Here is a 230686-nt window from a genome sequence, read left to right on the forward strand (position 1 = left end):
TGGACGTTTCCATCGAAGACAAAGGCCAAGGCCGTATCGAATACAAAGCCGATTTGGATTTGGACTTGGACCAAAACTAAATCCGACTCGCAAATAAAGGCCGTCTGAAATCCCATCGGGTTTCAGATGGCCTTTTGTCGTCTTTATCAGATATAATGGCACTCGGTTTGTAAAATTTCTGACTCAAAACATTGTACAATCTGCCCACTTATACCGATAACATCCCAAACATTGCCATGAAAAAACGTCTGCTCCTCCTCGCCATCCTTCCCCTTTCCCTTCACGCCGCCGATGTGCCGCCTGATGTGAAACCCGAGCTTCAAGTCAACACAGCCGAACCCCAACAACCCGAAACGCACAACATCACTGCCGAGCAGACAAACAGGCCGTCTGAAAAAATCATCAACGTCGATGCCGATACCCTGCTTGCCAACACCGAATTACTGGCACGCGCCATGTATTCCGCCGTCGTCGCCCACAACATCCCCGGCATCAAAGCCGTTTTGCCCATTTACGAACAATGGCCAGAACACGACCGCGCCATGGCACGCTATGCCAAAGGTTTGCTTGCCCAATCCGAAGGACGCGCCGCCGAAGCCATCGGCCATTACCGCCGCTTTATCGCCGAGCAACCCGATGCCTCCGCCGTCCGCTGGCAGCTTGCGACCGCCTTGTTTGAAGACAAACAAAACGAAGCCGCAGCCGACCAGTTCGACAAACTACAAACCGAATCCCTCCCGCCTGCCTTGCAAGAACGCATCGAAACCTACCGCAAAGCCCTGCGCGAACGCGACTCATGGCAATTCAATGCCGGCTTGAACATCACGCGCGAACAAAACATCAACCAAGCCCCCGGCCAACGCCGTCTGGGCAACCACCTGAGCGATGAACAATGCCGCGCCGTGCGCCTAGCCTATCCCGACGACGACTGCTTCCGAGGCTGGACATTCCCCGAGCCCATCGATGCCACCGCCGTCCACTACCAAATCGGCGCAGAAAAAAAATGGTCGCTGCCCCGCGGCTTCTATGCCACGGCAGGCGCAGACCATTACGGCAAAATCTATCCCAAACACACCAACTACAACGACCTCACCACACGCTTTTCGGCAGGCATCGGCTATGCCGACCAGCGCAACGATATCGGCATGACCCCGTTCCATGAACGCCGCTTCTACGGCAACGACCCCTACACCTACACCAACGGCGCACGCCTCCACTACAACCATTGGTGGCAACCCAAGCTGCAAACCCTCAGCGCATTTGAAGCAGGCCGTCTGAAAAACGGCCGCCGCGAGCATTCCAACAACACCAGCCAACTGCTCAGCAACTCCATCGTGTACTACCGCAACGCGCGCCAATACTGGGTAGCCGGTATCGACCTCTACCGCGAACGCAACCGCGACGACAAAAGCGACAGCTTCAACCGCTACGCCCTGCGCACCACATGGGGACAAGAATGGCCCAAAGGCCTCTCCACCGTCCTACGCCTCAGCGCCGCCCAACGCCATTACCAAGCCCCCAGCTTCTTCAGCAACGAACAAAACCGCCGCGACAAAGAAGCCTCCGCCTCCCTAAGCGTATGGCACCGCGCCCTCCATTTCAAAGGTATCACCCCGCGCCTGACCATTGCCCACAACAAAACATGGAGCAACGACAAGTTCTACGAATACGGCAAAACCAAAATGTTTGTCGAATTGAGCAAAACGTTCTGACAAATAGAACTAATCTGGGGATCAAGCAAAAATATCGGTCCTGCATACTGATTTACAAGGCAGATTCAAACTTTTACAGATACCGGATAAATAGGATTTTCAAGGCATAATTCCTCATTAAATTTATATTTATCAAATAGATAAATCCAAGCCAATATTACTTCACAGCGCAACGCACAACACTACATAACGTTACAAAAAATCAGGCCGTCTGAAACCCAACTTGGCGTTTCAGACGGCCTTAGTATTGGTTATCGTATCCGTTTACCTCTTCAACACAACACCGCTGCCAACGCCGAAATCGCGGACGAAGAAACCATCAAAATCATGAACCCGCTCAACTACATCGGCAAACCGGGCGTAAACCTGCCGCAAAACTGGCGCATCCGCGCCGGCACCAATGACCGCGACACCTCACTGGCAGTCTCCGCCGTCTTAGCCGCCAAACTGCAAAACAACGGCCAAACCGTCGACTACGCCCTGCCTTGGGATATCGGCCACAGCGGCGATTATGACTTGGACGAACTGTTTGCCTGGATGAAACAAGTTAGCAATTCTGCAAAATAATTGTTCGCAATATAGATTGAGATGAGATTGGGTATCCTGTTTTAATTAAAGAAAGGCCGTCTGAACTTTTTCAGACGGCCTGTATTTTGATAAAAACTCAAAGCCCTTTATTATATAAATGAAATTTTTAATAGCATTAAATTCTAATTTAAATAAATAAACTGATTTTAAATTCCATAAAATAATTTAAATAAAGAAATTTTAGAATAAAATTGCTAAAACAAAAAATCAAGCCTTGTTTAATTCTGCTAAAACCTGTAACCTGTATCAAAAATAAACAAGAGAGTCCATCATGTCCCAACACTACCCTACCGACGATATTAAGATCAAAGAAGTCAAAGAGTTACTCCCTCCAATCGCACATTTGTATGAGCTGCCTGTTACACCTCAGGTTGCCAATTTGGTTTATAAAACACGTCATGAGATTGCGGATTTGGTTCACGGCCGTGACAACCGTTTGCTGGTCATCATCGGCCCATGCTCGATTCACGATACTAAGGCGGCGGTAGAATATGCGCAAAAATTGCTGCCCTTGCGCAAAAAATATGAGAAAGAGCTGCTGATTGTAATGCGCGTGTATTTTGAAAAACCGCGTACAACCGTTGGCTGGAAAGGTCTGATTAACGATCCGCACTTGGACGGTACGTTTGACATCAACTACGGCCTGCGCCAAGCGCGTCAGTTGTTGCTTACTTTGAACGAAATGGGCATGCCTGCTTCGACTGAATTCTTGGACATGATTACGCCGCAATACTACGCCGACCTGATTTCTTGGGGCGCGATTGGGGCGCGTACGACTGAAAGCCAGGTACACCGCGAATTGGCCAGCGGCCTCTCCTGCCCTGTCGGTTTTAAAAACGGTACGGACGGCAATCTGAAAATCGCCATCGACGCCATCGGTGCCGCCAATCATCCGCACCACTTCCTGTCTGTAACCAAAGCCGGTCATTCCGCGATTGTCCACACCAGCGGCAATCCTGACTGCCATGCGATTTTGCGTGGCGGTAAAGAGCCTAATTACAGCGCGGAGCACGTTAAAGACGCGGTTGCGCAGCTTCAAAAAGCCGGCGTGAGCAGCAAACTGATGGTGGACTGCAGCCATGCCAACAGCCGTAAAGACTTCCGCAAACAAATGGATGTAGCTCGCGATGTTGCGGCGCAGCTGAAAGCCGGTGAAGAAAACATCATGGGCGTGATGGTGGAAAGCCACTTGGTTGAAGGCCGTCAAGACAAGCCTGAAGTTTACGGTCAAAGTATTACGGATGCCTGCATCGGTTGGGATACGACTGAAGAATTGCTGGCCCTGCTTGCCGAAGCGAAAGGTTACCAAGCGTAAATGCGAAACCATTAATAAAGACCGGATATGTTCCGGTCTTTATTATGCCTGTTATTTTGATTTCTTTGCTAAAGTTTATAATAAAAACAGTATGTTAAAAAATCAGGCCGTCTGAAACAATTAAAAGACAGTTTCAGACGGCCTACTCAATCCGTTTATGCCGCACCAACGCTATACGTTTCGTCCTTGCTGTCCGCTTGGCCGACAATGGCAGCAACGGCAGCGGCCAAGCCGTTGCGCGTCATGTATTTTTGCGGAATTTCTTGGGCATTTTGTGTCAAGGTATAGGCATTATCTTCGCCATCGGCAAGGCCGCAGGGGCGCAAGATAGTCCAATTCAAACCGCTTTGTTTGAGATAGATTTCGGCTTCCGTTTTGGCACGGACGGCTTCGCCGAGTGCCTGTTTGAACGGCTCGCTCATCATGTCCCATTGTTCACCGCAGCCCATGCTGGTAATCAGTACAAAGCGGGCTTGCGGATTAGCGGCTTTCGTAGCGGCAATGATGTTGATATTGCCCAGCGCATCGCTGCGGATACCCTCTTCGTTTTTGCCTCCGACAAAACTGATCACGGTATCGGGACGGTATTGTGCCAACGCTTTATCGAGTGCGTCGGCATCAAGCGCATCGGCGACGACGGTTTGAATATTGTGTTCGGCAAAAAAGCTGTCTTCAGACGGCCTTCTCAATACGGCGACGGTATCGGCTGAGTCAGTCAATGTGCGGATATAGGCGCGGCCGGACGGGCCGTTGGCTCCGAAGATGAGTTGCATGTTTGAGATTCCTTTGTATGGTAGATGTTTGTTGTTAGAAAATCCGCTCCTCTATGCAACAAGGAACGGATTTTCAGACCGTCTGAAACCGTTTAAGCGGCATCAAACAGTTTGCGCATGGCTTCGATTTGGTGTTGTTTCAACTCGCCTGCTTCATCACGGCCGACGAAAATTTTAAACATGGCGCCACCGTTGCGGTTGATAAAGTTGAGCGAGCAAGTGGCTTTACCCATGAACGGGCGTTCCAAAAGGTAGATGGAGGCGCAGTTTTCATAGTAGATGTGGCCGTGTACGCCGCCGTCGGTTTCGGGATGGTCAAAGTTGTAGAAACCGCGGCCGACTTTGCCGTTCGGCAGTTTGCCGCTGACTTCGACGATGGCATCGGGGGTATGGGCGATGAAGGTAACGGATTCATCCCATGCGGCGATGGCTTGGAGAATTTCGACAATGCGGCTGCCTTCGGTTTGGCGCACATTCTCTTCAGGCAGGCAGCGGATAACGTCTTCAAAACTGCATTGGTTTTGCGCGGCCAGCATTTCCAGCACTTGGCCGGGATTTTTTTCCAATGATTGGCGCAACATGGTTTGTTGTTCGGCTGAAAGTTTTTGCATGGTTTGATCCTTTTCTTGAGTCGGAAGAGTGAGCATGAGTTTGCGGATAAGGGTGGGCGACCAATAACGGCCGCTGGTATTCAAACGGATAATGCCGTCTGAATCGGGTTCTTTAAAAAGCTGCATTTCCTGCCATTGGGCAATCAGCTTTTGCGCTGCTTTGTTGCCGTCGAACAATAATGGATTCAGACGGCCTGTTTCAATATCGTGCTGGACTTTGCTGAGAAGTGCTTTATTTGGACTATGACCGCTCATAAATGCGATGTTTTTCTCGCCTTTCGGCGTGGCGAGATAACTCTCCAAATCGCCCTGCACCTGATAGCTGAAACCGCCGAAGTTACCCCCTGCGCCGGAGCCGAACGCCAAACAGGGAATGTCGGATTTGATCAGGGTATTGTAGCGGTTACGTTCGCCGCGACCGGGATAGGCGAAGTGGCTGTTGCTGACCTGTTCCCAGCCTTTTTCCAGCAGTGTTTCAACCGTGTAGGCATATTGATCTGCCTGAATATCAAAGCCCGGCGGTGTCGGAAATGCGCCTTTTTCAATCATGCGGTTGATGGGCAGCATGGGATAAAGGTTGAATGCATACGTATCCAAACCTGACAGAGGCAGCTCGGCGGCGCGGGCAATATCGTTTTGCCAAACGTCATCGGTTTGATTGGGCAGGCCAAACATCAAATCGGCCACAATCACGGCATCGAGTTCGCACAATTTTGCCAAATATTCAAACGCCTCGTCGCCGCTGTGTTTGCGGCCGAGACGGCGGCGGATGGCGGTATTGAAGGTTTGCACGCCGATGGAAATACGGTTGGCCCCTGCTTCGAGACAAGCCTGTGCTTTTTCCAAATCAAAATGGCTCATGCGCCCTTCTATGGTGAACTCGCAGTCTTCGGCAAGCGGCAGATATTGGTAGCAGGCACGAATCAGGCGGACGAGGTCTTCCGTAAGCAACGCGGTCGGCGTACCGCCCCCGAAATAAACGGCTCGGATTTTTCCCTTGCCTGTACGGACTTCGGCTTCAGCGGCCATTTCTTCAATAATTTTGTCGGTGTACACGCTGCTTTGGCTGTCCTTCCACGCATTACGGTAGAAGCCGCAAAAAACGCAATGGTTGGCGCAAAATGGAATATGCAGATAAGCAAGCGCGTCCATATCCGTGGCATGGGGAAGCTTTTTCTTCCAAATGTTCTGCCACTGGGGACGCGGCATTGGAACGCCGCCCCAAACGGGCATTAATGCCTGACGTTCGGGAAATGCCTTGGGCGCGGATTGTTTCGGAGTCCAAACAAGCTGCTGTACCATGATAATGATTAATAAAAGTTATTAATAAGATTTATATATTAAATAACCATCATCATTTTCTTGTCAATATTTTTACGTAATTAAAAATCAGTATTATTTTAAAATATTGTATTCTATAAATAATAAAATGTATTTATATTTGATGGAAATCGGCATTTTACTTGTGAAATGTGCAAAATCTGCTTCTTCAAGTCGGGGACATCCTCCCATCTCGTTTTATTTTTGAACGATAAAATAAATTTTCTTTATCGTTTTTCAGACGGCCTTTTGGTGCTCAGCTTCTGAAATAAAACCCTGCCTCATCTTCGCAACGGCGTATCTGCCAACCGTAAACCGATTCAAGCAAGTCGGAGTGCATCACTTCGCCCACCTTGCCTGCTGCAACGACTTTTCCCTTATTTATCAAGATAATATGTTCCGCATAACGCGCGGCGAGGTTCAAATCGTGTAATACCAGTATTGATGAGGCACGGCTTGAATGCCCGACCAAATACTGCATCAGGCGGTGTTGATGGCGGATATCGAGATGGTTGCACGGTTCGTCCAAAAGCAAGACCGGCGCGTTTTGCAACAGGGCGCGGATGATGTTGGCGCGTTGCTGTTCGCCGCCTGAGAGCTTGCCGATGCGCTTATCCGCCAATGCCGTCAAATCAAAATAATCGAGCAACTCGTCCGCCCATTCATGGTTCAGACGGCCTTTTTGTACGAATGACGCCAACGCAATGTATTCGCGTACGGTCATCGGCATATTGTAACGGCCATGCTGCCCGACCCATGCCACCCTGCCCGTGCGGATTTGCGGCGCAACGGCCTCACCGAAAAGCATGATTCCCCCCTGCCCTGTTTGCCCGATTAAGGCCCGCAGCAAAGTAGATTTGCCTGCACCATTCGGGCCGATAATGACGGTCATGCCCGAAGGTATATCCAGTTGATCGATTTCAAGCAGGGTTTTGTCTTGGACGCGGACGGAAAGATTACAGATTTGAAATAAGGTGTGCATAGAAAAGATATGGGGCAATAAAGTTTCAGACGGCCTGTTTAAGCATCAACGGCTTTTCAAAGGCTTGATAAACAAATACATAAAAAACGGTCCGCCCAATAAGGCAATCACGATACCGACCGGCAGATCGACAGGGTATGTCAGCCAGCGCGCCGCGCCGTCCACCACCATCAAAAACACTGCGCCCAACCAAGCCGACAGCGTAATCAGTTTGCGGCGGCTGCCGCCGACGGTTTGCGCCAGCACATTGGGGATCATCATGCCGAGAAAACCGATGATGCCCGAAAGCGATACCGCTGCCCCTGTCATCAATGCCGCGCCGATTACGGTTTGCACACGCAATGCCCCGACCGACACCCCCATACTGGCAGCCGTGTCTTCGCCCGTCATCAAAACGTCCAACCGCCTGCCTGCGGATAACAAAATCAGAAAACCTGGCAACATGACTGCGATTGCCGCAACAGGCGATGAGAAACCGGCTTCGGCAAGGCTGCCCGACAGCCATGTGGTCGCGCTGCGCAATACCAAATCGTCCGATAAAAACAAAATCATACTGACTACCGCGCCCGAAAACGCGCTCAACACAAAACCCAACACCAGCAATCCTAAAGTACCGCCGCCGAGCAGTTTGTGCACTGCCAAAATCAGCAGGCACACACCCAATGCACCAAGAAAAGCCGCCGCCGGTACACCCATCGCGCCGCCACCCAAAGCCAATAACACAATCACGCCCAAGGCCGCCCCGCCCGACGTCCCGATCAAACTCGGATCGGCCAGCGGGTTCTCGAATAAAGCCTGCAATGCCGCACCCGAAGCGGACAAACCGGCCCCGACCAAAAGCGCGGTATAGATGCGCGGTAAACGGATTTGGCGGACGGTTTCATCCATCGCCAGCGGCGACTCCCACGCGCCAAAACCGATGCCGCAGCACAAATAAACGGCGGTGGCAGTAAGCAGCAGGCAAAGGGTAAGGGTATGCGGTTTCATGACATCATGCGGTTTAAACGGATTGAGGAACGGTTTCAGACGGCATTTTTAAGACAACCGTTTTGCTTCCTCCTCAATAAGAAGGAACAAATCAAGGCCGTCTGAAAACAAAAATCGGGCAGGCTTTTCAAAACAGGTGCGTTTATTTCGCTAAACCGTGCAAACGCTGAATCACTTGCGGCGTATCCAGTCCGTAACGGAACATATCGTTGGCCTTCCACAAATAAATCTTGCCGTTTTTCGCGGCAGGCGAGCCAGCGATTTCGGGGCGTGCGGCAAAGGTTTTGACGTTGCCTATCATGGCGGTGTTGTGGTCGGCAATAATGATGATGTCAGGTTTGGCCGCAATCCATGCCTCACGCGTCATCGGTTTGAGGCCGTCAATGGCGGCTGCGGCATTGATACCGCCGGCACGGCGGATGATTTCGTCGGCGGCAGTATTTTTGCCCGATACGATGCGCCCGTCGTAGCTGAAGAGGTAGCGTTTGCCGCTGGAAGGCTGCTGTTTCATATCCGCCTGCCACTTACTGGCCAACTTGTCCGCCTGTGCGCTTTTACCGATAAGCTGACCGATGTTGCGGATACTTTGCGGATAGGCGGCGATGCTGTCATCGGGCGCAACATTGACGGCTTTAATGCCTGCTTTTTGCAGGTGGGCAAAAATATCGGCAGGCTGCGCCATCCATGAACCGATGGCGATGTCGGGTTTAGCGGCCACAATCGGTTCAACCGTCAGACGGCGATGAATGCCGATACTGGGCTTGTTTTTCAACGCCGGATTTTGAACGGTCTGATCGCGGCCGACGATTTCGTCCAATGCGCCGAGCGCGGCAACGATGTCTGCCGTATCGGGGGTCAACACGACGATGCGTTGCGCGTGTGCAGTGCCGGCCAACGAAATAAACGCGGAAAGCAGGAGGAGTTTGAGTTTCATTGTTTTTCCTTGTCGAATGCTTTCAGACGGCCTGCTCGTTTTCTCAGGCCGTCTGAAAACGGTTGAATCACATTAGAACTTCAGTTGTACGGTTGCGGCGAAATTGCGGCCGGTTTCGGTGTACAAGTCCATCACACTGGTACGGCTCATGCCGGCAACGTCTGCGTGCTGCCAGTATTTTTTGTTGCCGACGTTGTAGATGTTTGCGCCGATTTCGAGGTTTTTAAACGGCTTGTACCACGCGCCGATATCCCATACGCCATAACCCGGCGCTTGGAAAACAGTGTCGCTGCTGACGCGGCTGTGTTTTTTCGACCAGCGCAGCTTGGTGCCGACACCCCATTTTTCCTGCGTGTAGTCCAAACCCAAAACACCGTTGAGCGGATAAGCGGAATCCAACGGTTTGCCGTCCTGCTGCTCACCGCGCATCCAAGCGATGCTGCCGGAGACTTGCCAGCCCGGCAGGAATTTGTAGGCGGCAGAAGCTTCGGCACCGTAGGTTTTGACGTGATCAAGGTTTTGATATTGGTACTGGATAATCGGGCGTCTGCCAACGGTGGAGGTACCGATTTCAGTGCGGTTGATGAAGTTACGGTAACGGTTGTAGAACGCGGTGACTTGCGCACGGGCGCGTTCGTTTTTGAATTTCATCCCCAATTCAAAGCTATTGGAGCGTTCGGATTTGAGGTTGGCATTGGGAATGACCGCATAGCCGTAGGTCGTATTGGCAAACGCCATGGTCGCGCTGTCAAACGGCGGCGTGCGGAAGCCTTGGGAATAAGTGGCAAAACCGGTGAACTGCTCACCCATCGGCACACTCAGGCGCAGGCTGGGCGTAAACGCGGAATCGCTGAAGCGCGTCGCCGTTCCGCCGGGATTGGCATTGAGATAGGCTTGGTCGGTCGACGTGTTCAGCTTGTCTTTTTCGTAACGTAAGGCCGGAGTTAGGACGATGCCGTTGCCGAAGGTTAGGCTGTCTTGTGCGTAAACGCTGAACGTTTTGCGCTTGCTGTCAGGGAAAGTTTTATTCGGATAGGTGCTGCCTGCATAAACTTTGCTGACGGCGCCGGTCAGATTGTCCACTGTCAGGCTGTCGCGCGGACGGGCGGTCTCGGTGTGTTTGTATTCGGCGCCGGCAACGACGGTTTGTTTGACCGTGCCGTCAAATTCCCACACGCCGCGCCCGTTCAGCCCGCGTATGGTCTGATTGAAACCGTAGTCGGAATAACGGGTCGAATTACCTAATTGGCGCGCGCCCATACGCGTAATGCTCGCATCGACGGCATCGTCTTCCGTACGCAGTTTTTGCTGATAGGCAGTCAGGTTCGCTTCTTTCAGATGGCCTTCGCCAGTGTAGCGGTAGCCCGCTTCGATACGTTGACGGCGGATACGGTCGCGGGCATTGCTCTCAGATGTTGCGATGGTTACCGGTCCGCGCGATTGCGAACCCAAGCCGTTTGCCAATACGGTATCGTTGGCGTGGTAATACTGTTCGTACAAAGTTTCCAAGCGGTGGTGTTCGTTGCCGATATTGCCTTTCGCCAAGATATTGTAGGCATTGTTTTTCTGTGGATTGGTGGCAGTACGCGCAGTCGAGTAGCTGGTATCGCTGCCCATGTTTTCGGTTTCATGACCTTGACGGCGCGTCAGCATCAGCAGACCTTCGGCGTTTTCATGGAAACCTGCCACAGTCGCCGTCACGCCATGGCTGCGGTCGCGACTGCGGTAGCCGTGTTTCAAACCGAAATGACCGCGTTTGCCCGCATCGACGAAATCACTCGGAGAAAGCGTCACCATGTTCACCACGCCGCCGAGCGCGTCGCTGCCGTACAGCGCGGAATAAGGGCCTTTGACAATATCGACCTGCTTAAGCGTGTCACTTTCGACCATATCGCGTCCCGAAATCGCGCCGTTGGAGCCACCGCCTGCATAAGATTCGGGAATGCGCACGCCATCTACCATCATCAGAATGCGGTTGCCGTCTATGCCTCGGATATTGATACCGGCATGACCGCGGCGGTTGTTGTCTGACGGCACGCTGACGCCGGATTCATACATCACGATATCGTCCAAATTCTGCGCCGAGGCTTGATTCAAGGTTTTACGTCCGATAACCGACACATTCGGCGCGGCTTTATCCAAGGTTTGCGCATTGCGGTCAGCCGTGACCACCACAGGCTCTATTTCTGCCTGAGCCACCGGCATCTGAGCCGCATATAACTGTCCGGAAAAAACCGCCCCTATTACACAGGCAATCGCTTTCTTTTTCATTACATAACCTTACTATTTGAATAATAATGGTTTGCATTTATAAAACAAACAGACGGTTTTTGCAAGTTTAAGATATAAACAAAAGGCCGTCTGAAAACCCGATAATTTAGGTTTTCAGACGGCCTGTCCTACTTCTGCTATTCAATTAAAACGTATGTTTAACCGTTGCAGTCACACTACGCGGCGTGCCGTAAACGTGAATATCCGGCATGGTGCGATAGCGTTTGTTAAAGACGTTTTCAAAGTCCAAACTGATGCGGGTGGATTTGCCGATTTTGTAATGACCGGTCAAGTCCAGCGTTGCGTACGGACGTTGGGTCAATGCAGCGGCGGCGGCTGGATTGATGTCTGCAGGGTATTCATCCAGCGTGTGGCTGCGGCTTTGCCAGTTGACGTTGGCACCCACGTTCAAACGGTCGGTCACATCATACGCGGTAAAGAGTTTGAACAGATGAACCGGATAAGACGGATGCAGTTGAACCCCTTCGCTGTCTTTAATTTTGGAACGTGCATAAGATGCATTCAGCAGCCATTTTTCGCTCAGACGGCCGCCGACAGAGAGTTCCACGCCTTTTGTTGTGGTGTTGTCGGCTGCGCGGTAGTATTCCTCGCCATTTGCGAATTTGCCTGCAACAACGCCCAAATGGTCGCGTTTGTTCATAAAGACGGAGGCGGAAGCATTCAGACGGCCTTCAAACCATGATGCTTTCAAACCGGTCTCGTAGGTTTTGCCGCGTTGTGGTTTGAGCGCCGCGCCGTCTTTGGTCAGGTAACGCACTTGCGGACGGAAAATGGTGGTGTAAGATGCATAGGCGGTCAGATTGTCGCCGATGTCGTAGGTTACGCCCAAATAAGGAATGAAAACATTTTGTTTGTGGCTGCTGTGTGCGAATTTGTTACGGCTGGTGCTGTAACGGTAACGCCAATCCACAAAACGGCTGCCGCCGATAAAGGCGAGTTTATCGGTCAGTTTGAAACGGGTCGAGCCGTAAACCGACAGGTTTTTCATGCGTGAAAAACCATCGCGCAGATACGGCATATCGGGTTTGGCGATATTGCCGTTAAAGAGGCGCAAATCAGGAATCGTCGATTCGCCTTCGTCATAGAAAGACAGGTTTTCTTTGTTGTCCTGATGGCTGATGCCAACATTGAACTCGTGCGAGCGACCCAACGCCGGATAATAGCCGTCTAAGGCCAGCGCAAAATTCTGATCGCGGTATTTGCTGCGGTCGCGGTCGGATGTAAAGAGCGCGGAGTAATCCGAATTAATGACAAAAGTACCGGCAATGCCTGAAACGATGTCGTTTTTACCCGAAACATGGCTGTAATCGCCTGTCAGTTTCCAGCCGTTATCAAACTCATGGCTGAGGGAAGTGAATACTTCGGCACTGGTGTCTTTGCCGTATGCCCAGCGTGCGGAAGAATTGCTGCGTGGCGAAGACTCAAATGGTATGAATCCAGTACGGCGCGAACCTGCTGCCGTCAGGTAGCTGAAACGCGAGCTGCCGGTATTGCGGAAACGGTGTATTTCCGTACCGAGGCGCCATTGGGTTTGCGGCGTGATATCGTAAGACAAAGTACCGTAGAAAGTATGATTGTGGCGCGAAGTGTTCGGCAGGTAATCGCCGCCGTGGTCGCTGACCAAAATAGCGCGGCCGCGCAAGGTATTGTCTGCATTCAAAGGCTGATTGGCATCAAGGACGAAGCGGTAATGGTTCCACGAACCGACACCGGCTTCCACGCTGACGACAGGCTTGGCAGTCGGTTTTTTGCGTTCCAAAGCAACCGTACCGCCCGGCTCGCCCATACCGCCATTGGACAAACCGCTTGCGCCGCGCACGATGACGACTTGTTCGTACAATGTGCTGTCCAGATTGTTGGTGCCGCGGCGGATGGCTTTGCCGTCGTAAAGGAATTTAGGCGCGCCGTCCACGGAAATGCTGTCAACAGCCTGACTGCGCGAAATAAATTGGCTGTGGCCGGATACGTTGTTGCCCATTTTGCTGTGGAATACGCCCGGTGTTTGTTTCAATACGTCCTGCAGGCTGTCCAAGCCTTGGTCTTCGATTTGTTTTGCCGTTACGACAGACAGGGACTGCGGCGTTTCGCGCTGGGTCAGGCGGATGCCTGTCGCGGCGGAGGAAGCGGGAATGGTGTAGTTGGAAGTAGTCTGTTTACCGACACCTTGGACGGTAACTGTCGGTAAATCGACACGTTCTTGCGGCTGGGTATTTTCTACTTCGGTTGCGAAAGAATACGCCGAACACAGCGCCAGACTGACGGCAAAGCTTAATTTGCCATAGGGGAATACAGGTAGTGACATAGCTTCTCCAGTTAGCTGATGTTTTAATTTGGTGGCAGATTCTATCAAAAAGATGTAGTCCGATGAAACTATGTTCTAATCACTATTTTCTAAGTAGTTCGTTTAATTCAAAATATTTATTTTTAATCTAGCCCTAATTAACTAAAAAGGCCGTCTGAAAACCCGCATCATCAGGTTTTCAGACGGCCTCAATCTTTTTATCACAAAAAATCAGTCTGCCAATTTTCTTGCCAATTCTGCCAAACGTTTACCTTGTGCAAAGGCAATATCGTTTTCTTCGGAGGTCAATGCCGGCTTGCTGTCGTAGCCGGAAACATGGCTTGCGCCGTAAGGCGTGCCGCCGCTTTGGGTATTGCTGAGCGCGGACTCGGTATATGGAATGCCGCTGATGACCATGCCGTGATGCAACAGGGGCAGCATCATGGTCAGCAGGGTGCTTTCTTGGCCGCCGTGCAGTGAAGATGTGCTGGTGAAAACGGTGGCGGGTTTGCCGACGAGTTCTGCACCGAGCCAAAGGGGAATGGTGCCGTCGATAAAGTATTTCATCGCGGCGGCCATATTGCCGAAACGCGTCGGGCTGCCGAGCGCAAGGCCGGCGCAATTTTTGAGGTCGTCGGCAGTCGCGTATGGCGCACCTTCGTCGGGAATGGCTTTTTCAACGGCTTCGCAAACGGTGGAAACTTTGGGAACGGTACGCAATACGGCTTCGCAACCGTCCACGCTTTCGATACCGCGTGCGATTTGGCGGGCAAGGTTGCGCGTGCTGCCATTTTGGGAATAAAAGAGAACGAGGATTTTCAGAGGATTTGGGTTCATTTGGGGTTTCCGTTACAATGCTGTCAGGTGTCAGACGGCCTTTTAAATACTCAGGTCATCTGAAAAGAAGAAATTTCAATTTAAAAGTGGGAAAAGGTTATGCCGTTTTCGCAATGGTGGCAAGGTTTTTTAAAGAGTAAAGGCGTGGCGTTCGCTTGGTTTGTCGTGCGCCGTTTTGATGAGGAGCGCGTGCCGCAGGTGGCGGCAAGCATGACATTTACGACGCTTTTGGCTTTGGTGCCCGTGTTGACGGTGATGGTCGTCATCGCTTCTGCCTTCCCTGTTTTCGACCAATGGTCGGGGGAATTTATCTCTTTTATCAACCGCACCATCGTTCCGCAGGGCGCGGACATGGTGTTTGACTACATCAATGCGTTCCGCGATAAGGCCACCAATCTGACGGCGATCGGCAGTGTGATGTTGGTCGTAACCTCGCTGATGTTGATTCGGACGATAGACAATGCGTTCAACCGGATTTGGCGTGTCAATTCGCAACGGCCTTGGATGATGCAGTTTTTGGTGTATTGGGCGTTACTGACGTTTGGGCCTTTGTCTTTGGGCGTGGGCTTGTCGGTCGTAATCGGTCAGGTGCAAGTGGTGGGCGGCTCGGAATGGCTGAGGGGCATAACCACGGTTTCATTTATTACGCTACTGCTGTGGGGTTTATACCGCTTTGTGCCCAACCGTTTCGTGCCTGCCAGCCATGCTTTGGTCGGCGCGGCCGTAACGGCGTTTTGCTTGGAAACGGCACGCTTTTTGTTCGCGTGGTACATGGGCAACTTTGACGGCTACAAATCGATTTACGGCGCATTTGCCGCTGTACCGTTTTTCCTGTTGTGGCTCAACCTGTTGTGGACGCTGGTATTGGGCGGCGCGGTTTTGACCTCGTCCCTGTCCTACTGGCGCGGCGAAGCGTTCCGCCGCAGTTTGGATGCGCGCGGCCGCTTTGACGATGTATTGAAAATCCTGCTGCTGCTCGATTCTGCCCAACAAAACGGCAAGGCATTGCCGGTGCAGGAGTTCAGACGGCATATCAATATGGGCTTTGACGAATTGGGCGAGCTTTTAGAAAAGCTGGCACAACACGGTTATGTCTATTCCGGCCGTCAGGGCTGGGTCTTGAAAATGGGAGCGGAGTCCATCGACTTGGCTGAGCTGTTCAAACTCTTTGTCTACCGTCCGCAAACGCTTAATAAAGACAAGGTTAATCAAACGGTTGACCACATCATGCAGCCCTGCTTGGAAACCTTGAACATGACGCTGGCCGAGTTCAGTGCCCATACGAAAAAACAATCCTCTTAAACCTGACGCCGTCTGAAAGCAAAAATATCAAGTTTCAGACGGCCTTTGCTATAATCAGCACACTACTGAATACTACATTCAACCTACAAGGAAAAATAGATGAAAACACCAGCCCTACTCTCGCTGCTCGGTCTGATTCCATCTGCCGCTTTTGCCGCCCACGGCGTAAGCCTTGGCCAACCACCGAAATATCCGGCCAACTTCACCGCCTTCGAATACGTCAATCCCAACGCTCCCAAAGGCGGCTCGTTTACCACGCCTTTCCTCGGTGCTTTTGACACGCTCAATCCCTTTACCCTCAAAGGCAACCACGAATACGGCATCAGCATGCTGACGCTCGACACCCTGACCGAGCAAAGCATGGACGAACCTTACGCCGTTTACGGCCTGATTGCCGAAGACATCGCCCTGGCGCCGGACGGCCTTTCCGTTACCTTCAAAATCAACCCTAAAGCCAAATTCCACAACGGCGACCCCGTTTTGGCCAAAGACGTTGCCGCTTCATTTAACATCCTGACCAAAGACAAAGCTGCCGCCCCCATGTACCACTTCTACTGGAGCGACGTGGCCAAAGTGGAAACGCCCAGCGATCGCACCGTCGTGTTCCGCTTCAAACAGCGCAACTCAGAATTGCACATGATTCTCGGCAGCCTGCCCGTCTTCTCGCATAAAAGCTATCCCAAAGGCCTGGCCGCCGCACCCAACAGCCTGCCGATCGGCTCCGGCCCCTACCGTTTTGCCAAAGCCGAAAACGGCCGCATCAGCGAGTTTGTCCGCGACAAAAACTACTGGGCGCAAAATCTGCCCGTACGCAAAGGCCGCTACAACTACGACCACATCCGCATCAAATACGTCAAAGACGAAGTTGTCCGCATCGAAGGACTGAAAGGCGGCCAATATGACTTCGTACAAGAAAACGTCGCCCGCAACTGGGCACGCGCCTACTCCGACGAAGTCCTCAAAAAACGCAATCTGTCCAAACACGAATGGATACAAAACAGCACGGCCGGCATGCAAGGCTTCGTCATCAATATGCGCCACAAGCCCTTGGACAATATTTACGTCCGCCGCGCCTTGATTGAAAGCTTCGACTACGAAAGCGTCAACCGCCGCATCTTCTACGGCGCATACCGCCGCACCGACAGCTTCTTCACCAACAGCACCATGGCCGCAACCGGCAAGCCGGACAGCGCGGAAACCGCATTGCTCAAATCATTGGGTACCAAGCTGCCCGACGGCGTATTGGATCAAGACGTCCCTATGCCGCCGGTTACCGACCCCAAACTGGGCGTACGTCCGAACCTGCTCAAAGCACGTGCCCTGCTTGAAAAAGGCGGCTATCAATACAAAAACGGCAAAGCAGTCGACAAACAAGGCAAACCGCTGACTTTTGAATTCCTCGCCCCAAGCAAAAACTACGAACGCATTACCTCCAAATGGCAGAGCGACCTCGCCAAAATCGGCATTACCATGAACGTGCGCACCGCCGATTCCGCCGTGTACCAAAAACGCATGAACGACTTCGATTTTGACGTGACCACAGGCTACTACGGCAACAGCGAAAGCCCTGGCAACGAGCAATACGACTACTTCAGCTGCGCCGCCGCCAAAACCGAAGGCAGCCGCAACCTATCCGGCGTCTGTCATCCTGCGGTTGAAAAACTGCTGACCCATTTCAACAGCTTTACCAACCGCCAAGAGCTGCAAACCACCTCGCGCGCGCTCGACCGACTGATTCGCCACCAATACACCATCGTTCCAAACTGGTTCGCCGACCGCTACCGCGTCGTGTACCGTAACGATGTAGGCATTCCGTCCAAGCTGCCGAAATACTACGACCCCATCACCTTCGCCATGACCGCAGGCTGGAAGAAAAAGTAGTCGCATTTCGACAACACGTCCAAGCATCTGACAAGCCTTTGGCGTGTAGTCCTAAGCATAGAATCATAAAACCTAGTTGCTTGTTTAAAAACAATCAATCGGCTGATTCAAAACAAACATAAAAGAAAAAACAACTTAAAGCCAAATCAAAGGCCGTCTGAAACATCCGTCAGCAAAATCATCTGCAACGGAACATTTCAGACGGCCTTTTCGTCTCTTTTCAATCCATTTTTGCAACCGAAGCAAAATATCGAAAATGAACAAAAAATTGCAAAACAATGCCCTCAAATTTTACAAAACCGTGTACACTACAAGGTAAGAGTTTGAATTATAAGGTTAATCTTAATAAAAACTACAATCATCCAAATTTAACCCAAATCAAGCATTCATATAACAGACAAAAGGAACAATAATATGGAAATCAAGCGTCTCGCTACCATTCTCAAACTGATTGCCAACCCCGAACGCATGGCCATCCTTTTTCTGCTGCTTAACGGCGACCGCAGCATTACCGAACTGGCACAGGCGCTCGACTCCTCCCCGACCGGCATCGCCAACCACCTCGCACGCCTGCGCACCGAAGGCATCATCGATTTCACGCGCTACCACCGCATCATCGAATACCGCCTCATCTCCGAAGAAGCCACCACCATCCTCAATACCCTGCGCACGCTCAAAGACCAGGCTGAATAAACAAATTATTCCACATCACAACATCAAGGCCGTCTGAAACATCAGCTTTCAGACGGCCTGCCACTATCAGCCCATATCGAAAAATAAACCAATCCGCTATACAATACCGCCCATGCCCACAGGCGCAATCCGCCGCCTTCCCACCCAACAGCACACACGGAAACATCATGAAAATCGCCACTTGGAACGTCAATTCCCTCAACGTCCGCCTGCCCCAAGTACAAAACTGGCTGGCCGACCACCAAGCCGACATACTCGCCTTACAAGAACTCAAGCTCGACCAAGACAAATTCCCAGCCGCCGCCCTGCAAATGATGGGCTGGCATTGCGTCTGGAGCGGCCAAAAAACCTACAACGGCGTCGCCATCATCAGCCGCCACGCACCGCAAGACGTACATTGCGGCCTCCCCACCCTACCCGACGACCCGCAACGCCGCGTCATCGCCGCCACCATCAACGGCGTACGCGTCATCAACGTCTATTGCGTCAACGGCGAAGCCCTGGACAGCCCAAAATTCCAATACAAAGAACAATGGTTTGCCGCATTGACCGAGTTCGTCCGCGCAGAAATGGCCGCACACCCCAAACTCGTCCTGCTCGGCGACTTCAACATCGCCCCGGCCGATGCCGACTGCTACGACCCCGAAAAATGGCACGAAAAAATCCATTGCTCCTCCATCGAAAGACAATGGTTTAAAAACCTACTCGACCTCGGCCTGACCGACAGCCTGCGCAAAATCCACCCCGAAGGCGCGTTCTACACATGGTTCGACTACCGCGGCGCCATGTTCCAACGCAAACTCGGCCTGCGCATCGACCACATTCTCAGCAGCCCCGAACTCGCCGCCACCCTTACCGACGTCACTGTCGACCTAGAAACCCGTGCCCAAGAACGCCCCAGCGACCACACACCGGTAATTGCAGAGTTTGACTGCTAACACTTTGAATTAAGAAAAAATCAGGCCGTCTGAAAACTGGATTTCAGACGGCCTTTATTCTAAAAGTTTTCAGACGACATTTGAGGTCTTCTGAAAGTTTGAAATAATGGTTTGAACGGAAAAGAACGCGTGCGTGCGTACCGCACATACACTACACGTCGGTTTTAAATTTTGTGCCACCTGCAAGTAGAGTATGGCGCAACCACGCAACGTGGTTGGTGGAGATACAGGCTACGGCTTGCTAGTAGTCATATGAAAAGGCGTTCGTTCTGTGAACTCCTGAATAAATTTATAAACTAAATCTTCAAAGATTTCTTGTGCAACATTTTTTATTTTTGCATCATCTGGTAACTCTGCATGCACCAAGCTAAATTCAAATTTAACCCAAATAGACGCTGTTAAAATGAACTCTTTGCTTGTGCTAGACACATCTGCAATTGCAGTAACTTTAAACTCTGTATCAGATTTCTTTTCTATTTGTGGTTGTGCAAGAATTTGCATTTCTCCACCGCCAATATCATCTCTTGATATTGAGTCTAAGGATGTTTTATAAAATAAATCTTTAAAAAATATTGATTTATTTGATAATTTAATATCATTCATTTTACATTACTCACCAAAGAATTGTTTCCACAGATAATATCTTGAATTTGATGCTGATTATTTGGTAATGAATTTCCAATATACTGACTTTCTAAAATTCCCTGAAACTCAGAGTTGCAACTAAAATTATTATTAACTGTAACATTAACTAATTTTGATATCGTTTGCGTGTTATCATTATGTTTTATAATGGAGAAATTTCTAAAGTCTTCAGCTATCTTTACCTCAGGATTAATATTTAACTTCACGGTATTAAATTTACTATCTTCTAAATAGCAAACTTTTTGACCTTCATAAGCAGGCATAAGCTTAACATATTTATTAAAAACAGAAAAAATATCTGCCAATTCTTTTAATCTAATATTAGCAAAGCCCTCCAATAAACCTGTCACATATGCCTCATTTTTCCCTAACAGTTTTTGCAATTCCTCAGGTTGGATTTGGGCATATTCCATCTCTAGAGCCAGTCTTTCTGACAATTCAATAAGAATATCTTCTTGATATACTGCTTGATCAAATTCACTTCTACTACTTAAAGCTAGTACGTTAGTCTTCATAACTGAATCCATTTTTTTCGAATTTATCTTTTTCTTGCAAAGAAATTTCTGTATCTTTTGGATGTAATTTTTCTGTTTGTTTTCTCAAAAAATGTGTAATACACATTAGTTCCTCACCATATGGGTTGCAATCCCAAAAATAAGCACGTAAATGAGCTAAATCATTAATAGAACCATTTTCTTCATTGAATTTATCCCAATCGGTACAGTGAGCATATTTAATTGCTTTAAATGGATATTTTTCATTATTTATTGCTTCTGGCATTTTTAAAGCTTCCCCATTTATGTATCTACGAATCCTAGCAACAAGCCCAACAGCGGGCGTTCCAAATAACTCGTGAACTTTATTAAGTTTATTTATACCATTTGTATCTCTTTGCGCTTGCTCCAAAATAACAGATATTTTTACTGTCCCTTTATAAAACAAATGTGGTGGATAATCATTATAACCATGCATTTTGTTTATCATCCATAAATAAGGTATTTATTGTGAGAAATAACATTTTTGAAAGTATAGCACAGTTAAAACAACAAATTCTCTTTAATCCCCCGAATCCTATCCCGCAACACAGCCGCTTCTTCAAACTGCAAATCCCTAGCTGCCTGCTGCATGGCTTTTTCCAGTTTGGCGATTTCTTTAATCGCGTCTTCTTCATTGTGAATCTCGCCGACTTTGACTTTGTTTTTGCCTTTCAGACGGCCTTTGCCGCTGTCTTCTTCGTGGTACACGCCATCGATGATGTCTTTGACCTGTTTTTTAATCTGCTGCGGCACGATGTCGTGTTCTTCGTTGAATTTAATCTGTTTTTCGCGGCGGCGTTCGGTTTCATCGATGGCGGCTTTCATGGAATCGGTAATTTTGTCGGCGTACAGGATGGCGACACCGTTCACGTTGCGCGCGGCTCGGCCTATGGTTTGAATCAGGCTGCGGTGGGAGCGCAGGAAGCCTTCTTTGTCAGCGTCGAGGATAGCGACGAGGGAGACTTCGGGGATGTCCAAGCCTTCGCGCAAGAGGTTGATGCCGACGAGTACGTCAAACAATCCGAGCCGCAAATCTCTAATAATTTCAACACGCTCTACGGTATCAATGTCGCTGTGCAGGTAGCGCACTTTGATGCCGAGTTCGCTGTAATAGTCGGTGAGTTGTTCCGCCATGCGTTTGGTGAGGGTGGTAACGAGCACGCGTTCGCCTTTTTGGATGCGGTCGTTGATTTCGCTCATTAAGTCATCAACTTGGGTGGCGACGGGGCGGATGATGATTTGGGGATCGACCAGCCCGGTGGGGCGGACGACTTGTTCGACTACTTGTCCGGCGTGTTCTTCTTCGTATTTGGCGGGGGTGGCGGAAACGAAAATGGTTTGCGGCATGACTTTTTCAAATTCGTGGAACTTGAGCGGTCGGTTGTCTCGGGCGGAAGGCAGGCGGAAGCCGTAGTCCACGAGGTTTTGCTTGCGCGATGCGTCGCCTTTGTACATGCCGCCGATTTGGGTGACGGTAACGTGGCTTTCGTCGATGAACATGATAGCGTTGTCGGGCAGGTAGTCCATCAGCGTGGGCGGCGGTTCGCCTTCTTTTTTTCCGGAGAAGTGGCGGGAGTAGTTTTCGATGCCTTTGCAGAAGCCCATTTCGTAGAGCATTTCGAGGTCGAAGCGGGTGCGCTGTTCAATGCGTTGTTGTTCGACAGGGCGTTGTTCGCGGGCAAAAAATTCAATGCGTTCGCGCAATTCTTCTTTGATGGACTCGCAGGCGCGCAAGACGGTGTCGCGCGGGGTAACGTAGTGGCTGGATGGGAAGACGGTGTAGCGGCCGACGCGTTGGTGCAGGCTGCCTGAAAGCGGGTCGAACATATCGAGTCGGTCGATTTCGTCATCGAACAGGCTGATGCGCAAGGCGTTTTCGGAGCTTTCAGCAGGGTACACGTCAATCACGTCGCCGCGTACACGGAAGCTGCCGCGTTTGAAGTCCAAATCACCGCGTTCGTACTGCATGGAAACGAGTGTGGCAATGATGTCGCGCTGCTCGATGGTATCGCCTTCTTTGACGGACAACACCATTTGTTGATATTCGGTCGGGTCACCGATACCGTAAATGGCGGACACGGTGGCGACGATAATCACGTCGTCGCGCGTCATCAGGTTTTTGGTGGCGGAAAGGCGCATCTGCTCGATGTGTTCGTTGATCGCGCTGTCTTTTTCGATGAACAAATCGCGGCTGGGCACATAGGCTTCAGGCTGATAATAGTCGTAGTAGGAGACGAAATATTCCACCGCGTTTTCGGGGAAAAACTCGCGCATTTCTGCATAAAGCTGGGCGGCAAGGGTTTTGTTGTGCGCCATGATGATAGCAGGGCGGCCGCTTTGAGCAATGACGTTCGCCATGGTGTAGGTTTTACCCGAACCGGTTACACCAAGCAAGGTTTGATAGGCCAGGCCGTCTGAAAGCCCTTCGAGCAAGCCGGCAATGGCAGCGGGCTGGTCACCGGCAGGAGGAAATGGCTGATGGAGTTTAAACGGAGAATTGGGATATTGGATGACTTCCATAAGACAGCCTGTTTTATGTTCAGGTAAAGAGAGGATTATAACAAAGGGTCGTCTGAAAATTGATAGTGTGCTAATCTGACAAGACTAAATATTTCATCTCCTTCCTTAGCTAACTGAGGTTAGTTATGTTAGCAGGAACAATTAAATTAGGGGCTGTACTAGATTAGCAGATATGTTACCCTCGAAATATGAAGATAACGCACTGCAAATTAAAGAAAAAAGCACAGAAAGAACTGCTCCGTTTTTTTGTACTGGAAGTTACCGCCCGTTCTGCAGTCGATATTTTGGGTATCCATCCCAATTCAGCAGCACTGTTCTACCGTAAAATCCGCACGGTTATAAACTATCATTTGGCCTTGGCTGCCGATGAGGTTTTCGAGGGCCCTGTCGAGCTGGACGAAAGCTATTTCGGCGGACAGCGTAAAGGCAGGCGTGGTCGCGGTGTGGCAGGAAAAGTGGTTGTCGTCGGCATTCTGAAACGCAACGGACGGGTCTATATCGTTGTGGTGGATAATGCCAAGTCTGAAACGTTACTCCCTGTCATTAAAAAGAAAATCATGCCGGACAGTATTGTTTATACCGATAGTCCGAGCAGCTACGACAAGTTGGACGTGAGCGGTTTCATCCATTACCGCATCAACCATTCCAAGGAATTTGCCGACCGTCAGAACCACATTAATGGCATTGAGAATTTTTAGAATCAGGCAAAACGTGTCTTGCGAAAATACAATGGAATCGATCGCAAATCTTTCCCGCTGTTCTTGAAAGAATGCGAATTTCGATTTAACTTCGGCACACCGTCCCGGCAGCTAAAAATCCTGCGGGATTGGTGTGGAATTTAGAGCTAATCTAGTACAGCCCCTTAAATTATCCTCTCCCGAAAGGATGTATCCCCCACGTCCTTTTCTTTATCCGCTTCCTCCCTTTCGATCAGATTTCTACCCCGTAAAAGGCTTACACTCCGCATCATTGCCCCTAAATATCTCCTCACCGTCCGTACAGCTTCCCTTCACCTTCATCTTCCCGCACACTACCGCCGTCAACGACTCGTTCAAGCGTAATACTCTCGGCTCCGCCTCCCTGTCCAGAGCCACCGCCTTCAGGGTAAACTTCCCTTCCAGGATCCCCTTAGCCTGACCGTTCATCCGAATGCAGAAACCGCCCGCCTCCTTCACCGGCAGCTCCGGCCACTTCGTCGACGTCAGCTTAAAGCTGCCCTTTTTCGCATAGAACTGCTCCATAAAGCGCGCATTTTCCAGCAGGGCGGCATGAGCCGCACGCAAGTTGGCCGAACGGACTGACTCCCGATAGGCAGTCAATGCCGCCGTCGCCAATATCGAAACCAGCAGCATCACCACCAACAGCTGTATCAAGGAGTAGCCCCTCTGTACAGCTGCCCCATTCCGTTTTCCGTCAAATGCTTTTAAGTACATATCTTTCTTCCCTTTATCTTTATCTTTATCTTTGTATCCCTATCCGACAGGAGGCACCTTATCCGTTTGTCCCTTTACTCAATGGCCCCCATTGGTCCAAGTCTTCATTGCCACTGCCCATACAAAGCCGCCCGTCAGCCCGAACCGGCAAACGGTTCAGCCTCGGGGCGGCATACGGCAGTTAACCGTCAGGCTTATTTTTTCACGGCAGGCTGTGCGGCCTTAGGCGCGGCAGAAGAAACCGTCGCCTCCGCCTTTAACTTGTTCAGCACCGCATCACCGATGCCCTTCACGTTTTTCAGCTCCTCCACCGATTTGAACGCACCGTTCTTCTGACGGTATTCCACAATCGATTTCGCCTTAGCCGGACCGATACCCGGCAAAGCCTCCAGTTCGGCAGAAGACGCGGTATTGATATTCACGGCGGCCAAAGAGAATGCTGCACAGACGGCGGCAAATGCACCAAATAAAAATTTCTTCATCAGATTTTTTCCCATAACATATTTGATTGAATCAGTCAGGAAGCCTACCGAATGGTTTTATTCCACTCTGTAAACACTGTCACATACGCGCAGATAGGGCAACAGCTCATACCCACACAAATGCTTACGACATATTAACGCAAATATCGTTTGATTTCAAATATTCTAAACAGTTAACCATAACTTTCAGTACTTTTGTTCAAGAATAACAACAGAGTTGTCATCCTTTAATTTAAACAACAAGCATGCACGAACACTCAATAGGTATCGGAATGGGTATCGGTTCATCAATATCCTTGCACCCATTACCCTACCTCCTATCGTCAAACCGACAGAAACGACAGGTATATAAAAAGCCCCCGACATCAGTCGGGGGCTTTGGAATGGGTGTTTGGCGGTGACCTACTTTCACATGGAAGAACCACACTATCATCGGCGCTGAGTCGTTTCACGGTCCTGTTCGGGATGGGAAGGCGTGGGACCAACTCGCTATGGCCGCCAAACTTAAACTGTTACAAATCGGTAAAGCCTTAATCAATTATTTGGTGATGACTGAATCAGTCAGTAAGCTTTTATCTTTGAAGTTCTTCAAATGATAGAGTCAAGCCTCACGAGCAATTAGTATGGGTTAGCTTCACGCGTTACCGCGCTTCCACACCCCACCTATCAACGTCCTGGTCTCGAACGACTCTTTAGTGTGGTTAAACCACAAGGGAAGTCTCATCTTCAGGCGAGTTTCGCGCTTAGATGCTTTCAGCGCTTATCTCTTCCGAACTTAGCTACCCGGCTATGCAACTGGCGTTACAACCGGTACACCAGAGGTTCGTCCACTCCGGTCCTCTCGTACTAGGAGCAGCCCCCGTCAAACTTCCAACGCCCACTGCAGATAGGGACCAAACTGTCTCACGACGTTTTAAACCCAGCTCACGTACCACTTTAAATGGCGAACAGCCATACCCTTGGGACCGACTACAGCCCCAGGATGTGATGAGCCGACATCGAGGTGCCAAACTCCGCCGTCGATATGAACTCTTGGGCGGAATCAGCCTGTTATCCCCGGAGTACCTTTTATCCGTTGAGCGATGGCCCTTCCATACAGAACCACCGGATCACTATGTCCTGCTTTCGCACCTGCTCGACTTGTCGGTCTCGCAGTTAAGCTACCTTTTGCCATTGCACTATCAGTCCGATTTCCGACCGGACCTAGGTAACCTTCGAACTCCTCCGTTACTCTTTGGGAGGAGACCGCCCCAGTCAAACTGCCTACCATGCACGGTCCCCGACCCGGATTACGGGTCTGGGTTAGAACCTCAAAGACACCAGGGTGGTATTTCAAGGACGGCTCCACAGAGACTGGCGTCTCTGCTTCAAAGCCTCCCACCTATCCTACACAAGTGACTTCAAAGTCCAATGCAAAGCTACAGTAAAGGTTCACGGGGTCTTTCCGTCTAGCAGCGGGTAGATTGCATCTTCACAACCACTTCAACTTCGCTGAGTCTCAGGAGGAGACAGTGTGGCCATCGTTACGCCATTCGTGCGGGTCGGAACTTACCCGACAAGGAATTTCGCTACCTTAGGACCGTTATAGTTACGGCCGCCGTTTACTGGGGCTTCGATCCGATGCTTGCACATCTTCAATTAACCTTCCAGCACCGGGCAGGCGTCACACCCTATACGTCCACTTTCGTGTTAGCAGAGTGCTGTGTTTTTAATAAACAGTCGCAGCCACCTATTCTCTGCGACCCTCCAGGGCTTACGGAGCAAGTCCTTAACCTTAGAGGGCATACCTTCTCCCGAAGTTACGGTATCAATTTGCCGAGTTCCTTCTCCTGAGTTCTCTCAAGCGCCTTAGAATTCTCATCCTGCCCACCTGTGTCGGTTTGCGGTACGGTTCAATTCAAACTGAAGCTTAGTGGCTTTTCCTGGAAGCGTGGTATTGGTTACTTCATGTCCGTAGACACTCGTCATCACTTCTCGGTGTTAAGAAGACCCGGATTTGCCTAAGTCTTCCACCTACCGGCTTAAACAAGCTATTCCAACAGCTTGCTAACCTAACCTTCTCCGTCCCCACATCGCATTTGAATCAAGTACAGGAATATTAACCTGTTTCCCATCGACTACGCATTTCTGCCTCGCCTTAGGGGCCGACTCACCCTACGCCGATGAACGTTGCGTAGGAAACCTTGGGCTTTCGGCGAGCGGGCTTTTCACCCGCTTTATCGCTACTCATGTCAACATTCGCACTTCTGATACCTCCAGTACACTTTACAATGCACCTTCATCGGCCTACAGAACGCTCCCCTACCATGCCAGTAAACTGGCATCCGCAGCTTCGGTTATAGATTTGAGCCCCGTTACATCTTCCGCGCAGGACGACTCGACCAGTGAGCTATTACGCTTTCTTTAAATGATGGCTGCTTCTAAGCCAACATCCTGGCTGTCTGGGCCTTCCCACTTCGTTTACCACTTAATCTATCATTTGGGACCTTAGCTGGCGGTCTGGGTTGTTTCCCTCTTGACAACGGACGTTAGCACCCGCTGTCTGTCTCCCGAGGAACCACTTGATGGTATTCTTAGTTTGCCATGGGTTGGTAAGTTGCAATAACCCCCTAGCCATAACAGTGCTTTACCCCCATCAGTGTCTTGCTCGAGGCACTACCTAAATAGTTTTCGGGGAGAACCAGCTATCTCCGAGTTTGTTTAGCCTTTCACCCCTATCCACAGCTCATCCCCGCATTTTGCAACATGCGTGGGTTCGGTCCTCCAGTACCTGTTACGGCACCTTCAACCTGGCCATGGATAGATCACTCGGTTTCGGGTCTACACCCAGCAACTGTTCGCCCTATTAAGACTCGGTTTCCCTACGCCTCCCCTATTCGGTTAAGCTCGCTACTGAATGTAAGTCGTTGACCCATTATACAAAAGGTACGCAGTCACACCACAAGGGTGCTCCCACTGTTTGTATGCATCAGGTTTCAGGTTCTATTTCACTCCCCTCCCGGGGTTCTTTTCGCCTTTCCCTCACGGTACTGGTTCACTATCGGTCGATGATGAGTATTTAGCCTTGGAGGATGGTCCCCCCATATTCAGACAGGATTTCACGTGTCCCGCCCTACTTTTCGTACGCTTAGTACCACTATTGAGATTTCGAATACGGGACTATCACCCACTATGGTCAAGCTTCCCAGCTTGTTCTTCTATCTCGACAGTTATTACGTACAGGCTCCTCCGCGTTCGCTCGCCACTACTTGCGGAATCTCGGTTGATTTCTTTTCCTCCGGGTACTTAGATGGTTCAGTTCTCCGGGTTCGCTTCGCTTATCCTATGTATTCAGATAAGGATACCTCCTAAGAGGTGGGTTTCCCCATTCGGACATCGCGGGATCATAGCTTTATTGCCAGCTCCCCCACGCTTTTCGCAGGCTTACACGTCCTTCGTCGCCTATCATCGCCAAGGCATCCACCTGATGCACTTATTCACTTGACTCTATCATTTCAAGAACCTCTTTGACTTCGTTTGCCTACCCGTTGACTAGGGAAATAAACTTGAAATTCCTACTTTGATAAAGCTTTCTGCTTTGTTGTGTCTTAATCCTGCCTTTTGTGTTTCAGGATTAAGTCGATACAATCATCACCCAAATACTGTGTTTGTTTCCTTTTCTCTTGCGAGAGATTTTTCATCCTTTGCAAAGAACAAAAAATCAAAACAAACTCATTGTCTTTGTTTGTTGATTTCGGCTTTCCAATTTGTTAAAGATCGATGCGTCGATATTTCACTTCGCAAATCAAAATAAGCTGCTAAGTATAGCAGGCTTCCTTTGATTTGTAAAGTTCTTGGTGGAGGCAAACGGGATCGAACCGATGACCCCCTGCTTGCAAAGCAGGTGCTCTACCAACTGAGCTATGCCCCCGTTCTTGGTGGGTCTGGGAGGACTTGAACCTCCGACCCCACGCTTATCAAGCGTGTGCTCTAACCAGCTGAGCTACAAACCCGGATTCTCTTCTTAAGCGAATCTTGTCTTCACTCAAGCTTTTCTCTTCCGCATCTTTTACAGTTTACCGATAAGTGTGAATGCATCAGACCTCTTCTTTCTCTAGAAAGGAGGTGATCCAGCCGCAGGTTCCCCTACGGCTACCTTGTTACGACTTCACCCCAGTCATGAAGCATACCGTGGTAAGCGGGCTCCTTGCGGTTACCCTACCTACTTCTGGTATCCCCCACTCCCATGGTGTGACGGGCGGTGTGTACAAGACCCGGGAACGTATTCACCGCAGTATGCTGACCTGCGATTACTAGCGATTCCGACTTCATGCACTCGAGTTGCAGAGTGCAATCCGGACTACGATCGGTTTTGTGAGATTGGCTCCACCTCGCGGCTTGGCTACCCTCTGTACCGACCATTGTATGACGTGTGAAGCCCTGGTCATAAGGGCCATGAGGACTTGACGTCATCCCCACCTTCCTCCGGCTTGTCACCGGCAGTCTCATTAGAGTGCCCAACTTAATGATGGCAACTAATGACAAGGGTTGCGCTCGTTGCGGGACTTAACCCAACATCTCACGACACGAGCTGACGACAGCCATGCAGCACCTGTGTTACGGCTCCCGAAGGCACTCCTCCGTCTCTGGAGGATTCCGTACATGTCAAGACCAGGTAAGGTTCTTCGCGTTGCATCGAATTAATCCACATCATCCACCGCTTGTGCGGGTCCCCGTCAATTCCTTTGAGTTTTAATCTTGCGACCGTACTCCCCAGGCGGTCAATTTCACGCGTTAGCTACGCTACTAAGCAATCAAGTTGCCCAACAGCTAATTGACATCGTTTAGGGCGTGGACTACCAGGGTATCTAATCCTGTTTGCTACCCACGCTTTCGAGCATGAACGTCAGTGTTATCCCAGGAGGCTGCCTTCGCCATCGGTATTCCTCCACATCTCTACGCATTTCACTGCTACACGTGGAATTCTACCTCCCTCTGACACACTCTAGTCACCCAGTTCAGAACGCAGTTCCCAGGTTGAGCCCGGGGATTTCACATCCTGCTTAAGTAACCGTCTGCGCTCGCTTTACGCCCAGTAATTCCGATTAACGCTCGCACCCTACGTATTACCGCGGCTGCTGGCACGTAGTTAGCCGGTGCTTATTCTTCAGGTACCGTCATCAGCTGTCGATATTAGCAACAGCCTTTTCTTCCCTGACAAAAGTCCTTTACAACCCGAAGGCCTTCTTCAGACACGCGGCATGGCTGGATCAGGCTTGCGCCCATTGTCCAAAATTCCCCACTGCTGCCTCCCGTAGGAGTCTGGGCCGTGTCTCAGTCCCAGTGTGGCGGATCATCCTCTCAGACCCGCTACTGATCGTCGCCTTGGTAGGCCTTTACCCCACCAACTAGCTAATCAGATATCGGCCGCTCGAATAACGCAAGGCCCGAAGGTCCCCTGCTTTCCTCCTCAGAGAATATGCGGTATTAGCTAATCTTTCGATTAGTTATCCCCCATTACTCGGTACGTTCCGATATATTACTCACCCGTTCGCCACTCGCCACCCAAGAAGCAAGCTTCTCTGTGCTGCCGTCCGACTTGCATGTGTAAAGCATGCCGCCAGCGTTCAATCTGAGCCAGGATCAAACTCTTATGTTCAATCTCTAACTTATAACTTCTGGTCTGCTTCAAAGAAACCGACAGGACAATGTCTAAAACATCATCTTGTCTGTCTTTCAAACAGTGTGAGGCCTAATGCACTCACACTTATCGGTAATCTGTTTTTTAAAGAGCGAATCGAATTATACAGTACATTTAGCAAATGTCAACTAAAATTATCGAAAATTCTAACTAACTGTGTTATACTGTCTGCTTCGTTTTCTTCACCGCGTCAGCAGCGAAGAACAGAACTATACGCCTCCAAACAAAACCAGTCAACACCTTTCGCAAAATTATTTCTAGAAATTTAATCACCGCCCTGTTTTAACAGGGTTTTTATTTTATAAAAAAACTCCAGCAACCTTTCTACACTATCCATACATACAAAAAAATACAAAACAAAGGCCGTCTGATATGCTCTTTCAGACGGCCTTTTTTATGATTTCTATTTATCCAATACGTTGAAGGACAATTTCTAGGACAAATTTACTGCCCACATAGGCAAAAATCAGACTGACAAATCCGACAATAGTCCAAACGGCGGCTTTTTTGCCGCGCCATGCGGTCATGCTGTGTTTCAACAATAATGCGCCATAAATCAGCCACGACATAATACTGAAGATGGTTTTATGCGTGAAGGTCATCGGCTTGCCGAAAATGGTTTCTGCAAAAAACGTACCGCTGATTACAGAATAGGTCAATAAAACGAAACCTGCCCACATACCTTGGAACATAAGTTTTTCCAAACTCAATAATGGCGGCAAGAAGCTGACCAATGCGGAAAAACGGCGTTTGTGCAGATTGCGGTCGAGCAAAAGGATCAGGATGGCAAATAAGGTAACGATGCCAAATAGTCCGTATGCGAGCAATGATGATGCGATGTGCGACAGCGGCAATAAGTCTACGATTTGACGACCTGAAAAATCCCCTGGGAAGAGGAAACCCAATAATAAGGTCAATGCGGCGCAGGGATACAATAAGAGTTGCACTCCGCGCAGACAATAAAAGAAGCTGCCCAAGCAGTACATCATCAGCATCAGCCAGACTATCAGACTGAGCGAATAGCCAAAACCGGTAATCAATACCCTATCCTGCAATACTGGGAACATCAATGCTGCGCCATGTACCAATAATGCGCCGCTCAAAATCAGCAGCTCGGTTTTCAGCGGGTAAGACTTATTATTGTGCTTTTTATGTTGCAACCAGGAAAATGCGCCCAATCCGGCATACACCAGCATAAGGCAGATTAAGACAATCGGCATAAATATCTTTCTCAATAGACATGTGAACACTTGACAGACACCCGGCAGGGTTTCAGACGGCCTTGGTGTCGTGTTTGTGTTCTTGAAGCATAACTTCGGACTATCGTGTAAAATAATCCGAATTTTATTTTAACAAAGAATGCCCTGTATTGGGCAGCTATTCTCATTATCAAGGATAAGTATGTTAGACAACCTGACCAACCGCTTCAGCAAGGTACTTAAAAATATTCGCGGCCAATCAACGCTGACCGAAGACAATATTAAAGAAGCCTTGCGCGAGGTTCGTCTTGCCCTGCTGGAAGCCGACGTTGCATTGCCCGTCGTTAAAGAATTCGTCAACACAGTCAAAGAACAGGCCCTTGGCCAAGAAGTCGTCGGCAGCCTGACGCCTGACCAAGCCTTTATTGGTGTGGTTAACCAAGCCTTAGTCGAATTGATGGGCAAGGAAAACAAAACGCTGGATTTGTCGGTTTCACCGCCTGCCATTGTTTTAATGGCCGGTTTGCAGGGTGCCGGTAAGACAACAACCGTCGGCAAACTCGCCCGCCTGCTGAAAAACGATCAGAAGAAAAAAGTCTTAGTGGTATCTGCCGACGTTTACCGCCCTGCCGCGATTGAACAGCTGCGTCTGTTGGCCGAACAGGTCGGCGTGGACTTTTTCCCATCCGATACCAACCAAAAACCGGTTGAGATTGCAACTGCCGCCGTCGATTACGCCAAAAAACATTTTTACGATGTCTTGATGGTCGATACCGCCGGCCGTTTGGCAATCGATGAAGAGATGATGAACGAAATCAAAGCGCTTCATGCGGCGGTCAACCCGGTTGAAACTTTGTTCGTTATCGATGCCATGCTGGGTCAGGATGCTGTGAACACTGCTCAGGCATTTAATGAAGCCCTGCCGCTGACCGGTGTCGTATTGACCAAGATGGACGGCGACTCGCGCGGCGGTGCGGCATTGTCCGTACGCCATGTGACCGGCAAACCGATTAAATTTATCGGCGTCGGCGAGAAAATCAACGGCCTCGAACCTTTCCACCCCGACCGTCTTGCCAGCCGTATCCTCGGCATGGGTGACGTATTGACCCTGATTGAAGACGTTCAAAAAGGTATTGATGAAGAAGCTGCCGCCAAAATGGCGAAAAAGCTGCAAAAAGGCAAAGGCTTCGACCTCAATGACTTTAAAGAACAAATCCAGCAGATGCGCAATATGGGCGGCTTGGAAAACCTGATGTCGAAAATGCCGGGCGAACTGGGTCAAATATCGAAACAAATCCCCGAAGGCACGGCCGAAAAAGCGATGGGCAAAGTAGAAGCCATCATCAACTCAATGACTCCAAAAGAACGCGCCAACCCTGCCCTGCTCAAAGCCAGCCGCAAACGCCGTATTGCAATGGGTGCAGGCACGACCGTGCAGGAAGTGAACAAATTGCTCAAACAGTTTGAACAAATGCAACAAATGATGAAGATGTTCAGCGGCAACGGCTTGGGCAAACTGATGCGCTTGGCCAAAGGCATGAAGGGAATGAAAGGCATGTTCCCAGGTTTGTAAGCCGATTTGACAGAAAACGCCGTCTGAAAAGTTTCAGACGGCGTTTTGGTTTTGTATTCAGATTTAAAATCATGAGACCTTAAGCAACCATTTCTTCTATAACATCTAATATAAAAGGCCGTCTGAAATCTATTTTCAGACGGCCTTTATTCATTCAGCCTTCAACTTATTGTGGCTTTTTCTGCTCTTCGCGTACTTTGTCCACCAACTGGTCAATCGTGGTCATGCCGGACTGCCAGTCTTTAAATTCGACTTGGTATTTGCCGCCGACGATAACGGTCGGTGTGCCGCTGATTTGGAATTTATTGGTCAATTCTTCCATTTGAGCCGCACGCTCTTGGCTTTCGGGCGCTTCAAATGCAGCCAATACTTTTTTGCCGTCAAACGCTGTTTGCTCGGACAGCCATTTTTTCAGGGTATCGGTATCGGCCAAGTTGATTTTTTGGTTAACCATCGCATCGAAAATATGGCTGTTGGCTTTATCTGATTCACCGGCCATTTCCACTGCGGCCGCCAAACGTGCCAAAGGTTTCATTTCATCACCCCACACGACATGCTCTCGGCGCATATAGGTATCGTCTTTAAACGTTTTGATGTGCTCGCTCAAAACCGGCTCAAGATGGGCGCAATGCGGGCAGAAGTAGCCGAAGAATTCCAATACTTCGATTTTGCCGGCCTGCTGTTGCGGAATCGGATTGGACAATACGGTGTAATTGACACCTTCGGTCAATGCGGCAGGGGCTGCCGGAGCAGATGCGCTGCTTTGGGCGCTGTCTGCCGGAACGCTGGTTTCCGCCTGTTTGCCGCAAGCGGCCAATGCCAACAGGGTTAATGAGGTCAAGGCTAAGGTTTTCAGTTTCATAGGTATCTCTTTACATTCAAATCAATGGGCGGATTTTATGGCATTTTGTTGGAGGTGTGTTCGATTTGAGTGAAAAAATGTGTTTAGTTTTATTTCAGCCTTTATAAAGGCCGTCTGAAATATGGCTTAGATCATAGCCTTATTTTCAGACGGCCTTTGCCTGATTTCATCAGAAACGGTAATTTACCCGGGCAGTATAGCCGCGCGGATTACCCGGCATGGCATCCGAACGCCAATATTTTTGATTGAGCAGATTGGCCGCGGCAAAGGTAACGTTAACATTTTTATGGTTCCAGCCGAGCATAGCATCAACTCGGGCAAAGCCGGGAAGCGTAGTCACTTCTTTATTTTTTGAGTCGTAACCGTAGCGTTTGCCTGTACCGGTTACGCCGATTTCGCCGTAGAGGTTTTCGGTTGGTGTGTAACGGAAAAACAGGTTGCCGGTAACGTTGCTGGTGTTATTCAAATGGATGCCCACTCGGTCAGGATTGTCTTTGTCTTCAACGACTTTCGCCTGCATCACGCCCAACGAACCGCGCAGATAGAGTTTTTTGGGAATGATTTGCCCGATGGCGGACAATTCCACGCCACGCGAACGGTGTTTACCGCCGACTGCCCAAGTATAGGGATCATTTTGCGCGTCGGGGCGGTAGCGGATATTGAAGCGTTCGATTTGGTAGGCGGACAATGTGGTGCTGAGGCGGTCATCCAGCCAACTGCTTTTGACACCGGTTTCGTATTGGCGGGTGTACTCGGGATCGGCGTTGAACACGGCGGAAGACGACGTATCGATGCTCAAATAGCCGCGTCCGCCATAAGGTGCGAAGCCTTTGTTATACGAGGCGTAGAGCGTGTGGGCGGGCGTTACGTTCCACACTGCACCGATGTTGGGGCTGAATGAGTGACCGCTGTATTGGCGGCTGCTGCCGGTGAGTTTGTTTTCTGAATTAAAGGTGTACTTGTCGTAACGGCCGCCGAGGACGAATTTCAAATCGGGCGTGGCGGAGAAGATGTTTTGCACGAAGATGCCGTAGGAGTCGGCTTTGTGGCGGTTTTGGGTGAGGACGGGCTGCAATCTACCCGAAGCCGGCCAGCTTGCGCGGTCGTATGGATCGATGGAGGCGGTAAAGGCGCGGCTGTAACCCAATGTCGGGTTACGGTGTTCGCGGCTGTAATCCATGCCTACGGTCAGGTGGTTTTCAAAACGGCCGATGTTGTAGTCGCCGTTGAGCGTGAAATTGGACGACAGGGTTTTGTTGTCGGTCTGCTGCCAAGCGTAGTTGCGTTTGATTCGGCTGCCGTTTTCGCTGCCTGCATGAAAATGGTCGAAATCCTGCGCCGCCGTGCGGTGGGCAAGCTGCCATTGGGCGCGCCATTTGTCGTTGAAGGCGTATTCGAGGTCGGAACGCCAAACTTGCAGCTTGTCTTTGACAAAATCGTTCGGGTGGGCAAAACCCATGCGGTAAGGCAGTCCGAAGCGGTCGTACACGGATTTGGTCGGGCTGCGGTCGGGCGTGCGCTCCACATTGTCGTAGGTGTATTGCCCCGTCCATTTCAAGCCGTTGTCGAGTTTGACGGTAATGCTGGGCGAAACCATGACGTTTTTGCTGTCTATGCCGCTGCGGAACGAATTGGCGCGCCCGACTTCACCGGTAAGGCGGATGGCAACGTTTTTGTTCAGCACTTCGTTGATGTCCATATTCAGGCTGCGGTTTGCCCACGAACCATAAACCGCACCGATGTTGCGGCTTTGTTTGAAGTTGGCGTATTTGCTGACCATGTTGATGACGCCGCCGCCGTTGGTGCGCCCGTAAAGCACGGAGGACGGGCCTTTCAGGATTTCCACGCGCTCAATATTGGCAGTGCTGCGGCGCACTTGTCCGCTTTCGCGCACGCCGTCGCGGTAAATATCGGATGCATCGGCTTGGAAGCCGCGCAGGAAAATGCTTTCGCCGCGCATATCGTAGGCAGCATCAATGCCGGCATTGCCTTCGAGGATAGAACTCAAATCGTTCGTGCCGTAGTTTTTGTTTTTCTGAATATTGAGCGTATCGACAGTTTGCGGCGTTTCCTTAATGAGCTGTCCGTTGCGGGTAACGGCAGCTTCGTCGTAATTGATGTAGCCTTTGAGTACGCTGGTGTCGGACTGTCCGACCACGGTAACGGTGGGTAGCGTGGCGGTGTAATGTTCACCATTGTCCTGCGTATCGGCGGCAGCGACAGAGAAGGAAGCGATAATCAGCGTGGGTAATAAAGCTAAATGAAATGGTATTTGCATTTTTATACTCAATTTAACGAAACAACCGAATTATATTGCCTCATAAAAGAAATGAGAATAGTTTCTTTTAATTATATTTAACATGATATTTGCAAACAAAGGCCGTCTGAAACTCATATCAGTTTCAGACGGCCTCTCTTCTTGATAGACACTTCTAAACTATTTACTCAACAACATTTCCTGCATCAGCTTCATGCCCCATTGCCAGCCGCCGAGTGCGCCGTTTAACTGGCCGGAATGCGGCGATTGAAGCAGGCGTGCATGCCAGAGGTCGGCCTGTTCTTGCGCCCAATCGCGTGGCGTGCCGTTTGTTTCGGCGATAACCAGCGCTGTACGGCAAGGGCAGCGGACACGTTGAAACGTATGGATTTCGTCCTCGGGAAAAGCTTCTGGACGCGGCGAGACCAAAATAATATTGGTCAGGCGTTTTTGCGTCAGGATGTCGGTTTGATACAGCCATGCCAAAAATGCGGACACGCCGGCACCATGAGCCACAACGGCAATATTTCTGCTGACGATATGGTCGAAGGCCGTCTGAATGGCGTGTTGCCATTCGGAAATGGTTTGCCGACTATCGGCTTCAGCAGTTTGAACAATCGGATAGCTGACCGCCCAGCGGTCTATCCACATTTCCGCTTCATCCGCATCGCGTATCAGAAACAGTGCCATTTCTTCGAGTTCGAAGCTCTGCATTTCAGACGGCCTATTTGAGCAAGTCGTTGAGTGTAAATGCAATCAGCAACGCGGCAGGCACGCTGAGGATAGCACAAGTCGCCAGACAAAGTACGATGTTGGCAATCAGCCGCCAACCCTTCCAAGCAAAGCATTTGGCCGCAATCAGCAGGCAAGGCAGGGAAAACAGCAGCCATACCAACGCCCATGTCGGATTAGCCTTGGTCGGCGCAACCCAGCCGGACATCCGCGCCAGCATAAACACCGCCCACACCAGCATAGGCAATATAAATGCCGCCACGACCCACGCCGCGCCTACGCCGGTTTTGCCGTTTATATTCCAATCATATTTACCAAAAACCTTATTCGGCAACATAGTCATACTCCACAACTAAAGGGGCGTGATCCGAGAATTTTTCGTCTTTATAAACATGTGCGGAAACAGCTTTGGCGGCCAACTCCGGCGTAACCATCTGATAATCGATGCGCCACCCGACATCTTTCGCATACGCTTGTCCGCGGTTGCTCCACCATGTATAGCCCGGCACATCCGGATAAAGTGTGCGCCACATATCCGTCCAACCGAGCTTGTGGATGACTTTGCCTATCCATTCGCGCTCTTCAGGCAAGAAGCCCGAATTTTTCTGATTGCCCTTCCAGTTTTTCAAGTCGATGTTTTGGTGGGCAATGTTCCAGTCGCCGCAGACGACGATGTCGCGCCCTTCGTTTTTCATGGCTTCGAGCATGGGATAGAACGCGTCCAAAAAGCGGTATTTCACTTGTTGGCGCTCTTCCGCGCTGCTGCCGCTGGGCAGATACAGCGAAATTACCGATAACTTGCCGAAATCGCAACGGACAAAACGGCCTTCCCTGTCAAATTCTTCAATGCCCATGCCGATTTGCACATTGTCGGGTTTGCGTTTGCTGTACACCGCCACGCCGCTGTAACCGCGCTTTTCAGCGCAATGCCAGTAGCCGTGCATACCGTGCGGATTTTTCATATCGTCTGATAGGTCGGCCTCTTGAGCTTTCAGTTCCTGCACGCAGACAATGTCCGCGCCTGATGCGACGATGTATTCATAAAAACCTTTTTTATAGGCGGAGCGGATGCCGTTGACGTTGGCAGAGATGATTTTCAACATAAGATTTGAGTGATTTTTAAAAACGGATAATAGGATTGAGGTTTTCAGACGACCTGCAAGTCATAAACAAATACTTTGGAATTGCGGCCGTTGGCATTGTATTCCTGCCGACGTTCAGCAGGCAGGTCATCGGCTGAGACCGTCTGAAAGCCCCGTTCAACAAACCATTCGCCCGTGTGCGTGGATAAGGCGAAGAGCGTTTTAATATTTAAGGCGCGCGCTTTTTGAAACAGATGTTCCAACAGCAATTCGCCGTAGCCGCCGTCACGAGCTTCGGGCGACACCACCAGGCAGGCTAATTCGCCGCAGTCCGGCTCGGAAAAGGTTTTCAGCGCCACGCAGCCGTAAATGTTTTGATCGTGTTCCAATACGGAAAAGCTGGAAATATGGTTTTCCAAATACTCGCGGCTGCGGTGTAACAAGATGCCTTGTTCCGCCAACGGACGGATTAAGGCGATGATGTGCGGAATGTCGTCGCTGCGTGCCTGACGGATGGAAACAAACGGCTCGCGCGCAATAGATGTACCGCTGCCCTCGCGGGTAAACAGCTCGCGCAACAGGCTGCCGTCTTCACGGCCGTTGAGAATCTGCACCCGCGATACGCCGTTTTCCAACGCACCTACCGCCGCATGCAGCAAATCGGCCGGTGCATCGGGATTGTCGTGTATCAGTTCCTGCACTTCGCCGACAGACAAAGTATTGGCCAAAGAGCCGTCGGCACGACGAATACCGGCTTCTTCAGTCAAGAAAACCAGTTTCTCCGCCTGCAAAGCCATGGCTACTTCCTGCGCGGTTTCGCACATACTCAGGTTGAAGGTTTTGCCGCTGTACGAATGCCCCAAAGGACTGATAAGCACCACGGCACCGCCATCCAAACGCAAACGGATTTCTTCCGCGTCGATTTTGCGGACGGTACCGGTATAGCCCATGTCGACGCCGTCGATAACGCCCAACGGACGGGCGGTAATAAAGTTGCCGCACGCAATAACCGGCGGCTTGCTCCGTTGCTGCGCAGATACGCTGCTGAACAAGGCGGCTTCCACATCGCTGCGGATAATCCCCGCCACCTGCTTCACTTCCATCAGGGTCGCTTCATCGGTAATCCGTCGGCTGCCGCTGTATTTCGGAACAAAATCCCGACCCGAAGCCAATTTATCGAGCAAATGCCGCGAACCGTGTACCAAGACCAAACGCAAGCCCAAGCTGGCCAACAGATTCAAATCTGCAGCCAAACGAATCAAGGTTTCGCCTTCCAACAGGCTGTCGGTCACGCCGACCACCATGGTTTTGCCGCGCAAATATTGGATATAGGGCGCGGCCTCGCGAAAGCTGGCGACAAAATGGGCGATGGCACTCATAGCAGGGCAAGATAAAAGAGTTGCATAATCAAAACCGTCAGCGCAATCAGCGATGCCAACGTCCAGTTGAAACCGTCCTTGCGCGTTTTGACCGCTGCCTGCTCTTCCGCCTTGGGCTCTTCCTTAAGCGCGCTGTTGAGCAAATCGGAAATTTCTTTGCGCGAGAGTTTGGAATGCTTGAGGATTTGCGCACCGATGTTATGCACGAGGCGCACATCCGTTACCGCCACAGGCAGATGAGCCGGATCGGCCGGCAGGTTGCCCGACAGATAATCCTTGGCCTTAAACATCCCCGAACAACGCGTGCAGACCACGAAACCCTGCGCCACGTTCAACTGGGCATCTTTCACCCAATGCGGTGTTTTACAATGAGGACAAGAACAAGCAGGCATGAGTATTTCCGTAAGTGTATTGAATCAAAAATATATATTTTAGCCAATGCTTCAGGCCGTCTGAAAACTATTTCAGACGACCTGAGCATGATGTTATGGTTTAAACCGCGCCGTAACGTTCGCGATAGGCTTTGACCGGCTCGAAGAAGCCGCCAAATTCGGCATTGTTTTGCAAGAGCGTGAACAAGTCGTTCAGGTTGGCAATTGAAACCACCGGCAGGCCGTATTGTTTTTCAACTTCCTGTACCGCCGACAATTCGCCCGTGCCTTTTTCCATGCGGTCGAGCGCAATGGCCACTGCGGCAGGCGTTGCACCTTCGGCTTCAATCAGTTTGACCGACTCGCGCACGGATGTGCCGGCGGAAATCACATCATCGATAATCAGCACACGGCCTTTCAAAGGCGCGCCCACCAACACGCCGCCCTCGCCGTGGTCTTTGGCTTCTTTGCGGTTGTAGGCAAACGGTACGTTTACGCCTTTTTCCGCCAACATCATCGCTGTTGCCGCCGCCAAAATAATGCCTTTATAGGCTGGGCCGAACAGCATATCGAACTTCACGCCGCTGGCAATAATGGCTTCGGCGTAAAACTTCGCCAGCTGCAAAGTCGATGCGCCGTCATTGAACAAACCGGCATTGAAAAAATAAGGCGACTGACGGCCGGCCTTAGTTGTAAATTCGCCGAATTTCAACACGTTTTGTGCCAAAGCGAATTTGAGGAAGTCTTGACGGAAATCGGACATTTGGGTTCTCCCGAAAGATGTTGATTTATCAAAGAAACGATTATAAAGGATTCATGCGGAAAAATCAGGCCGTCTGAAAGCAGGTTCAACCCCGCTTTTAACCGACAAGGCGGCATTACCGTTTTATCCCAGCAATCAAAACAGATTATTCCCGATGATACGGATGATTGTGCAAAATCGAAACGGCGCGATAAAGCTGCTCGGTCAGCAAAACACGCACCATGCCGTGCGGCAGGGTCAGGCTGGAAAGGCGCATCATCATGTTTGCCTGCTGTTTCAATCGGTCGGTCATGCCGTCTGCACCGCCGATAATAAAGCAGACGTGTTCGCCGTTTTGCTGCCAGCTTTTCAAGTGTTGCGCCAATTCGACCGAAGTCGGCGCTTTGCCGCGCTCGTCCAATACCACCAAAAACGCGCCCTGCGGTATGGCTTCCAACAGGCGTTTTTCTTCAGCCGCCATGCCCTGAGCCGCATTCACACCCGCACCGCGTTTTTCGGGCTTGATTTCTTTCAGCGCATAATTGACATCGCGCCCGAAGCGTTTGGCGTACTCGCCGACGGCTTCATCCACCCAACGCGGCATTTTCGTGCCTACAGCCAAGACGGTGATATTCATGGAGTATCCTTTGTTATCGAATTGTCGGTTGGGCATTATGGTCAAGCAGGTTCTCGACTTTTTCAAACCATGAGCCAATACCCGCGCAACCGACTGAAAATAAAAGGCCGTCTGAAAGCCGAATGTATCCCGTTCGGCTGTTTCAGACGGCCTTTCAATGATTAGCAGTGAACCAGTGTACCTTCGTTTTCGCCGGTTACCACGCGTTTGAGCGAGCCTTCTTTAGCAATGCCGAAGACCACGATATTGAGTTTGCGTTCGCGGCAGAGGGCGAAGGCAGTGGCATCCATCACTTTGAGATTTTTTAACAAGGCTTCGTCAAAAGTAATGGTTTCATAGCGTGTTGCAGATGGGTCTTTTTTCGGGTCCGCGGTGTACACGCCGTCAACGTTGGTGGCTTTGAGCATCACATCGCAGTTCATTTCCGCACCGCGTAATGCGGCAGCAGTGTCGGTCGTAAAGAATGGGTTACCGGTACCGGCGGCGAAAATCACGACTTTGCCTTCTTCCAAATATTGAATGGCTTTAGGACGGGCGTAAGTTTCAGCGATTTGCTGCATAGACAGTGCGGATTGAACACGCGCTTTGATGCCCAAAGTTTCAAATGCGTCTTTGAGTGCCAACGCGTTCATCACGGTTGCCATCATACCCATGTAGTCGGCAGTGGCGCGATCCATGCTGCCTGCTTGTGCAGATACGCCGCGGAAAATGTTACCGCCGCCGACAACGATACCGACTTGCACGCCCATTCTCACGATTTCGGCAATTTCGCCGACAGTTTGAACGATGGTATCGTGATTGATGCCGAATGGATCGGAACCCATCAGAGATTCGCCGGAGAGTTTCAGTAATACGCGTTTGTATTTGATTTGCTGTGTCATGGGATACCTTGCTTTCTTGAATGTCGTCGGTCGGAGTTTGGGTCGTCTGAATTTTCAAACGGTCGGATTACAATGATATGGTGTGTCGTTCTATTATTGTTTTGGTTTTCAGACTGCCTTTATATTCGGTCGTCTTAAAATAGGTACCGTAAACGGTTTTCTCAAAAAAAAGCACCCTGATTCGTTTGGAATCTAGGTGCTTTCTTTTTCATAAGTGCCTTACACTTTAGCAGCGGCAGCAACTTCGGCTGCGTAGTCAACAACAGCTTTCTCGATACCGTCGCCTACTTTGTAGCGTACGAAGCTGATCACTTCAGTGCCGTTTTCTTTAGCGAATTGGGCAACAGTTTGGTCAGGGTTCATCACGAACGCTTGGCCGTTCAGAGTGATTTCAGCCAAGAATTTGCGGATACGGCCTTCAACCATTTTAGCGGCGATGTCGGCAGGTTTGCCTGAAGCGATAGCTTGTTCGGTGTAGATGTGGCGTTCTTTTTCAACGGTTTCAGCATCTACTTCGGCTTCGCTTACGCATTGTGGTTTAGCGGCAACGATGTGCATACCGATTTTGCGTGCTACGTCTTCAGAGCCTTTATACTCAACCAATACGCCTTCGGTAGCCAAAGCACCGTGGATGTAGGCAACCAGTTGGTTGGCAGTGTCGATCACTTGGAAGCGGCGAACAGACATGTTCTCGCCCAATTTAGCGATGATGGCTTTACGTTCTGCTTCAACCAGTTCGCTCAGTTCTTCAACAGAAGCCGGTTTTTTCTCGGCAGCAGTTTTAGCAACGAAGTTGGCAAATTCTACGAAGCCGGCGTCTTTAGCAACGAAGTCGGTTTCGCAGTTTACTTCAACCAATGCGCCGACATTGCCGTTGATCGCGTAAGCCAATACGCCTTCGGCAGCAGTACGGCCAGCCAGTTTACCGGCTTTCGCACCAGATTTAATACGCAGGATTTCTTCGGCTTTGTCGAAGTTGCCTTCAGCTTCAACCAAGGCTTTTTTGCATTCCATCATGCCCAGGCCAGTAGCGGCGCGCAGGTCGGCAACCATTTTTGCAGTAATTTCTGCCATTTTGAATCTCCTAGATTTTTGGGAACACGGCCATTGCCGTGTTTGGAAATAGTGGCCGTCTGAAACGGATTTCAGAACGGGATTTGAGAAAAGGGGCATAACGCCCCTCTTCTGTGTACCGAATTACTCGGCAGCAGCTTCTTGGGCAGCGGCTACAGTTTCTTGCAGCGCTTGGTTTTTGCCTTCCAAAACTGCGTCAGCGATGCCGCGGCAGTACAGGCGGATAGCTTTAGCGGAGTCATCGTTACCAGGGATAACGTATTTCACGCCGTCAGGGCTATTGTTGGTATCGACTACGGCGATAACAGGGATGCCCAATTTTTCAGCTTCAACCAGAGTACCTTTTTGGTAGCCGGTATCGATAACGAAAATCGCGTCAGGCAGGCCTTTCATGTTTTTGATACCGCCCAAAGAACGTTCCAGTTTTTCAACGTCGCGTTGCATTTCCAGAATTTCTTTTTTGTTGAAACCGCCTTCAGCAGCGTTTTCCAGGGCAGCAGTTTTTTCTTCCAGGCGTTTGATGGATTGCTTAACGGTTTTGTAGTTAGTCAGCATACCACCCAACCAGCGGTAATCAACGAAAGGCATACCGGCACGGGTAGCTTCTTCGCGGATGATGTCGCGGGCTTGGCGTTTGGTACCTACGAACAATACTGTACCTTTGTTGGCAACCAGACGACGTACGGCTTCTTGCGCCTCTTGGAACATCGGCAGGGTTTTTTCCAAGTTTACGATATGGATTTTGTTGCGCGCACCGAAAATGTATTGAGCCATTTTCGGGTTCCAGAAACGGGTTTGGTGACCGAAGTGAACACCGGCTTCAATCATCTGACGCATAGTAATTTGAGACATGTTATTTCCTTGAAAGGGTTAAAGAGCACACATTCAATCGCATAGAACTTGATAGGCGGCGCCTATTGTCAAGCACCCTTCGGCGAAAGTGGGCATAAGTTTTAAAAAAATAAAAGCGTGTTTCCGAAATGGAAAACTGACGGATTATAGCGGATAAGAGGCCGTCTGAAAAGGGATTTTATACCTTCCCGTCCTGTTTTTCATCCGCCTGTACCGCCTTTTGGCGGGCCGCTTCAAACTCCGCCTGCTCCTGCCGTTTCATCAGGCGGTTGCGGCGACGGATGGTCACGACAAAGACCGTAAACACAGTGGGCAACACTGCCCAAAAAACCAAATAAATCAACGCGCGCGCAATACTCGGCTGCGCGGCGGAAAACATCACGGCAACAAAAAGATAGCCGATGGCGACAATGTGCCACATCGTGTGCGTCCTGTTTGAATGTTAACAAAATCGTTATAATCGCAACATTCTACCGCAATCCCGAAAGGCCGTCTGAAAATGAGGAATCCCGAAAAATCGGCACTACGCAAACAGTTCCGCCGCGCACGCGCCCAAATGAGCGCCGACGAGCGGAACGCCGCCACCGAAACCATCAACCGCCTGCTCAAGCCCTACATCAAAAAAGGACAGAAAATCGGCGTGTATTGGCCGATGGGCAAGGAATTGCGATTGGACGGTTTTGTCCGTACCGCACAAAAACGCGGCGCAAAACTCTACCTGCCCTATATCGAACCGAACACGCGGCGGATGTGGTTCACACCCTACCCTGCCGACGGCGCCAAACAAGAACGCAAACGCGGCCGCGCCAAATTGCACGTCCCCCAATTCACCGGCAAAAAAATCCGCGTCCACCAACTCAGCCTGCTGCTGGTCCCCATCGTCGGCATCGACAAACGCGGCTACCGCCTCGGACAGGCCGGCGGCTATTACGACGCCACCCTCTCCGCCACGAAATACCGCCTGCAAACCCAAACCCTGGGCGTAGGTTTCGGCTGCCAACTGACCGACACCCTGCCGACCGAACCCCACGACCTGCCGCTGGACGGGTTTGTATCGGAGTCGGGCGTGCTGATGTTCAAACATCATTAATCAATAGCTTTCAGAAGACCTCAGAGATGCCGTCCGTTAAGACACTATAAAAGGTCGTCTGAAAACTCAAACTATCAAATACAAAGGAAACCTCCATGACTGATTTCTCATCCACTCCCGTTTTATCCTTCGACCGCGTCCGTCTCGAACCTTTAACAACGGCACACGAAGCCGGTTTGCGCGAAGCAGTTTGCGACGGCGAAGTTTGGAAGCTGAACGTAACCACCGCGCCCGAACCCCACCAAGTAGCTGACTATATCCGCACCGCCATACAAACCCGCCTCGCCTTTGCCGTCATCGACGAAGACACGGGAAAAATTGTCGGCTCAACTTCGCTTTACCACATCGACCCCGCCATCCCACGCCTCTACATCGGTTTCACATGGTATGCCCTGTCGGCACAGCGCACGCACATCAATACCGCCTGCAAAATCATGTTGCTCGACTACGTTTTCGACACTTTAAACTGCCGTTGCGTCTGCTGGCAGACCGACAACCTCAATACCTCCTCCCAACGCGCCATCGAACGCTTGGGTGCACACCAAGACGGCATCTTGCGCTGCCACAAGCTGCGGAAAGACGGCAGCGTGCGCGATACGGTTGAATACAGCCTGCTGCGTGAGGAATGGCCGCAGGCAAGGGTAAAACTGCTCGAAAAAGCGGCAGCTTATGACGCGTCCTGAAAAAACGTTTTCTTCTTCATTTTTTCATCAGAATACGCCCATCTTGCTGACAATCCGAACTCTTTAAAAAATTAATGAAATAAGGTGCAACACCATCAATCCCCTGATAAATAAAGGCCGTCTGAAAATTTCAGACAGCCTTTATTCGGATTAAACCTTACTTGGCATCTTTAAACCCGCGCTTCAAATGCACCATCAGCAACGCCACCGCCGCAGGGGTTACGCCGGAAATGCGGCTGGCTTGTCCGACGGTTTCGGGTTTGTGCTGGTTGAGCTTTTGCTGCACTTCGGCGGATAAGCCTTTGACTTTGCTGTAATCAATGTTTTCAGGTAGCCTCAATGTTTCCAAATCGCGGCGGCTGTCGATTTCTTCGTTTTGGCGGTCGATATAGCCTTGGTACTTGACTTGGATTTCCACTTGTTCGACCACGCTGTCGGCAAGTGCGGTTTCAGGTTGTGCGTCGGGCAGGGTCATCAGCGCGGCGTAGTCGAGGTTCGGGCGGCGCAGGAGGTCGTGCAGGTTGGCTTCGCGGCTGAGTTTTTGGCCGAATACGCGGATTTGCTCGTCTTCGGCGAGTTTTTGCGGCGTGTACCACGTTGTTTTCAAACGTTGGATTTCGCGTTCGATGGCTTCGCGTTTTTCGTTGAACATGCGCCATTGTTCTTCACCCACTAAGCCGATTTTGTAGCCGTCTTCGGTCAGGCGCATGTCGGCGTTGTCTTCGCGCAGTTGCAGGCGGTATTCGGCGCGGCTGGTGAACATGCGGTAGGGTTCGTTCACGCCTTTGGTGATGAGGTCGTCCACCAATACGCCGAGATAGGCTTGTTCGCGGCGCAACAGGAGCGGATCTTGTTCGCGGATGTATTGCACGGCATTTGCGCCTGCGAGCAGGCCTTGCGCGGCGGCTTCTTCGTAGCCGGTCGTGCCGTTGATTTGTCCGGCAAAGAAGAGGCCTTGGATGGTTTTGGTTTCGAGGCTGGCTTTAAGGTTGCGCGGATCGAAATAGTCGTATTCGATGGCGTAGCCGGGGCGCAGGATATGGGCGTTTTCAAGGCCTTTCATGCTGCGCACAAGGGCGATTTGGATGTCGAACGGCAGGCTGGTGGAGATACCGTTAGGATAATATTCGTGCGTGGTCAGGCCTTCGGGTTCGAGGAAAATCTGATGGCTGTCTTTGTCGGCGAAGCGGTTGATTTTGTCTTCGATAGACGGACAATAACGCGGACCCACGCCTTCGATTTTGCCGGTAAACATCGGGCTGCGGTCGAAGCCTGAGCGGATGATGTCGTGGGTTTGCGTGTTGGTATGCGTAATCCAGCAAGACACTTGGCGCGGGTGCATATCGGTGCTGCCGCGTACGGACATTACGGGAACGGGTGTGTCGCCGGGCTGTTCGGTCAGTTGGGAGAAATCAATCGTGCGTCCGTCGATACGCGGAGGCGTGCCGGTTTTCAGACGGCCTTGAGGCAGGTTCAATTCGCGCAAGCGGCCGCCCAAGGATTTGGCGGCTGGGTCGCCGGCGCGGCCGCCTTCGTAGTTTTCCAAACCGATGTGGATTTTGCCGGACAAAAACGTGCCTGCGGTCAGTACGACGGCGCGTGCTTTAAACTCCACGCCCATCGCGGTAACCACGCCGCTGATGCGTTCGCCATCAAGCGTTACGTCTTCGACGGCTTGTTGGAAAAGATCGAGGTTTTCTTGGTTTTCCAACATTTCACGGATGGCGGCTTTATATAGGATACGGTCTGCCTGCGCGCGCGTGGCTCGCACTGCCGCGCCTTTGCTGGCATTCAAGCGGCGGAACTGGATACCGGATTTGTCGGTTGCCAACGCCATTGCGCCGCCTAATGCGTCGAGTTCGCGCACGAGGTGGCCTTTGCCGATACCGCCGATGGAGGGATTGCACGACATTTGGCCGAGGGTTTCGATGTTGTGTGAAAGCAGCAGGGTTTGCGCACCCATGCGTGCGGCGGCAAGTGCGGCTTCGGTACCGGCATGGCCGCCACCGACGACAATCACGTCGTAGGTTTTGGGGTAAATCATGTAAGTCATGTTTATGTGTTCTGTAAAGGTTTCAGACGGCCTTTTGTTGATCAGGCCGTCTGAAAAATGGAATCAAATCTTAAAAAACCAAGCTTAGAAGGTATAGCCTGTTTCCAATTCGTCATCACCGACCAATTCGACCAGCAATGCATACAGCGGAGCCAAATCGTTGTAACGGCGGGATACGCGGCGCAAGTAGTTCAAGAAGCGCGGGATTTCAGGGCGGTATTTGTCTTTGCCGTCACGGTAGTACAGACGGGCAAAAATACCGGCTACTTTCAAATGGCGTTGTACGCCCATCCATTCAAACCAGCGGTAGAACTCGTCAAACTCGGCAGGCACAGGCAACTGGGCAGCGCGTGCTTTTTCCCAGTAACGGATGACCAAGTCCAATACAAATTCTTCTTCCCATTCGATAAATGCATCGCGCAGCAGCGATACCAAATCATAGGAAATCGGGCCGTAAAGCGCGTCTTGGAAGTCCAACACGCCCGGGCGGCCTTTTGCCAGCATCAGATTGCGGACGATAAAGTCGCGGTGGACATACACTTTAGGTTGTGCCAACAGGGGCGGCAGCAAAGTATCGACGGTTTGCTGCCACAACTGGCGTTGCTTGAAGGTCAGCTCGCGGCCCAATTCTTTGGCCACAAACCATTCGGGGAACAAGTTAATCTCGCGCAGCATGACTTCGCGGTCGTATTCCGGCAGTTTGCCGGGCTGACTGGCCTTTTGCAGTTCGATCAGTTCGTCGATGGCTTCGAGCAGCAGGGCTTTGTGGGCGGTTTCGCTGTTTTCCTGATTCATGGCGGTCAGGAATGTGGTATTGCCCAAATCGTTCAACACCATAAAGCCCAACGCTTCATCCACATGAAGCACTTGCGGCACATTGACCATGTTAAACAGTTTTTGCACTTTCAAATAAGGCGCAACACTCATCTTCTCAGGAGGCGCGTCCATACAGATAACGGTTTGGCCGTCTGAAAACGTCGCGCGGAAATAGCGGCGGAAGTCGGCATCGGCTGCCGCAAAGCTCAATTCGAACGGCTGGTTCGGATAAACAGACTCCAGCCAGTTTTGTAATTCGGTTTGTCGTTGCATAGCGGTATCGCAGAATTTCAGGTTACAATAACCGCTATTCTAACTGGCAAACCGATTTAAGGGGCGATTTTGGCTCGTTTATTTTCACTCAAACCCTTGGTACTCGCCTTAATTATGGGCTTTGGCGCAACAGCCGTACGCGCGGAAGATGCTTCTGTTCCGCAGGCGGAAGACTATACCCCTGCCCACACCGCCGCATCCAAACCGGTAAAAACCAGCCAAAGCGAAGCCGATCCGCTTTCCTTGGGCAGCACTTGCCTGTTTTGCGACCACGAAGATGCCAAGCCGGCCGAAACCGCCGAAATCAAACGCAGCGGCGAGCCTGCACTGCCTGCCGATTACACCCGCGTCAACGCCGATAAAATAGAAGGTCAGACCCAAGTCGGCGTCCGTGCCGAAGGCGACGTCATTGTCGAGCGCAATGCCGATGTTCTCAATGCCGATTGGGCGCAATACGACCAAGCCACCGATACCGTTACCGCCGGCGACCGCTTCACCCTGTATCAAAACGGTTCGACCGTATCCGGCGATCAATTGGTTTACAACCTCAAAGACCAAACCGGTTCCGGCACTGCCGTACGCCTCAATACCGAACAAGGCGGCCGCCGCCTTCAAAGTGTCAGCGAAAAAGCCGAACTCAAAGGCAAAGGCCTCTACAAGCTCATCAATACCAAATTCAACACCTGTTCGCCCGGCGACGCCAGCTGGTATATCCAAGCACAAAGCATTGAAGCCGATGAATCGACAGGTATCGGCGTAGCCAAACACGCTTCGCTCGTATTCGGCGGCGTCCCCGTCCTCTACACGCCTTGGGCGGACTTCCCCATCAACGGCAACCGCAAAAGCGGCCTGCTCGTTCCGACTATTGCCACAGGTTCAGACGGCCTGGAGCTGAGCCTGCCCTACTACTTCAACCTTGCACCGAATTTGGATGCCACCATCCGTCCGGGCATTATCAGCAAACGCGGCGTGCAACTGGGCGGCCAAGTGCGTTATCTGCAACCGAATTACAGCGGCGAAGTCGATGGCGACTGGATGCCCAACGACCAAAAAAGCGTCCACAACAACCGCTACCAGTTCAAATGGAAACACCAGCAGCAGCTGAACAGCAAAATCAGCGGCGGCATCAACTACAACCAAGTTTCCGATGACGATTACTACCGCGACTTCTACGGCCGCGAAGACATCGCGCGCAACGTCAACCTCGACCGTCAAGCATGGCTCAATTACAGCGACAAACTGCTAGGCGGCAGCTTCGACGGCTCGTTGCGCGTACAAAAATATCAAACGCTTGCCAACCAAGACGGTTATAAAGACGAGCCTTATGCCATCATGCCCCGTCTGACCGGCCGTTGGCAAAACCATCTCGGCAAAGCGCAACTCAACGTGTTCGGCCAATTTACCCGTTTTGACCACGATACCAAGCAAGACGGCAGCCGCGTGGTGCTCTACCCGAGCGTCAAATGGGACTTCCACAACCAATGGGGCTACATCCGACCTAAAGTCGGCGTACACGCCACTTATTACAGCCTCAACAGCTTCAATGGCCAAAGCGGCCGCAATGTCAGCCGCGTCCTGCCGATCATCAACGTCGACAGCGGCCTGACTTTCGAGCGCAGGGCCCGTCTCTTCGGCGGAGAATACCTCCAAACGCTCGAACCGCGCCTGTTTTACAACTACATTCCGACCAAGTCCCAAAACGACCTGCCCAATTTCGACAGCTCCGAAAACAGCTTTACCTACTCGCAGCTGTTCCGCGAAAACCTGTATTCGGGCAACGACCGCATCAATTCGGCCAACAGCCTGACGCTGGCCACACAAAGCCGCATCCTCAACCCCAACACCGGTGCGGAACTCTTCCGTGCAGGCATCGGCCAGAAGTTTTATTTCAAAAAAGACAACGTCCTGCCTGACGGCAACGTCAGTAATTATCCGCGCAGCCAATCCGACTGGGTAGCCTTTGCACACGGCAACCTTACTCCGAGCACACGCATTGATTTGGACATCCACTACAACCAAAACCTAAGCCGTGCCGAGAGCTACGCCGCAGGAATTACCTACAACCCCGAACCCGGCAAAGTCTTAAGCGCGCGCTACAAATACGGACGCAACGAACGCATTTATCTGCAAGCCAACGGCGACTATTTCTACGATAGGCTCAGCCAAGTCGATCTTGCCGCCCAATGGCCGTTGAGTAAAAACCTGTACGCCGTCGCCCGTTACAACTACGAAATCGAAGCCAAAAAACCGCTGGAAATGCTCATCGGTGCAGAATACAAAAGCAACTGCGGCTGCTGGAGCGCAAGCTTGGTCGGCCAACGCTATGTTACCGGCGAAAACAGCCACAAAAACGCCGTATTCTTCAACCTCCAACTCAAAGACTTGAGCAATATCAGCAACAACCCATTCGAAAAACTCCGCTTAGCCATCCCCGGTTACAGCAAAACCAACGAGGTAGTCAAACAATGAACTTCAAACCCCTGATTCTCGTCGCCGCACTCACTCTCGCAGTAGGCGCACACGCCGCTCCTAAAGCCAAAGCGACCAAAGCGCGTACCAGCAAAACTCCAGTCGTCAGCGCCACTACCATGCCTGCCGTACAAAGCGGCGTACATCTTTCAGACGGCATTGCCGCGGTTGTCGACAACGAAGTCATTACCCACCGCCAAGTAGCACAAGCCGTGGCGCAAGCGCGTCAAACCATGCCTAAAGGCACACAAATGGACGCCAACGAGCTGCGCCAACAAGTTTTGGCACAAATGATCAACCAATCCCTGATCCTCCAAGCAGGCAAACGCCGCAACATCCAAGCGACCGATAGCGAAATCGAAGCCGTTATCGCGCACAACCCCAACATCAAAAACCCGTCTGCCGCCGTCCGTCAAGACATCGCCGACAGCATTATTGTTGAAAAAGTGCGCCAACAGGCCATCATGCAAAACAGCCGCGTGAGCGACTCCGAAGTGGCACGTTACATCGAGCAGGCCAAACAACAAGGCGTAACCCTGCCTGAAGCAGACCCTGTGCGCCAATACCATGCCCAACACATCCTCATTAAAGCCGACAACGACAATGCCGCCGTCGGCGCAGAAAGCACCATCCGCAAAATCTACTCACAAGCCCGCAGCGGCGCAGATTTCGGCGGTTTGGCACGCCAATACTCGCAAGACAGCAGCGCCGGCAATGGCGGCGATTTGGGCTGGTTTGCCGACGGCATGATGGTTGCCCCGTTTGAAGAAGCCGTCCACAAACTCAAACCCGGCCAAATCAGCGCCCCTGTCCGCACCCAATTCGGCTGGCACATCATCAAGCTGAACGACGTCCGCGAAGCAGGTACGCCTGAAGAGCGTCAACAAAACGCTGTCCGCCAATACCTGTCTCAACAAAAAGCGCAACAGGCGACCACCAACCTCCTGCGCGAACTGCACAGCAGCTCCTACGTTGACGTACGCTAATCGCGCGTATTGTTAAAAAGACAAGAATCGGTACAATAAGGTCGTCTGAAACCTATTTTCAGACGGCCTTATTCCCTTTTACTTAAACAACCTATTGATTAAAGCACCCCATCATGCCCATCCGCCCCAACTGGCAAGCCGCCACCCTGCTGCAAGCCGAAGAAACCGCCCTTACTTCCGCCCACACCGGCCGCACCTACCGCATTCAAGCCGCGGCTCTCGGCGAGCGTCCGGCAAGTGGCTATCCCGTGCTGTATATTCTTGACGGGGATGCCTTTTTCCCTGCCATCCTCAATATGGCGCAATCCCTGCTCATCAACCCCATCACCAAAAGCCATGCCGCCTGTCTGATTGTCGGCATCGGCTACACCGGCGGCACCATCCGCGACTTAAGCCAACGCGCCCTCGACTACACGCCGCCGCTGCCCGACAATGCGCCCGAATCCGAACGCAAACAATACGGCCAAGCCGACCGCTTCAGCCGCTTTATCGATGACGAACTCTCCGCCCTGCTCAACAGCAAATACCGCATCGATACCCAAAACCAAGCCGTCTTCGGCCATTCGTTCGGCGCACTGTACGGCCTCTATTCCCTGTTCACCCGTCCCGAACGATTCCGCCATTATTTGCTGGTTTCGCCGTCTATCTGGTGGCAAGACCGCCGCGTACTCGATTGGCTGCCCGACACTTTGCCTCAAGGAATCGGCATCCGCCTTGGCGCAGGCGAACATGAAGGCAGAAACAACCGCCCCGACCAAACCAGCAGCGGCATGGTTGCACAAGCCAAAATTCTTGCCGGCACTTTGCACCACCTCGGCGCGGATGTCCGCTTTACCCTCTACCCCAACGCCAATCACGGCAACGCCCCGTTTTACGCCCTGACCGACTGCATCGAATATTTGCGCAACGTATGGCAGCGTTAAAGCAGGTTTGCCAAACATTGAGGCCGTCTGAAACGCAAACTTAGAAGCGTATTGAACCTATTGGATCGATCTAAAATCCAATTATAAAAAGGCCGAGACCTTTGCAATAACATAGACCTTTGCAATAACATAGGTTGAGACCTTTGCAAAGGTCTCGGGGCATGAAAAAGGGAGAGGCTACCTGAAAAATAGATTTTCAGGTAGCCTCAAACCGGTTTGGCATGCATCCGAAACGGAAAATTTGAGCGGTTACATACCTTGGGTTGGTGGCAGTGTTATTTCAACTTGGCTGCCAATTCGTCGAATTTTTGTTTGATGTCGGCCTTGAAGGCTTCCACTTTCTCTTTGCGTTCGGCTTTGCGCTGTTTTTTCCAAGCTTCGTGTGCCTGACGTGCCACTTCTTCCTGCGCTTCTATTGCTGCCAATACGTCCTGTTGGGCAACGACTGCATCTTGCCGGAGAATAACGGTTTTGAAACGGTGGAAGAAAGCATCCAATACAGCCTCGTCGGATTCTTGCGCCAAAATAATGATTGCAGTACTGCCGTTATCCAGTTTTTTGGCTGTATTTTCCAGCAACGCCCCCTCTTCCAATGTTTGGGCAGTACCTGCATCACTGCCGATGAGTGCGCCAGTAGCTCCACCCAACAGAACACCGATAGGACCGCCGAGAATGCCGACCAGTGAACCAATGAGGCCGCCCGTCCATGTGCCTTCGACCGTATTGGCGGTAAAGTCGGTGCTTTCTGCTGGGATAATCAGGTCATTTTCCTTTTTAACCAAAACGGCTTGTGCCACCAAAGTATCTGTTGTCTGCGAGTAAGCTTTCAATTCAGAAAAGGCTTGATAAGCTTCGCTGGAGATGTTGAATAAGGCAACGATGATGTTTTGTTTCATAAGTCCACTCCCATAGATTGAAAGATTTAAGAACATACTAGTTGTATGCAGTGTCATTATAAATTGCAAGGGGGGGGGAAGCAATGCGGCAAACAAAACTTTGCCTATATAAAGCCTGTAGAACCGGCAAACGGATAACGAACAATACCCAGCCTTGCCTGTAGGAAATCGTCGCATCGTTCACACCACAGGTTGAGAGAAATAAGCCTGCAAGACCTCAAGCGTCGTCTGAAATCCGTTTCCACTCCAACGCTAAATCGTACAAGGCTTTTTTGCTTTCGCCGGTAATCTTGGCGGCAAGCTCGGCGGCTTGTTTGGTCGGCAACTCGGCCGCAAGGATTTTCATGGTATTTTGTGCCGCCTCGGGCAAATCACTGTGCTTTTCTTTCACAGCAGGGTGCAACACCAGCACCATCTCGCCACGCGTTTGGTTGCTGTCGTTTTTAAGGGCGGCTTGAATTTCGGCAACCGTGCCGCTGAGGAAGGTTTCAAATGTTTTGGTGATTTCGCGCGCCAAAGTCAAACGGCGTTCGGGGAACTGTGCGGCCATATCCGCAAGGCTTGCTTCGATACGGTGCGGCGTTTCAAACATCACAATCGGAAAATCGGCTTCCGCCCATTTGGCCAGCAGTTTTTGACGTTCGCCGGACTTAGGTGGCAGGAAACCGTTGAAGTAAAAATCGGATTCCGTCACACCGGCCACGCTCAACGCCCCCATGACCGCGCTTGCACCGACCACAGGCACCACTTTAAATCCGGCTTCGCGCACGCGGGCGGCAAGTTTCGCGCCAGGATCGCAAACCGCAGGCGTGCCCGCATCCGAAACTTGGGCGACGCTCAGGCCGTCTGAAAGATGGGCGATGATTTTATCGGCCATTTGCTGCTCGTTGTGTTCGCGCACGCTCACGAGTTTGCCCTGAATGCCGTACGCACTCAAAAGCTGGGCGGTAACACGGGTGTCCTCGGCGCAGATAATGTCGGCCTTTTGCAGAACGGCCAGTGCGCGCAACGTTATGTCGGCTAAATTGCCGATGGGTGTGGCGACAACGTATAATGTCTGTTTTTCGATGCTGTCGACGGCTTTTTGCAGGTGTTTTGTGTACATAGATTCAAGGCCGTCTGAAACGGCGTCTCTTTAAAAACAATGATTATATAACGGGTAAACTTTTCATGCGCTTAAACCACAAACAGGGGGTGGCGGCCGAAGATGCGGCGCTGGCATTCCTGCTGAGTAAAGGCTGCTCGCTGCTGGCGCGAAACTGGCATTGTGCCTACGGCGAAATAGATTTAATCGTCAAAAACGGCGGTACGATTGTGTTTGTTGAAGTAAAATACCGCAAAAACCGAGGTTTCGGTGGTGCCGCATACAGCATCTCGCCGTCCAAATTATTGAAATTGCAACGAAGTGTAGAGTATTATCTGCAAAAGCACGGGTTAAACCATGCACCCTGCCGCCTGGATGCGGTACTGATTGAGGGCGACGGCCAACCCGAATGGATTCAAAATATTACAGGTTAACCTCATGACAACATTACAAGAACGCGTTTCCGCGCATTTTGCCGAGAGTATCCGCGCTAAGCAGGAAGCTGAAAAAGTACTGGTCGAGCCGACCGCACAGGCTGCCGAGCTGATGCTGCAATGCCTGATGAACGACGGCAAAATCCTGGCCTGCGGCAACGGCGGTTCGGCTGCCGATGCGCAACACTTCGCCGCAGAAATGACCGGCCGTTTTGAAAAAGAACGCATGGAATTGGCCGCTGTCGCGCTGACGACAGACACTTCCGCCCTGACCGCCATCGGCAACGACTACGGTTTCGACCATGTATTCAGCAAACAAGTGCGCGCACTCGGACGTGCCGGCGACGTATTGGTCGGCATCTCCACCTCCGGCAATTCCGCCAACGTCATCGAAGCCATCAAAGCGGCACACGAACGCGATATGCACGTCATCGCCATGACCGGCCGCGACGGCGGAAAAATCGCCGCCATGCTCAAAGATACCGACGTTTTGCTCAACGTCCCTTATCCGCGCACTGCCCGCATTCAGGAAAACCATATCCTGCTGATTCACGCCATGTGCGACTGCATCGACTCCGTCCTGCTTGAAGGCATGTAACCCTTTCTTTTCAGACGACCCATCCCTTAAAGGTCGTCTGAACACCCAACCGTCCATACCCAAGGAAAAGGATATGAAGAATATCAAACGCTACGCCCTCCCCGTTCTGACTGCGACCCTCTTGAGCCTGAGTCTGAGCGGCTGCGTCGGCGCACTGATCGGCGGTGCAGCCGTCGGCACCAAATCCGCCGTCGACCGCCGCACCACCGGCGCGCAAACCGACGACAACGTTATGGCACTGCGCGTCGAAACCACCGCACGCTCCTACCTGCGCCAAAACAACCAAGTTCAAGGCTACAAGCCCAAACTGAACGTTGTCGGCTACAACCGCCACCTGCTCCTGCTCGGCCAAGTGGCTACCGAAGGCGAAAAACAATTTGTTGAACGCATCGCCCGTTCCGAACAAGCCGCAGAAGGCGTGTACAACTACATCACCGTTGCCTCACAAGCGCGTTCGCTCGGCGACGTGACCAACGATACCTGGGGCACATCCAAAGTCCGCGCCACCCTGTTGGGCCTCAGCCCGGCCACCCAGGCACGCGTCAAAATCGTGACTTACGGCAACGTGACCTATGTGATGGGCATCCTCACGCCGGACGAACAAGCCCGCGTGACCCAAAAAGTCAGCACGACCGTCGGCGTACAAAAAGTCGTGACCCTCTATCAAAACTACGTTGCCAACTGATTCACAGGCAACCCGGGGCCGTCTGAATATTCAGACGGCCATTCCTCCAACGATTACCCGCCACATCATGTCCAAGAATAATAAAACCCCTTTCCAACTTAAGCCCAAACACCTAATCCGCGCTTTATTCCTTGTCAGCTTTATCGCCGTCGCAGCCCTTGTTGCCGGCGTATTCAGCACCCTAAACTCCGGTAAAACCGACGTACCCGAAAAAAGTCCTGCCGAACAAACCGACACACGCATTGAAGTTTGGCGCCCCAACGGCACTGTCGAACCTGAAACCGTCCAACCTGCCAAAGACGGCGACGCAAAAACCGCCTCCGGCAATCCTGTCGTCCCACAAGACGAAAAAGGCGAAAAAGCGGAAGAAGGTATAAAAAACGACCGCTCCACTGTACACCGCAGCAAACGCACTGAAAACAAACGCGCTGAAGCCGACAAATCAGAAAACACACAATCCGACAACAGCAGCCCTGCCGCTCAAAACACACCTCAAGCAGACAGCCAGCCGGTAGCAAACAAAGCCGCAGACAGCAAACCTGCCGCACAAGCGGTAGAAAACAAACCGGCAAAAGCCAAAGTCCCCGAGTCCAAACCGACTCCGAAAGCCGAGCCTGAGGCCAAACCACAAGCCAAACCGCGCAATAAAGACAATCTCGACAACCTGTTTTAAACAGACGGCACACCCGTCCCGTTCAGACGGCCTCTATGCCGTCTGAAACAAGAAGGAAACCTCATGGACAAAGTCATCATCAAAACCCCCGAAGAAATCGAAAAAATGCGCGAACTCGGCCGCTTGGTCGCCGAAGCCCTCGATTACATCGGCCAATTCGTCAAACCCGGCGTAACCACCAACGAAATCGACAAACTCGTTTACGACTACCACGTCAACGTTCAAGGTGGTTATCCAGCCCCCCTCAACTACGGCAACCCGCCTTACCCGAAATCCTGCTGCACCTCCGTCAACCACGTCATCTGCCACGGCATTCCCGATGACAAGCCGCTGAAAGAAGGCGACATCGTCAACATCGACCTGACCATTAAAAAAGACGGTTTCCACGGCGACTCCAGCCGTATGTTTACCGTCGGCAAAGTCTCCCCGATTGCCCAACGCCTGATCGACGTGACCCACGCCTCCATGATGGCGGGTATCGAAGCGGTCAAACCTGGCGCCACCCTCGGCGACGTCGGCTATGCCTGCCAACAGGTTGCCGAAAATGCCGGCTATTCCGTCGTACAGGAATTCTGCGGACACGGCATCGGCCGCGGTTTCCACGAAGCGCCGCAAGTGGTCCACTACGGCCGCAAAGGTGAGGGCCTCGTCCTCAAACCGGGCATGATTTTCACCATCGAGCCGATGATCAACCAAGGCAAACGCCATCTGCGCATCCTGAACGACGGTTGGACAGTGGTCACCAAAGACCGCTCCCTCTCCGCCCAATGGGAACACGAAGTTTTGGTTACCGAAACCGGCTACGAAATCCTCACCGTCAGCCCTGCCAGCGGTAAGCCTTAACCTTGAAAAAACCTTCAGGCCGTCTGAAAACATAGATTCAGACGGCCTAAAATTTATTCGCATTCTCAATCCAGAAAACCGAATAAAAACTCGAAATTAAGTTTTTACCCATATTGAATTGTTTAATTATGTAAAAATTTGCTTATGCCATATCTAAGATAAACGCATAATTTAATGATTTATATAACAAAATTTTACTGAAATAATGAATTAAGAAATATTTACACAAATTATGGCAGACAGCAGAAAACTTCTTTCGAATATACTGTCTAATTATCTAGATCAGCCATTTGCAATACGCCCACATATCACCCCAAAAAACAATAGGGAAAAGGATGCCGGCATTCTTGCAGACCTTTTTTATGCCTAATGGCATACACTAAATACCACAATAAGGAAGATTCATGAAATCGTTCGAAAAAATTGAAAATATCCGCGATATCCGTAAAAAACTCGGCCTGAACCAAATGGACTTCTGGAGTCGCATTGGTGTGACTCAATCCGGTGGTTCCCGTTACGAGTCCGGCCGCAATATGCCTAAACCTGTACGCGAATTGCTGCGTTTGGTACACATCGAGCGCGTAGATTTGGCTAAAGTAAACCGTGATGACTTGGCCGTTGCGTCCTTACTGAAAAACCGCGACCCTGAGTTGTACGCTTCTCTGAAAAAAGAAGCCAAAGCCGACAAAGGCAAATAATCAAGCTATTCAAAAGGCCGTCTGAAACTCGTTTTCAGACGGCCTTTTTACTTTCTTCACTCTAAGGGCATGTCACATACATGCCCTTTTTCATTTACGGCTGATACTGTTTGAAATAGTCCAACACCGTTTGCGGCAGCCATTGCAGATTCAGACGGCCTTGATCGCGGCTGACAAAGCCGACATGACCGCCGTATGCCGGTTGCAGCAGCGTAACGGCTGAGGACACGTCCCGCCCGGTCGGCAAGGCTTCTGGCGGCAGGAAGGGGTCGTTGACGGCATTGAGCAGCAGCAACGGCGTATCTACGCCTTTCAGAAACGGTTTGCAGGAATTGCGGCGGTAGTAATCATGACGGTCGGCAAAACCGTGTAACGGCGCGGTAAAGCGGTCGTCAAAATCGCCAAGCGTTTTGCAGTTTTGCTGGCTTAAGGCCGTCTGAAACTGAGGAATCGCCTGGGCTTTCGGCAACAGCGAATTTAAAAAATAGCGCGTGTAAATCAAGCGCGTCATGCCCTGATCAAAACGTGTACCGGCGGCCACGGCATCAACCGGCGCGGAAACGACGGCAGATGCGCGCGGAACGGCATTACTGCCCTGCTCGCCCAAATATTTGGCCAGGGCATTCCCCCCCAAAGAAACGCCGACAGCGTAGATGGTTGAATAGCGTTGTGCCAGCGTGTTGAGCATAAAAGCGATTTCGGGCGTATCGCCGAGATGGTAGAACACGGGCGCGGTGTTTTCTATGCCGCCGCAACTGCGGAAATGGGCAACCACGCCGTTCCAACCGCGCTGCTGTACGGCTTTCATCAACTCGACCGCGTAATGGCTCTCGCTGCTGCCTTCCAGTCCGTGGAACAAAACCACCAACGGCGCATCGGGGTCGGCGCTGTCGACAAAATCGTAGGCAACTTGGGTTTTGCCGGTGCTGTCGGGCAGAAGCTCGCGGCGGTAGTCAGGCGCTTTGCCTTGCAGCAGCTTGGCAAACAGGGTGTCGGCATGGCCGTTTCTGAGCCAATAAGGCGTGTTGGGTGAACGTGTATTCATGATTCGTTTCTTCTATTTTTCAGACGGCCTGAAGATGAGCATATACACCAGCAAGGCAGTCAGCGTGCCGTTTGTCCAGCCTGCCCAAACGTCGGTGGGATAATGCACGCCCAAATAAATGCGTGAAAACCCGGTCAGCAGGGCAAAGGAAATACCGCCTATCCAAGCGGCGCGGCGGTAGCGCGTGCGGCGGCAAAGCAATATCAGCATGACGGCAATGGCGGCGGAAAACGTACTGTGGCCGCTGGGAAAGGAAAAATTGCTCTCTTCAATCAGGCGCGGCCAAAGCAGCGGACGTTCGCGGGCAAACCAAACCTTCACAATCAGCATGTTCAAAGTCGGCATCAATGCCGCCAACACGCAAAACAGTGCTTCGCGCTTCTTATCGGCAAAATACAGGGCTGCGGCGACTGCGCCGATCAGCGGCACGGCAATCTCGGTTTTGCCCAGATAGTGCAACACGGTGGCAATCGGGTCAAACCATGTGCCCGCATGGGCATGGACGGCGTGCATCAGCGGCGGTTCAAAAGCGAAGCCGCCATATTGCGCCAGCCAAATGCCGATGATGAGGGTCGGCGGCAAAAACAGCAAAGAGGCAAAAATCAGTGCGCGTCTGGATTGGGCCGGGGATAAGTGCATTATTCCACCGTTTCTTTCAAAGTCGCGCCAATCGCCTGCAAACCCTGCAACGCATCTTCCCACGCCGTATCCAACAAGCGGCAGGCCTCACCTTCCGCTTTGATGCCGAACTCGATATGCGGCGGAGTGTAACGGCCGTCTGAATCGGTACGGCCCACGGTGGGCAGGCTGTAAGAACGGACACCGGCGTAGGTACGCTCAAGATGTTCCATAATCGGCGTAATGCGCGACTCGGGTTGGTCGAACACATACACGCTGCGGCTGCCGCGTTCAGTTTGGTTGAAACGGTTGGCGTAATAAGTTTCCAATACCCATTCCGCCATCGGGTGCGCCATCACGGGGAAACCGGGGAAGAAATAATGCTCGCGGATGGAAAATCCGGCGATATTATTAAACGGATTGGGCACAAGTTCCGCGCCTTCGGGAAAATCCGCCATTTTCAGGCGTTGGGCGTGTTCCGGCGAATCGAGCGGCTCGCCGCGTTTCAGGGTTACGCCTTCGATAAACTTGGCGGCTTCAGGATGGCGGACAACGGGCAAATCCAAAGCAGCCGCTGCGGCTTGGCGCGTGTGGTCGTCAGGCGTAGAGCCGATACCGCCGGTAACGAAAGTCGGCAGGCCGTCTGAAAAACTGCGGCGCAGTTGTTTGACCAGCAATTCGGGTTCATCGGGCAGATATTGCACCTGATTGAGTTTCAGCCCGCGCGATTCCAATAAAGATTTGAAAAAGGCGAAATGCTTGTCTTGGCGGCTGCCGTGCAGGATTTCATCGCCGATGATGATGAGGTTGAACAAATGCTGTCGGTCTTTCATAATCTTTCCTTCTGCCTAAAGGCTATTCATGATTTCCCATGATTACTGTTCCAATATTGCTTATTAGGTAAATCAAATGGGAAATACGTTGTTATTGTTGTTGCAAAAGATGGGCCGTATAAGGATAAAGTCATTGCAAGCTTTATACCAGATAATAATCAATTAAACCTAATTAGTGGTAACTAAATGAAAATAATAGATTTTTTAAAAAATTGTGGTACTGACCAGTTTTCTATATTGTGTTATGGTATTTTTTTAAAAGAAGACAGAAATCATGAAAATATAAAGCAATGGGAATCTAGATCACGTTGCATTAAATCTGAAAAATATATTCTTGAAAATAATGAGTGGAAATATGATATTTTTTTAACAGAATCTTATTTTTTATATTCCAAAAATATTGATTTATTTAATGTAATTAAAGATGAAATACTAAATATCAATCAGCTTAATCCAATAGCTATAATATGCATGTTTGATGGTGCTTTCTCAGATTTTAATTATCTGAAGAATATAGATATAATTCAACAAACTTATGCATTCTGGTCAAAAGATATTGGTTTGTATATTGCTGAAGATACAGATACCCTACAATCAAATGAATGGAGTGAAAAAATTATATATCTATATAACCATATAGATATATAACAAGCATAGCCAGCGTAGCCAGTCTGTCTGATAGCAAGCGTGGGTGCTCGCACTCACGCGTTCTCTTTTTCGCTGTTAATCCGCTTTCAGGCAGCCTTAAAACCACTTACACTTACCTTTTTTGTTTTACCCCCCCTCTAAACTATGCCCACCATCACAACCCTAAACATCATCTCCCCTAAACTCTACCCCAATGAACAATGGAACGAAAGCGAAGCACTCGGTGCCATCACTTGGCTATGGTATAGGTGCAACGGATAGGAGAGGCTCATGTTTGTAATCGGCATTTTTGCGTTTTTCATGTTCATTATCAGCCTTTTTGTGTGTACGTTTGTGCTGATTGTTCAGTATTTGATTATTCGCCGTAAAATTCATCAAGACAAACGGGCAGTCAATTTTCGCGCCAAATATGCTACGCTTTCCACATTTTTTATACAATGGGTTGTTCTGAACGCATTCAGCCTCTTGCCTGCAAACCGTATGATTTTTTCACTGGCAGTCTTTACGGATATTTTACTTGGTTTTTTGTGGTTGTTTTTTGTTGCAACCAATGCAGATGAAATGTGGCGTTTGACCGGGCAAAAAGGCTACTTGTTGTGGCCTTTGGCAGCTGCTTCGGTTTGGGCAGTATGCTTCATTGCATTCAGCGTCAGATAGCACCATCAATAATTGCGGACAAATGCCGTCTGAAAACCTGAATGCTTTTTCAGACGGCATCAAAGTAGATTATCTTATCCATTTATAAGATAATGGTTTCAACTTTTCAAGTCTGGAGGAATCCCAATGAGCCAAAACCATACCATTTTACAAAATCTCCCCGTCGGTCAAAAAGTCGGCATCGCCTTCTCCGGCGGTCTTGATACCTCTGCCGCGCTGTTGTGGATGAAACTCAAAGGCGCACTGCCTTACGCCTACACCGCCAACCTCGGCCAACCTGACGAAGACGATTACAACGCTATTCCTAAAAAAGCGATGGAATACGGCGCAGAAAATGCCCGCCTGATTGACTGCCGCGCGCAGTTGGCACACGAGGGCATCGCCGCCATCCAATGCGGCGCATTCCACGTTTCCACCGGCGGCATCGCCTACTTCAACACCACGCCTCTGGGCCGCGCCGTTACCGGCACCATGCTCGTTTCCGCCATGAAGGAAGACGACGTCAATATTTGGGGCGACGGCAGCACCTACAAAGGTAACGACATCGAGCGTTTCTACCGCTACGGCCTCTTGACCAATCCCGCGCTGAAAATCTACAAACCTTGGCTCGACCAACAATTTATCGACGAACTCGGCGGCCGCCACGAAATGAGCGAATTTCTGATTGCCAACGGTTTCAACTACAAAATGTCGGTTGAAAAAGCCTACTCCACCGACTCCAATATGCTCGGCGCGACGCATGAAGCCAAAGACTTGGAATTCCTCAACAGCGGCATCAAAATCGTCAAACCTATCATGGGCGTTGCCTTCTGGGACGAAAACGTCGAAGTCAAACCCGAAGAAGTCAGCGTACGCTTTGAAGAAGGCGTGCCCGTTGCACTGAACGGCAAAGAATACGCCGACCCCGTCGAACTCTTCCTCGAAGCCAACCGCATCGGCGGCCGTCACGGCTTGGGCATGAGCGACCAAATCGAAAACCGCATCATCGAGGCTAAATCACGCGGCATCTACGAAGCCCCGGGCATGGCATTGTTCCACATCGCCTACGAGCGTTTGGTGACCGGCGTCCACAACGAAGACACCATCGAACAATACCGCATCAACGGCCTGCGCCTCGGCCGCCTGCTCTACCAAGGCCGCTGGTTTGACAGCCAAGCCCTTATGTTGCGCGAAACCGCCCAACGCTGGGTCGCCAAAGCCATCACCGGCGAAGTCACCCTCGAACTGCGTCGCGGCAACGACTACTCGATTCTGAACACCGAATCGCCTAACCTGACCTACCAACCGGAACGCCTGAGTATGGAAAAAGTCGAAGACGCAGCGTTCACACCGCTCGACCGCATCGGACAACTGACTATGCGCAACCTCGACATCACCGACACCCGCGCCAAACTGGGTATCTACTCGCAAAGCGGTTTGTTGTCGCTGGGCGAAGGTTCGGTATTGCCGCAGTTGAATAATAAGGAGTAGAATCAGGGGGCTTTAAAGCCCCCTGATTTTTAAAGGAATAAAATGAAAGAATATAAAGCCGTCATTTATCAAGAGAACCTGCTTTCCAGTTTGGTTTTCGGCAGCGCCAAAATCAATCCGGTCAAATTCAGCGATTTCCTCAACAGCCACGCTTCGCAAGGCTGGAAGGTCGTTACCATGGAAAAAGACCAGCGCCGCATGCTGCTGTTTTTCGTGCGTGAAGCCTACGTCGTCATTTTGGAAAAAGAACGTGTTTAAACTCGGCGTTTATGCCTGTCTCGGATTATTCGTCAGCTGGGTGTTGCTCTTAATTCTGCAACTTTGGTTTTCCTTCGTCGATGCCGATTTGTTTCTCAAAATCACCCTGACCATGGCAGGTCTTTTCATTATCATTCTGGCCAGTTTACTGGTGATCAGCCAGTATTTTTCCGAAAAGAAAATGAAAGACGACGGATTTATCAACTGATACTACTTCGGGAATCACCATGTGTGCTTTATCCGAAACCTTAACGCAACATCCTTGTTTAATAGACGAGGCCGTCTGAAATTTAAGTTTCAGACGGCCTTATTACCCTTCCCAAATTTATCAAATACCATGAAATTCTTTTCTCACTTTTATCTTGAAAACCATATGTATTTCAACGACTACTTGAAATACGTCCTGATTTTCGCCGCCCTCGTCATCCTCCTGCTCGCCGTATCGCAATACCTGCGCCACCGCATGGACACCAAATACCGCGACCTGAGCATTATTGCGCTGCTGTTGCTCATCCTCATCTGCGGCACGCAATATCTTTCATACAGCGAGCGTCAGAACTTCGCCGCCGACACCTCTCGCATGGTTGGCTTTCTCAATGCCTTGATTGAAAACCAAAAGGTTGAAAAACAAGACATCATCGTCAACAGCACGCGTCTGTCCAACGGCATGATTGTCGGCATCAAAAGCCAATATTACGAAGTCCATTTCAATCAAGACTTCTCCGCCTACACGCTGACGCCCATCAATCTGGTCAACAACAATATCGAACTCATCGATAAAGAATAACAGGATACACACATGGAAACATACTCCCTGCTCGCCCTCAAACTGCTGATGGGTATTTTAGGTTTGATTTTGCAAATCAACCTCTTAGGTAAAGGCAACCTCGCGCCGACCTCCGCCATGGACCAAGTACAAAACTATGTACTCGGCGGCATCATCGGCGGCGTGATTTACAGCGACAGCGTCGGCCTGTTGCAATTTTTCCTCGTGCTGATTTTGTGGACGCTGTTGGTCTTGAGCCTGAAATTCATCAAAAACCACAACCGCTGGGTCAAATCCGTAATTGACGGCAAATCCGTTTGGATCATCGTCAACGGAAAAGTCCAAGCAGAAGAATGTATGAAAAACGGCATCAGCGCACACGACCTCATGTTCAAACTCCGCGCCGCCGGCATCTACGAAATCTCTGCCGTCAAACGTGCCGTGATGGAACAAAACGGCCAGCTCGCCGTCATTAAGTACGGCGACGAAAGCCTGCGCTATCCACTGATTACAGACGGCCAAGTTGACCCCGACATCCTCGAAATCATTAAGCGTGATGAAGAATGGCTGCAACAGGAACTCGACCGCCTCCACCTTGAAGCCTCGCAAGTCTATATCGGCGAATACATAGACGGAAAATTGGTGGCACACCGTTATCCTTCTTGATTTGAAAATAGCAGGCCGTCTGAAACCTTGATTTCAGACGGCCTTTTTGTATTCAGCCCAAACACTGATTTTTTAATCGCGATATTCAAACCTTGCACCCAAAAATTGAGCCAGCGCAGAGACGTGGGAATGTCGGGGATCTTTGACGGCGGTCAGCAACAGGATATTGCCGTGCTGTTTTTCCAAATCCAGCAGCCGCTTGATGGCGGCCTGCTCGGTATCGCCTTGCAGCTCTTCATGATAACGGCTGACAAAACTGTCAAAATTCTCAGTCGGATTTTCGTGATACCAGCGACGCAGGTTTGCACTGGGTGTAATGTCTTTCAGCCAAAGCGCAGTGGCAAAAATCTCTTTGCGGACGCCTCGCGGATAGAGGCGGTCGATAAAGACGGCGGTCTGTTCGGGATTGGGCTGATACGCGTAAATGCGCTGTACGGTAAACATTTTTTCTCGTCTCCAATGGATTCAGGCCGTCTGAAAATTCAGACGGCCTGATGTTTTTTAGGGTTTAAAACAATTTTTTGACTTCGGCTTCGATGTCGTCGGCACGCATAAAGGTTTCGCCGATCAGGAAAGTATGCACGCCGTGGCTACGCATGAAATCGACGTCTTCTTTGTTGCGGATACCACTTTCGGTAACAACGGTTTTGCCGTTTAATTCGGGCAAGAAGTCGAGGGTTTGTTGCAGGCTTACTTCAAACGTACGCAGGTTGCGGTTGTTGACGCCCCACAACGGCGTGGTCATGTTGCGGCATTTTTCCAGCTCGGACGCATCGTGCAACTCCAACAATACGGTCATGCCCAATTCGTGGGCAACGGCTTCAAAACGCTCAAGCTGCCCGGCTTCCAGTGCGGCGGCAATCAGAAGAATCGCATCCGCACCCCACGCGCGCGCCTGATAGATTTGGTATTCGTCGATGATGAAATCTTTACGCAAGACCGGCAGCGCCACGGCCGCACGCGCCTGTTTCAAATATTCGGGCGAGCCTTGGAAGTAAGGTTCGTCCGTCAACACAGACAAACAGGCCGCGCCGGCTTTTTCATAGGCGGCGGCGATTTCGGCAGGATGAAAATCAGGGCGGATCAGGCCTTTGCTCGGGCTGGCTTTTTTGACTTCGGCAATAATGGCAGGCAGATTCTGCGCGTGTTTTTCACGGATCGAGCCGATAAAGCTGCGAACCGGCGCGGCTGCCTGCGCTTGGGCTTTGATGTCTTCCAAGGAAACGGCGGCTTTTTGGACGGCCACTTCTTCTGCTTTGGTGGCAAGGATTTTGTTGAGAATATCGGTCATGGCGTTTTTCTACTGGGCTGATTTTCGGATTTGAATCGTGCAACATGCTGTTGCCGATTAGGTTTCAGACGGCCTGAATGCCGTTATTTTAATGGTTTGAAAAAAGGCGGGCAAGAATGCCCGCCTTTGTGCTTGCTTCAATTAGTGGTGGATGCCCAAAACGGTCGCGTTGTGGCTGATGATTTCGTCTGCCAAAGACGGATTGTCGTTCAGCTTGATGCCGTAACCGGGCACCAATTCTTTCAGACGGCCTGACCATGATTCGGCACGATCGGGGAAGCATTGGTGAACAAGTCTGATCATCAGCGGAACTGCTGTCGATGCACCGGGAGACGCGCCCAGCAATGCGGCCAGCGAGCCGTCGGCATGGGCGACGATTTCGGTACCGAATTGGAGTACGCCGCCTTTTTTCGGGTCTTTTTTGATGATTTGCACACGCTGACCGGCGGTAATCAGTTCCCAATCGTCAGGGTTGGCTTCGGGATAGTAGTCGAGCAGCGAGGCGAAGCGTTCTTCTTTGGTTTTGCGCAATTCGCCCAAGAGGTATTTGGTCAGCGGCATATTGTCCCAACCGGCGCGGAGCATGGGGTAGAGGTTGTCCATATGGATGGACATCGGCAAATCCATGAGCGAGCCTTGTTTGAGGAAGTTGGGGCGGAAGCCTGCATACGGGCCGAACATCAAATGGCGTTGGCCGTCCACGTTGCGGGTATCCAAATGCGGAACGGACATTGGGGGCGCACCGACGGAGGCTTGGCCGTACACTTTGGCGTTGTGTTGCGCGGCCGTTTCGGGATTGCTGTTGCGGAAGAAGAGGCCGGAAACCGGAAAGCCGCCGTAGCCTTTGCCTTCGGGGATACCGGATTTTTGCAGCAGGGTCAGTGCGCCGCCGCCTGCGCCGAGGAAGACGAAACGGGTGCGGAGTGTCAACGGGTCGTCATCGTCTTTGGTGCTGCTGGTTTTCAGCACCCATGCGCCGTCCGATTCGCGGTTGAGGTCGTCGACATGACGGTTGAATTTGATTTTTACGCCTTTGTCGCTCAAGTATTTGACCATCTGGCGGGTCAGGCTGCCGAAATCGACGTCTGTGCCTTCGGCGGAATAGTTGGCGGCGATGGATTGGTTTTCATCACGGCCGTTGACAACCAGCGGCGCCCATTCGGCAATTTTGGCGCGGTCGGTAGAAAACTCCATTTTTTCGAAGAGTTTTTGGTTTTTGAACACGTCGAAACGTTTTTGCAGATAACTGCAATGGTCGGCGTTCATCACCAGCGACATGTGGGGGACGGAATTGATGAAAGAGCGGTCGGTCAGTTTGCCTTCTTCGACCAAAGTCGCCCAAAATTGGCGGCTGATATGGAATTGTTCGGCAATATTGAGGGCACGGGTCGGATCAATCGTGCCGTCGGCAGTCAGGGGGGCATAGTTCAATTCGCACAGGGCAGAGTGTCCCGTACCGGCGTTGTTCCATGCATTTGATGATTCCAACGCTACATCTTCCAAGCGTTCGATCAGGGTGATTTCCCAAGATGGTTCGAGTTCTTTGAGCAATACGCCCAAAGTGGCGCTCATAATGCCGCCACCTACTAATACGACATCGGTTGCTTCAGCCATGGTTTTACTCCTACTAAAGTCAGGCATGGTTTGCCTTGTGGTTATCTATCATTATAAACGACTGATTTCAGAGGAATTGTTTTGTTTTTGTAGTGTGTGAAACTTTTTTGCCTGCTGAGTTTCCGAGCGTAAAGGGCGGGAGGCAGTTTCGGTTTGGGTTCCAGATTTCAGGTCTTTATAATATGTTATTGAGAATTTAGTAGATTTTACGGAGAAATGCAAAGATTTTCTGTTCGGTTCATATAAAAATAAGAGATTAAGCCGTCTGAAAACGTTTTCTTACCCTTTATCCGCCAACGTTTACCAAGAAAAAAGAATTTTTCATTTCTTTTTTAATTGACCGTTTTTGTCAGCAATTTCAGCGCTAACAAACGTGAATCAACCGCCAATCTGCTATCATTTCAACTTATTTTCCCAAGGCAAACCGCCATGTATCTGACACAAGAAAAACCCTATCGCCCCCTATTGGTCGCACTGATGTTCCTTACCCTGCCGCTGGCGATGATATTGCACAATATCGTGCAAATCGCCTTTTCAGACGGCCAAGGGCTGCTGATAACGGTCAAAGACGGCGTGTGGGCATGGCAAAGCGGCTGGCAGGATTCCGTCGCATGGTTTGTCTGCGGCATGTTTGCCTTCCTCAATCTGCCGATTGCCGGCGGACTGACCAAGCTGGCGTATAAAAAAATGATGCGCCGGCATTCGCGTTACGCCCTATTCCTTGCCGGTGTCGCAGCGTGTGCCTCGGCGGCGGCAGGCTTGATTTTTGAAGCCATCTTAGGCAATGCCGCATTGGCCGGTATGCGCGGGCAAGGCGTGTTTTACTACACCCTCTCCGTATGGATCATCGCCATGCTGACCCTGCCCAAACAGCTCACGCGCGCGCCGGAGCAGCCCATCGTCTTTCACAAAATGAAACGTTGATTCAATAGGCGCAAACATTTTCAGACGGCATGCTTTCCGTTACCATTACATCCAACGCGTTTTAACCAATAAGGAATAACAAATGAATCAGGCGCAACAGCTCCGCGACGGCATACAGGCACTGGGTTTGGACATCGACGAAGCCAAACAGGCCAAACTGCTAGACTATGCCGCCCTGCTGCAAAAGTGGAACAAAACCTACAACCTGACCGCCCTGCGCGATCCCGCCCAAACCGTCAGCCACCACCTGCTCGACAGCCTGACCCTCTTACCCTATATCGAACACGCGCAAACCATGCTCGACGTCGGCTCTGGCGGCGGACAGCCCGGCATACCCACCGCCATCTGCCGCCCCGACCTCGACATCACCCTCCTCGATGCCAACACCAAAAAAACCGCCTTTTTACAACAAGCCGTCATCGAACTCGGCCTTAAAAACGTCCGCATCATCAGCGGCCGCGTAGAAGCCGCCGCCGACTGCCGCGCCGACGTCATCACCAGCCGCGCCTTTGCCGAACTCGCCGACTTCGTCAACTGGACCGAACACCTCCTCAAAGACGGCGGCTACTGGGCGGCCATGAAAGGCGTATATCCGCAAGAAGAAATCGACAAACTGCCCGAAAGCGTCGCCGTCGAAAAAGTCGAAGCATTGCACGTCCCCCAACTCAATGCCGAACGCCATATCGTCATCATCCGCAAAAAGGCCGTCTGAAAACAACCCAAGCATACCGAATAACGGTACAATCCAGCCATCCACACTTAACACGACAGCAAAGCACATGAGCGCACAAATCCTCGCCGTCGCCAACCAAAAAGGCGGAGTCGGCAAAACCACCACCACCGTCAACCTAGCCGCCTCCCTGGCCTCCAAAGGCCACCGCGTCCTCGTCGTCGACCTCGACCCCCAAGGCAACGCCACCACAGGCAGCGGCATCAACAAAGCCACCATCGAAAACGGCGTTTACCAAGTCGTCCTCGGCGAAACCGACATCCCCAACGCCGTCGTCCGCAGCAAAGAAGGCGGCTACGACGTATTGGGCGCCAACCGCACACTGGCCGGCGCAGAAGTCGAACTCGTCCAAGAAATCGCACGCGAAATCCGCCTCAAAAACGCCCTGCAGCTCGTTGCCGACGACTACGACTACGTCCTCATCGACTGCCCCCCGTCCCTGACCCTGCTCACCCTCAACGGCCTGGTCGCCGCCAACGGCGTCATCGTCCCCATGCTTTGCGAATACTACGCCCTCGAAGGCATTTCCGACCTCGTGGCCACCGTCCGTAAAATCCGCCAAGCCATCAATCCCAACCTCGACGTAACCGGCATCGTCCGCACCATGTACGACAGCCGCAGCCGCCTCGTCGTAGAAGTCAGCGAACAGCTCAAACAACACTTCGGCAACCTGCTCTTCGACACCGTCATCCCCCGCAACATCCGCCTCGCCGAAGCCCCCAGCCACGGCCTCCCCGCCCTCGCCTACGACGCCCACGCCAAAGGCACCCAGGCTTATCTCGACTTGGCCGATGAACTGATTGCACGGTTGGAAAAATAAACAGGGATATGAATATAAGAAGGCCGTCTGAAAGGTGGATAGTACTTTCAGACGGCCTTTAGTTTGATTGGGAAAACATTTTTTTAAAAGACCGCGTGCGTACCGCACACACGCGGTTGGACATTAGGATACGACTTACTATACAGGTAGGCTACGCTAGCCATATTACTTGAAACCTGGAGGTAATGGTTTGAATTTATCCCCATCTAATGGATTATATTGGTAATGGAACTTACGTAATGCCTGTATATCAAGATCTGTAGTTAAAATGCAAGGATTACTTCCTCCTTTCACATAAAGGAGAGTTTTTTGTTCCGTTTTTGTTGGTTGTAAAACACATGAACCACCATATTGAGATGTATTTACCTGGATAGTATAACAATGTAAATCTCTCACTGCAGATTCTAATATATGTTGATAGTAATTAGTATCCTTATTCCATACACAAGCAATTAATAAGTTAATTTCCGATTTAAATAAAACGCGATGTGTAATATCTGCTAATTCAAAGCAATTATAAGTTGCAAAGCAAGCTCCTCTCCAATTAACCTTATGATAAGAATATCTATTCTCATCATTACCAGCAAACAATCCAAAACTATTTATATACTTAAGTTCTGCAGGAGCATAATGATTTTTAACTCTTGCCGTTATATAACAATTCCTAAAACCTTCTTTTTGACTAAATGGTAACAATTCAATCAAAATATTAAATGCAAATTTATCAATTACCCAATGTTCTAATCCAAAAATTAATCCTATTTGGTTTCTACGAGAAAAAGATGCCATAAATGGCAGCCAACTGACAGGAATAGATACTTCTGGTAAGACCAATAGATCCACTTTTTCTTTTACTGCAGCATTCAGAATTTGATATATTATTTTTTGCCTATCAAAACTTAAATTAGGTTTTACATCATCCCTTAATGCATGAATAATATCATTCTGATTTACAATTAAATTTGCAATAGCTAATTTGAAATAATTATTTCTTCGAGATACATCATTAATTGATAATGAAAATTTATCAATATTTTTATTATTATTAATTTCTTCTTCATTCTCCCATTTCACGAAACCACTACGCATTTTTGCAAATTCAGCTTGCCAATCACTCAAGCTATTACATCTTAGTCTCTGTGATAATTCGAATATTTGCAATTCATCAATATGAAGAAATCTGGGAGAGTATTTCTTTTTCTGACTATTAATTTCATGATGAGATTGTTCCTTTGAAGATATATCTTCCAATATCTTATTTTCATCAATCAAACTTCCTTTATATTCAGTATAGTTTGATAATGGCCATGCAACTAAATGATGTCTAATTAAATTAGAATACCTGAATCCATTCGCCAATTTCATTAAATTATTTAAATCAGGAAATTTATAAAAGAATTTTTTAACCTCCAGACTTTCTTTATGAATTGGGAATTTAATTAATGCCAAGGAAAGCGAAAAAGAAATTTGGTTATAAAAACATAAATCTTCCCTGATTTTTTTTACGAGAGAGCTATTCTTACCTTTTGAATGACTAATTATGTTTATTTCTTTAACTAAATGATTATAAAAGGTAATTGCAAAATTTATATCATTTACAACAAAAGAATATTGATACACCTTTTCCCATAGCCTACTAAATTTTAATGAATTACATCCTTTAAAAAACAACATTAACTGTGAAATTACTATATCTTTATCCTTTTTGCTTGTTTTACACAATCTATTTGCCGTTATGCAATTAGATAGGTATTGTGAAAGCTTAGTTTCATTTTCAACTACACCAATAACATTACGTAACTTATTAGATGATCCACTAAATAATATTTCATAAGCAAACTCATCCATCTCTCGATAAAAGTGCTCTGTTGGTAAAAATTTAAACGCACTACTTTGTTCATCTAATTCTTGTTTAAATAGTTCTAATCCAGCTTTGCTATTAGCTTTATCAAAAAATTGAAATACAACTTTCTTTTTTTGAATAGAAATATCCTTTCCTTCTATAATATAACTTTCGTCGTCTTTACCGCTTACTAAAATATGGGTACTCAAGAAATATTTTTTATATAGGCTTTTTAAAGGGTCATCTTCATCAAAAATAGGATTTGGCAACACAATTAATATATCATCCACATATCTTCCATAATAAATTGGTTTCAATATTTTCTGTATTTTTTCATCAAAATCAATCATATACCAATTTGATAAAATAGATGATGATGTGAGCCCTATCGGTAGTATTTCTTTATCTTTACATTCATTATGCGTAACACTTAATTCACTCTTGATCACCTCATGATACTTTTTAAAAATACGTTTTAATAAGCGATTTAACTTTAAGGCATCATCCATAATCTCCCTAATGCATTCTCTTTCAATAATTTCATCTTCAATAATTTCATCAACCTTATCTAAATCTATATCAATATTGTAAAAAAATTCTTTTAAATCTAATGAAATAACTCCAACACTATCATTATTATCAGATAATAATCTTGCTTTATTTATGGCATTGTTTCTCCATTTATTATACTGATCTATATAGCGAATAAATAAGTTATTATGTCCTGATACATCTCTTGTGTCATCACATTCAGCGTACTTTTTTATAAATTCTTTAGTATGATTTCGTAATCTATTTCCATAACAATCCTCTGTAAGCATACCATCCAAAATTGGTCCAACATACAGGCTCCACAACATATCTATAATATAAACTTCAACATCAGCATCAATAAAATAATTTAACTTTACAAGATTATGTGTATCCGTACTTTTATCATTACTGATGAATCTACCTTCTGTATTATGTGTATTTTCGTGAGAATTATCTTCAAAACTTTTAGGAATAATTCTAAATGAAATACTATCTATCCATTTATCTAGCTTATCCGTATTATTATCAGATATAACTTTAGCAATTTCCTCAAAAATATTTCTACCCACATCTTCATCTAATAGGTTATGTTCTTTCTCAAAAGAGGATATCCGTTCTCTCATAAAAAGATTTAGGTTTTCATAATAAATATGATTTTTTAGATAAATATAAGCAATCTCAATAAGTTTTCCATCTATTTTCATTTTTTCGTTTCCTTAATTTAAAGAATTTAATTCTTTCAAAAGTCTCTTCACCGACACCGGATACGGTGTCTTCAATTCCTGTGCAAACAGCGACACTCTCAATTCTTCAATCATCCACTTAAACCCTGCAAGGCCGTCTGAAATGGGGAGGCCTTGTTTGATCAGGCTATCTGTTTTTTCCTGCCACATTTGTTCCAATTCCTGTATATCGGCTTCACGGGCTGCATCGCGGGCGGGGTTGCTGCTGTATTTTTCGAGACGCAGGGTCATGGCTTTGAGGTAGATGGGGAGGCGCGGCCATTGTGCCCATGGGGTATGACTGGCAAAGCCGGGGGCAAGCAGGGTTTGCAGGCGTTGGCGTAGGAGGTGGGTCAATGGATGCTTGCCGAGTTTGCCGTTCAGTTCGGCGTAGGTGGCGGCGGTTTCCTGCAAGTAGCGGCTAAGGGCTTCTTTGACGGCGGGCAGGCGGCTGCGGGCGCGTTTGATTTGCTCTTTAAAGGCTTTTTCGTTGCGCGGCAGCTCGTCTTCGCCGATAAAGGCGCGGTCGCAGACGGCTTGGGTAAGGTCGTCGCGCAGGGTGTCGGCGTTGATGTGTTTGAGCAGCATGGCGGCTTGGGTGAAGCCTTGGATGCCTTTGTTTAAATCTTTTACCTGCTCTTTTAATTGCAGCTTCATCAATTCGATTACGCCTTGACGGTGTGCCTGTTCGGCAGCTTCTGTGGTGTCAAACAGGCGCAGGGCGATGCGGCCGTCTTTTTCTTTTTGCAGGCCGAGGTAGCCGGTGAGCTGTTGTTTGCCGCGTGCGAATTTGATGGATTCGGGCAGGGTGCCGATGTCCCATGCGGTAACGTTGTCGCGCTCGAATTCTTGGGTGTTGTCGCGGAAGGTAACGGCGGCGGCTTGGCCGAGCTGTTGTTGCAATTCGTGCAGTTTGCGGCCGCCAGCAAGTTCTTGTCCGCCGTCGTCGATAATGCGCAGATTCAGATAGCAGTGTTCGGGCAATTCTTGCGCCGCCCATGCGTCTTGGTCGATTTGCTCGAGAATCCGCATATCGCCGGCACTTTTGGCGATAAAGTGCGCCAACTGGGGAATGATGGCCGCTTGGCGGTCGGGATTGCTTTCGAGAAATTTGGTGATGAAATCGGGTACGGGCACGCAAATGCGGCGGATTTGCTTCGGCAGGGCTTTAATCAGCAGCTGGATTTTTTCGCGCAACATACCGGGCACCAGCCATTCGAGCGACGGCGCGTGCAGGCGGTTGAGGACGGTCAGCGGCACGGTCATGGTCACGCCGTCAAGCGGATGGTGCGGCTCGAAGCGGTAGGAAAGTTTGAACTTGCCGTCTGCGGTTTGCCAGAATTTGGGGAACTGCTCTTCGGTAATGTGCGCGGCGGCGTGTTGCATCAAATCGTCGCGGCTGAGGAACAGGAGGCGCGGATTGTCGCGCTCGGCGGTTTTGAGCCAGGCTTCAAAGGTGCGGATATCGGCAAGGGGCAAAGGTTTCAGACGGCCTTTTGGGAGTGCAGGCTGCTTTTTGGGTTTGGGGTCGTCTGGAACTGTTGAAGCTGCGGCACTCTGTCCCCTCTCCTGTGGGAGAGGGCTAGGGAGAGGGTTTGTTGAGGTTGCGGAAAAGTTGGTTTGGGTGGCAACTGTTTTGCCCTCTCCCCGACCCTCCCCTGCGGGGGAGGGGGTGGGTTGCTGGGTAGCGTAGGTTGGGTTGTCAAACCCAACAGTTTTTGCAGTTGCGGCTGATGTTGGGTTTTCAACCCAACCTACGGTGTAGCCGTGATTTTCATTTTGGCGAGACCCATTACGCTTGTTTTTACGAAACTCGTTGCGCTCATTTTCAGACGACCTTTCGGCTTTGTCGGATTCAATAAGCCGTACGGATTCTTCGCTTCCCCAAACGCCGCCTTTCGCGTCTTTCCACACCAGCTCGGGCAGGCGTTCGTTATAAAACGCAAACAGGGCTTCGTCATCGACCAATACGTCTTGCTTACGAGACTTGTGTTCGAGTTCGGTAATTTCTTTAATCAGCTTTTTATTGTGGGCAAAAAAGGCCGTCTGAAGATTGCTTTCCTGCGCCACCAATGCGCCGCGGATAAAGATTTCGCGTGCTTCTTCGGGCGCAACTTTGCCGTAAGACACGGGGCGGCGCGGCAATACGGTCAGGCCGTAAAGCGTCACGCGTTCGCTGGCGACGACTTCGCCGCGTTTTTGTTCCCAGTGCGGCTCGAAATAATGGTAGCGGACGAGGTGCGGCGCCTCCTGCTCGATCCATTCGGGCTGGATAACGGCGACGTCGCGCGCGTAAAGGCGCGTGGTTTCAACCAATTCTGCCGCCATCACCCATTTGGGCTTGGCTTTGAACAGGGCTGATGCAGGGAAAAGGTGGAAACGGCTGCCGCGCGCGCCAGTATAGTCGTTGCCGTCGGGCGATTTCATGCCAACGTTGGCGATAAGGCCGGTCAGCAGGGCGCGGTGGATTTGTTCGTAGCCGGCTTCTTTGGCGGCACGGATTTGTGCGCGATGTTGTTTCTTATCCAGTTGTTTTTGTTTGAGTTTGGCCGCCAAATCTTGGTCGCCTTGGCTTTCAGACGGCCTTAATTGCTCTTGGGTAGAAGGTTGTCGAAACGCTGCTTCTTTAGTGGTCAAACCCATTTCAATCGCGGTTTGGGCAAGCTGGTGATGCAGCTCGCGCCATTCGCGCATACGCAGGTGTGACAGGAAATATTGGCGACACCACTGCACCAGCTGCTTGTTGGACAAGCCTTTATCGCGCTCGCGCTGGAAGCTGTCCCAAATATTCAGATAGGCAAGGAAGTCGGATTGCTTGTCGGTAAAGCGTTCATGCGCCTTGGCCGCGGCATCGCGCGCTTCCAGCGGCCGCTCGCGCGGATCTTGAATCGATAGCGCGGACGCAATCACCAATATTTCCGCCATGCAGTCGTGTTTCTTCGCCGCCAACAAAATGCGTGCGATTTTCGGGTCAATGGGCAGGCGCGCCATTTGCTCGCCGAGCTTGGTCAGGCGGTAGCGCGTGTTGGCACCGATATGGCCCGAACTGTTTTGCAGGCCGTCTGAAACATTGGCTGGGTTGGATCGGGCATCCATGCCTGATCCGCGTACTTGGTTTTTCATATTTTGCATAGTCTTGTCGGTCGGGCATCTATCCCCGACATCATCTAAATTTGTCTTTATTGGTTTTCTCGCCGCTTATTGCGGATAAACATATTCCGCCTTGCCGTCGCGAATATTCAAGCTGCCTGCATCGCCTGTAATCAGATTGCCCGTTACCGAGCCTTCGCTACAACCTGAAACCGGCATATCGTAGCCCAGTGTGTGAATCAGGAACGTTGAAAGCTGCTGATGGAAGGCAATCTCGCAAGGCGCAAAAGCTTGGTTGGCAGCCTGTTGCACGGCCTTATTCGGGCTGTACAACACCAGCGGCACAAGATAGCTGTCGGGCTGCACCGTGCCTTGATTGTAGGTATCTTGGCGCACATACTGGCCATGATCGGAGGTATAGGCAAACAGCCAGTTGCCGTCAGACTGCTTTTGCAGCTGCTCGAATACGGTTTGAATCATTTGGTCGGTTTTGTGGATGGTGTTGTCGTATTTATCCACAATATTGGCTTCGCCGAATACTTTATCTTGAGGCTGCAACAATGCGCCGTATGGGACGTGCGAACCGCGTTGGTGCAACACGATAAAATGCTTGCCCTGCTGCAAATTGATTTTGTCGAACAGCGGCAACAGCTTCTCATCAGGCATATTGTCGCCGTTGCCATAGCCCAGCTGCGTCGGCTGAATCAGATGGTCTATCCACTTTTTACCGATTAAGTTCAAAATCGCCATCTCGTTTTCAGCCTGCGCGCTGTAAAAATACGTTTCATAGCCCTGCTCTTTGGCGAGGCGGAACATATTGGTATCGCCGCTGCTGATTTGCTCATAACCGTTGGCATGCGGTATCGCATTGAAAAAGCTGGGCAGGGACACAGCCGTCATCAAAGCGGCAGAATAGCTTTGTTTCACAATCGGCTTAAAGTCGGCTTGCGACAGCTGGGCCAAAAACGGCGAAGTTTCGCGTCCGTAGCCAAACAATTTCAAATGCGCCGCACTTTCGCTTTCGCCCATAATCAAAACGATATTTTGAACACTGCCCTGCCCGATTTTGCTTGGCGCAGGCTGTTTGAACACAGGAATCTTGCTTAAATCAAACAACTGATACGGCAACACACGCCCGATAAAATAGCCGAAGCTGAAATAATTGGCTTTGATGCGGCTGTATGTCGGTTTGGGCGAAATACCGTGTTCCTGCGTCGTACTGAATGAACGTCCAAAAATCAGCAACATCGCCGCAATAAACAAAATATCGGCGGCAAAATGCGTCTTACGGCGGAATTTGGCAAGACTGCAAAACAGCACGACTTCCAACACGCCCCACAACGCAGGCAGCCACAACTTATCCAACATCGACGCGCCCGCGCTGCCGACTTCGGTAACCTCTTTCAGCATCAGCCAATAATTAATGCCCGTTATCCAACTTTGATAAACCGCGTAATGCACATTGTTGGCAATAATGCTGAACGCAAAAAACACCGCAATCAACAAACGCGTCACCTTATAACGCGCAAACAGATACAGCGCAGCAATCACAAATGTCAGCGCAAACGTTTCCGCAATTTTCGCCGCCGGCAGGGTTTCAATCCCGAATACAAAGCGATAGGCAATTTCGCTGGCAGTCAGTAGAGACGAATATAGAACAAGCGTGAAGAAAGATTTTTTCATCATTAATATTTCACAAAAAAAAATTTACCGATTGAGTTTTAAAACCCAATATTCCCTTTTTAATAGTTTTTAGTTTCTCAATGATTTAGGCCGTCTGAAAATGAAACATGACCCGCCCTTTTATTAAGAAAACTTTTATTTTCAGACGGCCTCCACCGCTCCCAATTCCAGCAACACCTGAAAACCGTCATTGATATACCGCGAATCGGGCATTTCTAAAAACGGGAATGCCGCTACGTCGCCCAGGTTCAGCGATGCCATGCGCAGGATAACGGCGGCGAGGTTGCTGCGGACGATTTCTGGGTCGGTGAATTCGGGGCGGCTGTTGAAATCTTCTTCTGAAAACAGTCGGATACATACGCCTGCGGAGACGCGGCCGCAGCGGCCGGAGCGTTGGCGGGCGGCGGCTTGGGAGATTTTTTCGACATGAAGCTGTTCCACTTTCGCCCGTGCGGAATAGCGTTTGACGCGTGCAAGGCCGGTGTCGATGACGTATTTGATGCCCGGCACGGTAAGCGAGGTTTCGGCGACGTTGGTTGCTAACACGATGCGGCGTTTCGCGCCTGAGGGGTGGAAGATTTTGTGCTGTTCAGCGTGCGACAGGCGTGCAAACAGGGGCAGAATTTCGTCGTTGCGGCGCAGCGTGGATTTGCGCAGGGCTTCTGCGGCTTCGCGGATTTCGCGTTCGCCCGGCAGGAACACCAAAATATCGCCTTCGCCATAGCGTGCCAATTCGTCGGCTGCATCGACAATTGCGTCGGTCAGCTCGACTTCTGCGTCGTCTTCGTCTTTGCTGGTCAGCGGTCGGTAGAGGATTTCGACGGGGTAGGTGCGCCCGCTCACTTCTAAAACAGGCGCGCCGTTAAAGTGTTGGGAGAAGCGTTCTGCGTCTATCGTTGCCGAGGTGATGATGACTTTCAAATCGGGGCGGCGCGGCAGCAGTTGTTTCAGGTAGCCCAAGAGGAAGTCGATGTTCAGGCTGCGTTCGTGTGCTTCATCGATGATAATCGTGTCGTAGGCGGCGAGATAACGGTCGGTCTGGGTTTCTGCCAACAGGATACCGTCGGTCATCAGCTTGACGCAGGCATCGCGCGAGGTGTGATCGGTAAAGCGCACTTTATAGCCGACCGCGCTGCCGATTTCGGATTTCAACTCTTCGGCAATCCGCTCTGCCACGGAACGCGCGGCCAAACGGCGCGGCTGGGTATGCCCGATCAGCCCCGCCACCCCGCGCCCGAGTTCCAAACAAATCTTGGGCAACTGCGTGGTTTTGCCCGAACCGGTTTCGCCGCAAATAATCGTTACCTGATTCTCGGCAATGGCTTTTTTGATTTCGTCGAGTTTTTCGTGAACGGGCAGCGTGTTGTCGAATTCGGGCTTGGGCAGTTTGGACAGGCGTTGCAGATAGAGATCGTGCGATTTTTTGTATTTTTCCTCAACCTTGGCTAAGCCGCCGTATTTATTGGGGTTTTTAAAGGCAGATCGCAGAAAATGGCGGTCTTTGGAGAGGGTTTGGGCAAAATCGGGATGCGGCATGATGGTGCAATGAATTAAATAATGTGAAAAGAATGGAATTATAGCAAAAGGCCGTCTGAAACTTGCTTGCTTTCAAGTTTCAGACGGCCTTTGTATGGATAAACCGTTTTAGTCGGCGGCGTGCCAAGGTTTTTGCATACCGGCGTGGAAACTCGGTTTTTCTCCGCCCCACAAGGTGTCGATGTCGTAGAAGTCGCGCACGGCAGGGAGCATGACGTGGACAACGAGGTCGCCTGCGTCGACGAGCGTCCATTCGCCGCTGTCGCCTTCGGTGCTGAGGATTTCGAAACCGGCTTCTTTTAAATCGACGGCAACGTTGTTGGCCAGTGCTTTAACTTGGCGTGTGCTGTCGCCGCTGGCAATAATCATGCGGGCGAACAGGGAAGTTTTGTCTTGGGTTTCCAAAACGGAGATGTCTTTGGCTTTGATGTCTTCGAGGGCGTTTACGGCCACTTCGACCATTTTTTGCAGGTCTTGCAATTCTTGTTCGTTCATTATTTTCCTAGTTGAAATGTTTTCAGACGGCATTATAGCTTATCTGCCTGAATAAACGCTATTTTTCATAGAGTTTGTGTTGGCGGATGTATTGGGCAACGGGTTGAGGCAGGCCGTCTGAATGGTGCGTTTTGGCGAGACTGGCACGGATTTGGGTGGAGCTGGTGTTATGCAGCGGCGCGTTGAGGATGCGGACGCTGCCGTTTTGCAGGGCTTCACCGAGCCATGCGTGCAATTCGCGCGGTGTTTTGTTGAGGTTGTCGCCCTGGCGCATGGCGACGGCGATATGGGTCTGGCGCACGAGGGTTTGCCATTTTTTCCATGTGTGCAGCTGCATCAGGCTGTCGCTGCCCATCAACCACCACAGTTGCGCGCCGGGAAACTGCTGGCGGAAGATTTGGACGGTGTCAAACGTATAGGTCGCGCCGTTGCGGATGATGTCGCAGTCGCTGGCGGCGAATTTCGGCTCGTCGGCGATGGCGAGTTCAACCATATTGAGGCGCTCTTGTGCCGGCGTGCGCGTGCTGTCTTTGTGGTACGGGTCGCCTGCCGGCAGGAAGACGACAAGATCCAAACCGATTTCGTCGGCGAAGGCGCGGGCGATGTGGAGGTGGCCGTTGTGGATGGGGTCAAACGTGCCGCCGAATAATCCGATGTTTTTCATTTCGTGGTGGTGTCTGCGTTAGATGTTTTGGCCGTCTGAAGCAGGCAGGCTGCCGTCAACAATCAGGTTGAGCTTGCCTGTGGTCGGGTGGATGACCAGGCCGTGGATGGCGATGTTGTCGGGCATCAGCGGATGTTTGCGAATCAGCTCGACGGTATGGCGCACGCTGTCTTCGACGTTGTCAAAACCGGTCAGCCAGCCGTCCAAATCGATACCGGCGTTGCGCAGGGTTTCGATGCGGTCGTCGGGGATATTGCTGTCGTGTACGCGCTGGAGGAACTCTTCGGCATGCAATCCGCGCATACCGCAGTCGTGGTGGGCAATGACCATGATTTCTTTGACTTTGAGTTCAAATACGGCGACCAACAAACTGCGCATCACCGAACCCCAAGGGTGGGTCACCAGCGCGCCGGCGTTTTTGATGAGCTTGGCATCGCCGTTTTTCAAGCCTAAAGCATTGGGCAACAATTCGATAATGCGTGCATCCATGCAGGAAAGAATGGCCAGCTCGCGGCCGGGGTATTTGTTGGTGAAATATTTTTCGTACTCGCCCGATTCAACGAAACGTTGGTTGTAGGAAAGGATATCGGTCAATTCACTCATGATGATGTGCTCGTTTCGGATGATTTACTCTATTATAGCGGTTTTCAAGGGGTATGGTTGTTTTGCAAATTCGCCGTAAACGGCTAAAATCGACGTATCTTTAGTTCTTTTGGAGGATGCGCCATGTCTCAGTCTTTCCGTTTTGAACAGGTATTCTCACCCGATATCCACAACGCATTGTGGGATTGGGCGCAGACAAGCTATGGCGCATCCGACGATTGGTGCATTCTGTATCTCAACGGCCTGCCTTTAGGCCGTCTGAACCCGTTATGGCGCGAACGCCTCGGGCAAGATTGGACAGGCAGGCAGTCGACCCTTTCAGACGGCCTGAATTTGGAAACCGACAGCTGGGCGGAAATGGGCGACAGTTTGCAAATGCTGGCGCAACAATGGTGCGAATGCGGTTGGCTCAAAGGTTGGCGCGATGAAAAGTTTGACATCTGCGACCAGTCGGGCAAGCCTTTATGCGCACTCGAACGCGCCGCCTTCCGTCCGTTCGGCCTAATGAGTCAGGCAGTGCATTTGAACGGATTGGTCGAAACAGAAGACGGTTTGCGCTTTTGGATAGGCCGCCGCAGTCCGCACAAAGTCGTCGATCCAAACAAACTCGACAACCTGACCGGAGGCGGCATCAGCAGCGGCGAGATGCCGTCTGAAGCCGTCTGCCGCGAAGGCGAAGAAGAAGCAGGCATTCCCGCTTCTATGACACCCCATATCCGACCGACCGCCCAGATATACAGTTTGCGCCCCGTTAATCGCGGTGTCCACAACGAAATCCTGTATATCTTCGACATCGTCCTACCCGAAGGCTTCCAACCCGCCAATCAAGACGGCGAAGTTGCCGGTTTTGAACTGATGGACATCCCCACCCTGATCGATGCCATGTTGGGCGGACACATGATGCACGATGCCCAGTTGGTCACGATCGAAGCCTGCCGGCGATACGGCCTGATCAACCCCAAACATCCGCTGTCCGCATGGCTCGACAGCATCCATTGCCGACCCCATTTTTAAAGGCCGTCTGAAACCATGTTGCAACTCAAAAACATCAACAAACGCTTCGGCAGCAAAACCGTTGCCCAAGACATCAACCTAAACGTCGAAGCAGGCGAAATTCTCGCCGTACTCGGCCGCTCCGGCTGCGGCAAATCCACCCTGCTCAAAACCATCGTCGGCCTGGTGCGTCCCGACAGCGGCGAAGTCTGGCTCAACGGCGACAACATCACCGACATGCCGTCTGAAAAACGCAATATCTCGCTGATGTTTCAAGACTACGCCCTTTTGCCGCATTTAACCGCCCTCGACAACGTCGGCTTCGGCCTCAAAATGCGCCGTCTGCCCAAAGCCGAAATTGAAGAACAATCCATGCAGGCCTTGCGCGACATCAGTTTGGAACACGAAGCCCAACGCAAACCCGAAAGCCTCTCCGGCGGCGAACAGCAACGCCTCGCCATCGCACGCGCCCTCATCACGCGCCCGTCGCTGTTGCTCTTGGACGAAGCCTTCTCCAGCCTCGACACCCACCTGCGCCACCACCTGCGCACCCTGACCGCCGAACGCATCCGCAGTCAAAACATCCCCGCCATCCTCGTGACCCACTCCGCCGAGGAAGCCTGCACCATGGCCGACACCATCGCCATCATGCACGAAGGCCGCATCCTCCAACACGGCACGCCGGAAACCCTTATCCGCCGCCCCGTCAACGCCCAAGCCGCCCTACTGCTCGGTTTGGCCAACACCGGCGACACACGCTACATCCCCCAACACGCCATCCGATTCGACCCGAACGGCACAGCCGTCCGCATCAGCGAAGCCATTCCTCTCGCCGAAGGCATACGCCTCACCCTCACCCATCCGCAATACGGCGATTTAATTTGGTATCCCCATGCCGACCACGATACGGACAAACCGCAAACCGGACAGGAAATCAGCATCAGCGTGGATGAAAATCAGATTGTTTGGTTTGATTGAATGTGATGGATTAAAAAAAAGAAAAAGGCCGTCTGAAAAGCAACAAACACCGTCATTCCCGCGCAGGCGGGAATGACGGCGGATGGGTTTGGGGCGGGGGAAAGGTTTCAGGCTGACTTGGGAAGGGCAGCCTGAAAATGGGGAGGCCGTCTGAAAGACGGATTCAGACGGCCTCCCCATTGGTTAGTCGGTTACTTCAAGTAATTAATTAAATCTCCACGTCTAAACGTGGCGGCAAGTTGTTGTAAAGAAATTTCTGAGCTATCGTTGTAAAGTGCAGCAAGTGCCTGCCGGATGTCCTGTATTGCTGCTTGAAGGTAAGCTTCGCCCTTTTCATCCAGCCGTGCCTGCAAAGAAACGAAATTTTGATGATTAACCAAATCAAATGATGCCAATCCTGAATCTGCAAGAAGTTTCCTGCCAATCTGCATGGCAATAAAACAGGAAGCATAACGGACAAAGTCGGGATCATTTTCCTGCGGGCGTTTTCTTCTGTTCTCTGCCATACGGTAAATCAATACGGACAATACCGCCTGCGCCCCGTTCAAATTATCGAAAATTTCGCCATACAATTTACCAAAATGCTCCTTGGTGAAAAATTTCGCCTGCTGGGGTTTTTCTTTGACAACCGAAAGTACCGCTTCGGCAACCGTGCCTGATGTAATATCGTTTTTTCCTGCTTCCTGGCTACGCTTGCGTCGGTAGGTGTAACCCAACTCTGCAATCGATATCTCCAAACGCTGCTGCTGGGGATCGTTGGCTCTCAAATCCTTCAAATCCACAGGATTTTGGCTGTTGGTGGCATGGGTGATTTTCATAACCAAATCGTTTTGCTCTTTTGGCAGCTCGTAGATGCGCACCAACACGCTGGCATTGTCCGAAATATCGGAAAAATCTGCTATTGCGTTCATCAGGGTCATGGATGTCTGACCGCCGTTTACAATCTGCAAATCCGTAACATTGACCTGGTAATCGGATGTCTGCAAGGCATTATAGGAAAAACTTCTGCATATCAAAGTCAGCCCGTTATTGTAAAAATAGAAATTATCCGGCTCGTGTTGCAGGGTTCTTTGGATATCCTGATTAACGCGGTTTCCTGTCAAACCGAGATAACGGCGGATATTCCTTTCCAGTAGTTTTTCGCCATGCTGTCTCATTAATTGGGCAATTTCTTTAACAGGAATCCGCCCGATACAGACGCGGCTGAAATTCATATCTTCAATTACTGCTTTGCCTTTCAGCCGCAATACGGCATCGACAGGTTTTGTGCGGCTACGGATAGCCAGCAGGGTTTCATGGTTGGCATACTCCCATGACACTTGGGATACAGATTGAAATTCGCGGTCAATATCGGTTTGCGCTTCCCGGTTCCATTTCAGCCCGTTGTTGCAGGCGATAACCCGAATCTGCGGTATCTGCCCGTCCCGAATACGTGAGCGGATATCTTCGACTTTGGCTTTCAAGCGCATATTGATGCCGCCCAAATCGGCAGCCGGATTAAACAGATATTGAACGGCCTTGATTAATTTTTCTATGCCGGTTTGTGGGAAATTTTTATTTCCGTCCAAACTCTTGGCGTATTTTGACTGGATAAGGACAACGGAAAATTCCCCATCGTTTTCTTCATCTATATAAACAGCATCCGTTCCAAAATCTCCGCCTCCGTCAACCAGACAATCCAAGGCTGTTTCTTCATCCAAATCCAAAATGTCTTTGATACAGATAAAAGTAAACAGGGCGGATTTGAGTTTGTCCGTGTCATTTGGGTTGATGTTCAAAATTTGGCATACTTCATCTTTGGTTTCCTGCGGAATACCTAAAAGCTGTTGGTCTAAAATAGAAGCAGCGATATCCATGATAGTCTCCGTACATTTTTGAATTTTTAAAATATGAAAGCTGTGTTTCGGCCTGAAAACCACTCCACCGTTTTCAGGCTGCCTTCCAATCACCCTCTCAACTTCGCCAATTGCCCTTCCACTTTCCCCATCTTATCCATCAACTCCGCCAATTCCGCCTTATCCTTCTCCACCAGATGTGCGGGGGCTTTGTCCACATAGCCGGGTTTGGAGAGTTTGGCGTTGAGTTTGTCCAAGGCTTTTTGCAGCTTCTCGGCTTCTTTGCTCAAACGGGCGGTTTCGGCGGCTTTGTCGATTTCGACTTTCAGCATCAGGCGCGCGCCGTTGCAGACGGCGACAGGTGCGTCTTCCGCTTCCGGCAAGCTGTCCACCAGCTTGGCTTCGGTCAGTCGGGTCAGCGACGGCAGGTATTTGAGCAGGCCTTCGAGTTCTGCGTTGCCTTCGACAAAGAGCGGCGCTTTGACGTTTGGCGCGATACCCATTTCGCCGCGTAGTTTGCGCACTTCTTCCACCAAGTCTTTCAATGCGGCCATTTTATCGAAGGCCGTCTGAACGATTTTCTCTTTATCGGCTTGCGGATAGGCGGCCAACATGATGCTGTCGGCGGTTTTGGCATTCGCCAGAGGCGCAACGACCTGCCACAGCTCTTCGGTAATGAACGGCATGATTGGGTGCAGCAGGCGCAGGATGGTTTCGAGTACGCGCACGAGGGTGCGGCGTGTGGTGCGCTGGGTTGTCGGGCAGCCGGTTTGGATTTGCACTTTTGCCAGCTCGATGTACCAGTCGCAATATTCGTTCCACACAAATTCGTACAGCGTTTGCGCGGCAAGGTCAAAGCGGTAGGTTTCAAAGGCTTCGGCAACGGCGGCTTCGGCTTGTTGCAGTTTGCCGATAATCCATTGGTCGGCGAAGGTAAACGCCAACGGCTGCATTTCGTCTTGACCGCAGTCTTTGTCTTCGGTGTTCATCAACACGAAGTTGGTGGCGTTCCACAATTTATTGCAGAAGTTGCGGTAGCCTTCGGCGCGCTTGAAGTCGAAGTTCACGCTGCGACCGAGGCTGGCGTAGCTCGCCATGGTGAAGCGCAAGGCGTCCGCGCCCATGCTGGGGATACCTTCGGGGAAGAGTTTTTTCGTGGCTTCTTCCACTTTCGGCGCGGTTTCGGGTTTGCGCAGACCGGTCGTGCGTTTCACTAGCAGCTTGTCCAAGTCGATGCCGTCGATCAAATCCACAGGGTCGATGACGTTGCCTTCGGATTTGGACATTTTTTTGCCTTCGTGGTCACGCACGATGCCGTGGATGTACACGTCTTTAAACGGTACTTTGCCGGTGAAGTGTGTGGTCATCATAATCATACGCGCCACCCAGAAGAAGATGATTTCGTAGCCTGTTACCAAGACGTTGGACGGCAGGAAGGCTTTGAGTTCGTCGGTTTCAGACGGCCAGCCGAGCGTGGAGAACGGCACGAGCGCGGAGGAGAACCATGTATCCAATACGTCTTCTTCGCGGGTCAAGCCTGTTTTGCCGGCTTGTTTTTCGGCTTCTTCCTGATTGCGGGCAACGTAAACATTGCCTGCTTCGTCGTACCACGCGGGGATTTGATGGCCCCACCACAGTTGGCGCGAAATACACCAGTCTTGGATGTTGTTCATCCATTGGTTGTAGGTATTGACCCAGTTTTCAGGGATAAAACGTACCGCGCCGCTATCAACGGCTTTTTTGGCTTTGTCGGCCAGGCTCAAACCTTTGAACTCGCTGTCAGGCTCGCCGCCGTTTGGCGTGGCGGACATAGCGACAAACCATTGGCTGGTCAGCATCGGCTCAATCACGGAACCGGTACGGTCGCCTTTCGGCGTCATCAGCGTGTGCGGTTTGATTTCGACCAAGAAACCTTGTTCCTGCAAATCGGCAACCATTTGTTTGCGCGCGGCAAAGCGGTCTAAGCCTGCGTATTTTTCAGGCAGGGCAAAGCCTGGTTGCGCTTCGCCTTTGAAGTTAAACACTTCGGCGTTTGCCAGCACTTTGGCTTCCAAATCAAACACATTAATCAGGCGCGTGTCGTGGCGTTTGCCGACTTCGTAGTCGTTGAAGTCGTGCGCAGGCGTGATTTTCACGCAGCCGGTACCGAAGTCTTTTTCGACGTATTCGTCGGCAATCACGGGGATGGTGCGGCCGGTCAGCGGCAGGATTAATTCCTTGCCGATCAAATGCGTATAACGTTCGTCTTCAGGATTGACGGCAACGGCCACGTCGCCCAACAGCGTTTCAGGGCGGGTGGTCGCCACGATAACGGCTTCGGCGGGATTGTCCGCCAGCGGATAGCGGATGTGCCACATAGAGCCTTGTTCTTCCACGCTTTCCACTTCCAAATCAGATACTGCCGTACCCAAAACCGGATCCCAGTTCACCAAGCGTTTGCCGCGGTAAATCAAGCCTTGTTCATACAGACGCACAAACACTTCGGTTACGGTTTCGGCGCGCACGTCGTCCATCGTGAAATACTCACGCGTCCAGTCGGCAGAGCAGCCCACGCGGCGCATTTGTTGGGTAATCGTACCGCCGGAAACTTCTTTCCATTCCCACACTTTTTCCAAGAATTTCTCGCGGCCCAAGTCATGACGGGACACGTTTTGCGCGGCAAGTTGACGCTCGACCACGATTTGCGTGGCAATGCCCGCGTGGTCGGTGCCCGGAATCCAGGCGGTGTTGCAGCCTTTCATGCGGTAGTAGCGGGTTAGACCGTCCATGATGGTTTGGTTGAAGGCATGGCCCATGTGCAGCGTACCGGTTACGTTGGGCGGCGGCAGTTGGATGGAGAAAGACGGTTTGGTCAAATCCATATCAGGCTGGAAATAGCCCTGCTCTTCCCAGTTTTGATAATGTTTGGATTCGATTTCGGCTGGATTGTATTTGTCTAACATGATGGAACTTTGTGAAATTAAGGTTATTTTTGATGTGCGGATTATAACGCAAAAAGGCCGTCTGAATCATTTCAGACGGCCTTTGGCATACGGGTTTTAAAAACGGAACAATACCAGGCTGACGGCAATCACCGCCATACCCGTTGTCAGGCCGTAAACGGTTTCATGGCCGTCTGAATAGCGTTTGGCGGCCGGCAGCAGCTCGTCCAACGCCAAAAACACCATCACACCAGCTATCACGCCGAACACCGAACCGAACACGGCAGGCGATAAAAACGGCTGCAAAACCAAATAGCCCAAAGCCGCCCCCAAAGGCTCGGCCAAGCCGGATAGCAGACACGCCCATACCGTTTTCTTACGGCTGCGGGTGGCAAAATAAACCGGCGCGGCGATGGAAATGCCCTCCGGAATATTATGGATGGCAATCGCCAAGGCCAAAGGCATCCCGACCGCCGGATTTTCCAAGGTGGCAAAAAACGTCGCCAAGCCTTCGGGGAAATTGTGCGCCGTAATCGCAAACGCCGCCATCATACCGACTCGCGCAATATGGCGGCGTTTGCTTTCTTGAAAAGACGGGTCTTGCGCATCTAAGGTTTCATGCGGGTTCGGCACCAGGCGGTCAATCAGTGCGATGCCGCCCATACCGGCCAAAAATGCCATGGTCGCCGCCGCAAACGCGTGGTCTTTATCATAAATTTCAGCGAACGCCTCGCTGGACTTACTGAAAATTTCCGTCAGAGAAACATAAACCATCGCACCGCCGGCAAATGCCAAACCAAACGACAACACGCGCGGATTAGGCGTTTTGGAAAACATCACCAAGCCGCTGCCTAATACGGTAAACAAACCGGCAGCCAACGTGATGGAAAAGGCAACGGCCAAATTGGACATCGAAAAATCGGGCATGAGAAGACCTGCGCTAAAAGCTGGGACAGGTTCAGACTAACACTTTTTAATGCGCATGATAATAGTTATTATTTATTTTATTGATTAGGTACACAGATTTTGAAACAAAAGGCCGTCTGAAAAATAATTTTCAGACGGCCTTTAAATTTGAAATGCCGCTAAACCTTATCGCTTTCCAGCTTAAGCCTGATAACGCGACAGGCTCAAATCGTCGCTTCGGATTTCGGTATCTTTGCCGCTCACGATATCGGCGGTTAATTTTGCCGAACCCAGCGACATGGTCCAGCCCAAAGTACCGTGGCCGGTATTCAGGAAGAGATTATCAAAGCGGGTGCGCCCGATTAGCGGTGTGCTGTCGGGCGTCATCGGTCTGAGACCGCTCCAGAACAATGCTTGTTTCAAATCGCCGCCTTCGGGGAACAAGTCGTTGACGACCAAAGCCAAGGTTTCGCGGCGTTTTTCGGGCAGTTTGATTTCGTAGCCAGACAATTCCGCCATGCCGCCGACGCGGATTCTGTTGTCAAAGCGCGTGATGGCGACTTTGTAGCTTTCATCTAAAACGGTGGAAACCGGTGCGCCGTCTGAGTTTGTGACGGGCAGGGTCAAGGAATAGCCTTTGACGGGATAAATCGGCAGATTGAGATCCAACTGCGCCAACACAGTCCTGCTGAAGCAGCCGAGCGCGCAGACAACGGCATCTGCTTCAAACCGCCCTGTTTCGGTTTCAACGGCTTTGATGCGCAGCCCGTTGTGGTCGATGCGGCTGATGGTTTGGTTGAAGTGGAACTGTACGCCCTTTTCCTGACACAATTTGTATAGGTTTTCAGTGAAGAGGTGGCAGTCGCCGGTCGCATCCGCAGGCAGGTGCAGGCCGCCGGCAATTTTTGCGGTAACGCGTGCCAGCGCAGGCTCAAACTCGGCGCATTCTTCGGGTTTCAGACGGCGGTACGGCACGCCGTAGCGTTCCAAAACGGCAATGTCTTGTTCTGCCGCTTCGACTTCTTTAGCCTGACGGAAAATCTGCAACGTCCCTTTTTTGCGCCCTTCAAAATTCATGCCGGTTTGCGCTTCAAAACGGCGGAACATTTCTCGGCTGTATTCAGAAATCCTGACCATGCGCTCTTTGTTGATTTGATAGCGCGCGGCCGTGCAGTTTTGCAGCATTTGCCACAGCCATTCGATTTGATACAGGCTGCCGTCAGGGCGAAACAGCAAAGGCGGATGGCTTTTAAACAGCCATTTCAGCGCTTTGGTCGGAATACCGGGAGCAGCCCACGGCGTGGTATAGCCGTAAGAAAGCTGGCCTGCATTGGCAAAACTGGTTTCCATCGCCACACCCTCGGCGCGGTCGATGACTGTTACTTCATGTCCTGCCTCTGCCAGATACCACGCGGAAGATACGCCGGCAACACCAGCACCTAAAACAAGCACTTTCATTTTTCTCCTCCTCTGACTTTTTTCCAAACAGACTTAATATACATCGGGCCGTCTGAATATTCAGATTCAGACGGCCTTGGACATTAATGCGGCAATTCGCCGTTTTTGATTTTTTGTTTGAAGTCGCGCGTTTCATTGACGATGACTTTCGCCATCAACAAAAGCGCAATCAGGTTGGGCAACGCCATCAAGCCGTTGAATGTGTCCGAAGCCAGCCACACCAAATCAAGGCTCAACACGGTTCCCAGCATAACCGAAGAAACATAACCAACGCGGTACAAACCGGCAAACTTCTCGCCGAAGACGTAAACCGCGCATTTCTCGCCGTAATAACACCAGCCGAGAATGGTTGAGTAGGCAAAGAAAATCAGGCCGATGGTGACAATCCAGCCGCCGATGCCGGGCAGCATTTTTTGGAAAGTGACGGTTGTCAGCGCCGCGCCGCTCAATTCAGGTTTCACAAACTCGCCGCCTGCGCCGAGCAGACCCATGACCAACACGATACCGGTAATCGAACAAACGACGATGGTGTCCAAAAACGTACCGGTCATGGAAACCAATGCCTGACGGACGGGGTGGTCGGTTTTCGCGGCGGCGGCGGCAATCGGCGCAGAACCCATGCCCGCTTCATTGGAGAACACACCGCGCGCCACGCCGTAGCGGATGACCGTACCGATGGCACCGCCAGCCACGGCTTGCGCGCTAAACGCATCGGAGAAAATCAGTTTGACGGCAGGCATCAGTGCGTCAGAATTCACGACAATAATGGAAATACCGCCCACTACATAAAACACTGCCATGGCAGGTACGATAAAGGACGCGGCTTTGGCAATGCCCTTAATGCCGCCCAAAAGCACAATGGCCGTTAATACAGTCAATATTACGCCGGTGTAGGCAGGTTCGACACCAAAGCTGGTTTGCACTGCCTGTGCAACCGAGTTGGACTGCACCGAGCTGCCGATACCGAAGGAAGCGAATGTGCCGAACAGTGCAAACGCAACGGCCATCCATTTCCAGTTTTTGCCCAAGCCTTTTTCGATGTAATACATCGGGCCGCCGGACATTTCACCTTTGGAATTGGTCACGCGGTATTTCACCGCCAACACGCCTTCGCCGTATTTGGTGGCCATGCCGAAAATGGCGGTCATCCACATCCAAAATACTGCGCCCGGGCCGCCGGTTACCACCGCAGTTGCCACACCGGCGATGTTACCCGTACCGATGGTGGCGGACAGCGCGGTCATCAACGCCGCAAAATGGGAAATATCGCCTTCGTGGTCTCCGCCGTCTTCATGCTTCTTTGACGGCACAAACGCCTGTTTCAGCGCATAACCCAACATGGTGAACTGCAAGCCTTTCAGCAAAACGGTCAGCAAAATGCCCGTACCGACCAGCAGCATCAACATAATAGGTCCCCAGACCCAGCCGCTGATGGTTTCGAAAAAGGCTTTGAGATTGTCTAAAAACAATTGCATGGCTTTCTCCTTTGTCTGTTTTATTTTTTTATGCACTACTTTTTGTAGTGTCATGTAATTTCAGCACAGAATATTCAATAAGACAATATCTTTCTTTTTAAAAAGATTTTTGAGGTTTTACCCTAAAAAGATATCTATTTAGACCGGTCAGATTGTTTACAATCCGCTAAAAATAAAGGCTGCGGCCGAGATAAAATGCCAAATGAAAGTTAATCAACCATTAATTAAGACTGCATCAATTAAAATGACACAATCGACAAATGGCACATTATTGAAAAATACAAACACGCAAATCTTGCTTTAAAAAAGCCTCAGGCCGTCTGAAAGATGGTTTTCAGACGGCCTGATGCTTGTTAACTATATTGATTCAGGTTGATGAATGTTGCCCAAGTAACTGCGCCAACAGTCGGGCAAAGCGTTCTGTCGCGCCTTCGCTGGTGTGCAAATACAGGGCTGGCTCGATGAGTTCCAATTCATTGAGCAGGAAGGTATCGCCGACCAATGTACCGTCCACTCGGGCGTAAACCGGCATTTGCGGCAAAGCGGCCAGTACGTCTTGTGCGGCACTGATGGCAAACTCGGGTGGCTCAATACCGAACACCGACACACCATAGGCCGAGTTGGCGCGCCATTCGCCTTGCGGCGGCTGACGGCGTACGGCATGGCTGAATATGCCGTTGAAAAACACCAGCGAGGTTTCACCCACCGTTTCGATTTCGCGGATATACGGTTGAACAATCATACCTTGCGGATAATCCACCATATCCACGTCCAATTCCTCCGCACAAACTTTGACCACGCCTTTGCCGCTCTGCCCGAATGCAGGCTTGATGACCGCGTTCGGCCATCCTTGTTGGTTCAGGATGTCGGACAATTCAGCTTTTTGCGGCGGAACGAACACGCTGGGAATCACTTGCGCGCCGCGTTCTGCTAAATCACACAAATAAGTCTTTTCCATATTCCAAGCCATCAGCTCGGGCGGATTGATAAAACGCTGCCCCGCCCGCTCGGCTTGTTCCAGCCATTGGCGGAAGGCTTCGGGTTCGGCGGCATAATCCCATGCACACAAAGGCAGTAAAAACGGCGCGGACGGATGGTTTTGCCACGCATCAAATACGGTTTTCACGCCCATGCTTTCCAAGCATGCCGCCAATGTTTTCAGGTTGTCCGATGGTTCGGGATAAGTTTGGCAGGTAATGAGTGCCAAAACGGTTTGCTCGGTCATGGTTGCCGCCTCGTTGCTAAAACCAAAATTATATAGCGAAATCAAACCAAAAGATTTTTCAGACGGCCTGATACAGGAGGCCGATTCTGATAAAATGGTTTTCCCCTTTTCCGTCGGAACATGCTCATGAAATCTGCCCACGTCCTTGTCTGGTTCCGCCGCAACCTCCGCCTGCACGACAATGCCGCGCTTAATGCCGCCGTTGCAAGCGGTTTGCCCATCGCCTGCGTCTGGGTCAGCCAAAGGCCGTCTGAAAACCACAATCCGCGTCAAAGCCTGTTCCACTATCAAGCCGCGCAAGAGCTGCATACCCGTCTGGCGGCACACCATATTCCTTTATATGTCGTTGCCTCCGACGAAGACCTCCTCCCCTTGGCTGCTGCGCTTAATGCCCATACCGTTATCACAGATGAAGCCTACACCGAAGCCGAAATCCGCCAAGACAACCACCTCTGGCACAATTTCGACCGAGCAGGCATTGCCCTGCAACACGCCAACGACCGCGGCATTTTGGCCAAATCCCCCCTCATGGATGCCAACGGCCTGCCCTACACCGATTTTGTCGCCTATAAACAGGCATGGTTGCAGGCTTATTCAGGACAAAGGCCGTCTGAAACCGAATTGTCTGTTCAAACCGAACAAAACGTTCCACTGTTTCCAGCCCATACCGGCGCAGTATTGCCTGCCTATCAGCAGGGCGGCGAAACCGCAGCCTTAACGCAATGGCACGCGTTCAAACAGAATTTGGTTCACTACCCGATTACTCAAAATTTTCCGGCACGAAAAAACACCAGCCTCCTCAATGCCTACCTGTCCGCAGGCTGCATTTCACCGCGCCTGCTGGCCGCCGAAGGCTTGGCAAACCGACATTTCGAGTGGCTGGACAAGCTTATTTTCCGCGACTACTGCTACCAGCTCGCCTACCACCGCCGCCTGCCCGAAACAACCGATGCCGCTCCGGTACGCAAATACTGGCGACACGGCCAAACCGGCGTGCCCATCATCGACGCCTCCATCCGCGGCCTCAAAGCCACCGGCCACTTACACCCCGTTCTCCAGCAGCTGTGTGCCCACTATTTCTGCCATGCGCTCAACCTTGACCCCAACCAAGGCATCGCATGGACAGCCTCCGTCCAAACCGGCACCGACCCCGCGCTCAACCAAGCCAACTGGCACCTCGCCGCACAAGACACGGCCACCGTCCGCTATGCCCACCGTTCACATCAAATCGACCCCGACGGCAGCTACATCCGCAGTTACCTCCCCGAATTGGCGCACCTACCGTCCACCCTCATCCACACGCCGTGGGCAGCCGCCGACGACATCGACACACACGGCTACCCCTTCCCCAAGGCCGTCTGAAACCTGGGTTCACACCAAAAAACCACACTAAATACAGCTGAAAAACGTTCAAACAAAATATTTTGGTTTCAGACGGCCAAACAGATTGAATAGCCAAGATTTACACGGTAAACTTACGTCATTAAAAAATTTTATTATTTCATTACAATGAAACCCGCATTCGACATAAAAACGTCACGTTTGGACGTCTTATCCATCCATCTGCACACCGCAGATCTAACAGAATTGGAAGAATTCCTGCGCCAACTGGCAGGCCAATCTCAAGACGAATTCGTTCCCTTCATTTTAGACGTACAAGATTTCGACCACCCCGAATCCATCGATTTGGGCGGCATGATTTCCCTGTTTGCCCGTTACGGCATGCAAATTTTAGGGCTGCACCACACCAGCGACACATGGGCGGCAGCAGCGGCGCGTTATCATTTGGTATTCAAACAAGGTAACTCCACCCAGGCAGCCGACACACAGGCAGCGCCTACCCCGCGCCAAGCACCACAGCCGCAAGACGTACAAGCCACCGTTATCAACAATCCGACCGTATTGGTCAGCACGCCCGTGCGTACCGGCCAGCAGGTTTACGCTGAAAACGGCGACCTCATCGTTACCGGCATCGTCAGCCAAGGTGCGGAACTTATCGCCGACGGCAACATCCATATTTACGCCCCCATGCGCGGCAGAGCGTTGGCCGGTGCCAAAGGCAATACCAACGCGCGCATCTTTATTCATTCCATGCAGGCCGAATTAGTCTCCGTTGCCGGTATCTACCGCAACTTCGAGCAAGACCTGCCCGAGCATCTGCACAAAAAACCCGTACAAGTATCATTGCAAGACAACCGACTGGTTATCAGCGCAATCGACGCCGAATAAACATCAGTACTTAAAAAGGAAATATCGTGTCCAAAATCATCGTAGTAACTTCAGGTAAAGGCGGCGTGGGCAAGACCACTACCAGCGCCAGCATCGCAACCGGCCTGGCCCTGCGCGGCCACAAAACTGCCGTGATCGACTTCGACGTCGGTTTGCGCAACCTTGACCTGATTATGGGTTGCGAACGCCGCGTCGTATATGACCTCATCAACGTTATCCACGGCGAAGCGACTCTCAACCAAGCCCTGATTAAAGACAAAAACTGCGAAAACCTCTACATCCTGCCTGCATCGCAAACCCGCGACAAAGACGCGCTGACCCGCGAAGGCGTGGACAACGTGATGAAAGAGCTGGCCAGCAAAAAAATGGGCTTCGAATTCATCATCTGCGACTCCCCTGCCGGTATCGAACAAGGCGCACTGATGGCGCTCTACTTTGCCGACGAAGCCATCATTACCACCAATCCGGAAGTATCCAGCGTCCGCGACTCCGACCGTATCTTGGGCATTTTGCAAAGCAAATCCCGCAAAGCCGAACAAGGCGATACTGTTAAAGAGCACCTGCTGATTACTCGCTACTCCCCTGAGCGCGTGGCCAAGGGCGAAATGCTGTCTGTACAAGATATCTGCGACATCTTGCGTATTCCGTTGATCGGTGTGATTCCTGAATCACAAAACGTCCTGCAAGCTTCCAACGCCGGCGAACCTGTCATCCACCAAGACAATGCCGCAGCAGCAGAAGCCTACAAGGACGTTATCGCCCGCCTCTTGGGTGAAAACCGCGAAATGCGTTTCCTCGAAGCTGAGAAGAAAAGCTTCTTAAAACGACTGTTCGGAGGTTAATACATGTCACTGCTCGATATGCTGTTCGGCAGAAAGCCGAAAACCGCCACCGTCGCGCGCGACCGCCTGCAAATCATCATCGCGCAAGAACGCGCACAAGAAGGCCAAGCTCCGGACTATCTGCCGACCCTGCGTAAAGAGTTGTTGGAAGTCCTGTCCAAATACGTCAACGTATCATTGGACGACATCCGCATCTCCCAAGAGAAACAAGACGGCTTGGACGTTCTTGAGCTGAACATCACCCTGCCGGAACAAAAAAAGGCTTAACACATGACCTTGACCGAATTGCGTTACATCGTAGCCGTCGCACAAGAACGTCACTTCGGACGTGCCGCACGACGCTGCTTTGTCAGCCAGCCCACCCTCTCCATCGCCATTAAAAAGCTGGAGGAAGAGCTGTCGGTATCCCTGTTCGACCGTAGCAGCAACGACATCATCACAACCGAAGCGGGCGAGCGCATTGTCGCCCAAGCCCGCCGGGTTCTGGAAGAAGCAGAACTCATCAAGCACCTTGCCAATGAAGAGCAAAACGAATTGGAAGGTGCGTTCAAACTCGGCCTGATTTTTACCGTTGCCCCCTACCTTCTGCCCAAGCTCATTACCGCGCTGCGTGAAACCGCGCCGAAAATGCCGCTGATGCTGGAAGAGAACTATACCCACATCCTGACCGAGTCGCTCAAACGCGGCGATGTCGATGCAATCGTCGTTGCCGAACCGTTCCAAGAGCCGGGCATCGTAACCGAGCCTCTGTATGACGAACCTTTCTTCGTCATCGTTCCAAAAGGACATCACTTTGAAGAACTCGATGCCGTTACGCCTCAGCTTTTGGGCGAAGAACAAGTGTTGCTGCTGTCCGAAGGCAACTGTATGCGCGACCAAGTGTTGGCAAGCTGTTCCGAATTGGCTTCCAAACAAAAAATCCAAGGTTTGACCAATACCCTGCAAGGCAGCTCCATCAACACCATCCGCCACATGGTTGCCAGCGGTTTGGCCATCAGCGTCATGCCGGCTACCGCATTGACCGAAAACGACCACATGCTTTTCAGCATTATCCCGTTTGAAGGTACTGCACCGCACCGCCGTGTCGTTTTGGCCTATCGCCGCAACTTTGTCCGTCCGAAAGCACTGACTGCTTTGCGCACTGCCATTTTGCAATCGCAACTGACCGGTGTAACGTTCGTCAACGAATAAACCGCAAAACAAAAGATGATATATTGACATGTCAATTATTAAAATAAGTTAATTTCTTATCTTTATGTTTTTAATGAATATTTAGTTATTGCATTTTCAATAGAAACGACAAAGAACGGCTGTTTTTACAGCCGTTTTGTTTTGTATAAATTCGTTAAACCGTCTGATGTCGCGCTTTATCAAACGGCTTTTTAGTCTTGTGTATATAAAAGGCGATTTTTGCCAATTTCCGCATTAGTGCAACGATGATTATCATCTTAGGCTTTTTTGCCGCTTCCAAATTTCTGACAAGTTGAGGAAATGCATTCATGCGGTAGGCAACAAGGGCAGGCATAAACAAGGCGCGTTTTAATTGTCGGTGTCCGTATCGGCTCAATCTGCCTTTTTTATTGACACTTGTCCCTGATTGTTCAATTTTTGGACTTAGGCCGGCAAAGGCTACAAATTTATTCGCTGTTTCAAAATTTTTATCTGTAAGGTGTCTTAGTAGGATCACTGCGGTTTCTTTTCCTATTGCCGGGATAGTTTGAAGGTTTTGATATTCGATATTTAGACTTTCTTTCTGCTTTATCATGCCTTCTATCCGCTTTGATGTCTGATCTATTTTTTCTTCAAGCAGTTCTATGATTGCTTCATGGGTTGATTTTATGTATATGTCTTTTGCGGTATGCAGCCTGTTTTGTGTTTCTTTTTGCTGCTCTTTTAGTTGTTGCAGCAAATTAACCAGCTTATAGAGTATGGGATTTTCAGACGGCCTAAACGGTGTCAGTTTGTCTAAATGGCGGTTTGCAAATTCGGCGATAAGTTTTGAATCTGCTTTGTCTGTTTTAGTATGGCTAAACTGACTTTTTGCATATTCTTTGATTTTTAAGGGATTAATAACAAAGATCGTATATAGCGCGCTCAAATATTCTGCCGCCTGTTCATAGTAAATGCCTGTTGCTTCCATACTTATGGCAATTTTTCTAATTCGTTTTGTTTTTATCCAATTAATCAGATTCTCAAATCCTTCTGTATTATTGGATATTTTTATATAGTCTTTGCTTCCTTTAGTTGTAATCAATGTTACGTCTATCGTGTCTTTAGATACGTCCAACCCTATTACATTCATTTCATTTTCCTTATTTATTCAGCCTGTAATGGCTATGATGATATTCAATCTTTAGGATGGTCAGACGATTCGGCATTTCTTTTCCTCAATTTTAGCTTTGGTCGACTTGCTGCCTAAACCGCCCGGGCTTTTATTTTGCGCTTAAACAAAAACCTGTAAACCGCCTCAAATAAAACGATTTACAGGTTTCAATTTAATTTACCCAATTTCAAAAAGGCGGGAGTTCCCGCACCCCATTGATATTTATTTAACCGTTGATTCCGCTTAGGCTACATCAACAATTAAATAAATATCTCTTAACTGCCGACCTTTGCACCATTTTGGAAGCCTGTTTTTTCGCCTGCTTCAACATAACCGTCATACATCAGGTTTTGAGGGCTTTTACCGCCCATTGTAAGAACTTGTCCATTTTCAGGCGTGTAAGCTGTCTGCGGTGCTGTTTGTGTCTGTTGTACGGTGTGCTGTTCATCCTTATAGGGATTGAAAGGAAGGCCATTTTTCACGTAATCCTTGCACATGGCTTTAGTAACTTCTTTTAGCGGCGTGCCTTGGGCGCTGTAACAAGTACAGCCACTATTACCACCTTCAACGCAACCGGCAATATATTCAAACGTTTTAACTTGTCTTACATTGTCATAAATGGGTTTACTTTCAGGTTTTTCAGCTAGAGTAGGTACAAAATCTTCAGGCTTAAGATTTGAATTTATATCTTGTGGACTTTTAGATTGATCAGTTTCATTGATTGCCTGCGGTTCACTTGCAGACGAATCAGAAACAGATTGAACTACTTCAGATTGTCCGCTACCTTGTTTATAAATCTGATAGACGTTGTAACCTTTCCAAGCCATAAAGGCAAAAATAGCTACTAAAGCCCAAACAGCAAGCGGAATGTTCTTTTTAAACTTCTGATGTTGGCTGGATGATTTGTAATATTTAAACGCTTCTTTTGGCGGCTTCCAGCTTGATGATTCAACGCCTGTTACTGCGGCAGGATTATCTAGACTGGTAACGCATTTGTACCAGGTATATTGCTTCATACCTACTGCTTTACGCTCAAGGTGCGTATGTTTTGACACGAGATTACGTACAAATACGTCAAGCTGACTTGGGTGCTGGGTCATCAAAATAACCGTATGGCCGTAATGGCGGAGTTCGGTTAATTCTTGGATATATGGCGGAACAGGACGACCGGCAGCACGAACAGGATAGGTATAGTGAGCTTCATCAACAATCAAGACGGCACCTTGCGGAATAATATCTCGCAACGGTGCAGACATGATTTCTTCTTCAGTAAGTTCATGCGCGTTAAATTTTCGTTTATCCAAACCGTCAATATGGCAGAAATAAAGCGGACGATCGACTTCCGTACCGTCTTCAAGCTTCATTTTAAATAAGCCGTCTTCGTTGTTCAGAATCATGGACACGACGCGCGATGTTTTGCCAGTACCCATATTCCCAGTAAATAAATAAATCATAACGCTACCTTACCTTGGCATAATAAAAGTTAATTTATTCAATGTATTCATTCCAATATAAAAGCTGAATGCGCCGAATAAATAACCGAGGCCTTGGCCAAAACCACCGATTAAAAGTAAATTTAGAATATCAGACGGCATAGAATTTATGGCATTCAAGGTGTAATCTTTAAATTTATTTAGCGCAATAATATAGCCTGCATATGTTACAAACGTCATGCCAGTAGCAATAATTATTCTGACAATTAGCATTTTGAGCAAAATTGCCAATAAAGGTATAAGACCTGCAAGTAATGGCATAAGTACCTCTTATTTCCTCAAAGACCCAAAAACAATAAAAGCTGACATGATAATGAATCCGAGCAGAACAGCAAAACGGACTTTTTCCATGAAAACGCAGAGCGGTTCATAGCTGATTTGTACCGGCTTTCCCCAAATGTTGAAACTTTTGGGTTGAGGACAAACGCCATTTGGCGGTAGGAAATCGTCTGACGACCATGTCCTATCATCGGTAGTTTGAGGAATACTTATAGCGTCAAACATTCCCTCTTCAGGCTTGCCCATTTTGTCACAGGCTAAAATATCTGGAAAAAAATCACAAAGTAAGCCTTTTGATTCTTCTTTCTTGTCATCTTTTTTATCTTCTTTTCTTTTATCTTTATCAGATGGATCATCATCCGGATCAGGTTTATCATCTGGACGTTTATCAGGCTTATCATCTGAATCGGGTTTATCATCATGTTTTTTATCGGGCTTTCCATCGGGATTAGGATTAGGATCTGGATCAGGCTTGGTATTGGGTGCTTCAGATCCGCCCGGTGTTAAATCAGGACGTTGAGTTGTAGCAACATTAGCGGTCGTATTGCCGTTTGAATCTTGACCGAAAGTAATTGTAATTTGCACCGGCTTGCCGTTTTCGGGTGTGAAAGGGCCAATGGTTACGACTGTACCGGCAGGGACTTTGATATTTTCTTTGTATTCAGGTTTACCAGCGCCTTCAACAAAGGGGGTAGGATTACGGTCAATTGAAGAGGTAGCAATTTGGAGAAATTTATCTTCATCAAGAAATTCTCTATGTAACCCTTTTTGTGGAGCATAAAAAAATCTTGTACCACTACTAATTTGACAAGAAACACCTTCAGACCAAAAACAAAATTGAAAATGGGCATCTGGATATCTTTTTTCTTTTATTTTTGGGAAAACATTTTTGAAATCTTTTTCAACCTGCATAATAAGAAGCTGCTGAGCTTCCTTTTCACTTTTACCTCCTAAAGACAAAGCACGAACAACAGATGAATCAACACCTACACAGGATTGGATAACAGGGTCATCTTGACATAATGCATCCGCGTAAGCTTTTAAAAATTCTTTAGAACTTTCATCATACTTATAACCTTCAGATTCAAGATCAGATTTAACAGCTTGATAAGCTTCGTAAGCAAAATAAGCAGCTGTACCCCAACCGCTTAAACGAGAACCTAAAGCTGCGCCACTTTTTACAAGTTTAAATGCGCCTGAAAGAACGGCTTTTCGGGATACTTGGGCTTCAACAGTTGCACTTACAGTTTGTTTTGACAAATAGCCTTCATATCTAGCCTTCATTGCCTCGGTTTGGAATTTTCTATACGAATTATCAGATACAGAACGCGCCCACGGTTTTTTATCCCAATGTTCAGTATGTTGTTTTGTATAAGTAATATTCTTTGAATTATTAACTTGAATTTCGCCAGCAATAGCAAAGCTAGAAGTAAATAAAACTAATAACGGAATGATAAATTTATTCATTTTTAACTTTTATTTTCTCTATTTTCTTATTCTCTATGGATTCATTTAAATCAGACATAAACTTAACCATATCAGGATCTTTAGGGCTTGGTTTTTTTGGAATTGTATTCATTAAATAAAAGTCATCATTATCAGAAAATTTAATATTAGATTTAGATTTTTTTTGAATAAAACCTAATAAATTAATAACTAGATACAATGCCATAATTGAATATCTAATTTCATTAGGAATAAAAATAATATTTAAAAAATGAAATGTATATATAATAAAAAAAACAAGATTAAAAATTCTAATAAACATAATGCTAACTTTCGTAATTTTTGCTGAAAGTTAGATTTTGCCATTACCCGAATAGGGTATCAATCCTTAAATAAAATCGCCCCTATCAAAACAGGTACCGCCAGCCCCAAGTAAAAATAGTAATCCATCATCTAAGAACCCTTTTCAAAATGGATACGAAATACACAGCGGCCATCACGCCGAATAAAAGCCAGCCTGTTTCCAAACCGCTTTTCAAATTGTCACTTGGATCGCATTTTGGCAAATCGGCTTTAATCGTCTGTCCGTTCAGTTTCCATAATGTGCCGTTGTATTCAGGTTTGATGATTTTGCCGTCTTGGGTTATTTGAGGTACTACCAAGCTGAAATAGACGTTTTCAGCTTGGCTTTGCTCAAGACATTTATTCCCGACTTGGTAGTACATCTTAATTACCTATTAGCGCAACAAGCGTTTAACGATGGCAATCACGAACAGGGCGGCAAAGACGCCGACTACCAACCAACCTGCTTCGAGGCCGTCAGTTTTAGCGGCTTCAATAGATGATTTTGCACCTTCATCAAGAGCGGCGTAGGCTTGTGTAGCCAAAGCCAGGGGAGCAGCGGCAACAACGGCCAGTTTTGCGCCGTATTTACGGCAAGTGTTCATCAATTTCATGATGTTTTCCTTTACGAAATGTTTAAAAAAATGTGTTTGCGGGCTATGTGAAGGTTTTAGAGACCGCCCGCCGAGCCTCTTAAACTTAATCTTCTTTTGTATAAAAACTGAAAATTAAAAATTCTCCGCCGATTTCTTCAATCGCCGAATTGAAAGCATCTTCATAACTTTCATATTGCCCGGCAGATTTAATGTTAGGCGTGAAACCAATATCGCCGAATGGATCGGGATAGATGAATTCATGATTTTCGAGTTCTTGAACAATAAATTTTTGCTGATACTTACTCATGATTCAGCCTTTCTTAGGCTTTGGGCGTTGCGCCTTTAACTTGGAAATCAAGCAATTTAGGAACAAGGCCTTTACCTGTTGATTCCATTGCTACGGTTACATCAACCGCGCATGGGAATTTAAGATTTTTCAGCTTGTCGAAATTATGGCTATCGCCAAATTTCATGCTTGCTGCGGTAAAACCCACAGCATTGCCGTTTGACGGCATGGGGCTGGCTACCAAAACTGTGCAAGAATCGATTTTGTTACCGTCGATTTCGCCTTTAAATTGTTTTGCACCCAAAAGAGTTGCTGAATACGTGGTTACTTGGCTTTGCTCAAACATTTTGAATTTCCTTTACTTGTTTAAAAAATTTGAAATAATTTTCTCTTCGAGTTCAATGTCTCGAATGTGTTGTTTTTCCCTGTCTTGTGGGAATGCGGTTTCTTTCTCATCAAGCAAATCATCAAGTAATGTTTGCATGTTCAAATCATCAATTGCTTTTTGCTCTTCGTGTATATACTGAATCTTTTGTGTCTGATCTCTACAGTCGTATTGTTCAGGTTGTAAACCTTTGGGATAACCTTCAATGCCTTTTACAAGTTCATCGACAATTTTTGTATCATCCCAGCCTATATCGCGGAGGAAATTAACCATCTTTCCAACCTGATTACGCGCATGGAACAGTTTATGATCGAAAGATAGATTTACTGTTTCTGTCTTGGCATCCATCCGCTTGGATTCTGTTTTGAATATCGCCGTACATATCGGATAAGCACCACCAAGATACGAACCGGGATAAATCAAAACATCTAAGGGTATTTCTATATCGCCTGCCCGAAATTCAGTTTCAAACCTGACCCATGGACTGTTGACATCGCCGAATTGTTTTCCTTTCTCATAAACACGGGTAAATTTGGAATTTCCGCGTTTGCCTACATAAAAGGTTTTGCCGCTACCATCATCATTACGCCATGCAGTACCGCGGCATTCGCTTTTTGGCCTCATGTTATGAACGTCAAAATGACCGTTATCATGATCAAGTAATGCCTGATCGGGTGTGTATTCGCCGTTAAAGAAATCATGGGCGACGTCAACACGGGTAATTTTTGGACGTATGCACTTACTTAAAAACTCATACAGTCGGTTTTCCCAACCGGGTATAGCAGCCTGACAACCTGTACCATTCAATTCAACCAGCATTGTTTCTCGCTGACCGCCATAATGAACCTTGCCATATTCGACGTTATCCGGGCCAAGTTGGTAACAGCTTTTATAGAAAAACTTTCCTTTGAACGGTAGTTTTTGGGTAATGCCAAAACCTAAAATTTCTTCTAACAGCTCGCTATACTTCACAACAAATTCTGTATCTGAAACCAATCCTTTACCTGTTACTTTGGGCAAACTGTCTTCGTGAATCGTTAAAGTGATTTGGTCAATAAATGCGCCGTCATCCCTTCCACGTCTTAACGGTATTTCGATGAATTTGCCTTTTCCATCCGATACAAAATGGCTGAAATATTCAAACTCAAAGTCTTGGTTATCCGATTTTTCCGCACCCTTCGGATTAGGGGTTTTATTTTGCTCCCCCCCTATTAGCCTAGGGGGGCAGCCTTCGGCGGTTGGCGCAGGATTGCCGTCCGCTAAAGCGGCCGCCATATCTGCGCCTACCGCCACGGCTTTATCTTCCCAAGATTTCACGGCTACATTCCTCATTCATCAATTCCCTTACTAAAAGTCTTCCGCATTCATTTGCAGCGTTTTCAGCTTTGTTTTTTAAAGCTGGATAAGAAATAGGAAAGCAAAGGGTTTTGACACATTGAGATTCATCATCTATATCCTTGAATACCTTGAGGATATACGCCTTTGGAAAAGATACTGGTTCTGGATTTACGGTGTAGAAAATAAGCATGATTAAAGCCCCTTCACTGGCTTAGTTAAGGGGCTTTACAAGAATTAAGAATATGCGCCCCTGATGGAACGCAATATATAAGGCCGTCTGAATGTTCAGACGGCCTTTTTATTTTTAACCGAATAAAGGATTAGTAGCGGGTATGAACCTGACTGCCGATAACGCCACCCAAAGCCGCGCCACCCAAGGTAGAACCGGTATCGCCACCAATCAAGTTACCTGCCACGCCACCCAATACCGCACCAGCAGCAGTGTTGCGTTGGGTTTGGGTCATATTGGCACATGCACCCAAAGAAGCGGCCAGCATGATCAAGGTCACAGTTTTTGCAAAAGTTTTCTTCATGGTTTGATTCTCCATCAGGGGTTAAGCTGTATATGGAGCAGTATGGCACAACCTTTCATTAATATATTTTCTGATAAGTAAAGACAGATTAAACTAAGATAACGCCCTTGATGAACGGTTAACTTCAAAAACAAACGGAAATTCCAATAGAATATTTATAAAATTTAATATATTTGGCATAAAATTGCGCATACATCAACCGCATTCGGTAGTGATACAATGACGACTTGTCTGAATTACCGGAAACACCCGTCATGAGTATCTACGCACTGGCACACATCATCCACGTTTATTGCGCGATTGCCTTTGTCGGCGGCGTATTTTTCGAAATGCTGGTTCTCTCCGTTTTGCACACCGGCCGCGTTTCGCGCGAATCGCGCCGCGAAGTCGAACGTGCCATGTCCTATCGTGCCGTCCGCGTAATGCCGCCTGTCGTCATTACCTTGTTCATCAGCGGCATCGTGATGGTGTACAACCGCTACCTGCCGATACTTCACCACCCATTTGACAGCTCTTTCGGCATCATGCTGAGCATCAAAATCCTGTTGGCAATAAGCGTTTTGGTACATTTTGCCATCGCCGTCGTCAAAATGGCACGGCACACCCTCACCGTCGGCTGGTCGAAATACATACACGCCGTCGTATTCAGCCATATGCTGTTTATCGTCTTTTTTGCCAAGGCGATGTTCTACCTGTCTTGGTAAACCTTACCCATACCCCACACACAAGGATTGTTTATGACCCAATACCCGTCCGTCGGCTCGCCGATGTTTTACGGCATCTTCTTTATTGCCGTCTCAATCATGATCGCCATCGATATGGTATCGCTGAAAAAAAACGGCGCCCACAAAGTCAGCATAAAAGAAGCCCTCGCCTGGAGCGGCATTTGGGTGGCCGTATCCTGCACGTTTGCAGGCTGGCTCTATTTTGAACTGGCGGGCAACCCGACTTACGGGGCCGTTGTCGCCAAAGAAAAAGTCCTCGAATTCTTCACCGGCTATGTACTCGAAAAATCCCTTGCCGTCGATAACATCTTCGTTTTCCTGATGATTTTCGGCTACTTCAAAGTAGAACCCAAATTCCAACACCGCGTCTTACTCTATGGCGTATTCGGCGCCATCGTCCTGCGCGCCATCATGATCTTCATCGGCGCAGCCTTGGTACAACAATTTGAATGGATTTTGTACCTCTTCGGCGCATTCCTCTTATACACCGGCATTCACATGATGAAGCCCGAAGCCGAAGTTGAGGAAGACCTTTCCCAAAACAAGATCCTAACCCTGCTCAAAAAAGTCATCCCGACCAGCCAACAGTTTGACGGTGAAAAATTCTTTACCATCGAGAACGGCAAACGTATCGCTACGCCGCTTTTGCTGGTATTGATTATGATCGAATTGAGCGACATCATCTTCGCCGTGGACAGCATCCCTGCTATTTTCGCCGTAACCACTGACCCTTTCATCGTCCTCACTTCCAACATTTTTGCCATTTTGGGCCTGCGTGCCATGTACTTCTTACTGGCAGACTTTGCCGAACGCTTTATTTTCCTCAAATACGGCTTGGCTTTCGTGTTGAGCTTTATCGGTATCAAGATGCTGATTATGCACTGGGTACATATCCCGATTTCCATTTCCCTGTCCGTCGTCTTCGGCGCACTGGGCGCGTCCATCCTGACTTCTTTGGTGTACACGCGTCAGCAAGAGAAAAAATAATCTGCCGATATAAAAAGGCCGTCTGAACATTTCAGACGGCCTTTTCAAATATCAAACACCAGCTTATTTAGCAGCGTCTTTCAATTTGTCGGCAGCTTCTTGAGTCGCATCGGCTGCTTTACCCATAGCGTCTTTAGCTGCGTCTTTGGCAGCATCCTTAGCATCAGAAACAGCTTCTTTAGCTTCTTCAACCGCTTTACCGGCAGCATCTTTAGCGTCAGAAACTGCTTTATCCGCAGTTGCTTTAGCATCTGCAGCAGCGTCTTTAACATCAGAAACAGCTTGCTCAGCCGCACCTTTGGCTTCAGAAGCAGCAGCATCAACAGCAGAAGCTGCATTTTCAGCAGCAGCGTTTACATCGGAAGCAACAGCAGAAGCCGCCTCTTGGGTTTCTTTTTTCGCTTCTTGTGTACACGCCGCCAAGCCGGCTACCATCATTGCAGCAATCAATAATTTTTTCATGTTGTATATCCTTTGGTCTAAAAAATATCCGTCAAAACTGACAGACCCAAAAATCATAACATAATAAATGCTCAAAAAAGGAAGAATTAACGCCAAATAACAGCCAATTTACGTTTTTTGAAAAAAATTTCAAAAAAATAGTTGACGAAAAGAAACAAGTTCCCTATAATGCACAGCTTATCGGGTCGTTAGCTCAGTCGGTAGAGCAGCGGACTTTTAATCCGTTGGTCGAGCGTTCGAATCGCTCACGACCCACCACTTTTCCTAAGCCTAAACAATTGTTTAGGCTTTTTTCTTAGCCACCGCCTATATTGGGGTGTGCCTGTTTTGTGTCGAAACCAAGACCGACACTGTCTAATATAGCCGCGTGTCCGTGCAAATGTTCGGGGGCTAGATGGGCATACTTCTGAACCATCCCGACATTTTCCCAACCACCCATTTCCTGCAAAGCGGCGAGCGGAACTCCGGCTTGTACCAACCAACTTGCCCATGTATGCCTCAGATCGTGCCATCTGAAATCAACAATGCCTGCCTGAGACAATGCGTTTTTCCAAATACGCGAGCTGATGCTTTTCACGGGTTTACCGTTTGGTAGAGTAAAAACAAAAGATGGATGTTTGCCCATCCGTTTTTCCAATATACCGAGTGCCGTCTGATTCAGTGCAACGCCGATAGCGCGTCCTGCTTTGGCTTCGTCGGCCTCAATCCATGCCGTCTTGCGGCTTAGATTGATCTGCGACCACTTCAGCCCCAGTACATTGCGTTGCCGCAAGCCTGTCGCCAAGCTGAACACTGCCATATCAGCTAAATACTCCGGCAGGGCATCAATCAGCTTTTGGGCTTCTTCATGCTTCAGCCAACGGATACGGCGTTTGGCTTCACGATACAGTTTCAACTTAGGCACATTGTCCAGCCAGCCCCATTCTTTTTCCGCCTTATTCAAAATCGATCGGATTAAGGCAAGATAGCGATTTTTGGTACTATCCGAACAAGTCATGCGGTTAATAGTCTGCATGATGAAATCACGGCTCATATGGTGCAAGAAGATACCTCTGAAATGAACTAAACAGCGCAAACGGCTTATATCATCCCTGATGCTTTTCTTGTCCCCCATCTCTTCAATCCACCGAACTGCCGCTTCATCCCACAGTCGTTTCGGTTTTTCGTTGAAATTTTCCTGCTGCCACAATTCATGTTTCAGTTTGTCATGCAGCCTTTGGGCTTCATTTTTGTCTTTGGTGCGAGAAGATTGTCTAATTCTTTGACCGCTTTGCGTTGTGATGTCAATGTAATAGACGCCATTTTCGCGTTTATAGATCGGCATTTTTGTTCACTCCTACTTTCGAGTGAAGCCAGCATTCGCGCATTTTCCAGTTCGTTTATAAATGCGTCAAGTGCGGGCTGCGTGATACAGTATTTCCGTCCGGGCATGGAGGCTGCCAAACGGCCGGAGCGGATATGTTCCCGTATAGTTTCGGGATGGCATTTGCAGTATTGAGCCGCTTCTTTCACGTCATATGTCTTCATGGATTACCTCGATATTTCATAAACCGTGTAGGGCGCGTTTTCCTGTAGTAGCGACAGCCGTCTAACTGCCGCATATCGCTTGATACGGGATTCCAACACTAAAAAGTTGTTTCGGTCGATATAAAACAGCAGGCAGAGATAACCCTGCCTGTCTGCTTCGAGTGGAACGAGACGGAAGTGAGGAAACTGTTCATCCTTTGGATTAAACAGGGCGCTTACTTTTACGGTAACAACTTCTACACTCTTCTCTATCAGCATAAAGTTCCCTAAACAAATTTCAGAACAAGTATGGAACAGAAGAAAATCAGTGCCGCAACTAACCATGACCGGTTTATCTTCGTTGTTACTTCGTCAAGGTATCCCTTCATTTGTTTGTCAATTTTGGCTTGGATTGAGGCGTACAACTTGCCTTCACTTTCAGCTAGCTCTTTACCATACCCTGCTAGAAGATCTGCCATAATCTGTTCACGATAAGTCTTCAAATCTTCAGCAATTTGAACTGCCGTTTTCAACGGTTCTTCGATTTCTGAAGTAATTCCGTCAAAATCCTCACAAGTACGGTTACGTTGTTCTTCAAACAAGGCTTTCAACCGGCTTTCCTGTACCAACAGAATAGCAATAACCGGGTCGTCTGCTGTAAGTTTGATACCTGAAACCCGGAACACGTCGGCAATAATGGCATCTACTTCTGCTTTTCCCATATCATGCCTCTGATTTTTCCGGTTGGCGTTGAGTAGCCAAAAACTCTATTTGATCCAGTTGTTCATACAACTCACGCTGTACCGTACGCAGACGTTGGCGAGGCATCAAGCCAAATTCACCTGAAGTTTGTGCTTCAGTTAAAGTCAGGTTTTTGGTTGTCATTTCCTTTATATCTGCACCAAACGTATCAGGGTTGCGATGTGAAATATGTACCACGCCGATAATACGATCCTTGTATTGCTTATAAACACCAAATTCTTCAAACGGTTTATCTTTAGTTACCACACCTTGAAAGTCGTTAAGCCAAATAACCACTTCAGCCTGTAAAGCATTTAACGTTTGCACCAAACCTGTAATACAGTCATCAAGAGCCTGTCCACCTACAAGTGGTACATGAATAATCATGCGGATACCGTTTTCGGCCAAGAAGGATGGTACTTCGTTTTCTGCCATATAAGACATCAATGGCACAAAAGTAGCAGCCCCGTTGTCAATGACAGCAATACCTTCCTCGTTTACCAGCTTCTCAATCAATCCATCAAAATAGCGGGAATCAATATTATTACTGTCATTTAAAATATCGATTACTTCAGGATTTAACGCCGAGAAACGGCTAAAAGAAGGATTTACGGGATCAGTATCAAAGCAATGCAGTTGCTCTCCACTGGCTTTTGCTTTGAGGTAGTCACCTAAAAAACTTGCAATCGTTGATTTACCAACGCCGCCTTTACCTTGTGCAATAAAATGGACTTCTTTCATGGCATAACCTTTCGTTTGTTCAAATGATTTTTTACAAAAAGAAACCTGCTCGTCCCTGAACAAGTTTGTGTTTGTAAAAAAAGCAGCCCTATATAGCAGGGCTGCCGAAGCTGCTAAACATTTATGCCTATGTAGAGCAGGAGTGAAGATTTAACGAATATCTACCCAGCGACCACCATTCTTCTCTTCGCCGACATATCGTACTTTATCGCCCGCAGTCGTCCATCCGTGGTCGTAATAAGCCTTGCAGTATTCCGGTTTATCAGGTCTGACGTAAAACTTTTTAACCATCTGGCAATTTTCATCAGACGTATATTGTCGGCCAAAACGATATTTGTTTTTTTGTTCGCATACCTTCTCAAACCTTGAATAACGCATCATGCGGTTCAACTCTTGAGCATCACACCGGCCAGCTCCATTTGCAATTGCATCAACCAAACCCGACATTTCGGCACTTTCCGAACTACTCGGACACATTTTTAAAAAGTTACGACGCGCCTTGATCGTATTGCCCAATTTTTTGTGGCGAATCGAAAAATATCGTCTAATAGAAGACGCACATTCGCTTGGACGATCACCTGATGACAGACATAAAATTGCCTCACACGCCAAGCGCGTATCGCCTGTAAGCACATCGTCAGCATAAGTCGCCGGCGCTGCTCCCAGTAACGCCGCAATTAACAAACCCAAAGATTTTTTCATACACACACCTTTTCCATATTGAAATAAAAGACGAAAAAAAGGATAATCTGCGTACCCCTACGAGATCATCCATCTAAACTTAAAGCCGCTTTTGAATGAAAGCGGCTTTTTCATTGCCAAACAACTGTGCGAACTTGGAACTTACATCCATCCTGAACGATATTCACACATAAATCACCATTACCTTTCATCAACAGATCAACCTGTTTAGATGCGGCTCTCATACTATGATAAGTACCAATAATGATTTGCTTAACGGGCTTGCGGATCTTTTTCATGTTACTTCCTTTCGCTTTTAGATGAAGTGAAGGTCGTCTGAAACCATTTTCAGACGACCTTGAGAATAGGCGGGCATTTCTCTACCCGTGTTAAGATTGGATTACCACATCTTCTCTTTACACGAAACAAGAAATGCCCATGAAAAACAATCAAAAAGAGTTATTTGAAAATATTACTATCAGTGTTGTTTATGGCTCGCTTTTGATAAAAAGTATGCCTCTATTTATTTTTTTATGCGTGATATTTTCCGCTTGGCAGCTATGGGAAAACCATAGTGAAATCTCAATAAAATTTAAATGGACGTGGAAACTATTTGTTTCTTCAGCACTTGCATTATTTATCGCCAAAATAATTTCGATCCATCATTTCAATCACAAATATGGGATCTATCCCGAATATCTTAACTATTCAATTTCTGTATGGACTATCATCACTGCTATTACGTTTTTAACACTTCCAATCTTGTGGCATATACTCAAACTCATGATAGAGGGTAGAAATGCCCCGTTATTTAAATCTTTTAAAAAAGGTATCTATGCAATAACACTCTTAATTATGTGGGGGCTTATTATCAAAGCATATGATAAAGCTACCGAGTATGATCGCTGGCCACTCATGTTGGATGCGTACAGCTATTCCGACTGCAAAACAAGTCAAGGTAGTATTGCCATACGAAAAGATGATACAACGTGTTACCGATTCATACTTAGCTATCCACTCAAAATAGAGATGCAGGAATATCCATCACCTAAACCATGAGGAGCAACCGTGGCATGAGCCGACATCCAAGGATAACCAAATAATCATTTCCGATATAATCCACACCTGAAATCCGATGGCTATCGTTGTCAAAGCTGATTGCCTATCGTACTCTTTCCAGCCTCGGAATATATAGAATGAATGCAACAACGCCCATGTTAAAATTATAGACAGTCTGATTTTATTGCAGCAGTCCACTTATCATTCATCTCCAGAAGATTATTGCAGGGCTTTCACCTGCTCCCCGACCTATTGCCGGTAGTCAGCCTTATCAGGACATCGCTCAAAACAGTAGGGTGTGATAAATACCATACTGCCGATTTTTACCCTCCCGCTACTGCTTACTGATTCACAGGCAAAGTGCTTGTACAGAACATCACACACGGACGGTTTCGGAACCGCTCAGTCTTTTTACTCCGAGCCACTGAGTTGCCCGCCACCCTATAATGTAGCCAGGCGGTAGAAAAAACTAATTTGGAATATGTTTTAAGACAAATTTATCTTATAATGCGTTTTTTCGTCATTTGTCATAATGACACCATTGAACTATAATAAACTATCTGATTATTTCAGATGAACCCAAACGGAAACCCGCTTCTTGCACAAGCGGGCTTGGATTTGGATACATGTTTAAAGACGGGTAGCGCCGTCTGAACATTTGGGCATTTGCCCTACCGGACTTTTCCGATAAATACCCGCTCACGGCGGGGAATATAAAAATCAAAATGTACTTTGCAGCTTGTCCGCAGATTATCGCTGCTGCATCGGGATTACGTCCCGATTAAAAAATACGTCCAACTTGCCGCCTGTTACCGGACCCCACTGGGCAACCCGGATGCGCGGCATTTTTTTTGGCAGGTCAGATGCTGCCTGCAACCGTTTGTCCGATTTACCCAAAGGCTCGATCACCTTTTTTACGCATGATGTTTCAGTCTTTTCAGGCCAAAACATCTCCGAAGGCCGGTTGCTTCGTTCCAAATATTTAAAGATCTTTCTGCGTTATTTGCAGAATATATTTGTATTATAAGCAGATTATTTTCTGCGTCAAGTGCAAATTTGCATTTTAATGAAAATAAAAAGGCCGTCTGAAAATTCAGACGGCCTTTTTATTAGGCAGTTGAAGATTATCCGTGAGCATTGGCCACTATTCCTGAATAACAGAGTGATTCATTCAAGAATAACTTTGGATTTACAGAAACTCCTTGCAAATCATTATTCAGGTTGAAGATAGGTGTAATTATTTTCTTCTATATTTTCGATGCTCAACCATGACCCCCAACGTTTTCAACTCAGAGTGGGAAGAATGGAAAATTTCAAAATCTTCATTTAATGGATATAACTCAAAAACTTTTTTTCCATCAATAATGCCACGGGCACGATATTTCCTGAAAAAAATATCCTGAGCATTACTTGTTGCCAAAACAAAGTCTCCAGCTTCGGCTTGCAAAGTTGGGTCTAAGATAATCTTATCGCCTACCTGAAAATCCGGACTCATGCTTAAATCATTTATCTCGAATGAAAAAGATTGTGCTGAAATTATTTCTTCAGTTATCAACCATTCGTCGATTTTTAAAAATTCAACATGACTTTGGATTTTATCCCAATCTAATATTTGCTGCTTATTTAACAAAGGAATCCTATGATAGCCAGATGGAAGAGAAATATCCTTTGCTATATGAGATGACATCAAGTCAACAGGGGAGCAGTTTAAGGCTTTAGCAATTACGCTTATCTTTTCAGTAGTCAAGGATTGTTGACCTCTTTCTATTCTTGAGAGGTTACCAGTATCCGAACCAATTTCAAGAGCTAATTGCTCAAGAGTCATTTTTAATTCTTTTCGCCTAGCGCGAATGTTTTGTCCAATATCCATTCTTGCATTCTCTAATTCTGCGTGAAATACATCAAAGCTGTGAAAGCAGAATAGCCTTGTTATTTTTCTGCGTTTAACGCATAATAAAAAAGTTTTTAGTAGGAATCAGATTATGACTTCACCTTTAAAATTAGCTCGCCTAGGGCGAAAACTGACGTTGGAACAAGTTGCCGAATTGGTTGGCAGCGATAGTGGGAATATTTCCAGAATTGAAAGAGCGAAACAAATCCCGAATAGAGATTTGGCAGCAAAGCTGGTTGAGTTATTTAGAGAAGATGGACTCACGGAGGTTCATCTTTTTTATCCAGAACGGTTTGAAACCAAATAACAATGCTCACAGCCGAAATCCGCCACCACATAACAACGGACTTCGTGGTTTACCGCGAGTTCGGGCTTTTGTGCGGCTCCAATATTCAGGCAACGACATTATTGTCAGGGCTGTTTTGGTGGAGCGACGTGGCCGATAAAGAACCAAAACGTCAGGGTTGGTTTTATAAAACCGCTTCCCAGCTGTTCGATGAGTTCGGACTGACACGGCGTGGCTATGAAAAGGCAAGAAAATTCCTATCCAGCAAAGGCATTATCCAATGCCGACGTGCAGGTGTACACGGCAGGATGCACTGGCAGCTCAATAAAGAGCGTCTGTTAGAGTTATGCTATCTTGTCAAAGGTAAACCAGTGCCGCAATTCAACAGCCGTTACCATCTCGACATCGACAATTTCCGTCTTGAAAAGTGGATCAATCTCGATCTTTGGAATGACTTCCTCAAAATGCGCGCCAAAAAAGGCAAGTCAGTCACAATTAAGCAGAAAAAGATCCTGCTCAACCAACTCAAAGACCTCAAAAATAAAAATTACGACTTGGAAGCTGCTATGCGAAAAGCCATTCTAAACGGCTGGACAGGCTTCTACGCATCCGACCGATCGCCTATCCCCTCACAGCCGACACCTGAAGCAAAAGCCCTTAAGGTACTCGCGGAATATGAGGCACAAATCAAACAATCCGTTCATCCTCCAGATACAGACGGACAGCGGAATCCTGACAACCCTCATCGTCAAAATCTCCAAAATTACTATAAGAAAAAACAGTAACCATCATCAGGCTGTTGGCACAGCCATGCCCCAAAGCTGCTCCGGCAGCTTTTTTTGCGCTTTTTGCCGGTAGATATGTCGCCTAAAAGGCTGTTTTGTCTGTTTCTCTCAACAATTTGAGATGTGATGGGCTGTTTTTCTGCTTCGTTTACCTATTTTTATCCGAATCAAATTTAAAGAATAAGTTTTAATGTTGAATATAAGTATATGAAAATATTATGTTTGTACATAATGAGCAAAGAACTTTGGCTTTAGAGGACATAGCACTTTGTCCGTATAGGACGGCCTTTATACAAAGATCACCTTCACAGACCACTATCAAAAAATATTACAGGCTCGCGCCTGACTGTTTTTTGTGCAATTTATGATGGATGTAGATGGATATTGACGTTTGAGAGGATATAGACTCTTTTTGAGGGAGAGATATGTACAGGTTTTGTGGATAAATCGTTAGAAACATGTACAGGGCAGAACAGGAGGAATTTGTGTAGATTAACCTGTGAGGAAGCGCAGTTTTACCGCTGATACACCCGAAGATTTAGCATATTTGAAATTATTTTTTTGAGTAAAGGCCGTCTGAAAATTCAGACGGCTTTTTCATTTGTAGTCCTTTGGATTAATCGGATTTTGCCAATCAAATTTGTTCTTTCCGAAATTGGATTGAGCCAAAGTTTCTTTTGGCTTTTCAGGTTCAGAAACGGGGCTTTTTGAATTAGTTAATTTATTATCATTTTGAGATTTTTCTACCTTCTTTTCAGCTCCTAAATTCATTTTTTGAAGCCGGGAACGGATGAATCGATTTAATGCCTGTTGGCTTACTCTTACATTTTTCTTTTCAGCCAAAAACTGCAATATTAGTTTTTCAGTAAACCCAAGCTGCTTCATTTTTAAAATTTCATCTTTATAAGGCTCCAGTACGGATCGTTTCCCTGGACTCAATTTTTTTTCATACGATTTGATGAAATCTTCTAAATCACTCATACACACCTCTTACAACATCAAAACAACATTAATACAACCTATTTTACAACCTATACAACACTTATACAACATTAATACAACCTATTACAATAATAAACAACTAAAAACAACATTTAAACAACATCTATACAACAAATATACAAACATATTTACAACATTAATACAACATTATTACAACAATAAAACAACATATACAACATTAAAACAACCACTGTACAACCTATTTACAACGTATATACAACTAAACAACAACACATATACAACAATTAAACAACAAATACCTCCTCTCCGCGCGTACTTCTTCTCTCAAAAAAGGATATTGGCTAAGTACCAATAAATTTTAACTACAACGCAGGATAGGCAACGAGTGCCAAAAAACGCACTAAATGCGTTTTTCAATTCCGCCCAACAAGGCGGAAACGCCGCAAAGCGGCTGAAGGTTTGAACAACCATCGGGGGCATCTGCCGCCGTGTTGTTGGTTGATGTCTAAATTTCAAAGCGCAAAAAGTCCAGACCAAGACAAGTGTCTCTGCACGTCTTCCACCTTTTCCACCACGCCACAGAAGGCGCACCGGACAAAGATGAAAGCCGCACAAAGCCAGTCTGGACTTTTTGCGCTTTGAAATTTTTAACGACATCACAACACGGCGGCAGATGCCCCCGATGGTTGTTTATTTATGAATGAACATTTATGAAAGGACTATCAGATGGGATTAGATATGTATGGCTATACCATGAAAGCCGAGTTTGTCGGCGACCGTCAAACCGATGTGAATGTGAGTGAAGATGAACGCGAAGAAGCAGCACTGAATCATTTTGCCTACTGGCGAAAATTTAACCATCTTCATGGTTGGATGGAAAACTTATATCGTCAAAAAGGCGGAAAAGCTGAAGTCTTTAATTGCTGCACTGTTCGGCTAGAACTTGAAGATTTAGACCGTCTGGAATCTGATTTAAATGAAGAAAAATTGGAATACACGCCGGGCTTTTTCTTTGGAGACGATGAGATATATCCCGAAGACATTACAGAAACTAAAAACTTTATTGCAAATGCCCGTCTAGCAATAGCTACGGGACAAGCAGTGTTTTATGACAGTTGGTGGTAATGGTACACGGTTTCAGGCGGTAAAGGCCGTCTGAAACCATAGGGAGCAAGAAGATGGACAACACTGTTAAAGAGCTGAAAAAACGTATTTATTCGTTTGGTGCTGCATACAAACCCTCTGATGTTTTTCGTGATTTCGTAGAGCTGGCAGCCCTTGCGATTTTTAATAGTTATATGCGGGATGATGATTGGGAAATACGCGAGGAACGATACCATACTATCCGCCGAGAATATAAAGAAGAGGCTTTTAAAATCTTTCCTGAGCTGTTGGGCGTTTTGGCTTCGGGCTGCATTAGAGCGGTGAACGTCGGAAGCTACGAAGATTTTTTGGGTGAGCTTTATATGGACTTGGGAGCGTCGAACGAGCGTAACGGACAGTTTTTTACGCCAATGTCTATATCAAGAGTGATGGCAAAACTGGCGGGAATTGACACGGTGGAGAAGCTGGAGAATAAAAGATTTGTTTCTTTACTTGAGCCATGTTGTGGCAGTGGTGCGAATCTGCTTGCTTTCGCCGAACATATCGCCGATAGCGGAAAAATTCCAAGCTTACATATGGCAGCGGTTGCGGTAGATATTGATGTTTTATGTGTGTGGATGTGTTTTGTGCAATGTCATTTTTACGGTATCCCCGCAAAAATCATACATGGAGACAGTATAAAAAACGAATTTCATACGGCATGGCGGACGGTGCATTGGTTGCGTGGCGGTTTTGAAGACTATATGAAAGCCGAAATTGAAGCCGACAAAAAAGCCGCTTTCGACGCAAAACAGCACAGCCAAGACGAAACGAAGATAACCGCCCCTTTGTTGACTTTGGAAGAACAGTTGGTCTTGTTTTAAGGAAAGGAAGAAGCGTGATGATTCAAGATGTGAAAAAAGTGGATTATGACAAAATGTTTTCTGAATGCCTAAAAAGTAAAATTCCAACTGAAACGAGGCTGGATACCGAAGCCCTAATTAATCTATTAATGTTGGAAAATGTTTCTGAAATTGAAGTGAGCATTAGAAAAGGTTGTATAAGAGCAACACATTTTATAGGTTCTGACAAAAAATATATCTATGACACAGGTATTGATGATGAAGAAATTCAATGGGAAATTGAAGATTTCAAGGCTATTTATCCGCATACATGGTGGACGGTAGAGCAGGTTATTTACAATGACTAAGATATAAAGGTTGTCTGAAACGGCGATTTCAGACGACCTTTATATGCTGAAGGGAAATTAACGGAAAGAAACGCCCGCCGCAGCCCCGTTACCGCCTCTCAAGGTTCGGCAGAAACGTCCCCACGCCCCCAAGAGAAAAACAGACTTAGGCAACTTTTCCGGCACCTTCGGCAGCCTGCAAAATTGCCATGCCTATTTTTCTCTTGCCCCCTACGGCGGGCTTTTTTATTTATGAAAAATTAGTACTATTCAATCTAGTAGCTGACAGCTCTTAAAACTGGAGCTATTTAGACAAAATATCTGCCTTTGTCGATTTTGATCGGTGTTTAACGTGGGCTGGGATGAAAAATAACACATAAGGAAAACTAATGCTTTTACTACGGCGTGAACACATTGATAGGTTGTTTGATATGTTAATAGCAAACCGCAGGTTTGATACCCCATTTAAAATTACGGAGTACGATGGTGGGATGAATTTTTTGGGCGCGTTTGGCGAAGTCCCAGTACACGAGCTTGGAAATCGATCGACGACATTGTGCTTCGAATGGAAAGGGGAAATCTCTGAACCACGAGATACCCATGATATTGCGGGGATGAAGCCAAACATTCTTTATGACTTTAACGGATCAGGAAGGCACTTTGATAACCTTGATCCACGTTACCTGCTTCCTGTGGGTTCAAAAAGGGCTGATACTGAAGCATATCGTAATTAATGACGAAGACGAGCTTTTGAGGATTTGGTGTAGCCGACGAAAAATTTATTTTTACCGATACCGACTATTGAAAGCCATCCCAATTGTGCGAAACATTTTATTGCATAAGGCATGGCAGGAAATTTACCGGATAAATGAAATGTGTCGTAACACTTCATTTGAAATTGCCATATGCAACCGCCTAATGTAAGATGAATAAACATACAACCGAGTTTTCATCTGCTAGAGCTAATATAAGGTCTATTTTTTGGTCATTACTATAATTGTCCACTTACATTATTTAACTTAATTAATTCTATGAACCCCTTCTTTTCCTCCCAAGCCATATTTCCTCCATTATCACTATTATTCCTATCATTGATAGCTGCCTTTCCTGTCCCAACATCAGCCGCTCCCACTCCCGAAGCCATTTCACAACAACAGGATATTCTCCAGCGTCAACGGGAGAAGCAGCTGCGTGAACAGATGTTGCCTGAACAAGATGTGCGTTTAGATGATGCTGATACAGGTAGGGAGAAGATGGCAACACAGGCAGGTAGTGCAAATTCGGATGAAGCAAGCCCATGCTTTCCTATTTCTGAAGTGGAATTGGTAGGTAAAGGAGCCGCTCAATTTCGATTTGCGCTCAACCAGGCTTTGCGCCAAACACATTTTGTTCCCGGCAAGTGTTTGCATGCGGGCGATATCAATCAAATCATGTCTTTGGCGCAAAATGCTTTGATCGGCAGGGGGTATACCACGACACGTATTTTGGCTGCGCCACAAAATTTGAATAGTGGCAAGCTTCAATTAACACTGATGCCGGGCTATCTGCGCTTCATACGAATCGATAGATCTAATGATGCCCAAACCCATGCTGAACGCATTGCAGCATTCCAAAACAAATTTCCCTCCCGCTCAGACAATCTGTTGAATCTGCGTGATTTAGAACAAGGACTGGAAAATCTCAAACGGCTCCCAACAGCAGAAGTCGATATCCAAATCATTCCCGTAGAGGACGAACCAAATCAAAGTGATGTTGTGGTGCAATGGCAGCAACGTTTGTTGCCCTACCGTGTAAGTGTAGGCGTGGATAATTCAGGCAGTAAAACAACGGGGAAATATCAAGGAAATATCACTTTCTCTGCTGACAATCCTTTTGGACTGAGTGATATGTTTTATGTAAATTATGGACGTTCAATTGGCGATACGCCCAATGAGAAAAATTTTGACGGCCATCGCAAAGAAAGCGGATCGAACAATTACGCAGTACATTATTCAGTTCCTTTTGGTAAATGGACATGGGCATTCAATCATAACGGCTACCGTTACCATCAGGCAGTTGCCGGATTATCAGAAGTGTATGATTATAATGGGAAAAGTTATAATACTGATTTCGGCTTCAACCGTCTTTTGTATCGTGATGCCAAACGCAAAACTTATCTCGGTGTAAAACTGTGGACAAGGGAAACAAAAAGCTATATTGATGATGCCGAACTGACTGTACAAAGGCGTAAAACTGCAGGTTGGTTGGCAGAACTTTCCCACAAAGAATATATCGGCCGCAGTACGGCAGATTTTAAGTTGAAATATAAACGCGGTACCGGCATGAAAGATGCTCTGCGCGCACCCGAAGAAGCCTTTAACGAAGGCTCGTCACGTATGAAAATTTGGACGGCTTCGGCTGATGTAAACATTCCTTTTCAAATCGGTAAACAGCTATTTGCCTACGATACATCTGTTTACGCACAGTGGAACAAAACTCTGCTCACATCCCAAGACAAACTGGCGATCGGTGGGCGCTACACCGTGCGTGGCTTTGATGGTGAAATGAGTTTGTCGGCTGAGCGAGGCTGGTATTGGCGCAACGATTTGAGTTGGCAATTTAAACCAGGCCATCAACTTTATTTTGGGGCTGATGTGGGACATGTTTCAGGACAATCCGCTCAATGGTTGTTGGGGCAAACTTTAGCTGGTACAGCAATGGGGATACGCGGACAAATGAAGCTTGGCGGAAACCTACATTACGATATATTTACCGGCCGCGCATTGAAAAAACCCGATTTTTTCCAATCAAAGAAATGGGCAAGCGGTTTTCAGATAAGCTATACGTTTTAAAACAGTATCGTCAAATGAGCTATAAGGAAGAGATAATAAAATTTGATAATAGCTGAGACCCTGCAAAATACCTCTCTTCACCTATTTACTGACAGCCAAAAGCCTGTGTTGGGGTTCAGCTGTTGGGGGAAAAGGAATTTTGCAAAGGTCTCAGGATGTGTGTTGTTATACAGGTAAATAAAGGTCGTCTGAAACGGTTTTGCTGTTTTCAGACGGCCTTTTGAATTCATACAAGCTATGGCTTGCTTATCTTTATAATTGTCCAAATTTCCAATAATCCCGCCCTTCAATTTTCCAATAACAAAATTCGTCTGGTATTAAATACCCAAAATCCATTGCCTTTGAAAACCAGCCGTCATAAACATAATCTTCATGACATCTGTCCCAATCCATATGAAGGTAAACTTCCGTATCAAAATTAATATAGAACAACGGCAGTCTCGAAGAAATCTGATTGATTTTTAAGAAATCACTTTGCTGGCCAGAGTCTGAGATAGGATCATTGTACGACAGCTTATTCTCGACAACGGAATATAACCTTACCGCTTCATCAGAAGTAAACCCCTGAAACATCAGTTCCTTCAATTCATCCTTTTTTAATACAATGACTGAATCTGATTGAAGATAGCTTTCAAAATTGTCCTTAGTTAATTGCCAGATGCCGTTTCGGTAATAATAACTATTCATTTCATCCTGATATTGTTCTAACGTAATATTACCGTTTTTAAAATCCAAATCTAAGTCTAATTTCATGTTTAATATAAAATTTTCCTTATAATCAATCAAATAATATATCTTTTTCTTATAGACAAAAATAGATATGCATTGAGTATATTGAAAGATGGCATTTAATAATTCAGATTTAAATTTCTCAATTTTTTCCATATTTGACAAGTTCCTTAATAACTTTATCTTTAGCAAGTCGTAGCCCACATTAAATCTGCAGCTAAGGTGTGCGCGGTACGCACGCACGCGAGCTTGAGTCTAATAAAAAAGTCGTCTGAAACATTTTTCCGGCTTTCAGACGACCTTTTGTCAAATATTATCGGCAGCGGCTCAATGCCAACCTTAAACCTGCTCCGATTTCTTCAGGGCTGTTATCCAATGATAAAATTACATCGTCTGCATCAATGGCATCCCACGCTTCCAGCTTGACATGGTGGCTCGGGCTGATTTTCAGGCAGCCGTTGTGCAGCCAAATATCCCCGCTCATCATGTTTTTAAATAGGGCGCGTCTGGTTTTATAGCCCAAGTTCCCGCATAGATTGGCAACCCAATCCTCATAACGTGGTTTAAAACTTTCCTGTTTTAAAAAATCAATACGTTCAGCTTCGTTGTCTAACGTCCTGCTGTTCGCCAATGCTTGTAAGACTGTCGTGCCTAAAGTTCCATTGTCGGTATCCAATGGCAGGATATGGGGGGGATATAGGTGGTCTGGAGCATATCGCCCAAATCCTGACCATGTTTGAATAATCAAGGCTCTTTCATTTGCCTTATAGCCAGCCCAATAATCTTGTTCTTGATTGAAAGTCATTTATTCGATCTCCGTAATTTTGACTGTAATGTTTTGACTTTTGCCATACTCTACCACACGTTGCAACTGCAATCTTTGCTCCTTATTAGTTTGTGCGGGTATGGCCAGATGGATTTCACGCTGTTTGATCATGTCGGCCCTTAACGGTACTCCTGATAATTCATAACTTTTGAAATTTGCCGTCTTATCGATGTACCCTTTCATGGTGCTGTAAAGCTGTTCGGGTTTGGACAGGCGTGCCGTAGTTTGCGTATCCAGAGTTTTGGCACTGATTGCTGTGCCTGTTGTTGCATTATAGTAATCGAATACTTTGAAATTTCTCGGTAGTCTTGCATCAATAGGTAACCCCTTACCGACATAATCCTCCCAAGGCATTCCCTGTCCTTCAATCCCCTTGCCCCACTTGATACCGACTTTGGATTGGGGCAGGACATTTCGCTGTACGTCAGCAATTTTCGGAGGCGAGGAAGTTTTCACACCTGTTGCCAAGCCTCCCAATTTGCGTGTAATCAGCGTTTCCAATCCCCATATGGCTAGATTTTTCGCATCAGATACTAACGGCGATTCGTATTCTATTGGTGTACCCAAAGATAGGACAACTTTTTTACCAAAATCGGACTGATAGGTTTCAAACAATTGCCGGCTTCCTTCTGAGGCCTGTGTATAACCACCGGTCATACCTGTCGCCGCAATAAGTCCACCGCCAACACAGCCAAGCCCGGTACTGCACAGACCTACGCCTGCAGCACCCGAACCGACAACAGTCGTTGCACCCAATCCCATATTGCCCGCCCCCTTAATTTTGGTGGCAGCCCGGTCGTAACTGCTGCGTATATCGTTCAGTCTATTCCAGTTTCCATATTCAAATGCACCCGTCCGCATCAATATATTTTTTTCCGCCACAAACTGTTTACCGGCATCTTGAAGTTTTTTTAGTCCTTTATAAAGAGGGTCGAAGTCAGGTACGCCTTCCGCGCACCGGGTTAATGCACATGCAGCGGCTTTTAGGCGGTACTGTTCTTCAGCCGATCTGCCTTTTGACAGTTTGTTAAGGATTTGTGTTTCTTTCGGATGCAGCTGCCTATTGTTCCAATCGACATTCGCCCCTACTGCCGCCGTACCTGCATTCCCGCCCGCCGCATAGCCGATGGCCGCTCCGCCCAGTGCGTTGACCGCCGCTTTGCCCGCCGGGCCGAGGTTTTCCGCTGCTTCGTCCAAATACGGTGCGGCAAGGGAAGTGCCGCCGCCGGCCAGTATGCCGCCGAGGTTGCCCGTCGTCAGTCCGCCTGCCGCCCCGTGCAGGATACTCCTGCCTATGCCGCCTTCTTTCCAGGTGTCGTAGCGGCTTTGGTTTTCGGCAAGGTAGGCGTTTACTTGACCGAGGGATGCGCGGATGGCGGCTTTTTCGGCTTCGCTGTCCGTGTTTTGCAGTTCGGCCTCCAGCAGGGTTTTGGCTGCCTGATACCGTTCGTAACTTTGGGTATTGCCGAGTTTGTCGGAAACGGCTGCTGTGGTTTGGGCGGCGTTTTTGCCGAACTCCTGCGTTACTTCCCTTTGCAGGTTGATCTCTTTGACAACCGCGTCTTTGTCGAAGCTGTTTTTCAGACGGCCTGAGTGTTGATCCGCAGTTTCGGTGTCGATGCCGGTGTGGATACGCGCTTCGGTTTCTTTGGTAGTCCTGCCGGTTCGGGCAAGTTGTCCCGCTTTGTCGGTGATGTGTATGTTGCGGGTGTTGATGCCGCTGCGGGTGGTGCTGTTTTTGCTGTCTCCATCGCTGCCGTAGCCGATGGCGTTATTGTTGTTTTGACCTTTAGAAGCATCAGTCAAGCGGATTCCCGGGCCGGAGTCGGCAGGACGGTTTTGCCCCATTGATTCACCGCTGATTGCAACACTTGCCCCGATACCGAAGCTTTTGCCTTCGTAGCGGCTATGGTTTTGAATGTCGCTGGCAGTAAGGGTGGCCGTCTGAAAAAGGTTTTTTCCTTTGTCTTCGGCACTCTTGCCGGAGGTGATGATGCCGCCATTGAGGTCTGTGTTGTCTCTGACTTTGATTTGATAGCCGTCTTCTCCGGCATAAATACCACTTTGCTCGGTTACGGAGGCATGGTCTGCTTTGACTTTGCTTTGGCTGTAACTGCCGCTCGCACTGAATCCGTAACCGACGGTAACTTGGACGTTGCCGTTTTGCTGTTTGCTCTGATAGATTTCTGTGTCTTGAACGCTTTCTATATGGAGGTTGCGCGTATCTGCCTGTACGCCTTTGCCGATGATCTGCGCACCTTTGAGGGTGGTATCCCCGCCGCTTCGGATGGTGGTTTTGCCGGCCGTGCTGCCGACATGGGTGTGGCGGTGGGCTGCTTTTGTCTGATTGCTGTAGCTACTTGTTGAAAGAAAGGCCGTCTGAAACCGTATTTGTTGTTTCAAACGGCCTCTTAGCTCAAACCTTGAGAACCGCATGTGTGCGTTCCACATACATCCTACTTGTTGAGTTTAGATTTCATATGGGCTGCGGATTGCTCATGATTCATGGTTATTCTCCTTTTCTAGTTTGCAAGCTGCGGTTATTTAGAACAAGATTTAATTCAGTCATAAGCTTCTCATGATGAAAAATGTAAACATGGTTTTCTATAACTTATTCTATTAATTATGTATTCAATAAACTCAAATCATCATTTGTTGGAATGGTAAGGTGATTTTTATTATTTCTAGATTCCCCATTAACATATTCTGAGAATGCACATGTTTTGCAGCAATAAACTAATCTATTAGTCTCGATTTCCTTCCATAAATCAAAACCATAGGTGCCATGGCAAATATTACATTCCATATCTGGTTCTTGAATAATAAATAAATTCTCTAAAAAATTTTGTAGCGATTGATAAATATATGAATTTTTTCTTTGCATGGAAATATCTATTTCCCGTTTAAGAGCTTTTAAATCGTAAAAACTAATTAGTGATTTTTTTATTGGATAATTAGGGATATCTGAAATTTCTATATTCATAAATTTAGAAATATTTGAATAGTGATCTAAAAATTCTTTCTCTAAACTAGGATAATCATGTAACCATTTAAGAATTAAAGTTGCGAGTAAGATATGATCTACATTATTACCTATACCCTCTATTTTTTCTTTTAAAGAAAGTATTATTTTTTTTTGCATAATTACTGCCCTTTCACTGGATATGTTGTGATTAAATTTCCCATTTCGTCAGTAAATATCTTAATATATCTAGTTGGTGTTCCTCCTTCCTTCAAACTAGTTATACCAATATTCTTACCAGTATCGACTACGCGGACAAACTGACCGCCAGGGATGGCTGTTACTGGAGAGGACATCGTATTTCTACTTTGTAAAATAACTTTTAATTAATTTGGAGTTATTGAAAAAATAGAACGGTTATTTTCAATTACCCTATAAAATGGCCGTCTATTAGGGTTAGCATAGGTGTCACCGCCGCCGCTCAAGCCGATCAGTAAAGGAACAGTTTCCTAGTTTTTAGCCAACCTGTATTACATAATGGGGAGAATATCTTAAATAAGCAAGCATCCTCAATCATAATTGAGAGAAATTATTTTTTCAGAGTCTAACTCCGTTAATATGATTAACTTATTAACTTTATCTATTTCCCAGTCTGATATTATATCGGTAGATACTAAATTCTCTCTTGTTAAGTTTTTATCTGTAATAATTGCACCCAACTCATGAATAATACAAATTTTTTGATTCTCCAATAAATAAATATCAAAAACTATTCCATCTATATTTAGCATATTAACTTTTAAATTTTGTATAGAAATACAAAAAACGACTGAATCAAATCCGATAAAAATATTTTTATCATCAAGTATTAATACTTTTGGGGAAATACTTATACAGGAAACAGCTAATCCAATACATATATTGAATTTTTTGTGAAAAGAAAGAATGAAACATCGATAAATCTCCTTTCCTTCCTCTTGTAGAATGATATATTTTTGATAGGTGTTTATTAAATAGTCTTCTAACTCTCTTATAGAGTTATAAGGATATTTCGTTAACCTCATTATTTTGCTCCATGCCTAAAGCGTCCTGTTGGTCCATATATTTCACCCGTTATGAGTCTGTTTCCATCCCATATAGTTTCAAGTTTAACAACTCCTTGAGGCCCTGTTAAAAGAGTTTCTATAATAACTCTTCCGTTTTCTTGAACTAGAATTATATTCGATGGATTAGCATATGCATCTTTTAGGTGGAGACCTTTGCAATAACATAAGTTATTAAAATTTTATGCTCAACACCATTTTCAAAATGAGGAACCTCCCTGATTTCTTCCACTTTTTCTCAATATCAGAAAGGTTTTAGTCGATTGAAAATTTTTTAGCACATTTTTATGCGTCAAATTTCGTTAACAGACTATTTTTGCAAAGGTCTCAGGTGATGTAATAAATATTGGCGTGTCGCGACAAAGAAAGGCCATCTGAAACCTGTTTTTCAGACAGCCTTTTGCCATACAATAGAGAGTATAGACATGCTCAGCCTTGTAAACTTTACAAGTTAGCGTGAGTACCATATCGCACATATCCTACTAGAAAATTTCATGCAGGCTATGGTTTGCGAAAATGTCCTATTGGATCATATATTTTACTTTTTATAAATTTATTTCTATTCTATATAGTTTTAAGTTTAGTGGGATACGGATTTAGCTAATGGGCTAAAATCAACGAATAGAAGGAATTCCTCCATTTTTAGAAACAAATATAGGCCAATTTCCAATAATAGATTTATTTATATCCATTGTTTCTAAATATTCTTTTGACTGATATGGGAAAAACCATCCATCATCATTTTCTCGTACATGAGATTCAACTATTAACAATGAAATTCCCATTTCTTGCTCTATTTGACTTAAAAAAGATACTGCGATTTTCTTTGCTTCTTGATAATTAATTATCATGGCAATACTCCAAATTGAAAATGTTTGAAGGTAGTAAAATTAACTTCCCCTCCTTTTTGTATTTGCCCATCAATATAATTTACTTTACCTTTTTGGACAACTGCATTCCAGACATGCCCAGTTACACCATCAGTTCCGTAAATAACTGCTCTAGTACCATTTCCTTTCGATATAAGTGAATTTTCGATCTGACTTTTTGAAACCCAACCACTTAATTTTGTTCCGTACATTTTTTCTAATTGATTAAATGGAACAGGTGTGGATCTAGGTAAAGCACTTGTTTTATTTCCAGTTTTTAATATATTATCAACTGCAAACACACAATTAGTGCAATTCTGCATAGAGCCGGTAGGGTTAACTCCTTTTGCTGAACCTGCAGGGTTGTTTGCATCCGTGCGTTTAAAATTTTCCAATGTCTGCCTTCTTGGTTGTATAACAGACACAGGCTTAGCCTTAGGCATACCGGCTCCTGATTTACCCACACTGAACAAATCTATAGAAAACTGAACATATTCCGCAGCCTGCTCCGACAACCCCAACTGCTTCAAGGTCTGGACCGTAATCGTCGGTCGTTGCTCGCTGGCTTTTTTTCCGAAGTTTTTCGTTCCTGTAATGACATGATCGTAGGAAGACGTTACACCAACCAAAGCGGCGGCACAGCCTAAGCCGAAAGTCTCGGCACAAGATCCGCCTCCGGCTACGCCTGAAAGAACAACCCCCAAACTGCCCGAAACGATTTCAGCCCCAGGTGAGATGTAGCGGTGCAGGATACTTTTGTCCTCCCTATCCAGCTTTTCGTACTCAGCCTTCAAATAAGAGGCTACTAAATCAGGATGTTTATTTAGGTAATATAAGGATTCTTTTTTCAAGTCCTTAAATCGGCTGTCAAAGCGTTGGTCTTGGGTAAATTCGATAATGCGTCCTATATTTTGACGACATTCGGTAATTCTTCCTTTGGAACTGCATTCATTCTCGGCTTGCTCTTTTATAACGGAATAAATTTTACGGGCTGTCTGTTCATCCTTCTTTAAGGCTTCCGATGTCAGATAGAGGTTGTTTTCCACCGCATTCTGCCCGACCGCCCCTCCGGTTTGCGCGTCTACCGGCGTGCCGCCCACGGCCGCTCCCGTCAGCGATGCAATCACCCCGCTCTTCGATTTGATTTCCTCTTTGATATGTTCCGGCAGTAGATTGGCATTGAACTCGCCTGTTTGCGGATCGATTGCGGTTTTACCGTCGTTATACCGTTGAGCAAGATGTTCCGCTGCCTTTTCAGCTGCAACTGCAGCCGCGCCGCCGGCAGCAGAATTACCACCGTTGACGCGGGCGATAGTTGCACCTAAAAGGAAATGTCCGATTGCCTGAGCGGTTTCATTTTTGTTTTCACCGTGTCCAAATGTCCTACCTATTGCTTCGGAAGCATAGGGCGCAGCGGCATTGACTGCGCTTTGTAACCCGCTTTGGCCACCAAGTAGACCGGTCGCGAGGGTGGTGCCGGCGTTAAGGGCGCGGCGGTGTTTACCTCCTACCCCCCAATTTTGGGCTTCGGCATCGGCTTTGCGATAGGTTTCTGAGTAGTTGATTAGAATTTTTTGCCGTTCGGTTTCGTCCAGTTTGGCGTAGGCTTCATAGCTGCCGTCATTTTGGGCTTTCAGACGGCCTTCAAACTCCGCTTCGGCTTTGGCTTTATTTTCTGCAGCGGTTTTTTGGCGGTTGCTGCTGAAAGTGTGCGTAGCAGATACTATATCGGAAGTTGCTTTAGCCACAATCTGTTGTTTTTCGGTAATCTTGGCTAAATCGGGCAGAGCCGCAACAGCACGGTGTGCGTTGCTGCTGTCACTGTTGATACCCAGTTCTTGCGTAGTGGTTTCTTTGCCGCCGATGTTCAGACGGCCTTCGCTCAGGGTAGCATAGGTGGTGCTGTTGTCGCCACCTTCTTCATATTGCGGCAAGCCGGGGTTGAAGTCGGTACCATTTTTGCCTGCAGAGCGTGCAAATGCTTTACCTAAGTTTGTTTGACGGAAGTCGGCGTTGTCGGGGTTTTTAGAGGGGCTGTCGCTACCGTAACTGCCGCTCAAACTGACATTGGATGCACTATAACTGCTTTGGTTTTGAATATTTTCAAAAGTAAGACGTTTGGCAGTTAATTCATTTTGCTCCTTCGGCGCAGTAGAGGTAACGGCTCCGCCTTTTAGGTGGACGCTGTCGGCCTGGATGTGGTAGCCGCCTTCTCCTGCAAAAAGTCCGGATTGGATGGCCGCACTGTCACTGCTGCCCGAAGCTTTGCTTTGGTTGAAGTTGCCCGAAGCCTCCCAGGCGGTGCCGAAGGAAACTTGTACACGTACGCCGGCGCCGGTTTGTTTGTTGTCCTGTTCGGTATGGTCTTGAACACTTTCGATGTTCAGACGGCCTTTTACATCGGCATCAATGCGGCGGGCAGTGGCTGTAGCCCCTTTGAGAGTGGTATCACCTTTGCTTGCCAATTCGATTTTATTAGCTTGGAGGGTCGTGTGATCGTGTGTTTGGGCAAGATAATGGTTTTTACCTTTGCTGCCACCCACTTCGCCGTAAACATAAACACCGGTTTGCGCGCCTACGGAGACGCCTACACCCACTGATGCACCAAGGCTGCTATTTTTTCCATCGGCGGATTGGGAAGATTGGCCAGACTCGAGTATCAAATCCTTGGCTGAATCTAAGCGGAGGGTTTCAGCCGCTTGGGCTTGGGTGTTTTGAAGGTGGATGTTGCCTTCGGTCGAACGGATATTGAGGTTACCACCGGCATTCAAAACATTGGCTTGGCTTTGGTTTTGGCTTTGGTCTTGGCTGCTGTTGGCAGTTTTAAAGCCGAAACCTACTTCTGCTTTGGCTAATGCGCCGCCGCTGGTAGCGGTATTGTAGGCAGAATAAGCTTGTGCACCTGCAGCCAGTGTTTGCAGCGCCTGCGTGCGGTCGTCTGCTTTACTCTTCACCGCGCCTTCGGCAGCGTTTACCAGGTCGATCAGTGGAGAAGATACCTTGGCAAAGGTACCAATTTTAACGTCGCGCTCGGATTGGTGGCTGTTGCTCCGATTGTGTTCAGCCAGAATCTCAACGCTTTTTGCTGTAATATTGATGTCTTTGGCGGCCACCACATTGGCAACCTGTTGGGTATAGTTGCCACCAGCCTGCATATTGACGTTGCCGCCCAAGCTCCCAACTTGGGATTTAATCTGTTCAACTTGATCACTGTTACTATCTTTTCGGTTTTTCATCCATCCAGCAAAGTGTTCAGTATCGGAAATTACCGCAGTGCCGATGCCGCTGGTGATTTGACGTTCTGATTGGGTTTGATTGTTTTGGCTGGAACGGATATTGATATTGCGGCCGGCAGACAAGGTAACATCATCTTCCGCGGCAATGCTGCTACCGAAGATATTGATATCCGCTTTTTTCGCTTGCAATGTGGCGATGCCACCCGCGGACAATTGTGTGCCGGTAGCTTTATCGAGATTGCCTTGTGCATTGCTACGGTCATTAAACGTCCCCGCCGGAATCAATTCTCGGTTATCTATGCTGAAACCGCTGCGCTTACGGGAACCGTGTTGATCGGCGGTGTTGCGGGCAACATCCAACGTTATACTTTCTGTTGCCGAAAGCAGGATATCGCGTTCGGCAGTCAGTTTTGTCCCTTCACTTCTGATACTACCGCCGTCGGCAACAATGTTTAGGTTGCCTTGCGCAGAAACGGCCGTTACCACTGCTTGCGTATCTTCTTGATGACGATTTTCCGTAGTTTTTTGGCGACCACCGTTGATGACGATAGGAGTAAAAGCTGCTGTGGATGCCTTTGCTCCGGCATCAGCACGTTGCAAGGTCTTACCCACTATACTATTGCTGTAGCCACTGCCTTGCATATTGCGTTTGTAATTAGCTTTGGCAGCATCAATGGGATTCAGGGTTATGCCCATGGATAGACCTGATTGTTTTTGTTCGATATGGTTGTTGTTATTTGTTTCCGTGTATCCTGCATTTAAAGCAACATCACGTCCCTGTAGGTGCATATCGCCACCTGATGCCAGTATCGCAGCTTTGGTGTTTAGGGTTCGTTCGGCAATAACAACGGTATCACCTTGTTTACTACCGACTTGGGAGGTTGTCAGGGTGGTTGCAGTTTGGTCTTGGTTGGATTTTGTGGAAGCTTTAGTGTATCCGACACTTAAAACACCGTCGCGGAAGCCTCCGCTCAGACCCGATTTTTTATATTCGTGTGTTTCAGCATCAAAATGGCGATTGGAAGCTGCTTCTAGCTGGATGTCCCTACTTGCTTTTAAGACAGTGCCATTATCAGAAATAAGGTTGCTGCCGCGTACATTGATATCCTGCCCGGCTGCAACGATAATTTTGCCGCCGCCGATGTTGCTGCCGACTGCTTCATCATGACTAAAGCGGTAGCGGTCGTGTGTTTTGGTACTGGAAAGGATGCCTTTGCTTTTCCCGCTTACAGCGGCGTCCAATTCGGTTATTTGGCGTCCTTCGCTGATATTGACATCACGTCCCGCGGCAAGGACGGTTTTGCCCTCTTCGGTCTCCAGTTCACCTTGACGGATTTTTAAGTCGTTGCCGGCTCTAAGCATTGCGCCGTTTTGCGTGCGGATACTGCTGCCGACTTCGGCACTTTGGCGGACATGACGATGATTTTTGTCATCTAATGTACCATAGGCTTCGCGATGTTCGGTACGGATGGTGCCGAGATTGAGATTATTACCAGCGGTAATTTGGGTGGTGCCGCCTTTAACTTGGTTAGAGATGGTGGCTGCATTAAGGTTGATATCGTTGTCGGCATGCAGGGATAGGATGCCGTCTGAAGCTCTGTTATCTACTTGCTCAGTATAGCTTCCGACCACGTTAATGCCGGCCATACGATCAATGGCGGTATTGCCGTTACGTTCATTATCGGAAGTTTGGGTTGTACCGTTAAGGTTGATATTTTGCGCTTGGGCAGTCAGCAGTCTGCCTGCTTGTACCTGCCCGCCGTCGATATTGATACTTTTTTCAGCTTTTAAGCCGATTTGGTCGGCCTGAATATTGCCGTTGCTGTTAATATTCCGTGCTTGGATGAGTACGGCCTGCCGCCCCGCAATGGTACCGCTATTAGTCAGGTTTCCGTTTTGCAGTTTAAGTAAGACTTGTTCGGCACTAATCAGGCCGCCGGAGGTATTGAGATCACCTTTGCGTGCCAGGGCATAGACTTTGGGGGCGAGTACGGTTTGAGTCGAACCGTCAGACAGGGTGACGGTTTGATTTTCCATCCAAACGATATCTGAAGTTAAGCGGGCAACTTGCTCTGCACTCAAGGCGATACCCGGGGTAAGGCCGAATGTTTTGGCAACAGTAAGGCCGTTGTCCATCAGAGCTTTGAATTGTTCTTCATCACTGCTGTAGCCATCAAGTCGGCGGTAGCCTGTTAACTGGTGGATTTGTTCATTAACAAGTTTTTGTTCGTAGTAGCCGTCGCCTAGCCGTTTGTGTAGATAATTGGGGTCCAATTGCAGTTGTTTCAACATGTAGTCGCTGCCCAACCAGCGGCGGTAGTCTGTAAATTGAGGATCGGTTTCAACCAACCAGCCTTTATTGTCAGGATGGGTGGTGTAGAGGCTGCTGTTCGGCAGAGTAACAGTAGCGTTATTTAATGAGACCACATTACCGGTATGGATGCGCTGCCCATTGACGGCTGCTGTGGATGCTCCGTCAATCAGTTTGGCTGCAGATGCTGCGGGTTGAAAGGAAGGGGAGGCAGCATTCTGTTGGATGACAGATGCAGGCGTGTCGAAGTCGTGGGTAAATAGTTGGGTATCATGGTAAGGAGTGTGGTTTCTTTCGGTACGGCGTTGTCTTTTTCTGCCACTGTACCATCCTTTTTTTGTAACTGAATCCCACTGTGTGCCGACAGCATCTGTGCGCCCCTTGCCTGTTGTACTTTGATTGGTGATTTCTTTCTGGTTTAAATCATCAGTGATAATACGCCCGCCTACTATAATTTGACTGTCTTTGTTCAGCCAGTCTTGGCCTGAAACAGTCAAATTACCACCCACAGTAATGTGTGCCGGTCGATTTTCGATGATGCGTTCTTTATAAGTCTCGATGTGATAGTCTCGGACATGCCATTGGTTGGCCTCAATACGAGAACCATTTTTTAAATGGAACGTAGCAGTAGTTTGGTCTTTTTGTCCTTGCGAGTTATCGAATAAACCGTCTTTTCCTGCCTGATAGTAGGTATTTTGCCCCAGTACGGTGTAATCGCGGACTTGCTTTTCTGCTTTGGCTAAGTATGTTTCTGTTTTAAAGTGATTATTGATATTCTGCATATTCCTAACGGACATCAATGCATCACCTTGTACTTCCAAACTGGCACTGCCATTAACAAAGGTATCAGCCATGCCTGCCACATGATGTTGTTCATCCAGTCGATTACCGATAGCAAAAATACCTTCGCTGGATAGTAGGGCTCCCTCTTGGTTATGAATCTCTTTCGCTCCGATATCCAAACGTTTCCTTGCAGCTATTGCACCCGCTTTGGTGCTGCCTTCTGTCGTTTCTTCTCGGTTAAGCAGTTTTTGCGCGTCCAGAGCAATATGGTTACCATAGATTTTGCCTGTCCCGGTGTTGTTCAAGGTTTGACCTGCACCGATGTGGGTCAAACCGTTGCTGTTGATCAAACCCCTGTTGTCTACATGCTGTTCGGATGTGATGTTCGTTTGTTCTCCGGCAATAATTTTGCCTGTAACTTGGTTATCTATATTGCCGGCATTGAGTTTGAGCGTATGACCTGCTTGTAGGGTATGGGTATTTTTCAGACGGCCTTTTGTGCTTAGATTTAATTGGTTGCCTGCAGTGAGATCGCGGTCTATGACGAAATCATCCCTCAAGGCGATATCCAGCTTGTTACCAGCTGTTAATGTGCCATTATTGGCCAGTGATTTAGCTTGTAGCGATACATTACCGGCAGATTGAATCGTGCCGTCCGCATTGTTTAACGCCAAAGTGTTTTGATTTTTATCGTGAATAGACAACTGCCGGTTGGTGGCAATTTCACCATGTTGGTTGTATAGGCCGTCTGAAACAGCTAATTGTGCTTGGTTCGCAGATAGGAGTTTGCCGTTTTGGTTGTCTACATTTCGACTATTGATAGTCAGTTGTTCGGTAGCAGTAATATGGCCGCTTTGGTTAGTCAGTTGCTGACTTTGGATGCTAACCGTTTCAGCCTCTATACGTCCGTGCGTATTATCTAGAGTCTGACCTTTGGTATTCAGTTGTGCAACAGAAACTTTTCCTGTATTGCGAAGATTGTTATTGGCAGTGACGGTTCCACTATCGGCAAGAATGTTACCTGCGTTATGTAAACTGGCGGTATCAAGCTGTAAATGTGCAGCTTGAATATTGCCTTTTTTATCATTGCTCAAGCGGCCCGAATGAATGAGTGTCAGATTGTTAGCGGTAATTTCTCCCGCATTATGCAGTTCACGGTTGTCAATCTTGCCGGTTTGAGTTAATAAGTGACCGCTGTTTTTAGCAGTTTGAGCACTAACAGCCAGATCGTGTGCCTGGAGTTTGCCTTTTGCCGTATTGTTAAATGAATCGCCTGATACTTGTAGTTTAGCCGCATTCAGACTGCCCGAATTTTCCAAACTGTTTTTGGCGGCAATGTCGATTTGTCCACCTGCATTGATTGATCCTGCATTATCAAGTGCTCCCGTTGTTTGAATGCGTCCTCTGGCGTAGGCTTTTGCAGATGCTGTAGGTGAAACGGGATTGTTTGAACCAGGCTTAGATGCCGAGACAGTGCTGCTACCTGAACCTGTTGCAGTACTCGGAATCTGTGGTATGACTGATGGATTGGGATTCAAACCGGTCTGTGGAACGTCGCTCACACCAATCTTGCCACTGTTATCGAATTTGCCAGCAGATACCAAATCCAATGCTTGTGAACCTGTTTGAATAATATTACCCGTGTTATCCAAACTACCTGTTGACATATCTAAGCGGGCAGCCTGGATCGTACCGTTGTTTTGGTTTTTCAGACGGCCTAAATTACGGACAGTCAATTCACCTGAGGATAAGACCGTACCTGAATTGTCCAGCGTCTGGCTGTGAATATTGGTATCATTCTGTGAGGCAATCGTACCGCTATTACGGACATTGCGGGCATGAAGTGAAACCGCATGGTTTTCTCCCGTCGCCGCAATCGTACCCGTGTTGACCAGTTTACCTTCAGCATTCACTGCCACATTGCCGGCTGAGGCAAACAATTGCCCCTGATTGCGCACGGATGCATCACGATCAGTGCTGATCAAGGTGATCTTACCGGCATACATACCACCCAATGTCCCTGTATCGATGGCATACAGTGAGTTGGCAGAATTTGTATTCGCAGCAGGGGAGTGTGAAGACTGGATAGAGCCATCAGCTGAGACATCATTTTGCCCTGCCAACACACGCACATCTTTACCCCACACAGGCGCATCAATCTTAACCGCGCGGCTCAATATCTGCGTGTAATCGGTATCGCGGGCATCCAAACCGTGTCCGGCGATTACAACATTGCCTTGCCTTATCTTAAAGCCACTAAGGTCTCCTGCTTGATATTGCGGTTGGCCTGTAGTTAGAGTGGCACGGGAAGCATTGATAAATCCCCCTCCGTTCACTTGAATTCCCGCAGGGTTTGCCACCACCACTTCGGCACGTCTACCACCCACCTCAATATATCCACCCAACAAAGAGGGATTAGCTGAATTGACTTGATTCACAATAACACGGGCCTCACCACCTGCAAGCCAGGGGTTTCCCTGTATCCAGCCACCCAGCTGTGTTTGCACGTTCCGACGGCTGTTGTTCAAAATGGCACCACGGTTGTCAACATTGAAATGGGTGTATTGGTTAACTGAAACCCCTGCGGCAGTAGGGGTTTGGATATTGGCCTGCGGGATGCCGTTGCCGGTTTGCATGATGGTAGGCTGTTGCTGTGCAGGTGCGGATTTGTCAGCAGCGATGCCTTGGGCATTGGCAGAGGGAGAAGTCAGAATAAGGGCAGAGCCGAGGAGTAATGAAAGGGAGAATGAGATAACAGAGATAGAATGGATAAAACCTGTAAAGCCCGCAATATCATTTGGCGAAATACCTGCAGCTTGGGTGTCGGCTGTGTTTTTGCCCTCGCGTTTGGCATTTTCAGCAACAGCTATCATGCAGTTTCGATGTTTATTAAAGACGACTTTGTACAGGGTACGATTCATAGTAAATGCTTTCTCGGTAATATTCCTTACAAATATCCATTCTAACTTGAATTAACTTTGTATGTATAGAAAATTTATTTGGGATTGGAAAGGATTAGCTATGAATGTCACAACATTCGGCAAGTTATCTAACAATTTGGTAGTGGTTGTCGTCATTATTGTAACTATGCTTGAAATACGAGGCTTTGCTCCGCGTTCTTTCCTTGCTCTCACTATGCCTTTTTATACTTTGAGACCTTTGCAAAATTCCCCAAAATCCCCTAAATTCCTACTAAGACATTTAGGGGATTTTCCATGAGTACCTTCTTCCAGCAAACCGCCCAAGCCATGATTGCCAAACACATCGACCGCTTCCCACTATTGAAATTGGATCAAGTGATTGATTGGCAACCGATCGAACAGTACCTGAACCGTCAAAGAACCCGTTACCTTAGAGACCACCGCGGCCGTCCCGCCTATCCCCTGTTGTCCATGTTTAAAGCCGTCCTGCTCGGCCAATGGCACAGCCTCTCCGATCCCGAGCTCGAACACAGCCTCATCACCCGCATCGATTTCAACCTGTTTTGCCGTTTTGACGAACTGAGTATCCCCGATTACAGCACCTTATGCCGCTACCGCAACCGGCGGCGCAAGACGACACCCTGTCCGAATTGCTGGAACTGATCAACCGTCAACTGACCGAAAAAAAACTAAAAGTAGAGAAAGCATCCGCCGCCGTCATTGACGCCACCATTTTTCAGACCGCCGGCAGCAAACAGCGTCAGGCTATAGAAGTTGATGAGGAGGGACAAGTCAGTGGACAAACCACACCTAGTAAAGACAAAGATGCCCGTTGGACAAAGAAAAACGGCCTCTACAAACTTGGTTACAAACAACATACCCGCACCGATGAGGAAGGCTATATCGAGAAACTGCACATCACTCCCGCCAATACCCATGAGTGCAAACACCTGTCGCCTTTGTTGGAAGGACTGCCCAAAGGTACGACCGTCTATGCCGACAAAGGCTATGACAGTGAGGAAAACCGGCAACATCTGAAAGAGCATCGGCTGCAGGACGGCATTATGCGCAAAGCACACCGTAATCGTCCGCTGTCGGAAGCGCAAACCAAACGTAACCGATATTTGTCGAAGACCCGTTATGTGGTCGAACAAAGCTTCGGTACACTGCACCGTAAATTCCGCTATGCCCGGGCAGCCTATTTCGGTCTGCTCAAAGTAAGTGCGCAAAGCCATCTGAAGGCGATGTGTTTGAACCTGTTGAAAGCGGCTAACAGGCTAAATGTGCCTGTTGTTGCTTAAAAGGCGGCCCGGATGCCTGATTAATCAGGTATCCAAGGGGAATTAAGGGGATATTTGGGTAGAATCAGTGGATATTTGAAACAAAAACAGCCGAAAACCTGTGTTTGGATTTCGGCTGTCTGGGGGAAAAGGAATTTTGCAAAGGTCTCAGGTAATAAATTAGCAACCGAGCTTGCAGTACATGAATCGTCAATGAACCTGTTACTTCCGAGACTACTCCCCTATTTACAATATTAAAGCTGTACTGTTCAGCTAATAGATAACTACCTTCCTTATCTAACTAGACAGAATACTTTTGATAAATCTGATTGCACTCACTCACTACTTTGTCAAAATCAATATCTTCAGGTTCTGAAGCATACAGTTCCCGGCGTAAGGCGACCAAACGACTTTGTTCAGGTGTACGGCCTTCGCTTCGTGGTGTTTTTCGAGCAATCATGGCCAAAACTGAAGCCACACGTTCAATCAAAGCGTCTTTCTGCATTAAAGTAGCCATTTTTATTCCTTTTCTGAAATTAGGGATTGTTTATGTTGTCGCATTACCAGTTTCACCAAGGATACGCTACATCCGGCCAACTTGGCTGTTTCTTGAAGAGTATGATGTGAGCGCAGACTGATAATCAATTTATGTTTTTGAGTATCTGCCTGACGACCTTTGAATCGCCCTTTTTTTTTTGCTTCAGCAATTCCGGCTGCTTGGCGTTTCTTACGTTGTTCGTAGTCATCTCTAGCCATTTGTAGGGCAATTTTAAGCAGCATGGTTTGTATGCTGTCTAAGACGATTTTGGCAATATCGGAGTCAGTCTGTATTTGACTCAGGTCGATAATGCCGGGAATGGCGAGAAATGCCCCTTTTTCACGGATACGGTTTACCAGCTTTTCTGCTTCAGCCAGTGGCAGACGAGTGATACGGTCAATATGCTCGGCGATGATCACGTCGCCTTCTTGCAAATCGGCAATCAATTTGTTCAATACAGGTCTGTCGGCACGAACGCCCGAAGCCTTTTCCTTATAAACCCCCGCAATGTAGTAACCTTCTGTCTTAGCTTTCTCAATTAAGGCGTTTTGCCGCTCAAGATTTTGTTCTTCAGTGCTGACACGTTGGTAGATTCTTGCTGCTTTCATGTTCAGCCTCAATAGTCGATACCAAAAATACAATTTTGGTACAAATAAGTAGCAACGTCAGTATCATCTCCGGAACGGTAGAAATCCGAAAGTTTTGTGTTGAACTCGGGCATTTGCAGTTCTGAAATTTCTAAAATACCGCAGCCTTTTTCGATCAACATTGCATTGGCAAACAGCGTGGCCGTTCGTTTGTTACCGTCCCAAAAGATTTGCTGACGCATAAAGGCCAACATGGAGCGGATAGCCGTTTCAGTGGTTGAATTACTTCTGTTTTCAATTTGTCCCAACAGGTTCTGTACGTCAACTTCCGACATTGCGGGCGGTGTGTGTCGAGACCCATCAACCAGGGTAACGCCGACTGTACCAGTACGGAAATCTCCGGGAGCCAATGAGTCTTCCTGGGCAACAATACTGTTGATTTTTTTTAGTAGTGGTATATCAACGGGAAGGCCGTCTGAAATATGGCGCATTACATATTGGTAAGCACGTTTCAGATTTAAGATAGTCTGAATATCACCCAATGATGCCGAAGCAACATTTTGCCCATTGATAATCTGTTCTGTCTGCAACAAAGTTGTCTGACAGTTTTCAAACCGGCTTAGATTGTGGATTTGGGCAACCAATACCTTTTTGGCCAAAAAGATATTTTCTTTCAGGCTGAGATTATATTTATCTGGAAACACTGTTGCTCCTTATACGAACAAAGGTGGTTAATTTGGGTATGCTCTAATTATCTATTAAATAAATACTTTTAAGTTTGGCTAATTTAAAATAATCAGGACTTAAATTGTCTATAACCAAATTATCTATTCTATTTGTCTAGTAGGCAAACTGATTTACATAGCCTGACAAAATATAAAAACAAAAAAGCCCGGCGGCCGTACAGACATCTGTACGGCCGCCGGGCTTTTGCATTGCTTGTTTAACGAGTAGGTTCGTTGTCTTGTTCTATACCTGTTTGTTTGGAGATATGCGGTTCTTGCTGTACTTGAGGGCTGACCTTTTGATCGTATTCCCGTTGTGCTTTAGTGCTTAGAGGTTGCCCAATCATATCCTTAGCCAATCTACTGATAAGCCTGGCTTCATTTTTGTGTCCCATCTTATACAGTTCTTTGGCTATAAGACCATATTCAGCCAATATGTAACCGCGTGTCTGCATGACCTTCTGAATGTAGGGATGTGTTGGACGTTCCAGGTTTTTGATTGCTTGGTTTAATTCTTCCAGCCGTTGCTTTTCGATGCGGGGTGTTGCACCGCGTTCTTTCATAGCTCGCACTATGCCATTTTCAGCTTTGAGGATTTTTCCCCGGTGTTGTCGTTTAGTAGCCGCACACTTCACATCTTCCTCCCGGAGTTTTTCAGCAAATCGGACGCGCCATTCAAAAAGATCATTTTTACGCGGATTAAGCCGTTGCCCGTAGGTATCTCTCATCAATACACACAAATGTACATGGGGATGCTCGGGTTCGCCTTCTTTTTCGGATTCGTGATGTAAAGCGAAGAGATATTGATGGTCGGCAAACTGCTCGGCGGCAAAATTTCGGGCAGCATTCAATACTGCCTGTGGAGGTGTTCCGGCAGGCATGGATAGGACGATATTGAGGGCTTCCCGGTGTTTGCCTCTTTCGGGGATATTGAGTTCCTGCCAATCTTCTAGTTGCGATTTGACGGCTTTTTTACCGTTTAATTTTTCACCGGAGTGATTTTCGACAGTAATTTTACCGTTGCGTGAAATGTAGTCCAAATGGTTGCGTATGCCCTGCATACCATTGGAGTTTCGACTTAGCCTTTTAGGGATTTTAACCATGACTTCGGGGTGTTTTTTAGCCGCCGCCGTCAGGTTGGCCAATCCGCTACCGGATTTGAGGGGTACTCTGGATTTTGCCCGGTGATTGGATTTTGAGATGGGGATGCAGGAATCTTTTGCACGGACGGAGCGGGTTTTGAAACCCAAAAACCAATCGTCTATTTTACGGTACAGGGACATAGCTTTACTCCTATTCGGATAGGCGTTTGCGGTTGGTTCGTAATACGTCACTTACCCTTTGGGTATGTTGCCTGATGAATTGTGATAGGGCATTTATCTGTTCTGATGTAAGCGAAACACCTTCGCCCATATTGAGCTGTCGGGCAATTTGGTTTAGATTGCGGCCGATACTGACAAGCTGGTAATTAGATTGATGCAAGATTTCGACTTCGGTCGTAGAGAGCATGGGATGTTTACGAACATGTGATTGAACTATATCGCGCACAATATCGTTGACACTGCATTTATGCTGTTCTGCGGCTGCTTCAAGGTAAGCCCGGTCTTTTTCCGGCAGGCGGACGGTAATACGTTTACTGCCTTTCGGTGGAGGAAGACTGACCAGGGCAGGTTCTTCCGGTACCTCCAACCTGGCTTTCAAAAGTTTTTTGGCCAACAAGGAAACACTTGCTTTACCGTATTCTTTTTCAGCCAACTTACGCAATGCTTCCAGTTCGGATTCGTCTAATCCAAAGACACGGAGGACTTGACGTTTGTCATTGTCGGTAGTTTTATTCACTCATCCATCCTTTATAAAAAGAAAAACCCGACAGGTACAAACCTGTCGGGTTTTCAAATGTTCTTTATGCAGCTATCTCCCATAAAACATTTCCTGTTGTGGGGGGGATTGTTCAAGTTCGTTTTTGACGCTCATATGCTCATACTGACTTTGGTAAAAATGAAAACGTACTTGCGCCTGTGTATGCTCCGGTAAGCCTTTAATTAATTTTTCCATGCCTTCTTCTAAGTGGCGATATTTTTTCTGATCATTGGCACTAATTTCCGAAAATCTGTCTTCGTAACGTTCTTTTGCCGCCTGTACGCGTTCTTCCAAAGTCTGATTGCCTGGTTCTACAAATTTCTCATTTTCAGACGGCCTTGTTGTATTTGTAGCCTGGTCAATGGATTGATTCTGCTCCCGATCTATTTCTATCTGCTTTTCAAAAGAAAAAATAAATTCTTTGATTTTTGCCGCGTCTTGAGAGGCTTTCAGAATTTCCATAGGTTCTTCCGTCAATACCTTTACCCAATCGCCAACATATCCGGCGTGTCTGTCAGGATTATGCGGTAATCCCAGCTCACGACTCATCATCATCGAAGAAATTTCGGCACGAAGTTCTTCCCGGGCATAAGATGAATCACCGAAGCGACCGCCCATATCTCGATTAAGCCGGTCGGCATGCCCTGTCCAATGCCCAAGTTCATGCAGAGCAACAGCGTAATATTCTCCCTGCCCAAAAAAACGTTCTTTAGGGGGCAGTACTATAAAATCCCGGGTTCGGTTGTAATACGCATCATTGCCTCGATGATGGATAACCGCGCCCGAAGCCTTGAGAAGTTTTTCTGCACGGTCGTGGTCAATCCATACAGGCGGTGCCTTTTCCCATGCCGGTAAACCATCTATCTGTTCGGCATTAAAAACGGTAAAACTTTTGAAATAAGGGTTCTCCAACTGGATTCTTTCTTTAACGGGTTCTCCATTTTCGTCTCGAATAATTTTTCCTTTTTCATCTTTTTGGATCTTCTCGGTATGGGTAATCAGCCTTACTAACCCAGTTCCACGCTCCCCTTTGCGGACTTGTGCATTCACACTCTGAGCCTGTTTGTAAGTCATCCAGCGCGGATCACTGTAACCTTGAATCATCAAATTTAGACGGTTCATACCGCTATATTCAGTACCTGATACGGGGTTGAAAGGAAAATCTCTACCCATATCAGGCTGCCAGGGCAATTGAAATGGAGCTGTACCCTGCTTAAGTCGCTCGATCAGTTCTTTGGCAATTTTTTCTGCATATTCTTCTTGATGGCTTTTTTTGCGCTCAGTCATTTTTTATCTCCTCCAAACAGAAAAAAGCCCTGCCATTTCCGGCAGGGCTTACTGTTTATTTCCAACTACTTAAATCTAAAAGCCGTTTGGCCTCCGGTGGAGACTCCGGGTTATCCAAATAAGCTTTCATGGCTTCATAAGACTGGCAGGCGGTCAGATAAGCCTCCTGTTCTTCATGACTTAGATTGAAAAATACCTCTTGCTCTTTAGAAGTGAGTAGGGTATTCCAATCTTCCTGCAAAATATCGGCATACTCTTCCATCTTTCCTCCTTATCTTGTAATTTCCGGATCCTGCCCTCTTTCAGGACTGTATTGCTCCCGGCCTTTTGCCATCTGCTGCTCTTATGTCGGACTTGGAATCTGAATCGGATCGGGCAATTCCAGCTTCGTTCCGTGCATATTTTGGGCGGTATGCTCGTAGTAGTTTCGCAGGGCTTTTGTGCGTACATCACCTTCCAGCCCGCGTATTGAATCCATCACACCGCGTTCATACATTGCCAGTTTCTTTTGATTGGGCTTACTCAACTTTTGTGCTTTCTGCATATAATGATCTTTCGCCGCAACAAAGCCTGTATTCAACGCAGCAGCCTTCATATCATCAGTCTGATGCACGACTTCGGCGGGAACTTCTTCCCGACCAATGGAATGAACCGGTACGTCAATATCGGTATCAGCTCGAGGAGAAGCATTGATTGTTCTGTCGGAAGGCAGTGTGCTTTGCGCTTTCAGTCGATCAGCGGCAGACAGCATGGCAGCATCGGGCTGGGTATGAATGCGCTCTTCACGTTCAACCTCAGGTTTAAGCTGTTCCTGCTCCTGTGTAGGCTTCCCCGTTTCGCTTTGAGAGTTACCCTGTTCTGTTCGTTTGTGAGGCTCTTGTCTTGGCTGTTCCTTCTCTACTTCCGGTTGTCGTCTTTCCTGCTCACGCACCATCTCCGGTGTAATGCCGTTTTGCGCGTAACGTTCCCGCAACGCTTCCACTCGCTGCAAATCAGCGGCAGTCGGATTGTAGCCACTGGTACGGATACCCTGGGCGGCGGCTTCAATAAACATTGCCTGACGGAAATCTTTACTGCCCGACAACTTGATGCTGTCCCAACCTTTGGCTTTGACAACTTCCAACATATCCTTGACTGTTTGCGGATCAGAAAGGGCTGTTTTTAACTCCTTGCCTTTATCTTCAAACAGCACTGTTTTGTGGTCTGAAACGGAATAGAATTTGCCGCCTACGCTGTGGTAACGCGTTTTGATGTTGTCAGGGATACGATATTGCAAGTCTAAAACGACCTTGCGGGCGTTTGGTTCAGTTTCAGACGGCCTATCGCACTTTGGGGCGGTAAATTCCGATTCGGAGCGGGTAGAAGTCTGTCCTTTTTTGTTCTTTTCCTGAATAAACTCATCTTTTAGGGGTGCTTCCCATCCTTGCTCCATTTTATAAAACGTTACGCGTTGTCCATCATGTGTTATACCTTCATAGAATTTAAGCGTACCTTCTTTATCCAAGTCTTGTTGAATTTCTTCGGGTGTTTTGCGTAGATACATGATGTCGGTTGTTGCATCATGCAACTCGTAATGTTTAAAGTCAGACTCACGGTAAACCGTTTCATTGACTGTTTGGGTTCGACCCTCGTATTCAATACTGTTGGTTGTATTAGAAGAGGTCGTCTGAATGTTGTCTTTGTTTTCAGGATTCATGGGGTTCTCCAAGTTTTCAGGTTCAGTACGGCTATTGTTGGCTTTCTCAGCCCTTTCGCTCCATTCTTCCAATTCGTCGGCGATTGCCTGTTCTTGGCTGTTGTCGGGGTTCAAGACGAGATTGACACCTTCTGCAAAGGACTGGCGAACGGCTTCGAGTCCAGCCAGTTTGTGTAGGTCGTTGAAGTCGCTCGGTAAAGGGGGACGCCCTTTTTCATCAACGCCTTTGCCTTTCTGATATTGCTGTATCAGTGTCATAGAAAACTCTGGTTGGATTGCCATGGCGCGGTCGCCTAACAAGGCGGCTGCCTGCCGTGCTTTTTTGATACCGGTTTGCGAAGCATCGTTATCGACCGCAATCACAACAGGGACGTTTTGAGGCAGTTTTTGTGCCAAACGTTCGGCAACGGTAACCATGTTGCCTGCATCAAAAGCAATGATGACGGGCTTGCCCGTGGCTTCGTAGATGCTTGCCGCCGTAGCATAACCTTCCGCCATGACGACACCGACTTTTTCCACATCCTCAGACTTACCGATAAAGGCATATGCTCCCTGAACCTGACCGCCTGCCAAGAAGCGTTTGCCACCATCTTGGTTGATGGATTGCAGATTGACGATTTCATTTTCGTACAGAACGGGGATAATCAGATTGTCGTTGTCCTTATATTCGTTTTGACGCAGACCGGCGATGGCATCCGGGTTGGTAATACCTTTGGCAGCAAGATAGGGATGGCTCAACGAAGCGGGGCGGCTACTATTCCAAATCTTTTGTGCCGTGCCTTTCACCCTCTGTTGCGTCTGCTGCCGCTCCTGTTCCGCCGCCTGCCGCCTTGCCTCAAATTCCGCTTTGCGCCGCGCCTGTTCTTCCACGCTTGGTGGCGTGTAGGGCTTGGCAGGCTGCCAACCGTTCTGCCGCGCCAGCTTCCACACCGTTCCGATACTGAAGCTGCCCGGTTTAAGGCTTTTCCACGTTGATTTGGCGGCACGGTTGTCATAGTTGTCAGCGCGTTGTGACCATTCGTCCCAAAGGTCGTAACCGTTTTCGCCCAGCTCGTCTTTAACGGCCGCGCCAACCTGCCACCAAGTATCGCGATCATGTGAGTCGATATAACTCAAGGCACTGCGGATGTCGTCAATGTCGCTCATATTTCCACTTCCTTATAGAAAAAATAAAAAATAAGGCGGTCTGCATTTCACAGACCGCTTCTCTTATGCTCCGGCTTGGACGTTATCACCTATGAACTGCTTGATAAATGGCAGTGAGTCTTCACCCCAATTTTCCAAAAGTACAGGCATCAGTTCATTGATATATTCCGGCGGGCTATCCGGCGGAATAATCGAGGATAGGATTGCACCGGCGATTTCTTCTGAGTTTGAAGCATCCTTCCAATGGAAACTATCCATCTCATCGGGGGAAACGAATGCTGCTTTAGATACAGTGATGGGTGATCTAACATCGGTATGAATATCTAAAACCGGGATCTCCGGCAATGCCCAATTTGCCCGTTTAGCGAATACGGGGTCGGTGTAGTATACGATTTTCTTGGCATAGATCGGACGGCTGTTACCCAAGCTGATGATACAGTCGCTTTTCGGCATCATCTTCAACTCGTCCGGATTCATCACTGCTCGGCGTTGATCACTGGTACTTGTGCTTCGACTTCCCCCTTTCCCTACTGACCGTGATGTAGATTTGGCTTTGTAAGTCTCGTAACCGATAAGTTTACTGTATTCATCAGCATCGCTTTGTTCTCGCGGTGGATAGACAATTTGACAGCCAAAGTTGGTGAAAAATGTGCGTGTTGCATCACGTCCATATAGATCAGTTACCTGAGATGGAGTTTGTATAATCAGCAGAAGACGCAGACCGTAACCGGCGATATACGAGACACCGTGCTGAATGGCTGGAATTACACCCAAGGCGGTAAATTCGTCCATCAATAGGCAACATTGGTATTTCAGCGCATCGGAATTGTTGGACGGCAAACCCTGCTCGACGTTTACTGTAATCAGTTGGCTGAAAAAAAGGTTCGTTAGTCGTGAAAATACGGCTGTTTCAGTCGGAACGATACCGATATAAACCGTCATCCTTTTTTTGCGTACTTCATCCAAGTAAAAATCGTCGCCACTTGTTGCCGCTTCGACTACCGGGTCAATGAATATGCCCAAAGGCGCAATCAGTGTTGCCAAAATGTCTGCGCCCGTTTTGGCGTTACCGTTGGCAAAGCCCATCAGTAGGCTGCGGCAGTTTTGGCTCAACTGTGTATGAGGCTGTTGTTCGCGCAATGTCATTTCATCTTTAATCCACTCTGCCAACGTTCTACCATCCGATGGTGTCGTCAAACGGAACAGGTTGGCCAACGTGGTTTTGTTTTCAGGTAAGGATAAGTCGCGCTCCGATTCCGTCTCAACCATGTAGAGCAACAGACCAGCAAACAGGTTTTGTGCAGATTCCTGGAAAAAGGTCGCACTGCCATTATCTTTAGACGGCTTTGGGTACATGATGGAAGCGATGTTTTTCACATCTTTGTAGGTATAGACGGGATTTCTGCGAATATAGGTACAAGGATTCCAACGGTGTGAAACCAAAGGCGCGTTCGGATTGCGTTCGTGTTCCGGCATACGTCCGCCTGGATTAAACAAAAATACATCCTGCCCATGAGAAGACCGATAGCCACCTGAAATCAGGAAGTTTTCCAGTTTAGGATCAAATACGACCATGCTGTCCCGGTAGTGAAGACAGTTTGGAATCACAATACCTACGCCTTTTCCTGACCGGGTAGGTGCAGCTAAATATAAAAATTCGTTACCTGACCAACGCAAATAATCGTTACCATATTTTCCAATCAGTAAATCCGGTTCTTCATCACCCGTAAATTTCTTTTTCAAAAGACCATGCTTCGTGATTTCCATACGATTAGCAAAGCGCGCCGATCCATGCAGTTCACGTTTTGGTTTCATCAGCATTGCTGCACAAATTATCACGGCAACTACAATTGGAATCAGAAGAGCAATAAAGACTGATACTTCAAAGGCCGTCTGAACACCAGGTCTCAACCGGTCGTAGTATTTCCAATAGTGGTACAACATACTAACGGATGGCTCGCTTTTTAAATTCAACCATGCGGTCATTACGATACTACCTAGGTACATGCCACCAGCAAAACTTATTGGAACAGAAATGCCCAGCATAGCCAACAGCCCAATTAACTTGTTTTTCATTCTCTAATGCCCTATAAAAAAATATAGCCCGCTTAAAGCGGGCATACGATTACAGCTTGAACTCTAAAACTTACAGATATTCCAAACCGGACACAGTTTCGTTTTGGTTTTTGGTATGAATAATCTGTATTTCTCCAGCCATAATCTCATACACAGTCTTCTCAACACCGTGATGTTCGTAACGGCGTGATTGCAACTTACCTGCAACCCACAAACAATCACCTTTCTTCATGTAGCGACAAACTGTTTCTGCCTGTTTGCCGTACAACACAACATTAAACCATTCGATTCGTTCACGTTGCTCGTTACTGGCTTTATCACGCCATTTTTCTGTATAGGCGAGTGAAATACTGCTTACAGGCGTTTGATTGGGCAGATAACGCAATTCCGGGTCTTTTCCCAAATTACCCATTACTTCAATACGGTTTAGGTATGGCATATTTCTTCCTTAAACTCGGCCACGCATGGCATAAAATTTTTCAACCGGGTCAAAATACAGTTCGGTCATATGAGTCTTTTCAAAATAGGCAACAACATCAATACTGGATTTAACCGAGTTGAGGATATAGTCGTAATCCATTGTCCGGCCGGTTGCCGATTCTTTCGCCAGTTGGGCGATTCGGTAATGGACGCTCCGTGCATCATTAGCATGGACGGACATTAGGCCGCCCGGGTGGCCTGTATTTAAGAGCGAGATATAATCCCAAGCCTCGTCGCCACGCAGCTCAGTCAGGAAAACACGGTCGGGTTTTAAACGCATACAGGCGGCAATCAGCATTTTTGCCGTGATGTGCCCCTTGTAGAACAGATGGGCGTGGTTGGGATGTTTGGGCAAATCCAGTTCGTGTGTGTCCTCCAGTGTGATGATGCGGGTTTCTGGCGGAACAAGGTCGGATAGGGCTTTGGTAAACGTCGTCTTGCCGGAGCCGGTGCCGCCTACCATACATATGTTAAGTTTGTGTTTGATGGCTAAAGCAAAAAAGGCATTCATATTGCGGTTTGCCTTGTGTTCCAGCATCTCATATTGCCAGGGCTGGAGCTGCACATCGTTCGGCAGCTTCATCTTGTCAGAAATATCCCGATAAAATTTGCTGTCCATCTCCATTTCGCCAAGATTGAGATCGTCTGAAACCCCATAGGCAGATACGTCGTGGAAGCGATTAACGCGTTCCGTATTGATATAGTCGTCCAACGAAAAGCGTGTCTGCGACGGTTTGCGGAAGGCATAGACGATGGTTTTGTCTTCGCAGGACGGCGGTATCATGATGTGGCCGCGTTCGCCGTCAGGCAGAGTAACGGAGTGGATAGGTTGCTCCATACTGATGTGTTTGCTGTTATAGGTACATAACGCGGTAGCAAGCTGAGTCAAAATTGGCAGTGTCAGCCGGTCGTCTTCAATTCGCTCAAAACCGGCCGAGGTTTCCAAAAAGACTTCGCGTTCGCGGTTAATCAGTACTTCGGTTACGCCTTCCCGGTTGAGATAGTCGTCCAAACCTGTTTTGGCCATCAAGTTGCGGACAACCGCATCTGAATGGATAGATGCCTGCCCGTGAAAAGTTGTCGGGTTTTGTGTCATTTGGAATTAGGCTTTCATAAAAAAACCTGCCCCCGGAGGGGCAGGCCGTCTGAATCAGTATCCGTAAGGATTAACCAACTCATATACTTTGCTGAAATCAACATCCCGGGCAACCATGATGTTAATCAGTGAGCCCTGATTAATCGTACCGGTTGGCGGAATATTGATACTGTTTTTCAAGGCTTCGGTTGCCATCTGTTGCGCGGCCTCGCTCGTATTTTCATACGAGATGTGATTATTATTGCCCGAAGTTCGATTTTGGCGATTACCAACAGCATCACCAATATCACCAATCAAGCTAATCATAATAGAACCGCCGAAACGTTTCCAAAAATGGTATTTAACATAAGCAGCATGACCACTTTCACCCAAAGCCCCTGCACCTGGACTCGCTAGTGGCACTTTTACGCCAGTCGGCGTTTCCAGCTCATTCCATAACACGAAGACTCGTGCTTGTCCTTGCAACAAGGCGGAAGTTTGTTCACCGATGATTTTACTGCCACGTTCGATCAGAAGGGTTTGTCCATTAGCGGAATATACATCTTTCGATACGATACACCGAGTAAATCCAGGCTGGGTTGTTACGATCTTGGTATCCAATCCGCAAGGGATATTCGTTCCTTTGGCCAGCAGATATGTCAAATCTCCACGTTGTTGTGCTTGGGCTGAAGCCGTTACAGTCGCATTCAGTCGCAAACCAAAACTGCCCCCACCTCCCTGTGTAGCACCACCTCCATCCTCACCCCCAAAGAAACTTGGAGGGCTACCTGTATTCAGTTGTGCGCTACTTTCAGATGAAGTGCTGCCCAAGTCAGAGATACTACTATCGAACTTAACTAAAACATTACCACTCATTTTGCGGTCTTTAGGGGTTTGAGAAGGCGTAGTTTCAGATGGTGTGGCTTGAACAGTGCTATCGTAGGGTACTTGCTCCACCGTTTGAACAGTGGGTTGAACTGCACCCGTTTGGACTTGTGAAGCCACTTCCGGTTGAGGCTCGGAAGCACCCTCATCCGGAACGGGATCTGAAGCGGCTTGTTGATCCATCAGAGCAATTTCCGCTTTATCCTGGGCAAAGTTTTTACTCCCTGTTACTTCAGGAGCAGAAGCAATCTTTGGTTGAGAATCTTCCGCTTCTTCATCCCCACCTGTCATCCCGATCAGTCCCGATACGATGACACCTACCGCAAGAATGCCTACTCCTGCTAAAGCGACCTTACGCATATTATTAGGTGTAGCAGTATTTAGATTCAGTGGTATGCCGGGTTCGATTTTATCGTTCTGAACAGATTGGGATAGGGCTTCAGGCTTTGTAAAATCACCGTTTTCTACGGTATTAGGCTTAGTTTTTCGTTTGAATTTGTCGAAGAATTTCATCTGCCTTCCTTCTCTCTACTAATACGGACAAAATCATGATTGCCGGTGCCGGTTCGATTAAACGTGCCTTGTTCATCGAAGCTACGATTTTCCAAACCAAGCACAGATTTTCCGAGGCGCAAAACAAAATGTTTTGCAGTTTCATGGATTACCACGGTATCGCCCTCCACATGGCTGTTAAGCAACATTTCTGTACCGTCAGCCATAACTTTGTAAATCAGTGGCAGTTCTCGACCGTTATCAAAGCTGAAATAAGTAAAGCGGCCATTATCGTAGGCCGCTGTCGGTGCTAGTGCTTTATTGCCCTTACCCCAATAGTTGTAATTGTGCTGAACACTGGATCGATGCCTTGTTCCTTTGATTTTTTCCAAAGCCTTAGCCTGTTTCTGAGCTTCGGCACGCGCTTTATATTCCGCAGTATCAGGATAGACAAATCGAAGTAAATAAGTCGGCTTTTGAACATATTTGCCATTTTTCTTGCCGGTTAGCGACAAATCGAAGGCATATGTTCGTTTTTTGTTAGTTGTAATCAACATATTTGTGGCTGGAGCGGAAGCAACCGGCTTCATATAGAGATTGTTACCTCGAACTGCCAAATTCCAGGCTTCTGTATCACCCATACCCAAGCCGCTTGTATCACCAGTCAGCAATTCACCATCTTCAAGTTGGATTAAAACAGCTTCTCCAATACGAGCATGAACATGAATAACATCATCGGGATTGTACACAACGGTTTGGATGCGGCCGTCTTTAGCCGACCCTTTGGGAACAGATACCGCTCCGGATACAGCAGGTAAAAGTCCCATCAGCAGTAATGCTGTCAGTTTCATTTTTACATTCATCGTTAACCCTTTCTGTTATGACGCAGTTTCCGGATCGACGCGATAACTTTTGACAATAAAGCCCAATGGATTGATACGGCGGGCTTCCTCACTCATAGGCTGGTTCGCATATTCGTAGCCGATAGTTGCGATCATGTTTTGAACAGGAATTTCCTGATTTAAATCTCCCGAAATCGGTACCATACGTTTTTCAAAACGGACTTGCGCTGTACTACCAATAAAAGTCACGGCTTTTACTTTGGCGACTACCTTGTATTGGTTTTTTAATACCTTATGCGGAGCTTGCGGATTGTCGTTATAGATTTTTGAAAATGCTGCCTGAATCTCAGGGGAACTCATCAACATAACCGCATCGTAGTTATCCTGAATTGTTACCCAGTCATAGCTTTCACGAAGTTGGACGTAACGTGTCAACCAGTGTTTATCCATAACTTCGCCGTAGGATTGTTCCTGATTTTTCATCATCGTTACGATTTCCGTTTGCCCGGTGTTGTTATCGACCTTGATTACATAAGGCCGTGTCTCTTTTAAAGGTGTCAGACCTGCTACTGCTCCAACTGCCAAGCCTGTGATCAAGAGACACGCACCACTGATGCGCCATGCAATTTTTGCTGATTTATGAACACGCACAATTTCTGCGCTTTCAAAACCTTTTGCAGCATTAATAAACTCAATAGCCATTTTGTTATTGCTGGCTTTTTGTGAATTGTCAGGCATCATTTATCCTCTTGCTTGAATAGTTGAATTAATCGGAAAAGGCGTACCGTGAGGTTGAGGAGGCTTTTTTCCGGAACATGCACAAAGTGCGATAGAAAGGGAGAGAAGAAGGATGGTTTTCACGGGGATTTCCTTGATTTATGAATCGATAAGCCCAAAAAAAACACCCCGATTGGGGTGTTCTTCTCAGATAGATTAATAGGTTGTTGCGTGATATTGCGTTTTTTGAATATTGAAACGATTATCATCGGTTAGAGAAAGAGTTGTACGAAAGTTGTCAATTTTGACTTTCTCTTTAGGAGGTATGTGGATGTCGGTTGATACTGCCGACACATAATATCCCTGTTTGTCATAAATAGGAACGGACACATTAACCACAATCAGACGATTGGTTTTGTTTAAAGCCTCACCAGTAAAGGTTATATCTGCCTGTGGAATCGCCCCCTTATAACTGCCACCTCTTTGGACAACAAGCATTTTCAAGTTTTTTAATTCGTATTGAGCTGTCGATTTACTGCCTAAAGACAAAGTGTCTTTAGCTTGCCCTGCTCCCGAACCGGCCATACCTGAATTAATGCCCGCCAAAGTACCGTTGATGGCGCTGAGGCCGTCAGTCAGTTCAGCACAGGCACTCAAGCCCAAACTCAGGGCTGTTATAGCAGCAAATTTAGTAATCTTGCGATAATCCATATTTAAACCCTTAGAGTATTAATCATCAAAACGAACCGGTACTGGTCGGTCAAGCAGTTTAAAAAATAATCCAAAAATCGATAAACCGATACATAGCCCGGCTAATCTGGCCAAAGAACTTTCCATCAAGTTGCCGAACATACCGATAAACATCAATGTGCCCACAGAAAGCAACAACATCCACCAAAGCATTTTAGTTACGAAAGTCATGATCATATTCTCCTAAAATTGGATTATTTCGGTTTGACTTTCCCGCCACCGGGAAGTTTCACACCTTTTGCCCATCTTGCCACAGACATAACGGTTCGACTGAAACCGTTTACAGATGCCCCACCCGTTAAAGCGGAAGAAATCGAAGGAATACTCCAGGCAACCAAAATAAAAATTGTTGTTGATAGGAAAAAGAGCGGAATCAAGCCGACTACCTGAGCAACTGATCCGATCTCTCCAACTACTGCTCTTTCTAATTGGTTCTTGAAAAAATCATTCTGCAATGCACCTAGAATAACGTAAAACACTACTGTAACTGAGTAATTAAGGATTTGTCCTATCCAATTCATGCCCCACTGCCGTGTTGCAGGAAACAACATTGAACCTATAAACATAGGTCCGATGACGATTACCATCGCCAATGATAGTTTGGCAATTAGGTAATAAGCAAATGTAATGAGAAAGAACAAATAAGCCAATATAACAGCAATCGTACCACCAATATAAAGCATCAGCTTATCTGATACTTGTAGCATATCCAAAGAAGAGGCATACGCAAAAATATTCTCCATCATCTTTAAGATATTGTTGCTTTGGGTATCCAACGCGCTTGCAGTATAGGTTGAAGTCCCCAACAATCCACTCAGATTTTCGGGCAACATCCACATGATATTGGCGAGTTTCTGATACTGACTGGAATTGAACGCAAAAGCGATAATCAGCAACCAGCCGATCATGCGCTTACCCAAATCCACGACATTTTCATCAAACCCCCGTTTGTAATAGTCAAACGCGATCAACAGGATATAAATCCCAAAGCCGATTTGAAAAACCGGAGCAATACCGCTGATCATGTTATTTGATTTTTGGAACAGATTAGTTCCCATACCGTTTAGTAGAAAGTTGGCGAGTTCGGAAAAATAAGAAGTTGTTTCCATAATTTGCCCTATTTTATTTAGTGCTGCATTCGCTTACTCCCGAATGCAGCACGATAAAGCTACTACTGATTACAGACCGCATAGTTGCGATCACGGATATGACGTGCCATACATTCTTCACGGGAAGCATACTGGCGCTGTTCGATTTCTTGTTGTCGTTTATACAACCGATCGAGCATATCCAGCTTGGTTTGATTGTTGGCGATTTTTGCCTGTTCCACAGAAATACGGTTTTGCAGGTCAGTAGCGGCTTTGATGTCTTGTGTATTGTTGACTTCGTCCATCAAGCGCGACAGAGATTTAAGCTGTGTCTCCATTGAGTTAAAGACTTTTTCCATCTCCTTCATGTTATGCACAGCCATTCGTTGCGCCGTTTCAGGGTTATAGGCCTTACTATTAATTACAGACTTATAGTCGATATTTTTTGCGCCTTTATAAATCTCGCTCCACTCGGACGGAATTTGGTCTTTGAGCGTATCCTTCAAAAGATTGCCCATATTGCGCGAACCTGTCATCGCTTTAAACTGTTTAACCTGTTGTTCGTACTGCTGTTTCATTTGTGCGAGTTGCTTAGCCATCTCCATCATCTGCTGAAGGAAGTTTTGGGCGCGTTGAGCTGCTGCTGCACCATCAACTACCGGAATACCACTAGCTGTAACTGCTAAAGGCATAGCTGCTAAACTCGTAACAAGAAGAGCCATAGCGGATAATTTCTTCAGATTCAATTTCATCATAAGTTCCTTGTTGAAAGCCGCATCAAGCGGCAAAAAAAAAGGCCGTTTGAAATTCAAACAGCCTTCGTTAAATTAAAAGAATATTATGCGGCTCGCACATTTTTCTTCTCTGCACGGCGTTCTCGCAGGGTTTCAAGAAATGGGCGATACCAAACATCCGGATTTTCACTGCCAACATCTTCCATAATTTGATGCAACAACTCAACGTTATCAGATGAACCTGACAGGAAAGCCATTTCATCATGAAAACCGTACAAATCCAGCATGGCAAATGCCGACTGTTTCGACTGCTTAACCAAGAATGTGCGGCTTTCCAACGAGAGTTTGGAAAGTTCCTCAAACTCTTTTAGCGTCAGGCCGCAACGTTCGTAGCTGTTTTCAAATTCGGCATCAGGATTCGGCAGAAAGATTTTAGTTGGCGTTTGTTGCACAATCGCCGGGAAAATAGGACAAGAAATCGCATCTTCCGGTGATTGCGACACCAAAATCAACCAGCCGCCGCGTTTACGGTCGGTTTTCAGAATCTTGAGCATGATGTCCTGCAATGCCTCAAAACGTGCCGCATACCAAAATTCTTCAATGATGGAAGCGAGAATGCCGTCTTCTTTAGCAACTTTGTCCATCATGATATTTCTCAGGTGAAACATATACGCTAAAACCGGAGCGGTCGGCGGATAGTCGTCCTTCAGAATATCGGTAAGGTCAAAGCCGACACGGAAGAACTGTTCGGCATCAAACAGGTTCGTTGGGTTGTCCAAGCACCATGCGAACCGTCCGCCTTCACTTTCGCACCATTTGGACAGGCGCATACGCAGTGAGTTGGGATCTGGAACGACAGGAATACTTTGTAACAGATGGCTGAAACGACGGTGTTCGTAATCCATGCTAAACATCGTATCGACAGCGGCCTGAATCTCTTTTTCTTCCGTAGCCGTCAGTTTGCCGTTTTCGTCTGCGCCGCACATACCAACCAAGCTGTACAGGAATTCACGGTTTGCCGGCGTATCGGGCAGTTGAAAAGGGTTTAACCCGGTCGAAACCCCCGCTTCCAACGCAAAATACGAGCCGCCAATGGCACGGATGAATATCTCCATGCCCCGGTCTAAGTCCATCACGAACATATAAGGGTTGAAGCGTTCTGTGAACGCCATCATAGATGTTTGCAAAGTGGTTTTACCCGTACCGGTTGCACCCAACATCAGTGTGTGTCCGGCGATTTTCTCACCAAGGCTGTCCTCCTTCATGTTTGAAAAATGGAAGTTGAAGTCGTAAATCGTTTTGGACGTGGTTTGCAGCGGCATAATTGCCGAACCATCGCCAATCGGATTACCCTGTTTTTTACCGTGCGAGTAGTTGTGTATGCCGAAGGTTGTCGCAAAGTTTGTTGTCGTTTTCGGGTAAGAGCGGGGCTTTTCCTTGCTGCCCGGCACTTGGCTGAAAAACGTCGCCGGAGCGGACAGCCCAGCCTTGGTAAAGCGGTAGCCACCCGCATTCAGGAATGTGGAATAAGCACGCGCACCGTTTGCTGCCGCCTCTTCCGCCGTCTTACCGTACACGACCAACGCCGCATGATAGTCGCCGAACATAAGTTCGCCCGAAACGAGTAAACCCTGACCTTTTTCCAACTCTTTCTGCTGCTCCGTTGCCTTGTCGTTGACCGATGTCAGATTGTTCAACTGTTTCTTAATTTCGCCCTGCATATCATACGGATTGATGAACACAAGGCTTTGAGTGAATGTGAACTCACAAGGCAAGCGCAAGATTGATGTCAAGATTTTAGGTTTACTAATCCCAAAGTCTTTCAGATCGAACATTTGTGCAAACTTACGAGTCCCGTTTTGGGAACGAATTTCGCACAAATCAGAACCAAAATGCAGATTAGCTCCTGGAATAGTCTGATAAGCATCAACGAAAGACAAAGGAATCTCTTCCCGTGTTCCATTAATTAGGCTACCAAAAAACGAGTACACCTCCGAGAAGGCAACACCGTTTTCATTCTTATAGGCAGTCAAAAGATACGGATCGTATGGTTCGAGTGAACGCATCAGAATCTGAATTTGCTCCTCTGCTTCTTTAATACCTGCTTCCAAATAGTCGTTCTTAATCAAAACTGTCAGATGGAATACGTTTTCAAAATAATCCGCTTCCTGAAAGCGTTTCAGATACTTGTCAGCAAACTGCTGACAGAAAGCCGTCTGAAACTTGTACTCACGGTCAAAGACAATCTTTTGGCGTTGCAGCGTTCCCCACACCGCCAAACGGTTGCCCAAGGTTTTGCCCATACCGGCGAGCAGGTTGCGTAACGATACAAACTGCGTGAACAGGTGCTTGTCGTTCACACCGTCAAACGGCAGGCCTTCCATGCGGATAACGAAGGCGAGATGTCCAGTTTTGTAATTAACGATGTTGTTTGTAACGTGTTGGCAGATTTTCGGTAGAAAATCCGACTGTGCCGGTTGCGCTTTCAGAGCATTGCTCAAAAAATCGCTGATAATCACTTTGTTGTCTCCCAAATTTAGTGGCGAGAATGGTGTTCGTGCCGTTGAACAGCCTGGTATTACGGCGGCGCAGGAAGTATTTTGTTTCCAAGCGGTAGATGTTTAAGGCTTGGTCGTCATTGGCACAAATTGTCCGTAAAAAGGCCAAAAACGGCACGGGCAAGAGTAAAAACAATAAAGCCCGCCAGCCGAGGAAATACATCATCGGCAAAGTTACCCCCATACTAATAAAAATACTGGTGGCAACAGCCTCAAGGGGAATGCCGAACATCATTGCCCGACGGTTCAGCCCGTTAAAGGTATGCTGTTCGGTGTGGATATTTTCCTTTTCCATCTGTGTTCCTCAGAATGAAACCGAACCGCCTTTGGTAAACAGATAAGTAGCAAAGGCAATAGATGCACCTGCACCAACCACATACAAACTGAGTTCTAAAAAATCACCCCATGTTTTTCGACCACTTTTTGCTTGTAGAAAAAACCAAAGCATGGTTATACCGCAAATCGTGCCGACAAGAACATAGATGCCTTGGCGGACTTTCACCGCAATATTATTGACATCATTAAACCCGTCTGCCAACGTCATTTGTGCAATTGTCAATAAAGCAACCGCAGCGATAGTTTGGGGATTGGCTACAATTTTTTTGATGTTGTTCATCATTATTTCCTTTTTAAAAGACAAAAAAAACCGCATTTAGCGGTGATAAGAATTGCCCGAAGGCAGTTAAAACTCTTTAAATACATCCCATTCCGCGTATCGTTTGACGGGTGTTTGGGCTGCTACTTTGACTATGTTTTCAGACGAGCTATCAGATCGGGCAACAGCAGGTATAGGCTTCGGCTTAAAAGGCTGAACAGGGTGTGATGCCAAAACTGTACGATTGCCGCTCAATCGTGCGTAACGTTCTTTCACGTTGCGGACGTAGTGCTGAGTTTCCCGATAAGGCGGAATGCCACCATATTTCCTGACAGCTCCCTCACCGGCGTTATACCCAGCCAGTACCAAATCAATATTGCAACCATGTGGGCTGGATTTGTCAGGAAAGTGGTTACATAAAAAACGCAGGTAACGTGTACCTGCGATGATGTTTTGTTCCGGGTCGTAGAGGTTTTTAGGATTCACCCCCATTCTTGCAGCAGTGGGAGGAATGACCTGTAACAAACCCCGTGCATTCTTATTGGACAGAGCATAACGGTTTCCTGAGCTCTCACGCCCCATAACCGCCCATACAATGTTTTTGTCCAAACGCTGTAATGCTGCATGCTTTTCAACTAATGCAGCGTATTGAGGGTATGGAGCGTCGGCAATCGCTGATGTTTGGTAAAAAGCAAAGAGTGATGTTGTCAGTATCAATATTCTCTTCATGTTTTTTTCACATCCCTTCCTTTATTTATTCTGAAAAGAAAAAACGAAAATCAAAGCAAATTGAGTAAAAATGCTTGGATTTTCGTTCTGTGGTATGTGTCCGGTTTGTGCCGAGATAAGGCAAAATTAAACTGTATCAGACTGAAGGTGCTGGCTTCAACTCTGTTTAGAAACAATTAGTTATATTTTATTATTTGGACTTTTAATCCGTTGGTCGAGCGTTCGAATCGCTCACGACCCACCAAAATATGAAAACCTGCCTTGAAAAAAGCAGGTTTTTTTATATTCTCCATCAAGCCTTTCTTCACTCAATACCTCCCTTATTATCAACATCAAGAATATTCGAGCTTTGTCACAATGCTGTTATAGATGTAACTGAAAGCATCACAAACCTCTTAAATCAATCAAACCCAACTCCCCACACATCATATTTTTCTAAAAACTTCCAAATACCTACCATCAACCCACGCTAAATCCTCTTGTATGCCAGACAATTTAGGCATAGACTAAAACTACATCCAACTACAACAACAGGAGAAGGTTTGATGAAACAACTGTCTATGTATATCAACGGCCGCTTTGAAACCGACTTTAACGGTACATGGCGTGATGTATTGAATCCGGCAACCGAAGAAGTCATCGCGCGTGAGCCTAAAGGCGGAAAAGCCGATGTTGATCGTGCCGTTGCCGCGGCCAGAGATGCGCAAACTGCATGGGAGCGTTTGCCTGCCGTTGAACGCGGCGCATACCTGCGCAAAATCGCCCAAGGCATCCGCGAACGTGCCGACGAGCTGACCGACACTATTGTTGCTGAAGGCGGCAAAACCAAAGACTTGGCACGCATAGAAGTCATGTTCACTGCCGACTATCTCGATTATCAAGCCGAATGGGCGCGCCGTTATGAAGGCGAAATCATCCAAAGCGACCGCCCGCGCGAAAATATTTTATTGTTCAAACGTCCTTTGGGCGTAATCGCCGGCATTTTGCCGTGGAACTTCCCATTCTTCCTGATTGCCCGAAAAATGGGCCCGGCTTTGGTAACAGGCAATACTATCGTCGTCAAACCAAGCAGCGTTACCCCGATTAACTGCCACATTTTTGCTGAAATCGTTCACGCTTCAGGCTTACCGGCCGGCGTATTCAACGTCGTCAACGGCCCTGGCGCAGAAATAGGCAATGCCTTGGCATCACATCCGCAAGTCGATATGGTCAGCCTGACCGGTTCTGTAGAAGCAGGCCGCCAAGTAATGGAAGCCGCCGCCACCAACATTACCAAAGTCTCATTGGAACTCGGAGGCAAAGCCCCTGCCATCGTTCTGAAAGATGCCGACTTGGATCTGGCCGTCAAATCCATCTTGGCTTCACGCGTGGGCAATACCGGCCAAATCTGTAACTGCGCCGAACGCGTGTATGTCCACAACAGCCTGAAAGACGCGTTTATCGAAAAAATGACCGCCGCCATGAAAGGCGTACGCTACGGCAACCCGGCCGAAGCCGAAGCAGGCGCGCTGGAAATGGGTCCGCTGATTGAAGAGCGCGCTGTCAAAGCCGTTGCTGAAAAAGTGGAACGCGCCGTCAAACAAGGTGCGACACTGGTCTGCGGCGGCAAACGCGCCGAAGGACGCGGCTATTTCTTCGAGCCGACCCTGCTGACCGATACCGACAACAGCATGGACATCATGAAGGAAGAAACCTTCGGCCCAGTCCTGCCGGTTGCCACTTTCGACACACTCGATCAAGTCATCGCCTTGGCAAACGACAGCGAATTCGGCCTGACCAGCTCCGTCTATACCACCAATCTGAATGAAGCGTTTTATGTAACCCGCCGCCTGCGTTTCGGCGAAACCTACATCAACCGCGAAAACTTTGAAGCTATGCAGGGCTTCCATGCCGGTTGGAAAAAATCAGGTATCGGCGGCGCGGACGGTAAACATGGTTTGGAAGAATATCTGCAAACCCAAGTCGTTTATTTGGAAACCGATATCTAACTGCCGATACTGCCCTTCATGAAACAAAAGGCCGTCTGAAACTGATTTTTCAGGTTTCGGACGGCCTTTCTGCCTTTATAGAAAAAAACACCGACATCGCGTAAAATAGAGCCAATTTTTCACTTTATTCAGGCCGTCTGAAAACTCCGGCAGCCTGAGTCATTTTTCCGGAAAACACCATGAGCGAACAAAACAATCCGCAAATCGAGCCGCAGTTGGACGAAAACCAAATCATCGCCCTGCGCCGCGAGAAACTGCACAACATCCGCAAAGAACGCAACGCCTACCCTAACGATTTCAAACGCGACAGCTTTGCCGCCGACCTGCATACCCAATACGGTGAAATCAGCAAAGAAGAACTCGACCCGCAAGGTATTCCCGTCAAAGTGGCCGGTCGCATGATGCTCAAACGTCAAATGGGCAAAGCCAGCTTCGCCACCATTCAAGACGTTACCGGTCAAATCCAGCTTTATTTGAACAACAAAGGCGTGAGCCAAGAAGTTTTGGACGACTTCAACCACTGGGACTTGGGCGACATCGTCGGCGCGGAAGGTACTTTGTTCAAAACCAACCACGGCGAATTGACCGTGCGCGTGTCCAACATCCGCCTGTTGTCCAAATCCCTGCGTCCTCTGCCCGACAAACATAAAGGCTTGAGCGATCAGGAAACCAAATACCGTCAACGCTACGTCGATTTGATTGCCAACGAAGAATCGCGCAATACCTTCATCAAACGCAGCCAAATCATCCAATCCGTGCGCAATTTCATGGTCAACGAGCATTATTTGGAAGTTGAAACCCCAATGATGCACCCGATTCCGGGCGGTGCAACAGCGAAACCTTTCGTTACCCACCACAACGCTTTGGATATTCCACTCTACCTGCGCATCGCTCCCGAGCTGTATCTGAAACGCTTGGTTGTCGGCGGCTTGGAACGCGTGTTTGAAATCAACCGCAGCTTCCGCAACGAAGGCATGTCCGTACGCCACAACCCTGAATTCACCATGATCGAATTCTACGAAGCTTTCTCCGACTACGAACGCATGATGCAAATGGCGGAAGACATCATCCGCAACGCTTCCCGCGCGGTAAACGGTACGGCAAAAATCAGCTACAACGGAAAAGAAGTCGATTTGGAAAGCCCGTTTGAACGCCTGACCATTCTCGGTGCCATCAAGAAATACAATCCGCACTATACCGATGAGCAGTTGAACGATGAAGAATGGCTGAAAAAAGAAATCGTCAAACACGGCGAAAGCCTGCCTCCGTCTCCGGGTATCGGCAGCCTGCAACTCGCCCTGTTTGAAGGTTGCGCCGAGGGCAAACTGTGGAACCCGACTTTCATCATCGACTACCCTGTCGAAGTATCGCCATTGGCACGCGCATCCGACAGCAAACCGGGTTTGACCGAACGCTTCGAGCTTTTCGTTGTCGGCCGCGAACTGGCAAACGGCTATTCCGAGTTGAACGATCCGGAAGATCAAGCCGAACGCTTCAAAGCGCAAGTGGCGCAAAAAGATGCCGGTGACGACGAAGCCATGCACTACGATGCCGACTACATCCGCGCCATGGAATTCGGCCTGCCACCGACAGGCGGCTGCGGCATCGGTATCGACCGCTTGGTAATGTTGCTGACCGATTCGCAAACCATCCGCGACGTGATTCTGTTCCCACAAATGCGTCCCGAATAACGCATTGAAATAAAATCAAGGCCGTCTGAAAACAAGACTCTGTTTTCAGGCGGTCTTTTTGTTCAAATATGTAAAACGGAAGAGTTTAAATCGATAAATCCTTTACACCATAATAATAAAATTACATGATAATCAAAAAGATAATATAAAAAAGAATATGTAAACGTTTTTCAGTTTGTTGACAGTCTGCTAGAATACATCCAGTTACAGACAGCCTCCACACACAGGCCGTCTGAAAATGCAGAAACTCTGAAAGGTTTGTATGGATCAATTTTTCGAACAGCTTCACGGCTTGATAAACGCCATCAACGACCAAATGTGGTCGGGGTTGGTATATATGCTTTTAGGCGCAGGCCTCTTTTTCACCGTTACCACCGGTTTTGTACAATTCCGCCTCTTCGGCCGCAGTATTAAAGAAATGTTGGGCGGCCGCAAACAAGGTGATGATCCGCACGGAATCACACCGTTCCAAGCATTCGTTACCGGCTTGGCCAGCCGCGTAGGCGTGGGCAACATCGCCGGCGTGGCGATTGCCATCAAACTCGGCGGACCGGGCGCGGTGTTCTGGATGTGGGTAACCGCCTTAATCGGCATGAGTTCGGCGTTTGTCGAATCTTCACTGGCCCAACTCTTTAAAGTTCGGGACTACGACAACCACCACTTCCGCGGCGGCCCTGCCTACTACATCACTCAAGGCCTGGGACAAAAATGGCTGGGCGTTTTGTTCGCCCTGAGCCTGATTTTCTGTTTCGGCTTTGTATTTGAAGCTGTACAGACCAATACCATCGCCGATACCACCAAAGCGGCATGGGGCTGGGATCAACACTATGTCGGTGTCGCCCTGGTCATTCTGACTGCCCCTATTATCTTCGGCGGTATCCGTCGCGTATCTAAAGCCGCGGAAATCATCGTTCCGCTGATGGCGGTTTTATATCTCGTCATAGCACTCTTCATCATTGCTACCAATATTTCCCTGATTCCTGACGTGTTCGGTCAGATTTTCTCCAACGCGTTCAACTTCGATTCGGCTGCAGGCGGTTTCCTCGGCGGTCTGATTTCGACCACCATGATGCAGGGTATCAAACGCGGCCTGTATTCCAATGAGGCGGGTATGGGTTCCGCGCCGAATGCCGCCGCCGCTGCCGAAGTGAAACACCCCGTCTCCCAAGGCATGATTCAAATGCTGGGCGTTTTCGTCGATACCATCATCGTCTGCTCATGTACCGCCTTTATCGTCTTGACCTATCAGCAGCCTTACGGCGACCTGAGCGGTGCGGCGTTGACGCAGGCAGCGATTGTCAGCCAAGTGGGTCAATGGGGCGCGGGCTTCCTTGCCGTCATCCTGTTTATGTTTGCCTTTTCAACCGTTATCGGTAACTATGCCTATGCCGAGTCCAACGTCCAATTCATCAAGAGCCATTGGCTGGTTACCGCCGTTTTCCGTATGCTGGTTTTGGCATGGGTCTACTTCGGCGCAGTTGCCAACGTACCCTTGGTATGGGATATGGCAGACATGGCCATGGGCATCATGGCATGGATTAACCTCGTCGCCATCCTGCTCCTGTCCCCACTTGCCTTCCTGCTGTTGAAAGACTACACAGCCAAGCTGAAAATGGGTAAAGACCCAGAGTTCAAACTCTCTGAACACCCAGGCTTGAAACGCAAAATCAAATCCGATATCTGGTAAAACCAAAGGCCGTCTGAAATTTCAGACGGCCTTTTTAATCCCTGCCATTTAGACAAAACGATGCCCCTTAAAGCAGAAGCCTTAAGGGGCAGAGCGTTGCGGCACATCTTTTCAGACGGCCTTATTGTAGCAACGTTTCTCATTTCGCAGTGCAACAATATGGACAGATTCTAATTCCAAATCGGTACCTAGTCAAGTATTTCATTTGCATGGTAATACTTACCTAGGATATATTTATACTTACCAAACATCATATTACGGAGAAACTGATGGCTACATTCAAACCCAATCCAATCAACTACGTCCTCGGCCTCGATATCGGCATCGCATCCGTCGGCTGGGCGATGGTAGAAATTGACGAAGAAGAAAACCCCATACGCCTGATTGATTTGGGCGTGCGCGTATTTGAGCGGGCCGAAGTACCAAAAACAGGCGACTCTCTCGCAGCGGTAAGACGCTTAGCACGCAGCGTCCGCCGCCTGACCCGCCGTCGCGCCCACCGCCTGCTTCGGGCCCGTCGCCTATTGAAACGCGAGGGCGTATTACAGGCTGCCGATTTTGATGAAAACGGCTTGATTAAATCCTTACCGAATACACCATGGCAACTTCGCGCAGCCGCATTAGACCGCAAACTGACGCCTTTGGAGTGGTCGGCAGTCTTGTTGCATTTAATCAAACATCGCGGCTATTTGTCGAAACGGAAAAATGAAGAGCAAACTGCCGATAAGGAGCTTGGGGCTTTGCGTGCAGGTATGAAGAGTAACACTCAAGCCTTAAAGACAGGCAATTTCCGCACTCCGGCCGAATTGGCTTTAAATAAATTTGAAAAAGAAAGCGGCCATATCCGCAACCAGCGCGGCGATTATTCGCATACGTTCAGCCGCGAAGATTTACAGGTGGAGCTGGTTTTGCTGTTTGAAAAACAAAAAGAATTCGGCAATCCGCATGTTTCAGACGGCCTTAAAGAAGGTATTGAAACCCTGCTGATGGCGCAACGCCCTGCTCTGTCCGGCGATGCCATTCAAAAAATGTTGGGGCATTGCACCTTCGAACCGACAGAGCCGAAAGCCGCTAAAAACACCTACACAGCCGAACGTTTCATCTGGCTGACCAAGCTGAACAACCTGCGTATTTTAGAGCAAGGCAGCGAGCGGCCATTGACCGATACCGAACGCACCATACTTATAAATCAGCCGTATAAAAAGAAACTGACTTACGCACAAGCCCGTAAGCTACTGGGTTTAGAAGATACCGCCTTTTTCAAAGGATTACACTATGGTAAAGACAATGCCGAAACCTCAACATTGATGGAAATAAAGGCCTACCATGCCATCAGCCGTGCGCTGGAAAAAGAAGGATTGAAAGACAAAAAATCCCCATTAAACCTTTCTCCCGAATTACAAGATGAAATCGGCATGGCATTCTCCCTATTCAAAACCGATGAAGACATTACAGGCCGTCTGAAAGACCGTGTTCAGCCCGAAATCTTAGAAGCGCTGTTGAAACACATCAACTTCGACAAGTTCGTCCAAATTTCCTTGAAAGCATTGCGCCGAATTGTGCCTCTAATGGAGCAAGGCAAACGTTACGATGAAGCCTGCGCCGAAATCTACGGAGACCATTATGGCAAGAAGAATACGGAAGAAAAGATTTATCTGCCGCCCATCCCTGCCGACGAAATCCGCAACCCCGTCGTCTTGCGCGCCTTATCTCAAGCACGTAAGGTCATTAACGCCGTTGTACGCCGTTACGGCTCCCCTGCGCGTATCCATATTGAAACGGCAAGGGAAGTAGGCAAATCGTTTAAAGACCGCAAAGAAATCGAAAAACGCCAAGAAGAAAACCGTAAAGACCGGGAAAAAGCCGCCGCTAAATTCCGAGAGTATTTCCCCAATTTTGTCGGCGAACCCAAATCCAAAGATATTCTGAAACTGCGCCTGTACGAGCAACAACACGGCAAATGCCTGTATTCGGGCAAAGAAATCAACCTAGGCCGTCTGAACGAAAAAGGCTATGTCGAAATCGACCATGCCCTGCCGTTCTCGCGCACATGGGACGATAGTTTCAACAATAAAGTGCTGGTATTGGGCAGCGAAAACCAAAACAAAAGCAACCAAACCCCTTACGAATACTTCAACGGCAAAGACAACAGCCGCGAATGGCAGGAATTTAAAGCGCGTGTTGAAACCAGCCGTTTTCCTCGCAGTAAAAAACAACGGATTCTGCTGCAAAAATTCGACGAAGACGGCTTTAAAGAACGCAATCTGAACGATACGCGCTACGTCAACCGTTTCCTGTGCCAATTTATTGCTGACCGTATGCGGCTGACAGGTAAAGGGAAAAGACGTGTCTTTGCATCCAACGGACAAATTACCAATCTGTTGCGCGGCTTTTGGGGATTACGCAAAGTGCGTGCGGAAAACGACCGCCATCACGCCTTGGACGCCGTCGTCGTTGCCTGCTCAACCGTTGCCATGCAGCAGAAAATTACCCATTTTGTACACCATAAAGAGATGAACGCGTTTGACGGGAAAACCATAGATAAAGAAACAGGAGAAGTGCTGCATCAAAAAACACACTTCCCGCAACCTTGGGAATTTTTCGCACAAGAAGTCATGCTTCGCGTCTTCGGCAAACCGGACGGCAAACCCGAATTTGAAGAAGCCGATACCCCAGAAAAACTGCGCGCGTTGCTTGCCGAAAAATTATCATCTCGCCCCGAAGCCGTACATGAATACGTTACGCCACTGTTTGTTTCACGCGCGCCCAATCGGAAGATGAGCGGTGCACATAAAGATACTTTGAGATCTGCTAAACGATTTGTTAAACATAATGAAAAAATTAGTGTTAAACGAGTATGGTTAACCGAAATCAAGTTGGCCGACCTTGAAAATATGGTTAATTATAAAAATGGTAGGGAGATTGAATTATATGAGGCTCTTAAGGCACGTTTAGGGGCATATGGAGGTAATGCTAAACAAGCATTTGACCCTAAGGACAATCCGTTTTATAAAAAGGGGGGACAACTGGTTAAAGCTGTGAGGGTCGAAAAAACCCAAGAGAGCGGAGTCTTATTAAACAAAAAAAATGCTTATACCATTGCAGATAATGGAGACATGGTACGTGTTGATGTGTTCTGTAAAGTGGATAAGAAAGGAAAAAATCAGTATTTTATTGTTCCCATCTATGCTTGGCAGGTTGCTGAAAACATTCTTCCCGATATTGATTGTAAAGGATACCGGATTGATGATAGCTATACATTCTGTTTTAGCTTGCATAAGTATGATCTGATTGCTTTTCAGAAAGATGAAAAATCTAAAGTAGAATTCGCCTACTATATCAACTGTGATAGCTCTAATGGACGATTCTATTTAGCTTGGCATGATAAAGGCTCTAAAGAACAGCAATTCCGTATTAGTACCCAAAATCTTGTATTGATGCAAAAATACCAAATCGATGAACTGGGCAAAGAAATCAGACCATGCCGTCTGAAAAAACGCCCGCCTGTCTGCTAAATTAATCTATCCCTGTTTCAGACGGCCTGAAGCAGGGATTTTTTATATCAAAATAAGGGGAAAAACATGACTTGGCGCAGCCTGCTCATTCAAAATGGCGGCAAACTATCCTTGCAATGCCGGCAACTGCTGATTCAACAAAACGGCGAGTCCCATACCGTACCATTAGAAGACATCGCCGTTATCATCATCGAAAACCGCGAAACCCTGATTACTGCCCCGCTCCTATCAGCCTTAGCCGAACATGGCTCAACCCTGCTGACATGTGACGAACAGTTCCTACCCTGCGGACAATGGCTGCCTTATGCCCAATATCACCGCCAACTTAAAATCCTCAAGCTGCAGCTGAATATAAGCGAACCCTTAAAAAAGCAACTCTGGCAACATATCATCCGCCAAAAAATCCTAAATCAAGCATTTGTCGCAGACGAAACAGGCAATGATCTTGCCGCCAAACGGCTGCGCACTTTGGCAGTCGAAGTCCGTTCGGGCGATACAGGAAACCGTGAAGCCCAAGCTGCCGCCCTCTACTTCCAAGCCCTCTTTGGAGAAAAGTTTACTCGCAATGACAACAATGCCGTCAATGCCGCATTGAACTACACCTACGCCGTACTCCGTGCAGCAGTTGCACGCGCCCTGACTTTATATGGATGGTTGCCTGCATTAGGCTTGTTTCATAGAAGCGAACTAAATCCATTCAACCTCGCCGATGACTTTATCGAACCCTTACGCCCATTGGCCGACCTGGTCGTTATACATTTGCATGAACAAGGCCGTCTGAAAACTGATCTGACCTCCAATCTCAAACAAAACCTTATCAAGACCCTTCACTGTCAAATCTGTATCAAACGACAACATTTCAGCACCTTGGCTGCCATAGACAAAATGATTTCCTCATTTCAAGCCAGCGTAACCGATAAAAACGCCAAACAGCTGAAACTGCCTGAAATCTTGCCATTGAAAGAATACCAATATGAGTGAGGCCAAATTTATGAGGATTATCGTCTTCTTCGACCTACCGGTCACCACAACGGCAAAGCGCAAAGCCGCCAATCAATTCCGCCAGTTTCTATTAAAAGATGGATACCAAATGCTCCAACTTTCTGTATACAGCCGTATTGTCAAAGGTCGAGACTCGTTACAAAAACACCACAATAGGCTATGTGCAAACCTACCGCAAGAAGGTTCAATCCGCTGTTTGGAAGTAACAGAAAAGCAATATGCCACCATGAAACTGCTGTTGGGAGAGCTGAAAACCCAAGAAAAAAGGGTAAATTCCGACCAACTATTATTATTTTAAGCTCATTTTATTAGACAAAATAAAACGGGAAACCCTTATAGAATAAGGATTTCCCATCGAAGTATTGTAGCACTGCGAAATGAGAAAGGGAGCTACAACATTGGGAAGTGAAATAAATCTCAGCAATAAATTGTAGCACTGCGAAATGAGAAAGGGAGCTACAACATTAACGAATTGCGTAAATTGGTTGACGGTATTGTAGCACTGCGAAATGAGAAAGATGCTACTTTAACATGCAATAGTAATTTACTGTCATTTTTGTATATTATTGTTTTTCCTGTTTATTTAGTTTTGCAATTTTTACAGAATGCAATTGGCCGCGCGAATATTTTACGATTATCCGCGTAGCTTTTGCGTTTTTGTTAAGGCTCTTTACGCTTGTTTGTACCGACTCGGATCGAAGTCGGTTTGGTTTTTGTGCAGATGATAGGCAATGACGAGTAGCTTTCTCATCAGGGCGCAGATAATAACCATCTTGGGCTTTTTGGCTTTTTGCAGTCTTTTGGTGAAGTCGGGAAAGTAATTTTGACGCATGGCTACCATGGCGGCCATGAAGAGGGCGCCGCGTAGTTTTCTGTTGCCATACCTTGTCAGCTTTTCTTTGCCGTTGACGCTTGTCCCTGATTTTTTCTGTTGCGGGCTCATGCCAGCGAATGCTGTAAAGTGGTTGGCGTTTTTGAAATGTGCGGTAAGGAGATGAACGGTTAGGTATATAGCCGTTGTTTGGCCGACTGATGGGATGGTTTGTAGGCGTTTGGCGGTTTCTTGAATGGCTTTGTCTGCTTTGGCCGTTTGTTTGATTTGGCCGTCCACGTCTTGCAGATGCTGGTTGAGTTCGTCTATCTGCTTTTGGTGGATTTGTTGTACAAAGCTGTCTTTTGCTGCTTTCAGCCTGTTTTTTTGTGCTGTCAGCTGTTCTTTCAGTTGGTTTTGCAGGCTCAACAGGCGTTTGAGGCTTTGGATGTTTTCAGACGGCCTTTTGTGCTTGGGTAGGTCTTTTGCTAGGGCGTTTTGACCAAATTCTGCTATTAGTTTTGCGTCTTGTTTGTCGGTTTTTGTTCGATTAAAACGGTAATCGGCATACCGTTTGATTTTTAGGGGATTGATAACGGAAACATGGTAATCATCGGCGAGGTTGTCGGCGACGGCTTCGTAGTAGTTGCCGGTGGCTTCCATGATGATGTAAATGTTTTGGCCGTCTTCGATACTTTGGCCGTTTATCCAATTTTTCAGGCTTTCTATGCCGTCTTGGTTGTTTTGGAACTTCTTATAGGCCGTTTGGCCGTCTATTAATGCGACTGCGTCAAATGTTTCTGCGGATATGTCGAGTCCTACGGTATTTCTCATATTTTTTCCCTTACTATGCAGGCTCTTGGCCTTTGATGCTACTCAAATTAAATATGAAAAAATCCGCCGTCCTTATCTTTCTCCCAATCTTGATGATTCGGGAACTTTCAGGCTCGGCGGATGTTGTCAGGGTTAGCTAGACCGCTGACGTTTTGAGTATATCAGATGTTTCAATCTCTTTGCTTTTCTATTCTTTCTTTTCTAAAATTGCGCTCTGCCGCGCGGCCATTGCTACTTGCTTCCTTTAAAAATCGCGGGATTTAGGTTTCTGCTCTTTAGATAGGTTTTTACGCCGCGCTTTTTAAAGGAATCAAGCAGCTTTTATTTAAAGGCCGTCTGAACTGGTTTCAGACAGCCTTTGTCATTGCGCGGATTCGACTACCGCGCCGCTTTGCGGTGTGAACTTTGCGCCTGCTTCTACATATCCGTCATACATAAGGTTTTGAGGGCTTTGGCCGCCTAGTGATGCGACTTGCACGCCTGCGCTAGTATCCGACGCGGATGGCGCTGTCTGCGCTTGGTTTGAGCTGTGGTCGGACTCTTTGTAGGGATTAAACGGCAGGCCATTATGGGCGTAGTCTTTGCACATTGCCTTAGTGATTTCTTTCAGCGGTGTACCTTGCGATGAATAGCAGGTACATCCGCTTTTGCCACCATCAACACAGCCGACGGGGTACTCAAATGTTTTAACTTGTCGGACGCCGTTATAGATGGGTTTACTTTCGGGCTTTTCGGCAAGAACAGGGACAAAATCTTCAGGTTTGAGGTTTTGCCCCTGAATTCCACTTTGCGGCATCATTTCTTTTTGGTTTTCAGGGTCAAGCGGATTTTTGAAACCTGTATCTTCTTTTGCTGCTTCGGCCTTTGCCGTTATTCCTGCTTTTTCTTTATAACCCTGATACATCTTATAGCCCATGAATCCGACCAAACCTAAGATACACGGCAGGATAAACAACATGGCGATTATGATGTAATACCACCTTGATTTGACGTGCGAATGGGCGGTATGCACTTCTGCAGATTTGTAGTATTCAAGAACCTCTTCCCTAATTTTATGCGAACTGGACAAGGCGTTTCTTGATTGCTGTGTCGGGTTTAAAGCTACTTCGTTCCATTCAAGCCTTGTCAGTCCGCCCATTTTGTTTGCAGCTATATGGATATGCTTGTTCACGACTTCGCGCAGATTCACGTCAAGCAGCTTGGGCGATTGTGTGATTAGTATCATGTCGATACCGTAATGGCCGTGAATGTTCAAAAAGGCGACGTTTTCAGGCATTTTTGAACCGCTGGAACGTGTCGGAAACAAATATTGCACTTCGTCATAAATGACAACTGAGCCGATATTCTCTTTCCATTTCAGCCATTCATACATGTCTTCCCAGCTATGACCTTCCGGCGGTTGATGATGGTCTATCAAAAGGCCGTTGATGTTGGAGAAGATTTTACGGCCTTTATAATAGTCATCAAACATAAGCAGTTCGACGGCAAAGGCGGTTTTGCCGATTCTTGGTTTTCCTGTTATCAGGGTAATGGCGGCCATCTTTATCCTTTCTTGCCAAAGCTTAATTTAGACAGAGTTTTAAACGTAACGACAAAAGCGAGCATTCCGAACATGATGTTCAGAACAACGCCGCCACCTGCAATGTAAAAAATTTGGATCGCTCCGGCGGGAACTGCGCCCATACTGCTTATAAACTGATTTTTAAGATTGCTCATAAGGGCATCAAAACCAACATAAGTAATAATAGACACCCCTAAAGCAGTCAGAATGTATTTGACAACATGATTTATCAAATATGGAGCAAGAGCAGCTAAAAATTTCATAAATCCCCCTATGCGTTATTTCTGACAACTCTAGACACGAAGAACGAAGCCACCAGCCAAGCCATAGCGATAATAAAGGGTCTAATCATGGCAGCTAAATTACACGCAGGCTCAAGACTGATTCTGTATTCAGCACCCAATGCCTGAAACGTTACCGGAGCAGGGCATTCGCCATACTCTCTAAAAGTATTGTCAGGTGTGAAGTTCAAATCTATTTGTTCTTCGGGAATCTCTAAATCAGGTTCTTCTTTTTCGGGCAATTCGTCGCAGGCCAAAATATTCGGAAACACTTTACAAAGCAAACCTCCGTCTTCTTTGGGCTTGTCATCCTCTTTAGGTCCTTCATCTTTTTTTGGATCGTCTTTGCTGTCAGGGTCGGGCTTATCGTCGGGTTTTGGATTGTCTTTGCCGCTAGGGCTGTCGTCAGGATCTGGTTTTGGCTTATCGGACGGGCTACCGTCAGGCGTTGGGTCTGGTTGAGAGCCAGGCTTGCCATTTTCTCCCGGTGTAGGTGTTGAGTTGGTTTTAGGAGCTGCAGGGCTGCCCGGTGTGAGGTCGGGACGCGGGGTTGTGATTACCGTTGCGTTTGTTTTGCCGTTTGAATCTTGACCGAAAGTAATGGTAATTTGCACCGGCTTGCCATTTTCGGGAGTGACAGGGCCAATGGTTACAACTGTACCGGCAGGGACTTTGATATTTTCTTTATATTCAGGTTTGCCCGTACCTTCTACAAAAGGGGTAGGATTTCCGTCAATTATAGAAGTGGCAATATTTAAAAATTCATCCTCTTCTAAAATTTTTGTTAAAGCTCTATTTTGAAAATAATAACCATATCGAGATTGTTTACTAGTTTCACAGGCTACTCCATCGAGCCAAAAACAATTTATAAAATAAATACCTGGTTCATTAGGTTTTATGACATTATCAAAATACTTTTTAAATTCTGATTCAACTTGCATTACTAATAATTGTTGAGCTTGTTTTTCACTAACGCCACCTTTACTTAATGCACGCATAACAGATGTATCAACGCCTACACAGGAATCTTTATCAATCGTACATAAAGCATCTTTATAAACTTTTAAATACTCGTTGCTTACATCATTGTATTCATATCCAGCAGATTCAAGAGACGGATTAACGGCCTGATAGGCATCATAAGCATATGAAGCAGCACCAACATAAGGAGCAGCTTTTAAAGCAAGTTTTGCACCTGCTTTTACCAGGCGAAATGCGCCTGAAAGGACGGCTTTTCGAGATACTTGGGCTTCTATCGTTACGGGTACAGTTGAGGCGGAACGGAGACCGGTAGAGGCTTCGCGAACATGAAGTGATTTGTCGAATCTAGACTGATACTCTTGATCAATTCCACCACCAATAATTTTCCAAGGTCTGAAACCATTTTCATTAAATTTTTCAGTCAAAGGATAGGCTAATTTACCGTTTCTAACTTGCAAATCACCAGCAAAAGATTCAAAGCTCAAACCTAATAGAAAAATTATTGTCAAAACCCGTAACATTTATTTCACCATTTCCAATAGTGAAAACTGAATTATCTTTAAATAAAACTTCAAAACATGCCTTATTGAAATTTATTCTATTAAAAAAATTCTGACATTTATCTAAAGAGAATTTTTTCAAATATCCAGTTTCTTCTAAATATGAATAAAATACAAAAGATAAAGGTTTTTCTAAATAGAATTTAGATAATTCATCTAATTCAAATTCAGTTATATAGAAAAAATCCTTTTCATTCTTTTCTAACATAATCCTAACTTTCGTAACGGTTACAGAAAGTCGGGATTATACCCTTTTTGAATATCAAAAAAATATCAGCGATGCCAAACAGACCGCGCCGAATCCGTATAAAAACCAAAAGTCAATCATCTCCACCCCCTTTATTCTCCGTAACTGATTCAATCAACCGTTTTATCATCCTGATACCGAATACAAGCACCAATAAGACTATGAACGGCGCGCCGACCAATACGCCGAATTGTATTTGTTCTGCTATGTCACATTGCGGAAAACTCAAATTGATTTTCTGCTCGTTCAAATACCAGTCTTTGCCGTTTTTGTAAGGTCGGACAAATTTGCCATCCGCCGTTACGGTAGGTAGGACTTGAGACAACACATAATCATGCGCTTCTTCGTTCGATAAAAAGCATTGCAATCCGACGCGATACCCCATGTCCTACCCTTTCAGTTATTTAGCCGTTTTAACCATGCTAAAGGCCATGCGAAAGCCTTGCATCAACACGATAACCGACAAAACGGCAGCACCAATCGCAGATACCATTACGGCAAATTTTGCAATTTCTGCAGCAGCAGTAGTACCAATACCGGACAAATCGACGCCTTCGGCAGCAGCCAGGGCGGAAGCGGTTGTCAGGGCTGTTGCAGCAATAACTTTATTGCCATATTTTTTTGCTACGTTTAAAAGTTTCATAGCGTTTTCCTTTCAATAAAGGTTTATAAAAAAGTGATGCGGTTGTTTTTAGACTGACCGCAAGTCTTTTAACCGTACAGGTACCAAACCGATACAATTAAAACCAGTAGGAAAAAAACCAACCCAACCAAACTTAATTTAAATGATAGGGGTAATTTATTTCTGTTCATAATTATTCCTTGATTGTTGCGGGCTATGTGAAGGTTTGACAGACCGCCCGCCGAGCCTGTTAACTTTTATTCTTCTCTGATATAGAAGCTGAAAACCTGAAAATGTCCGCCAATCTCTTCTAATCCGGCATTGAATGCGTCTTCATAGCTTTCATACTGTCCGGCTTCTTTCAGATTTTGGGTAAATCCGATGTCGCCAAACTGATCGGGGCAGATGAATTCATAGTTTTCCAGTTCCTGAACGATAAATTTTTGCTGATACCTGCTCATATTTCGGCCTTTCTGCCTTAGGCTTTGGGCGCCACGCCTTTCACTTCAAAATCAAGCAGCTTGGGTACTAAGCCTTTGCCGGTAGATTCCATTGAGACGGTTACATTTACGGAACAGGGGAATTTGAGGTTTTTCAGCCGATCGAAATTGTGGCTTTCGCCAAATTTCATGCTGGCAGCGGTAAAGCCTACGCTATTGCCGTTGGCGGGCATGGGGCTGGCGACAAGTACGGTACAGGTGTCGATTTTGTTGCCGTCAATCTCGCCTTTAAACTGTTTAGCGCCCAGGAGCGTGGCGGGGTATGTGGTTACTTGTACTTGATCAAACATGGTTATAGCCTTTCTTTGGTTTTATAAATATTTCCAGTCTTCTAACTGATCTGATATTTGATACTGCTCTTTGTCAAAATCGCGCTCATGCTGTTTCTGCATGTCTTGCGGATACTCGTATTGCACTGCCTGATTTAATTCAAAATCTAAGACTTCGATATTCAGGTCGTTTATGGCTTTTTGCTCTTCATGGATATAAAAAGCGCTGGCTGTGCTGCTGTCGTACTCTTCTGGCTGGAGACCTTTGGGATAGCCTTCAATGCCTTTAGTCAAATCTTTGACGATTTCTTCAGCCGACCAACCGATATCTTTTAAAAAATTGACCCATTTGCCGACTTGCTGCCTTGCGTAAAATTGTTTGTGTTCAAACGTGAGATTGACCTCTTTAACCGTTGAATCCATGCGCTTGGCTTCGCATTTGAATATCTGTTCACAGACGGGATACGCTCCGCCAAGATACGCACCGGCGTGAATCAATATGTCTAATGGTACTTCTATATCTCCGTTTCTGAACTCTGTTTCAAATCGAACCCAAGGGCTTGATTTATCGCCTAACTGCTTGCCTTTTTCATAAATCCGGGTGTATTTGGCGTTGCCGCGTTTGCCGATATAGAAGCTTTTGCCGCTGCCATCTTCGTGTCTCCAAGAAACGCCTTTACATTCGCTTTTCGGGCGGACGTTGTGGCAGTCAAAAAGGCCGTTATCGTGACCGGTTAAAGCCTGCTCGGGCGTGTACTCTCCATTGAAAAAATCATGTGCTACGTCAACCCTTGTTATTTTTGGCCGGACACACTTTTGCAGAAATTCATAAAGCCTGTTTTCCCAACCGGGTTTAGCTGCGGTGCATCCGGTGCCGTTCAACTCTACAAGTATTGTTTCTCTTTGGCCGCCGTAGTGAACTTTGCCGTACTCAACGTTTTTCGGGCCGAGCTGATAACAGGATTGATAGAAGAATTTGCCTTTGTAAGGCAGTTTGGCACTGATGCCGAAGCCTAGAATCTCTTGCAGCAGTTCGCTGTACTTTGTGAGGTACTCTGCGTCTGTTACATAGGCTTTTTGGGTTACTTTGGGTATGGATTCCTCATGTATCGTAAATGTGATCTGGTCGATGAATGCGCCGTCTTCCCTACCGCGTCTTAGCGGAATTTCTATCAAACGGCCTTTTCCGTCGGTTACGTATTGGGAAAAATATTCAAATTCGACTTGATCGGTTTTTTCGGTTTGCTCCCCACTTTGTGGATTAGGTTTTTTTTGCTCCCCCCCTATTAGCCTAGGGGGGGCATTCAACGGCGTGGCCGTTTGCGGCGCGCAAGGCGCGCCCCCACACGCCCCCGCCGTTTCTGCTCTCTCTTCGGCTCTCATGCGTCTGCCTCCCATTGGTTCAAAATAGAACGGACAGCAAGACGGCCATACTCTTCAGCCTGTTTTTCTGTTTTATATTTTTGTTTGGGATTTGTAATAGGAAATGAAACGGTTTCTACAAGCTCATCATCTTTGAAAACGCGGACGATAACGGCTCTTTGTTCTTCAAAACTGTAAAAACTATCTGAATTGACTGTATAAAATGCGATGCACATAAGAAAGCCCCTTCACTGGCTAGAGTTAAAGGGGCTTAAAGTTCTATAAGAAGTGTAAAAAATTGCGCCCCTCGATGGAGCGAAATATATAAGGGAGCTACAACTGATAAAAGAGGCTGCCAACAATATGCCGCATTGTAGCACTGCGAAATGAGAAAGGGAGCTACAACTCTGAAGACGAAGAGGAAGCCCTTAAAGCCATTGTAGCACTGCGAAATGAGAAAGGGAGCTACAACTCTGAGACACAACATAATCAGTCGCTGTTTATTGTAGCACTGCGAAATGAGAAAGGGGCCATCCAAATAAAAAAGCACCACCTAAACAGGTAGTGCTTTCATATTAATGTGCTTATTCAGCAGAATCAGCTGCTTTATCAACCAATTCAACCAATGCCAAAGGAGCATTGTCGCCTTTACGGAAACCGTATTTCAGTACACGAACATAGCCGCCGTTACGAGCAGCAAAGCGTGGACCCAATTCGTCAAACAATTTAACTACAACATCACGATCGCGAGTGCGGTCAAAAGCCAAACGACGGTTTGCCAAAGAAGGTTTTTTGCCCAAGGTAATCAAGGGCTCAACTACGCGGCGCAATTCTTTTGCTTTAGGCAAAGTTGTCACGATGGTTTCGTGAGTCAACAAGGAATTCGCCATATTGCGCAGCATCGCAGCACGGTGGCTGCTAGTACGGTTTAATTTGCGGTTGCCATTACGATGACGCATGTCATTATCCTTTAATCTTCAAACTTACGGCTTTTCTAAGCCTACAGGCGGCCAAGCTTCTAATTTAGAACCTAATGTCAGACCTTTAGAGGCCAACACTTCTTTGATCTCATTCAAAGATTTACGACCCAAATTAGGGGTCTTGAGAAGCTCGGTTTCAGTACGTTGAATCAAATCGCCAATATAGTAAATATCTTCAGCTTTCAGACAATTAGCTGAACGTACGGTTAATTCCAAATCATCTACAGGACGCAGCAAGATAGGATCGATAGGAGGCGCTTTTTCTTCAACCTCTTCAACCGGAGTACCTTGCAGATCTGCAAAAATAGACATTTGGTCAATTAAGATACGTGCGGCACTACGTACAGCCTCTTCCGGATCAATAGAACCATTGGTTTCAATATCCAAAACCAATTTATCCAAATCCGTGCGTTGCTCTACGCGTGCAGGTTCAACTTCAAAGCTAACACGACTGATGGGCGAAAAGCTCGCATCCAACTGAATCGCACCAATCTGTTTGTTCTCATCACGCAATACGCGACGGCCTGAAACAGATTGATAACCACGACCTTGCTCTACTTTAATTTCCATGTCAATTTGGCCATTGTCAGCCAAGTGGCAAATAACATGCTCAGGATTGATAATTTCCACATCGTGTGGCAAATCAATATCACCGGCTACAACTGCACCGGCACCTGTTTTTTTCAAAGTCAACTGAACTTGGTTACGACCGTGAAGCTTGAATACGATACCTTTAATGTTCAAGAGAACATCAACAACATCCTCCTGAACACCATCAATAGTAGAGTATTCGTGCAATACGCCGGAAATAACTACTTCAGTTGGGGCAAAGCCATTCATGGATGACAGTAAGATACGACGCAAAGCATTACCTAAAGTATGACCAAAACCACGTTCAAATGGCTGCATAGACACCTTGGCCCGAGTGGAAGACAAAGTATCTACATCGATTTGACGAGGTTTCAAAAATTCGGTTGTGCTATTTTGCATTTAACTGTCCCTCATTGAGCTAGCATTATTTAGAGTAGAACTCTACCACCAGCTGTTCATTAATATCGCCAGACAATTCTGAGCGATCCGGCATATTTTTGAATACGCCTTCCAATTTGTCGGCATCAACAGACACCCAGCTTGGCAAGCCAATTTGAGTAGCCAGGCTCAATGCTTCTTGGATACGTACTTGTTTCTTAGCTTTTTCACGAACAGCTACAACATCACCTGCTTTAACTTGGAAAGAAGGGATATTAACAACTTGACCGTTTACGACGATAGCTTTGTGAGAAACCAATTGACGTGCTTCAGCGCGGGTAGAGCCAAAACCCATACGATAAACGACATTATCCAAACGGGACTCCAGCAATTGCAACAGCAATTCACCGGTAGAACCTTTACGACGATCAGCTTCCGCAAAGTAACGACGGAATTGGCGTTCTAACACGCCATAAATACGACGGATTTTTTGTTTTTCACGCAATTGCAAACCGTAGTCTGACAAACGTGGTTTTTTCGCACCGTGCTGACCAGGTGCAGAATCCATTTTACATTTTGAATCCAAAGAGCGACGTGCACTCTTCAAAAACAGATCCGTACCTTCGCGACGTGCTAATTTACATTTAGGGCCAATATAACGTGCCATGTTTTAAATCACTCCAATATTAAATACGACGTTTTTTAGGCGGACGGCAACCGTTATGAGGCAACGGGGTAACGTCAGTAATGCTGGTAATCTTGAAACCAAGAGCGTTTAAAGCACGTACAGAAGATTCGCGACCAGGGCCAGGGCCTTTAATGCGGACTTCTAAATTTTTAACGCCATACTCTTGGGCAACTTTACCAGCTGCTTCTGCTGCAACTTGTGCTGCAAATGGTGTACTTTTACGAGAACCTTTAAAACCAGCGCCGCCAGAGGTAGCCCAAGACAATGCATTGCCTTGACGGTCAGTGATTGTAATGATGGTATTGTTGAAAGATGCATGAACGTGCACAATACCTTCGCTTACGGTTTTACGTACTTTTTTACGTACACGCGAAGCTGTGTTTGCTTTAGCCATTAATCAAATTCCTTAAAATTTATTTCTTACCGGCAATCGCTTTGCGCGGACCTTTACGGGTACGGGCATTTGTGCGAGTGCGTTGACCACGACAAGGCAAGCCACGACGATGACGGAAGCCACGATAGCAACCCATATCCATCAGTCGTTTAATGCTCATCGTTACTTCACGACGCAAATCACCTTCAACTTCATATTTAGCAACTTGCTCACGCAAAGCGTCTAATTGAGCCTCGTCCAAATCTTTTGCTTTAGTAGTAGGAGCAATATTTGCTGCCTCACAAATCAATTTAGCACGAGTCGCACCAATACCATAAATAGCCTGAAGGCCAATTACGATATGGGCATTATTAGGGATATTTACCCCTGCAATACGAGCCATATTTTTTCCTTTTTAGGGCAAATTATGTCACTATACCACAAAATCAATAGTTAAGAAAACTAGCTTCTTAACCTTGACGTTGTTTGTGACGTGGGTCAGTACAAATTACGCGAACTACACGATTACGACGAATAATCTTGCAATTGCGACAAATTTTCTTTACAGAAGGTTGTACACGCATTTTATTTCCTTTTATCGTTTATCTTGCTCGGAAAACAATCCGAGCACGGGTTAAATCATAAGGAGTTAATTCAACTGTTACCTTATCACCTGGAGAAATACGGATATAGTGCATCCGCATTTTGCCAGATATATGACCAAGTACTACATGATCATTTTCCAGTTTTACTTTAAATGTTGCATTGGGCAAAGTCTCAAGGATTTCACCCTGCATCTGTATGGTATCTTCTTTAGCCATAAGCCTACTTACGTGACAAAGATTTCATATCTGGACGACTCATCAAGTCTTCATACTGACTACTCATTCGATACGAATTGATTTGCGTCCTAAAATCCATTGTAACGACAACCAAAATAAGCAAAGATGTTCCACCTAAATAGAAAGGAACCTTCAATGCTGTCGTTAAAAATTCAGGTATCAGACAGATTGTAGTAATGTACAAAGCACCAAATAATGTCAGTCTCAGTACCACTTTTTCCAAATATCTAGAGGTTTGCTCACCTGGGCGAATACCTGGCACAAATGCACCACTCTTCTTCAAATTTTCAGCCATCTCTTTAGGGCTAAATACTAAAGCAGTATAGAAATAGCAGAAAAAGATGATAGTTGTGGCAAATAATACAATATATAAAGGCTGTCCGTGTTGCAGCATTGCAGCAACCTTATGAAGAACAGAATTCGTACTATTTGAACCAAACCAACCTAAAAGTGTAGATGGAAATAAAATAATACTGGAAGCAAAAATAGGAGGAATAACACCTGCCATATTTAGCTTGAACGGCATATGAATGCTTTGTCCCGGCATCACTCCAGAGCCAAACTGTCTTTTAGCATAATGCACAGGAACTTTACGCTGAGCACTCTCAAAATAAACTACAGCATAGATCAACAGCAAAATACCAATCACAATTGATACCGCCATCAACATACTCATAGAGCCTTGTTCAGTCAAAGTTAACAACCGAACAATACCGGATGGGATACCCGATACAATGCCTGCTGTAATAATTAAAGAAATACCATTACCAATACCACGCTCGGTAATTTGTTCCCCTAACCACATTAGAAACATAGTACCTGTAACCAAACAGACTACTGTAGAAATATGAAACTCAAGCGAACTCGTTACAACAACACCTTGTTGATAAACAAATGTTGCAACACCAAAGCTTTGCAATACAGCCAATAATACCGTCCCATACCTAGTATATTTCGTAATTATTTTCCTACCAGCCTCACCTTCCTTCTTTAAAGCTTTTAAAGAAGGAACAATTTCAGAAGCAAGCTGAACAATAATCGACGATGAAATATAAGGCATGATACCTATTGCAAATATACTAAAGCGCTCCAACGAACCACCCGAGAACATATTTAACATTCCGAATATGCCGTTTGCAGCGCCTTCGTATAACTTAGCTAATGCAACAGCATCTACGCCCGGTACCGGTATATGAGCACCAATACGGAAAACGACCAAAGCACCTAAAAGGAACACCAGACGTTTTTTCAGATCACCAAATTTGGATAATCCTGATAAAGATTGTTGATTAGCCACTGTAGTGCAAGCCTTATTCTTCTACTTTACCACCGGTAGCTTCAATAGCAGCTTTAGCACCTTTAGTAGCTTTTACACCTTTCAAGGTAACCGCTTTTGAGATTTCACCAGAAGCAATAACTTTTACATTAGAAGCAGTTGCAGGAATCAGACCAGCTTGTTTAAGAACCAAGACATCAATCTCGTTAACAGCAATCAGATTCAATTCACTCAAACGAACTTCAGCATTAGCGGCTGCAGTCAAAGATTTGAAACCACGTTTCGGCAGACGACGTTGCAAAGGCATTTGACCGCCTTCAAAACCTACCTTGTGGAAGCCACCAGAACGGCTTTTTTGACCTTTATGACCACGACCACCTGTCTTACCTAAGCCGCTACCAATACCACGGCCTACACGACGACTAGCGTGAGTAGCACCCTCAGCAGGTTGAATAGTATTCAAAAACATATTAAGACTCCACTTTCAACAAGTAGCTGATTTTATTGATCATACCACGGTTTTCAGGGGTATCCAAAACCTCTACAGTATGTTCACGGCGACGCAAACCCAAACCACGAGCACATGCACGATGAGATTCAATTGTACCGATCAGGCTCTTAACCAATGTAACTTTAATCTTTTTTTGCTCAGTCATGGTTAGCTCCCAAAATATCTTCTACTGTCAAGCCACGTTTTGCAGCAATATCAGCAGGGGTATACAGTTTAGACAAACCGTCTAATGTAGCGCGTACAATATTGTAAGGATTAGTAGAACCATGTACTTTAGCTGAAATGTTATGGATACCCATAGCATCAAATACTAAACGCATTGGACCACCAGCTTTCACACCGCTACCTTCTTTAGCAGGTTGCATAAATACCTTAGTAGCACCATGACGACCAATAACCTCATGATGAATAGTACCGTTTTTCAAAGGCACTTTAATCATAGAGCGACGAGCTTGATCCATTGCTTTTTGAACAGCAACTGGTACTTCTTTTGATTTACCTTTGCCCATACCGATGCGACCATCACCATCACCAACAACAGTCAGTGCAGAGAAAGCCATGATACGGCCACCTTTAACTACTTTAGTCACGCGATTAACTGCGACCATCTTTTCAATCAGGCCGTCACCGCGTTCTTCAATTTCATGTTTTGCCATCTGAAAGTCTCCAAATATTAGAAGCTTAAACCATTTTCACGTGCAGCTTCAGCCAAAGCTTTCACACGACCGTGATATTGGAAACCTGAACGGTCAAAAGCAACTTTTTCAACACCCACTGCTTTAGCTTTTTCAGCAATACGCTTACCAACTACAGCTGCTGCTTCAACGTTGCTACCTGATTTCAGGCTACTACGTACTTCAGCTTCCAATGTAGAGGCTTGAGCCAATACTTTATCACCTTCAGCACTAATTACTTGAGCATAAATATGATTATTGCTGCGGAACACACATAATCTTACCATTTTCAAGTCCGCAATACGCGCACGGGTTTTGCGTGCACGACGGAGTCGGGTTGTATGTTTATCCATTAGTGAACCTCAATTATTTTTTCTTGGCTTCTTTCATCACTACTACTTCACCTACATAACGAATACCTTTACCTTTATAAGGCTCAGGAGAACGGAATGCACGAATTTCAGCAGCGACTTGGCCAACCACTTGTTTATCTGCACCAGTCAAAACGATTTCTGTTTGGCTAGGAGTTTGAACGGAAACACCTTCAGGCATTTCATATACGATTGGATGAGAGAAACCCAAAGACAGGTTCAAAACTTTACCTTGAGCTTGGGCACGATAACCCACACCAATCAATTGAAGTTTTTTCTCAAAACCTTCAGAAACACCCTTAACCATGTTATTAACTAATGCACGAGCAGTACCAGACATAGCATTAGCCTGCTTACTGTCATTTTTTGCAGCAAAAGTCAATTTACCATCGTTCAGTTCAATAGCAACATCGGAATGCAAAGGAAAAGACAACTCACCGTTTTTACCTTTGATAACCAATGCATCTGTTCCGAATTTTACTTCTACACCAGTAGGAACAGTCACTGGGTTTTTTGCGACGCGTGACATTTACTTTTCTCCACTAGGCTACGATGCACAACAACTCACCACCAACACCCTCAGAACGGGCTTTGCGATCAGTCATTACACCTTTAGAAGTACTAACAATAGCGACACCCAAACCATTCATTACGCTAGGGATCTCACTTGATGCTTTGTAAATACGCAAACCTGGACGTGAAACACGTTTAATTTGCTCAATCACAGGACGACCTGCATAGTATTTCAATTGAATTTCCAATACCGGTTTTGCATCAGCAGAAACCGCAAAATCCTCGATATAACCTTCTTCTTTCAGAACTTTTGCAATTGCACATTTCAGTTTAGAAGAAGGCATGGCAACTGCTGCTTTATTAGCACGTTGCGCATTGCGAATACGAGTCAACATATCGGAAATAGGATCATGCATACTCATTATTTATACTCCTATTACCAGCTAGCTTTAACAACACCAGGGATCTCGCCACGCATAGCGATTTCACGGATTTTAATACGGCCCAAACCAAATTTACGGAAAGTGCCACGAGGACGACCTGTTAAAGCACAACGACGACGTTGACGTACAGGTGCTGCATTACGAGGAATGGATTGAAATTTCAAACGTGCTTCAAAACGTTCTTCTTCAGTCGCATTAGCATCATTAATAACAGCGAAAATTGCCTCACGTTTAGCTGCAAACTTTTTCGCCAATGCTTGACGTTTCAGCTCACGATTAATAAGTGCTTTCTTAGCCATGATTATCCTTTAAACGGAAACTTGAACAGTGACAACAAAGCTTTCGCTTCTTCATCAGTTTTTGCAGTAGTTGTAATAGTAATATTCAAACCACGCAAAGCATCGATTTTATCGTATTCAATTTCCGGGAAAATAATTTGCTCGCGAACGCCCATATTGTAATTGCCACGACCATCAAATGATTTACCGCTTACACCACGGAAGTCACGTACGCGAGGCAATGCAATAGTAATCAAACGATCTAAAAATTCAAACATTTGATCACGACGCAAAGTTACTTTGCAACCAACTGGATAGTTATCACGGATTTTAAAACCTGCGATAGATTTACGAGCAACAGTAACAACTGGTTTTTGGCCAGCAATTTTCTCTAAATCAGAAACAGCGTGCTCCATAACTTTTTTATCAGCAACAGCTTCACCTACACCCATATTCAAGGTGATTTTTTCAATACGTGGAACTTCCATTACTGATTTGTAACCAAATTGTTTAACCAATTCAGGAACAACTGTATCTTTATAAAACTCTCTCAAACGAGCCATGTTATCTCCTTATGCTCCAATGATAGAGCCATTTGATTTGAAGAAACGAACGCGTTTAACTTTGCCTTCATTTTCAATCAGCTTAATACCAACACGGTCTGCTTTATTAGTTTCCGGATTCAGGATTGCAATATTAGAAATATCCAAAGGCATTTCTTTAGTAATAATACCACCCTCAATACCACGCATTGGATTAGGTTTTTGATGGCGTTTTACAACATTAACACCCTCAACAACAACTTTATCACCCAATACTCGAACTACTTGACCTTGCTTACCTTTATCTTTACCAGTAATCACTACAACCTGATCGCCTTTAATGATTTTATTCATCGCGCTATTCCTTATAATACTTCAGGCGCCAATGAAACGATTTTCATAAATCGCTCAGTACGCAATTCACGGGTTACCGGACCAAAAATACGAGTACCCAGAGGTTCAAGTTTATTATTCAACAACACAGCAGCATTGTTATCGAATTTAATTAACGCACCATCAGGACGACGCACACCCTTAGCAGTACGAACAACTACCGCATTGTATACATCACCTTTTTTGACACGACCACGTGGGGCTGCATCTTTAACTGCAACTTTAATAATATCGCCAACAGAAGCGTAGCGACGCTTAGATCCGCCTAATACTTTGATGCACATTACGCGACGCGCACCAGAGTTATCAGCCACATCTAAGATGGTCTGCATTTGAATCATATTAGTACCTTTAAATTAACCAACTTAATTTACCACTTTCATATAACTCGCACCTTACTTTAAGCTGCTTATTAAATGAAACCATCACGGTTCTAGTAAACCAGTCTTGGATCCCGAAGGGAGAGAAACTTCCATAAGAAGCTGGAAGATAAGAAACGAAGTTTACACGCAAATTAACTTTGCTGCAAGACTTCGTTTCTTATTAAGCTACATTACTGTGTTTTAAATCAAACAGTACGCGCTTTCTCAACCAATTCTTTTACAACCCAAGACTTGGTTTTTGACAAAGGACGAGATTCCTCGATTACCACTACATCACCAATGCCATATTGATTGTTTTCATCATGAGCATGGATTTTAGTTGATAAACGAATAATTTTACCGTACAGAGGATGTTTAACTTTACGCTCAACCAATACTGTAACAGTTTTGTCCATTTTGTCGCTTACCACTTTGCCTTGCAAAGTACGAACATTTTTAGCTTCGCTCATTACTTAGCACCTTTTTCAGTTAAAATGGTTTTAATACGAGCAATATCGCGACGTACACGTTTCAACTCGCTAGATTTACCCAACTGACCGGTTGCATTTTGCATGCGTAAGCCAAACTGAGCTTTCAACAAGTCCAACAAATCAGTGTTTAATTGCTCAATAGATTTGTCTTTCAATTCATTTGCTTTCATTATTGACCCACCTGTCTTACTACAAAGGTTGTAGGAATAGGCAATTTGGCAGCGGCCAATTCAAATGCTTCACGAGCCAAAGACTCAGGAACACCGTCCATTTCGTACAATACTTTGCCTGGTTTAACTTCAGCAATGTAATATTCCACATTACCTTTACCGCCACCCATACGAACTTGGATAGGTTTCTCAGTAATTGGTTTATCAGGGAATACACGAATCCAAATACGACCGCCACGTTTAATATGACGAGTCATAGTACGACGAGCAGCTTCGATTTGGCGGGCAGTCAAACGACCACGGCCTACGGCTTTCAAACCGAACTCACCGAAACTTACTTTGTTACCGCGAGTAGCAATACCGGTATTACGACCTTTTTGTTGCTTGCGATATTTCAGTCTAGTTGGCTGCAGCATTACGTCCACCTGCCTTTCTTTGTTTCTTCTCATGCTCAGGTTTAGAAGATTTAATATTACCTTCTGTATAAACCCAAACTTTCAGACCCAGCACACCATAAGTGGTGTGTGCTTCGCTAGTTGCATAATCTACGTTCGCACGCAAAGTATGCAAAGGCACACGACCTTCACGGTACCATTCGCTACGAGCGATATCTGCACCATTCAAACGGCCTGAAGTCATGATCTTGATGCCTTTAGCACCAGAACGCATTGCATTTTGCATTGCACGTTTCATAGCGCGACGGAATTGAACACGTTTTTCAAGCTGCTGGGCAATACCATCAGCAATGATTTGTGCATCCAATTCAGGACGACGAATCTCTTCAATATTTACATGAACAGGCACACCCATCAAAGCTTGCAAGTCACGCTTCAAGATTTCAATATCCTCACCTTTTTTACCAATAACCACACCTGGACGAGCAGAGTGAATGGTAATACGTGCAGATTTAGCAGGACGCTCGATCACTACGCGACCAACTGAAGCATTAGCCAGTTTTTTACGCAAGTAGTTACGAACATCAATATCTTGTTTCAAAACAGTAGAAAAGTCGGTGCTTTTAGCAAACCATTTTGAAGCCCAGTCTTTAGTTACCGCCAGGCGAAAGCCTGTAGGGTTAATCTTTTGTCCCATAGCTTTTCCTTAGTTGCCCACTGTCACATTAATATGACAAGTTTGTTTCTCGATGCGGTTACCGCGACCTTTGGCACGAGCTTGGAAACGTTTCAAGCTTGGGCCTTTGTCAACAAAGATAGTTACCACTTTCAGTTCGTCAATGTCAGCACCATTGTTGTGCTCGGCATTGGCGATTGCTGATTCCAATACTTTTTTAATCAGCTCAGCACCTTTTTTAGGGCTGAATGCCAAGATATTCAAAGCTTGGGCAACGTCTTTACCACGAATCAAATCAGCCACCAAACGAGCTTTTTGAGCTGAAATACGGGCGTTTTTATGTTGTGCACTTACTCTCATGATTCACCTTATTTCTTTTTAGCCTTTTTATCAGCCAAGTGGCCTTTAAAGGTACGGGTCAATGAGAACTCACCTAATTTATGACCAACCATATTGTCGCTGATGAACACAGGCACGTGAGTGCGACCGTTATGAACAGCGATAGTCAGACCGATAAAATCAGGCAAAATGGTAGAACGACGTGACCAAGTTTTAATTGGGCGTTTGTCGTTGCTTGCACGAGCAGCATCTACTTTTTTCAGCAAATGCAGGTCTACATATGGGCCTTTTTTTAATGAACGAGCCATACTAATTAACCTTTATTTGAGTAACGACGACGAACAATCATGTTATCCGTGCGTTTGTTATTACGAGTACGGTAGCCCTTAGCAGGAGTACCCCATGGGCTAACCGGTTCGCGAGCCTCACCAGTACGGCCTTCACCACCACCATGTGGGTGATCAACAGGGTTCATTACAACACCACGAACGGTCGGACGAATACCACGCCAGCGGTTAGCACCAGCTTTACCGATTTTTTTCAGGCTTTGTTCTTCGTTACCAACTTCACCGATAGTTGCACGGCAATTTACGCTAATTTTGCGTACTTCACCAGAACGCAAACGAACTTGTGCGTAAGCACCTTCTTTTGCAAGCAATACCGCAGAAGCACCAGCAGAACGCGCAATTTGCGCACCTTTACCTGGTTTCATTTCGATACAGTGAATAGTTGTACCAACAGGAATATTGCGGATCGGCAGAGTGTTACCCACTTTGATAGCAGCCTCAGCACCGGAAACCAATACTGCACCTGCTTGAATACCACGAGGAGCAATGATGTAGCGACGCTCACCATCTGCATAGCACAACAGTGCGATAAATGCAGTACGGTTAGGGTCATATTCGATACGCTCTACTTTCGCAGGGATACCGTCTTTGTTACGTTTGAAATCTACAACGCGGTAATGATGTTTATGGCCACCACCTTTATGACGGGTAGTGATATGACCATTGTTGTTACGACCGGCAGTAGAATTTTTCTTTTCCAGCAGAGGTGCATAAGGTGCACCTTTGTGCAAACCTTCTGTTACCACGCGAACCATGCCGCGACGGCCTGCAGAGGTCGGCTTCATTTTAACGATTGCCATTTTGTTTATTCCTTATCTGCAGCTGCAGCAGCGGCTTCCAAATCCAACTCTTGACCGGCAGCCAGGCTTACATAAGCCTTTTTAACATCGCTGCGACGACCTAAAGTACGACCAAAACGTTTAACTTTACCTTTAATGGTAACAGTAGTAACGTCTGCAACTTGAACGCCGAACAGCAGCTCAACAGCCGCTTTAATTTCAGGTTTGGTTGCATTTGCCAAAACTTTAAACGTCATTTGGTTACGTTTTTCAGCCAATACGTTGCTTTTTTCAGAAACGATAGGTGCCAAGATTACTTGAGTCAAACGTTGTTGATTCATACCCATTGCTCCTCTAATTGTGCAACTGCATCTTTAGTGATAACGACTTTTTTGTAACGCAGCAAGCTGTAAGGATCAACTTGTTGAGCTTCCAAAACCAATACGTTAGGCAAGTTGCGTGAAGCCAAGTAAACATTCTCGTCGAGCTGTTTAGTTACAAACAGAACTTGCTCCAAACCCAAGTTTTTCACTTGTTCGGCAAAAACTTTGGTTTTAGGAGTTTCAGCAGTCAATGCTTCGATTGCAAACAAACGTTCATCACGAGCCAGTTGGGATAAAATAGTCGCCATACCGGCACGATACATTTTACGGTTCACTTTTTGAGTGAAGTTTTCGTCAGGTTTGTTTGGGAATGCACGACCACCTTTACGCCACAGCGGAGAAGAAGTCATACCGGAACGAGCACGACCGGTACCTTTTTGGCGCCATGGCTTTTTAGTAGAGTGGTTTACTTCGGCACGAGTTTTTTGAGCACGATTACCAGAACGGGCATTTGCCAAGTAAGCAGTAACCAGTTGGTGAACCAAAGCTTCATTGTATTCACGAGCAAACAAAGCATCAGAAACAGCCAAGCTGCCAGATACTTGTCCTTTAGCGTCAATTACTTTCAATTCCATTACGCACCTACTTTCACGCTAGGACGAACCACGACGTCGCTGTTAACCGAACCCGGAACAGCACCTTTAACCAACAAGAGTTGGCGTTCAACATCAACACGTACAACTTCCAATTTTTGAACAGTTGCTTTAGTGTTACCGTATTGACCTGCCATACGTTTACCAGGGAACACGCGACCAGGGTCTTGTGCCATACCGATAGAACCAGGAACACGGTGAGAACGGGAGTTACCGTGGGAAGTACGTTGAGCACCGAAGTTATGACGTTTGATCGTACCAGAGAAACCTTTACCTTTAGAGGTACCGGTTACATCTACCAATTGACCAACTTCAAACATAGAAACGGTAATTTCATCACCGGCTTTCAATTCAGCCAGTTTTTCTTCAGTCAAAGCAAACTCAACCAAACCGCGACCAGCTTCAACACCTGCTTTAGCAAAGTGACCGGCTTCAGTTTTGTTGACACGATTAGCTTTTTTCTGACCAAAGGTAACTTGTACAGCAGTGTAGCCGTCAGTATCTTTGGATTTCACTTGTGTAACGCGGTTGGCAGACATATCCAAAACGGTTACCGGAACAGAAACACCCTGTTCATCGAACACGCGAGTCATACCAACTTTGCGTCCAACCAGACCTAAAGTCATGATTATTTTCCTTTTAAGTAAAGGGGCGGGCTACGATTGGCCTGCCTTTCAGACAAAGTTAAACTTGATACGGATGTACCAAGTCCGCCATTATAATTGACAAATCAAAGAAATATCAACAAAAATTTCAATTTTACTTCTTAAACCCATCATTTTTTTCGGATGAAGTGTTGCCAAATATCTGAAAATTTTCAGACGGCCTAAGAATTCTATAAAAAACCGAACAGCCAAGCTGTTCGGTTTTTTAGTTCTTATTGAACTTTAATTTCTACATCCACACCTGCTGGAAGATCCAGTTTCATCAGTGCATCAGTAGTTTTGTCAGTCCAATCCACGATGTCCATCAGACGCAAGTGGGTACGGATTTCCAATTGTTCACGAGAAGTTTTGTTCACGTGAGGAGAACGCAAGATGTTGAAACGTTCGATTTTAGTTGGCAAAGGAATCGGACCTTTAACAACAGCGCCAGTACGTTTGGCAGTTTCAACAATTTCTTGCGCAGAACGGTCAATCAGACTGTAATCATAAGCTTTCAGGCGGATACGGATTTTTTGGTTTGCCATTTATCAATATCCCTCAATTAAGCAATTACAGAAGAAACCACACCCGCACCTACGGTACGACCACCTTCGCGAATCGCAAAGCGCAGACCTTCTTCCATAGCGATTGGCGCAATCAGTTCTACAGTAATGGTTACGTTCTCACCTGGCATTACCATTTCTACGCCTTCTTCCAAAGTAACTGCACCAGTTACGTCAGTAGTACGGAAGTAGAATTGTGGACGGTAGTTAGCGAAGAATGGAGTGTGACGACCACCCTCTTCTTTGCTCAGTACGTATACTTCTGCTTTGAACTTGGTGTGAGGAGTGATAGTACCTGGTTTAGCCAATACTTGACCACGCTCTACGTCTTCACGTTTAGTACCACGCAGCAATACGCCTACGTTGTCACCCGCTTGACCTTCGTCCAGCAGTTTGCGGAACATTTCAACGCCGGTGCAAGTGGTTTTTTGGGTTTCTTTCAAACCTACGATTTCGATCTCGTCACCAACGTGGATGATACCGCGCTCTACACGACCGGTTACTACTGTACCACGGCCGGAGATAGAGAATACGTCTTCGATAGGCAACAAGAAAGGTTTGTCCACAGCACGCTCAGGTGTTGGGATGTAGCTGTCCAAGGCAGCAGCCAATTCGAAGATTTTTTCTTCGTAAGCAGCATCACCTTCCAAAGCTTTCAGTGCAGAACCTTGTACGATTGGGCAGTCGTCGCCAGGGAAGTCGTAGCTTGACAACAAGTCACGGATTTCCATTTCAACCAGTTCCAACAGCTCGGCATCGTCAACCATGTCGCATTTGTTCATGAATACGATGATGTAAGGTACACCTACTTGGCGAGCCAACAGGATGTGTTCGCGAGTTTGAGGCATAGGACCGTCAGCGGCAGAACATACCAAGATCGCGCCGTCCATTTGGGCAGCACCGGTAATCATGTTTTTAACGTAGTCGGCGTGGCCCGGGCAGTCTACGTGTGCGTAGTGACGGGTTTCAGTTTCGTATTCTACGTGTGAGGTATTAATGGTAATACCACGAGCTTTTTCTTCAGGAGCGTTGTCGATTTGGTCGTAAGCTTTTGCAGCGCCACCGAATTTTTTAGCCAAAATAGTAGTCAAAGCAGCAGTCAGAGTGGTTTTACCATGGTCAACGTGACCGATGGTGCCAACGTTTACGTGCGGTTTGCTACGTTCAAATTTTTCCTTAGCCATGAGCTAATTCCTTTACATATAAAGATCGATTAAAGAACAATGGCCGTCTGAAAATTTATTTTCAGTTTCAGACGGTCTTTTCTGATTAGCCTTTGCGGGCTTCAGTTACAGCAGCAGCTACGTGAGCAGGAGCTTCAGCGTATTTTTTGAACTCCATGGAGTAAGTAGCGCGACCTTGGGTTGCAGAACGCAGGTCGGTTGAGTAACCGAACATTTCTGCCAGAGGTACTTCGGCACGGACTTTTTTACCGCCGATACCGTCATCATCCATACCCAATACAACGCCACGACGACGGTTCAAGTCGCCCATTACGTCACCCATGTATTCTTCAGGGGTTTCCACTTCAACTGCCATGATTGGCTCAAGCAGAGCAGGATTGGCTTTACGCATACCTTCTTTAAAGGCTTGAGAAGCAGCCAATTCGAACGCCAGTTGAGAGGAGTCAACGTCGTGTGAAGAACCGAAGATCAAACGTACGCGTACGTCAACTACTGGGTAACCTGCAACGATACCGTTAGGCAGGGTATCGCGGATACCTTTATCGACAGACGGAATGAATTCGCGAGGAATCACACCACCTTTAATTTCGTCGATAAATTCGTAACCTGCACCACCCGGCTCCATAGGTTCCATTTTGATCACAACGTGACCGTATTGACCTTTACCACCGGATTGTTTAGCGTGTTTGTATTCAGCTTCAACTTCTTTGCGGATAGTTTCACGGTATGCAACTTGAGGCGCACCAATGTTAGCTTCCACACCGAATTCGCGTTTCATACGATCAACAATAATTTCCAAGTGCAATTCACCCATACCGGAAATAATGGTTTGACCGGATTCTTCGTCTGTACGAACGCGGAAAGAAGGGTCTTCTTTCGCCAGACGGTTCAGGGCAATACCCATTTTCTCTTGGTCGGCTTTGGTTTTTGGTTCAACAGCAATGTGAATTACCGGCTCAGGGAATTCCATGCGTTCCAAGATGATTGGTGCGCTTTCAGCACACAGGGTTTCACCAGTGGTAACGTCTTTAAGACCGATCGCAGCTGCAATATCACCAGCGCGTACTTCTTCAATTTCAGTACGGTCTGCAGCAGTCATTTGCACCAGACGACCGATACGTTCGCGAGTACCTTTTACTGAGTTCAATACGGTATCACCGGATTTCACAACACCAGAGTAAACGCGGATGAAAGTCAACTGACCAACGTATTTATCGTTCAACATTTTGAACGCCAATGCAGAGAATTTCTCTTCATCGCTGGCTTGACGGCTGTCGGCTTCTTCAGTGTTAGGGTTAACACCTTGAACTGGAGGAATGTCGGTAGGAGCAGGCAGCAATTCTACAACTGCATCCAACATACGTTGAACACCTTTGTTTTTAAATGCTGAACCGCACAACATTGGTTGAATTTCACCAGCCAAAGTACGTTGACGCAATGCGCCTACGATTTCTTCTTCAGTCAGCTCATCACCGCCCAAGTATTTATCCATCAATTCTTCGCTGGCTTCTGCTGCAGCTTCAATCATGTTTTGACGCCATTCTTCAGCAGTCTCAACCAATTCAGCAGGAATATCGCCATAGGTAAAGGTTGTACCTTTATCGGCTTCATTCCAAATAATGGATTTCATTTTCAACAGGTCAACAACACCGCTGAAGCTGTCTTCCGCACCAACCGGAATCACGATAGGTACTGGGTTTGCGCGCAAACGGGTTTTCATTTGCTCAACAACGCGGAAGAAGTTGGCACCTTGACGGTCCATTTTGTTTACAAATGCCAAGCGAGGTACTTGGTATTTATTAGCTTGACGCCATACGGTTTCAGATTGAGGTTGAACACCGCCTACTGCACAGTAAACCATTACTGCGCCGTCCAATACACGCATAGAACGCTCTACCTCTACGGTAAAGTCAACGTGTCCCGGGGTGTCGATGATGTTGAAACGGTGCTCAGGGAACTGTTTCGCCATACCGGACCAATAAGAAGTCACAGCAGCAGAAGTAATGGTAATACCACGCTCTTGCTCTTGTTCCATGTAGTCGGTAGTAGCCGCGCCGTCATGCACTTCGCCCAATTTATGAGTCAAACCTGTATAGAACAAAATACGTTCTGTTGTGGTTGTTTTACCCGCGTCAATATGGGCAGAAATACCGATATTGCGATACAGGCTGATAGGGGTCTTACGAGCCATTTTGTTAGCCTTTCGATATTAGAAACGGAAGTGAGAGAATGCTTTGTTAGCTTCAGCCATGCGGTGTACTTCTTCACGTTTTTTCAACGCACCGCCACGACCTTCAGCCGCATCAATCAATTCGCCTGCCAAACGCAGGTCCATAGATTTCTCACCACGTTTACGGGCCGCGTCGCGAACCCAGCGCATTGCCAAAGCCAGACGACGTGAAGGACGAACTTCAACAGGAACTTGGTAGTTTGCACCACCTACACGGCGGCTTTTCACTTCCACGATAGGTTTGGCGTTTGCAATGGCTTCGTTAAATACTTCGATTGCTACTTTGCCGGTTTTTTTCTCAATTTGTTCCAGCGCACCGTAAACGATACGTTCTGCAACAGATTTTTTACCGTCAATCATCAATACGTTCATGAATTTAGTCAGCTCAACGCTGCCGAATTTAGGATCTGGCAGTACGTCGCGCTTAGGGACTTCTCTACGTCTTGGCATTTTAATTTCCTTTAATCTATTCAGTTGGGGCAATTCCCATGAATACCCAATTGAGTATTCACTTACTCGGCCGTTGTTCAGCTTAGGCGGCCGACGTGCCTATTTGAGTCCCGATAATTATTTAGGACGCTTAGCACCGTATTTAGAACGGGCTTGCTTACGGTCTTTAACACCTGCAGTATCCAAAGAACCGCGTACAGTGTGGTAACGTACACCTGGCAAGTCTTTTACACGACCGCCGCGAATCAATACGACGCTGTGCTCTTGCAGGTTGTGGCCTTCACCACCGATGTATGAAATTACTTCAAAACCGTTGGTCAGGCGAACTTTACATACTTTACGCAATGCAGAGTTAGGTTTTTTAGGGGTAGTTGTGTATACACGGGTGCACACGCCACGTTTTTGCGGGCAAGCTTCCAGTGCAGGCACTTTGTTTACGTACACAGGCTTTTGACGGCCTTTGCGTACCAATTGGTTAATAGTTGGCATATTTTCTCGTCCTGTTGAGTTAAATACTTGCCGACACCATGTCGACAAGATTGGAATTATATTTTTATTGCAAGGGTTTAGTCAAGCAAATGACTGATAAAGTTTGGTGTTTTCCAATTTATGCCTAAATTTTAGAAACAAAGGCCGTCTGAAACATTCAGACGGCCTTTGTCATTTTAAATAAGTCCGCAATTTGGTTCTCTACTTATTTTCTCCATTGCTTTCCTTATTTATTCAGACGGCCTTAAACTCTACCCTCTTTTAAGTCCTCTAAAAAATAAAACCGCAAGACTGGCTTGCGGTTTTATTTTCACAACAATCCCGAGGGATTATTCGTCTGAAGCTTCGGTTTCAGAAGTTTCTTGATCGGCTTGCTGCCATTGTTGATGGCGACTGCGGTGGTAGGTCAAACCTGTACCGGCAGGAATCAAACGACCAACAATTACGTTCTCTTTCAAACCACGCAGCTCGTCTTGTTTGCCCATAATAGCGGCCTCTGTCAAGACGCGGGTTGTTTCTTGGAACGATGCCGCTGAAATGAAGCTGTCTGTAGACAAGGAAGCTTTGGTAATACCCAGCAACACATTTTCGTAACGTGCCGGCTCTTTGTCTTCAGCCATGGCTTTTTCATTGGCAAGCATCACATCGCCACGCTCAACTTGTTCGCCGGTAATGAACTCTGTATCACCGGAATCGACAATGTTCACTCGACGCAGCATTTGACGGATGATGACTTCGATGTGTTTATCGGAAATCTTCACACCTTGCAGGCGGTAAACCTCTTGTACCTCTTGAACAATGTAGCGAGCCAATGCTTCGATACCTTGCAGACGCAGAATGTCGTGTGGATCTACGGCACCGTCTACGATGGTTTCACCGCGGTTTACCACTTGACCATCGTGTACCAGAATCTGTTTCTCTTTAGAAATCAGGGTTTCGTATGCTACACCGTCTACGTCGGTAATAATCAGGCGCTGTTTACCTTTGGTTTCTTTACCGAAGGAAACGGTACCGGTAATTTCAGCCAACATACCTGCATCTTTCGGCACGCGTGCTTCAAACAATTCGGCTACGCGTGGCAGACCACCGGTAATATCGCGGGTTTTAGAAGACGCTTGTGGAATACGCGCCAACACATCACCCTTACCGACTTCCTGACCTTCACGAATGGTAATCACCGCACCGACCGGGAATGCCATAGAAACTGGGGTAGTCGTACCAGGAATGCAAATTTCCAGACCATTTTCATCCAACAGTTTGACAGTCGGACGCAACAGTTTAGAAGCACTAGAGGAACGACGTTTGCCGTCAATCACTACCAAAGTAGACAAACCAGTTACATCGTCGGTCTGTTTCGCAACGGTAACACCCTCTTCCACGTTTTCGAATTTCACCATACCTGCATGTTCGGTGATCATCGGACGGGTATGCGGATCCCAAGTTGCCAAGGTTTGACCAGCTTTAATGGCTTCGCCGTCTTGTACCAGCAGGATTGCACCGTAAGGTACTTTGTGACGTTCACGTTCGCGACCGATATCGTCGTGAATCACTACTTCACAAGAACGGCCAATGACAACCAACTCGCCTTTGTTGTTGGCAACATAACGCATTTGACTGCTGAAACGTGCTGTACCATTGGATTTAGCTTCTACTTGGCTGGCTGCCGCCGCACGAGATGCCGCACCACCAATGTGGAACGTACGCATGGTCAGCTGAGTACCTGGCTCACCAATGGATTGTGCAGCAATCACACCTACAGCTTCACCAGCGTTAACCAGTTTACCGCGCGCCAAGTCGCGGCCATAACAGTGTGCACACAAACCATGACGGGTTTTACAAGTAATTGGCGTACGGACTTTAACCTCGTCAACACCAGATTGGTCAATGATATCGACTAATTTCTCAGTCAGCAATGTACCTGCCTCAACCAATGTTTCTCCTGTTGAAGGATCAACAACATCTGATGCTGTAACACGGCCTAAAATACGATCGCGCAACGCTTCAATTACGTCACCGCCTTGTACTACTGCTTTCATGACAAAGCCGTCTGAAGTACCGCAATCGTCTTCAACAACCACCAAGTCTTGGGTTACGTCTACCAAACGACGGGTCAAGTAACCGGAGTTTGCAGTTTTCAACGCGGTATCCGCCAAACCCTTACGCGCACCGTGGGTCGCAATAAAGTATTGCAATACGGTCAGGCCTTCGCGGAAGTTAGAGGTAATAGGCGTTTCAATAATCGAGCCGTCAGGTTTTGCCATCAAACCACGCATACCGGACAACTGTTTAATCTGAGCTGCAGAACCACGGGCACCAGAGTCGGCCATCATGTAAATAGAGTTGAAGGACTCTTGATCAACTTCGTTGCCGTCACGGTCGATGACTTTTTGTTTGGACAGGTTGTCCATCATCGCTTTAGCGATCTTATCGCCGGCACGACCCCAAATATCGACCACTTTGTTGTAACGTTCACCGTTGGTTACCAAACCTTGACGGTATTGATCTTCGATTTCTTTAACTTCGGCATTAGCCTCGGCCAGCAAAGCTGCTTTTTCTTTCGGAATTTCCATATCGTCAACCGCAATGGAAATTCCGCCTTTAGCCGCAAAACCGAAACCGGTGTACATCAAGTGGTCGGCGAAAATAACTGTGTCACGCAGGCCGCACAGACGGAATGATGCGTTAATCAGTTTAGAAATTTCTTTTTTCTTCAGCGCTTTGTTGATGTACTCGAACGGCAGGCCTTTAGGCAAGATTTCGCTCAACAATGCACGGCCGACAGTTGTTTCGTAACGGTTAACAACAGGCTCAAACTCACCTGCTTCGTTTTTCACCCATTCACGCAGACGTACGGTAATTTTCGTACCCAGTTCAACCTGTTTGGTATGGTATGCACGATGCACTTCTTTCACATCGGCAAACAGGCTGCCTTCGCCTTTGGCATTGATACGGTCGCGGGTCATGTAGTACAGACCCAATACGATATCTTGAGAAGGTACGATGATTGGTTCGCCGTTGGCTGGAGACAATACGTTGTTTGAAGCCAGCATCAGCGTGCGTGCTTCCATTTGTGCTTCCAAGCTCAATGGAACGTGTACAGCCATTTGGTCACCGTCAAAGTCGGCGTTAAATGCGGCACACACCAATGGGTGCAACTGAATCGCTTTACCTTCGATCAGGATAGGTTCGAACGCTTGAATACCCAAACGGTGCAGGGTTGGCGCACGGTTCAGCATAATCGGATGTTCGCGGATCACTTCTTCCAAGATATCCCATACTTCAGGTACTTCTTGTTCTACCAATTTTTTCGCAGCTTTAACGGTAGAAGCCAAACCTTGTTTTTCCAATTTGTGGAAAATAAATGGTTTGAACAGTTCCAACGCCATTTTTTTCGGCAGACCACATTGGTGCAGACGCAGGTATGGGCCTACGGTAATCACGGAACGACCGGAGTAGTCCACACGTTTACCCAGCAGGTTTTGACGGAAGCGGCCGCCTTTACCTTTAATCATATCTGCCAATGATTTCAGCGGACGTTTGTTGGCACCAGTCATGGCTTTACCGCGGCGGCCGTTATCCAACAGAGAGTCAACTGCTTCTTGCAACATACGTTTTTCGTTACGAACGATGATGTCAGGCGCATGCAATTCCAACAGACGTTTCAGACGGTTGTTACGGTTGATAACACGACGGTACAAATCGTTCAAATCGGAAGTGGCAAAACGACCGCCATCCAATGGAACCAACGGACGCAAATCAGGCGGCAATACCGGCAGCACATCCATAATCATCCATTCCAGTTTCATACCGGAACGGTGGAAGGCTTCCAATACTTTCAAACGTTTGGCGATTTTTTTGATTTTGGTGTCAGAACCGGTAGATTCCAGCTCTTGACGCAAAATTTCGATCTCGCCGGTAATATCCAAGGTACGCAGCAATTCACGGATACCTTCTGCACCCATTTTGGCATCGAAGTCGTCGCCGTATTCGTCCAGTTTGTTGTAGTAATCGTCCTCAGTCAGTAATTGACGACGTTGCAACGGAGTCATACCGGGATCGGTTACCACAAATGCTTCAAAGTACAATACGCGTTCGATATCGCGCAAAGTCATGTCCAATACCATACCCAAGCGGGAAGGCAGGGATTTCAAGAACCAAATGTGGGCAACAGGTGCAGCCAATTCAATGTGGCCCATGCGTTCGCGGCGTACTTTAGACAGGGTCACTTCTACGCCACATTTTTCACAGGTTACGCCTTTAAATTTCAAGCGTTTGTATTTACCGCACAAACATTCATAGTCCTTGACAGGGCCAAAGATTTTGGCGCAGAACAAACCGTCGCGCTCAGGTTTGAACGTACGGTAGTTGATGGTTTCAGGTTTTTTAACTTCGCCATAAGACCATGAGCGGATGGTTTCGGGAGAGGCAATACCGATTTTGATGGCATCAAACTCTTCTTCCATGCCGGCAGTTTGCAACGGATTAAATAAGTTCAACAAATTCATTTTTGCTCCTTGAAGGAAGTATTTTTACCGCATGGCGGATTTTCGATATTGTGAAACGGTACTTTTGATTTCAGACGGCCTAAATGCCGATTGCTTCATTCTTATTCTGAAACCGCTTTTTCAGACGACCTTGAAAGGCCGTCTGAAAACTTCTGTTTAGTAACGTTCCAAATCGATATCCAAGCCCAGTGAGCGAATCTCTTTAACCAATACGTTGAAGGATTCAGGCATACCGGCATCGATTTTGTGTTCGCCTTTGACGATGTTTTCGTACATTTTGGTACGGCCGTTCACGTCGTCAGACTTCACAGTCAGCATCTCTTGCAGCGTGTATGCCGCGCCGTATGCTTCCAATGCCCAAACCTCCATCTCACCGAAACGTTGGCCACCGAACTGAGCTTTACCGCCCAGAGGCTGCTGGGTAACCAGACTGTATGGACCGGTAGAACGGGCGTGCATTTTTTCGTCAACCAAGTGGTGCAGTTTCAGATAGTGCATCACACCGACTGTAACCTTGCGGTCAAATGCTTCGCCTGAACGGCCGTCATACAGCGTGATTTGAGTTTTACTGTCATTGAAGCCCAGTTTCTCAACCTCAGGATCTTCGCTTGGGTAAGCCAAGTTCAACATTTCGCGGATTTCAGACTCTTTCGCACCATCGAATACAGGAGAGGCGAAAGATGCACCTTTACGCAGGTTGGAAGCCAATTCGATGATTTCTTCATCTGTCAGGCTGTCCAAATCTTCTTTCTTACCGCTACCGTTGTAGAGTTTGTTCAAGAATTCACGCAGCTCGCTGGCTTTGCGTTGCTCTTTCAGCATTCGGTCGATGCGTTCGCCGATACCTTTTGCCGCCCAACCCAAGTGAACTTCCAAAATCTGACCGATGTTCATACGGGAAGGTACGCCCAATGGGTTCAGTACGATGTCTACCGGACGGCCGTCAGCCATGTAAGGCATGTCTTCCACTGGCAGAATGCGTGATACCACGCCTTTGTTACCGTGGCGACCCGCCATTTTGTCACCGGCTTGCAGACGGCGTTTGATGGCGATAAATACTTTCACCATTTTTTGTACGCCTGGTTGCAGCTCATCGCCTTGGGTCAGTTTTTTCTTCTTGATCTCATACAACTCATCCGCTTCTTCGCGTTTTTGTTTCAGGCTCAATTTAATCAGTTCCAACTGTTTGGCCAAATCTTCGTCAGCCAGACGGATGTCAAACCAATCATGTTTGCTGGACAGGCTTGCCAAATATTCGGTAGTAATTTCGCTGCCTTTAGCCAGCTTCATCGGACCACCATTGGCTTTTTGACCAACAATCATACGCTCGATACGGTCGAATGCGTCATTATCGAAAATACGTAATTGATCGCCCAAATCTTGACGGTAACGTTTCAATTCAGAATCAATAATGGATTGAGCACGTTTGTCGCGTTGGATACCTTCACGAGTAAAGACTTGAACGTCGATAACGGTACCGCTCATGCCGGTAGGCATACGCAATGAAGTATCTTTTACATCAGATGCTTTTTCACCGAAGATGGCACGCAGCAGTTTTTCTTCAGGAGTCAGTTGGGTTTCGCCTTTAGGTGTTACTTTACCTACCAAGACGTCACCTGCTTCTACTTCTGCACCGATATACACGATACCGGATTCATCCAAACGGTTTTGCATACGCTCAGACAAGTTCGGAATATCGCGGGTAATGTCTTCCGCACCCAGTTTAGTGTCACGTGCGACAACGTTCAGCTCTTCAATGTGAATCGAAGTATAGCGGTCGTCTGCAGCCACTTTTTCTGAAATCAGAATCGAGTCTTCGTAGTTGTAACCGTTCCATGGCATGAAGGCGATGGTCATGTTTTGACCCAAAGCCAACTCGCCCAAGTCGGTAGATGCACCGTCGGCCACCAAGTCACCACGTTGCAACACATCGCCTGCTTTTACGGCCGGACGTTGGTTGATGTTGGTAGATTGGTTAGAACGAGTGAATTTAACCAAGTTATAAATATCGACACCCACTTCACCGGCAGTCGCTTCATCATCATGAACACGAACCACAACGCGGTTTGCATCTACATACTCAACCACACCACCACGGCGGGCAACGATTGCAGTTGCAGAGTCAACGGCAACAGAGCGCTCGATACCGGTACCAACCATCGGTTTTTCAGGGCGCAGACACGGTACGGCCTGACGTTGCATGTTGGCACCCATCAATGCACGGTTCGCGTCATCATGTTCCAAGAATGGAATCAGAGATGCTGCAACGGATACCACTTGACCGGTTGCCACGTCCATATATTGAACGCGGTCAGGCGTTGCCATAATGGTTTCGCCTTTTTCACGACAAGTGACCAAGTCGCCAATCAAATTACCATCTTTGTCCAAATCGGCATTTGCCTGTGCAATCACATAACGACCTTCTTCGATAGCAGACAAGTAGTCGATTTCTTCAGTTACTTTGCCATCGACAACACGGCGGTAAGGAGTTTCCAAGAAACCATAATCATTGGTACGCGCATAAACGGATAATGAGTTGATCAAACCAATGTTTGGACCCTCAGGTGTTTCAATAGGACATACACGGCCATAGTGGGTCGGATGTACGTCTCGCACCTCAAAGCCTGCACGTTCGCGAGTCAAACCGCCCGGGCCCAATGCAGATACACGGCGTTTATGGGTAACTTCAGACAATGGGTTGGTCTGATCCATAAATTGGCTCAATTGGCTGGAGCCGAAGAATTCTTTAATCGCAGCAGAAACAGGTTTCGCATTGATCAAGTCATGCGGCATCAAGTTCTCAGATTCTGCTTGGTTCAAACGCTCTTTAACTGCACGTTCTACACGAGCCAAACCGCTGCGGAATTGGTTTTCAGTCAACTCACCCACAGAACGAACACGACGATTACCCAAGTGGTCAATATCATCTACTTCGCCATGACCGTTACGCAGTTCAACCAATGTAGCAATGGAAGCAACGATGTCTTCAACACTCAGAACGTAACCGCCTTTTTCAGCTGCTCCGGCCAAAGTTTCATTCAGCAAACGGCCATACCAAGAGTTTTGTTGTGCTTCAGACAATTTTTGCTCGTATGTGCGCGTATTAAATTTCATACGACCTACGCGAGACAAATCATAGCTGTCTTCACTGAAGAACAAGCGGTTGAAGAGCTGCTCAACAGCTTCTTCGGTAGGCGGTTCGCCAGGACGCATCATGCGGTAAATCGCAACGCGTGCAGCCTGCTGATCAGCAGTTTCGTCTGTACGCAGAGTGCTGGAGATGTAACCGCCTTGATCCAATTCATTGATATAAAGGGTCGTAATTTCTTTTACGCCATGGATATCAAGCTTGGCCAACAGTTCTTCTGTAATTTCATCGTTAGCAGAAGCCAATACTTCGCCGGTTTCCGGATCAATCAGGTCAGCAGCCAATGCTTTACCCAACAGGCTTTCTGGCTCTACATCCAGACGAGTCAAGCCTGCATTGGTAATATCACGGATATTTTTCGCAGTAATGCGTTTACCTTTGGCGACCAGTACATTGCCTTCTTTATCCAAGATATCAACTTTGGCAGTTTCACCTTTCAGACGGCCTGCAACCAGATCAGTTTGAACACCGTTTGAAGACAAATAGAAAGTTTCTTTATCGTAGAAAATATCCAAGATTTGTTCATTGTTGTAGCCCAAAGCTTTCAACAAAATCGTAACCGGCATTTTACGGCGACGGTCGATACGGAAATACAGCAAATCTTTTGGATCAAATTCGAAATCCAACCATGAACCACGGTAAGGAATAATACGAGCAGAGAACAACAGCTTACCGGAAGAATGTGTTTTACCACGGTCATGCTCAAAGAACACACCAGGAGAACGGTGCAGCTGGGAAACAATCACGCGCTCAGTACCATTGATAACAAAAGAGCCACTTGGCGTCATCAATGGGATTTCGCCCATATACACTTCGTTTTCACGAACTTCTTTTACTGTCGGCTTAGATGCTTCTTTATCCAAAATCACCAAACGGATACGAGCACGCAATGGGGCCGCATAAGTAATGCCGCGCAATTGGCATTCAGGAATATCGAACAAAGGCTCGCCCAATGTGTAATGCACAAACTCCAAGCGCGCATAACCATTATGGCTCACAATCGGGAAAATAGAATTAAATGCCGCTTGCAGACCATCATCAGTACGTTGGTCAAAAGCATTTTCCAGCTGCAAAAATTTCGCATAAGAATCAATTTGGGTTGCCAGCAGGAAAGGAACATCTAAGACATTCTCTCGCTTTGCAAAACTCTTACGGATACGTTTTTTCTCGGTAAACGAATAGCTCATATACACTCCGAAAAGCAATTTTAAATAATAGGCCGTCTGAAACAACGGCATGCATCAATCTGATATTTACATTTATTTGCAATGATTTTATAAAGGCTATGCAAATAAATGTAAACAATGCCTGATGCTTATTTTAAGAAGCAAAATAAGGCTGGCAGAAAACTGCCAGCCTTCATAGGAAGCATCAAATTATTTGATTTCGACTTTAGCGCCGGCTTCTTCCAGTTGTTTTTGGATGTCTTCAGCTTCAGCTTTAGAAACACCTTCTTTCAGAGTTTTAGGTGCACCGTCAACGATGTCTTTAGCTTCTTTCAGACCCAAGCCAGTGAGAGCGCGGACAACTTTAATCACGCCAACTTTTTGATCACCGGCAGAAGCCAATACTACGTCAAATTCAGTTTTCTCTTCAGCAGCAGCTGCACCAGCACCTGCAGGACCTGCAACTGCAACTGCAGCAGCAGAAACGCCAAATTTTTCTTCAAAAGCTTTAACCAAATCGTTCAATTCCATTACGGTCAAAGAACCAACGGCTTCCAAAATGTCTTCTTTAGTAATAGCCATGCTATTTATACTCCAAATATTGTATTAAAAAATAATTGATTAAATGAAACAAAATCGATTAAGCGGCTTCTTCGCCAGCTTTTTTCTCTGCCAAAGCAGCCAAACCACGTGCAAGGCCTGATACGGGAGCTTGCATAACGAACAACAGTTTGGACAACAGCTCTTCGCGGCTTGGAATAGAGGCCAACTCAGCAACCTGAGCAGCATCCATTACTTCGCCATTGTAAGAACCGGCTTTAACGATAATTTTGTCATCTTTTTTCGCGAATTGGTGCAGCACTTTAGCAGCAGCAACAGCATCTTCAGAAGCAGCATAAACCAATGGACCAACCATTTGATCGGCCAAATCTGCGAATGAAGTACCTTCTACTGCGCGACGAGCCAGAGTATTTTTCAGAACACGCAAGTAAACGCCTTCTTTACGTGCATTTGCACGAAGCTCAGTCATGCTGGAAACACTGATACCGCGATATTCAGCGACTACAAGAGTTTGAGCGTTAGCAATTGCTGCGCTAATTTCCTCTACGGCCACTTTCTTGGTTTCAATATTGAGACTCAAGGTCTACCTCCCACTGTTTATAAACAGGATACCGAAATGATATCCCACCAGCGCGGTAACCTAAAAAGACATCTTACAAGCAATCTTGCAATGTGTTTCAGGACTACCGTCTGCGTAGGGCAGTTACGATTAAATCTTACGATCCCTACGGTCTTGGACATCTACTTAATTTTAAGTAGCCCAAATCCAGGCAATCCAGAAAACTGGATCACCTGAAAATTTCTTAGTTGTTCACGCTTGCAGTATCAACGCGAACACCCAAACCCATAGTGCTGGATACAGCAACTTTTTTCAGGTACTGACCTTTAGCAGCAGCAGGTTTGGCTTTAACGATAGCATCCAGCAACGCATTGAAGTTCTCTTTCAAGTCAGCTTCAGCGAAAGAAGCACGACCGATAGTTGCATGAACGATACCGGCTTTATCTGTACGGTATTGTACTTGACCTGCTTTTGCATTTTTAACTGCTTCAGCAACGTTAGGAGTAACAGTACCTACTTTAGGGTTTGGCATCAGACCACGAGGACCCAAGATGGTACCCAATTGACCAACGATACGCATTGCATCAGGAGAAGCAATAACAACGTCAAAGTTCAGATTACCAGCTTTGATTTCAGCAGCCAGATCTTCAAAACCGACAATATCTGCACCAGCTTCTTTAGCAGCATCTGCATTTGCACCTTGAGTAAACACAGCTACGCGAGTTGTTTTACCGGTACCTTTAGGCAGAACGACTGAACCACGGATAACTTGGTCAGATTTACGAGGATCAACACCCAAGTTGAAAGATACATCAACAGACTCGTCAAATTTAGCAGTAGCAGCTTTTTTAACCAAAGCAATTGCTTCATCGATTGCGTACAGTTTGTTAGCTTCAACAGAAGAGCGCAGAGCTTTCAAGCGTTTAGATACTTTAGCCATTATACAACACCCTCCACATCCAAGCCCATTGAGCGAGCAGAGCCGGCGATAGTACGAACAGCCGCATCCAAATCAGCAGCAGTCAAATCAGGCTCTTTAGTTTTAGCAATTTCTTCCAACTGAGCGCGGGTCAATTTACCCACTTTGTTAGTCAGAGGATTAGAACTACCTTTTTGCAGACCAGCAGCTTTTTTCAACAAGATAGAAGCTGGTGGGGTTTTCATCACAAATGTGAATGATTTATCTGCAAATGCGGTGATCACGACTGGAATTGGCAAACCAGGTTCCATACCTTGGGTTGCAGCATTAAATGCTTTACAGAATTCCATGATGTTCAAACCACGCTGACCCAAAGCAGGACCAACTGGGGGAGATGGATTGGCTTTACCTGCAGGAATTTGCAGTTTGATGTAGCCGATAATTTTCTTTGCCACTTAAGGACTCCTAAAAACGGGTATAACGCGGAACCATTCCGCTTCCCAAACAGAATTTGCGATTATATCTGCTTAAAAAAAAATTTTCAAGCGAATTAAACCACTTAAATCTTTTCAACCTGACCGAACTCTAATTCAACCGGTGTTTCCCGACCAAAAATTTGAACTGAAACACGCAGTCTATTACGCTCGTAGTTAACTTCATCAACAATTCCATTGAAATCAGCAAATGGACCTTCATTCACACGAACCTGCTGACCCACTTCGAATTCAACTTTTGGTTTTGGCTTCTCAACACCTGTTTTGGCTTGTTGCAAAATAGCATCTGCATCTTTTTGAGAAATTGGGATTGGACGATTTCCGCTACCACCTACAAAGCCATTTACTCGAGGGGTACTCTTAACCAAATGCCATGAATCATCGGTCATTTCCATTTCAACCAGCACATAGCCTGGATAGAATTTACGCTCACTGATGGTTTTTCGGCCATTCTTGATGTCTACCACTTCCTCTACAGGAACGAGAATCTGACCGAAATATTCTTCCATGTTTTCACGAGTAATACGCTCTTTCAATGTTTTTTGAACATTTTTCTCGAAACCGGAATAGGCCTGTACCACATACCAACGCTTTGACATCTTTACCCTTTCCTATTTAATAAAACATCAAAAAACAACCATGAAATAATTGTATCTGCCGCATAAATGAAGGCTGCTAAAACTGCAACGAAGATAATCACAAATACAGTCATTTTAACCGCTTCATCACGACTCGGCCAAACTACCTTCTTAAACTCAGTCCAAGAGCTCTTAAAATATGCAAACAGACCTTCTTTCTTTTCAGGAGCCGGCTTATTACTTACCACAACTTCCTTTTTCTGATGGCCTTCTTTGCGTCCAGACGGATGTTCTGTCATCTTTACTCACTTATCAATACCCCACCCGCCTTCATTTTAGATAGCGGCATTGATCCATTAATTAATTCCAAATAATCTTAGAACTTAAGTACAAAAAAATTAACCGGCACAAGGCCGGTTAATTTTTTATTTGGCAGGCCAAGAGGGTCTCGAACCCCCAACCCTCGGTTTTGGAGACCGATACTCTACCAATTGAGCTATTGGCCTCTAAACTTAAGCGATTACAGAAGAAACCACACCCGCACCTACGGTACGACCACCTTCGCGAATCGCAAAGCGCAGACCTTCTTCCATAGCGATTGGCGCAATCAGTTCTACAGTAATGGTTACGTTCTCACCTGGCATTACCATTTCTACGCCTTCTTCCAAAGTAACTGCACCAGTTACGTCAGTAGTACGGAAGTAGAATTGTGGACGGTAGTTAGCGAAGAATGGAGTGTGACGACCACCCTCTTCTTTGCTCAGTACGTATACTTCTGCTTTGAACTTGGTGTGAGGAGTGATAGTACCTGGTTTAGCCAATACTTGACCACGCTCTACGTCTTCACGTTTAGTACCACGCAGCAATACGCCTACGTTGTCACCCGCTTGACCTTCGTCCAGCAGTTTGCGGAACATTTCAACGCCGGTGCAAGTGGTTTTTTGGGTTTCTTTCAAACCTACGATTTCGATCTCGTCACCAACGTGGATGATACCGCGCTCTACACGACCGGTTACTACTGTACCACGGCCGGAGATAGAGAATACGTCTTCGATAGGCAACAAGAAAGGTTTGTCCACAGCACGCTCAGGTGTTGGGATGTAGCTGTCCAAGGCAGCAGCCAATTCGAAGATTTTTTCTTCGTAAGCAGCATCACCTTCCAAAGCTTTCAGTGCAGAACCTTGTACGATTGGGCAGTCGTCGCCAGGGAAGTCGTAGCTTGACAACAAGTCACGGATTTCCATTTCAACCAGTTCCAACAGCTCGGCATCGTCAACCATGTCGCATTTGTTCATGAATACGATGATGTAAGGTACACCTACTTGGCGAGCCAACAGGATGTGTTCGCGAGTTTGAGGCATAGGACCGTCAGCGGCAGAACATACCAAGATCGCGCCGTCCATTTGGGCAGCACCGGTAATCATGTTTTTAACGTAGTCGGCGTGGCCCGGGCAGTCTACGTGTGCGTAGTGACGGGTTTCAGTTTCGTATTCTACGTGTGAGGTATTAATGGTAATACCACGAGCTTTTTCTTCAGGAGCGTTGTCGATTTGGTCGTAAGCTTTTGCAGCGCCACCGAATTTTTTAGCCAAAATAGTAGTCAAAGCAGCAGTCAGAGTGGTTTTACCATGGTCAACGTGACCGATGGTGCCAACGTTTACGTGCGGTTTGCTACGTTCAAATTTTTCCTTAGCCATGGCAATATCCTATAATCTAAGCTTTTTGAAAATAAAGGGTAATAATGAGATGGTGCCCATGGGCAGATTTGAACTGCCGACCTCTCCCTTACCAAGGGAGTGCTCTACCCCTGAGCTACATGGGCGAAATTGTTTGGAGCGGGTGAAGGGAATCGAACCCTCACCGTAAGCTTGGAAGGCTTCTGCTCTACCATTGAGCTACACCCGCATACTCACTTTTTGCTCCAAGTAAGAATTTTTGGTGGAGGGAGAAGGATTCGAACCTTCGAAGCTCGCGCAACAGATTTACAGTCTGCCCCCTTTGACCGCTCGGGAATCCCTCCAAAAGAGAACGCTAGTTTATTGGCAACTCAGATTTCCGTCAAGATTTTTTTTCATTTATTTCTTTAAAAACATCCAAGTTTTTGCTTTTAAACACTATTTATTTAAACTGAATGATTTTTTCGTACTTAGCCATCAGTTCTTCGTGCGTTTCAGGATGCTCTTCATCGATCAAGATACAGTCGACAGGACATACCTGTTGGCACTGAGGCTCATCGTAATGGCCTACACATTGCGTACACAAATTTGGATTGATTTCGTAAATTTCTTCACCTTGCGAAATGGCATCATTAGGGCATTCCGGTTCGCACACATCGCAGTTAATGCACTCATCTGTAATAAAGAGCGACATTTCTATTTCCTTTTTTCTTAAATTATCAAAACCGATTGGGCGCGGATTATAGCACAAATGACGTCGGAACAATCCGTTTAAAAGAATGTTTTACACCTTGGGAATGATTCTCAAATTCTATACTATTCAGCAACTTGCGAATAGAGCGATAATTCAAACCTACTCATTCCCGCCTTTCCTTCCCGATAAATTTCCAGCCAATCCGGTTTTTCAGGCAACTTCCCTGCTTCAATATAGACCATTGCCCCATTTTTCAAGTGGCTTTGCAATCGGATAAACAGATTTTGCCAATCTTCCCATGCAAACGGCGGATCAAGAAACACAACATCAAATTTTTCAGACGGCCTTGTCAGATAAGCCATGCCGTCTGAACACACAATTTCCACCTGTTTCAAACCTAATTCACAGATATTTTTCTGAAGCGTTTGAACAGTTTGGCGGTGGTTATCGACCATTAGCACTTTTGCCGCATTACGAGAAGCAGCCTCCATTCCTAAAGCACCGCTACCGCTGAATAAATCTAATACCGTTTTGCCGGTTAAATCCTGACCCAACCAATTAAATAGTTTTTCACGCACGCTGTCAGGCGTCGGGCGCAGACCATCTGCAGATAAAAATGTTAGCTTTCGTCCCCTGCATTGCCCACCGATGATACGTACTTGATTGCTGTGTTTGGAATGTTTGTTGTTTGCCATAATTCTTAAAAGATGCCGAGTTTTCAGACGGCCTTAATTATATAGTGAAACTGCTATCAAGCCGTATTTCACTCTATTCTTTTAGAAACAAAAAGGCCGTCTGCAAATCATTTTTCAGACGGCCTTTACTATTTCATTAACAAATTATTCCTTCGGTGCAGGCGGTTCAATTTGCTCTTTCCAACCACATTCTTTTTGCGGGCAGACTTTCTCCACGCCCCAGCGTTTGGTGGTTTTGATGGTCAAAACCGGCCACGCGCATTTTGGACAGGTTTCTGCAATGGGTGGGTTCCATGTCGCGTAGTTGCAATCCGGATAAGTGCTGCAACTGTAAAACAGTTTGCCGTAGCGGGATTTGCGCTCGACGAGGTTGCCTTTTTTGCATTGTGGGCACTGGACGCCGGTGTCTTTGGGTTTTTCCAGCGGCTCGACGTGTTTGCATTTGGGGTAGTTGGCGCAGCCGATGAATTTGCTGCCGGTGCGGCTGTATTTGTACAACAACCGTCCGCCACATTTGGGGCATTCGCGCCCGTCGAGTTCGGCTTGTTCTGCTTCAGCTTTGGCGATGCGCTCGGCGGCCTCTTCGGCGGTTTCGTTGACGTTGCGCGTGTAGCTGCACTCTGGATAACCAGCGCAGGCGACGAAACGGCCCATTTTGCCAAACTTGATTTGCAGTTTGTGTTCGCCGCATTTGGGGCAGGTTTCGTCGAGTTCCTGCGTGGTGAATTTGGCACGTTCGATACCTTCTTTTTCTTCCACTTGTTTGATAAATGGTTTCCAGAATTTATCCATCACGGGAATCCATTGGCGTTTGCCATTGGCAATCTCGTCAAGCTGGTCTTCGAGTTTGGCGGTAAAGTGGTAATCGACGTATTGGGCGAAGTGTTCGGTCAGGAATTTATTGACGATGTCGCCTGTGTCGGTGGGCATGAAGCGTTTTTGCTCAAGGGTAACGTATTCGCGGTCTTTGAGCGTGGAAATAATACTGGCGTAGGTGGAGGGGCGGCCAATGCCGTATTCTTCGAGGGCTTTAACCAGCGTGGCTTCGTTGTAGCGCGGCGGCGGAGTGGTGAAGTGTTGTTCACCGTAAAGTTTGTCTACAGGCAATTTATCGCCTTCGCTCATTTCGGGCAGTTTTTTGCTGTCTTCACTCTCTTCGTCGTCGCTGCTTTCTTCATACACGCTCAAGAAGCCTGCGAAAGTCTGCACTTGTCCGGTTACGCGGAACACGCCTTTGCCGACGGTAATATCGACGGTGGTTTGGTCAAATTTGGCGGGCGTCATCTGACAGGCAACGGTACGTTGCCAAATCATTTGATAGAGTTTGAACTGATCTGCGCTCAAGAAGGGTTTGACGCTTTCGGGCGTGCGGTACACGGAAGTCGGACGGATCGCTTCGTGTGCTTCTTGGGCGTTTTTGGATTTGGTTTTGTACTGTTTGGCCGAACTTGGCAGATATTCTTTGCCGATTTTGTTTTCGATGTAATGGCGGATTTCGGTTAACGCTTCATCGGCCAAATTCACGCTGTCGGTACGCATATAGGTAATCAGACCGATGGCGCCCTGCCCTACGTCTATACCTTCGTAAAGCTGCTGGGCGGTACGCATGGTGCGGTCGGTAGTGAAACCGAGTTTGCGCACGGCATCCTGCTGCATGGTGGATGTGGTAAACGGCGCGGCGGGATTGCGGCTGCGCTTTTTCTTTTCGATGGCAGTAACGACGGCCTCTTTGCCTTCGAGTTCTTTCAACACATCGGCTTGCGCGGCTTCGTTCGGCAGGTCGAATTGTTCGAGTTTCGCGCCGTTGTATTGGGCAAGTTTGGCGGTAAACTTGCTGCGGCCTTTATGGCTGTCGAGATGTACCGTCCAATATTCCTGCGCTTCAAACGCGCGGATTTCGTTTTCGCGCTCGCAAATCAGGCGCAAAGCGGGACTTTGTACACGGCCTGCGCTCAAACCGCGGCGGATTTTTTTCCACAACAATGGCGAGAGGTTGAAACCGACCAAATAGTCCAAAGCTCGGCGGGCTTGTTGCGCATCGACCAAATCCATTTCGATTTCGCGCGGATGGGTAACCGCATCGAGTACGGCGTTTTTGGTAATTTCGTGGAACACGACACGCTGCGGTTTGATGTTTTTCAGGCCGCGTTTGGATTTGAGGATTTCCAAAAGATGCCAAGAAATGGCTTCGCCTTCCCTATCCGGGTCGGTTGCGAGGTAGATGTTTTCAGCTTCTTTGGCACCAGCAACGATGGCATCGACGTGTTTGCTGTTGCGGCTGATCAGCTGGTACTTCATGGCAAAGCCATTGTCGGGATCGACTGCTCCGCTTTTCGGAACTAAATCGCGGACGTGGCCGTAAGACGCCAAGATTTCAAAATCACCGCCCAGATATTTTTTCAGGGTTTTGGCTTTGGACGGGGATTCGACGATTAATAAGTTTTTCGCCATTGTTGTTCTCTTTTGGATGTATTGGATTTATGTTTCAGACGGCCTTTATTATTGAGGCCGTCTGAAAAAAGGTTTAGTGCATCACATTTTGTCCAGTCAACGCACTCATCAAGTCGTCTCCTATCAGGACGGATAGCTCGCTCTTGTGCATCCATAACACCAGCAATACCAACACTTTGGCGGTATCGAGGGTGATTTCGTCCGATGGAATATGCATCAGGGCGTGAATGACGATTTCGCGTTGCTCATAAGTAATTGCGTGTTCGGCAACCAAATACTGCATCAAGCCCATGACTTCCTGCGGCAGGTTTTCAGCTTCCTCACGGCAGAATACGCGCAGTGAGTCGCTGTTAAACGGCTCGGCATAGAATTCGGATGTATTGAACAAGACTTCCATCATCATCAATGTATTGCCGATTTCCGTAGCATCAAAACCCGCATCTTCCAAGAGGCGACCCAAATCCTCAGGAGGCGGACAATTGTCGAAATCTTGGAAGTGTTCGATTAAATAGGCAATGACTTCGGTCATGCTGGTTCCTTAAATATAGATAATTTATGCTTTGACACGCTGATAACGACCGCCCGGCAAGGCAGCAACGATACCGTCAAGTTCGTATTCCAAAAGCTGTGCGTACACGTCTGCCGCTGCCGTATTGGTTTGTTGCGCCAAAATATCGGGATGTATCGGGTCGTAACCCATTGCTTCCAATAAAGCGCTTGTTGATGGGGCGGCAGATAGGTTTTCAGACGGCCTTTGCGGTTCATCTGCTATTGTTTTGGGTTGCAGATGTTCGGTTTGATCGTTTTTCGGTTTGACCGTCTTATTTATAGAATATGATGGAACAGGCGTATTTTGCAATAGCTGCGGACACTCATGGAGAATATCGTCCAAACATTCCACCAATTTTGCCCCGTCTTTAATCAACTTGTGGCAGCCTTTGCTGTGCGGATTGTCTATCGAACCGGGCACTGCCATCACTTCGCGCCCCATCTCCGCCGCCAGCTTGGCGGTAATCAATGAGCCGGATTCCAATGCCGCTTCTACCACCAATGTCAGCTGCGACAACGCGGCAATCAGACGGTTGCGGCGAGGAAAATTGCCTGCAAATGGACGCGTATCCAAAGGGAACTCGCTGACAATCAATCCTTTTTCAGCAATTTCATAAGCAAGGTTTTTATTGGACGGCGGATAAATGCGGTCTATACCGGTTCCCCAGACGGCAATGGTACCGCCATCTGCCTGCAATGCGCCTTGATGGGCGGCGGTATCGATACCCGAAGCCATACCCGATACGACGGGAATGCCTTTTTCACTCAATGCCCTGCCGAAATCTTTGGCAATCCGCATTGCCTGCGGCGTGGCATGGCGGCTGCCGACAATCGCGGCAGAAGGTGTGTGCAACAACTCTGCATTACCGCGTAAAAACAAAACCGGCGGCGCGGTAATGCCTTGTGTCAGCATTTCGGGGAAATCATCATCTTGCAGCAGCAACAAACGGCAACCGTCCTGCGTTTCCCATTGTAAAGCGGCTTCAGCAGACCGCTGCGCCAAAGCCCGTTTGTCCGCATGACGCCACGACTCGGTCGCCTGTTTATGGCGTACCAACGCGGCAATTCTATCTGCCGGCGCATTCAAGGCAGCTTGTGCGCTACCGAATTGCTGCAACAGCACCAAAAAACTTTCTGCACCGATATAGGGCGTAAATGCCAGTTGCAACCAAGCAAAACGCTCGTTTTCCGTCATCAATCTGTTCCCTTTTCGTAATGTTTTTTTCAGACGGCCTGAAGTAAATCAAGGCCGTCTGAAAATTTTATTGATATAAAGCTTTAGTTTCCCATCACAGTAACTTTCTCAAAACATCATTTTTATCCAATATACGATTAATCAGATATTCATCATCAGGTTTTAAGTTATCCATTAGCTCATCTACAACGGCCATACGGCTACGTAGAAATTTCAAAAGCTCCGGATTTGGGTTTTCTTTATTGTATTCATCATAGCGAGCCTGAACTAAAGACTGCTGACTTTGGCCTAAAATCTCTAAAGCTACTTCATAATCAAAATGTCCTAACATTGGACAACTCCTTTTCAAAAGTACATCTTTACATTAAAGCATATTTACATCTTTATGTTTTAGCCATTACTGCTGCATTTCATTTTGAATCGCCTGAATGACAAAATCTTTCAAAGAAATACCATGTTGAGCACAATAATTTTTCAATTCTTGGTGCATCGATTCAGACATAATCAATGTATAGTGTTTTTCCGACTCAGTTGTAATCTGAGCAGTTTTGCCGACTTTCGTATTCTTTCGGCTTAAAAGGCAAAATAACAATGCCGAGCCATATCATTATTTTTATAAAGTATTGCTTGCCTAAGCAAACCGTCAAATGACGATGCCGTCTGAAAAACCTGATGGCTTTCAGACGGCCTCTTTTGTGTTTGAACCGATATTGCGCTTATTCTTCGGATTTGTCGGCGCTGCGGCGCGATACGCTGATACCGAGTTGTTTGAGTTTGCGGTAAAGGTGCGTACGCTCCAAACCAACCTTTTGCGCCACGCGGCTCATATTTTGGCCTTCTTGGGCGATGTGGTACTCAAAGTAGCGGCGCTCGACTTCTTCCCTCAATTCACGCAAAGGCATATTGAAATTGAAGCCGCCGATGATTTCTGTCGCCGTCGCGTTTTCCTTCTGACCCAAAGCCACAGCAACGGCCTGCTCGTCCACTTCTTTGCCGTCCGATTCCAACATGATGTTTTTCACCGTTTCGGCAAGCTGGTCGTAATTGCCCGGCCAATCGTATTGGCGCAAAACCACCAACGCGCTATCGCTGAATTTTACCGGCTGGATTTTTTGACTTTCGGCCAAATCGGTCATGATGCGGTTGATTAAAAAGACGATATCGTCCGGTTGGCTGCGCAAAGAAGGAACATTGATGCACTCTTTCAACAGCTCCGCCAGTCGGCCGGCAACGACGTCATCAGCGCTCTCACCGCGTTTAAAGCCGCATGAAGCAATCACACGGACATTGTAGCGGTCGGCTTTTTCAAGCAAGAAAGCAATGCCGTTTTGGATATTTTTGCTGTAACGGGCAATATCGCCGACATACAAAATACCGCCCGATGCTTTTTGCAACAACTCCAACGGCGTATCGACAATGTGTTCGACACGGTCGGTTGCCACCCAAGGCGTACCGCTTTTGTGCAGATAGCGGGCGACAATTTCAAACGGCGAGCCTGCCTCACCGGCCAACAACAGCGGGCGATTGTGTTTGGCGGCCGCTTCAATGCTGCCGTTCATTTCTTGAATAACCGGGCTGTTGCCCAGTTTGTCCAAAGTCATGCCGGAGGCCGTCTGAACTTCGCCATGTTTCAAGGCGCGTTCTACCGCAGACAAGAGTTTTTGCAGGGCAATCGGTTTTTCCAGAAAATCGAGCGCGCCGATTTTAGTGGCTTCAACCGCGGTGTCAATGCTGGCATGACCGCTCATCATAACAACAGGCATATTGAGTTGGCCGTTTTTCGCCCACTCTTTCAACAAAGTGATGCCGTCGCAATCGGGCATCCAAATGTCCAGCAACACCATGGCCGGACGCGTTTGATAACGCAATTGGCGCGCTTCTTCGGCATTTTCGGCCAAAGTAACGGTATAGCCTTCGTCTTGAAGAATTTCGGAGAGCAGGTCGCGGATGCCTACTTCATCATCTACAATCAAAATATCACTGCTTCGCATAAGTTTCTGCCATTTCCGGTAAAGCTATTTTGACGCACGCGCCGCCGCTGTTCTGATTGCTCAGGCTGATGCGGCCGCCATGCTCCTCGATAATTTTTTTCACAACGGGCAAACCCAGCCCCGTTCCTGTCGGTTTGTCGGTAACGTACGGCTCAAAAGCATTGTGCAGCATTTCTTTGCTGAAACTTTTGCCGTTGTTGCAGACGGTCAGGAAAACCTGTCCGCCTTCGCGCCCTGTTTCGATGTTTACTTGCGGTGCCTCGTCCGACTCCGCCGCTTCTGCGGCATTCTTAAATAGGTTATGCAACACTTGGCGCATGGCCGTCGTATCGGCGGCAATCGACAGGGCGTCGGCGCTGAGCCGCGCATTAAATTTGCACGCGTCGGCCTCATATAATACCAATACTTCCGACACCAAACCGTTTAAATCTTGTTTTTCTAAATTCAGCGACGGCGCACGCGCATAATTGCGGAATGCTTCGACCATTTCTTTCAGCGCGGCAACCTGTTTGACGATGGTATCGGTTGAACGGCTGAGGATTTGAGCGTCTTGTTCATCAAGTTTATCATGCAATTTCCATGCCAATCTCTCGGCAGAAAGCTGGATAGGCGTGAGCGGATTGCGGATTTCATGCGCCAAGCGTTTCGCCACTTCGCCCCATGCGGCCTCTTTTTGTGCCCGCATCAAGACGGTAATGTCATCAATCACCATCACCACGCCGTTATTGTTGTCCTCCGGCAGGATGGTGGCCTTGCCCAACAAGATTCGGGCATCGTCGGGAGCGGCGTATTCGACTTGGACGGGTTTGTCGCTGTCGGCGGTTTCATTGATGGCGGCAAACACATCGGCCAACAGGGTTTGCTGCGGCGATTTGCCGTGCCATTGATGCCAGTTGCTGCCCCACAAAGACACCAGCGAAACGCCCAAAATCTGTTCGGCGGCCTTGTTAAAGGTTTTCAGACGGCCGTCGGCATCCAAAGTAATCACGCCTGTGGTCAAACTTTCCAACACGCATTCCAAATAGTGGCGGGCGGCTTCTTCGCGCAAACGGTTGCGCTCGTCCGCCTCTTTGGCAATCGCCAATTGCTCGGTCATGTGGTTGAACAATTGGGTCAAACGGCCGAACTCGTCATTGCGGAATACCGGCCGGGTCTGGCTGAAGTCGCCCTGAGCCACCGCCCGCGCGCCCTCTGCCAACGACAACACCGGCGCCACAAAACGGCGGGCAAAATACAAAGCCATCACCAACGCCAAAAAGATGGCCAACAATGTCGCGACCAACAGCGTGGACAGGAAAAAGGTTTGCAGGCCTTTTTTGGTATAACTCAGCTCGGCGTATTTGGCGCGGGCCGCTTCAATCAGCGTCGCATCTTGGGCAACATCTTTCGGAATCGGCTGACGGAAAAACAACGCATAATCCTGATTTTTATGCGTACCGATCAGCATCCAGCCTTGAGCATACAGCACGCCGCCGATGTTTTCCAAGCTGCGTACCGAGCCGGTCTGCTCCAGCTGCTCCCATCCTTCTTTGTTGAGCGTAGGTTGATTCAGTTTCAGGGGATTGATGCTTTTCTCGGCTTTATGGGTGGTCGCGTTATAAAGCGCCAGCTGGGCAAATTCGGAAGTAGGCGCGGATTGGGTCAGCGTTTGCCCCAAGTCGCCGTCCAGCGAAGCGGCGCTGATTAAGTCGATTTGCACCGGCGTGGCGTTGCTGACAGCGTTGTCCACCGCCAAGTTCAGCGCGGATTTGCTCAAGTTTAAGCTGCGCTCCAATGCCTCATGGGTATCGTTGCCAAACCAAGAATTAATCGTGCCGTTAATAAACTGGGCGGAAATACCGAACAAAAACACGCCCGGCAATACGGCAACCAAGGTAAACATCCCCGACAGCCGACGTGCAATCTGCGAGCCGAACACGCTTTTGCTGTTGTCGCGCATCAAAAGCACGACATAGCGCACCAACACCGCGGCCAACACCAGCAACAGCAAGCCGCACAAGGCGACAATCCACCAGAAATAATCGGACAATACGTTGCTGCTGCCCGTTGCAACAGTCAGACCGTACAACAAAACTACGGCGAATACAGCGGCAATCAGGAGAAAGCGGCGCATGGTTTACTCCTGCACGACCGACAAGGATTTCCACCCCGAATCCAAATGCCAATTTTTAGAAGTCAGGGCATTGATTTGGAACGGTTTGGGTAGCTTGGCGGTTGTCAGCAGCAGGCGGATTTCAGCCTTCGTGTCTTTGGCGGCCACATCACTCAGCGCACCCTTGGACAAAACCTTCCAATTCGCGACCGCGCCCACTGCGCGCAAGGCAGCTTCAAGCGTGTCGTACTCGGTAGAAAACGTACCGACGGTAACGCGATAGCGGTTGGTCAGCGGATGGAAGGATAATTTATATTGAATTGTGCTGTCGTTGTTGAGCAGCTGGTCGAACTTGAATTTATAAGACGCCACGGACGGCGCCGACAGCTGCCAACTTAAATTGAAATGCAGGGGGACGCCCTGTTTGAGTGCTTCTTTGAGCTGATCGGGCAGGTCGGTGCGGAAACGGCTGCTGACGGAAAGCTGTCCGGCATGGGTCAGCTTTGCCTCGGCACGGGTCGCACTGATGCCCTCGCCCGCCGCATTCAGCGACACGGCGAGCAAGAGCGGTACAATCAGCGTTTTACTGCTTTTTAATAAGCGCGTAATAAAAGCCATCTTGATGTTTGTTCGGTAAAAGCACATGCGATTCAATCAGCTCGGCATCGGCATGGCGGTTAAGGAATTTTTGCAATTGACCGTCGTTTTCTTCGACAAAGACCGAGCAGGTAGCCAGCAACATCCTGCCGTTTTTCGTCAGGGTCTGCCACAGCGCGTCTAATAATGCTTCCTGTTGGCGTGCGGTTTTGACGGCATCGGTCGGCCGGCGCAGCCATTTGACGTCGGGATTGCGCCGCGCCACGCCCGAAGCAGTACACGGCACATCGGCCAAAACAGCGTCAAAGGCCTTACCATCATACCATGCCACCAAGTCCTGCGCATCGGCACAAGCCAAAGAGGCCGTCTGAAAGCCTAAACGGTCAAGATTGCTCTTCACCCTGTTCAGACGGCCTTCGTCTATATCCAAAGCGGTAACATGACAATCTGCCAGTTCCAAGATATGGCCTGTCTTACCGCCCGGCGCCGCACAGGCATCGAGGATGCGTTCTCCGTCTTTCGGGTTCAACAAATAGGCAGCACGCTGCGCACCAAAATCCTGCACAGACACCAGGCCGTCTGAAAAACCGGGCAGGCGGCTTACCGGCACAGCTTCTTCTAACATCACGGCGTATTCGTCCAACGCCCTGGCCGCAATACCTTCCGCAGCCAGCTTTTCCAAATAGCTTTCGGCATTGCCGTGTCGGCGGTTGACGCGCAAAGTCATCGGCGGATGCGATTGCAGCGCGGTGGTAATGTTGTGCCAATGTTTCGGATAATGGTTTTTCAAGTAAGCCACCCACCACAGCGGCAAATTGTGTTTCGCCACATCGTCTTTTTTGCAGGAAGCCGCGAGCTTGTCGCGTTCACGCAAAAAGCGGCGCAAAATCGCATTGGCAAACGAGCGGAACTGGCCGCGGCCGATTTTGGCAATGCTTTCCACCGCTTCATTGACCACGGCATGAGGCGCATTGCGCGTGTAATGCAGTTGGTACATCGCCGCCAAAAGCAGGCTTTCAAGCTGCGGATTGTCAATCGGCTTCTTCAGCATTTGACCAAGCATGTGTTTCAAACTGCCCAAATAACGTTGGCAACCGTAGGCAATATCCTGCAACGCGCCGTTTTCCTGCGCCGTCAGCTGCGGATGAGCCGCGCGGATTTCCGCCAAAACATCCTGAAGATTGCGCCCTTCGGCAACCGCGGCAACGCTGTCGGCGGCCAATTTTTGGGCGAGGGACATACTCATATTTTTGCTTTCTGATTCATAATTTGATTTCAAGTGTTTGGCGGATTTCAGACGGCCTGTTCGGCAGCCAGCAATGCCCGATAATATTCGGCATCTGTTTTGGAAAAACAGCAAAAGATGATTTTTTCCACTGCCGGACATTGCGGCAGGGTTTGCTTCAAACTCTCCAAAGCGATACGCGCGGCGGCTTCGGCCGGGAAGCGGTACACACCGGTACTGATGCACGGAAAGGCGATGCTGTGAAGATCGTGTTTCTGGGCAAGCAGCAAGGAATTGGCGTAGGATTGTGCCAATTTGGCCTCTTCATTTTGTTTTCCGCCAAACCATACCGGCCCGACCGTATGAATGACAAAACGCGCAGGCAAACGATAGCCTTGGGTTATTTTGGCTTCGCCTGTGCGGCAACCGCCCAAAGTTCGGCACTCATCCAGCAGCTCTTTGCCTGCGGCGCGGTGTATTGCACCGTCTACTCCGCCACCGCCCAACAGCGATGAATTGGCGGCATTGACAATCGCATCGACTGCCAATCGGGTAATATCGCCCTCGACCACTTCAAAAACAGCCATTGTTTTCTTTCCTCTACGTTTGTTTCCAGCCTGTTACAAAACCGTTCCGACTTCAATCGTCCGGCCTGCCGCAAATGCCTGTATGCTCATGCGTTTGCTGCCGGAAGGCTGCAATTCGGTAATGTTCAGCGCATTTTCACCGCACGCCACCAGCAGGCCGTCTGAAGTGCAGGACAACACTTCGCCTGCCTTACCCTGTTTGACCACGACTTCGGCACGCCAGATTTTCATCGGTTTGCCTTGATACTCGACCCACGCGGCAGGTACAGGGTTGAAAGCACGGATTTTGCGCTCAATCACAGCCGCGCTTTCATTCCAATCGATACGCGCCTCTTCTTTGCTCAATTTCTGGGCGTAGGTAACGCCTTCTTCAGGCTGTTTGACCGCATTCAGACGGCCTTCAGCCTGCAGACGCTGCAAGTCGGCAACAATCGCTTCCGCACCCAAACCCATCAGCGCGTCATGCACTTCGTTGGCGGTATCCGTAGGCTGGATGGCGTAGCGGTGTTCGCTGACCACATCGCCGGTGTCCAAGCCGATGTCCATCTGCATGATACACACACCGGTTTCGGCGTCGCCGGCTTCAATCGCACGTTGAATCGGTGCCGCGCCGCGCCAACGGGGTAACAGCGAAGCGTGGATATTGAGGCAGCCGTGTTTGGGCGTATCCAACACATCCTGCGGCAAAATCAAACCATACGCGGCCACTACCATCACATCCGCGCCCGTATCTTTAAGCATTTGCAGGGCTTCGGCGTTATTGCGCAACTTTTCCGGCTGCGCCACGGTCAAACCTAATTCCAAGGCAGCCTGTTTGACCGGCGATGCGGTCAGCTGCATGCCGCGGCCTTTGGGGCGGTCAGGCTGGGTCAACACCAGCGGAATTTCAAAACCTGCGGCGGCGATGGCTTTCAAGGCGGCGGCGGCAAAATCGGGCGTACCGGCAAAGATGACTTTCATGTTGTGTCCTTGTGAAAATGGTTTGAATGGGCGCGTTGGGCAAACTGTTTCAGCTGAAAAGGCCGTCTGAAAGATTGAAAACCGAAGTATGCCTTCTGTTTTGTCTTTTCAGACGGCCTTTAAGCGATGCGCAGGTCAGATGGTGTGTTTCTGACGTTTTTTCAGTTTGGTTTTGATGCGGCCTTGTTTCAGCTGCGACAAGTGTTCGACAAACACGATGCCCATCAGGTGGTCCAATTCGTGCTGCACGCAGATTGCCAGCAGGCCGTCTGCTTCCAGCGTGAATTTCTCGCCTTTTTCGTTCAAGGCTTCAACTTTGACGCGCTCGGCACGGGTCACGGTATCGTAAATGCCCGGCACGGATAGGCAGCCTTCTTCGTAAGTCGTCTCGCCGTCTTTTTCGACAATGACGGGATTGATGAACACGCGCGGCTCGCTGCGGTCTTCGGTCAAATCCATCACGACGATGCGTTCGTGTACGTCGACTTGAGTGGCCGCCAAGCCGATACCGCGTGCTTCGTACATGGTTTCAAACATATCGGCAACCAATTTTTGGATGCGCTCGTCGATTTTCTCAACAGGTTTGGCGACCGTGTGCAAACGCTCGTCAGGGTATTGGAGGATGTTCAGTAAAGCCATAATATTCTCGTTTTATAAAGCTGATGTGTGATTTTCATACAGATTTGGTTTCCGCCGCCACAATCTCCTGTCATGACAGCAACATTCAATGCTAAAATAACGCCGAAAAATGTTAAGATAGCGCGACAGAGGCCGTTCGTTATCGTATTGACGGATGGGCGGCAGTTTCGCAAACTCCGGCCTTCTCTGTTTATCATCTGAAGACAAACCAAACCGATTTCAAGGGGAACGGTTATGCAACAACGTATTATAACCCTGCTTTGCATGGCAGGCATGGCTATTTCTGCCCACACTCAGGCAGCTTCTTTAAAAATCCGACCCAATGCGCCGCAACGCTACATCGTTAAAAACGGCGATACCTTGTGGGGCATTTCCGGCAAATATCTGTACAGCCCATGGCAATGGAACCGCCTTTGGGGCGCCAACCGCAACGCCATCCGCAATCCGCATCTAATCTATCCGGGTCAGGTGTTGGTTTTACGCTACGTCAACGGCCAGCCGCGACTGGGTTTTGAACACGCCCAAACCCGTTCAGACGGCATTCCCGTGATCAAACTGCATCCGCGCGTACGCGAAACTTCCGGCTACGGTATTCCGACTGTCAACGTCAACCTCTACCGTATGTTCATGAAACATCCGCAGATTATCGCTCCGGAAGAAACTGCCAACGCGCCGCGCCTGATTGCAGGCCCCGACAACCGCGTCCTCTACACGCAAGGCAACCGCGTGTACGCATACGGCCTGACCGAACCTGGCCGCTACCTGACCTACCGCGTCAATAAAAACATCACCGATCCGGAAACCGGCAAATTCCTCGGCCAAGAAGTCGTGTTCAGCGGCATCGCCAACACACTGCCTTACACCGACTCCGCCTTGGAACACCGTACCCGCGCTTCTGACGAAAAACTCAAAAGCAACGAGTATTACACCCAAGTCAACAAAGTCATGAAGCTGCGCACCCAGTCCGCGCAACCTTTGGTTATCGAAGAAGCCGTTTCCGAAATCCGCAAAGACGACTATCTGCTGAAACTGCCCGAAGGCCTCGACAGCTTCAATGTGATGCCTCACGCCCCTGCCCGTCCGATTCAGGCCAAAGTCGTTTCCATCTTCGATGGCGTGGGCGAAGCCGGCCAGTTCCAAACCATTACTTTGGATAAAGGTGAACTCGACGGCTTGGACAAAGGCACGGTGGTCAGCCTCTACAAACGCGGCCGCCAAGTCCGTGTCAATCTGTCCAACAACCTGATTCGCAAGCCGAAAGACAAAGATACGGTTGAATTGGTTTCCATTCCGGCGGAAGAAATCGGTTTGGCAATGGTGTACCGCACATCCGACCATCTGGCCTCCGCCATTATTTTGGAAAGCCTGAACAGCGTTTCCATCGGCGATACCGCCTCCGAACCCGGCCGCGATTTGGACAATATGGCCGATGAAAAAACCATGGACAAACCGGCCGAAGACGAACAGGAAAGAGAAATCGAACTGGAAGTCCGCAGCTGATTGAACTTTTTTAGCAGCGATTCGGTAAATAAAGGCCGTCTGAAAACCTGTTTTTCAGACGGCCTTTTGATTGCCTATCAGAATAAAGAAATCTGTAACATATTGTTTAAAGCGCAAACACCATCTCATTTCTCCAGCCTTTAATCGGCTGCCCTTTTTCTATCGTCTTCCCGTTCTGCCATTCCAATCAGCAATATGGAAAGCCCGATACGCTATTTATTGCCTATTGATTGTTCCATCTGTTCCTGCCAATTAAAAAGGCCGTCTGAAATCTTCAGACGGCCTTTTTATCCACCACTCAAATCCGATTATTTGAATTTGTAAGTGTATTGCAAGCCCAAGATGTCCGCTTTGTTTTTGAAGCGTGCAGAGGATGTGCCGCGGCTGTCCACGTCGTTGCCGCTGGCTTTGCCGGTGCGGTAAACCGTGTCATTGATGTGGATATGGCTGTACGCCGCATCGATGACATGGTTTTTACCCAGTTGATATTTAGCGCCGACGGAGAACCAGATACGGTTGCCGTCAGGCAGGCTGTTCATGCGGTCTTCGGCGCTTTTAACCGGCGATTTGTCGAAAGCGATACCGGCACGCAGTTGCAATGGTTCGGTAACTTGGTAAGAGCCGCCGAATGCAACTTTATAAGTGTTGCGCCAGTTAGGCGTAATGACGGTACGGTCGGATTTGCCGTTGACAACGTTTTTGGTATTTTCAAACACCAGCTCGGCTTTGTTGAAGCGGCTGTGGCGCGTCCAAGTCACATCGCCGAACAAATTGGTTTTGTCTGTAGCGCGGTACATACCGTGAACAGACAAAGACTCAGGCGTAACGATTTTTACGCTGGCTTTTTCGTTCGGCACATAACCGCGTGCAGCCATTGCACCCAAATCCCAAGCGCGTTTTGCATATGCGCCGTCCGCTTCCCAATCGGCAGTGCCTTTCAGCGTATGCGATACTTTGGAACGATAGTTCACACCCACGCGTGCGCGGTCATTAATGTCCCACATCCACGCCAGTTGATAGCCGAAGCCCCAATCGTGGCCTTTTACATCGGCATGACCGTCAGCTTTGCCGGTCGCATCGACAGCAACGGGACGGCCTGCTTGACGGGAAGCTAAGCCGCTGGCCAACTGGCTGATGGCGCCGGAAGCATCCCAGTCGGAGTATTTACGCAATTCGGCTTTGGAATATTGGGCAATCAAACCGGCACCAACAGCGTGCTGCTCATTCAGTTTCCATGCGACTACCGGCTCGATGGCGATGGTGGTCAAACCCAATTTGTTGATGTTGTGGCGCAACACGGAATCTTTTTCGTATTCGGTTGCAGAGCCGAAAGGAACGTACACGCCCAAACCCAAAGTTACATCGTCGCTGGCTTTGTACGCGCCATAAACGTGCGGAGCAACGGTGGTTTCGGTAATTTTGCCGCTGGTCGAGCCGCTGACATCGGCACCCGTGCGGAAGTGTTTCGCAGATTCCGCCTCATAATGAATGCTTGGGAAAACGATATTGGCGTTGACGGAAATTTGGCTGCTGTCGATTTTGCTCAAACCGGCCGGATTGTAGAAAATGGTTGAGGCATCGGCAGCTTCGGCGGCGGCGGCGTTGGCCGTGCCTTGTGCGTTAACGGATTGTGTGCCGAAGTGGTAGCCGGAGGCTTGGACGGCAGTAGATAACAGTGCTGCGCTTAAAATAAATGCTGTTTTTTTCAGATTGAAATGAATCATTTTGGTTTACCGTGAAAGTAGCGGACAAAGAAAAAGGCCGTCTGAAACGTCCTTTATTGATTTAGTATAGGCACTCAATTCTATACTACATCATTATTTTTGCCTAATCTTTTCTTTTTTTACACAAAAAAAGCAGGCTAAAACAGCCTGCTTTTCCAATCATCGGATCACTGCAATTATTTAACCTGCAACACTTCCAACGTATTGGTCGAACCAGATTCGCGCATTTGCGAACCGCTGGTGATGATGTATTGGTCGCCGCCTTGGAGGATTTTGTGTTCTACCAGCATGGCTTCCACTTCGTTCAGCGCGGTATCGTGATCGGTACTGGTTGCCAAAATCAACGGACGCACGCCGCGGTACATCGCCATACGGCGTTGCGCTGAAACACTCGGCGTCAGGGCAAAAATCGGCAGGGTGATGTTGTGGCGGCTGACTTCGAAGGCGGTCGAACCGCTTTCAGTCAGGGCAACGATGGCTTTGGCGTGAACTGCGCGCGCCACGCTGACCGCACCGCCGGCAATCGCCAAGTTGGTGCTGACGGCTTCGGGATACTCGACCTGTTCGGCAACGCCGTTGAGCGAATCTTGTTCTTTTTCCGCAGCCGCACAAATAATCGCCATTTGGCTGACGGTTTCAAACGGATACGCGCCGACGGCGGTTTCGGCAGAACACATCACCGCATCGGTACCGTCCAATACTGCATTGGCCACGTCGCTGACTTCCGCGCGGGTCGGTACAGGGTTGGTAATCATCGATTCCATCATTTGAGTTGCGGTAATGCTGAAGCGGCGCAACTCACGGGCGCGGCGGATCATGCGTTTTTGCAGGGCAGGTACGGCGGCATGGCCAACTTCCACTGCCAAGTCACCGCGGGCAACCATAATACCGTCGCTGGCAAGGATGATTTCGTCCAGGTTTTCAATGGCTTCTACGCGCTCGATTTTGGAAACCAAACCGGGGCGTACGGCTGTACTGCCTTTCATTTCTTCTTCGACTTTGGCGCGTGCGATGTGCAAATCTTCGGCAGATTTCACAAAGCTGATGGCCAAGTAGTCGCAACCGATGGCAATCGCGGTTTTCAAGTCGCGGAAGTCTTTTTCGGTCAACGCACCGGCAGACAGACCGCCGCCGCGTTTATTGATACCTTTGTTACTTTTCAGCACATGGCTGTTTTCTACCCTTGTAATAATCTTACTTCCTTCAACCGCCTCAACGGTCAAGGTCAACAGGCCGTCGTCCAGCCACAAAACATCGCCGGTAGCGACGTCATTCGGCAAATCACGGTAGTCCAAACCCACCGCTTCGCGTGTACCTTCACCTTTAAGCGCGGCATCCAAAATTAAGGTTTCATCTTTATTCAGCTCAATGCTGCCGCCGGCAATTTTGCCGACACGGATTTTCGGGCCTTGCAAGTCGGCAAGAATAGCCACTTCCTGACCTGCGCGTTTCGCGGCTTCACGCACAATGCGGGCATTTTCTTCATGGAACTCCGGAGTACCGTGGCTGAAATTGAAACGGACGACATTAAGACCACCGACACGGATCATGTCTTCCAACAATTGTACATTGTTGCTGCCCGGACCCAGTGTGGCGACAATTTTGGTATTGTGGCTGATACGGGTTAAATCACGTTGCAATTGGCTCATGTAAACGTCCTTTCCTGTTGATTTCACGTTTGATAATGAAGAGGATTGTACTCTTAATGCAATAATGTTGGCGTAAAATTACATCATTTTCTGACTTAAACTAAATTTATTTTTGCATTAACCTACTTTCCTATCGGATACAATATACCCTCACGTCGTCATGTTTAATTTTTCAGACGGCCTCACTCATACTAATAGAATACTCAACTGATCCATGAAACGTTTTTTGACTCCGCTACCCATCGGCATCGTTTTGGCTGACCTGATCTACGGTTTCGTACTTAATGTCATGCAAGGCTTAAATTTGCAACAAACTGCCGCCAACCAGTCCGGTACAATTTCCGTTACGCCCGACATTGCCTTCAACAGCCTGCAAATCGTCGCCAACGGCGGCATGGTCTGCATTATCGGCTTCGGTTTGATTGTCTTGTTCCAACTCAACCGCGCCGTATTACGCCAACAAATCCTGCCCATCGGCATTTTCCGAACTCTCGGCCTGTTGGCTGTTTTGGCATTCAGCATTTCGTCTTTGTGGGAATGGTTGCATGCCGCTTTGTCGCTGCTTTCCGGGCACAATGTTTTAAACTTCAGCAACCCGCGTTATCTGGTTACCGCAGCCTGTATGCCCATCATCGCTTTCTTGTGCATCTTGCGCCTGTACAATTGGTATCGCCTGCATCGGACTGTTGCCACCGACGATACCTCCACTTCCCTCTAATCAAGCTGCAAAAAGGCCGTCTAAAACAGGAAAACCTATTTCAGACGGCCTTGTCATTATATATCTCAACGTTGATGGCTGGTTTCTACACCGGCCTTAATCTCGCCATACATTTGCGAGCTGCCTTGCCCGCTGCCTGATGCGCAGGCCGCCAAGTTCAGTGCC

224 protein-coding genes, 7 tRNA genes, 3 rRNA genes and 6 pseudogenes (2 of these 240 only partly in view) are annotated in these 230686 nt (G+C 47.6%); 59 read left to right on the top strand and 181 right to left on the bottom strand.

Features of this window, described 5'->3' with window-relative positions; all coding sequences use genetic code 11:
- From LPB400_RS00305 to aroG, 4 genes and pseudogenes are all read left to right on the top strand, one after another.
- A protein-coding gene (locus LPB400_RS00305) for a hypothetical protein (RefSeq protein WP_219089045.1) crosses the window boundary here: on the top strand, nucleotides 1–80 show its final stretch. 298 nt of this gene lie to the left of the window's left edge; the window shows 80 of its 378 coding nt (coding positions 299–378); its start codon lies beyond the left edge, outside the window; its stop codon occupies nucleotides 78–80.
- Between the two features lie 156 nt (nucleotides 81–236).
- Nucleotides 237–1712, top strand: a complete 1476-nt coding sequence (locus LPB400_RS00310) for a surface lipoprotein assembly modifier (RefSeq protein ID WP_070584582.1) — start codon at nucleotides 237–239, stop codon at nucleotides 1710–1712.
- A gap of 270 nt (nucleotides 1713–1982) precedes the next feature.
- Nucleotides 1983–2279: pseudogene (locus LPB400_RS00315) on the top strand (subtype B tannase); the annotation flags it as partial.
- A gap of 292 nt (nucleotides 2280–2571) precedes the next feature.
- Nucleotides 2572–3615, top strand: coding sequence for a 3-deoxy-7-phosphoheptulonate synthase AroG (gene aroG / locus LPB400_RS00320; RefSeq protein WP_070713844.1), 1044 nt, complete (start codon nucleotides 2572–2574; stop codon nucleotides 3613–3615).
- Nucleotides 3616–3770: 155 nt separating this feature from the next.
- Here aroG and LPB400_RS00325 read toward each other — a convergent pair whose 3' ends face one another.
- The 8 genes from LPB400_RS00325 to wrbA all read right to left on the bottom strand — a co-directional run bounded on the left by LPB400_RS00325 (nucleotide 3771) and on the right by wrbA (nucleotide 14632).
- Entirely contained in the window at nucleotides 3771–4388 is a 618-nt protein-coding gene (locus LPB400_RS00325) for an NAD(P)H-binding protein (protein WP_070843538.1), read from the bottom strand.
- A gap of 92 nt (nucleotides 4389–4480) precedes the next feature.
- Nucleotides 4481–6301: a heme anaerobic degradation radical SAM methyltransferase ChuW/HutW gene (hutW, locus tag LPB400_RS00330; RefSeq protein WP_219089047.1), complete on the bottom strand. Its 1821-nt coding sequence runs from the start codon at nucleotides 6299–6301 to the stop codon at nucleotides 4481–4483.
- 274 nt (nucleotides 6302–6575) lie between these two features.
- Complete coding sequence (locus LPB400_RS00335) at nucleotides 6576–7301, bottom strand: ABC transporter ATP-binding protein (protein WP_070713852.1); 726 nt, start codon at nucleotides 7299–7301, stop codon at nucleotides 6576–6578.
- A gap of 45 nt (nucleotides 7302–7346) precedes the next feature.
- The gene (locus LPB400_RS00340; protein ID WP_070713854.1) at nucleotides 7347–8288 is read right to left on the bottom strand and encodes a FecCD family ABC transporter permease; all 942 of its coding nucleotides are present in this window, start codon (nucleotides 8286–8288) and stop codon (nucleotides 7347–7349) included.
- Between the two features lie 142 nt (nucleotides 8289–8430).
- On the bottom strand, nucleotides 8431–9222 hold the full coding sequence (locus LPB400_RS00345; RefSeq protein ID WP_049249087.1) for a heme/hemin ABC transporter substrate-binding protein: 792 nt from the start codon (nucleotides 9220–9222) through the stop codon (nucleotides 8431–8433).
- A gap of 72 nt (nucleotides 9223–9294) precedes the next feature.
- Nucleotides 9295–11493, bottom strand: a complete 2199-nt coding sequence (locus LPB400_RS00350) for a TonB-dependent hemoglobin/transferrin/lactoferrin family receptor (RefSeq protein ID WP_070713857.1) — start codon at nucleotides 11491–11493, stop codon at nucleotides 9295–9297.
- A 145-nt stretch (nucleotides 11494–11638) separates the two neighbouring features.
- Nucleotides 11639–13816, bottom strand: coding sequence for a TonB-dependent siderophore receptor (locus tag LPB400_RS00355; RefSeq protein WP_070713861.1), 2178 nt, complete (start codon nucleotides 13814–13816; stop codon nucleotides 11639–11641).
- Between the two features lie 210 nt (nucleotides 13817–14026).
- A complete protein-coding gene (gene wrbA, locus LPB400_RS00360) occupies nucleotides 14027–14632 on the bottom strand; it encodes an NAD(P)H:quinone oxidoreductase (RefSeq protein WP_070713863.1) in 606 nt (201 codons plus the stop codon).
- Between the two features lie 99 nt (nucleotides 14633–14731).
- Here wrbA and LPB400_RS00365 point away from each other — a divergent pair, with 99 nt between their 5' ends.
- From LPB400_RS00365 to xth, 4 genes are all read left to right on the top strand, one after another.
- Nucleotides 14732–15934 (top strand): YihY family inner membrane protein, encoded by a 1203-nt coding sequence (locus tag LPB400_RS00365; protein ID WP_070713866.1) that lies wholly within the window; start codon nucleotides 14732–14734, stop codon nucleotides 15932–15934.
- A 99-nt stretch (nucleotides 15935–16033) separates the two neighbouring features.
- Nucleotides 16034–17815, top strand: a complete 1782-nt coding sequence (locus LPB400_RS00370) for an extracellular solute-binding protein (RefSeq protein ID WP_070647224.1) — start codon at nucleotides 16034–16036, stop codon at nucleotides 17813–17815.
- Nucleotides 17816–18229: 414 nt separating this feature from the next.
- A complete protein-coding gene (locus LPB400_RS00375) occupies nucleotides 18230–18508 on the top strand; it encodes an ArsR/SmtB family transcription factor (RefSeq protein WP_219089050.1) in 279 nt (92 codons plus the stop codon).
- A 167-nt stretch (nucleotides 18509–18675) separates the two neighbouring features.
- Nucleotides 18676–19446, top strand: a complete 771-nt coding sequence (gene xth / locus LPB400_RS00380; protein WP_219089052.1) for an exodeoxyribonuclease III — start codon at nucleotides 18676–18678, stop codon at nucleotides 19444–19446.
- Nucleotides 19447–19677: 231 nt separating this feature from the next.
- On the opposite strand, the gene LPB400_RS00385 is transcribed toward xth, so the two are convergent.
- The 4 genes from LPB400_RS00385 to uvrB form a co-directional block, all read right to left on the bottom strand.
- Entirely contained in the window at nucleotides 19678–20049 is a 372-nt protein-coding gene (locus LPB400_RS00385) for a hypothetical protein (RefSeq protein ID WP_070460620.1), read from the bottom strand.
- The gene (locus tag LPB400_RS00390; RefSeq protein WP_070460621.1) at nucleotides 20046–20606 is read right to left on the bottom strand and encodes a hypothetical protein; all 561 of its coding nucleotides are present in this window, start codon (nucleotides 20604–20606) and stop codon (nucleotides 20046–20048) included. Before LPB400_RS00390 ends, LPB400_RS00385 begins: the two co-directional genes overlap by 4 nt.
- Nucleotides 20596–21063: a hypothetical protein gene (locus tag LPB400_RS00395; protein ID WP_107769084.1), complete on the bottom strand. Its 468-nt coding sequence runs from the start codon at nucleotides 21061–21063 to the stop codon at nucleotides 20596–20598. Before LPB400_RS00395 ends, LPB400_RS00390 begins: the two co-directional genes overlap by 11 nt.
- A 65-nt stretch (nucleotides 21064–21128) precedes the next feature.
- Nucleotides 21129–23147, bottom strand: a complete 2019-nt coding sequence (gene uvrB, locus LPB400_RS00400) for an excinuclease ABC subunit UvrB (protein ID WP_070460625.1) — start codon at nucleotides 23145–23147, stop codon at nucleotides 21129–21131.
- 188 nt (nucleotides 23148–23335) lie between these two features.
- On the opposite strand from uvrB, the pseudogene LPB400_RS00405 reads away from it, so the two are divergent.
- Nucleotides 23336–23989: pseudogene (locus tag LPB400_RS00405) on the top strand (IS1595 family transposase).
- Nucleotides 23990–24085: 96 nt separating this feature from the next.
- Here the strand turns inward: LPB400_RS00405 and LPB400_RS00410 are convergent.
- The 8 genes from LPB400_RS00410 to LPB400_RS00445 all read right to left on the bottom strand — a co-directional run bounded on the left by LPB400_RS00410 (nucleotide 24086) and on the right by LPB400_RS00445 (nucleotide 31962).
- Nucleotides 24086–24580 (bottom strand): type IV pilin protein, encoded by a 495-nt coding sequence (locus tag LPB400_RS00410; RefSeq protein ID WP_107769082.1) that lies wholly within the window; start codon nucleotides 24578–24580, stop codon nucleotides 24086–24088.
- Between the two features lie 194 nt (nucleotides 24581–24774).
- Nucleotides 24775–25062 (bottom strand): ComEA family DNA-binding protein, encoded by a 288-nt coding sequence (locus tag LPB400_RS00415; protein WP_036472233.1) that lies wholly within the window; start codon nucleotides 25060–25062, stop codon nucleotides 24775–24777.
- 389 nt (nucleotides 25063–25451) lie between these two features.
- Nucleotides 25452–25565, bottom strand: a 5S ribosomal RNA gene (rrf, locus tag LPB400_RS00420).
- Nucleotides 25566–25659: 94 nt separating this feature from the next.
- Nucleotides 25660–28548 (bottom strand): 23S ribosomal RNA (locus tag LPB400_RS00425).
- A gap of 348 nt (nucleotides 28549–28896) precedes the next feature.
- Nucleotides 28897–28972 (bottom strand) — tRNA-Ala (locus LPB400_RS00430).
- A gap of 5 nt (nucleotides 28973–28977) precedes the next feature.
- Nucleotides 28978–29054: transfer RNA gene (locus LPB400_RS00435), tRNA-Ile, on the bottom strand.
- A 105-nt stretch (nucleotides 29055–29159) separates the two neighbouring features.
- A 16S ribosomal RNA gene (locus tag LPB400_RS00440) occupies nucleotides 29160–30700 on the bottom strand.
- The 16S, 23S and 5S rRNA genes sit together here with 2 tRNA genes alongside, the layout of an rRNA operon.
- Nucleotides 30701–31149: 449 nt before the next feature.
- Nucleotides 31150–31962 carry a cytochrome C assembly family protein gene (locus tag LPB400_RS00445; protein WP_070461213.1) on the bottom strand — a complete coding sequence of 271 codons (813 nt, stop codon included), beginning with the start codon at nucleotides 31960–31962 and terminating at the stop codon, nucleotides 31150–31152.
- 181 nt (nucleotides 31963–32143) lie between these two features.
- Here LPB400_RS00445 and ffh point away from each other — a divergent pair, with 181 nt between their 5' ends.
- Entirely contained in the window at nucleotides 32144–33514 is a 1371-nt protein-coding gene (ffh, locus tag LPB400_RS00450) for a signal recognition particle protein (RefSeq protein WP_003684000.1), read from the top strand.
- 166 nt (nucleotides 33515–33680) lie between these two features.
- On the opposite strand, the gene LPB400_RS00455 is transcribed toward ffh, so the two are convergent.
- The 13 genes from LPB400_RS00455 to LPB400_RS00515 all read right to left on the bottom strand — a co-directional run bounded on the left by LPB400_RS00455 (nucleotide 33681) and on the right by LPB400_RS00515 (nucleotide 44804).
- Nucleotides 33681–34376, bottom strand: a complete 696-nt coding sequence (locus LPB400_RS00455) for a thiol:disulfide interchange protein DsbA/DsbL (protein ID WP_219089054.1) — start codon at nucleotides 34374–34376, stop codon at nucleotides 33681–33683.
- A 169-nt stretch (nucleotides 34377–34545) separates the two neighbouring features.
- Nucleotides 34546–36654, bottom strand: coding sequence for a TonB-dependent receptor (locus LPB400_RS00460; RefSeq protein WP_219089056.1), 2109 nt, complete (start codon nucleotides 36652–36654; stop codon nucleotides 34546–34548).
- Between the two features lie 159 nt (nucleotides 36655–36813).
- On the bottom strand, nucleotides 36814–37347 hold the full coding sequence (locus LPB400_RS00465; RefSeq protein WP_219089058.1) for an alpha/beta hydrolase: 534 nt from the start codon (nucleotides 37345–37347) through the stop codon (nucleotides 36814–36816).
- A 10-nt stretch (nucleotides 37348–37357) separates the two neighbouring features.
- Nucleotides 37358–37702, bottom strand: coding sequence for a hypothetical protein (locus LPB400_RS00470; protein WP_219089061.1), 345 nt, complete (start codon nucleotides 37700–37702; stop codon nucleotides 37358–37360).
- Nucleotides 37689–38468, bottom strand: coding sequence for an exodeoxyribonuclease III (locus LPB400_RS00475; RefSeq protein WP_219089063.1), 780 nt, complete (start codon nucleotides 38466–38468; stop codon nucleotides 37689–37691). Before LPB400_RS00475 ends, LPB400_RS00470 begins: the two co-directional genes overlap by 14 nt.
- A gap of 44 nt (nucleotides 38469–38512) precedes the next feature.
- Complete coding sequence (gene argA / locus LPB400_RS00480; RefSeq protein WP_219089073.1) at nucleotides 38513–39826, bottom strand: amino-acid N-acetyltransferase; 1314 nt, start codon at nucleotides 39824–39826, stop codon at nucleotides 38513–38515.
- Entirely contained in the window at nucleotides 39823–40218 is a 396-nt protein-coding gene (locus LPB400_RS00485) for an MJ0042-type zinc finger domain-containing protein (RefSeq protein WP_039862294.1), read from the bottom strand. The genes argA and LPB400_RS00485 overlap by 4 nt, the downstream gene beginning before the upstream one ends.
- A 100-nt stretch (nucleotides 40219–40318) precedes the next feature.
- Complete coding sequence (gene pyrE, locus LPB400_RS00490) at nucleotides 40319–40960, bottom strand: orotate phosphoribosyltransferase (protein ID WP_003682682.1); 642 nt, start codon at nucleotides 40958–40960, stop codon at nucleotides 40319–40321.
- 145 nt (nucleotides 40961–41105) lie between these two features.
- On the bottom strand, nucleotides 41106–41576 hold the full coding sequence (gene rlmH / locus LPB400_RS00495) for a 23S rRNA (pseudouridine(1915)-N(3))-methyltransferase RlmH (protein WP_036493712.1): 471 nt from the start codon (nucleotides 41574–41576) through the stop codon (nucleotides 41106–41108).
- 161 nt (nucleotides 41577–41737) lie between these two features.
- On the bottom strand, nucleotides 41738–42457 hold the full coding sequence (gene pyrH / locus LPB400_RS00500) for a UMP kinase (protein WP_003708812.1): 720 nt from the start codon (nucleotides 42455–42457) through the stop codon (nucleotides 41738–41740).
- Nucleotides 42458–42676: 219 nt separating this feature from the next.
- Nucleotides 42677–43531, bottom strand: coding sequence for a translation elongation factor Ts (gene tsf, locus LPB400_RS00505; RefSeq protein ID WP_002223203.1), 855 nt, complete (start codon nucleotides 43529–43531; stop codon nucleotides 42677–42679).
- Nucleotides 43532–43654: 123 nt separating this feature from the next.
- Nucleotides 43655–44383 carry a 30S ribosomal protein S2 gene (rpsB, locus tag LPB400_RS00510; RefSeq protein WP_002230071.1) on the bottom strand — a complete coding sequence of 243 codons (729 nt, stop codon included), beginning with the start codon at nucleotides 44381–44383 and terminating at the stop codon, nucleotides 43655–43657.
- Between the two features lie 178 nt (nucleotides 44384–44561).
- The gene (locus tag LPB400_RS00515; RefSeq protein WP_063076190.1) at nucleotides 44562–44804 is read right to left on the bottom strand and encodes a hypothetical protein; all 243 of its coding nucleotides are present in this window, start codon (nucleotides 44802–44804) and stop codon (nucleotides 44562–44564) included.
- A gap of 78 nt (nucleotides 44805–44882) precedes the next feature.
- Here LPB400_RS00515 and LPB400_RS00520 point away from each other — a divergent pair, with 78 nt between their 5' ends.
- The gene (locus LPB400_RS00520; RefSeq protein ID WP_219089076.1) at nucleotides 44883–45473 is read left to right on the top strand and encodes a 5-formyltetrahydrofolate cyclo-ligase; all 591 of its coding nucleotides are present in this window, start codon (nucleotides 44883–44885) and stop codon (nucleotides 45471–45473) included.
- 95 nt (nucleotides 45474–45568) lie between these two features.
- Nucleotides 45569–46156: a GNAT family N-acetyltransferase gene (locus LPB400_RS00525; protein ID WP_219089078.1), complete on the top strand. Its 588-nt coding sequence runs from the start codon at nucleotides 45569–45571 to the stop codon at nucleotides 46154–46156.
- Nucleotides 46157–46313: 157 nt separating this feature from the next.
- Here the strand turns inward: LPB400_RS00525 and mnmG are convergent, their stop codons facing one another.
- Both mnmG and amgK read right to left on the bottom strand, forming a co-directional pair.
- A complete protein-coding gene (gene mnmG / locus LPB400_RS00530; RefSeq protein ID WP_219089081.1) occupies nucleotides 46314–48209 on the bottom strand; it encodes a tRNA uridine-5-carboxymethylaminomethyl(34) synthesis enzyme MnmG in 1896 nt (631 codons plus the stop codon).
- An 84-nt stretch (nucleotides 48210–48293) separates the two neighbouring features.
- Nucleotides 48294–49298, bottom strand: coding sequence for an N-acetylmuramate/N-acetylglucosamine kinase AmgK (gene amgK / locus LPB400_RS00535; protein WP_004520257.1), 1005 nt, complete (start codon nucleotides 49296–49298; stop codon nucleotides 48294–48296).
- Between the two features lie 69 nt (nucleotides 49299–49367).
- Between amgK and LPB400_RS00540 the strand changes: the two genes are divergently transcribed.
- The 3 genes from LPB400_RS00540 (at nucleotide 49368) to LPB400_RS00550 (ending at nucleotide 53676) form a co-directional block, all read left to right on the top strand.
- The gene (locus LPB400_RS00540) at nucleotides 49368–51767 is read left to right on the top strand and encodes an LPS-assembly protein LptD (protein ID WP_349291123.1); all 2400 of its coding nucleotides are present in this window, start codon (nucleotides 49368–49370) and stop codon (nucleotides 51765–51767) included.
- Nucleotides 51764–52753, top strand: coding sequence for a peptidylprolyl isomerase (locus LPB400_RS00545; protein WP_049322474.1), 990 nt, complete (start codon nucleotides 51764–51766; stop codon nucleotides 52751–52753). The genes LPB400_RS00540 and LPB400_RS00545 overlap by 4 nt, the downstream gene beginning before the upstream one ends.
- Nucleotides 52754–52866: 113 nt before the next feature.
- On the top strand, nucleotides 52867–53676 hold the full coding sequence (locus LPB400_RS00550) for an alpha/beta hydrolase (protein WP_219089083.1): 810 nt from the start codon (nucleotides 52867–52869) through the stop codon (nucleotides 53674–53676).
- 275 nt (nucleotides 53677–53951) lie between these two features.
- Here the strand turns inward: LPB400_RS00550 and LPB400_RS00555 are convergent, their stop codons facing one another.
- Nucleotides 53952–54572, bottom strand: a complete 621-nt coding sequence (locus LPB400_RS00555; RefSeq protein WP_063076198.1) for a DUF1269 domain-containing protein — start codon at nucleotides 54570–54572, stop codon at nucleotides 53952–53954.
- Between the two features lie 217 nt (nucleotides 54573–54789).
- Nucleotides 54790–55677 carry a 16S rRNA (cytidine(1402)-2'-O)-methyltransferase gene (rsmI, locus tag LPB400_RS00560; protein ID WP_219089085.1) on the bottom strand — a complete coding sequence of 296 codons (888 nt, stop codon included), beginning with the start codon at nucleotides 55675–55677 and terminating at the stop codon, nucleotides 54790–54792.
- A 65-nt stretch (nucleotides 55678–55742) separates the two neighbouring features.
- Between rsmI and LPB400_RS00565 the strand changes: the two genes are divergently transcribed.
- The 6 genes and pseudogenes from LPB400_RS00565 (at nucleotide 55743) to LPB400_RS00590 (ending at nucleotide 59587) form a co-directional block, all read left to right on the top strand.
- Complete coding sequence (locus tag LPB400_RS00565) at nucleotides 55743–56090, top strand: YraN family protein (RefSeq protein WP_219089087.1); 348 nt, start codon at nucleotides 55743–55745, stop codon at nucleotides 56088–56090.
- 4 nt (nucleotides 56091–56094) lie between these two features.
- Nucleotides 56095–56688, top strand: coding sequence for a phosphoheptose isomerase (locus tag LPB400_RS00570; RefSeq protein ID WP_003749391.1), 594 nt, complete (start codon nucleotides 56095–56097; stop codon nucleotides 56686–56688).
- A gap of 73 nt (nucleotides 56689–56761) precedes the next feature.
- Nucleotides 56762–57373: a BON domain-containing protein gene (locus LPB400_RS00575; protein ID WP_039862284.1), complete on the top strand. Its 612-nt coding sequence runs from the start codon at nucleotides 56762–56764 to the stop codon at nucleotides 57371–57373.
- Nucleotides 57374–57440: 67 nt separating this feature from the next.
- Nucleotides 57441–58046 (top strand): hypothetical protein, encoded by a 606-nt coding sequence (locus tag LPB400_RS00580; protein ID WP_070645258.1) that lies wholly within the window; start codon nucleotides 57441–57443, stop codon nucleotides 58044–58046.
- A 39-nt stretch (nucleotides 58047–58085) separates the two neighbouring features.
- Nucleotides 58086–58889, top strand: a pseudogene (gene map / locus LPB400_RS00585) (type I methionyl aminopeptidase); the annotation flags it as partial.
- A 404-nt stretch (nucleotides 58890–59293) separates the two neighbouring features.
- A complete protein-coding gene (locus tag LPB400_RS00590; RefSeq protein WP_003684039.1) occupies nucleotides 59294–59587 on the top strand; it encodes a helix-turn-helix domain-containing protein in 294 nt (97 codons plus the stop codon).
- Between the two features lie 94 nt (nucleotides 59588–59681).
- Here the strand turns inward: LPB400_RS00590 and LPB400_RS00595 are convergent, their stop codons facing one another.
- The 3 genes from LPB400_RS00595 to LPB400_RS00605 are packed head-to-tail and all read right to left on the bottom strand — an operon-like array spanning nucleotide 59682 to nucleotide 62083.
- Nucleotides 59682–60632, bottom strand: coding sequence for a YheT family hydrolase (locus LPB400_RS00595; protein ID WP_063076203.1), 951 nt, complete (start codon nucleotides 60630–60632; stop codon nucleotides 59682–59684).
- Between the two features lie 12 nt (nucleotides 60633–60644).
- Nucleotides 60645–61271, bottom strand: a complete 627-nt coding sequence (locus LPB400_RS00600; protein WP_070461243.1) for a phosphatase PAP2 family protein — start codon at nucleotides 61269–61271, stop codon at nucleotides 60645–60647.
- Nucleotides 61271–62083, bottom strand: coding sequence for a competence/damage-inducible protein A (locus LPB400_RS00605; RefSeq protein ID WP_070461244.1), 813 nt, complete (start codon nucleotides 62081–62083; stop codon nucleotides 61271–61273). Before LPB400_RS00605 ends, LPB400_RS00600 begins: the two co-directional genes overlap by 1 nt.
- Before the next feature lie 186 nt (nucleotides 62084–62269).
- Here LPB400_RS00605 and LPB400_RS00610 point away from each other — a divergent pair, with 186 nt between their 5' ends.
- The 8 genes from LPB400_RS00610 to LPB400_RS00645 all read left to right on the top strand — a co-directional run bounded on the left by LPB400_RS00610 (nucleotide 62270) and on the right by LPB400_RS00645 (nucleotide 66548).
- Complete coding sequence (locus tag LPB400_RS00610) at nucleotides 62270–62731, top strand: hypothetical protein (protein WP_004467569.1); 462 nt, start codon at nucleotides 62270–62272, stop codon at nucleotides 62729–62731.
- Nucleotides 62732–62875: 144 nt separating this feature from the next.
- A complete protein-coding gene (locus LPB400_RS00615; RefSeq protein ID WP_083290052.1) occupies nucleotides 62876–62992 on the top strand; it encodes a hemolysin D in 117 nt (38 codons plus the stop codon).
- Nucleotides 62993–63001: 9 nt separating this feature from the next.
- A complete protein-coding gene (locus tag LPB400_RS00620) occupies nucleotides 63002–63388 on the top strand; it encodes a hypothetical protein (RefSeq protein ID WP_070461245.1) in 387 nt (128 codons plus the stop codon).
- A gap of 126 nt (nucleotides 63389–63514) precedes the next feature.
- Nucleotides 63515–64858 carry an argininosuccinate synthase gene (gene argG / locus LPB400_RS00625; protein WP_063069269.1) on the top strand — a complete coding sequence of 448 codons (1344 nt, stop codon included), beginning with the start codon at nucleotides 63515–63517 and terminating at the stop codon, nucleotides 64856–64858.
- Between the two features lie 42 nt (nucleotides 64859–64900).
- Nucleotides 64901–65116 (top strand): DUF4177 domain-containing protein, encoded by a 216-nt coding sequence (locus LPB400_RS00630; protein ID WP_003749376.1) that lies wholly within the window; start codon nucleotides 64901–64903, stop codon nucleotides 65114–65116.
- Nucleotides 65109–65324 carry a hypothetical protein gene (locus tag LPB400_RS00635; protein WP_049330864.1) on the top strand — a complete coding sequence of 72 codons (216 nt, stop codon included), beginning with the start codon at nucleotides 65109–65111 and terminating at the stop codon, nucleotides 65322–65324. Before LPB400_RS00630 ends, LPB400_RS00635 begins: the two co-directional genes overlap by 8 nt.
- A 129-nt stretch (nucleotides 65325–65453) precedes the next feature.
- Nucleotides 65454–65903, top strand: coding sequence for a DUF3290 domain-containing protein (locus LPB400_RS00640; protein ID WP_107810676.1), 450 nt, complete (start codon nucleotides 65454–65456; stop codon nucleotides 65901–65903).
- Between the two features lie 12 nt (nucleotides 65904–65915).
- Nucleotides 65916–66548 (top strand): DUF421 domain-containing protein, encoded by a 633-nt coding sequence (locus LPB400_RS00645; protein WP_070645269.1) that lies wholly within the window; start codon nucleotides 65916–65918, stop codon nucleotides 66546–66548.
- A 72-nt stretch (nucleotides 66549–66620) separates the two neighbouring features.
- Here the strand turns inward: LPB400_RS00645 and LPB400_RS00650 are convergent, their stop codons facing one another.
- From LPB400_RS00650 to LPB400_RS00660, 3 genes are all read right to left on the bottom strand, one after another.
- A complete protein-coding gene (locus LPB400_RS00650) occupies nucleotides 66621–66992 on the bottom strand; it encodes a DUF488 domain-containing protein (RefSeq protein WP_107810677.1) in 372 nt (123 codons plus the stop codon).
- 64 nt (nucleotides 66993–67056) lie between these two features.
- Nucleotides 67057–67839 (bottom strand): indole-3-glycerol phosphate synthase TrpC, encoded by a 783-nt coding sequence (gene trpC, locus LPB400_RS00655; RefSeq protein ID WP_219089090.1) that lies wholly within the window; start codon nucleotides 67837–67839, stop codon nucleotides 67057–67059.
- A 141-nt stretch (nucleotides 67840–67980) separates the two neighbouring features.
- On the bottom strand, nucleotides 67981–69453 hold the full coding sequence (locus tag LPB400_RS00660) for a malate:quinone oxidoreductase (protein WP_219089092.1): 1473 nt from the start codon (nucleotides 69451–69453) through the stop codon (nucleotides 67981–67983).
- A 429-nt stretch (nucleotides 69454–69882) separates the two neighbouring features.
- Between LPB400_RS00660 and LPB400_RS00665 the strand changes: the two genes are divergently transcribed.
- The 3 genes from LPB400_RS00665 to LPB400_RS00675 all read left to right on the top strand — a co-directional run bounded on the left by LPB400_RS00665 (nucleotide 69883) and on the right by LPB400_RS00675 (nucleotide 71927).
- Nucleotides 69883–70377, top strand: coding sequence for a hypothetical protein (locus tag LPB400_RS00665; protein ID WP_219089094.1), 495 nt, complete (start codon nucleotides 69883–69885; stop codon nucleotides 70375–70377).
- Nucleotides 70378–70459: 82 nt separating this feature from the next.
- A complete protein-coding gene (gene rsmG, locus LPB400_RS00670; RefSeq protein ID WP_219089095.1) occupies nucleotides 70460–71089 on the top strand; it encodes a 16S rRNA (guanine(527)-N(7))-methyltransferase RsmG in 630 nt (209 codons plus the stop codon).
- Between the two features lie 67 nt (nucleotides 71090–71156).
- Nucleotides 71157–71927, top strand: coding sequence for a ParA family protein (locus LPB400_RS00675; RefSeq protein WP_107792381.1), 771 nt, complete (start codon nucleotides 71157–71159; stop codon nucleotides 71925–71927).
- A gap of 165 nt (nucleotides 71928–72092) precedes the next feature.
- Here the strand turns inward: LPB400_RS00675 and LPB400_RS00680 are convergent, their stop codons facing one another.
- From LPB400_RS00680 to LPB400_RS00710, 7 genes are all read right to left on the bottom strand, one after another.
- Complete coding sequence (locus tag LPB400_RS00680; RefSeq protein WP_107792382.1) at nucleotides 72093–75008, bottom strand: RNA-directed DNA polymerase; 2916 nt, start codon at nucleotides 75006–75008, stop codon at nucleotides 72093–72095.
- A gap of 12 nt (nucleotides 75009–75020) precedes the next feature.
- Nucleotides 75021–78158: a DUF3418 domain-containing protein gene (locus LPB400_RS00685; RefSeq protein WP_413231324.1), complete on the bottom strand. Its 3138-nt coding sequence runs from the start codon at nucleotides 78156–78158 to the stop codon at nucleotides 75021–75023.
- Nucleotides 78159–78224: 66 nt separating this feature from the next.
- Complete coding sequence (gene lpt3 / locus LPB400_RS00690) at nucleotides 78225–79802, bottom strand: phosphoethanolamine transferase (protein ID WP_219089098.1); 1578 nt, start codon at nucleotides 79800–79802, stop codon at nucleotides 78225–78227.
- Between the two features lie 138 nt (nucleotides 79803–79940).
- Nucleotides 79941–81335, bottom strand: coding sequence for an ATP-dependent RNA helicase HrpA (hrpA, locus tag LPB400_RS00695; protein WP_219089110.1), 1395 nt, complete (start codon nucleotides 81333–81335; stop codon nucleotides 79941–79943).
- 108 nt (nucleotides 81336–81443) lie between these two features.
- Complete coding sequence (rsfS, locus tag LPB400_RS00700) at nucleotides 81444–81830, bottom strand: ribosome silencing factor (protein WP_002246503.1); 387 nt, start codon at nucleotides 81828–81830, stop codon at nucleotides 81444–81446.
- A 58-nt stretch (nucleotides 81831–81888) separates the two neighbouring features.
- Nucleotides 81889–82494, bottom strand: a complete 606-nt coding sequence (nadD, locus tag LPB400_RS00705; RefSeq protein WP_219089112.1) for a nicotinate-nucleotide adenylyltransferase — start codon at nucleotides 82492–82494, stop codon at nucleotides 81889–81891.
- 18 nt (nucleotides 82495–82512) lie between these two features.
- Nucleotides 82513–83097 (bottom strand): beta-class carbonic anhydrase, encoded by a 585-nt coding sequence (locus tag LPB400_RS00710; protein WP_070461258.1) that lies wholly within the window; start codon nucleotides 83095–83097, stop codon nucleotides 82513–82515.
- Between the two features lie 123 nt (nucleotides 83098–83220).
- Here LPB400_RS00710 and LPB400_RS00715 point away from each other — a divergent pair, with 123 nt between their 5' ends.
- Nucleotides 83221–84111: an NUDIX hydrolase gene (locus tag LPB400_RS00715; protein ID WP_219089113.1), complete on the top strand. Its 891-nt coding sequence runs from the start codon at nucleotides 83221–83223 to the stop codon at nucleotides 84109–84111.
- A 15-nt stretch (nucleotides 84112–84126) separates the two neighbouring features.
- On the top strand, nucleotides 84127–85068 hold the full coding sequence (locus LPB400_RS00720) for an ABC transporter ATP-binding protein (protein WP_219089116.1): 942 nt from the start codon (nucleotides 84127–84129) through the stop codon (nucleotides 85066–85068).
- A 191-nt stretch (nucleotides 85069–85259) separates the two neighbouring features.
- On the opposite strand, the gene LPB400_RS00725 is transcribed toward LPB400_RS00720, so the two are convergent.
- The 6 genes from LPB400_RS00725 to LPB400_RS00750 all read right to left on the bottom strand — a co-directional run bounded on the left by LPB400_RS00725 (nucleotide 85260) and on the right by LPB400_RS00750 (nucleotide 94888).
- Nucleotides 85260–86768, bottom strand: coding sequence for an AIPR family protein (locus LPB400_RS00725; RefSeq protein WP_225905462.1), 1509 nt, complete (start codon nucleotides 86766–86768; stop codon nucleotides 85260–85262).
- Between the two features lie 245 nt (nucleotides 86769–87013).
- Complete coding sequence (locus LPB400_RS00730; protein ID WP_070461262.1) at nucleotides 87014–89845, bottom strand: valine--tRNA ligase; 2832 nt, start codon at nucleotides 89843–89845, stop codon at nucleotides 87014–87016.
- 96 nt (nucleotides 89846–89941) lie between these two features.
- Nucleotides 89942–90751 (bottom strand): zinc transporter ZupT, encoded by an 810-nt coding sequence (gene zupT, locus LPB400_RS00735; RefSeq protein WP_002220178.1) that lies wholly within the window; start codon nucleotides 90749–90751, stop codon nucleotides 89942–89944.
- 180 nt (nucleotides 90752–90931) lie between these two features.
- Entirely contained in the window at nucleotides 90932–92188 is a 1257-nt protein-coding gene (locus LPB400_RS00740) for a D-amino acid dehydrogenase (RefSeq protein ID WP_070461263.1), read from the bottom strand.
- 83 nt (nucleotides 92189–92271) lie between these two features.
- Nucleotides 92272–93663, bottom strand: a complete 1392-nt coding sequence (locus LPB400_RS00745; protein ID WP_070583787.1) for an alanine/glycine:cation symporter family protein — start codon at nucleotides 93661–93663, stop codon at nucleotides 92272–92274.
- Nucleotides 93664–94030: 367 nt separating this feature from the next.
- A complete protein-coding gene (locus LPB400_RS00750; RefSeq protein ID WP_107792386.1) occupies nucleotides 94031–94888 on the bottom strand; it encodes an ATP-grasp domain-containing protein in 858 nt (285 codons plus the stop codon).
- A 126-nt stretch (nucleotides 94889–95014) separates the two neighbouring features.
- On the opposite strand from LPB400_RS00750, the gene LPB400_RS00755 reads away from it, so the two are divergent.
- The 5 genes from LPB400_RS00755 to LPB400_RS00775 all read left to right on the top strand — a co-directional run bounded on the left by LPB400_RS00755 (nucleotide 95015) and on the right by LPB400_RS00775 (nucleotide 99150).
- Complete coding sequence (locus LPB400_RS00755; protein ID WP_225905461.1) at nucleotides 95015–96250, top strand: FAD-binding domain-containing protein; 1236 nt, start codon at nucleotides 95015–95017, stop codon at nucleotides 96248–96250.
- 147 nt (nucleotides 96251–96397) lie between these two features.
- Nucleotides 96398–97117 (top strand): septum site-determining protein MinC, encoded by a 720-nt coding sequence (minC, locus tag LPB400_RS00760; RefSeq protein WP_004520214.1) that lies wholly within the window; start codon nucleotides 96398–96400, stop codon nucleotides 97115–97117.
- A gap of 26 nt (nucleotides 97118–97143) precedes the next feature.
- Nucleotides 97144–97959, top strand: a complete 816-nt coding sequence (gene minD / locus LPB400_RS00765) for a septum site-determining protein MinD (protein WP_219089118.1) — start codon at nucleotides 97144–97146, stop codon at nucleotides 97957–97959.
- A gap of 3 nt (nucleotides 97960–97962) precedes the next feature.
- Entirely contained in the window at nucleotides 97963–98226 is a 264-nt protein-coding gene (gene minE, locus LPB400_RS00770) for a cell division topological specificity factor MinE (protein ID WP_003680625.1), read from the top strand.
- Nucleotides 98227–98229: 3 nt separating this feature from the next.
- A complete protein-coding gene (locus LPB400_RS00775; protein WP_049330768.1) occupies nucleotides 98230–99150 on the top strand; it encodes a hydrogen peroxide-inducible genes activator in 921 nt (306 codons plus the stop codon).
- A gap of 154 nt (nucleotides 99151–99304) precedes the next feature.
- Here the strand turns inward: LPB400_RS00775 and LPB400_RS00780 are convergent, their stop codons facing one another.
- From LPB400_RS00780 to LPB400_RS00835, 12 genes are all read right to left on the bottom strand, one after another.
- Nucleotides 99305–100261, bottom strand: coding sequence for an IS110 family transposase (locus tag LPB400_RS00780; RefSeq protein WP_219089119.1), 957 nt, complete (start codon nucleotides 100259–100261; stop codon nucleotides 99305–99307).
- Between the two features lie 296 nt (nucleotides 100262–100557).
- Nucleotides 100558–101736, bottom strand: coding sequence for a zonular occludens toxin domain-containing protein (locus tag LPB400_RS00785; RefSeq protein WP_219089121.1), 1179 nt, complete (start codon nucleotides 101734–101736; stop codon nucleotides 100558–100560).
- 9 nt (nucleotides 101737–101745) lie between these two features.
- Nucleotides 101746–102036 carry a DUF2523 domain-containing protein gene (locus tag LPB400_RS00790; RefSeq protein ID WP_063068743.1) on the bottom strand — a complete coding sequence of 97 codons (291 nt, stop codon included), beginning with the start codon at nucleotides 102034–102036 and terminating at the stop codon, nucleotides 101746–101748.
- A 9-nt stretch (nucleotides 102037–102045) separates the two neighbouring features.
- A complete protein-coding gene (locus tag LPB400_RS00795) occupies nucleotides 102046–103521 on the bottom strand; it encodes an IgG-binding virulence factor TspB family protein (RefSeq protein WP_219089123.1) in 1476 nt (491 codons plus the stop codon).
- Nucleotides 103514–103726 (bottom strand): hypothetical protein, encoded by a 213-nt coding sequence (locus LPB400_RS00800; protein WP_225905460.1) that lies wholly within the window; start codon nucleotides 103724–103726, stop codon nucleotides 103514–103516. The genes LPB400_RS00795 and LPB400_RS00800 overlap by 8 nt, the downstream gene beginning before the upstream one ends.
- Before the next feature lie 223 nt (nucleotides 103727–103949).
- Nucleotides 103950–104225, bottom strand: a complete 276-nt coding sequence (locus LPB400_RS00805) for a hypothetical protein (RefSeq protein ID WP_219089127.1) — start codon at nucleotides 104223–104225, stop codon at nucleotides 103950–103952.
- A gap of 12 nt (nucleotides 104226–104237) precedes the next feature.
- On the bottom strand, nucleotides 104238–104456 hold the full coding sequence (locus tag LPB400_RS00810) for a major capsid protein (RefSeq protein ID WP_107810723.1): 219 nt from the start codon (nucleotides 104454–104456) through the stop codon (nucleotides 104238–104240).
- An 85-nt stretch (nucleotides 104457–104541) separates the two neighbouring features.
- Entirely contained in the window at nucleotides 104542–104745 is a 204-nt protein-coding gene (locus LPB400_RS00815; RefSeq protein ID WP_063075624.1) for a hypothetical protein, read from the bottom strand.
- A gap of 13 nt (nucleotides 104746–104758) precedes the next feature.
- Complete coding sequence (locus LPB400_RS00820) at nucleotides 104759–105070, bottom strand: hypothetical protein (RefSeq protein ID WP_070836706.1); 312 nt, start codon at nucleotides 105068–105070, stop codon at nucleotides 104759–104761.
- A 12-nt stretch (nucleotides 105071–105082) separates the two neighbouring features.
- Entirely contained in the window at nucleotides 105083–106384 is a 1302-nt protein-coding gene (locus LPB400_RS00825) for a replication initiation factor domain-containing protein (protein ID WP_219089657.1), read from the bottom strand.
- Between the two features lie 22 nt (nucleotides 106385–106406).
- On the bottom strand, nucleotides 106407–106637 hold the full coding sequence (locus tag LPB400_RS00830) for a hypothetical protein (protein WP_219089129.1): 231 nt from the start codon (nucleotides 106635–106637) through the stop codon (nucleotides 106407–106409).
- 130 nt (nucleotides 106638–106767) lie between these two features.
- Nucleotides 106768–106980 (bottom strand): glycine zipper 2TM domain-containing protein, encoded by a 213-nt coding sequence (locus tag LPB400_RS00835; protein ID WP_003684747.1) that lies wholly within the window; start codon nucleotides 106978–106980, stop codon nucleotides 106768–106770.
- A gap of 254 nt (nucleotides 106981–107234) precedes the next feature.
- On the opposite strand from LPB400_RS00835, the gene LPB400_RS00840 reads away from it, so the two are divergent.
- Nucleotides 107235–107684, top strand: coding sequence for a CopD family copper resistance protein (locus LPB400_RS00840; RefSeq protein ID WP_049330770.1), 450 nt, complete (start codon nucleotides 107235–107237; stop codon nucleotides 107682–107684).
- Between the two features lie 33 nt (nucleotides 107685–107717).
- Complete coding sequence (locus LPB400_RS00845) at nucleotides 107718–108692, top strand: TerC family protein (RefSeq protein ID WP_107769496.1); 975 nt, start codon at nucleotides 107718–107720, stop codon at nucleotides 108690–108692.
- A 63-nt stretch (nucleotides 108693–108755) separates the two neighbouring features.
- Here the strand turns inward: LPB400_RS00845 and LPB400_RS00850 are convergent, their stop codons facing one another.
- Nucleotides 108756–109154 carry an Ag473 family lipoprotein gene (locus LPB400_RS00850; RefSeq protein WP_070645672.1) on the bottom strand — a complete coding sequence of 133 codons (399 nt, stop codon included), beginning with the start codon at nucleotides 109152–109154 and terminating at the stop codon, nucleotides 108756–108758.
- A 182-nt stretch (nucleotides 109155–109336) separates the two neighbouring features.
- Here LPB400_RS00850 and LPB400_RS00855 point away from each other — a divergent pair.
- Nucleotides 109337–109412 (top strand) — tRNA-Lys (locus LPB400_RS00855).
- Nucleotides 109413–109449: 37 nt separating this feature from the next.
- Here LPB400_RS00855 and LPB400_RS00860 read toward each other — a convergent pair.
- The 7 genes from LPB400_RS00860 to LPB400_RS00890 all read right to left on the bottom strand — a co-directional run bounded on the left by LPB400_RS00860 (nucleotide 109450) and on the right by LPB400_RS00890 (nucleotide 113122).
- Complete coding sequence (locus LPB400_RS00860) at nucleotides 109450–110442, bottom strand: tyrosine-type recombinase/integrase (RefSeq protein ID WP_234395997.1); 993 nt, start codon at nucleotides 110440–110442, stop codon at nucleotides 109450–109452.
- Nucleotides 110352–110681: a helix-turn-helix domain-containing protein gene (locus LPB400_RS00865; RefSeq protein ID WP_083301548.1), complete on the bottom strand. Its 330-nt coding sequence runs from the start codon at nucleotides 110679–110681 to the stop codon at nucleotides 110352–110354. The genes LPB400_RS00860 and LPB400_RS00865 overlap by 91 nt, the downstream gene beginning before the upstream one ends.
- A 3-nt stretch (nucleotides 110682–110684) precedes the next feature.
- On the bottom strand, nucleotides 110685–110939 hold the full coding sequence (locus tag LPB400_RS00870) for a lipopolysaccharide heptosyltransferase (protein WP_070814588.1): 255 nt from the start codon (nucleotides 110937–110939) through the stop codon (nucleotides 110685–110687).
- Between the two features lie 8 nt (nucleotides 110940–110947).
- Nucleotides 110948–111382, bottom strand: a complete 435-nt coding sequence (locus LPB400_RS00875; protein ID WP_070814587.1) for a hypothetical protein — start codon at nucleotides 111380–111382, stop codon at nucleotides 110948–110950.
- Between the two features lies 1 nt (nucleotide 111383).
- Entirely contained in the window at nucleotides 111384–112142 is a 759-nt protein-coding gene (locus LPB400_RS00880) for a conjugal transfer protein TraL (protein WP_070829807.1), read from the bottom strand.
- A 150-nt stretch (nucleotides 112143–112292) separates the two neighbouring features.
- Nucleotides 112293–112844 carry a TrbM/KikA/MpfK family conjugal transfer protein gene (locus LPB400_RS00885; RefSeq protein ID WP_049351571.1) on the bottom strand — a complete coding sequence of 184 codons (552 nt, stop codon included), beginning with the start codon at nucleotides 112842–112844 and terminating at the stop codon, nucleotides 112293–112295.
- A 110-nt stretch (nucleotides 112845–112954) separates the two neighbouring features.
- Nucleotides 112955–113122: a hypothetical protein gene (locus LPB400_RS00890; protein WP_164836862.1), complete on the bottom strand. Its 168-nt coding sequence runs from the start codon at nucleotides 113120–113122 to the stop codon at nucleotides 112955–112957.
- Between the two features lie 139 nt (nucleotides 113123–113261).
- Here LPB400_RS00890 and LPB400_RS00895 point away from each other — a divergent pair, with 139 nt between their 5' ends.
- Nucleotides 113262–113882, top strand: coding sequence for a hypothetical protein (locus LPB400_RS00895; protein ID WP_070814584.1), 621 nt, complete (start codon nucleotides 113262–113264; stop codon nucleotides 113880–113882).
- 1237 nt (nucleotides 113883–115119) lie between these two features.
- Here the strand turns inward: LPB400_RS00895 and LPB400_RS00900 are convergent.
- Nucleotides 115120–115752: a LexA family transcriptional regulator gene (locus LPB400_RS00900; protein WP_107769497.1), complete on the bottom strand. Its 633-nt coding sequence runs from the start codon at nucleotides 115750–115752 to the stop codon at nucleotides 115120–115122.
- Between the two features lie 112 nt (nucleotides 115753–115864).
- Between LPB400_RS00900 and LPB400_RS00905 the strand changes: the two genes are divergently transcribed.
- Nucleotides 115865–116080: a helix-turn-helix transcriptional regulator gene (locus LPB400_RS00905; protein ID WP_049351607.1), complete on the top strand. Its 216-nt coding sequence runs from the start codon at nucleotides 115865–115867 to the stop codon at nucleotides 116078–116080.
- 2 nt (nucleotides 116081–116082) lie between these two features.
- Nucleotides 116083–116844: a hypothetical protein gene (locus LPB400_RS00910; protein ID WP_107769498.1), complete on the top strand. Its 762-nt coding sequence runs from the start codon at nucleotides 116083–116085 to the stop codon at nucleotides 116842–116844.
- 597 nt (nucleotides 116845–117441) lie between these two features.
- Here LPB400_RS00910 and LPB400_RS00915 read toward each other — a convergent pair.
- The gene (locus tag LPB400_RS00915) at nucleotides 117442–117825 is read right to left on the bottom strand and encodes a hypothetical protein (protein ID WP_070814583.1); all 384 of its coding nucleotides are present in this window, start codon (nucleotides 117823–117825) and stop codon (nucleotides 117442–117444) included.
- A 708-nt stretch (nucleotides 117826–118533) separates the two neighbouring features.
- On the opposite strand from LPB400_RS00915, the gene LPB400_RS00920 reads away from it, so the two are divergent.
- The 5 genes from LPB400_RS00920 to LPB400_RS00940 all read left to right on the top strand — a co-directional run bounded on the left by LPB400_RS00920 (nucleotide 118534) and on the right by LPB400_RS00940 (nucleotide 122910).
- Nucleotides 118534–118932: a phosphoglycerate kinase gene (locus tag LPB400_RS00920; protein ID WP_070829814.1), complete on the top strand. Its 399-nt coding sequence runs from the start codon at nucleotides 118534–118536 to the stop codon at nucleotides 118930–118932.
- A gap of 53 nt (nucleotides 118933–118985) precedes the next feature.
- Nucleotides 118986–119774, top strand: coding sequence for an N-6 DNA methylase (locus LPB400_RS00925; protein ID WP_107769499.1), 789 nt, complete (start codon nucleotides 118986–118988; stop codon nucleotides 119772–119774).
- Between the two features lie 14 nt (nucleotides 119775–119788).
- Nucleotides 119789–120100, top strand: coding sequence for a hypothetical protein (locus LPB400_RS00930; protein WP_225905459.1), 312 nt, complete (start codon nucleotides 119789–119791; stop codon nucleotides 120098–120100).
- A gap of 368 nt (nucleotides 120101–120468) precedes the next feature.
- Entirely contained in the window at nucleotides 120469–120813 is a 345-nt protein-coding gene (locus LPB400_RS10955; RefSeq protein WP_225905458.1) for a hypothetical protein, read from the top strand.
- A gap of 297 nt (nucleotides 120814–121110) precedes the next feature.
- Nucleotides 121111–122910 (top strand): ShlB/FhaC/HecB family hemolysin secretion/activation protein, encoded by a 1800-nt coding sequence (locus LPB400_RS00940; RefSeq protein WP_219089132.1) that lies wholly within the window; start codon nucleotides 121111–121113, stop codon nucleotides 122908–122910.
- A 252-nt stretch (nucleotides 122911–123162) separates the two neighbouring features.
- Here the strand turns inward: LPB400_RS00940 and LPB400_RS00945 are convergent, their stop codons facing one another.
- The 8 genes and pseudogenes from LPB400_RS00945 to LPB400_RS10960 form a co-directional block, all read right to left on the bottom strand.
- Entirely contained in the window at nucleotides 123163–123795 is a 633-nt protein-coding gene (locus LPB400_RS00945) for a hypothetical protein (RefSeq protein ID WP_070843229.1), read from the bottom strand.
- A 157-nt stretch (nucleotides 123796–123952) separates the two neighbouring features.
- On the bottom strand, nucleotides 123953–124444 hold the full coding sequence (locus LPB400_RS00950) for a contact-dependent growth inhibition system immunity protein (RefSeq protein WP_219089134.1): 492 nt from the start codon (nucleotides 124442–124444) through the stop codon (nucleotides 123953–123955).
- Nucleotides 124445–126235, bottom strand: a pseudogene (locus LPB400_RS00955) (hemagglutinin repeat-containing protein); the annotation flags it as partial.
- Nucleotides 126236–126333: 98 nt separating this feature from the next.
- Nucleotides 126334–126796: pseudogene (locus LPB400_RS11130) on the bottom strand (hemagglutinin repeat-containing protein); the annotation flags it as partial.
- Between the two features lie 292 nt (nucleotides 126797–127088).
- On the bottom strand, nucleotides 127089–127607 hold the full coding sequence (locus tag LPB400_RS00960) for a hypothetical protein (protein ID WP_070646027.1): 519 nt from the start codon (nucleotides 127605–127607) through the stop codon (nucleotides 127089–127091).
- Between the two features lie 389 nt (nucleotides 127608–127996).
- Complete coding sequence (locus LPB400_RS00965) at nucleotides 127997–128491, bottom strand: hypothetical protein (RefSeq protein WP_107769506.1); 495 nt, start codon at nucleotides 128489–128491, stop codon at nucleotides 127997–127999.
- 653 nt (nucleotides 128492–129144) lie between these two features.
- Complete coding sequence (locus LPB400_RS00970; RefSeq protein ID WP_107769507.1) at nucleotides 129145–129381, bottom strand: YrhB domain-containing protein; 237 nt, start codon at nucleotides 129379–129381, stop codon at nucleotides 129145–129147.
- Nucleotides 129378–138650 carry a hemagglutinin repeat-containing protein gene (locus LPB400_RS10960; protein WP_107792543.1) on the bottom strand — a complete coding sequence of 3091 codons (9273 nt, stop codon included), beginning with the start codon at nucleotides 138648–138650 and terminating at the stop codon, nucleotides 129378–129380. The genes LPB400_RS00970 and LPB400_RS10960 overlap by 4 nt, the downstream gene beginning before the upstream one ends.
- A gap of 294 nt (nucleotides 138651–138944) precedes the next feature.
- On the opposite strand from LPB400_RS10960, the pseudogene LPB400_RS00990 reads away from it, so the two are divergent.
- Nucleotides 138945–139951 (top strand): annotated as a pseudogene (locus LPB400_RS00990) (IS5 family transposase).
- Between the two features lie 280 nt (nucleotides 139952–140231).
- On the opposite strand, the gene LPB400_RS00995 reads toward LPB400_RS00990, so the two are convergent.
- The 22 genes from LPB400_RS00995 to LPB400_RS01100 all read right to left on the bottom strand — a co-directional run bounded on the left by LPB400_RS00995 (nucleotide 140232) and on the right by LPB400_RS01100 (nucleotide 160790).
- On the bottom strand, nucleotides 140232–140447 hold the full coding sequence (locus LPB400_RS00995) for a hypothetical protein (protein WP_225905456.1): 216 nt from the start codon (nucleotides 140445–140447) through the stop codon (nucleotides 140232–140234).
- Between the two features lie 2 nt (nucleotides 140448–140449).
- Nucleotides 140450–141076: a recombinase family protein gene (locus LPB400_RS01000; protein WP_107769511.1), complete on the bottom strand. Its 627-nt coding sequence runs from the start codon at nucleotides 141074–141076 to the stop codon at nucleotides 140450–140452.
- Nucleotides 141077–141084: 8 nt separating this feature from the next.
- On the bottom strand, nucleotides 141085–141759 hold the full coding sequence (locus LPB400_RS01005; RefSeq protein ID WP_049351092.1) for a Fic family protein: 675 nt from the start codon (nucleotides 141757–141759) through the stop codon (nucleotides 141085–141087).
- A gap of 239 nt (nucleotides 141760–141998) precedes the next feature.
- Complete coding sequence (locus LPB400_RS01010) at nucleotides 141999–143063, bottom strand: relaxase/mobilization nuclease domain-containing protein (protein WP_219089138.1); 1065 nt, start codon at nucleotides 143061–143063, stop codon at nucleotides 141999–142001.
- Nucleotides 143064–143073: 10 nt separating this feature from the next.
- Nucleotides 143074–143619: a plasmid mobilization protein gene (locus LPB400_RS01015; RefSeq protein WP_225905455.1), complete on the bottom strand. Its 546-nt coding sequence runs from the start codon at nucleotides 143617–143619 to the stop codon at nucleotides 143074–143076.
- 72 nt (nucleotides 143620–143691) lie between these two features.
- On the bottom strand, nucleotides 143692–144927 hold the full coding sequence (locus LPB400_RS01020) for an ArdC family protein (protein WP_107769513.1): 1236 nt from the start codon (nucleotides 144925–144927) through the stop codon (nucleotides 143692–143694).
- 55 nt (nucleotides 144928–144982) lie between these two features.
- Nucleotides 144983–145189, bottom strand: coding sequence for a hypothetical protein (locus tag LPB400_RS01025; protein ID WP_219089140.1), 207 nt, complete (start codon nucleotides 145187–145189; stop codon nucleotides 144983–144985).
- Between the two features lie 81 nt (nucleotides 145190–145270).
- A complete protein-coding gene (locus tag LPB400_RS01030) occupies nucleotides 145271–147769 on the bottom strand; it encodes an LPD7 domain-containing protein (protein WP_219089142.1) in 2499 nt (832 codons plus the stop codon).
- A 63-nt stretch (nucleotides 147770–147832) separates the two neighbouring features.
- Complete coding sequence (locus LPB400_RS01035; protein ID WP_219089145.1) at nucleotides 147833–149845, bottom strand: type IV secretory system conjugative DNA transfer family protein; 2013 nt, start codon at nucleotides 149843–149845, stop codon at nucleotides 147833–147835.
- A gap of 70 nt (nucleotides 149846–149915) precedes the next feature.
- Complete coding sequence (locus LPB400_RS01040) at nucleotides 149916–150284, bottom strand: single-stranded DNA-binding protein (RefSeq protein ID WP_049323733.1); 369 nt, start codon at nucleotides 150282–150284, stop codon at nucleotides 149916–149918.
- A 9-nt stretch (nucleotides 150285–150293) separates the two neighbouring features.
- Nucleotides 150294–151421, bottom strand: a complete 1128-nt coding sequence (locus tag LPB400_RS01045) for an ATPase, T2SS/T4P/T4SS family (protein WP_107792541.1) — start codon at nucleotides 151419–151421, stop codon at nucleotides 150294–150296.
- 54 nt (nucleotides 151422–151475) lie between these two features.
- Nucleotides 151476–152798 (bottom strand): type IV secretion system protein VirB10, encoded by a 1323-nt coding sequence (gene virB10, locus LPB400_RS01050; protein ID WP_107769518.1) that lies wholly within the window; start codon nucleotides 152796–152798, stop codon nucleotides 151476–151478.
- Nucleotides 152795–153628 (bottom strand): P-type conjugative transfer protein VirB9, encoded by an 834-nt coding sequence (gene virB9 / locus LPB400_RS01055; RefSeq protein ID WP_065425730.1) that lies wholly within the window; start codon nucleotides 153626–153628, stop codon nucleotides 152795–152797. The genes virB10 and virB9 overlap by 4 nt, the downstream gene beginning before the upstream one ends.
- Before the next feature lie 27 nt (nucleotides 153629–153655).
- Nucleotides 153656–154360, bottom strand: a complete 705-nt coding sequence (locus LPB400_RS01060) for a virB8 family protein (RefSeq protein WP_107769519.1) — start codon at nucleotides 154358–154360, stop codon at nucleotides 153656–153658.
- A gap of 192 nt (nucleotides 154361–154552) precedes the next feature.
- Complete coding sequence (locus tag LPB400_RS01065; RefSeq protein ID WP_049323729.1) at nucleotides 154553–155047, bottom strand: hypothetical protein; 495 nt, start codon at nucleotides 155045–155047, stop codon at nucleotides 154553–154555.
- Between the two features lie 18 nt (nucleotides 155048–155065).
- Nucleotides 155066–155257 (bottom strand): hypothetical protein, encoded by a 192-nt coding sequence (locus LPB400_RS01070; RefSeq protein WP_128582986.1) that lies wholly within the window; start codon nucleotides 155255–155257, stop codon nucleotides 155066–155068.
- Nucleotides 155258–155280: 23 nt separating this feature from the next.
- The gene (locus LPB400_RS01075) at nucleotides 155281–156195 is read right to left on the bottom strand and encodes a type IV secretion system protein (RefSeq protein ID WP_107769520.1); all 915 of its coding nucleotides are present in this window, start codon (nucleotides 156193–156195) and stop codon (nucleotides 155281–155283) included.
- Nucleotides 156196–156257: 62 nt separating this feature from the next.
- Nucleotides 156258–156929: a type IV secretion system protein gene (locus LPB400_RS01080; RefSeq protein WP_150537973.1), complete on the bottom strand. Its 672-nt coding sequence runs from the start codon at nucleotides 156927–156929 to the stop codon at nucleotides 156258–156260.
- 83 nt (nucleotides 156930–157012) lie between these two features.
- Nucleotides 157013–159427 carry a conjugal transfer protein gene (locus LPB400_RS01085; RefSeq protein ID WP_107769521.1) on the bottom strand — a complete coding sequence of 805 codons (2415 nt, stop codon included), beginning with the start codon at nucleotides 159425–159427 and terminating at the stop codon, nucleotides 157013–157015.
- A complete protein-coding gene (locus LPB400_RS01090; protein WP_070814692.1) occupies nucleotides 159327–159761 on the bottom strand; it encodes a VirB3 family type IV secretion system protein in 435 nt (144 codons plus the stop codon). The genes LPB400_RS01085 and LPB400_RS01090 overlap by 101 nt, the downstream gene beginning before the upstream one ends.
- 9 nt (nucleotides 159762–159770) lie before the next feature.
- Nucleotides 159771–160085 (bottom strand): hypothetical protein, encoded by a 315-nt coding sequence (locus LPB400_RS01095; RefSeq protein WP_070814693.1) that lies wholly within the window; start codon nucleotides 160083–160085, stop codon nucleotides 159771–159773.
- 63 nt (nucleotides 160086–160148) lie between these two features.
- A complete protein-coding gene (locus LPB400_RS01100) occupies nucleotides 160149–160790 on the bottom strand; it encodes a lytic transglycosylase domain-containing protein (protein ID WP_107769522.1) in 642 nt (213 codons plus the stop codon).
- Between the two features lie 545 nt (nucleotides 160791–161335).
- On the opposite strand from LPB400_RS01100, the gene aldA reads away from it, so the two are divergent.
- The 6 genes from aldA (at nucleotide 161336) to cas2 (ending at nucleotide 170971) form a co-directional block, all read left to right on the top strand.
- Nucleotides 161336–162778, top strand: a complete 1443-nt coding sequence (gene aldA, locus LPB400_RS01105; protein WP_219089147.1) for an aldehyde dehydrogenase — start codon at nucleotides 161336–161338, stop codon at nucleotides 162776–162778.
- Nucleotides 162779–162957: 179 nt separating this feature from the next.
- On the top strand, nucleotides 162958–164469 hold the full coding sequence (lysS, locus tag LPB400_RS01110) for a lysine--tRNA ligase (RefSeq protein ID WP_049323415.1): 1512 nt from the start codon (nucleotides 162958–162960) through the stop codon (nucleotides 164467–164469).
- Between the two features lie 262 nt (nucleotides 164470–164731).
- Nucleotides 164732–166156, top strand: a complete 1425-nt coding sequence (locus LPB400_RS01115) for an alanine/glycine:cation symporter family protein (RefSeq protein ID WP_219089149.1) — start codon at nucleotides 164732–164734, stop codon at nucleotides 166154–166156.
- A 269-nt stretch (nucleotides 166157–166425) separates the two neighbouring features.
- Nucleotides 166426–169671: a type II CRISPR RNA-guided endonuclease Cas9 gene (gene cas9, locus LPB400_RS01120; RefSeq protein ID WP_070461271.1), complete on the top strand. Its 3246-nt coding sequence runs from the start codon at nucleotides 166426–166428 to the stop codon at nucleotides 169669–169671.
- Between the two features lie 66 nt (nucleotides 169672–169737).
- A complete protein-coding gene (gene cas1, locus LPB400_RS01125; protein ID WP_070461272.1) occupies nucleotides 169738–170652 on the top strand; it encodes a type II CRISPR-associated endonuclease Cas1 in 915 nt (304 codons plus the stop codon).
- Complete coding sequence (cas2, locus tag LPB400_RS01130) at nucleotides 170645–170971, top strand: CRISPR-associated endonuclease Cas2 (RefSeq protein WP_070461273.1); 327 nt, start codon at nucleotides 170645–170647, stop codon at nucleotides 170969–170971. The genes cas1 and cas2 overlap by 8 nt, the downstream gene beginning before the upstream one ends.
- A gap of 372 nt (nucleotides 170972–171343) precedes the next feature.
- Here the strand turns inward: cas2 and LPB400_RS01135 are convergent, their stop codons facing one another.
- The 70 genes from LPB400_RS01135 to def all read right to left on the bottom strand — a co-directional run bounded on the left by LPB400_RS01135 (nucleotide 171344) and on the right by def (nucleotide 224930).
- Entirely contained in the window at nucleotides 171344–172318 is a 975-nt protein-coding gene (locus tag LPB400_RS01135) for an IS110 family transposase (protein WP_070461274.1), read from the bottom strand.
- A 361-nt stretch (nucleotides 172319–172679) separates the two neighbouring features.
- Nucleotides 172680–173858, bottom strand: a complete 1179-nt coding sequence (locus LPB400_RS01140; protein ID WP_070461275.1) for a zonular occludens toxin domain-containing protein — start codon at nucleotides 173856–173858, stop codon at nucleotides 172680–172682.
- Nucleotides 173859–173860: 2 nt separating this feature from the next.
- On the bottom strand, nucleotides 173861–174142 hold the full coding sequence (locus tag LPB400_RS01145; protein WP_070461276.1) for a DUF2523 family protein: 282 nt from the start codon (nucleotides 174140–174142) through the stop codon (nucleotides 173861–173863).
- 8 nt (nucleotides 174143–174150) lie between these two features.
- A complete protein-coding gene (locus tag LPB400_RS01150) occupies nucleotides 174151–175662 on the bottom strand; it encodes an IgG-binding virulence factor TspB family protein (protein ID WP_083290054.1) in 1512 nt (503 codons plus the stop codon).
- The gene (locus LPB400_RS01155) at nucleotides 175616–175909 is read right to left on the bottom strand and encodes a hypothetical protein (RefSeq protein ID WP_063068744.1); all 294 of its coding nucleotides are present in this window, start codon (nucleotides 175907–175909) and stop codon (nucleotides 175616–175618) included. The genes LPB400_RS01150 and LPB400_RS01155 overlap by 47 nt, the downstream gene beginning before the upstream one ends.
- A 112-nt stretch (nucleotides 175910–176021) precedes the next feature.
- The gene (locus tag LPB400_RS01160; protein WP_070461277.1) at nucleotides 176022–176333 is read right to left on the bottom strand and encodes a hypothetical protein; all 312 of its coding nucleotides are present in this window, start codon (nucleotides 176331–176333) and stop codon (nucleotides 176022–176024) included.
- A 15-nt stretch (nucleotides 176334–176348) separates the two neighbouring features.
- Nucleotides 176349–176591 (bottom strand): hypothetical protein, encoded by a 243-nt coding sequence (locus tag LPB400_RS01165; protein WP_070461278.1) that lies wholly within the window; start codon nucleotides 176589–176591, stop codon nucleotides 176349–176351.
- A 236-nt stretch (nucleotides 176592–176827) separates the two neighbouring features.
- The gene (locus LPB400_RS01170; protein ID WP_070461279.1) at nucleotides 176828–177031 is read right to left on the bottom strand and encodes a hypothetical protein; all 204 of its coding nucleotides are present in this window, start codon (nucleotides 177029–177031) and stop codon (nucleotides 176828–176830) included.
- Nucleotides 177032–177048: 17 nt separating this feature from the next.
- On the bottom strand, nucleotides 177049–177360 hold the full coding sequence (locus LPB400_RS01175; protein ID WP_070461280.1) for a hypothetical protein: 312 nt from the start codon (nucleotides 177358–177360) through the stop codon (nucleotides 177049–177051).
- Between the two features lie 21 nt (nucleotides 177361–177381).
- Nucleotides 177382–178722, bottom strand: a complete 1341-nt coding sequence (locus tag LPB400_RS01180) for a replication initiation factor domain-containing protein (RefSeq protein WP_070461281.1) — start codon at nucleotides 178720–178722, stop codon at nucleotides 177382–177384.
- Complete coding sequence (locus LPB400_RS01185) at nucleotides 178719–178937, bottom strand: hypothetical protein (RefSeq protein ID WP_070461282.1); 219 nt, start codon at nucleotides 178935–178937, stop codon at nucleotides 178719–178721. Before LPB400_RS01185 ends, LPB400_RS01180 begins: the two co-directional genes overlap by 4 nt.
- Before the next feature lie 348 nt (nucleotides 178938–179285).
- Nucleotides 179286–179660: a 50S ribosomal protein L17 gene (gene rplQ, locus LPB400_RS01190; protein WP_003684792.1), complete on the bottom strand. Its 375-nt coding sequence runs from the start codon at nucleotides 179658–179660 to the stop codon at nucleotides 179286–179288.
- Nucleotides 179661–179684: 24 nt separating this feature from the next.
- A complete protein-coding gene (locus tag LPB400_RS01195; RefSeq protein WP_003684706.1) occupies nucleotides 179685–180671 on the bottom strand; it encodes a DNA-directed RNA polymerase subunit alpha in 987 nt (328 codons plus the stop codon).
- Between the two features lie 25 nt (nucleotides 180672–180696).
- Nucleotides 180697–181317 (bottom strand): 30S ribosomal protein S4, encoded by a 621-nt coding sequence (gene rpsD, locus LPB400_RS01200; protein WP_003749296.1) that lies wholly within the window; start codon nucleotides 181315–181317, stop codon nucleotides 180697–180699.
- Nucleotides 181318–181336: 19 nt separating this feature from the next.
- Nucleotides 181337–181732: a 30S ribosomal protein S11 gene (gene rpsK / locus LPB400_RS01205; RefSeq protein ID WP_002216249.1), complete on the bottom strand. Its 396-nt coding sequence runs from the start codon at nucleotides 181730–181732 to the stop codon at nucleotides 181337–181339.
- A gap of 19 nt (nucleotides 181733–181751) precedes the next feature.
- A complete protein-coding gene (gene rpsM, locus LPB400_RS01210; RefSeq protein WP_003749295.1) occupies nucleotides 181752–182114 on the bottom strand; it encodes a 30S ribosomal protein S13 in 363 nt (120 codons plus the stop codon).
- Nucleotides 182115–182181: 67 nt separating this feature from the next.
- Nucleotides 182182–182295, bottom strand: a complete 114-nt coding sequence (gene rpmJ / locus LPB400_RS01215) for a 50S ribosomal protein L36 (RefSeq protein ID WP_003697674.1) — start codon at nucleotides 182293–182295, stop codon at nucleotides 182182–182184.
- Between the two features lie 18 nt (nucleotides 182296–182313).
- Nucleotides 182314–182532: a translation initiation factor IF-1 gene (gene infA, locus LPB400_RS01220; RefSeq protein ID WP_003684714.1), complete on the bottom strand. Its 219-nt coding sequence runs from the start codon at nucleotides 182530–182532 to the stop codon at nucleotides 182314–182316.
- A gap of 4 nt (nucleotides 182533–182536) precedes the next feature.
- Complete coding sequence (gene secY / locus LPB400_RS01225; protein ID WP_070461283.1) at nucleotides 182537–183850, bottom strand: preprotein translocase subunit SecY; 1314 nt, start codon at nucleotides 183848–183850, stop codon at nucleotides 182537–182539.
- A 13-nt stretch (nucleotides 183851–183863) separates the two neighbouring features.
- Nucleotides 183864–184298: a 50S ribosomal protein L15 gene (gene rplO, locus LPB400_RS01230; RefSeq protein ID WP_070461284.1), complete on the bottom strand. Its 435-nt coding sequence runs from the start codon at nucleotides 184296–184298 to the stop codon at nucleotides 183864–183866.
- Between the two features lies 1 nt (nucleotide 184299).
- A complete protein-coding gene (gene rpmD / locus LPB400_RS01235; RefSeq protein ID WP_003684808.1) occupies nucleotides 184300–184485 on the bottom strand; it encodes a 50S ribosomal protein L30 in 186 nt (61 codons plus the stop codon).
- The gene (rpsE, locus tag LPB400_RS01240; protein ID WP_003684704.1) at nucleotides 184478–184996 is read right to left on the bottom strand and encodes a 30S ribosomal protein S5; all 519 of its coding nucleotides are present in this window, start codon (nucleotides 184994–184996) and stop codon (nucleotides 184478–184480) included. Before rpsE ends, rpmD begins: the two co-directional genes overlap by 8 nt.
- Nucleotides 184997–185013: 17 nt before the next feature.
- The gene (gene rplR, locus LPB400_RS01245; protein ID WP_003749287.1) at nucleotides 185014–185367 is read right to left on the bottom strand and encodes a 50S ribosomal protein L18; all 354 of its coding nucleotides are present in this window, start codon (nucleotides 185365–185367) and stop codon (nucleotides 185014–185016) included.
- Nucleotides 185368–185380: 13 nt separating this feature from the next.
- The gene (gene rplF, locus LPB400_RS01250) at nucleotides 185381–185914 is read right to left on the bottom strand and encodes a 50S ribosomal protein L6 (protein ID WP_219089152.1); all 534 of its coding nucleotides are present in this window, start codon (nucleotides 185912–185914) and stop codon (nucleotides 185381–185383) included.
- Between the two features lie 13 nt (nucleotides 185915–185927).
- Complete coding sequence (gene rpsH, locus LPB400_RS01255; RefSeq protein ID WP_003684738.1) at nucleotides 185928–186320, bottom strand: 30S ribosomal protein S8; 393 nt, start codon at nucleotides 186318–186320, stop codon at nucleotides 185928–185930.
- 14 nt (nucleotides 186321–186334) lie between these two features.
- The gene (gene rpsN, locus LPB400_RS01260; RefSeq protein WP_003684736.1) at nucleotides 186335–186640 is read right to left on the bottom strand and encodes a 30S ribosomal protein S14; all 306 of its coding nucleotides are present in this window, start codon (nucleotides 186638–186640) and stop codon (nucleotides 186335–186337) included.
- Nucleotides 186641–186642: 2 nt separating this feature from the next.
- Nucleotides 186643–187182, bottom strand: a complete 540-nt coding sequence (gene rplE, locus LPB400_RS01265; protein WP_003684750.1) for a 50S ribosomal protein L5 — start codon at nucleotides 187180–187182, stop codon at nucleotides 186643–186645.
- Between the two features lie 9 nt (nucleotides 187183–187191).
- Nucleotides 187192–187515: a 50S ribosomal protein L24 gene (rplX, locus tag LPB400_RS01270; RefSeq protein WP_003684754.1), complete on the bottom strand. Its 324-nt coding sequence runs from the start codon at nucleotides 187513–187515 to the stop codon at nucleotides 187192–187194.
- A gap of 11 nt (nucleotides 187516–187526) precedes the next feature.
- The gene (gene rplN / locus LPB400_RS01275; protein ID WP_002215434.1) at nucleotides 187527–187895 is read right to left on the bottom strand and encodes a 50S ribosomal protein L14; all 369 of its coding nucleotides are present in this window, start codon (nucleotides 187893–187895) and stop codon (nucleotides 187527–187529) included.
- Between the two features lie 227 nt (nucleotides 187896–188122).
- Nucleotides 188123–188386: a 30S ribosomal protein S17 gene (gene rpsQ, locus LPB400_RS01280; protein WP_003684766.1), complete on the bottom strand. Its 264-nt coding sequence runs from the start codon at nucleotides 188384–188386 to the stop codon at nucleotides 188123–188125.
- A complete protein-coding gene (rpmC, locus tag LPB400_RS01285; protein WP_070461286.1) occupies nucleotides 188386–188577 on the bottom strand; it encodes a 50S ribosomal protein L29 in 192 nt (63 codons plus the stop codon). Before rpmC ends, rpsQ begins: the two co-directional genes overlap by 1 nt.
- The gene (rplP, locus tag LPB400_RS01290; RefSeq protein WP_003684741.1) at nucleotides 188577–188993 is read right to left on the bottom strand and encodes a 50S ribosomal protein L16; all 417 of its coding nucleotides are present in this window, start codon (nucleotides 188991–188993) and stop codon (nucleotides 188577–188579) included. Before rplP ends, rpmC begins: the two co-directional genes overlap by 1 nt.
- On the bottom strand, nucleotides 188977–189669 hold the full coding sequence (rpsC, locus tag LPB400_RS01295; protein ID WP_003684753.1) for a 30S ribosomal protein S3: 693 nt from the start codon (nucleotides 189667–189669) through the stop codon (nucleotides 188977–188979). Before rpsC ends, rplP begins: the two co-directional genes overlap by 17 nt.
- Before the next feature lie 9 nt (nucleotides 189670–189678).
- Nucleotides 189679–190008, bottom strand: coding sequence for a 50S ribosomal protein L22 (rplV, locus tag LPB400_RS01300; RefSeq protein ID WP_003749277.1), 330 nt, complete (start codon nucleotides 190006–190008; stop codon nucleotides 189679–189681).
- Between the two features lie 8 nt (nucleotides 190009–190016).
- Entirely contained in the window at nucleotides 190017–190295 is a 279-nt protein-coding gene (gene rpsS, locus LPB400_RS01305) for a 30S ribosomal protein S19 (protein WP_002215422.1), read from the bottom strand.
- Nucleotides 190296–190300: 5 nt separating this feature from the next.
- Complete coding sequence (gene rplB, locus LPB400_RS01310) at nucleotides 190301–191134, bottom strand: 50S ribosomal protein L2 (RefSeq protein ID WP_003684813.1); 834 nt, start codon at nucleotides 191132–191134, stop codon at nucleotides 190301–190303.
- 5 nt (nucleotides 191135–191139) lie between these two features.
- Nucleotides 191140–191454: a 50S ribosomal protein L23 gene (gene rplW / locus LPB400_RS01315; protein ID WP_002243944.1), complete on the bottom strand. Its 315-nt coding sequence runs from the start codon at nucleotides 191452–191454 to the stop codon at nucleotides 191140–191142.
- Entirely contained in the window at nucleotides 191451–192071 is a 621-nt protein-coding gene (rplD, locus tag LPB400_RS01320) for a 50S ribosomal protein L4 (RefSeq protein ID WP_003684798.1), read from the bottom strand. The genes rplW and rplD overlap by 4 nt, the downstream gene beginning before the upstream one ends.
- Nucleotides 192071–192715 carry a 50S ribosomal protein L3 gene (gene rplC, locus LPB400_RS01325; protein ID WP_107769524.1) on the bottom strand — a complete coding sequence of 215 codons (645 nt, stop codon included), beginning with the start codon at nucleotides 192713–192715 and terminating at the stop codon, nucleotides 192071–192073. The genes rplD and rplC overlap by 1 nt, the downstream gene beginning before the upstream one ends.
- Nucleotides 192716–192966: 251 nt before the next feature.
- Nucleotides 192967–193278, bottom strand: coding sequence for a 30S ribosomal protein S10 (gene rpsJ / locus LPB400_RS01330; RefSeq protein WP_002642322.1), 312 nt, complete (start codon nucleotides 193276–193278; stop codon nucleotides 192967–192969).
- A gap of 17 nt (nucleotides 193279–193295) precedes the next feature.
- Entirely contained in the window at nucleotides 193296–194480 is a 1185-nt protein-coding gene (gene tuf, locus LPB400_RS01335) for an elongation factor Tu (protein ID WP_002215366.1), read from the bottom strand.
- An 85-nt stretch (nucleotides 194481–194565) separates the two neighbouring features.
- Nucleotides 194566–196671, bottom strand: coding sequence for an elongation factor G (gene fusA / locus LPB400_RS01340; protein ID WP_036491326.1), 2106 nt, complete (start codon nucleotides 196669–196671; stop codon nucleotides 194566–194568).
- Nucleotides 196672–196689: 18 nt separating this feature from the next.
- Nucleotides 196690–197160 carry a 30S ribosomal protein S7 gene (rpsG, locus tag LPB400_RS01345; protein ID WP_002240962.1) on the bottom strand — a complete coding sequence of 157 codons (471 nt, stop codon included), beginning with the start codon at nucleotides 197158–197160 and terminating at the stop codon, nucleotides 196690–196692.
- Nucleotides 197161–197277: 117 nt separating this feature from the next.
- Nucleotides 197278–197649 carry a 30S ribosomal protein S12 gene (gene rpsL, locus LPB400_RS01350; RefSeq protein ID WP_002218431.1) on the bottom strand — a complete coding sequence of 124 codons (372 nt, stop codon included), beginning with the start codon at nucleotides 197647–197649 and terminating at the stop codon, nucleotides 197278–197280.
- 329 nt (nucleotides 197650–197978) lie between these two features.
- Nucleotides 197979–202154 (bottom strand): DNA-directed RNA polymerase subunit beta', encoded by a 4176-nt coding sequence (gene rpoC / locus LPB400_RS01355; RefSeq protein ID WP_070461127.1) that lies wholly within the window; start codon nucleotides 202152–202154, stop codon nucleotides 197979–197981.
- Between the two features lie 156 nt (nucleotides 202155–202310).
- Entirely contained in the window at nucleotides 202311–206489 is a 4179-nt protein-coding gene (rpoB, locus tag LPB400_RS01360; protein WP_070461124.1) for a DNA-directed RNA polymerase subunit beta, read from the bottom strand.
- A 189-nt stretch (nucleotides 206490–206678) separates the two neighbouring features.
- A complete protein-coding gene (gene rplL, locus LPB400_RS01365; protein WP_070583257.1) occupies nucleotides 206679–207050 on the bottom strand; it encodes a 50S ribosomal protein L7/L12 in 372 nt (123 codons plus the stop codon).
- 58 nt (nucleotides 207051–207108) lie between these two features.
- Nucleotides 207109–207609, bottom strand: a complete 501-nt coding sequence (rplJ, locus tag LPB400_RS01370) for a 50S ribosomal protein L10 (protein ID WP_070461120.1) — start codon at nucleotides 207607–207609, stop codon at nucleotides 207109–207111.
- 223 nt (nucleotides 207610–207832) lie between these two features.
- Nucleotides 207833–208528 carry a 50S ribosomal protein L1 gene (rplA, locus tag LPB400_RS01375; RefSeq protein ID WP_003677918.1) on the bottom strand — a complete coding sequence of 232 codons (696 nt, stop codon included), beginning with the start codon at nucleotides 208526–208528 and terminating at the stop codon, nucleotides 207833–207835.
- Nucleotides 208528–208962, bottom strand: coding sequence for a 50S ribosomal protein L11 (gene rplK, locus LPB400_RS01380; RefSeq protein WP_002220151.1), 435 nt, complete (start codon nucleotides 208960–208962; stop codon nucleotides 208528–208530). Before rplK ends, rplA begins: the two co-directional genes overlap by 1 nt.
- A 104-nt stretch (nucleotides 208963–209066) precedes the next feature.
- A complete protein-coding gene (nusG, locus tag LPB400_RS01385) occupies nucleotides 209067–209600 on the bottom strand; it encodes a transcription termination/antitermination protein NusG (RefSeq protein ID WP_070461118.1) in 534 nt (177 codons plus the stop codon).
- A 2-nt stretch (nucleotides 209601–209602) separates the two neighbouring features.
- The gene (secE, locus tag LPB400_RS01390) at nucleotides 209603–209878 is read right to left on the bottom strand and encodes a preprotein translocase subunit SecE (RefSeq protein WP_070461116.1); all 276 of its coding nucleotides are present in this window, start codon (nucleotides 209876–209878) and stop codon (nucleotides 209603–209605) included.
- A 131-nt stretch (nucleotides 209879–210009) separates the two neighbouring features.
- Nucleotides 210010–210085: transfer RNA gene (locus LPB400_RS01395), tRNA-Trp, on the bottom strand.
- Nucleotides 210086–210091: 6 nt separating this feature from the next.
- Complete coding sequence (tuf, locus tag LPB400_RS01400; protein ID WP_002215366.1) at nucleotides 210092–211276, bottom strand: elongation factor Tu; 1185 nt, start codon at nucleotides 211274–211276, stop codon at nucleotides 210092–210094.
- A 50-nt stretch (nucleotides 211277–211326) separates the two neighbouring features.
- A tRNA-Thr gene (locus LPB400_RS01405) sits at nucleotides 211327–211401 on the bottom strand.
- 9 nt (nucleotides 211402–211410) lie between these two features.
- A tRNA-Gly gene (locus LPB400_RS01410) sits at nucleotides 211411–211484 on the bottom strand.
- Between the two features lie 31 nt (nucleotides 211485–211515).
- Nucleotides 211516–211599: transfer RNA gene (locus LPB400_RS01415), tRNA-Tyr, on the bottom strand.
- A 98-nt stretch (nucleotides 211600–211697) separates the two neighbouring features.
- Entirely contained in the window at nucleotides 211698–211949 is a 252-nt protein-coding gene (locus LPB400_RS01420) for a YfhL family 4Fe-4S dicluster ferredoxin (protein ID WP_003679513.1), read from the bottom strand.
- A 122-nt stretch (nucleotides 211950–212071) separates the two neighbouring features.
- Entirely contained in the window at nucleotides 212072–212644 is a 573-nt protein-coding gene (rsmD, locus tag LPB400_RS01425) for a 16S rRNA (guanine(966)-N(2))-methyltransferase RsmD (protein ID WP_070461210.1), read from the bottom strand.
- Nucleotides 212645–212788: 144 nt separating this feature from the next.
- A complete protein-coding gene (gene topA, locus LPB400_RS01430) occupies nucleotides 212789–215095 on the bottom strand; it encodes a type I DNA topoisomerase (protein ID WP_219089154.1) in 2307 nt (768 codons plus the stop codon).
- A 73-nt stretch (nucleotides 215096–215168) separates the two neighbouring features.
- Nucleotides 215169–215624 (bottom strand): DUF494 family protein, encoded by a 456-nt coding sequence (locus LPB400_RS01435; RefSeq protein WP_070461207.1) that lies wholly within the window; start codon nucleotides 215622–215624, stop codon nucleotides 215169–215171.
- Between the two features lie 24 nt (nucleotides 215625–215648).
- The gene (gene dprA / locus LPB400_RS01440; RefSeq protein ID WP_219089156.1) at nucleotides 215649–216839 is read right to left on the bottom strand and encodes a DNA-processing protein DprA; all 1191 of its coding nucleotides are present in this window, start codon (nucleotides 216837–216839) and stop codon (nucleotides 215649–215651) included.
- Nucleotides 216840–216933: 94 nt separating this feature from the next.
- Nucleotides 216934–217170 carry a hypothetical protein gene (locus LPB400_RS01445; RefSeq protein WP_070461203.1) on the bottom strand — a complete coding sequence of 79 codons (237 nt, stop codon included), beginning with the start codon at nucleotides 217168–217170 and terminating at the stop codon, nucleotides 216934–216936.
- 385 nt (nucleotides 217171–217555) lie between these two features.
- Nucleotides 217556–218830 carry a sigma-54-dependent transcriptional regulator gene (locus LPB400_RS01450; protein ID WP_219089159.1) on the bottom strand — a complete coding sequence of 425 codons (1275 nt, stop codon included), beginning with the start codon at nucleotides 218828–218830 and terminating at the stop codon, nucleotides 217556–217558.
- A complete protein-coding gene (locus tag LPB400_RS01455; protein ID WP_219089161.1) occupies nucleotides 218817–220943 on the bottom strand; it encodes a sensor histidine kinase in 2127 nt (708 codons plus the stop codon). The genes LPB400_RS01450 and LPB400_RS01455 overlap by 14 nt, the downstream gene beginning before the upstream one ends.
- Before the next feature lie 3 nt (nucleotides 220944–220946).
- Nucleotides 220947–221540 carry a DUF4390 domain-containing protein gene (locus tag LPB400_RS01460; protein WP_049322230.1) on the bottom strand — a complete coding sequence of 198 codons (594 nt, stop codon included), beginning with the start codon at nucleotides 221538–221540 and terminating at the stop codon, nucleotides 220947–220949.
- Nucleotides 221506–222765, bottom strand: coding sequence for a 16S rRNA (cytosine(967)-C(5))-methyltransferase RsmB (gene rsmB / locus LPB400_RS01465; protein WP_219089162.1), 1260 nt, complete (start codon nucleotides 222763–222765; stop codon nucleotides 221506–221508). The genes LPB400_RS01460 and rsmB overlap by 35 nt, the downstream gene beginning before the upstream one ends.
- A 47-nt stretch (nucleotides 222766–222812) precedes the next feature.
- Complete coding sequence (locus LPB400_RS01470; protein WP_004520178.1) at nucleotides 222813–223331, bottom strand: O-acetyl-ADP-ribose deacetylase; 519 nt, start codon at nucleotides 223329–223331, stop codon at nucleotides 222813–222815.
- Nucleotides 223332–223364: 33 nt separating this feature from the next.
- On the bottom strand, nucleotides 223365–224291 hold the full coding sequence (gene fmt / locus LPB400_RS01475) for a methionyl-tRNA formyltransferase (RefSeq protein ID WP_070503666.1): 927 nt from the start codon (nucleotides 224289–224291) through the stop codon (nucleotides 223365–223367).
- Nucleotides 224292–224426: 135 nt separating this feature from the next.
- Nucleotides 224427–224930: a peptide deformylase gene (def, locus tag LPB400_RS01480; RefSeq protein WP_070583279.1), complete on the bottom strand. Its 504-nt coding sequence runs from the start codon at nucleotides 224928–224930 to the stop codon at nucleotides 224427–224429.
- Nucleotides 224931–225164: 234 nt separating this feature from the next.
- On the opposite strand from def, the gene LPB400_RS01485 reads away from it, so the two are divergent.
- Nucleotides 225165–226430, top strand: a complete 1266-nt coding sequence (locus LPB400_RS01485; protein ID WP_219089164.1) for a LysM peptidoglycan-binding domain-containing protein — start codon at nucleotides 225165–225167, stop codon at nucleotides 226428–226430.
- Between the two features lie 308 nt (nucleotides 226431–226738).
- Here LPB400_RS01485 and LPB400_RS01490 read toward each other — a convergent pair whose 3' ends face one another.
- Nucleotides 226739–228154, bottom strand: coding sequence for an OmpP1/FadL family transporter (locus LPB400_RS01490; RefSeq protein ID WP_219089166.1), 1416 nt, complete (start codon nucleotides 228152–228154; stop codon nucleotides 226739–226741).
- Nucleotides 228155–228330: 176 nt separating this feature from the next.
- Nucleotides 228331–229803 carry a pyruvate kinase gene (gene pyk / locus LPB400_RS01495; protein ID WP_070461184.1) on the bottom strand — a complete coding sequence of 491 codons (1473 nt, stop codon included), beginning with the start codon at nucleotides 229801–229803 and terminating at the stop codon, nucleotides 228331–228333.
- A 214-nt stretch (nucleotides 229804–230017) separates the two neighbouring features.
- Here pyk and LPB400_RS01500 point away from each other — a divergent pair, with 214 nt between their 5' ends.
- Nucleotides 230018–230521 (top strand): hypothetical protein, encoded by a 504-nt coding sequence (locus LPB400_RS01500; protein WP_070461180.1) that lies wholly within the window; start codon nucleotides 230018–230020, stop codon nucleotides 230519–230521.
- Between the two features lie 65 nt (nucleotides 230522–230586).
- Here LPB400_RS01500 and LPB400_RS10965 read toward each other — a convergent pair whose 3' ends face one another.
- Nucleotides 230587–230686: the 3' portion of a hypothetical protein gene (locus LPB400_RS10965; RefSeq protein ID WP_264081748.1), read on the bottom strand. The gene runs 29 nt beyond the window's last position; only the last 100 of its 129 coding nucleotides appear in the window; the start codon falls outside the window, past its right edge; its stop codon occupies nucleotides 230587–230589.

The sequence above is a fragment of the Neisseria perflava genome, from assembly GCF_019334725.1.
GTDB lineage: Bacteria > Pseudomonadota > Gammaproteobacteria > Burkholderiales > Neisseriaceae > Neisseria > Neisseria subflava_A.

Bases quoted from the DNA above. Each gene is read 5' to 3' on its own strand.
- rplF (WP_219089152.1), bottom strand. From the start codon at position 185,914: ATGTCACGCGTCGCAAAAAACCCAGTGACTGTTCCTACTGGTGTAGAA.
- LPB400_RS00665 (WP_219089094.1), top strand. From the start codon at position 69,883: ATGTATCTGACACAAGAAAAACCCTATCGCCCCCTATTGGTCGCACTG.
- LPB400_RS00335 (WP_070713852.1), bottom strand. From the start codon at position 7,301: ATGCACACCTTATTTCAAATCTGTAATCTTTCCGTCCGCGTCCAAGAC.
- LPB400_RS00590 (WP_003684039.1), top strand. From the start codon at position 59,294: ATGAAATCGTTCGAAAAAATTGAAAATATCCGCGATATCCGTAAAAAA.
- fusA (WP_036491326.1), bottom strand. From the start codon at position 196,671: ATGGCTCGTAAGACCCCTATCAGCCTGTATCGCAATATCGGTATTTCT.
- LPB400_RS01060 (WP_107769519.1), bottom strand. From the start codon at position 154,360: ATGATGCCTGACAATTCACAAAAAGCCAGCAATAACAAAATGGCTATT.
- LPB400_RS00945 (WP_070843229.1), bottom strand. From the start codon at position 123,795: ATGGAAAAAATTGAGAAATTTAAATCTGAATTATTAAATGCCATCTTT.
- LPB400_RS00410 (WP_107769082.1), bottom strand. From the start codon at position 24,580: ATGTACTTAAAAGCATTTGACGGAAAACGGAATGGGGCAGCTGTACAG.
- LPB400_RS00785 (WP_219089121.1), bottom strand. From the start codon at position 101,736: ATGATTTATTTATTTACTGGGAATATGGGTACTGGCAAAACATCGCGC.
- topA (WP_219089154.1), bottom strand. From the start codon at position 215,095: ATGGCGAAAAACTTATTAATCGTCGAATCCCCGTCCAAAGCCAAAACC.
- LPB400_RS00995 (WP_225905456.1), bottom strand. From the start codon at position 140,447: ATGGCTACTTTAATGCAGAAAGACGCTTTGATTGAACGTGTGGCTTCA.
- LPB400_RS00310 (WP_070584582.1), top strand. From the start codon at position 237: ATGAAAAAACGTCTGCTCCTCCTCGCCATCCTTCCCCTTTCCCTTCAC.
- rsfS (WP_002246503.1), bottom strand. From the start codon at position 81,830: ATGAACGAACAAGAATTGCAAGACCTGCAAAAAATGGTCGAAGTGGCC.
- LPB400_RS00415 (WP_036472233.1), bottom strand. From the start codon at position 25,062: ATGAAGAAATTTTTATTTGGTGCATTTGCCGCCGTCTGTGCAGCATTC.
- LPB400_RS00895 (WP_070814584.1), top strand. From the start codon at position 113,262: ATGAAAAACAATCAAAAAGAGTTATTTGAAAATATTACTATCAGTGTT.
- def (WP_070583279.1), bottom strand. From the start codon at position 224,930: ATGGCTTTACTGAACATCCTCCAATACCCTGACGAGCGTTTGCACACG.
- LPB400_RS01175 (WP_070461280.1), bottom strand. From the start codon at position 177,360: ATGTTTGATCAAGTACAAGTAACCACATACCCCGCCACGCTCCTGGGC.
- LPB400_RS01180 (WP_070461281.1), bottom strand. From the start codon at position 178,722: ATGAGAGCCGAAGAGAGAGCAGAAACGGCGGGGGCGTGTGGGGGCGCG.
- LPB400_RS01115 (WP_219089149.1), top strand. From the start codon at position 164,732: ATGGATCAATTTTTCGAACAGCTTCACGGCTTGATAAACGCCATCAAC.
- LPB400_RS00565 (WP_219089087.1), top strand. From the start codon at position 55,743: ATGCGCTTAAACCACAAACAGGGGGTGGCGGCCGAAGATGCGGCGCTG.
- LPB400_RS00745 (WP_070583787.1), bottom strand. From the start codon at position 93,663: ATGCAATTGTTTTTAGACAATCTCAAAGCCTTTTTCGAAACCATCAGC.
- LPB400_RS00965 (WP_107769506.1), bottom strand. From the start codon at position 128,491: ATGAGGTTAACGAAATATCCTTATAACTCTATAAGAGAGTTAGAAGAC.
- rpoC (WP_070461127.1), bottom strand. From the start codon at position 202,154: ATGAATTTGTTGAACTTATTTAATCCGTTGCAAACTGCCGGCATGGAA.
- LPB400_RS00515 (WP_063076190.1), bottom strand. From the start codon at position 44,804: ATGTGGCACATTGTCGCCATCGGCTATCTTTTTGTTGCCGTGATGTTT.
- LPB400_RS00950 (WP_219089134.1), bottom strand. From the start codon at position 124,444: ATGACTTTCAATCAAGAACAAGATTATTGGGCTGGCTATAAGGCAAAT.
- LPB400_RS01435 (WP_070461207.1), bottom strand. From the start codon at position 215,624: ATGACCGAAGTCATTGCCTATTTAATCGAACACTTCCAAGATTTCGAC.
- LPB400_RS00900 (WP_107769497.1), bottom strand. From the start codon at position 115,752: ATGGATATTGGACAAAACATTCGCGCTAGGCGAAAAGAATTAAAAATG.
- pyrH (WP_003708812.1), bottom strand. From the start codon at position 42,457: ATGACACAGCAAATCAAATACAAACGCGTATTACTGAAACTCTCCGGC.
- LPB400_RS00790 (WP_063068743.1), bottom strand. From the start codon at position 102,036: ATGCCATTACTTGCAGGTCTTATACCTTTATTGGCAATTTTGCTCAAA.
- LPB400_RS00925 (WP_107769499.1), top strand. From the start codon at position 118,986: ATGGACAACACTGTTAAAGAGCTGAAAAAACGTATTTATTCGTTTGGT.
- rpsC (WP_003684753.1), bottom strand. From the start codon at position 189,669: ATGGGACAAAAGATTAACCCTACAGGCTTTCGCCTGGCGGTAACTAAA.
- LPB400_RS00880 (WP_070829807.1), bottom strand. From the start codon at position 112,142: ATGAAAGAAGTCCATTTTATTGCACAAGGTAAAGGCGGCGTTGGTAAA.
- fmt (WP_070503666.1), bottom strand. From the start codon at position 224,291: ATGAAAGTCATCTTTGCCGGTACGCCCGATTTTGCCGCCGCCGCCTTG.
- rpsN (WP_003684736.1), bottom strand. From the start codon at position 186,640: ATGGCTAAGAAAGCACTTATTAATCGTGAGCTGAAACGTCAAGCATTG.
- rpsQ (WP_003684766.1), bottom strand. From the start codon at position 188,386: ATGAGCGAAGCTAAAAATGTTCGTACTTTGCAAGGCAAAGTGGTAAGC.
- LPB400_RS01045 (WP_107792541.1), bottom strand. From the start codon at position 151,421: ATGACACAAAACCCGACAACTTTTCACGGGCAGGCATCTATCCATTCA.
- LPB400_RS00845 (WP_107769496.1), top strand. From the start codon at position 107,718: ATGACCCAATACCCGTCCGTCGGCTCGCCGATGTTTTACGGCATCTTC.
- nusG (WP_070461118.1), bottom strand. From the start codon at position 209,600: ATGTCAAAGCGTTGGTATGTGGTACAGGCCTATTCCGGTTTCGAGAAA.
- LPB400_RS00810 (WP_107810723.1), bottom strand. From the start codon at position 104,456: ATGAAATTGATGAACACTTGCCGTAAATACGGCGCAAAACTGGCCGTT.
- hutW (WP_219089047.1), bottom strand. From the start codon at position 6,301: ATGGTACAGCAGCTTGTTTGGACTCCGAAACAATCCGCGCCCAAGGCA.
- LPB400_RS00520 (WP_219089076.1), top strand. From the start codon at position 44,883: ATGAGGAATCCCGAAAAATCGGCACTACGCAAACAGTTCCGCCGCGCA.
- LPB400_RS01025 (WP_219089140.1), bottom strand. From the start codon at position 145,189: ATGGAAGAGTATGCCGATATTTTGCAGGAAGATTGGAATACCCTACTC.
- lpt3 (WP_219089098.1), bottom strand. From the start codon at position 79,802: ATGATGAAAAAATCTTTCTTCACGCTTGTTCTATATTCGTCTCTACTG.
- LPB400_RS10960 (WP_107792543.1), bottom strand. From the start codon at position 138,650: ATGAATCGTACCCTGTACAAAGTCGTCTTTAATAAACATCGAAACTGC.
- LPB400_RS00630 (WP_003749376.1), top strand. From the start codon at position 64,901: ATGAAAGAATATAAAGCCGTCATTTATCAAGAGAACCTGCTTTCCAGT.
- cas9 (WP_070461271.1), top strand. From the start codon at position 166,426: ATGGCTACATTCAAACCCAATCCAATCAACTACGTCCTCGGCCTCGAT.
- LPB400_RS01030 (WP_219089142.1), bottom strand. From the start codon at position 147,769: ATGAGCGACATTGACGACATCCGCAGTGCCTTGAGTTATATCGACTCA.
- rplP (WP_003684741.1), bottom strand. From the start codon at position 188,993: ATGCTGCAGCCAACTAGACTGAAATATCGCAAGCAACAAAAAGGTCGT.
- rsmG (WP_219089095.1), top strand. From the start codon at position 70,460: ATGAATCAGGCGCAACAGCTCCGCGACGGCATACAGGCACTGGGTTTG.
- LPB400_RS00685 (WP_413231324.1), bottom strand. From the start codon at position 78,158: ATGCAAAATATGAAAAACCAAGTACGCGGATCAGGCATGGATGCCCGA.
- LPB400_RS00555 (WP_063076198.1), bottom strand. From the start codon at position 54,572: ATGAAACAAAACATCATCGTTGCCTTATTCAACATCTCCAGCGAAGCT.
- minC (WP_004520214.1), top strand. From the start codon at position 96,398: ATGAAACCCGCATTCGACATAAAAACGTCACGTTTGGACGTCTTATCC.
- LPB400_RS00885 (WP_049351571.1), bottom strand. From the start codon at position 112,844: ATGAAAAAATCTTTGGGTTTGTTAATTGCGGCGTTACTGGGAGCAGCG.
- rpsD (WP_003749296.1), bottom strand. From the start codon at position 181,317: ATGGCACGTTATATTGGCCCTAAATGTAAATTAGCACGTCGCGAAGGT.
- LPB400_RS01135 (WP_070461274.1), bottom strand. From the start codon at position 172,318: ATGAGAAATACCGTAGGACTCGACATATCCGCAGAAACATTTGACGCA.
- LPB400_RS01450 (WP_219089159.1), bottom strand. From the start codon at position 218,830: ATGCGAAGCAGTGATATTTTGATTGTAGATGATGAAGTAGGCATCCGC.
- rplV (WP_003749277.1), bottom strand. From the start codon at position 190,008: ATGAGAGTAAGTGCACAACATAAAAACGCCCGTATTTCAGCTCAAAAA.
- LPB400_RS00660 (WP_219089092.1), bottom strand. From the start codon at position 69,453: ATGGCTGAAGCAACCGATGTCGTATTAGTAGGTGGCGGCATTATGAGC.
- LPB400_RS00640 (WP_107810676.1), top strand. From the start codon at position 65,454: ATGAAATTCTTTTCTCACTTTTATCTTGAAAACCATATGTATTTCAAC.
- LPB400_RS01000 (WP_107769511.1), bottom strand. From the start codon at position 141,076: ATGAAAGCAGCAAGAATCTACCAACGTGTCAGCACTGAAGAACAAAAT.
- LPB400_RS01445 (WP_070461203.1), bottom strand. From the start codon at position 217,170: ATGTTAGGACATTTTGATTATGAAGTAGCTTTAGAGATTTTAGGCCAA.
- LPB400_RS00940 (WP_219089132.1), top strand. From the start codon at position 121,111: ATGAACCCCTTCTTTTCCTCCCAAGCCATATTTCCTCCATTATCACTA.
- rplR (WP_003749287.1), bottom strand. From the start codon at position 185,367: ATGGATAAACATACAACCCGACTCCGTCGTGCACGCAAAACCCGTGCG.
- cas2 (WP_070461273.1), top strand. From the start codon at position 170,645: ATGAGTGAGGCCAAATTTATGAGGATTATCGTCTTCTTCGACCTACCG.
- rpmC (WP_070461286.1), bottom strand. From the start codon at position 188,577: ATGAAAGCAAATGAATTGAAAGACAAATCTATTGAGCAATTAAACACT.
- tsf (WP_002223203.1), bottom strand. From the start codon at position 43,531: ATGGCAGAAATTACTGCAAAAATGGTTGCCGACCTGCGCGCCGCTACT.
- LPB400_RS00550 (WP_219089083.1), top strand. From the start codon at position 52,867: ATGCCCATCCGCCCCAACTGGCAAGCCGCCACCCTGCTGCAAGCCGAA.
- LPB400_RS01100 (WP_107769522.1), bottom strand. From the start codon at position 160,790: ATGAAGAGAATATTGATACTGACAACATCACTCTTTGCTTTTTACCAA.
- LPB400_RS00525 (WP_219089078.1), top strand. From the start codon at position 45,569: ATGACTGATTTCTCATCCACTCCCGTTTTATCCTTCGACCGCGTCCGT.
- rpsH (WP_003684738.1), bottom strand. From the start codon at position 186,320: ATGAGTATGCATGATCCTATTTCCGATATGTTGACTCGTATTCGCAAT.
- LPB400_RS01185 (WP_070461282.1), bottom strand. From the start codon at position 178,937: ATGTGCATCGCATTTTATACAGTCAATTCAGATAGTTTTTACAGTTTT.
- pyrE (WP_003682682.1), bottom strand. From the start codon at position 40,960: ATGTCCGATTTCCGTCAAGACTTCCTCAAATTCGCTTTGGCACAAAAC.
- LPB400_RS00355 (WP_070713861.1), bottom strand. From the start codon at position 13,816: ATGTCACTACCTGTATTCCCCTATGGCAAATTAAGCTTTGCCGTCAGT.
- minE (WP_003680625.1), top strand. From the start codon at position 97,963: ATGTCACTGCTCGATATGCTGTTCGGCAGAAAGCCGAAAACCGCCACC.
- LPB400_RS00345 (WP_049249087.1), bottom strand. From the start codon at position 9,222: ATGAAACTCAAACTCCTCCTGCTTTCCGCGTTTATTTCGTTGGCCGGC.
- rplW (WP_002243944.1), bottom strand. From the start codon at position 191,454: ATGAATCAACAACGTTTGACTCAAGTAATCTTGGCACCTATCGTTTCT.
- LPB400_RS00905 (WP_049351607.1), top strand. From the start codon at position 115,865: ATGACTTCACCTTTAAAATTAGCTCGCCTAGGGCGAAAACTGACGTTG.
- LPB400_RS00740 (WP_070461263.1), bottom strand. From the start codon at position 92,188: ATGAAAGTGCTTGTTTTAGGTGCTGGTGTTGCCGGCGTATCTTCCGCG.
- virB10 (WP_107769518.1), bottom strand. From the start codon at position 152,798: ATGAAATTCTTCGACAAATTCAAACGAAAAACTAAGCCTAATACCGTA.
- ffh (WP_003684000.1), top strand. From the start codon at position 32,144: ATGTTAGACAACCTGACCAACCGCTTCAGCAAGGTACTTAAAAATATT.
- rplL (WP_070583257.1), bottom strand. From the start codon at position 207,050: ATGGCTATTACTAAAGAAGACATTTTGGAAGCCGTTGGTTCTTTGACC.
- LPB400_RS00580 (WP_070645258.1), top strand. From the start codon at position 57,441: ATGTCCAAGAATAATAAAACCCCTTTCCAACTTAAGCCCAAACACCTA.
- rplB (WP_003684813.1), bottom strand. From the start codon at position 191,134: ATGGCAATCGTTAAAATGAAGCCGACCTCTGCAGGCCGTCGCGGCATG.
- LPB400_RS01090 (WP_070814692.1), bottom strand. From the start codon at position 159,761: ATGGAAAAGGAAAATATCCACACCGAACAGCATACCTTTAACGGGCTG.
- virB9 (WP_065425730.1), bottom strand. From the start codon at position 153,628: ATGAAACTGACAGCATTACTGCTGATGGGACTTTTACCTGCTGTATCC.
- rpmJ (WP_003697674.1), bottom strand. From the start codon at position 182,295: ATGCGTGTACAACCTTCTGTAAAGAAAATTTGTCGCAATTGCAAGATT.
- LPB400_RS01150 (WP_083290054.1), bottom strand. From the start codon at position 175,662: ATGTTACGGGTTTTGACAATAATTTTTCTATTAGGTTTGAGCTTTGAA.
- tuf (WP_002215366.1), bottom strand. From the start codon at position 211,276: ATGGCTAAGGAAAAATTTGAACGTAGCAAACCGCACGTAAACGTTGGC.
- rplC (WP_107769524.1), bottom strand. From the start codon at position 192,715: ATGACTTTAGGTCTGGTTGGACGCAAAGTTGGTATGACTCGCGTGTTC.
- rpsE (WP_003684704.1), bottom strand. From the start codon at position 184,996: ATGGCAAAACATGAAATTGAAGAACGCGGTGACGGCCTGATTGAAAAG.
- LPB400_RS00825 (WP_219089657.1), bottom strand. From the start codon at position 106,384: ATGGCGGCCGCTTTAGCGGACGGCAATCCTGCGCCAACCGCCGAAGGC.
- LPB400_RS00805 (WP_219089127.1), bottom strand. From the start codon at position 104,225: ATGTACTACCAAGTCGGGAATAAATGTCTTGAGCAAAGCCAAGCTGAA.
- LPB400_RS00730 (WP_070461262.1), bottom strand. From the start codon at position 89,845: ATGTTAGACAAATACAATCCAGCCGAAATCGAATCCAAACATTATCAA.
- LPB400_RS00910 (WP_107769498.1), top strand. From the start codon at position 116,083: ATGCTCACAGCCGAAATCCGCCACCACATAACAACGGACTTCGTGGTT.
- rplO (WP_070461284.1), bottom strand. From the start codon at position 184,298: ATGTTTTTGAATACTATTCAACCTGCTGAGGGTGCTACTCACGCTAGT.
- LPB400_RS00325 (WP_070843538.1), bottom strand. From the start codon at position 4,388: ATGCAACTCATCTTCGGAGCCAACGGCCCGTCCGGCCGCGCCTATATC.
- LPB400_RS00395 (WP_107769084.1), bottom strand. From the start codon at position 21,063: ATGCATGGTTATAATGATTATCCACCACATTTGTTTTATAAAGGGACA.
- LPB400_RS00465 (WP_219089058.1), bottom strand. From the start codon at position 37,347: ATGCAGAGCTTCGAACTCGAAGAAATGGCACTGTTTCTGATACGCGAT.
- rpsJ (WP_002642322.1), bottom strand. From the start codon at position 193,278: ATGGCAAACCAAAAAATCCGTATCCGCCTGAAAGCTTATGATTACAGT.
- LPB400_RS00840 (WP_049330770.1), top strand. From the start codon at position 107,235: ATGAGTATCTACGCACTGGCACACATCATCCACGTTTATTGCGCGATT.
- LPB400_RS10955 (WP_225905458.1), top strand. From the start codon at position 120,469: ATGCTTTTACTACGGCGTGAACACATTGATAGGTTGTTTGATATGTTA.
- uvrB (WP_070460625.1), bottom strand. From the start codon at position 23,147: ATGGAAGTCATCCAATATCCCAATTCTCCGTTTAAACTCCATCAGCCA.
- LPB400_RS00485 (WP_039862294.1), bottom strand. From the start codon at position 40,218: ATGCCTGCTTGTTCTTGTCCTCATTGTAAAACACCGCATTGGGTGAAA.
- argA (WP_219089073.1), bottom strand. From the start codon at position 39,826: ATGAGTGCCATCGCCCATTTTGTCGCCAGCTTTCGCGAGGCCGCGCCC.
- LPB400_RS00835 (WP_003684747.1), bottom strand. From the start codon at position 106,980: ATGAAGAAAACTTTTGCAAAAACTGTGACCTTGATCATGCTGGCCGCT.
- nadD (WP_219089112.1), bottom strand. From the start codon at position 82,494: ATGAAAAACATCGGATTATTCGGCGGCACGTTTGACCCCATCCACAAC.
- rplN (WP_002215434.1), bottom strand. From the start codon at position 187,895: ATGATTCAAATGCAGACCATCTTAGATGTGGCTGATAACTCTGGTGCG.
- LPB400_RS00920 (WP_070829814.1), top strand. From the start codon at position 118,534: ATGGGATTAGATATGTATGGCTATACCATGAAAGCCGAGTTTGTCGGC.
- LPB400_RS00460 (WP_219089056.1), bottom strand. From the start codon at position 36,654: ATGCAAATACCATTTCATTTAGCTTTATTACCCACGCTGATTATCGCT.
- infA (WP_003684714.1), bottom strand. From the start codon at position 182,532: ATGGCTAAAGAAGATACCATACAGATGCAGGGTGAAATCCTTGAGACT.
- xth (WP_219089052.1), top strand. From the start codon at position 18,676: ATGAAAATCGCCACTTGGAACGTCAATTCCCTCAACGTCCGCCTGCCC.
- LPB400_RS00470 (WP_219089061.1), bottom strand. From the start codon at position 37,702: ATGTTGCCGAATAAGGTTTTTGGTAAATATGATTGGAATATAAACGGC.
- LPB400_RS00385 (WP_070460620.1), bottom strand. From the start codon at position 20,049: ATGAATGATATTAAATTATCAAATAAATCAATATTTTTTAAAGATTTA.
- LPB400_RS00875 (WP_070814587.1), bottom strand. From the start codon at position 111,382: ATGGGAAAAGCAGAAGTAGATGCCATTATTGCCGACGTGTTCCGGGTT.
- LPB400_RS01080 (WP_150537973.1), bottom strand. From the start codon at position 156,929: ATGATGAAATTGAATCTGAAGAAATTATCCGCTATGGCTCTTCTTGTT.
- LPB400_RS00650 (WP_107810677.1), bottom strand. From the start codon at position 66,992: ATGTTTACCGTACAGCGCATTTACGCGTATCAGCCCAATCCCGAACAG.
- rpsK (WP_002216249.1), bottom strand. From the start codon at position 181,732: ATGGCTAAAGCAAACACAGCTTCGCGTGTACGTAAAAAAGTACGTAAA.
- LPB400_RS01155 (WP_063068744.1), bottom strand. From the start codon at position 175,909: ATGTTAGAAAAGAATGAAAAGGATTTTTTCTATATAACTGAATTTGAA.
- lysS (WP_049323415.1), top strand. From the start codon at position 162,958: ATGAGCGAACAAAACAATCCGCAAATCGAGCCGCAGTTGGACGAAAAC.
- LPB400_RS01485 (WP_219089164.1), top strand. From the start codon at position 225,165: ATGCAACAACGTATTATAACCCTGCTTTGCATGGCAGGCATGGCTATT.
- rplX (WP_003684754.1), bottom strand. From the start codon at position 187,515: ATGAATAAAATCATTAAAGGCGATCAGGTTGTAGTGATTACTGGTAAA.
- mnmG (WP_219089081.1), bottom strand. From the start codon at position 48,209: ATGACTTACATGATTTACCCCAAAACCTACGACGTGATTGTCGTCGGT.
- LPB400_RS00890 (WP_164836862.1), bottom strand. From the start codon at position 113,122: ATGAAAAAGATCCGCAAGCCCGTTAAGCAAATCATTATTGGTACTTAT.
- LPB400_RS00595 (WP_063076203.1), bottom strand. From the start codon at position 60,632: ATGAATACACGTTCACCCAACACGCCTTATTGGCTCAGAAACGGCCAT.
- LPB400_RS00780 (WP_219089119.1), bottom strand. From the start codon at position 100,261: ATGAATGTAATAGGGTTGGACGTATCTAAAGACACGATAGACGTAACA.
- rplE (WP_003684750.1), bottom strand. From the start codon at position 187,182: ATGGCTCGTTTGAGAGAGTTTTATAAAGATACAGTTGTTCCTGAATTG.
- LPB400_RS01020 (WP_107769513.1), bottom strand. From the start codon at position 144,927: ATGACTGAGCGCAAAAAAAGCCATCAAGAAGAATATGCAGAAAAAATT.
- aroG (WP_070713844.1), top strand. From the start codon at position 2,572: ATGTCCCAACACTACCCTACCGACGATATTAAGATCAAAGAAGTCAAA.
- LPB400_RS00445 (WP_070461213.1), bottom strand. From the start codon at position 31,962: ATGCCGATTGTCTTAATCTGCCTTATGCTGGTGTATGCCGGATTGGGC.
- rpsG (WP_002240962.1), bottom strand. From the start codon at position 197,160: ATGCCAAGACGTAGAGAAGTCCCTAAGCGCGACGTACTGCCAGATCCT.
- aldA (WP_219089147.1), top strand. From the start codon at position 161,336: ATGAAACAACTGTCTATGTATATCAACGGCCGCTTTGAAACCGACTTT.
- pyk (WP_070461184.1), bottom strand. From the start codon at position 229,803: ATGAGCCAATTGCAACGTGATTTAACCCGTATCAGCCACAATACCAAA.
- dprA (WP_219089156.1), bottom strand. From the start codon at position 216,839: ATGACGGAAAACGAGCGTTTTGCTTGGTTGCAACTGGCATTTACGCCC.
- wrbA (WP_070713863.1), bottom strand. From the start codon at position 14,632: ATGAACCCAAATCCTCTGAAAATCCTCGTTCTCTTTTATTCCCAAAAT.
- rpoB (WP_070461124.1), bottom strand. From the start codon at position 206,489: ATGAGCTATTCGTTTACCGAGAAAAAACGTATCCGTAAGAGTTTTGCA.
- rsmI (WP_219089085.1), bottom strand. From the start codon at position 55,677: ATGTACACAAAACACCTGCAAAAAGCCGTCGACAGCATCGAAAAACAG.
- LPB400_RS01500 (WP_070461180.1), top strand. From the start codon at position 230,018: ATGAAACGTTTTTTGACTCCGCTACCCATCGGCATCGTTTTGGCTGAC.
- LPB400_RS00720 (WP_219089116.1), top strand. From the start codon at position 84,127: ATGTTGCAACTCAAAAACATCAACAAACGCTTCGGCAGCAAAACCGTT.
- LPB400_RS00615 (WP_083290052.1), top strand. From the start codon at position 62,876: ATGCCCACCATCACAACCCTAAACATCATCTCCCCTAAACTCTACCCC.
- LPB400_RS00620 (WP_070461245.1), top strand. From the start codon at position 63,002: ATGTTTGTAATCGGCATTTTTGCGTTTTTCATGTTCATTATCAGCCTT.
- LPB400_RS00755 (WP_225905461.1), top strand. From the start codon at position 95,015: ATGAAATCTGCCCACGTCCTTGTCTGGTTCCGCCGCAACCTCCGCCTG.
- LPB400_RS00610 (WP_004467569.1), top strand. From the start codon at position 62,270: ATGAAAATAATAGATTTTTTAAAAAATTGTGGTACTGACCAGTTTTCT.
- LPB400_RS01075 (WP_107769520.1), bottom strand. From the start codon at position 156,195: ATGGAAACAACTTCTTATTTTTCCGAACTCGCCAACTTTCTACTAAAC.
- LPB400_RS00970 (WP_107769507.1), bottom strand. From the start codon at position 129,381: ATGATAATTAATTATCAAGAAGCAAAGAAAATCGCAGTATCTTTTTTA.
- LPB400_RS00605 (WP_070461244.1), bottom strand. From the start codon at position 62,083: ATGAAAGACCGACAGCATTTGTTCAACCTCATCATCATCGGCGATGAA.
- LPB400_RS00750 (WP_107792386.1), bottom strand. From the start codon at position 94,888: ATGACCGAGCAAACCGTTTTGGCACTCATTACCTGCCAAACTTATCCC.
- LPB400_RS00775 (WP_049330768.1), top strand. From the start codon at position 98,230: ATGACCTTGACCGAATTGCGTTACATCGTAGCCGTCGCACAAGAACGT.
- LPB400_RS00820 (WP_070836706.1), bottom strand. From the start codon at position 105,070: ATGTTTGAGCAAAGCCAAGTAACCACGTATTCAGCAACTCTTTTGGGT.
- LPB400_RS01490 (WP_219089166.1), bottom strand. From the start codon at position 228,154: ATGATTCATTTCAATCTGAAAAAAACAGCATTTATTTTAAGCGCAGCA.
- rsmB (WP_219089162.1), bottom strand. From the start codon at position 222,765: ATGAGTATGTCCCTCGCCCAAAAATTGGCCGCCGACAGCGTTGCCGCG.
- LPB400_RS01095 (WP_070814693.1), bottom strand. From the start codon at position 160,085: ATGATGAACAACATCAAAAAAATTGTAGCCAATCCCCAAACTATCGCT.
- LPB400_RS00710 (WP_070461258.1), bottom strand. From the start codon at position 83,097: ATGAGTGAATTGACCGATATCCTTTCCTACAACCAACGTTTCGTTGAA.
- LPB400_RS00830 (WP_219089129.1), bottom strand. From the start codon at position 106,637: ATGCTTATTTTCTACACCGTAAATCCAGAACCAGTATCTTTTCCAAAG.
- LPB400_RS00375 (WP_219089050.1), top strand. From the start codon at position 18,230: ATGGAAATCAAGCGTCTCGCTACCATTCTCAAACTGATTGCCAACCCC.
- LPB400_RS01455 (WP_219089161.1), bottom strand. From the start codon at position 220,943: ATGCGCCGCTTTCTCCTGATTGCCGCTGTATTCGCCGTAGTTTTGTTG.
- rpsM (WP_003749295.1), bottom strand. From the start codon at position 182,114: ATGGCTCGTATTGCAGGGGTAAATATCCCTAATAATGCCCATATCGTA.
- LPB400_RS00675 (WP_107792381.1), top strand. From the start codon at position 71,157: ATGAGCGCACAAATCCTCGCCGTCGCCAACCAAAAAGGCGGAGTCGGC.
- LPB400_RS01470 (WP_004520178.1), bottom strand. From the start codon at position 223,331: ATGGCTGTTTTTGAAGTGGTCGAGGGCGATATTACCCGATTGGCAGTC.
- LPB400_RS01195 (WP_003684706.1), bottom strand. From the start codon at position 180,671: ATGCAAAATAGCACAACCGAATTTTTGAAACCTCGTCAAATCGATGTA.
- LPB400_RS01160 (WP_070461277.1), bottom strand. From the start codon at position 176,333: ATGGGGTATCGCGTCGGATTGCAATGCTTTTTATCGAACGAAGAAGCG.
- LPB400_RS00645 (WP_070645269.1), top strand. From the start codon at position 65,916: ATGGAAACATACTCCCTGCTCGCCCTCAAACTGCTGATGGGTATTTTA.
- LPB400_RS00390 (WP_070460621.1), bottom strand. From the start codon at position 20,606: ATGAAGACTAACGTACTAGCTTTAAGTAGTAGAAGTGAATTTGATCAA.
- LPB400_RS01065 (WP_049323729.1), bottom strand. From the start codon at position 155,047: ATGGATTATCGCAAGATTACTAAATTTGCTGCTATAACAGCCCTGAGT.
- LPB400_RS00680 (WP_107792382.1), bottom strand. From the start codon at position 75,008: ATGAAAATAGATGGAAAACTTATTGAGATTGCTTATATTTATCTAAAA.
- rplA (WP_003677918.1), bottom strand. From the start codon at position 208,528: ATGGCTAAAGTATCTAAACGCTTGAAAGCTCTGCGCTCTTCTGTTGAA.
- LPB400_RS00545 (WP_049322474.1), top strand. From the start codon at position 51,764: ATGAACTTCAAACCCCTGATTCTCGTCGCCGCACTCACTCTCGCAGTA.
- rpsB (WP_002230071.1), bottom strand. From the start codon at position 44,383: ATGTCTCAAATTACTATGCGTCAGATGATTGAAGCCGGTGTTCACTTC.
- rsmD (WP_070461210.1), bottom strand. From the start codon at position 212,644: ATGGCAAACAACAAACATTCCAAACACAGCAATCAAGTACGTATCATC.
- LPB400_RS00600 (WP_070461243.1), bottom strand. From the start codon at position 61,271: ATGCACTTATCCCCGGCCCAATCCAGACGCGCACTGATTTTTGCCTCT.
- rlmH (WP_036493712.1), bottom strand. From the start codon at position 41,576: ATGAATATCACCGTCTTGGCTGTAGGCACGAAAATGCCGCGTTGGGTG.
- trpC (WP_219089090.1), bottom strand. From the start codon at position 67,839: ATGACCGATATTCTCAACAAAATCCTTGCCACCAAAGCAGAAGAAGTG.
- tuf (WP_002215366.1), bottom strand. From the start codon at position 194,480: ATGGCTAAGGAAAAATTTGAACGTAGCAAACCGCACGTAAACGTTGGC.
- LPB400_RS00715 (WP_219089113.1), top strand. From the start codon at position 83,221: ATGTCTCAGTCTTTCCGTTTTGAACAGGTATTCTCACCCGATATCCAC.
- rpsS (WP_002215422.1), bottom strand. From the start codon at position 190,295: ATGGCTCGTTCATTAAAAAAAGGCCCATATGTAGACCTGCATTTGCTG.
- amgK (WP_004520257.1), bottom strand. From the start codon at position 49,298: ATGCAACGACAAACCGAATTACAAAACTGGCTGGAGTCTGTTTATCCG.
- LPB400_RS00570 (WP_003749391.1), top strand. From the start codon at position 56,095: ATGACAACATTACAAGAACGCGTTTCCGCGCATTTTGCCGAGAGTATC.
- LPB400_RS01040 (WP_049323733.1), bottom strand. From the start codon at position 150,284: ATGCCATACCTAAACCGTATTGAAGTAATGGGTAATTTGGGAAAAGAC.
- argG (WP_063069269.1), top strand. From the start codon at position 63,515: ATGAGCCAAAACCATACCATTTTACAAAATCTCCCCGTCGGTCAAAAA.
- LPB400_RS00800 (WP_225905460.1), bottom strand. From the start codon at position 103,726: ATGGCATTGTATCTAGTTATTAATTTATTAGGTTTTATTCAAAAAAAA.
- zupT (WP_002220178.1), bottom strand. From the start codon at position 90,751: ATGCCCGATTTTTCGATGTCCAATTTGGCCGTTGCCTTTTCCATCACG.
- LPB400_RS00370 (WP_070647224.1), top strand. From the start codon at position 16,034: ATGAAAACACCAGCCCTACTCTCGCTGCTCGGTCTGATTCCATCTGCC.
- LPB400_RS00850 (WP_070645672.1), bottom strand. From the start codon at position 109,154: ATGAAAAAATTATTGATTGCTGCAATGATGGTAGCCGGCTTGGCGGCG.
- LPB400_RS00915 (WP_070814583.1), bottom strand. From the start codon at position 117,825: ATGAGTGATTTAGAAGATTTCATCAAATCGTATGAAAAAAAATTGAGT.
- LPB400_RS01145 (WP_070461276.1), bottom strand. From the start codon at position 174,142: ATGAAATTTTTAGCTGCTCTTGCTCCATATTTGATAAATCATGTTGTC.
- LPB400_RS01420 (WP_003679513.1), bottom strand. From the start codon at position 211,949: ATGTCGCTCTTTATTACAGATGAGTGCATTAACTGCGATGTGTGCGAA.
- rpmD (WP_003684808.1), bottom strand. From the start codon at position 184,485: ATGACTGAGCAAAAAAAGATTAAAGTTACATTGGTTAAGAGCCTGATC.
- LPB400_RS00340 (WP_070713854.1), bottom strand. From the start codon at position 8,288: ATGAAACCGCATACCCTTACCCTTTGCCTGCTGCTTACTGCCACCGCC.
- cas1 (WP_070461272.1), top strand. From the start codon at position 169,738: ATGACTTGGCGCAGCCTGCTCATTCAAAATGGCGGCAAACTATCCTTG.
- LPB400_RS00365 (WP_070713866.1), top strand. From the start codon at position 14,732: ATGCCGTTTTCGCAATGGTGGCAAGGTTTTTTAAAGAGTAAAGGCGTG.
- LPB400_RS01460 (WP_049322230.1), bottom strand. From the start codon at position 221,540: ATGGCTTTTATTACGCGCTTATTAAAAAGCAGTAAAACGCTGATTGTA.
- LPB400_RS00475 (WP_219089063.1), bottom strand. From the start codon at position 38,468: ATGTTGAAAATCATCTCTGCCAACGTCAACGGCATCCGCTCCGCCTAT.
- rplQ (WP_003684792.1), bottom strand. From the start codon at position 179,660: ATGCGTCATCGTAATGGCAACCGCAAATTAAACCGTACTAGCAGCCAC.
- LPB400_RS01140 (WP_070461275.1), bottom strand. From the start codon at position 173,858: ATGGCCGCCATTACCCTGATAACAGGAAAACCAAGAATCGGCAAAACC.
- secE (WP_070461116.1), bottom strand. From the start codon at position 209,878: ATGACAGAACATCCGTCTGGACGCAAAGAAGGCCATCAGAAAAAGGAA.
- LPB400_RS00795 (WP_219089123.1), bottom strand. From the start codon at position 103,521: ATGAATAAATTTATCATTCCGTTATTAGTTTTATTTACTTCTAGCTTT.
- LPB400_RS01035 (WP_219089145.1), bottom strand. From the start codon at position 149,845: ATGAAAAACAAGTTAATTGGGCTGTTGGCTATGCTGGGCATTTCTGTT.
- LPB400_RS00575 (WP_039862284.1), top strand. From the start codon at position 56,762: ATGAAGAATATCAAACGCTACGCCCTCCCCGTTCTGACTGCGACCCTC.
- rplD (WP_003684798.1), bottom strand. From the start codon at position 192,071: ATGGAATTGAAAGTAATTGACGCTAAAGGACAAGTATCTGGCAGCTTG.
- LPB400_RS01070 (WP_128582986.1), bottom strand. From the start codon at position 155,257: ATGACTTTCGTAACTAAAATGCTTTGGTGGATGTTGTTGCTTTCTGTG.
- LPB400_RS01170 (WP_070461279.1), bottom strand. From the start codon at position 177,031: ATGAGCAGGTATCAGCAAAAATTTATCGTTCAGGAACTGGAAAACTAT.
- rpsL (WP_002218431.1), bottom strand. From the start codon at position 197,649: ATGCCAACTATTAACCAATTGGTACGCAAAGGCCGTCAAAAGCCTGTG.
- LPB400_RS00870 (WP_070814588.1), bottom strand. From the start codon at position 110,939: ATGCTGATAGAGAAGAGTGTAGAAGTTGTTACCGTAAAAGTAAGCGCC.
- LPB400_RS01165 (WP_070461278.1), bottom strand. From the start codon at position 176,591: ATGAAACTTTTAAACGTAGCAAAAAAATATGGCAATAAAGTTATTGCT.
- LPB400_RS00865 (WP_083301548.1), bottom strand. From the start codon at position 110,681: ATGAAGACATATGACGTGAAAGAAGCGGCTCAATACTGCAAATGCCAT.
- LPB400_RS00455 (WP_219089054.1), bottom strand. From the start codon at position 34,376: ATGAAACTGAAAACCTTAGCCTTGACCTCATTAACCCTGTTGGCATTG.
- LPB400_RS00960 (WP_070646027.1), bottom strand. From the start codon at position 127,607: ATGCAAAAAAAAATAATACTTTCTTTAAAAGAAAAAATAGAGGGTATA.
- LPB400_RS00815 (WP_063075624.1), bottom strand. From the start codon at position 104,745: ATGAGTAAGTATCAGCAAAAATTTATTGTTCAAGAACTCGAAAATCAT.
- hrpA (WP_219089110.1), bottom strand. From the start codon at position 81,335: ATGCCGCATCCCGATTTTGCCCAAACCCTCTCCAAAGACCGCCATTTT.
- LPB400_RS00350 (WP_070713857.1), bottom strand. From the start codon at position 11,493: ATGAAAAAGAAAGCGATTGCCTGTGTAATAGGGGCGGTTTTTTCCGGA.
- LPB400_RS01010 (WP_219089138.1), bottom strand. From the start codon at position 143,063: ATGTCCCTGTACCGTAAAATAGACGATTGGTTTTTGGGTTTCAAAACC.